The organism is Acinetobacter sp. NigerLNRRAM0016 (assembly GCF_054112845.1).
In genome coordinates, this window is record NZ_JBSYVT010000003.1 from 57,672 (window position 1) to 221,508 (window position 163,837).

Consider the following 163,837-nt stretch of genomic DNA (forward strand, 5'->3'; position numbering starts at 1 on the left):
TTTGTTTGGTTGGCAGCGACGCAAGATCGTCAAGAAGGCATTAATGCATTTTTAGAGAAAAGAAAACCAGAATTTAGAGGTGTGTAATGGAATACCAAACCGTAATTGTTGAAGATAAAAATGCAGTGGGCTATTTAACCTTTAACCGTCCACAACAGCTCAACAGCTTTAATGAAACCATGCACAAAGAGGTATCAAGCGTACTCAAAGCATGGTCTAAAGACAGCGCGATTCGTGCAGTGGTGATCTCTGCTGAAGGTCGTGGTTTCTGTGCAGGTCAGGACTTAAATGATCGCGTGGTGGACCCGAATGCTGATTCACCAGATTTAGGCTTGTCGATTGAAAAATATTACAACCCGCTGATCAAACTGATTACTGAAATGCCAAAACCTGTCATTTGTGCCGTAAATGGTGTAGCTGCTGGTGCAGGTGCCAATATTGCTTTGGCATGTGACTTGGTGGTGGCTGCAAAATCGGCATCCTTTATCCAAGCATTCTGCCGTTTAGGTTTGGTGCCAGATTCAGGTGGCACATGGTTCCTGCCACGTTTGGTCGGTCGTGCTCAGGCCATGGGTTTAGCGATGTTAGGCGATAAAATTCCTGCTGAACAAGCGGTGCAATTGGGCATGATTTGGCAAGTGGTTGAAGATGATGCCTTGAAAGCTGAATCACAAAAACTGGCTGAACATTTGGCGAAGCAACCGACTTATGGCCTATCCCTAATTAAGAAAGCCATTCATGCCGCTGCACATAATAATCTGGATGATCAGTTGATTCTAGAACGTGATTTACAGCGTTTGGCAGGTCGTTCAAGCGATTACCGTGAAGGCGTACAAGCCTTTATGCAAAAGCGTACCCCAGAATATAAAGGTTGCTAAAACATGGAAAAGATCAATTTACAGCAGGCGCCCGTCGCTGTAATTGGTGCAGGTACCATGGGAATTGGTATCGCCCAATTGGCTGCGATGCATGGACATCCAACCTTTGTGTATGATGTCGATGCCAGCAAAACTGAAGCTGCCTTACAGCAACTTGCGGCACAACTCACAAAGCGTGTGCAAGCAGGAAAAATGACGCAGGAACTATATGACAGTACCTTTGCCAATTTAAGTGTTGAGCATGAGTTAGCGCAGTTAGCACCTGCACAACTGATTATTGAAGCGATTGTTGAAAAGAAAGAAGTGAAGCAAAGCTTGTTTCAACAGTTGGCTGCCGTGTGTTCTGAAGATGCGATTTTTGCATCGAATACCTCTTCAATTTCAATTACAGCCATTGCTGCTGCGATTCCACATCCAGAGCGGGTGGTCGGGTTACATTTCTTTAACCCAGCACCGGTAATGAAACTGGTGGAAATTATCCGTGGTTTAAAAAGTTCAGTCGCAATTGCAGATGCTTTGCTTGAACTGATGAAGTCATGGAAAAAAGTGCCTGTCTTGGCAAAATCCACCCCTGGTTTTATCGTGAATCGTGTGGCCCGCCCATACTATGCGGAAGCTTTCCGTGCACTACAGGAAAATGTTACACGTCCTGAAGAACTCGATTTTATTCTGCGTGAATGTGGTCGCTTTGCCATGGGACCGTGTGAATTGACTGATTTGATCGGTCAGGATGTGAATTTCTCGGTCACGCAAAGTGTCTATCAAGAATTTTTTTATGAGCCGCGTTATCGTCCATCGTTGATTCAAAAAGAATTGGTGGATGCTGGCTGTTTCGGTCGTAAAACTAAACAAGGTTTTTACGATTATGCGCAAGCAACGCCAACACCACAGTATGAATTACCAGTACGTTATGTCAAATCTGTTGAGAAATTGGCGGTCACCGTGAAAGGTGATTGGAAACATTCTTCTGGTTTAATTCAGCGTTTGGCACATGCCTCGCATCTTGAAGTGAAGTTTGTAGAAGGTGCACAGGATGAAATCTTGATTGGCGATGTATCGCTTCGTCTTTCATCGGGTGAGTCGGTCGATCTGGATTATGTTAATCAGAAAGTGGTATTGATGGACTGGCATGCGGACTGGGTACAAGCCAAAGCGATTCCAGTCGTGGCTTCAGCAGCATGTTCGGAAGCAGATCAGTTGGTTGTGGATAATTTGTTCATTGGCATGCACGTGATACCGTTGTGGACTCAGGATCATGCAGGACTTTATGTGTTACGAACCATTTCAATGTTGGTGAATGAAGCTTGTGAAGCGGTGCTACATGGCATTGCGTCGGAGCAAGATATTGATTCTGCAATGAAATATGGTGTGAACTATCCGCAAGGTCCGTTCCAGTGGGCGGAAAAAATAGGATACAACACTATTTCACAAATTCTTAAAAATCTGTATCGTGTTTATGGTGAAGAACGCTACAGACCAAGTATATATTTAGCGAAGAAAGCTGCACGAGGACAGGTGCAAAACAGCCCGCAATCACAACAATTTCTTATTGCCGGCTAAAGGAAGAAGACAAATGGAACAGGTTTATATTTTAGATGGCATTCGCACCCCAATTGGTCGCTATGCTGGTGGTTTAAGTGGTATTCGTGCCGATGACTTGGCGGCATTACCGATTCAGTATTTGAAAAATCAACATCCACATTTGCCTTGGAATGAATTGGATGAAGTGATTTTAGGTTGTGCCAACCAAGCAGGTGAAGACAACCGTAACGTGGCACGTATGGCATCGTTATTGGCAGGTTTACCTGATTCAGTCCCTGCCATTACCGTGAACCGTTTATGTGCTTCAGGTTTGGATGCCGTCGGACTTGCAGCACGTGCGATTAAATCGGGCGAAGTGCAGTTTGTATTGGCGGGCGGCGTCGAGTCAATGAGCCGTGCACCATTTGTACAATCGAAAGCAACCACAGCTTTTAGCCGTACACCTGAAATATTTGATACCACCATTGGCTGGCGCTTCATCAATCCAAAATTCAAAGCCAATTTTGGTGTGGATAGCATGCCTGAAACGGCTGAACACGTAGCTGAGAAATATCAAATTAGCCGTGATGACCAAGATTTGTTTGCATACCGCAGTCAGCAAAAAACAGCAGTCGCACAGCAAAATGGCGTACTTGCAGAAGAAATTTTGCCAGTGACCATTCAAGACCGTAAGAAAAACAGCATTACGATTGATACCGATGAACATCCGCGTGCAGACACCACCGTTGATGCCTTGGCAGCTTTGAAAGCGCCTTTCCGTAAAGAAGGTGGTTCTGTGACTGCGGGCAATGCTTCTGGTGTCAACGATGGCGCGGCATGTATGTTATTGGGTAGCCCAGAGTTTGCAAGCAAGCATGGTTTAAAACCGCTGGCAAAAGTGGTGGCAATTGCGCAAGCGGGTGTTGAAGCCAAATACATGGGTATTGGTCCTGTGCCAGCGGTACAAAAAGTATTGAAGCAAACAGGCTTAACGCTTGATCAAATGGATGTGATTGAACTGAATGAAGCCTTTGCTGCGCAGTCGCTTGCGGTGATGCGTGAACTCGGTTTGCAAGATGATGATCACCGTGTCAACCCAAATGGTGGTGCCATTGCACTGGGTCATCCATTGGGCATGAGTGGTACACGTTTGGTGATTACCGCCATGAAAGAATTGAAGCGTCGCAATGGAAAATACGCGCTCTGCACCATGTGTGTTGGTGTAGGACAAGGTGTCGCACTGATTATAGAAAATGTGGACTAAGGAAATAGTCTAGAACGGAATAACCCGCAGTCAGGATGACTGCACTAGGAGTACAGAATATGAATAACAATGCAATGGAAAAGATTGAAACGGTTTCAGTGGACGAGTTACGTAGTGTGCAATTGGAGCGCATGAAAAAGACACTGCAACACGCCTATCAAAATAGCCCAGTGTATAAGCAAAAATTTGATGAAGCAGGTGTGCATCCTGATGATTTCAAATCTTTAGAAGACTTGGCAAAGTTTCCGTTTACCACCAAAAAAGATTTACGTGATAACTATCCGTTTGGCATGTTTGCTGTGCCACAGGAACAAATTATCCGTATTCATGCTTCATCAGGTACCACAGGTCAGCCGACCGTGGTCGGTTATACCCAAAACGATATTAATGTTTGGTCAGATGTGGTGGCACGTTCACTACGTGCCGCGGGCTTGTCGAACAAAGATACCATTCAAGTATCTTATGGCTACGGTCTGTTTACAGGCGGTTTAGGTGCACATTATGGCGTAGAACGTTTAGGCGCAACCGTGATTCCTATGTCAGGTGGTCAAACTGAGCGTCAAGCACAACTGATTCATGACTTTAAGCCGACGGCATTAATGGTGACACCATCGTATTGCTTAAACATTATTGAAGCGCTAGAAAAGAAATTCGGTACCGCAAAAGACTGTTCAATCAAAATGGGGATCTTTGGTGCAGAGCCATGGACCAACGAAATGCGTCGTGAGATTGAAGATCGCCTAGGCATTGATGCTTTGGACATCTATGGCTTATCTGAAGTGATGGGTCCAGGCGTTGCGATGGAGTGTCTTGAAAGCAAAGACGGTCCAACCATTTGGGAAGATCATTTCTATCCAGAAATCATTAATCCTGAAACAGGTGAAGTCTTGCCAGATGGTGAGTTGGGTGAGTTGGTATTCACCACGATTACCAAAGAAGGCATGCCTGTGATTCGTTATCGTACCCGTGACTTGACTCGTTTATTGCCAGGTACTGCGCGTACTATGCGCCGTATGGATAAAATTGTCGGTCGTAGCGATGACATGATGATTATTCGTGGTGTAAATGTGTTCCCATCGCAAATTGAAGAACAGATTTTGCATATTCCACAATTGGTGCCGAACTACCAAATTCAAATTTGCAAACAAGGACACTTGGATACTTTGCATATTCGTGCTGAAATGCGCAAAGATGTGAGTGAAACGTTAACTCCGCAAATTGCAGCCTTATTGAAAACCCAGATCAAAACCATGGTCGGTATTTCAGTGATGGTTGAAATTTTACCAGAAGGCAGCCTGCCACGTTCTGAGGGGAAAGCACAACGCGTCTTTGATATTCGAAAATCGGCATAAGTTTTAGTTGAATGATAGATCACATGATTTATCATTCTGATCTGACAAGGTAATAGTTGAACGCAATGAATCTCAAATTAAAACAAGTTATTGATGATTTCATTAACAACGAAGCACTGAGTGGCACCTCGCTGATTATGACCATCTTTGGTGACTGTATTTATCACCGTGGTGGCATTATCAGTCTTGCCAGTTTAATTCAGTTAATGGATGTGTTTGGTTTTAACGAGCGTTCGGTTCGTACAGCCGTATTCCGCCTTGTCCAGAATGGTTGGCTGATTTCCGAGAAAATCGGACGGACCAGTTACTACCGTGTCACGGAAAGCAGTCGCCAACGTTTTATTATGGCAGACCAGAAAATTTACAGTTTCACGCAACAAGAGTGGGACCAAAAATGGGATCTGGTGTTGCTCAGTTCGGTGGAACTGGAAAATAAAGTCACCTTGAAAAAAGAGCTGGAGTGGCTCGGTTTTGCCAATATTGCCACCAATGTCATGGCGTATCCGGGCTGTGACCATCTCAAACTGCAAAACCTGTTATTGGGTTTAAAGATGACTGACCAAGTGGTGATCTTTAAAGCCGAAGCTTTGCAAATCTGGCAAGAATCTTACCCAACGGTCAAACGCATGGTCGAAGTGAACTGGCCTGTGCAAGAGCTGCATCAGCGTTATGAAAAATTCATCACTGATTTCAGAGAATTCTTCAATCTGGTGGACAGCGATGAAGAACTCAATCCGATGCAAGCGTTTCAGATTCGTATTTTATTGATTCATCAATATCGTCGAATTTTACTCAAAGATCCGAATTTACCTTTTGAATTATTGCCATCTAACTGGCTGTCGCTGAATTCACGCAATTTGAGCAGTAATCTCTATCAAACCGTGGTGTTAGCAGGCGATGAATTCTTTATGGACATTGCGCGTACTTCAGAGGGTTCAATGCCCCCTGCACATCCGCAATTCTATAAGCGTTTTGGTGGCTTAAAGCAGGAAGAGCCGAGCTACTAAGCAGATAAAATAGACTCACAGTTTAAGGAATAAACTATGCCGTGTTATGCCATTGATGGTGTCATTCCCGTGGTCAGTCCCAAAGCTTTTGTGCATCCGACTGCGGTGCTAATTGGCGATGTCATTGTTGAAGATGGGGCGTATATTGGTCCGTTCGCAGCTTTACGTGCAGACTTTGGCGGTATTCATATTCATCAAAATGCCAACGTGCAAGATTCCTGCATCATTCATGGTTTTCCGAATAATGTCACCGTGGTGGAAGAGTTTGGGCATATTGGACATGGTGCAATTTTGCATGGTTGCCGTATTGGTAAAAATGCCTTGATTGGCATGAACAGTGTGATTTTGGATGAGGCTGTGATTGGTGAAAATACCATTGTCGGTGCCAATAGTACCGTTAAAGCCAAAGCCGAAATTCCAGCCAATTCGATGGTGGTCGGGAGTCCTGCTCGCGTGATTCGTACACTCACTGAAAAAGAAATTGCATGGAAATTCAAAGGCACACAGCAATATATGGATTTAACCGCACGTAGTCTGAGCACAATGCAAGAAGTTGAACCTTTAACCGAAAATACGGCTGAGCGTTTAACCCATACCCATTTTAATTCTGATCATGTGATCAAGAGTCACGCCAGTTAAAAATATAGTGCATCAGAAGAGTAAGACCGTTCTGATGTGCTGACCCTCTACCAAGCAAAGATCATGCTGTTCATTTCCATAAATCCTATCCTCTAGCTGACTTTCACTTATAAAAATTAACGCAAAATTTACGCAGACCTCCGTTTTGCATATAGAGAATTTACGCACCTGATTTCCATACTAATGCTGACCTATTTTCGATGGCATTTGTTATGTGGGAATTTATTTCCGTATTTATTCTGGCGCTGCTTTTGGCTTATCCGCTTGGATGCTATTTGGCCAATATCATGCAAGCCAAACCCATGAAAAGCGATGTGCTATTCAACTGGATTGAACGTCCTATTTATGCTGCCTTGCATATTCGTGCGCAAGGCATGACGTGCCGACAGTATTTAACAGCGTTTGTCTGTACCAATATTCTGCTGTTAATCACGAGTATTGCTGTGCTGATGACCCAAGCATGGCTGCCATTTAATCCCGATCATATTCCAAATATGCAGTGGGATCTGGCGTTGCATACCGCTATTTCATTTTTGACCAATACCAACCAGCAACATTATTCGGGACAAGCTCAATTGTCGTATTTATCGCAAATGACTGTGATTGTTGGTCTGCAATATTTATCGCCGCTGTTGGGGCTAGCCATGCTGGTGGCGATGTTAAGAGCGTTGTTTTTACAACCCAAGACTCAGACAGTACAAGGCAAAACTACATGGGACAAGATTAACTTGGGGAATTTTTGGATGGACATCATCCGTCCCTTGTTGCGCTTTTTTATCCCTTTGGCGATGCTATTTTCTTTGTTGTTCACCTTTCAAGGTGTGCCTTCTACACTGTCATCAGGTCCAACGGTACAGGTACTCGATCAACAAGCTGAAGTTCAAACCCAGCATATTCCCTTAGGCCCAGTTGCGCCAATGGTGGCGATTAAACAGCTGGGCAGTAATGGCGGGGGCTGGTACGGACCGAACAGCAGTGTACCGCTAGAGAATCCAACACCATTTTCCAATGTCTTAGAAATGCTGGCCATTTTACTGATTCCATTGTCAGTCATATTTATGCTGGGGCGTTTTATTCAGCGTCCAGCATTAATGTGGATGATCTTTGGCAGCATGTTATTGATGTCATTGAGCTCAACCGCGCTCAGCTTTTGGACCGAACAATCTTCCTTAGCTGCCAATACAGCTTTGATGGAAGGTAAAGAAATGCGCTTTGGGGCAGAAGCCTCGGCATTGTGGGCAAGTTTGACCACGCAAGTGAATAATGGTTCGGTCAATATGATGCATGATTCTGCTTCCCCACTGACAGGGTTGGTTGCACTGTGCAATATGCTGATTAACGCCATTTGGGGTGGCATTGGCTGTGGGCTATTACAGTTCTTTATCTATCTGTTTTTAGCTGTGTTTATCGCGGGATTAATGACAGGGCGTACCCCAGAGCTGTTTGGTCGAAAAATTGAAGTGACTGAAATTAAGCTTTTGGCTTTGGTCATTCTGTTGCAGCCTGTGGTGATTTTAGGTTTAACCGCCATTGCGATTGCATTTCCTGCACTGACAGGAAACTCCAACCCTGCATTTCATGGCATTAGTCAGGTGTTTTACGAGTATGTCTCCGCCTATGCCAATAATGGCTCAGGTTTTGAAGGGCTGGGCGATAACACGGTGTGGTGGAATTTAAGTGCCAGTGTCGCTTTGTTGGCAGGGCGCTATAGCGTACTGATTATTCCAGTCCTGATTGCAGTGAGCTTGGCAACTAAACCTCAAGCACTCGCAGGTAAAGGTTCACTTCAAGTCGAGTCGGTGACTTTTGCACTGACCATGGTCGGTATTGTGCTGATTCTGACAATTTTGCAATTTATGCCTGTATTGGTTTTAGGACCCATTACGGACTATTTGATGATTCAAAATTAAGGTGGAGCAACTACAATGCAACATTCCAATGCGACACAACTTGATATTTTAAATAAAGAAATTGTTCAGCAAACTTTTTATAAATTGCTCCCACAGTATGCATTTAAAAATCCTGTCATGGCATGCGTATGGTTAGGAACACTGTTCAGTTTTATTGCAACGGTGTTGGGAACCACCAGTTTGGTTTTTGGCTTGCTCATCAGCCTGATTCTGTTCATGACGGTACTGTTTGCCAACTATGCCGAAGCCGTGGCAGAAGCCAAAGGACGTGGACAGGCCGCATCCTTACGTCAGGCACGTGAAAACTTGATGGCGAACCGCGTGGCAAATCCAAATGCTGAAGCTGAAGTGGTCTCTGCCAATCTGTTAAAAAAAGATGATTTGGTTGTGGTTCATGCAGGTGAAATTATTCCTGCGGATGGCGAAATTATTCAGGGTTTTGCCACCATTAACGAATCTGCGGTTACAGGTGAGTCTGCACCCGTATTACGTGAAGCGCATACGGATCGTTCAGGGGTCATAGGCGGAACCAAAGTCTTGTCAGATCGCATTATTCTGCGCGTTAGTAGTGAAGCAGGACATAGCTTTTTAGACCGCATGATTGCCTTGGTTGAAGGCGCAAACCGTCAAAAAACACCGAATGAAATTGCCCTCAGTATTTTACTGAATATTATGACCATCACCTTTGTGGTGGTGGTGGCGACCTTGCCATTTATTGGCGCGATGGTAGGCATTAAAATCAGTCTGGTGTTGCTGGTGGCACTGTTGGTGTGTCTGATTCCAACGACCATTGGCGGCTTGTTACCTGCAATTGGGATTGCAGGCATGAACCGAGCCTTAAAAGCCAACGTCTTGGCAAAATCGGGGAAGGCGGTCGAAGTTGCAGGTGATATTGACGTGCTATTGCTGGATAAAACAGGCACCATCACCTATGGTGATCGCCAAGCCACAGCTTTTCATACGGTACTGGGTGTTTCCATGCCACAGTTACGCCAAGCTGCGTTGCTATCTTCTTTGGCAGACCCGACACCTGAGGGCAAGTCAATTGTGAATTTGACTCAGCAACAAGGGGAATCTGCTTCGTCCGATCTTCAAATGGAATTCATTCCTTTTAGTGCCCAGACCCGTATTTCAGGGGTAGATTTGGCAGATCAGCGTCAAATTCGTAAGGGTTCTTATGATGCGATTTTACAGCTTCCACATCAAAACTCATCGGTACAGGCCGAGTTAAAACAGATTGTGGAAAACATTGCCCGTCAAGGTAAGACGCCTTTGGTGGTCATGGATCAGCAGCTACTTTTAGGGGTAATTGAACTATCCGATGTGATCAAGCAGGGGATTAAAGAACGTTTTGCCTTGTTACGCGAAATGGGCATTAAAACCATTATGGTCACAGGGGATAATCCGCTAACCGCTGCTGCGATTGCTGCCGAAGCAGGGGTAGATGATTACATTGCAGAAGCCAAACCCGAAGATAAACTGGATTGTATTCGCAAGGAACAGGCTGCGGGTAAATTGGTGGCGATGGTTGGGGATGGTACCAATGATGCACCTGCATTGGCACAGGCAGATATTGGTTTGGCCATGAACTCGGGCACGCAAGCGGCAAAAGAGGCGGGCAATATGGTGGACTTGGACTCTGATCCGACCAAGCTGCTGGATGTGGTTGAAATTGGTAAACAACAATTGATTACCCGTGGCGCACTGACCACCTTTTCATTGGCCAATGATGTCTCGAAATACTTTGTGATTTTACCTGCATTGTTTGCCGTGGTGATTCCACAATTAGAGGTACTGAACGTGCTCCGTCTGGGCAGTCCGCAAAGTGCCATTATCTCTGCGTTAATTTTTAATGCCTTGATTATTCCAATGCTGATTCCACTGGCATTAAAAGGGGTGCAATTCAAACCTGCTAGCGCCTTGCAACTACTACGCCGTAATATGCTGGTGTATGGCGTGGGTGGTGTGATCTTTCCTTTTGTGGTCATCAAGTTGATTGATCTTGTTGTGTCATTGTGGATTTAGGAGCTGAACATGAATACCTTACTCGAACTTCCCTTATCTCATCAGCCACAGTCTGTATTGCGTCCGACTATCGGTTTAATCTTAGTGGGATTTTTGATCGCAGGGATTGGCTATTGCAGTGTCAGTGTTTCTTTGGCGCAGTGGCTGTTCCCCGTACAGGCGAATGGGAGCATGCTTGAGCAAAATGGTAAAATGATAGGCTCACGACTGGTTGGGCAGCAATTTGTTAGTCCGCAGTATTTCCATACGCGCCCGAGTGCGGTGAATTATAATGTCGAGGCGATGGCGGGCAGTAATCTGGCGGTTTCCAATCCAGCTTTAAAACAATCGATTCATGATAGAACCATGTTGTTTGCACAACAGAATCAGGTTTCTATACAAGATGTCCCTTTAGAGATGAGAACCGCTTCTGGTAGCGGTATTGACCCTGATATTTCACCTAAAAGTGCCTTGTTACAGGTCAACCGTATTGCCCAGCAGCGTCAGTTAGCTGTACAAGAAGTTCAGGCTTTGGTTCAACAGCATATACAAACACCACAGTTCGGAGTGTATGGGCAAGCCCGAGTTAATGTTCTGGAGCTGAATTTGGCTTTAGATCAGTTATCTTCTAAAACAATAACAGAGTAGCGCGTACCTTATGCAGATCGACCGTAACAGCAAAGCAGATGCATGGTTGGCTCACAGTCAGCGTGAGCAATCGGGGCGTTTAACCATTTTTCTGGGGGCAGCACCAGGTGTAGGAAAAACTTATGCCATGCTGAGCCGTGCCCATGAGTTGATGCAACAGGGGCATCAGGTGGTGGTAGGCGTGGTGGAAACTCACGGTCGGTCTGAAACAGAGCGTTTAATTCATGGATTAAATGTTATTCCGAAAAAGCAGGTGAGCTATCAAGATTGTAGCTTAGAAGAAATGGATCTGGATTACCTCTTGCAGCTCAAGCCTGACATTGTGCTGGTGGATGAACTGGCGCACCGTAACATTCCCAACAGTCGACACGAATTTCGCTGGCAAGATGTGAATGAGTTGCTCGATGCAGGCATTAATGTCTACAGCACCTTGAATATCCAACATTTGGAAAGTTTGAATGATGTGGTCTATCAAATTACAGGCAATCGGGTACGTGAAACAGTGCCCGATGCGTTACTAAAGCGCCTGAAAGATATTCGTTTGGTCGACTTACCTGTGCCTGAATTGCTGGAACGCATGCATCAGGGCAAAATTTATCTGCCTGATGTTGCACCGCAAGCCTTACAAAGATTTTTTAAACCCGCACACCTAACGGCTTTACGTGATTTAGCCATACAAACCGTGGCGGGGCAGGTCGAATTAGACTACCGTGAAAAGTTTATTGCACAAGGGCAAATTGTTCCGATACAAAATCATGTGCTGTTAGCGATTGATGGTTCGGAGTACTCGGAAGATTTGGTGCGCCGTGCCCATCGCATTGCCGAGCGTCGCAATGCCAGTTGGAGTGTGATTTCCATTCAAAAAAGCCAAGCGGAATCATTACAGACACTGGCGGTGACCAAAGCCTTTCATTTGGCGCGCAAACTGGGTGCAGAAACCCATTTGTTATATAGCAATCATATTGCGACTGCCATTTTACAAGCGGCTTATGATCATGGGGCATCAAATATTTTATTGGGAAAAAGTCCACAAAAGTCGCTGTGGCAACGTCTATTTTCAGACCATATTGCCGATCAACTGTTAGAACAACAGCACCCTTTTGAAATTACCTTTGTACAGCCGTTAAAGGAAAAAAATGTCGCAACAACCCGACAAACTTCGGCGGCGACATCATCTTTATTTGGACAAACAGAGTCGGATAATGTCAAAGAAATCCGCGAAAGTGTGTTGATTGTGCTGGCGGGTTTTGTGGCTGCCATGATCAGTGATCATTTTATTGGCTATACCGATTTGGCGCTGATTTTTATTGTGACTGTGTTGTTGGTGGCAATGCGTACGCGCATGCTGATTACCAGTATTAGTGTGTTTTGCTGTTTTCTTTTATATAACTACTTCTTTATTGAGCCGCGTTATACCTTTAGCATCAGTGCCGAGCGCGGGGTCATTACCATTATGACCTTTATGATTACTGCACTGCTGGTCGGGCGTTTAGCCAACCGTTTAAGGGTGCAGGTGTTAAATTTACGTGCTGCAAATTCACTATCACTCCAGTTGCAAGAATTGGAGCGTAAGCTGTCGAGTTGTGTCGATATTCCTCAAGTACTGAATATTGCCAAACAGCATCTGGAACATGTCTTGAATGCGCAAATATGGCTGAAAATAGGCACAGTAGAAACGGAACGACTGTCCAGCCTGAATGAAAAAGACCTAATCGCAGCAGAATGGACTTTAAAAAATGGCAAATCTTGCGGGCGTTTTACCCAGACCTTAAGTCAATCGGAATGGTGGCTGAATCCCTGTCTGGTGGGAGATGAGCGCGGAGTCATCGCCATTCGTTTTTATCAGAACATCGCCATGATCAGCTATGAACAACAACGTTTGGTTGAACTCATGATTGAGGACATTGCGCAAACCGCCGCACGGATTCAGCTTTCACAACAACTGGAAAACTCGCGTGTAGTCGCCGAAACCGAGAAATTACGCTCGGCTTTGTTGTCTTCAGTTTCACACGATTTACGTTCGCCCTTGGCTGCAATGATTGGTTCGGCAGACAGCTTAAAATATTATGGCGAGCAGATGTCAGAACAAGATCGGCTGAGTCTACTCGACACCATACACATAGAAGGTGAGCGCCTAGACCGTTATATCCAGAACTTGTTAGACATGACCCGTTTGGGACATCAGGGTTTAACACTGGCAAGAGCTTGGATTTCAGTTGAAGAATTGATTGGTTCGGCGACTCAGCGTTTAAAACGCTATCAACCGCATATCCATATCGAAATGGACTTACCATCCGATTTACCTGACTTATATGTGCATCCTGCATTAATTGAACAAGCGCTTTTTAATGTACTGGAAAATGCCGCCAAATTTTCTCCTGAAGAAGTACCTATCTCAGTTGCCATTCAACAATTTGACGATGTACTACAAATTGATATTGCCGATCAGGGCGTGGGGATTCCTGAAGTGGAGCGTGAGCAGATTTTTGATATGTTCTATACCATGCAACGTGGCGATCGTGGCAAAACAGGCACAGGCTTGGGCTTAACTATTGTGAAAGCCATTATTGGCGCACATATGGGCAGCATTGAAGCCTTGGCGGGCAGCTATGGTCAAGGCACCTTAATTCGCATACGATTACCCATTCAACAGGAGCAACCCTAAGATTTATGCCACACTCCAGTCCACTTCAAGGTTCAATTTTAATTATTGATGATGAACCACAGATTCGAAAGTTTCTCGACATTGCATTTCGAGCGCAGGGCTATCAAGTGCTGATTGCCGAGAATGGCATGCAGGGGCTGGAAATTTTGGCTTCACGTGGAGCTGATGTGGTGATTTTAGATTTGGGTTTACCCGACTTAGACGGACAAGAGGTACTGAAAGAACTGAGACAATGGTCAGAGACCCCCGTGATTGTGCTGTCTGCTCGTCCTGATGAACAACAGAAAATTATGCTGTTAGATGCAGGTGCAAATGACTACGTCACTAAGCCATTCAGTATTCAGGAGCTTTCTGCCCGTATTCGGGTCATGTTCCGCAACAAACCACAACAAGCTGCACAGAATGTGGTATTTGATGATGGTCAGTTATGGGTCGATGTGGCTGGACATAGTGTCAAAATGGAAAATCAAGACATTCTACTCACCAAAAAAGAATTTCAATTGTTGGCTTTATTAATACGCCACCAAGGCAAAATCGTGCCACAAAAGCAAATTATGACGGAGCTTTGGGGCAGTACTCACGAAGAAGACACGCATTATTTACGCATTTTGGTCAAAAAGCTAAGAACGAAAATTGGCGATTCAGCATTGACCCCAAAGTATATTCACACCATCGCAGGCTTAGGGCTGCGATTTGAAGCTTAATGTAAAAGGCTTATTCGTGTATTGAATCACTTTGGTTCACCCCCCCTTTATTTTTGAAACAAACGTGCACATTTCTAATGCCCGATAAAGAAAACTAAGCAGTTTCCATATCAATTAAAAATGGAAAGTTTGGCAATCGAGCTAGAGGCGAAGAAACGTTAGGAAATTAAGCTTCACCAACTGAACCTGCACTAGAACTGCAATTTAGTCGGAATCTTTTGCAGAAATTACATTATTTACTGTCAAATCTTGCAATACCTAAGCTTAGAGGTGGATGAAAATGACATTGAGCATTTTGAAATGCTGCGCTAAGTTCACCAACAAGGCTTGAGTAAAGTTTTAAATTCTTTGCTCTATGTAGTGCATGGATATGCTTCTCGTTTTGAAGTATTTGCTCGTGAGCAATACTAAAAAACTGATCACGATAGCCCCTAAGCCCTATGATCACGTTTATGGAAAAACGATAACTTCACGGAATGATGCCGTGAGGTGGTTCAACAATAATGGAAAAAATGAAGGATTCACTGATGACAAGTTTACAAGCCATGCAAAGTCTAAAAGAGGTTGTGTCTGCAACCGAATGGGAAGCACGTTGCCAACTAGCAGGTCTATATCGCCTAATTGCGCATTTCCGCATGACAGATTTAATTGATACCCATATCAGCTTGCGTGTACCGGGCGAAGAAGGGCATTTTCTGATTAATCAGTATGGTATTCCGTTTGAAAAAATGACGGCTTCGCATTTGGTGAAAATTGATTATGAAGGCAAAATTGTTGCGGAGTATGATCAAGATAAAATGGTCAATACTGCGGGCTTCGTGATTCACTCAGCCATTCATGATGCACGTAAAGATGTGCACTGCGTGATTCATACTCATACCGCAGATGGTATTGCCGTTTCTGCACAAAAACACGGTTTATTGCCACTGTCACAACATGCTTTGAAGTTTTATAACAAAGTCAGCTACCACGAATACGAAGGCGTGGCATTGTTGACTGAAGAACGTGAGCGTCTAGTCAAAAACTTGGGACAAAACCGCGTCATGATTTTACGTAATCATGGTTTGTTATCGACAGGTGATAGCATTCAACGTGCGTTCCACGAAATTTATTTCCTAGAGCGTGCTTGCCAAGCGCAAATTAAAGCCATGGCAGGTGGCGCAGAGCTACATCTTCCTTCGGAAGCTGTACGTCAACACACCACACAGCAATTTGAAGGTGAAATCATTGAGATGGTGATGCTGAAAGCATGGAATGCAGCACTGTCTTTAATAGAGCATCAACGCGAAGAATATTGCTCTTAAGCGTTTCAAATTATTTTCCTGAGCGTTTTGTTAGCGCTAAACATTGCCCAAGGCTTATTCATTCAATGACATTGTCGGAATGAATAGGCCTTTTTTATTCGTATTCACTCAATATACGTGACTGACCAGAGTGTTGAATTTTAAAAATAGATCTTTCAAGCAGATAAAGCCAGCCCGCGAATATTACCCATTTCAAAATGAAGAGGATTTAACAACCCAAGCATCACAACTTAGCGCATAATTTTATATAAAGTGCTGTTTTTGCTGTTTTTGCTGTTTTTGCTGTTTTTACGAGTGATTATTTTTTTAATTTTTGTTTGAAAATCAAGCGAAAAACCTAGTGAAAGTGAGATTAAAAAGTGATCAAAATAATATAAAATTTATAACACAAAGGCGATAACATGAAAAAAACAGCACTTCTTTCCCTTATGATGCTTGGAGCAGTAAGCACAATGTCCAATGCAGCAATTCCCGATAAATTAGCAGAAGATGCTTATCTGTACGGCTATTCAATAGATGAAGCCTATAAATTTTTCTATGAAACGGCAGTAGAAACCAAAACCCCCTTAAACCGTTTCCAAAACATTCGCCATATCGCAGACGATACCTATACTGCACACCCCACCATCAATAATGATACCCTACATTTAATGGGCTGGTTAGACGTGGGCGCTGAACCTGTGATTGTGAGCATTCCAGATTTTGACAAAGGTCGTTACTGGATTCTGCACACCATGGATATGGGGCATTACACCACAGCGATGATTGGTGCACGTACACGTGGCACCAAAGGTGGTCGTTTCATGTTTGCGCTTAAAAACTGGAAAGGCACAGTTCCAGACAGTGTAGATGAAGTGATTTATGTCGATTCTGATTTGCAGAAAATGATGGGTCGTATTATGGCGACGGGCAAAGAAGATGAGAAAAAAGCCCTCAACTATATGGACCAATGGAACATCCGAACCTTATCTGAATATTTAGGTGTCGCGGGACCAGAGCAAAAAGTTAGAACTTATCCAGACCCTGCAAAAACCTCTTGGTTAGAGCGCGTAAACTTCATGTTGTGTGAAGGCACCATGGCAGAAGCTGATAAGAAATGGGTCAGCCAATGCAAGGCTATGGGGATTGCACCATGTAATTATAAGTTGACTCAAGAGCAACTCGCTGCTGCAAAAGTGGGTGAAAAGCTCGGTATGCAACATATTATTGACCTCGCTCCGAAAATGACCAATGCAGGTAAATTACTGGGTACACGTGCGCAACTGGGTGATGCACAACGTGATCTATTTGCAGAAGGTACATATTTAGGTCAATGGGGCTTACCACCAGATGAAACCGTTTACTTAAAAACTGAAGTGGGTTCAGACGGTAAAAAAATTAACGGTTCCAATGGGAAGAAATACAAAATTCATTTCAAAGCACCTAATGTAAGCCAGTTCTGGTCATTTACCGTTTATGGTTCGGATGACCGACTCATGGCACACAATGAAATGAACCGTCATAGCCGTGGTGACCGTACCCTTAAACCAGGTGCAGACGGTATGTACACCATTGAACTCAGTTCAGATGAAAAAGCCAATGCCAACAATCCTAACTACTTGCCAATTCCAAACAAAGACTGCTACATCATTTTACGTATGTACGGTCCAGATAAAGCAATTCAAGACGGCAAATATCCAATGCCAGTCGTGCAAGTGGTGAAATAAGCCCAAGTGATTTCACTTAAAAATCTTTCTAAATAGTCCTCGCATGAGGGCTATTTTTTTATGTAGTGATTTAAGAATTGGTTACAGGAATATATTTTAGAAAAATACACTGTTCCAGTATGATGGCATTTCCAACAATAAAATATTGAATATCAATTGGAACTTTATAATGAAAGGTACATTAGCAGATTTTAACATCCAGATTAATGAAGGTGTAATTCAAGGGGACGATGGAAAGCGCTATAGCTTCTTTGGTTCAGAGTGGAAAGACCAAACCTCACCCGCACGTGGGCAATATGTCGATTTTTCAGTCAATGATTTAAATCAGGCCGTTAGTATTTATGTGATGGCATTTGCTCGCCAACCCGCTTTTTCAGCAGTAAATAATGCACATTCCGAACAGTTACAAGCCGAAGGAAATTTTGGCTTCTTCGACTGGTCAATGAAATGTTTAAAAAATTACGTCAATTTTTCAGGGCGAGCGCGCCGTAAAGAATATTGGTATTTCTATTTGTTCCAAATTTTAATTGGACTCATTTTGGGAATAAGTTTGGCAATTATAGGCGTGAGTGACGCTGGAATAGATGCGATTTCGGGCTTACTTTCACTGTTCTTTTTATTGCCATCACTTGCTGTTGGTGCGCGTCGTTTGCATGATGTGAACCGTTCAGGTTGGTGGATGCTGTTGGCACTGACCATTATTGGTCTTATTCCATTGTTGATTTGGTCTGTAATGGAAACCAAGCCTGAGTCGAACCAGTGGGGAGAGCCAGCGAAGTAATTTAATTAGAAAATTTATGATAATGCGACTTTAAAATTCTAAGAAGTTCCTTCTCCCTATGGGATGAGGAACATTGTTCCGCAAGAGGATGAGGGGAATTTTTAGTCATTAATTCTTACATGTGATTTAACTAACTTTTGAAGGATCAAAAGTAACAAAAATCCTTTGTTCGTTAAAAGGCACGTCCATGTGCCCTTAACGAACGGGCGACATCCATGTCGCAGGTCGTGTATCTTGCTAAGAGTTATGACTGTTAATAATAATTTTTAATATTTGAGATAAGGTTTAAAGATATTTTTTAAAATTATAGAGTATAAATATTAATAATTTGAATTTTAATATTAGGATAAAAATGTTTGAAAAACTTTTAAAAATTGTTGAGAAAGAAATTATGGAGGGTAATGAAGAGACTGATTTAGATAAGTTGCTTGATAAGATTGCATTAGATTTAATTGGAAATTTTGCACTTAACGATAAGGAAAATTTCAAAAACATAATGTCTAGTAATACTGATTTTATAAAAAGAAATAGAGAGAAATGGTCTCTAGGTTTCATTAAAATTCATGCTTTAAGAGAAATTTGCCTAGAAGCAGGGATGAATTTCCAAAAACAATTTTTACAAATCCCAAAATACAACAATGATGAATTAATTGGTGTATTTATGCGACAGCATGCTCATGCATGTCGTATAAGTGGTGAAATCATTTATTTACTAGAAGGTGGATATCCTGATGCAGCATTAGCACGTTGGCGTACGTTGTATGAGATGGTTATTACATGCTTAATTATTAAAATGCATGGTCGAGAAGCTGCTATTGATTTTATCAAATATGGATTAGTGAAAAGAGTTGAAGGTATTGAAGAACATCATAGAGCAGCAGAAGCAATGGGACATGAAACATTTACAAATGAGGAATTAAGTTTCTACTTTGAAATGAGAAAAGACCTAATTGGTGATGATAAAAGTTGGCATTGGGCTCGAAAATATACAGGTGTTGCAAAGATAGAAAAGCTTCGTGAGTATGTGGGCTTAGATAAATGGTCACATAATTATAAATTAGCGAGTCGTAATATTCATGCTGACTATTATGAAATGGCTTCCCTATATGCAATGCAGGAAGCAAAAGAAGATATGTTACTCGTAGGCCAATCTAATTCAGGCTTTACTGAGCCCGCACATTTTACAGCTATTAGTTTAGCTCAAATTACTTCAATCTTTTTAACTGCTTATATAGACGATGATGAAAGTAAGCTGGATTATACCGATTCACTTTTATTTATGAAAGTTATTGATAATTATGTAAAAGAAGTTGGTGAAGCTTTTTTACAAGTGCAGAAACAATAAAAAAAGCCCCTACAAAAGTAGAGGCTTTATATTTAAGAATTAAATCTTAAGACACTTTATCACCAGCTTTAGCACCAGATTCAGGTGAAATCACCCAAACACCTTCGCCATTACCCGCTGCAAGTACCATGCCGTTTGAAATACCAAAACGCATCTTACGTGGTGCAAGGTTCGCCACCACCACCACCAATTTGCCTTTTAAATCTTCTGGTTGGTAGAACTCACGAATGCCACTAAACACGTTACGCGGTTCAGCTTCGCCAACATTTAAAGTCAATTGAAGAAGTTTATCCGAACCTTCAACCGTTGCCGCTTCTAAAACTTCAGCAACACGTAGGTCAACTTTCATAAAGTCTTCAATGCCAATAATTTCCGCCTCACCGACTTTAGGCTCAGGCTTTTTCTCAGCTTTCTTTTCTTTTTTCTTTTCAGCTTTAACTGGTTCAGCAGCAGGCGCAGCTAATGAGTCTTTAGATGCATCCACCATTGCAGCCACTGCTTTCGGGTCTACACGTTGCATTAATGGTTGGAACAATGCAATTTCATGATTCACTAATGCAGTTTTTGCTGAAGCAAAGTCAAAGCGATCTAACTTCAAGAAGTCTTGTACTTGAGCCGCCAAAGTCGGAAGGACTGGCGCTAAATACACCGCCAATTGACGAAACAGGTTAATCCCCACAGAACATACATTATGTACTTGCTGTTCTTCACCTTCAATTTTCGCTAAAGCCCAAGGCTTTTTCTCATCAATGTACTGGTTGGCTTTATCGGCAAGCGCCATGATTTCACGAATCGCAGTCGAGAACTCGCGTGCTTCATAGGCTTTGGCAATTGAATCGCCTGCATCAATAAAGCTTTGTACCAATTCAGGCTCTGCACACGTTGCAGATAACTTGTTATCAAACTTGGTGTTAATGAATTTTGCACAACGGCTGGCAATGTTCACTACTTTACCGACCAAGTCCGAATTCACTTTTTGTACAAAGTCATCCAAGTTCAAGTCTGAATCTTCGACTTTGTCTGAAAGTTTAGACGCGAAGTAGTAACGTAAATATTCAGGGTTTAAGTGCTGTAAATAAGTTTCAGCTTTAATGAAGGTGCCGCGAGATTTCGACATCTTCTGACCATTTACAGTCAAGAAACCATTCACGAATAAACCAGATGGGGTACGGTAGTTTGCACCTTCAAGCATTGCAGGCCAGAACAACGCGTGGAAGTAAACAATGTCCTTACCAATGAAGTGATAGACTTCATTTTTAGAATCTTTTTTCCAGAAATCATCGAAGCTGAGTTCAGGACGTTTGGTTTTAATGTAGTTTTCAAAACTCGACATATAACCAATCGGGGCATCAACCCAAACGTAGAAATATTTGTTTGGTGCATCTGGAATTTCAAAACCGAAATAAGGCGCATCACGGGAAATATCCCAATCTGCCAAACCTGCTTCAAACCATTCATCTAACTTGTTGGCAATTGAAACTGGCAAACGACCTTCATCACGCGTCCATTTCTGTAAATATTCACCGAAGTTTGGCAATTTAAAGAAGTAATGATCTGAAGATTTCTCGACTGGTGTCGCACCGCTTAAAGTCGATTTTGGATTTAACAGTTCAGTGGCATTGTAAGTCGTACCGCACACTTCACATGAGTCGCCATACTGATCTTCTGCCTTACATTTCGGGCAAGTGCCTTTAATGAAACGGTCAGACAAGAACATGCCTTTTTCAGGATCAAACAACTGAGAAACTGGGCGAACTGCAATGTTGCCGGCTTCACGGTTTTTCACATAAATTTCAGAAGCACGGGCACGGTTGGTGTCGCTATGGGTTGAATCATAGTGGTCAAAGTGCACACCAAAACCGTCAAAATCACGAATGTGTTCTTTTTGCACATTGGCAATTTGTTGTTCTGGGCTAATGCCATTGGCTTCAGCACGCAACATGATTGCCGTACCGTGAGCATCATCCGCACAGACATAAGTCACATCATGTCCCATTGCACGCATGGCGCGAACCCAGATATCTGCTTGGATATAACCGAGTAGGTGACCCATATGGATCGGACCATTGGCGTATGGAAGGGCGTTAGTGACTAAAATATTGCGCACGGATATAACTCTCTCATTCGTAGTTAATGCAAGGGCATTGATTTTACCTTAGTTGCTGCAAAGTTGCATAAGGGATTGCGTGAATTCTTTGCAAATCCATCAGACTTTAGCGCAAGGGCAGATAAAAATAATAGCCAACAAGAAAACCTCAGGCTTTTTTATCTCTACGTCTAAAGCTTAAAAATAGAGAACCGCGGGTGAGGTATTGGGGTGCAGATGCTCCAGATGACAGGGTAGTGAGGATGCAGTAAGCCTGATGACTTACAGAGATAAAGCCAAGGATTGAAGATCAATTCACCTGCGCAACATTCTGTAGCGTCTTTGTTTCAATATGCTGTTTTGTATTTTATTCAATTCAGATCACGGTATAACTATAGGGAGATGCCATAACAGAAAAAGGTGTAAAAATGACCGTTGAAAATAAAATTGATGAATTAAAAGATAAGGCTGCGGAACTTGGCGATGACCTCAAACAAGCCGCACAAGATGCACAAGCCGAAGGTGAAAAGGCAATTGAGGATTTAAAAAGTGCTGCTGCCGAAGTGAAACAAGATGCAGAACAAAAACTGGATGATGTGAAGCAGAAACTGGACGAGCAGCAGGCTGTGGAAGAAGATGCAGGGTTTGATAGCACTATTGAAGATGCCAAAGCCAAATGGGCTGAAGTACAGCATCAGGCACAGGAAACCTATGAACATTTAAAAGCTGAAGCCAGCCATCTATTGGATGAAGCCAAGGTGAAATCGGCAGAGCTTAAACAGGAAGCTTCGGTTAAATTTGACGAATTGAAAGTTCAAGCGACTGAAAAGTTTGATGAATTTAAAAAAGCGGCAACCGATACCCTGAACAAATTCAAGAAAGATGATCACGATCAATCTTAATTTTTATTGTGGTCATCATTGCTCACTCGGCATGGATGTTGAGTGAGTTCAGGGATCAAGACTGATCCATTCAATCTGACGAATCAGGTTATCCACGATCGTCAAAAAATACTGCTTCCCCTCTATTTCATAGACATAACGCATGGCTCGGTATTGTTTCTGATTTTCGGTAAAGGTATAGAGACTCATCGAGCTGGGTGATTGCCCCATGCGCGTCACCAGCTCATGAAAGCTGTCCCCAACTTGAATGGTGCTGCCTGAAGCCGTTTTGACACTTGAAGCTTGAAAAGTTTCAGCTTTCAGCACAGGGGAAAATGTTAGACCCAGAAAAAGCAGAAGTGGTAATTTCATAGGCGATGCCCCGTGTGATTCAGCAGCACTTTATAATTTTTAAAAGTGGTGATTGATGCTGTGATCTATCCAATCTAGGCGGAAATTGGGTGGCTATCATCAGGAGATTTGTTATTTCAGACCAATCTCAGCGCATGGGTTGATGAAATCAAAAAGCGGCTTGTGTATCTAAAAGAGATTTTTGCTTAAAATCTGACAAAATTACTTGGTTTTTAGGGCTTGATTTAAAAAGCAACGTAGTACAACGCTTAACCTGATTGAAAATAACCGTTAAACTATGCCATTCAGCTGTATATCCAGACTTGGAGTAAATGTATGTCGTGGCTTTCTTCACTTAAATCTGTTTTTTCGCCTGCGCAGGAGGTGAAAGAAGAAGAAATCCAGCAGGTTTTGCAGCAGTACATTTTGCCGAATTCAAATCACGCCTTAAAAGACCGTATCTCGCAAATTAATGTGCAAGGTCGGGTCTTACAAATCACCATTAATACCTATCCTGAAGAAGCCGATCATTTGCAGCAAATTCATGATGATTTGACAGATGCCCTCGAAAAATGTGGCATTCAGGAACTCAATATGCATGTGATTCAGCAAAAGACTGGACACAAGGCAGGTGGCTGTGGACATGACCATGCCCAAGGTGAGAGCTGTTCTACACCTGCCAAAAATGAAAAAAGCAATTTACCCCCTGTAATGGATGCTGCTGCCCCAGCTCAGACTGAAACAGAAACCGATCCGAATAATCCACCAATTGCCAAGGCTGCGCCGCAACAACGCGATGTGCCTAAACACCCACGTATTCAAAATGTGATTTTGGTGTCTTCGGGTAAAGGTGGTGTCGGTAAATCGACCACGACGGTTAATCTGGCGTTGGCATTACAGCAATTGGGATTAAAAGTGGGTGTACTAGATGCCGACATTTATGGTCCAAGTATTCCAACCATGTTGGGCAATGCAGGTAAAACCCCAATGATCGAGGCGGAAAACTTTGTCCCACTCGATGCTTATGGTCTTGCGGTACTTTCGATTGGGCATTTGACGGGTGATCACAATACCCCAGTGGCATGGCGTGGTCCTAAAGCCACGGGTGCACTGATGCAATTGTTCAATCAAACCTTATGGCCAGATTTGGATGTGCTGGTGATTGATATGCCACCAGGTACAGGGGATATTCAATTAACCCTTGCGCAGCGTATTCCTGTGACGGGTGCGGTGATTGTTACCACACCACAAAACGTGGCACTCATGGATGCAACCAAAGGAATTGAGCTGTTTAACCGTGTGCAGATTCCAGTGATGGGCGTCATTGAAAACATGTCGACCCATATCTGTTCAAATTGCGGATTCGAAGAACAAATTTTTGGTACAGGTGGTGGTGATAAATTGTCTGAGCAATATCACATTCCGCTTTTAGGACGTTTACCTTTAGATGCAAAAATTCGTGAAAATGCAGATGCAGGTCAGCCTTCGGTCATTGCAGGAGATGCTGCTGCGGAAAGCTATTTAGCCATTGCAGAAAAAATTGCAGAGAAGCTAACAAAAGCAGATAGAGACAAGAATCGTATTTTTTAATGCGATTTAGCTTTTGAAGTAAAATAAAAAACGCTCGAAATCGAGCGTTTTTTTATGTGTGCAGAAGTGGTTGAAGGTCATTAACAACTAAGAAAGCCGCTGTTGTGGCGTGCCTTTTTTGCGCGCCTGCATGACATTCATGACCACTGCAACAATCACCATCGCAGTGCCAATAATATCGGTCATGGTTTCAGGCACAATCATGAGTAAAGCGCCTGCACCCATAAACAGCCGCCAGAACCAATTCAGTTCAGTTTTAAAATAACCTTCCACCGCAGCCCCTAAAGCCAAAATCCCGATAATGGAAGTCAGCGAAATACTGATAACGGTACTCCATGCGGGTAAGGCAAATTCGCGGGCATTCACTGCGACACTCGTGGTATCAATCATTAACATGGCTGGGTTATAGACAAATAAGAATGGCACGATAAATCCTGCCAGTGACAGTTTGAGGGCTTGAAAGCCCGTCCGCATGGGATCACCACCTGCAATACCTGCACCTGCAAATGCAGCTAAAGCCACGGGAGGGGTAATATTGGCAAACAAACCAAAGTAGAACACAAACATATGTGCCACTAAGGTAGGAATATCAAAATTGGCTAAAGCAGGTGCCGCCATAGTCGCAGTAATGATATAGGCAGGAATGGAAGGTAAACCCATGCCCAAAATCATCGAAGCAATCATGGTGAAAAATAAAGTCAGGAATAGGCTACCTGCACCAATGCTCATAATGGAGGAGGTCATGACCGTACCAAAACTGGTTAAGCTCACCACACCAATAATAATGCCCACTAGCGCACAGGCTGCCATGACAGCGAGGGATTGTTTGGCACCATCAACCAGCGCATCCAATATATCCTGAAAGCTCATGCGCGTTGTTTTTCGGCATGCTGCAACAATGATGGTTAGGAAAATGGTATAGACCGCTGCATAACTGACGGGGATGGACTGAAATAAAAAAATGACCAAGGCAATAATGGGAATCAGCAGATGTCCACGTTCTTTTAAGACATCTTTGACTCTAGGCAAATCTGCTTTCGGTACACCGCGTAGATGATCTTTACCCGCCCGAAAATGCACTTGAGCCATAACGCCCAAGTAATACAACAGCGCTGGTAAAGCACCAGCTAAAGCAATCGTGCCATAGCTGACACCCGTTGTTTCAGCCATGATAAACGCGCTGGCCCCCATCACTGGCGGTAAAATTTGCCCACCTACAGATGCACTGGCTTCAACCGCACCCGCAAAGTTTTTGTGATATCCAATTTTTTTCATGAGGGGAATGGTGAATGAACCTGTTCCCACCACATTGGCAACAGCGGTGCCATTTATGCTGCCCATAAAACCACTGGAAATGACCGCGACTTTGGCAGGACCGCCTTGTTTGTGCCCAGCCAGTGCCATGGCCAAATCATTAAACAGTTTCCCCATCCCCGATTTTGCCAAAAATGCCCCAAACAAAATAAACAAGAAGATAAAGGTGACAGAGGCACCAATCGCGGAAGAATATAAGCCTTCGGTTTTTAGATACATTTGCCCAAAAATATCACTGATGCTGTAAGGACGAGTGAGCAAACGGTCTGGCATCCAGTCCAGATGACTCACAAATGGGTAAGCCAAGAAAATCAGCCCTAAAATCGGCAGCATCCAGCCCATCACGCGTCGTGTCGCTTCAATCACCAAAATGACCGTCATAATGGCAAAGACAATATCTAGCTGATTGGGAATTCCCCCGCGTGTAGTCATAATCTCTTGATATTCTTTCCATAAATACACAAAGGAGGCTAAGGACGCGAGCATTAAAATCCAATCCATCCATGCTACATGCTGACGGCTGCCTTGCTGCCGAGCAGGATAGAGCAGAAAAATTAAAGCCAAACCAATCGCGACATGGGCAGAGCGTTGAATCAGTTCGGGCAGGGGATTGAAGGTAATAAAAATATGAAATAAGGAATAGCAAATCGCGAGTGCAGCAATAAACCAGCGGATTGATTTATTTATCGGGGTTCGGGTGACGGACTCGCGGTCAAATTGCTCTAGAAGTGCTTGTTGTTTTTCTGGGTCTAATTGTTCAAGTGTTATTTTTTCTTCGGCATCTTTCATTGACATACTCCTAAGGTCCAAACTTTCCAGATTGGGATACGTTGAACAGTAATTTTTACCAAACTATAGTCTGGTAGCTGTTCCGACACCGTCCATTGGTGTCGATCAAAGATCATTTGACCCTGCATATTACGTGAAACCATCCAGTTAATTTCTTTCAAGAATGTATTCACTTGCAAGCGAACATGCCCATTTTCTTGGGATAATACTGGGGCTGTTGAGGGTGTACCTGCACCAAAGGACACCAGTTCGGTATCCGTCAGCATAAAACCCTGTGACGCACGTTGGTAATGTTCAGACCAAGGTGTTTTTTCTACGGAATGTCGCCATTTCAGCTGGAAAGAATCGGTTGGAATGACACATTCTCGAGCGGAAGCGGGCAGGGAAACAACGGTTGTATTGACTGGAAAAATGTACGTTAGCCCTAATCCCGCAAGAGTCACAAGTGCCAAAATCATGACACTTGTGATGGCTCGATTATTTTTTCGCAGCTGCAACTTCATCGTAGTATTTTTTTGCCCCAGGATGTAATGGTGCGACTAGACCTTGTTGCGCCGTTTCTAAACTAATTTCAGTGGCAGCCTGATGTGAATTGGCTAAAGTCGGTAAGCTGTCAAAGAAAGTTTTAGTCAGTTTATAGACATCATCTTCCGATAAATCAGAACGGACCACCAAGGCATTCATAATGGCTGCGGTTGGAATGTCTTCGGCATTGCCATACGTACCTTTCGGAATCACTTTAGATAAGAAATAGCTTTGATTTTTGGCAATTTCTTTTACTTTGTTCGGATCAATGCTGACCAGTTGCAAATCAAAGCCCTGCTGTAATTCCATTAGGGAAGAATTCGGAATACCACTGGTTAAGAAGGCCGCATCAATTTTTCCGCCTTTTAAGGCATCTGCGGCTTCGGCATAGCCCAAATAATCCACTTTCACGTCGTTATAGGTAATGCCAAAACCATTGAGTAAGGTGCGGGCATTCACTTCCACTCCTGAGTTTTGTGCACCAACGGCAATACGTTTACCTTTCAGGTCTTCAAGTTTTTGAATGCCAGATTTCTTCGAGGCAACAATTTGTACATAGTTTGGATACAGTGCGGCAATCTGTTGTACATTCGAGATTTTTTCTTTGAAGCTGCCTGTGCCCTGAATGGCTTCGGTCAAACTGTCACTCATGACAAATGCCATTTCGACTTTATTTTGTTTTAACAGATTTAGGTTCTCAACCGAAGCGCCTGTGGTTTGGGTTTTGGAATTTACGCCGTAGGTTTTATGATAAATTTCTGCCAAGCTGGTACCAATGACATTATAAGGACCAGATGCACCGCCAGTGGCAATACTGACAAATTTGGTTTGTAGGGCATCAGTTGCTGCTTGTTGTGATGCAGCTTGATCATTACTTTGCGGTTTACCGTTGTCGTTGGAACAAGCACCCAAGGCTGCTACAGCCACAGTTAATCCTGCAACTTTCATCCATTTTTTCATGTGACACTCCGTGCACTATTATTGTAAGACTTCTAGTTATTTCTAAGCGGTAAGTGTATTTACACCCTATATACATACTGTATGCACAGAGGATAAGCAAATGTTTTTGTATGAATTGTATACAATTTTTGGAGGGTTAAAATTGCAGCAGAACGCAACAAGGCTTGAATCAGTATCCAATGAAATGAATCACAAGAGAATAAAAGAGGGATTAGTTAGGCGAACCTAACTTATTCAACGGTTTTATGTAGGTATTTTACTTCACGTTTGTGCCATTTACGCAGAACAGTCCAGCGCCAAATAATCCGCGTACTGATATAGAGCAGCAGCGCAGCCAGCAATGCTTCAAGCACCAGTCCAGTCACTAAAATTTTGGCCAGATGCAGGTCTATATGTCCATGTCCAAAATTTTTAATCCAATTCAAAATTTGATGCAATACACCTAAAATCATATCTTTATCAATCATATTGACTTGGAAGATTTTACTGCCTAGCCAAAAACCCAGATATAAAATAGGTACAACGGTAAGCGGATTAGACAACCATGCCAGCGTCAGACTGAGCGGTAAATTGACTTCAATCAGTAAAACGGTCAGAACAATAAAGACACTGTGAAAAGGCACAGGCAAAATGCCCCAGAACGTTCCAATAAAGACCGCATGAGAAATAGATTTTCGATTGACGTACCAAAGCACGGGATTTAAGGTGCGTTGACCAAAAATCCGCATAAATTTGAGTTGCTTGACTTTTTCGGGAGAGGGAAGCCAAGATTGGAAAAATTTCTTTGCCATGCGAAATCAGCTTTTCAGGACAGGGTATTGTGCATGATTTGGGGGTGAAACGATAGTTCAATTCCCTTAACAGCTGTAAGGAAATATGCAGAAGTTTCACGCCTAAAACTGAAAATAAACTTAAAAAAATCGTTTATTCATGCATCTACCTTATATTTAATGAGATTTAAAACACAAATTTCAAGTTAAAAGTGAAATATATTCTTACAGAATGACTTTAAGGTTTTGTATTGCATTTTTACTGTAATAATTTGATTTATAAATGTTTAGTGTATCAATGCGAGTCAGATAGCGGTTTTCCTTTACAATTATTTTTTTGCTATATTGAATCAATTGAACTAGGCTGCATTCACTCAAATGTGAGGTGAGCGTATGGTTTCATTGTTCTTTATAGGATTGGTGGTTTCGCTATTATTAACCCCAGGTCCAACCAATACGCTGCTTGCATCATCTGGCATTCAAGTTGGCATTCGCAAATCTTTTCGTCTTATTCCTGCCGAAGCCTTTGGCTATCTCATCTCGATTACCGTTTGGGGTGTCATTATTGGCACGGTTTCTCGGCATTACCCCTTAATTCCAACCTTGCTCAAACTGTTTAGTGCTGCTTATATTCTATTTCTGGCAATTAAGCTCTGGAAAACTGCGGATGTTGACGAGAGCTTTACCCAGCCGAGCATCCGTGCGCGTGAACTGTTCCTTGCAACATTGTTAAATCCTAAAGCTTTGCTTTTTGCATCGGCAATTTTCCCAGCCATTGTTTGGGTTAGAGCAGATGCCTATGTGGCCCATATGCTGGTTTTTCTCATCCTACTTGTTCCGATTGCCTTTTTCTGGACTTTCATCGGCTCTATTTTGGCAACCAATCGAGTACGCTGGTTGACCAAGTCCAATCTGCAAAAAACCGCCTCGATTGTTTTGGTGAGTTTTTCTATTCCGCTTAGTTATTCTGCACTTTTGAGTCTGTAATCACATCGCCGCGTTTGTCCTAGCCACATCTGCAAAGATGATGTGTTCAGGGGCGTTCGTATTTCCATTAAGGCTGAATTAAGTTAAAGTACAGCGCAAGAATTGATTCAAGTTTTGGAAATAGAAGAATGGCTATTAAGTCTGATCGTTGGATTCGCGAAATGAGCGAAAAACACGGCATGATTGAACCGTATGCTGAAAATCAGGTGCGTTTTGATGAGAATGGCGAAAAGCTCATTTCTTATGGCGTATCGAGTTATGGTTATGACGTTCGCTGTGCACGTGAATTTAAAGTGTTCACCAATGTTCACTCTGCAATTGTCGATCCAAAACATTTCGATGAAAAAAGCTTTATTGATATCGAGTCGGATGTTTGTATTATTCCGCCAAACTCTTTTGCTTTAGCACGTACAGTCGAATATTTCCGTATTCCGCGTAATGTCCTCACAGTATGTTTAGGTAAATCGACCTATGCACGCTGCGGTATTATTGTGAACGTGACGCCATTGGAACCTGAGTGGGAAGGTCACGTGACACTTGAGTTTTCCAATACCACAAATTTGCCTGCTCGTATTTATGCGGGTGAAGGCGTCGCACAAATGCTGTTCTTTGAAAGTGATGAAGTGTGTGAAACTTCTTATAAAGACCGTGGCGGTAAGTACCAAGGTCAAACAGGTGTAACTTTACCGAAGGCTTAATTTTTCCTTCGATTTTGAAGCAGCCCAAAAACCTATTTGTTCAGACAAATAGGTTTTTTTATTTCCTGAAATAAGCTTTCAGCACGATATTTATCAATGCTTCATTCATCGGAAAATGCAGACATTTTCCGAGTTTTTTTTTGCAATCGTGTAATTATTCAGCATAATGAGGATTAAAAATGTCTTGGTGAAATGTTTCCCTCAGGGTCACATTTGACAGTAAAACAAAGCATAACCAAGTCTAGGATGAACAAAATAATGATGCGGAGCATCAAATAACAAGGAAGGTCGCGATGACGGATCGGCATACGACAATTTTGCGTAAAACAATGCTCACCAGCATACTGAGTCTTTGTTGTACATATAGTTTTGCTTTAGAAGCACTCTCAGATCAAGCTTTAAGTAATTCGACAGGTGAAGGGATTGCCATCCTGCCTGAAAATTTCAAAATGGTATTTCAAACCGCGGAAGATGGTCTGACGGCTGCACAGAATCAAAGTCGTTTAGCGAACCGAAATTATGATACGGGCTTTATCCGTTTTATACCTGTGGGCCCACTTTCAGAGACCGCCAAAACAGCAGGTGCGAAAAAGGCAGATGTATTTTTGTATGGTTTAGCCTTATCTGCATCAGACAGTAATCTTAATTCCCGCTTTAGTAACTTGGGCTTTAATTGGGGGCAGGAAACCAATCCTTGGGTTTTTAGTGTGAAATCTATCAGCACGACTGCCAATCGTGTGGTATATGATTTTGCTGGGGTTGCACAAGACTTTAGCTATTTATCCTTGGAAGCGCCTTATGTATTAGATGGTGCAGCCAACACGGCAACTGACAATAATATTAAACTAGGTCTATGGGGCGATTTTTTTGCGCGTAATCCTTTGGTTGCTGCACCTGTGGATGCTAAAAATGGCGCTCCAGCCAATTTAAATGGTTTAGATCAGCGTCTACGCTTACAACTGGTGGCAAACGGACTTTCGCTAAACGGATCCAATCTGAAGCTGTTTCAAACTCTGGGAGGAGCTGCTAGTTCTTCATTACCGACTTCTTATAATAATACTCTGGGTTTAGCTGCACTGATTCGCTTGAATACCAATGATAATCCATCAACGGCTACCACGGAAGATAAATCCAAAGCTTTACGTATCAGTACGGCAGAATCCTTAACCACTGATATCAGCAATGATTTAACGACCCCTGCCATTTCTAAAACCGCTGCTCCTAACTTTAATGCCAATGATGGGGTGTATTTATATAGTCCGAATATCAATCTGGTATTGGGCAGTGTTTATCAACCCCTTATTGTGGATACTGCGGTGGATGGTCAGAATTTTGTGATTGAGCTGACCCGCATCCCGAATAAAGCCAATGTCTATCAACAGATTTACACGGATTACACCGCCTTAGCTAGTGGTACAACTTCGGCTTATAAAGGTTCGACCTGTAACGTTCAATACTGTGGCGATGTAATTAGCATGGGGCAAACTTATCAGGGCAATACCGCAACCCACAGCAGTATTTCCATCGGTACAGTTGGCTTTACCAATAACAATAAATTTTTAAAAGCCGATACCAGCAACAATGCGGTTGGGGTGAGTTTTGTAACACCTACAGGGACCAAAACCAATTTAGGTTCTGCTGCTATTGATGGGGTTTTGATTCAACATTTAAAAATTACGACTACTGGGCTGTAAGGGGAAATTGATGAAGCCGTTTTTTCTAGCCGTCCTGTGCTTGAGTTCTTCATTCAGTTGGGCGGGTTTGGCCGAGTTGGATAGCACACAATTGTCGGATGTACGCGGACAAGGTGGTGCTGACTTGAGTTGGTCATTTTCACTCAACCACAAATTACCGACCAATGTCAGCGAAGTGCCTTATGAGTATTCTTGTAACGGGGCGAGCAATGAATTTTGCCGATTAGCCTTTAATGTCAGTAATCGAAAAGATGCCAGTGGCAATTTATATTGGCTGGTCTTTAAGAAAATACAAGGGACGGTCACAATTGATAAATTTCAACTCGATGGTACGACAGTGACCACCAGTGCAGGCTATAAAACTGCAATGAAACTGACTTTTTTAGATGGTTATCCAATTCAGATTCGGAATTTTGGTTTTGAAGCACTTGCGATTGAAAAGGATTCGGGCAGCAGCGATGCACAAAAAGGATATTTAAAGCAAACCACATATAGTTTGATGCATGAGTCGGTATTTGACCGTGGATTAGAAACAGGATTCACAGGTTTAAATATGCACGGCAATTTAGCCATGTCTGGAACCATGAAGTTTTTTAGCTGTAATTCTTCTTCGACCTCACGTTGTTAATTCAATCACACAAGGAATGGTGAATGAGTACAAATAAAATTATAAAACTCAGTGTATTGGCTTCAAGTATTGTATGGGCACAGCAGGCATTGGCTTTAGAAGCCCTTTCAGATCAAAGTTTGCGAAAAGTGTCTGGACAGGATGGCATTAGCCTGACCTATGAAACAGACCGAGTGACGATTGATCAACTAAATTGGAAAGACAATACTAATTTTGCCAATGGGACTTCTGGAAATTTAAACCTGTCTTTAAATAATATTGAGGTCAATAAAATTGACAACAATAAGATTGGAGGGAGCATTAAGCTGGATGTAGGTACCAATGCCAACCAGACGGGCATCCGTCTAGAAGCAGTGATTAATCCAGCCAATATTCATATAGGAAAAGTTGCGGTATGTGGTGATGCTTCACGTGGAGCGGATTGTTCCAGCCAGAATACATTGGGGGCTTTGACACTCCAAAATCGTGCACCGATGAATTTTGTTTTGGAAACCAAAAGTGGGCTATTCAACTCTAAAGATAAAGCCTATTTGGAATTTGGTCTGCAAAATGCCAATATTTTCCATACGCTCAAAAATGGCAGTGAATATAACCAATTTATTTTAAAAGACTTTAACTTTAATTTTAAAGGAACGGGTTATTTGTATTTAGATGCCGATAAAGGCATGGTACTTTCCACTAGCTCTCCTAATGCTACGGACAATAGTATCAATGAAGTGGTACTAGAGCGAGTCCAAGATTTGGATAATCCAGGTAAAACCCGACCTGGTTTTAATATTGATCTTAGATATAAAACCAATGTCGGCAGTGATGCCAAATCCTATACCGCCAATGACAATACGGATCAGCTCAACTCCATTATTCGTTTGGGTGCTTCTGGGCGTTTACGTGATGCAGAAATTTCAGTGAATGCAGATCGAACCAATTTAGGTGGAGCGGAAGATTCATCTATTTCCAGTAATCAAATGACTGGTTCTACAGGGCTGCATCTCAATGTAAAAACCAGTTTTACCCGTGATGAAAAAAATGCATTGGGAGTTGTGACAGCTGAAGGAACCAAATTCGAGCTTGGGCATACGGGTAAAAATTCTTATGCGATAGAATTTGGTAATTTAACTCCGTTGCAAATTCGGACTCAAAATGGCTCCAGTTTAGTCGACAACAATAGTTTGGCTTATATTAATTTTGGCGACATTTATATCAATGCCGTGCAAACCAAATCATTGGAATTTGAAATTGGGCAGAACATTGCTAAATTATTGGGTAAGCAAGCTGGCCTTGATCGTTATAACTTAAGTAATAATGCGCAGAATGCCGTGGCCATTGCGGTACGTGGTATGGATTTCCAAGCCATTGCTCGAAATGCAAAATTTATTGCCAACAATAGTAATGATGCAAGCCATCAAATTACGGCCCAAAGTGCGACATGGGGTTTGGGGATTCCCATATATAACTTGAATGCAAATCTAGGTATTTATGGCACCACCTATGGCGCAAATAATGCGGAAGCAATCGGTTTTGGCTTAACCATGTCGACACAAGGTCGAGATGCCGCAGGTTCCAAAACAACCTCCATTATCCTGATTGATGGCGCACCGAATAGTTTTAATACCGCTGAAGAAGTGAATTATTATACGGGGTTACGAAATATCGATTTCTTCATGGATACTCAAGGTGTATTGGCCATGGAGCAGGCAGGAATCAAACTGGACTTGCCGCGGTTAGTCATTGCGATGGGCGCAGAAATAGCCTTGGGGCAGCTACCGGGTAGCCGTTATGAAGCCGCAGGTTGTGCGACGGCTGCAACATCTAATCTTAGCTGTTTTGTACCTGCAAATAGTTTTACCAATAGCAATGATGTCTTGTTCGGGCTCGCGCTGCGTTTGGACTCTTCTGCACAATTGATGATCTTACCTGGTACAGCCGCGGATAATCATTTAGCCATTCAAGGCAATATTAAGCTGAATGCGTCAGATGCAACCACCAATAAAAACTACCTGCACCTTACCAATGTCCAAGACAATGCAACCATTGGATTTGACCGTATTCAAGGTGAACTTGATTTGAATGCCAAAATTTTGGTCGAGAAAGATCAGGTCAAGTTCAACAATAGCATCCGCTTGAATCCATCTAATCAGGCAGCAGGGGTGTTAAAAGCGGATGTTAATCTTTATCCAACGGCAGATCGGGCGCAGAATCTAGGCACAATGGTATTTACAGGGGGCAATATCCGCAGCAGTTTTGGCATTACTCCAAGATAAAAAGAATGAAGGGAATTTAAGTGGTCATGAAGACAAAGTTATTATTAAGCATTTTACTGGCTACCGCTGTTACTCCTGTCATGGCAAAGAGTTTGCAAAGCCTTTCTGATCAGGAACTTTCTGCCGTTTCAGGGCAGGCACTGTTAACGCTTCAATATTTGCAGGGAACCTCTCAAATCGATTCTACGGGTACAACCTATAATCAATCCAATATTGGATTTTATAAGCTGGGTTTGGAAGCCGTAATGGAGTTGAATGCCAATATTAATAAATTAGCATTAGGTTGCGGGGGCGTAAATAACAGCGTTCGCGCCAGTAGTTGTGATATTGATATTGATAATATTTCATTAAGTGGTTTACCCGCAAACGCTAACTATACTTCAGATGAGCGAGCAGCCACCTCAGCAAAAATTACCAACCCATTTTTGCAATTTGCCATTAAAAACCCAAATTCAGCAGCCACACGTGAAGTGGTAGGCTTTCGGGTCAGCGCAGAAAAAATTTCAGGACTGATGACTTTAGGCACCGAGAATTCTGCCACTCCGAATGGGATTAATACCTTTAGTGGTTATATGAAAACCAAAACAGCTTCTGGAACGGCAGTCACTACTCAACGAACAATGACTTATGCTGATACTGGTTTGGAAATTAAAGGAAAGGTTAAGGGTACAATTCTGGGAATTCCAACAACTCTAGATTATACCTCTGATAACTATTCATTAACCCTTTCATCAACATCAGCACCATTTACCATTAATTCAACAGTGGTTTCGGGAACACGTTTAAAAGATGTGGTATTAAAAGGCAGTGGAACCGTTGGACAAATTGACTTTTCAGGGCCTCTTACAGCGGATGTATTAGGGGGATTATTGCCATTACAAAAAAATGTAACTGGTAATATTACAGGTTTAAAAACAGATATTACCGTGAATCAGAATTTGGGTTTAATTCATGCTTTGTATCTGAATAACCCAGCATCCTTATCCTTACAATCCCAAAAAATATTATGGCCTGGCGCTGCCGTTGCCGCAAATCAGGGGTGGTGGTTAGCCATGGAAGATGAAGTCGAGCTTGGAAGTTTAAGCCCAACCACACAAGTGGCAATTACCAATGCCGTGTTAAAGCAAACCATTGCTGGAATTAATAAAGACTTAACTGATAATCCTCGTGATTGTGGTCGAATCCTCGGAAGCTGTGTATTTAGTGGAGATTTGGCTGTAGGAAATATTCCTATGAATACTACGACTTTAGATTTTCCACTGACGAACTTAACCTTACAGGGGCAGAATTTCCGCTCTAACTGCTTTGGTGGGATGAAGTTCTGTTAATTTCAAAGCTATAAAAAATCCCGCATTAAGCGGGATTTTTTATTCTAAGTATAGAAATTATTTCGCAATTTTTGCTAATAATTCATCTTTAGAAATATTCACAGATTTAGCATCGGTACGACCCTTGTACTCAAAAGTACCTGCGTCTAAGCCTTTTTCACCAATCACAATACGGTGTGGAATACCTGTTAATTCCAGATCCGAGAATTTAACACCAGGACGTTCATTACGATCATCCAGTAACACGTCATAACCCGCAGCGGTTAATTCCGCATATAACGCTTCAGCAGCTTCAACAGTGCGTGGAGATTTGTGTGCATTCATTGGCACAATGGCAACTTCAAATGGTGCAATTGCTGATGGCCAAATAATGCCTTTCTCATCGAAATTCTGTTCGATTGCAGAAGCAACAACGCGTGTTACCCCAATACCATAGCAACCCATGGTCACGGTAAATGGCTTACCATCTTCACCGAGAACTTTACAGCCTAAAGCTTCTGAGTATTTTTGACCGAGTTGGAAAATGTGACCTACTTCGATGCCGCGTTTAATTTGCAGGGTACCTTTACCGTCTGGAGAAGGATCACCTTCAACCACATTGCGTAAGTCATAAACTTCAGTGAATTGCGCATCACGTTCCCAGTTCACACCAGTCGCATGTTTATCCGCTTCGTTTGCACCCGCAACAAAGTCAGACAATACCGATGCTGCACGGTCAACAATCACTGTAACGCCTTTTTCAACAAGACCTTGTGGACCGCAGAAACCTGCAGTTAAGCCAAGTGCTGTAAGTTGCTCGTCAGTTGCAAATGTTAATGGTGATGCAATCAGTGGATGCTTTTCAGCTTTGATTTCATTGAGTTCATGGTCACCACGCAAGAATAACGCGATAACAGGAGTTTGACCATTTTCATCGGCTATACCTTGAACCAGCAATGCTTTGACAGAATGTGCAGGATCAGATTTTAGGAATGCAGAGACATCTGCAATGGTTTTCTGATTTGGCGTATCGACCAAAGTGAGCGCTTGAGTTGGAGCAGTACGTTCACCGACCAATACGGCTTCAGCCATTTCAATATTGGCTGCGTAATCAGATTCAGTCGAGAAGGCGATATCATCTTCACCACTTGAAGCCAAAACGTGGAATTCGTGTGAACCTGAACCACCAATCGAACCTGTATCGGCTTGTACTGGACGAAAATCTAAACCTAAACGCGTGAAAATATTGCAATAGGTTTGGTACATCAGATCATAGGTTTCTTGTAGAGACGCTTGATCCGCATGGAAAGAATAGGCATCTTTCATAATGAATTCGCGTGAACGCATTACACCAAAACGTGGGCGGATTTCATCACGGAATTTGGTTTGAATTTGATAGAAATTAATTGGAAGTTGCTTATAACTTTTTAGTTCATTACGTGCCAAATCGGTAATCACTTCTTCATGGGTTGGACCCAAAACGAATGGATTATCATGACGATCTTTAAAACGTAATAATTCAGGACCGTATTGTACATAACGACCAGACTCTTCCCATAGACTTGCAGGTTGAGCCACAGGCATGAATACTTCTAAAGAGCCTGAACGGTTCATTTCTTCACGTACAATCGCTTCGACTTTATTTAGCACACGTACGCCCATCGGCAGCCAAGTGTATAAACCTGAAGCCAATTTACGAATCATACCCGCACGGAGCATAAGTTGATGTGAAATGACTTCAGCATCGTTTGGGGTTTCTCTTAACGTTGCAAATAAAAAGCGACTCGCGCGCATGAAAACTGTCCTAATATTAATCGTGAAGGATAATCCAATCTAGAATGAATCGGTCATGCATTGCTGACCGATTCATTGAACTGCCATGGATTATGCCATGATTTTCTGTTTGAGACGAAGTAGAAAATTTTTAAAGTCATCTAAGTAAGTAAAGATCACAGGCACCACCACCAAGGTCAGCAGGGTAGAGGTAATCACTCCACCAATCACCGCATGTGCCATCGGGGCACTTTGTTCTCCGCCTTCACCCAATCCAAGCGCAAGCGGAATCATGCCCATCACCATGGCACTGGTGGTCATCAGAATCGGGCGTAAACGGGTTTTGCCTGCCTGAATAATGGCATCGTAACGGCTGCTTCCAGCTTCCATGGCTTTTTTAATAAAGTCGATCAGCAGGATGGCATTTTTGGTGACCAAACCCATCAGCATAATGATGCCGATGATCGAGAATAAGTTCATGGTCGAGTCAAATAAGAACAATGCCAGAAATACCCCAATTAAAGAGAGCGGCAGGGAGGCCATAATCGCGGCAGGATGGATAAAGCTATTAAACTGTGAACCCAAGACAATATAAATAAAGACAATCGACAGGGTAATCGCAGTGAGCGCATAGCCTGCGGATTCTGCCATATCGGCATTCGCGCCTTGTGTATCAAAGCTATAACCCGCAGGCAGTTTGAAGTTCTCCTGAATTTTCTGAATATCGGCACCAATGTCACCCGCAGGGCGTCCCGCAGTGTTGGCCTCGACTAACACTTCTCGCGCCAAATCACGTCGATTGATCTGAGAAGCCCCGAAGGTTTGTTCTAAGCTGGCAATGCTGCTGAGTGGCACCAAAATATTTTGTCCAGACCAATCCTGTTTAGTTGAATTAATGTATAAATTGCCGAGATCGCTCGGGAGGGTGCGCTGGCTTTCCGCGAGACGGACATTGACATCATAGCTTTCACCCTTTGCATCTTGCCAAGACGTGACATCATCTCCCGCAATTAAGGGGCGTACTACATTGGCAATTTGACTGACGGATAAGCCGAGGTCATTGGCTAGCACGCGATTAATATGCACCGCCAAAGTGGCTTTAGGCTCTTTCAGGGAACTTTCCAAATCGACTACACCTTGGACCTGAGCCACTTCTGCCATAAATTGATCGGAGATTTTTTGCAGTTGCGCTAAGTCAGTACCTTTAATCGAGATCATGATGGGCTTTTGACCACCAGAAACATTTTCATCGGCAGAGGCAACCGAAGTCACACGAATTCCGGCTATGCTTTGCAAGCGGTCACGGAATTCATTATTCAGTTGTACCAGCGTTTGACTGCGTTGCTGGCGCGGCGTGACTGTAACGCGCAGACTGACATGATTTTTTCCGCGATCTGTTGCACCATTAATCACGCCATAGGTGCCTAAAACTTCAGGATGCTGTCTTAAGATTTGTTCTACTTGTAGTAATTTGGCTTGTGAATATTCCAGTGAAGCATTCACAGGCGTCTCAAATTTAATCCGAATTTGGGCTTTATCTGGTGTCGGTACAAATTCGGTCCCAATCATTTTAGATAGGGCTAAAGCACCAAACAGCGAGGCAATCGCGATCGCAAGTGTAATCAAGCGAAAACGTAGTGCCAGTTTTAATAAATATTCGTAAAGTTGCGTTAAGCGGTCAATTTGTCTTGCAATTGCATCAAAAAAGCGTTGTAACAGGTTTGGTTTTGGGTCTTGTTGATGTCGGTCTGTCCAATGTGCTGAGAGCATCGGATCTAGGGTAAAACTGACAAACATGGAAATCAGCACAGCGGTACTGACGGTGACACCAAACTGATAAAAGAAACGCCCGATAATGCCCCCCATAAAGGCGACAGGTAGAAAAACTGCAACAATTGTCAGAGTCGTGGCTAAAACGGCTAATCCAATTTCTTTGGTACCGTCCAGAGCGGCAGTGACATGGTCTTTGCCCATATCGGCATGGCGGACAATATTTTCCCGGACCACAATCGCATCATCAATTAACAAGCCAATACTTAATGAGAGCGCCAGTAAAGTCATCATATTGATGCTAAAGCCGAAAGCCCAAATCATGGCTAAAGTGCCCAGCAAAGAGATAGGCAGAGTCATGCCTGTAATGATGGTGGAGCGGAACGAACCCAAAAACAGCAAGACAATCAATACGGCCAGTACTGCGCCTTCAAGAATGGTTCGAGTGACATCGCGAATACTGCCGCGAATGCTTTGAGAACTGTCGACTACGACCTTGGCACTGACGCCTTGTGGTAGTTGCTTTTCAATCTTGGCGAGGGCTTTGTAAGTACCATCCACCACTTGAATAATGTTGGAGTCCGAGTTACGTAACACATCGACAGAAACAGCAGGGTTGCCGTTTAAAAAAGCACTGGACTCAAGCTCTGCCTGACTGTCTTCAACAGTCGCGACTTGTTTGAGAAAAATCGGTGTCCCATTTTTTGTGGCAACAATCAGGTCTCCAAATCCATAGGGATGAATGATTTTGGATTTAATTTCAACCACAAGCTCTGAATTGGCTTGTTTAAGTGTGCCTCCAGGGACTTCAATATTTTCACTTTTCAGGGTGTTGATGACTTGGTCGATCCCGATGCCGTAGCTCTGTAACTTATAAGGATCAATCATAATTCGAATTTGGCGCTGACTATCGCCTAATAAATTGACTGCACCCACACCAGAAACCGTTTGTAACTCTGGCACAATGCGCTGATCGATATAAGTACTGAGTTCTCTTAGAGACTGGGTCTTCGACTCAAACACAATCGACATGATGGCACTGGCAGTCGGGTCATAACGTTCTACGACAGGGTCCTGAATTTCATCGCGAAATTCTGCCGTGACTGGGGCGATTTTGTCGCGAATATCTTGTGCCGCGACAGCAGAGGGGACATCTAAATTAAATTCCACAATAATCGTGGACAGTCCTTCGCTGGACTGCGAAATGACCTGCTTAAGCCCAGAAATGGTATTGATCTGATCTTCCATTTTCTTGGTAATTTCAGATTCAATGGTTTCAGGTGAAGCACCAGGGTAGGTGGTGTGAATAACGACAAAGGGGAAATCGACATCAGGAAATTCTTCCACGCTCATGCGTTGCCATGACGCTAAGCCAAGCACCATCAAAGACAACATCATCATGATGGTAAACACGGGATATTTTACACTGATTCGGGTTAACCACATTTTCAGGTCCTGAACTTATTTATTTTTTTGAATGGTCACAGTCTTGTGGATATCGCTATCGCTAAATTTGACGCGGCTAATCTGATCACCTGTCCTAAGACCTTCGACTACTGCAAGGTTCTCACTATAACGTTGTTCCAGAACATTGATGGGTATCCGTTCAATTTTTTGTTGACGGATGACCCAGACATAGGGGTTTTGCCCGAGGTCTAGAATGCTATCTAAGGGAATGAGTTGTCCTGAGACCGTGGCAGATGCCAGAATATTTCCTTCGACAAAGGCACCTATGCTGAGAGGATTTAATGCAGAATTCGGGCTAGCATAGAACTCAATTTGGCGACTATTTAAATCCGCTAGAGGGGATATTCGGCTCAGTGTTGCTTGTAGTTGCTCCGAATTGCCTTGCAGATGAAATTCAATTTTCTGTCCTACACGTAAGGCATTACGTTGATCACTGGGTAGGCGTGCCTGAAGTTCTAATCGAGTTGGATCGACAATTTCCAAAAGGGTTTGTCCAGCCGCAACGGTTTGACCTGGTTCTACTTGGCGTTTGGTGATGATCCCTGTAATTGGACTGCGTAAAGTACCATCTTGTTCGGCTTTAAGCGCAATATCAACCGCGGCTTGCTGTGCTTTGACATTTTCTAATTGTGCCTGATAGTCGACTTGGCTTTGTTCAAACTCTACTTTGGAAATGAAGCCTTGATTTAAAAGTCGCTGTTTGCGCTGCATCATGTTTTGAGCTAGTGTTGCCTGCGCTTTGGTTGCTGCTAAATTGGCTTTGGCTTGGGCTAAACGCGCTTCATTATCTTGATTGTTGAGCTGGACCAAGATTTGTCCTTGTTGCACTTTATCACCGACATCGGCTCGCACAGCAGTCGCTGTTGCAGTGACTTGGGATTGCAAACTGCTTTGATTCACAGCACGAATGCTGCCTGTGAAAGAGGTTTTCTCGACGGACTCACCGTAATTCACTGGTACTAAATCCTGCTGTATTAGCTCGATATTACTCTGGCTTGGCATAGCGGCAGTTTCAGATGGCTTTTGACAGGCTGTAAGTAAAAGGCTGGTCGCGATGCAGAGGCTCAGGGTTTTAAAATAAAATAATTGAGGGACAAGCTGCATCTAAACATCCTTTACTGAATTTTGCGTATTAGTTTTCCATCGCTTTTAAGCGCGCCACAATATTCGCGTACTCAGCCTGCGTATCACGATAGTTGTTTTGTAATGATTGAATCTGTTGCTTTTTATTGCTGATGTTTGTGGCATTGTTGGCCAGATTGCTTTTGAGAATAGCGGGTACAGGATCACCTTTTCGGAGGTACTCCATTTCTTGGCGTTTGAATAAAATACGATCACTTTGCAGTTGTTTAAGTTGATCTTGCTGAAAACTGATTTGTTTCTTGAGATAAGCTAGTGCATCATCTCGCTTTTTTATAGCAACTTGACTGCTGGTATATGCGCGTTTTAATCGTAAATCCGCTTCGCGCTGTTTGGCTTGTGCTGCCCGTTGTGGTGCTTTTTTCTCTTCTATAGCTGCATTATAAGCAAGGTTGCGTTTAATCACTTGCATATTGCGATCAAGTGCTTCATAACCATAGCGAATATGGTTCGGGGTCACATTGGTACTGATATTGGCGACACCTTTACTGTCGTAGTAGCGATACCAGACTGCTTTCACTTCCTCTGCGAAGGTAAATGCCGATTGTATGAATAAGAGGCTAAGCAGTAATAACCTTAAAGTTATTTCCTTTTTTGCAATGAAAGCAAGTCTGCAACTAAACTGACTTTTCATTGAGTCCCCCGCAAAGTTAAAGTTGACTAAATTACTTATTTTTAAGTAATAATAGAGTTATATTAGAACTAATCTGTACAATAAAAAACATCTATTCATTAAAAAAAAAATTGTGAGGAATTAAAGTGTGAAATTATTAGCTAAATTAGATAAAAGTGTCGATTAAGTTCAAAACTGTTCATTGAAAATACAAGTAAATATATGTTAAAAATGTTGGCAACTTGTAATAAAACTTCATATACCAAATGAATGTACATTCTAAAAATGGGACGGGTCATTAAATGGACGATAAATTTCAAAATCTAAAAGTCATGGTAATTGATGATTCAAAAACCATTCGTCGTACAGCAGAAACATTATTACAGCGTGAAGGTTGTGAAGTGGTCACCGCAGTAGATGGTTTTGAGGCATTGTCAAAAATTGCTGAAGCAAATCCGGATATTGTCTTTGTTGATATCATGATGCCGCGTTTAGATGGCTATCAAACTTGTGCACTCATCAAGAATTCACAAAATTATCAAAACATTCCAGTCATTATGCTATCGAGTAAAGATGGCTTATTTGATCAGGCTAAAGGTCGTGTTGTCGGTTCAGATGAATATTTAACAAAACCATTCAGTAAAGATGAACTATTAAACGCAATTCGTAATCACGTAACAGCATAAGTTTTGCATTGGGGAAGAGCATGGCTCGTATTTTGGTTGTAGATGATTCGCCTACAGAAACATTTCGTTTCAGAGAGATTTTAGGCAAGCACGGTTTTGAAGTGATTGAAGCTTCAAATGGTGCTGATGGGGTAACAATGGCGCAAGCTGAACTCCCTGATCTTGTGTTGATGGATGTGGTTATGCCAGGCGTAAATGGTTTTCAGGCGACGCGTCAAATTGCGCGTGGAGATACCACAAAACATATTCCAGTGGTTATTGTGAGTACCAAAGATCAGGCAACTGACCGTGTTTGGGGAAAACGTCAGGGTGCATGTGATTATTTGACTAAGCCTATTGATGAACAACAATTAATCGACACCATCAAGCAGCACCTCAACGCAGGATAAACTATGGCAGCGAACGGATTTATCGAATTACTTCGCTTGGCGAAACGTGGTAATAAAAACTACGTTTCAACCGAGAATGAAGTAAACCGATGGTCAGGGATTGCATTTGAAATGATGGGGCAATATTTCGTTGCCCCTTTAGGTGAGGTTTCGGAAGTTATTTATCCGCCAAAATATACGCCAGTGCCAAATACTCAATCATGGGTCATGGGATTGGCGAATATTCGTGGACGACTGCTTTCAGTTGCAGATTTAGCTCATTATATTTCTGGACATCGAAGCCAATATTCACCGACTCAAAAAGTCTTATGTATCAGTCATCATGATCATTATGTCGGTTTAGTCGTCGATCAGGTTTTGGGCATTCAACACTTTAATAAGAAAAGTTTCTTCTCTAAACACAATGATTTAGATAGTAATTTACAAGAATATTGCCAAGGGTATTTCCATCAGCATAACCAACAGTGGCATGTCTTCTTATTTAGTCGTTTATTGCAAAATCCAAAATACATGAACGCATCTATAAAACTTATAAATTAAATAGTCACACTCATTAAGAATGAAGGCGAAACTAGGGGAGAAGCTGCATGGGCTTTAAACTAAAAAAGAAAAATGCAGGTGAAAGTACCAACCGTGCGGGTGGTAATGCTTTAGTAGCAAAAATTCAATCACAGACGGAACAGTTTTCACGTGTATTCGGTGACAGTGAAAAGTCCAGACCATTAATTTTGGGTGCAGCGTTTTGTATCATCTTGGCCCTATTCCTTCTGTTATATCTTTTCTATAGCGTACCGCGTAATAACGAATTTACACGTAGCTTGGGTGATTTGCGTCTTTTGTCGCAAACGATTTCGCGTCAAGCAACTGAAGCAACCGCTTCAGGTACACCAGAATCGATCAAGAAATTAACAGACTCTCAAAAAGCTTTTGCTGAAAACTTAGAAACAGTTAACGATATTCATGCCAGTACACAAGCATTGCGTGAAGTTGATGAGCAATGGAAAAAAGTATCTGAAAATATTGATTTAATTGCGTCACAACAAAAAATCATTAACCAGTTATACGACACCAACATTGCCATCAGTGAAAGTATTCCAGGCATTCAGGCTGAATATAACTTGATGGTTGACCAAATGGCGCGTCAAAACATGCCAAGTAGTCAGGTTGTAATTGCAAAAAACCAGGTATTCATCGCAGAACGTATTTTACGTTCGATTAACTCGGTGTTAACAGGTACAACGAATTCAAGTGCTTCAGCAGATGACTTTAGTGCCGATACTGAAACATTCGGTTCGTATTTGAATGCACAAATTAATGGTAGTGCTGAGCTGGGTGTTCAACAGATTTCTGAGCCTGCATTACGTGAATCTTTAGATGGGATTAAAGCTGAGTATGATGAAGTATTAAAATCTGCTGCAGCAACAGTCTTAAAGAACTCTTCTCAAATTGTTAAAGTTCGCCAAGCATCATCTTCAATTTTTGAGCAGTCTGATGCCTTGTTAACTAACTTAAACAAGTTATCTGGTGGTACAGGTTGGGCAATTGCAATTCCAGCATTGGGCTTAATTCTGGCACTGATTGGTTTCTTATTCTGCGTATTTAAATTACTTGTACTTCGTGGTGAAGCCGATAAAGTACGTGTATCACGTCTACAAGAAGAATATGACCGTAACCAGAACGCGATTTTACGTTTACTAGATGAAATCGCCGACTTAGCGGACGGTGACTTACGTTCATATGCAACGGTATCAGAAGACTTTACTGGTGCAATTGCCGACTCGATTAACTTCGCGATTGACCAGTTACGTGAGTTGGTATCGCGTATTACGGAAACGTCTGCAGAAGTTGCACACTATACGCAAAACACGCAGATCATTACCAACCAGTTAGCGGAAGCTTCTGAGCATCAGGCGCAAGAAATTGCTGGCGCATCTGCTGCGATTAACGAAATGGCAATGTCCATTGACCAAGTATCTGCAAACGCATCTGAATCTGCTACGGTAGCAGAACGTTCGGTACATATTGCATCGAATGGTGCAGACGTTGTAAACCGTTCAATCGAAGGTATGGATATCATTCGTGAACAGATTCAAGAAACGTCTAAGCGTATTAAGCGCTTGGGTGAATCTTCACAGGAAATTGGTAACATCGTTGCCTTGATTAACGATATTGCCGACCAAACGAACATCTTGGCATTAAACGCTGCAATTCAAGCATCGATGGCAGGTGAGGCTGGTCGTGGTTTCGCGGTTGTAGCCGACGAAGTCCAGCGTCTAGCAGAACGTTCAGCATCGGCAACCAAGCAGATTGAAACACTGGTTAAAACGATTCAGACGGATACCAACGAAGCGGTTATTTCGATGGAGCAAACCACTTCTGAGGTTGTACGTGGTGCGAACTTGTCTAAAGATGCGGGTGTTGCACTAGATGAGATTCAAAGCGTATCGGGCAACTTGGCGAAACTGATTGCGAGCATTTCTGATGCAGCAAAACTTCAGTCAGCATCTGCGGGTCATATTGCAACTACGATGAACGTTGTACAAGAGATTACCTCTCAAACCACGACAGCAACGTTCGACACAGCACGTTCGGTTTCTGAGCTTGCCAACATGGCGGAATCTTTACGTGAATCTGTAACGGACTTCAAACTACCTGAATAAGTTAGCTATTTAAGGGAATTCCGAGCACTTCAAGTTCGGAATTCCCATCTAGTTTTAAGCATCGACCCGAGGGACTTTGAGCATGAAGTTCAGCGTGATGATTACACTCAGGTTTGAGCGCCTTTTATGGTGGCAAAGAACGTAAGAAGCCAAAGCTATGAAAGAAATATTAAAAAATTTAGTCGATACGACAACGCTTCCAGAAGATAGTTATCTTGAACAAGATGCTGAAATTCTCGAGATCTTTGTAGAAGAAATTGAAGAAATTTTTGAAGAGCTAGACAGCGTTTTTGCGCAATGGTTAGCGAATCCCTCAGATCAAGACACCTTAACGATCATTCGTCGCCACTTTCATACATTGAAAGGTTCGGGTCGTATGGTGGGAGCAAAATCTGCAGGTGAGCTGGCGTGGTCTGTGGAAGATACATTAAATCGTGTCATTTTTGGTTCAGTGGTGCTAGATAGCAAGATCCAAAAATTTGCCGAAACGGTTTACCGTATTTTCCAGTACAAGCTGTATCCTCAGTTTAAATCGGTTCAAGCAATTGAAATTGACTTAAGACCATTGGTGCTTCTAGGGCAGCAATTGCAGCAAGGGCTTACCCTTGAGCCTGCATTGGAAGAGTTATTGTTATTGGCGGATCAACTGCATTCTCCAGAACAAATGACGGGACTTGAATTTACTTCAGCTGAAACGGAACAGGTGCTAGAAGAAGCATTAGTAGCAGTAGAGGCACAAGAAGAATCTATTCAAGAAAGCACTGATCTTCAAGAAGTTACGACTTCAATCTTTATTGAAGAGGCAGAAGAGCATCTAGCGACCATTGATCACTTCTTAAAACAAGAAGCGGATGAAGTGCCAGATTATAATGGGCTGATTCGTGCATTGCATACCTTGCGCGGTAGCTCATCGATGGCACATATCCAGCAAATTTTTGATGCCAGTTCTAAAGTTGAAAATTTATTCAAGACGCTATTACAAGAAGATATTGTTTCGAGTTCAAACGAAACGGCATTGTTAATTCAATATGCTGAATTTGTACGCGATTTCTTACATATCCTCCGTCAAGGAAAACTTGAAGACCTGAGCCAAATTGATCGAACCTTTAATCAGGCATGGGAAGATTATGGCTTTAATCAAGAAGACTTTGATGCTACAGCCAATCCACAAGGTTTAGTCTCTCAGCTCATTGAATTAGATATTGATCTGTTATTGGATGCGGAACTTGAATTTGAAAAACGTGCGAAAACTGAATTCCCTGCGTATATTGAGCAGCTAAGTCAAAAGGCTCAGTTACTGGCTGAGCATACCGATAATCGTGCTTCGCAGGGTATTCATGCGTTTGTACAGACTTTAGATGAATGCTATCAAGCATTACTTGCCAAAGCAGCGTTATTAACTATTGATTATGCCTATGAGTTATTTGCTCAGGCACATCAGGAATTTATTTACCTGTTCGATACTTTAGCAGCAGGACAGCGTATTAGCCTGTCTGAGCAAGCACAGCATGTTCTTCAAAATTTAACTGCATTTGTGCAGCAGGATTTGGAGATTTTTGATGAGGCTGAGCTTAGTACGTTAGAAGATGCTGTTTCAACTACGCTTGAAACACCAACGCCTGTTGAAGAAAGCACAAAAGGGACTACAGTCGACTTTGCGGTACTGTCTAAACGTCTTCATAGCGATGCTCAACTGGTCGATGCAGAAGATGCGAACCGTCAATTTGATGATGATCTGCTGGATATTTTCCTTGAAGAAGCAGATGAATTGCTCATGGGGATTGACCAAGATGTCCAGACTTGGAGTCATGATCAGTCGAATACGGCAGCACTGAATAATTTGATGCGTTATTTGCATACCTTAAAGGGTGGTGCAAATATGATTCAAGCCACTCATATTGGTTTAATCTCGCATGAGCTAGAAACCATTTATGAGCGAATTATCAATCAGCAAATCCAAGCTTCACCTGCTTTGATTCAAATTATTCGCTTGGTTCAGGACAATATTGCGGATCGTATTCAAATCATTCGCGAACAACATGTCGATTATCCGGCACCAGAAGCCATTGATATTCTGAATAATATTGAAGCCTTGGTAGCGGGTGTTGCAGTATCGACAGTTACTGAAACTGTGGTTGAGCATAAGCAACCAGCAGTGGAACATGTCGCAGCCTATGCGACCACCTCTGTAGATGCACCGGTGTCACCACCTGTACAGCCTGTAATGACTCCTGTAGTAGAAGAAGAGGACGAGGAAATTGTTGCTTGGGTTGCGCCGAAAGATGTGGTGCAGTCTTTAGCTTCAGAAGAAGATGACAGTGTACGCTCAATTGTTGAGGAAACTTTCCTTGAAGAAGCAGCTGAAATCTTCGATACGATGGAGTCGTTACTGCAACAGTGGATTGAACAACGTAGTGACCGTAGTTTATTACTTCAATTACAACGTGCAGCGCACAGCCTGAAAGGTGGTGCACGTATGGCTGAAATTGAAGCTGTAGGTGCAATTTCCTATCGTTTAGAAAGTGCTTTTGAACAGTTTGCAGTGCATCATTTCAATTCGAATGTCTATGATCCATTGTTAAAAACCACTATTGCATGGTTAAGACATGCGATTTTTGAACATGATTACAGTAATTTTGATAGCTTGAAGGCAAGTCTGGAAGCGATTGAGTATGCGGATGTCACAGTTCAATTACCAACACGTAATACCCCAGCTCAAGCGCAAATTACAGCTCCAAGCTTCGAATTTATTCAGGGTGATGGTACTGAGCCACCAGCCATGATGGGCGAGTGGGAGAGCTCTGGTCAATCGGATCAATCCAATGAAATGATTCGAATTTCAGCTGATCTGATTGAAAAAATGATTGATCTATCAGGTGAGAATTCGATTAACCGTTCACGTATTGAAATGGACCTTGGTCAATTAGGCAATACCTTGAATGAAATGGAGTTGGCGATTAAACGTCTAGCCGACCAGTTACGTCGAATGGAAGGTGAGTTAGAGTCTCAAATTATTGCCAAACACGGCAGTGACGTCGGACGCTATGCTGACTTTGACCCGCTTGAAATGGACCAATATTCATCGCTAAATCAATTGTCTAAGTCATTGGCGGAATCTGCATCGGATTTGGTCGACTTCAAGACGACGTTGGCTGAAAAAATCCGTGATACTGAAGGTTTGTTACTGCAACAATCGCGTATTCAGGCAGAGATTCAAGAAGGCTTAATGCGAACCCGTTTGGTTCCATTCTCGCGTTTATTGCCACGATTACAACGTATTGTGCGTCAAACAGCTTCTACCCTAAATCGCCCTGCAGAATTGCTTGTCAACAATACTGAAGGCGAGTTAGACCGTACCATTCTCGAGCGTTTGGTGACACCGCTGGAACATATGTTACGTAATGCGGTCGATCATGGTATTGAAGATCCTGAACAACGTCAGTTAGCCCATAAACCTGAAGTTGGGAAAATTGAACTCAATATCAGCCGTCAAGGTACGGATGTGGTGGTTGAATTCCATGATGATGGTAAAGGGATTGATGTTGCCAAAATCAAAGAGAAAGCCATTTCTTTAGGTTTGATGAAAGCCGATCAGCAGCTTGAAAAGCAGGAAATTCTACAGTTTATTTTCCATCCTGGATTCAGTACAGCCCAGCAAGTGACGCAAATTTCAGGTCGTGGCGTAGGTCTTGACGTGGTGCAGAGTGCCATTAAAGCGCTTGGTGGTCATGTCACGGTAGATTCGACTTTTGGCAAAGGCACCAGCTTTAGCATTCGCGTACCAACAACGGTAGCTGTAAGCGATGCCTTGATGGTAAAATCTGGCGATCAGCAGTTTGCGGTTCCGTTGGCGCAGATTGAACGTATTGTTCGAATTGCACCGGCTGCCTTGGAAAGTTACTTCAACAGTAAAGACGACTACTTCAAGATTGATAATGAAAGTTACAAACTCCGCTATCTATCAGAGTTTGTCTCTAATCAGCCTTTACCTCGCTTGGGCAGCATTGCGCATTCATTGCCAGTATTATTAATTAAAGGCAATAGTGGTCAAACCATTGCCTTATTGGTCGATCAGTTGATTGGTTCGCGTGCGCAAATTGTGGTGAAACCAATTGGTCAGCAATTCTCTGCCATTGGTGCTATTGCGGGTGCGACGATTCTGGGTGATGGTCAAGTGTGTCTGATTCTGGATGGACAGAATATTGCGCGTCAGATCCAAACTACACAACGTGTGAAGCATGCCAATGATCAGCGTGATACCTACCGTTATAATGATACACGTCGTTTAATTATGATCGTGGATGACTCGGTGACGGTACGTAAGGTAACTTCGCGTCTGTTGGAGCGTCAGGGTTATGATTTCGTGACTGCAAAAGATGGTGTCGATGCCATGGAACAGTTGGAAAATGTGAAACCAGACTTAATGCTGCTGGATATTGAAATGCCGCGTATGGATGGTTTTGAAGTAACTAACTTGATTCGTCACCATGAAGTGCATAAGCAGTTGCCAATTATCATGATTACCTCACGTACAGGTGAAAAACATCGTGAACGTGCATTCAGTTTGGGTGTAACTCACTATATGGGTAAACCATTCCAAGAGGCTGACTTGTTGAATAACATTGAAAGTCTATTGACAGTGAAACAGGGGTAAGGTGATGAGCGAAAATAGCGCGAGTAAATCGGTCTTAGATCAAATTAGTCAGCAAGAGTTACATCATCTCATTACTGTTTCTACAGGGTTTATCGATGCCTATATCATTCAATGCTATGGCAAAGTGGCAATGTTGTTACCACAGAATATTGTACTCTCTGCCTTAGATAGTCCAACGCATGTTGCTTCAGTGGAATGGCATGATGTTAAACTACCTGTTTATGCGGTGAATGATCCTGCTAAGAACTCTGGGGTTGCACTTGTAATTGAAGGGGATGAAATTGATCAGCGTTTTGCCCTGATGTGTAACGAGATGCCAAAATCGGTACGTGTACGTATTTCCGAGGTTGTTGATGAGGAAATGACAGTCACTGATCCAATGGTGTTCCAGTACGTACGCATGGGTGAGCAAACCTTTCAAGTTCCAAATGTCGCGCAGATTCAAACCAGTTTAGGCATTGGTTCATAATGCTTTAAAGAATAAAAAACCCATGTTCAACATGGGTTTTTTTATTGCTTATCTGGTAATGATCTTAAGCCAATAAGCCTTCAAGAATTTGCTCATAAATTTCGGCTAAAGGTTCTAAATCGTCTACATTCACATGCTCATCAATTTGGTGGATGCTGGCATTCAATACACCAAGTTCAAGTACTTGTGCACCTGTAGGGGCAATAAAACGACCATCTGAAGTACCACCACTGGTTGATAATTCAGTTTCACGACCCGTTACATTACGAATTGCATTTTTTGCTGAATTTACCAATTCACCTACAGGGGTCAAGAAGGGTAAGCCTGAGTGTGTCCAGTGAATTTCATAGGTCAAACCATGACGATCTAAAATTTCTAAAACACGTGCTTTCAACTCTTCAGCAGTCACTTCTGTTGAATAGCGGAAGTTAAAGGTTACAGTCATCGTGCCTGGTACAACATTAGTTGCACCTGTACCTGCCTGAATATTAGAGACTTGGAAAGACGTGGCAGGGAAGTATTCATTGCCTTGATCCCAAACCGTATCACATAGCTCAGCAACCGCTTTAGACGCCATATGAATCGGATTAATCGCAAGGTGTGGATAGGCAACGTGACCTTGTTTGCCTTTCACGGTTAAAACGGCATTTAAAGAACCACGACGACCATTTTTAACGATGTCGCCTAAATGATTAGTACTAGAAGGCTCACCCACTAAACACCATGTCATTTTTTCCTGACGTGCTTCTAGGGTTTCAATGACTTTCACTGTCCCGTTGATAGCAGGACCTTCTTCATCAGAGGTAATTAGAAACGCAATTGAACCTTTGTGGTTTGGATGTTTGCGAACAAAACGTTCGGAAGCAACCACCATCGCCGCAAGTGCAGTTTTCATATCTGCACTTCCACGCCCATACAACTTACCATCACGAATTTCGGGTACAAAAGGCTCTGAGTGCCATGCATTTAAATTGCCTGTAGGTACAACATCGGTATGCCCAGCAAAACAAAATACAGGAGATTCCGTCCCTTTACGCGCCCAAAGATTATCAACATCATCAAAACGCATTGATTCAATGTTAAAACCAATTTTTTCTAAGCGTTCGGCCATAATATTTTGGCAATTATGATCAACAGGCGTCACGGAAGGTTGACGCAGCAACTGTAAGCTAAGTTCGAGAGTTTCGGAGTGATTCATAGGAGGGGAAAGCAAATGAAAAATATGCGGCTATGATAGGCGAATCGAGTCAATAAAGGGAGTTTTGACATAAAAAAACCTTATCGTTTTGATAAGGTCTTGGATTGGCTTTACATGATTACAATTTATCCGCAGTTTTTTCCGCACTGTCCGTCACGACATCTCCAACTTTAGAGACGTCTTTACCCACACCTGCTACCGTATTACAACCTGCGAGAAAAAATGAAAGTAATAAGGAAATAGCGATCATTTTTTTCATGATTTACTCCAAAGCTCATTATCATTTATTGCATTAGATTAAAAAATAACCATGCTTGAAAGTAGTATCATTTCATTATAAAAAGGTTAAGGAATGTATAGCTGTATACATTCCGATTAGATTAAGCCCGATATTGCAGTAGCAGTCGATGACGATACATATAAAAATTTTGCTCATCAGCTTGCTGTTGATAGCAATATAAGCCATCTGTCCAAAGTTGCGGAGCATGACTACTTGGAGAGTCGTTTGGACACAGCCATTCGTGGCGTTGGAGTCGATGTGGCGTATAAGCCACAGGAATAAACTCATAACCCCATAAGCCGATTCTGCGCTGTAAATTAACCCAATCTGGGACTTGCTGAATAGTTGTATTCAGCGGCACATAAAGCTGACCTTTGAGCATGACAAAGCGTTGTTGAATAGGGTAGTCAAGTGCTTGATCAAACTGAAATTGCTTTTGAGTAAAGTGATTGAGCTTTCGTTTTAAGGTATCGGTACGGTTGAGTCCATACCAGTGCGAAAAGGAAAAATCGCATTCGGCTAAATAATATTTAAGAGCCACTTCCCAATGTTCAATCTGCTGGGTTTCAGTATTTTTCAGTAAAAAATCCAGTTCTCCGAGGGTTTTGGCTCCAGCAATTTGCTGAATACTGTGTCCAAGTAATTCATAAGGATGATAGTCAGAATCACGTAGCCAAAACCAGACAAACATTTCAAAGCGCAAACCTAAGCGTGTGCTTTTTAACTGGTTTAGAAAGTCTTCCAATTCATGTGGATGTTGATCTAAATATAATAATCTAGATTGATATAAGTGAAAGTATTGTTGCCAGACCGTTTCGGCATGCAATTGAAAAGGCTGATGAATCTGAAACTGATCGGGATAGGCTTTCAGAATATTGGGACTGGCAATGCTGAATGCCAGTTGTCGCACTAAGGGATTTTTAAAGTTCAACCATGGCTCAAAAAGATGGTCTTGTTGTAATGTCAAAAACATAGTGGAAACCAAAATGGCAGAACAATGTACAGAATTTAAAAAGGATAAAGTGTAAAAACATTTTATACTAGCGCAATTCTAGATTAGGGCTTGAAGATGAAGATATTGTTTTGGCGAAGTTTGGTGGTGCTCTTTGTCATCCTCGGCTTTATTGGAGCAATACTCCCAGGTATGCCAACAACAGTATTTTTAATTTTAGCTGCTTGGGCCGCTTCCAAGGGTTGGCCGCAGGTAGATGATTGGCTCATGAATCATCCTAAACATGGAGCAACACTGCGAGCATGGCGCGAAAATGGCACAGTCCCGCGTAAAGCCAAATGGATTGCTTCGATGATGATGCTGATCAGTGGTGTGATCATGTTATTTACTACGGCACCTTTTGCGGTCAAAGTATTTACGGATTTAACGATGCTGATTGTAGCGATTTGGTTATGGCTACGCCCTGAACCAGCAGTAAATTAAGTACGATCAGTTATGCTTATCCAGAGTCGCTCTTATACATAGGTTTCTCGAATGCAATATTCATTACAACAAGCAGATATTCTGATTGATTTGGCAGAACAAACCTTATTACTGCCTAAGCACAATAAATTTTATGTGATTTCTTCTGGAAAAAATGGCATTGGCGAGCAGGAGAATAGCGGTAAAACGCCTCGTGGCTGGCATGAAGTGGCGTTAAAGTTTGGTGAAAGTGCTCCCTTGAATGCAGTTTTTATCGCGCGTAAAGAAACAGGGGAAGTTTATGATCAAGAACTCGCGACTGAATTTCCTGAACGGGATTGGATTTTGTCACGCATTTTATGGTTGTCAGGTTTAGAGCCTAAATTTAATCAGGGCGAGGGTTGTGATACCTTCAATCGTTATATTTATATTCACGGTACACCTGATAGCGAACCTATGGGTATACCAATGTCACATGGCTGTATCCGAATGCGTAATCAAGATGTGGTCGAGTTGTTTGAGCTGATTCCAGAAAATGCCTTGGTCTATATTTCGGAACAGCGTTTGAATTTGAGTTAATCCTCTTGGGATTTTTTTTGCAAATAATTATCTGCGTAGAGAGATGAATTAAGTCAGATTGGAAGCAGGATAATGCTTGTTTCAGATTTTCATGTTGAAAACAAAAGAAAAGGGTAGAGTGAATTTTACACATATTTTCTAAATAACTTGCAGAATTTGCTTGTTTTTATAGCAAAACACTTATTTTTTAATCACTCAAACATAAAATCATGAAAACTGTGAGAAAAGCGTTTGACACTCGGTAAAGATTCTCTATAATGCACCTCACAAACGATGAAGACGTTAAGGGCGCTTAGCTCAGTTGGTAGAGCGTCTGCCTTACAAGCAGAATGTCGGCGGTTCGATCCCGTCAGCGCCCACCAAGCCTTTACGTTAAAGATCTTACGTGCAGCGGTAGTTCAGTTGGTTAGAATACCGGCCTGTCACGCCGGGGGTCGCGGGTTCGAGCCCCGTCCGCTGCGCCACTTAAGATGTTTAATATTGTTTGTACCACATTAGTGACTTTGTGTAAGTGCAGCGGTAGTTCAGTTGGTTAGAATACCGGCCTGTCACGCCGGGGGTCGCGGGTTCGAGCCCCGTCCGCTGCGCCATTTATACAAAATTATTTAATGAGGGCGCTTAGCTCAGTTGGTAGAGCGTCTGCCTTACAAGCAGAATGTCGGCGGTTCGATCCCGTCAGCGCCCACCATATTCTTTGCGATGCAGCGGTAGTTCAGTTGGTTAGAATACCGGCCTGTCACGCCGGGGGTCGCGGGTTCGAGCCCCGTCCGCTGCGCCATTTCAAAGAAATTATGCAACCTGACAAGTTGTGAAAGATAATACTTCGGGTTTATCTTGCATCCTAAAAATAGTGATGCTATTTTTAATGCCTTAGGGCGCTTAGCTCAGTTGGTAGAGCGTCTGCCTTACAAGCAGAATGTCGGCGGTTCGATCCCGTCAGCGCCCACCATAATTTTGACAGATTATGGATTATGGTTTTAAAGATTTCGTGTTGCAGCGGTAGTTCAGTTGGTTAGAATACCGGCCTGTCACGCCGGGGGTCGCGGGTTCGAGCCCCGTCCGCTGCGCCATTTTAATGTCTTATTTCCCTGAGTAAGATGTTTAATCCAGATAAAGAGCACTTTATCTCGGTTTTATAAAAATAGGTCTCTATTTTTATTCTTCAGGGCGCTTAGCTCAGTTGGTAGAGCGTCTGCCTTACAAGCAGAATGTCGGCGGTTCGATCCCGTCAGCGCCCACCATATATCTCTTATATATTGTCTCTACTGCGTCTTTTATATAGAATTTATTTCATAATAATTTCAATATAAAAATTTGTATGAGAAATCCTTATCAGCGTAAAGCTGCGCCTAAAACATCAAGTTTAAATGACAACGTGAAAGAACTTTATAAGCAGTTCATTGAAAATATGGTTGCACAAGGTTCAATTGTGGCTTTGTACCAAGAAGGCTGGGCAATTTGTACCACGCCAACTGGGCAACGTGGATTTCCAATTTGGCAAAATAAAAGCCTCGCCAAATTGATGATTAAAGATACTTGGGCAAATTATCAAGTTCAGGAAATTCCCATTAAGAATCTGGTCGAACAGCTTATTCCGTATTTACGTCAGCAAAAAACCACCATTTCAATGGATCTCACTCCTGATGGGCATAATTTGATGGTTTTGCCAGAAAAGTTTTTGTTAGATTTAAAAAATTATTTGTATCAACTGTATTTGCAAAAACCTGAGTTATTCCAGAGTATGAAGTTGCCTTTACCCCGTCAAATCCGTTTAAATTAATCCTTAAAATTCATTCAATAACCATCCACTAAGATAGGCGAAATATTCTCGTAGCCAAGAATTGTAGCGGTTCAGCAATGGTGTAGGGGCGGCAACAGCAATAATATGGCTATAGCCTTGTTTTTTGGCGATTGCAGCCGCTCTTAAAGTATGAAAATCACTGGTAACTACTGCAATCGGTTCATTGAGCTGAATATTCAGCTGATGCAAAATGGTTTGGCTATTTTTGAGATTTAAATCGGTGCTGGTGCTTTTATCTTCTAGCCAAATACGATTTGAGGCAATTGCATAGTTGTGCTGTACATACTTCGACATAATTTCTGCTTCGGTATATTGTTCTCTAAAATCCAGCCCACCCGTCATAATCATGGGAGTTTGGGGTTGTTGTTTCGCTAGTTCAGCTGCACGATCCAGACGTTGTGCTAAAGTTGCTGAGGGCTGTCCATTTTCAATACCACTGCCCAACACAATTATGGCTTTAACGGGTGCAATTTGAGCATGACTTTGAGTTGCTAGATGCAAATATATAAAGAAGCACAGTACAGTTATGCTCCAGAGTAGAAAACCTGCCCAGCTCAAACGCCAGAGCAGGGTTCGTAAAGGTGTTTTTTGAACAATGACCTGAATCTTCTGATAAAAAAGTGCAAAGCTGAGCAATCCGAATCCGATCAATACAGGAAGCAACGTACCTAAATGAATTTTATTAAGGCTGACTAAATAGATACCGTCAAGGAAAAGAATACTGCCGATAAAAGCTGAAATAAGCCGTTTAAATGGGATCAGTTGCATTGTTATTGATTAGAATCTGAAATGTTCAGATGGAATTGTAGCTTAATTCAGATGGGGAGATACTGATCTTTGCTCAGCATAAAAAAACCGAGCCCATGAGCGCTCGGTTTTTTGAATTTAGTTGACTAGGGTTTAGTACACATCTCGGCGATAACGACCTTCTTGACGAAGTTGTTCCACTGTATTTTCACCAAGAATATCATTCAGCGCTTGGTCGACATCACTTGCCATGCCTTGAATGCTACCGCAGACATAAATGACTGCGCCACGATTCATCCATGACACCAGTTCAGCCGACTGATTGCGAAGTACATGGTGTACATAAATTTTTTCGGCTTGATCACGAGAGAAGGCTAAATCTAGACGCTCCAGCATCCCTGTGGTTTGCCATGCTTCGATGGTGGTTTGATAGAAATAGTCATGTTCACGTTGGCGTTCACCAAAGATCAGCCAGTTCTGGGTGTAATCGGCACGTACACGCGCATGTAAAAGGCTCATCAGTCCTGCAATCCCTGTACCATTACCAATACAAATGATCGGGCGGTCGTCATCAATCAGGTGGAATGATTCATTGTTGCGGATACGCAGGGCAATTTCTTGTCCAAGTGCTGCATGAGCCGTTAACCAGCCTGAGCCTAAACCCAATTCGCCTGTTTGATTACTTTGCTGACGCACCACCAAGCGGAGTTTTTGTTGTGCAGGAATACTGGCAATTGAATACTCACGTGAAGGTAAGGTGTGTAATTGCTCCAGTAAATGCTCCATATTGGCAAATGGTTCAATTTCAGTATTGAGCTGTTTGTTCCATAAAGCTTGTTCAATAGGCATTCCTAGAGATTCAACGGCTGTATTCGCAGCAATCTGATGTTGAGCTATGAAAGCTTGAATACGTGCAGTGCTGTTACCCGGTTGAATTTCTGCAATGTCACCAGCTTGCCAATGGGCTACATGCTTGGCTTGCAGTTCAATATTAAATGCAGGTGCACCTAGACTCGCTGGATTGAGTAATTCACGCTTGATGAGCGTCCAACTGTCAAAAGTTTTGTCAATATGCATGGCTTGTAAATCAAGCTTGCTGACCTTGGCAAGCGCGGTATTCCAACGCTGTACATCTGCAGGGTTGGCATTATCCACTTCAATGGTTTCAAATAATGCCTGTGCTTGATTCTGCTTTAACCATGCAGCAATGGCATGTCCAAAACTGCAATAACTGTCAGGATATTCTTTTGAGCCTAGGGCCAAAACTGCGAAGTGGAGGTGGCTTAAATCTAGTGTGCTATTTAGCATTTTCTTGGCAAAACCAGAAGCCAAATCAGGTGCATCACCCGTACCATAAGTACTGGCAACAAACAGAACCTGCGGTGCAGTTTTGAGATCATCCAATGTCAGTTGTTGTACGGTTTTCACCGTTACAGGTTGGCGGGCTTCCTGTAGGCTGGTTGCAGTACGCCAAGCCAGTTGCTCTGCTACACCTGTTTGTGAGGCGTAAACAATTAGCCATGGTTTGGCATTTGGGTCGACACTCACCGTGCTATTGCCTAAACGCGCTGCTTGGGTCAGTTTCTTTTGCTTACGACGTTTCAGATACAGCATCCAGCCTGTAACAAAGAACAATGGCATTGCCAGTGCAGCAAGCATGGCAAAGAATTGATAAATCGGTCCAAAGAAGCTACCACGGTGTACAGGCAGCATGCTGCTCATGATTTTTTCATTGAGCTTTTTATCTTCATACAACTCAACATCTTGAACTTTTGCAGCTTGATAATCATAAACCGCTTTGTTGCGTGCACGTTCATGTTGGGGAATTGGATCAACAAAACTGAGTTCAACTTTTCCATCGGCTTTTTTCGGCAGATTCAAAGTCAGGGTTGAATAATCATGTCCGAGTTTGGCTTGAACCCCCGTCCAGGTTTGGGTGAGTACAGTTTGCATTTGCTCAGGGCTCAAGCTCGCAGCATCTGCTTTAGAACCACGACCTTCACCTTCAGTACGTCCTCGACGTTCAGAATCACCTTTTGTAGCATCCCATGCTTGACGAGCCTCTGGATTACGCGCATTCGCTTCAGATTGACCACGTCCTTCAGTAGTTCGTCCTTCTTCATGAGGTCGACCTTGTGGACCATGTTCACCACGTTGTTCACCTGATGCTCCACGTGGACCTTGACCTTCTGGCTTGCCGCCTTGCATTTCAGGTTTTGGTTGTTCAACCCCCAACACCTTGAACATGCCACTCCGCCACCAATCATAAGACCAGTAGAGTCCTGTGCATGCCAATAGTAAATAAAAGATCACCACCCAAGTACCGACTACGGCATGTAAATCCCAAAGGAAGTTACGACCTTTCAGTTGTGGTTTAACCATAAACCATTGCTTGAGTGAGTGCTTTTTTGGCCAGCGTAGATACAAACCACTCAAGACAAAGAAAATCAGCATGAGCGTACAAGCGCCAGTAATCTGTTTTCCTACAGGACCTACAGTCAAGTTGCGGTGCAGTTGTTGTACAAATTGAAAGAAGCCTTGTCCTTTAATTTCTGGCAACACTTCAGCCGAGTAGGGGTTGACCATCATGTTATAGCCACGTCGAGCACCTTCTTTCACAATATTCACGGTACTTGAAACGGTTGGATCTTTGGCAATGGTAATACTGTTAATCTGAATATTCGGATCGACCTGCTGAAAATGCGTGTAGAGCTCGGCAGGGCTGAGCTTGTCTCGATTTTCCGCATGGACAACATAACTGTCCGTGTTGATCCATTTTAGAATTTGTTGTTCGTAAGAGTAAATCGCGCCAGTCACGCCCATAATGGACAGTATTAATCCAGCGGTAATCCCCATAAACCAGTGAATTTGGAAAAATGTTTTTTTCAACATGATGGTCAAGTGTTGGATGTGTGAATAAATTGGCGAAATTATAACTGAAGATTTAGCAGATAATGTGGATTTTGCAGATAATATTTATTCTCATTATCGTTTTTAATTAGTTTCGTAAAAAAAGCCTTCATATTTCAGAAGGCTTTAGAGGAAAGGGAAGATGCTTAGATCTTCTTCGCTTCACCGACAGATTCATTTAAGTGCTTACGAATGGTCTCGAAAGAGAAATTACGTGAGTCCATACGTTTAGGTAAAATATATGCACCTTGTTGACCTTTTACTTTAAAGTTCAACAACATAAATTCTGGTGTGTTATACCATTCATAAATGTCTTTCCAACCAATTGCACCCACACCTTCTTGCATGCCCATTTGCTGGCGCATTACGATGCCGTGCGGTTGTACCCCAAGTTTCACGCCTTTAATTTCCTGAACTGGAAACTCGTTCATTTTGCGTTTCACATACCATTCTAAACCGTAAGTACGAATTGCAAGGTATAAAGCCACCCCTACAATTGCCACCCAGCAGAAAATAGTCGAGTAGTTTTTTAATAAGATGATGCCCAAAATCGCAAGAGCTACGATGGCACCCATAATCATCCATGCTTTGGTGCTAATTTTATTGGTACTACGCCAAATCACCATCTGAGCATGACGTTGCTCAGCTTCAGAGATTTCGTAGTTCACAGGTTGTAGCGTATAAGCGTATAAATTTTTTGCGGTCATAGTGAAAAGAGCACATTTAAAACTGGAGAAAGTTTAGCATTAAATACACGGGGTTGATACGTTATAAATGCATTGTATTGCGGCTAAGACGCTGCTTTTTTAATAGCAAAATCATCACATAGCCTCAAGTGATTTATCCTAAAGTGTAAGGATAGACCGTTTAAAGTGATGCAAATTCAGTCGCCTGATCATCACGTTCATTGCTCAAACTTTGTTTGAGATGACTGAATTGTTGCAAGATACTGAACATTAAAGACAATTGCTGCAAAATAATTAACGACAATTGATCTTCTTTTTTGTCTTGGGTGAGACGTTGCCGAATGGTTTGCAACATGTTCTGCGCAGTCAAATCTGGCATTTCATCTTTCAATAGGGCACCACGAATATCATCCAGTGCCTGATCCAGTAGATTCAGGATTTCAGGATCACGAATTTGTGCACGATGTGCTCCAAGCGCCGCGATATAGCTCAAGAAGGTATGATTCAGACACAGAAATTCAAATGCCTGACTTTTTTGGCTTGGGTCAAAATCGGGTTCTGTGGCCAAAGTTGAAATCAATGATGCCACATCCGCATCGGTATTGTGTGCTGCGCGACGCACCACCCGATAATTCAAACCATTGTTGCGTCCCTCTTTGTACTGCTGAATGACTTCATTTAAATAGGTACATTGAGCTTGTAAGCTGCGCTGAATGATGTGTGGCAGGCGACGGAATTTCCAGTCAGGGAAAATGAAACTCACCCCGAGCCAAGCAATGGCACAACCAATCAGGGTATCAATCATGCGGGGCAGGGCCGCAGAAAAACCTAAACCATCCAAATTAAAGTTAATCAGTGCCAAGATGGTAATAAAGGCAGTTGCTTGCGCATACTGTTTACTGCGTAATTCAAAGAACAACACACCGCTGAGAATCAGCAAGAGCAATTGACCTTCCACCGAAGGAATGAAGTACAACACCGCTTCACCAATAATAATCCCGACCAAGGTGCCAACGATTCGCAAGCGCAGTCGGCGCTTGGTGGCGTTAAAGTTGGGTTGGCAGACAAACAGGACGGTTAAGATAATCCAGTAGCCATATTGAATCTGCGTCACTTGTACAAAAATATAGCTGACCAGCAACACAATCGAAAGTCGGATGGCATGACGGAATAGAACAGACTCAGGGGTAAGATGCTGTTTGATGCGAATGACAATATCATCCCAACCTTTTAAGTCATCATCTTTGAGCTGATTTTCAATATATTTGCTCTTATCGAACACGATATTTTGTTCAGTTTCCAAGTTGCGTAGTTGTGCATCAATTGACTTCAGGTTTTGGTACAGTGCAAACAAGGCATTCACCCAAATCGGGTCATAATGATTGTCATCCCGTAATTTCTCTAAAGACACTTTCAGATTTTGAAAAGCATGCTTAAAGCGTTTGTTATGTTTATAGTTCTTGCGCAGCAAGATACTTTCACTTAAATCCTTACAAGCTTTGCCCTGAATGGAGAGAATACGTTGGAAGCGAAACAGAATATCGCTATGTTCAAACACTTTGGTCAGAATCTGATAATCAATATGTGCAGAATCGGCACGTTCATGAATGTCCTGCGCAACAAAATAGTATTGCAAGCTGCGACGTGTATCGCGCTGACCACGGTCACCTTTCAGGCGAGTTAGCAACGCAGTTTTCATTTCATTGAAAATGCCCACCAATTTGCCGTTTTCCAATGACAAATCAATCATGCTTTGTTGATAGCTTTGCGGTGTCATGTCCACATCAAACAGATTGGATTTAGCAAATAGGAAATTTCCCAGTGAGGAATAACACTCGGACAATTTGTCCTGCACTTGGCGCACAGGGAACAACAAGAAACTGATGGTCGAAATCACTCCATACCAAGCTGCGCCTGCAACCAGCAGCGAGGGTTGCATATACCATTCTTCAAACAGATGCACACCCAGCATGGAATAGACGGAAATGACCAAACAACCATAGGAAATGGTGGCGTAGCGACGACCCAAAGAACCCAATAAAATAAAACCGATACAGGAGATAATTAGCCCAATGGCGAACAGAAACGGGTGCGGGAACAGGAAGTAAATGGAGGTTGCAGTAACAAAAAAACCAATATAGGTATAAACCAGATTTAAAAGCCGTACCGAGAAGCGATCATCAATATCACTCAAACCCGCAGCAACGACCCCTAAAGTTAGTGGGATAGTTGCCAGTTGGTGACCTAAAAAGTAGGGAACAAAGGCTGTACCAGAGAACGCAATAATCATGCGCACGTTATACATAAAAGTGGTGTTATAAGTGGTTTGCTTCAGACGAGTAAGCCAAGTGTTCAAGTGTTTTCCTTCAATAGACGTAGGTCAAATCTTTATGCAAAAAAAGAGATTTGAGTCAGGATTAATTTCACTTTTTTGATCAAGAAATAATACTATGGAGAGTGTAAGCTTGTCTTGTTTCTTCGCAGTTAAAAATTAAATATGAATACTCCCCAATCTCCCGCAACAAAGACCTATTCGACCTCTTGGATTATGTTATTGGCGTTATTAACCGCCTTAGGTCCACTTTCCATTGATATGTATTTGCCTGCTTTGCCGCAAATGGCACATGATTTTGGGGTGAGTACCCAAATGGTGGCAAATACTTTGCCTGCATATTTTTTAGGGTTGGCGATTGGGCAATTGATTTATGGACCTGTGAGTGACCGAATTGGTCGTAAGAAACCGTTGTATTTTGGATTAACTTTATATGTTGTGGCCAGTTTATTGTGCGTGCTTGCTACCAATGAATGGGCATTGGTCGCAGCACGTGTATTACAGGCACTGGGTGGATGTGTTGGGGTGGTCATTGCGCGAGCGGCCATTCGTGATCGTTTGGATATGAATGCTTCAGCACAGGCGTTTGCCAGCATGATGATTGTGATGGGGGTAGCACCCATTTTGGCACCAACCTTGGGTGCATTGGTGCTGAGTTATTTTAATTGGCATGCCATCTTTGTATTTTTGATGCTAATTGGTGTTGCATGCTGGTTGTGTATTCATTTTTTCTTTCAAGAAACCTTACAGCCTGAACGTCGCTTACGTTTAAGTCTGCCTCAGGTTTTTCAGTTGTACGCTGCTATTTTTCAAGACCGTAGTTTCCGTATCCCAATGCTGGCAGGTTGTTTCTCGGGTGGGGTATTGTTCTGTTATATCAGCTCATCTGCATCGGTGCTGATGAATGGCTATGGTTTAAACCAGCAACATTTTGCTATCGCTTTTGGTTCCAATGCTTTTGGCATCATGCTGTTATCCACTGTGAATAAAAAATTGGGTAAACATCTTTCCGTCTTTAGTCGTTTGAAAATTGGTGGATTTATTCAGCTTTCAGGTGCTTCGGTGTTGGTGCTTGCAGGCATGTTGCAACATGCACCGATTGAACTGGTCTATGTGGGGATGTTCTTGGCAGTTTCTGGGATTGGTTTTACAGGTCCGAATGCCATGGCATTGGCCATGTCTGAGCAGGGTGCGCGTGCTGGAACAGCCAGTGCCGTGATGGGCAGTATGCAATTTGCCTGTGGCTTGCTGGGTGGAGTGATTCTGAATTTCTTGGTCTGGAGCGACTTAATGAATATGGCCACCCTGATGCTGTGTTTCGTTGCCATTGCTATGCTGGCAATTTTTAGTTTGTCGCCACAAAAAGTCATGGCGCAATCTTAGAGCTGGATTGAAGCAGGACAGTCATCACATAAGTTATTTGTAATGACTGTTCCTTGAATGGATCGCTAATTTATTTACGTAGGAACTGCTTAAAGTTACGCAGAATGCGGAAGCTCACATACAGCGCGATGAGGGCAAAGATTGCAATGCCGAACACCACATATTTTAATTGTTGAATGTCTTGTTGGAAGAAGGCTTGGATTTGCGCATCGCTATATGCGAAACGGCTGACTTTCTGCGTTTGGCTGTCATGAAGTTGAATATGTTGAATGTAATGCTGCTGCCCAATTTGCTTCAAACCTAGTACATCTATTTGACGTCGATGGCTTTGATTCTCTGCATCAGTACACAAGTCTTGAGCATAATGTTCGCAGCTCATTTTGGCTATAAAACCTTGGTTGGCGACCAGAATAAAAACAGACTCGTCAGGCTTTTGGTTATTGGTGACCAAGACGAGCGGTTTTGCAGCAGTCGATTTCAGTTCAAACTGCTGTGCTTGAGACAAAGCTTGCGTAGCATTTTTAATTTCTAAAGTTTTGACGATACAGGTCCAGACCAGAGCCAAAGTAATTAAAAAAATACTGGCGGCGAAACACAGGCGAAAAACGGTTTTAATGGTCTGGTGCATAGATGAGCCAATATCCTAAAAGTGTATAGCGCAAAAAGGGGAGTCATTTTAGTATGAATTCAATCTAAATGCTTTGCTTCATCCTGCACAAGTTTTATGTTAAAAAATTTAACGAAACTAGGAGGCTCGCTTTAAAAGGCGGTACACTGAAAAATGTAAACAATAGTGTTTAAGCCAATATTTAGCTTGTAAATCATTGAGTTCATTCGCTCGGTTTCATCCCTTGGTTAGCTTCGGAACTCGCATGGGTAATTTTTTATTTCTTCAAATTTTCACAGTTATTTTTGCATTATCAATTGCGACGACGATTTTTAACAAGCGAATTTTAGGTTTCCCGCAGGCGATTGGCGTTCCGATTGTTTCGGCAATTTTTGTCTTTATTTTGCAGTGGGGCGCAAGCCTACTGAATGGTAATCAGTTTATTACCATCAATATTCATAATATTGAAAATGCCGTGCGTCATATCGATTTTTATGACTTTCTGATTAACGGTGTGATCTGTTTTATTCTGACCTCATCTGCTTTGAAGTTTAAAGTTTCCGATTTAAAAAGTTATTGGAAGCCGATCAGTATTTTAGCAAGTATTGCACTGGTCATCTGTGCTGTGCTCTTTGGCGTTATACTTTATGGTTATCAATTTTTAGTCGGTCAACATGTCGACTTATTGGTGTTGCTGCTTTTGGGCGCAGCCTTGGGAGCGACAGACCCGATTGGCATTAAAGGGGTTTTAAGTTCAGTACGTGCACCGCATCATTTAATGGTCAAATTGGAAGGCGAATCCTTATTTAATGATGCCATGTGTATTGCCTTGTTCATGACCTTACTGAATGTGTTGCAAGGTGAGCATTTTAGTCTAATCGGTACGCTGCAAACCCTGCTGTATGAGATTGTGGTGGCAATTATTATTGGCTGGGGCTTCGGTCTTGCCATTCTCAGATTGCTCCGCGGTAAACATGAAATGGAATCGCTGATTTTAACAACGGCTTTACTGGCTTGTGGCTCATACCTGATTGCATTGTTTGCACATGCTTCTGCACCGATTGCCTGTGTGATTGGCGGTTTAATTGTCGGTAATAAATGGAAAGAAATTCTGCAAGAGCGTGAAATCCGTGAAGTGAATCATTTCTGGCATACCGTTGAAGGGATCATCAATTCATTCTTGTTCACTTTAATTGGATTGGAACTGTTTATTTTAGATTTAAGTGTCAGTCTGATTTTGGGCGGTATCATTGCCTTCATTATTTTGCATGCTTCACGATTTGCCGCCAATTTTCTTGCATTTGCCTTTTTCCCAAGTTTTCGGAATAAAAGTTATAACGGTAGTTTAGCGATTCTGTCTTGGGGGGGAGTCCGTGGCGGGATCTCGCTGGCTTTGATTTTGGCAGTGGCCAACATTCCACAACTGAGTGAATATAGCAGTATCCTGATAGGCTATACCTTTATCAGTGTACTTTTATCTGGTTTGGTCTGTGGACTTGGACTTCCGGCAGTAATGAATGCCTTCTACTACAATCCGAATGAAGAAACAGAGGGCTTTAAAGGCTGGTATCAGCGTTTATGCCATAAAATGAATCGTAAGGGATTTCAATATATTGTCGGGGAAGATGCAACGGGCAATGAAACCATTACCATTTATAACCCTGATGCCTTTGTCGATGTAAAAGCCGATGATGGCGTTGCCGCCGTGCACAATCCTGAAAAAGTCCAAGAAGTAAAACGTTTGGAAAGCCCAGGAAACTTCTAATACTTTAACGGTAAAAGGAATATCTATTAGGTGTCTGTGATGCAAACATCTTCAAAAGAATTGGCGCAGTTAATTTTGCAGGTGGTGGCTTTAATTCCTTATGGAAAAGTCGCGACCTATGGGCAAGTTGCCAAGATGGCGGGTTTGCCTAAACATGCCCGTTTAGTCGGGCGGGTGTTGCAGCAAGTTGAAGATGCACAGTTGCCTTGGCATCGGGTAATTAATTCGCAAGGTAAAATTAGCCTAAGCAAATTGGATGCGCATGGTGATAATCTACAAGTTGTAAAATTACAGGCGGAAAATATTGCAGTGATTGCAGGGAAGGTGAGCTTAAAGCAGTATCAGTGGAATGGTGAGATTGAGTAGATTAGTGAGGTCTTACACCCAGTGCTGAGTATGAGTGTAAGACCAAGTCGATGAATTCAATTATTGGCGAACCACCAATACAGGGACACCTGTATCGCCAAGAATGTTTTGTGCAACGCTACCTAAGAATAATTTTTTCAGTCCAGTACGACCATGTGAACCAATTACAATTAAATCGGCATTGGTTTCTTTCGCTGCATTAATGATTTCTTGATGAATCACTTGACCTTCAAGTAGACGTGCTTCTACTTGCAGACCTTCAGCGCTAAATTTTGCTTTTGCTTCCTCAAGGGTTGCTTGAATAGAAGTACGTGCACGTTCAATTAAATCATTGGTTTGTGCAGCAGTAATATATTCGGCTGCAATGTAAGGGTCTAAAGCAAGCACTTGTACAACAGTAATTTTGCTGCCAAATGCTTTAGCAAGCTCTGCTGCTTGTTTTACTGCTGCAAAAGAGGTTTCTGAACCGTCCACTGGAACCAAAATATTTTGATAAGCCATCTGTGTTACTCCTTGTTTTCATTACAATCATTCTAGAAGCTGTTTTATTTGAGAGTTGCGACTCAAAATTATTGTTTATGCTTTTATACTAACCCTAATTTTGACTTTATAAAACCTAGTATTTTCATAAGGATAAGGCTTTATAAACCGTCGATTCCATAACCTAACTTAGCATGTTTTTTGCCTAAAAAGTATGCGTTGTTGTACTAAAGTCGGGTAAAAATTGTGAGAAAAATGAAACAGCTAAGATAAGGCATCTTTTTATTTCAAATAGACGTAAATGAGTGAAACTTGGTCACATTTATAAGGCGTAGTATGATGTTGCTAACTTATTAATAACAAACAATACATGACTGATCAGACCCAATTAAACTGGAATAGAACGAATTTAGATAACATTCAAACTGCTTGGGAAGGTGATCTTTGGGATCGGGAACGTTTAGGCAATCAGTTAACGAACTATGTTGATCGTCTTAACTGTGGTGCTGTGCTTGCTTTGGATGCACGTTGGGGAGAGGGGAAAACTTGGTTTGTTCGGCATTGGCAAAAGCATCTGGAAGATGAAAATCATGATGTAATTTATTTGGATGCTTTTGCAAATGATTATTTGGATGATCCTTTCTTAACAATTGCCTCGGAGATAAGTCAAGCATTTAAGGATTCAGATGAAATTAGCTCGGAAGATGTAAAAGAATTTAATTCAACAACGGCATCAGTATTAATTTCATTAGCCTCAATTTTGCCATTAATCGTAGCAAAAGCTGGATTACATTGGATTGGTCTTGGTGGTGCAGGAGAAGCGATTCAGGAGGTTTATAAAGAAGGTAAAGATTTTTATGATTCTGCCAGTGAAGAAATTACAGCTAAAGTAAAAGAGCAAATTGAAAAGAAGATTGAAAATCACCAAGTTGAAAAAGAAACAGTCCGTGATTTTAAAGATGAACTTGCAAAACTTGCTGAAAAACTAGAAAAGCCTTTGGTTTTCATTATTGATGAATTGGATCGCTGTCGTCCTGATTTTGCGATTCGTTTGATTGAAAGGATTAAGCATTTCTTTGATATTTCTAAAATTGTCTTTGTTCTAGTTATAGATAAAACTCAGTTTTCAAAAGTAATTTGTCATAACTATGGATATGATGAAAAATTAGGTGAGGAATATTTGGATAAATTTGTTGATTTTATGATTCCATTACCAAGAATATCAGTTCCATTATTCAATAATAAATTTGATCATGTTGAAATTTTAAAAGAATTATTATTTAAAGTAGGAGAGGAATCGGATGATATTTGTTTAGTATTTTATTTAGCACAATTTAATAATTATTTTTCTGCTAGACAGCTTCAAAAGGTAATCAATCAGTATGCTCTACTCAGAAAACCATTAATTGAAACGAATATATTTCTTGTATTGGCATTGCTTTTGGATCCCACAAAATTGACAGAAAAAATTATTAAAACTCTTAATGTATTGGAGGGAATTAGTAAACAACAGGACATGTCTAGTTACGTAACGGATTTAAAAAGATTAGATTTGGAGCAATTACAATCATTGGTAAAAGATCAATTAAAACTAGATGCTAAAGTCTATTTTGATTTAATGAGAAAAATAAAAGAAATTGAGATGAAGAACTTGCATCATCAAAAGCATGATCAAGAATTTGTGAGATTATATTCTGAGTTTTCACTTCAAAAAATTATTAAAAATCAAAATGAAATCTCTAATCAATTTGAATTATATTTAAAAGCTCACTTATGGGATAAAAATGATGAGACATAGTTACAATGATTTTTCAAAATATCTTACTAAGTCGTTTACATCATCCGTCTGCATTTGCTCACGCATCTTTAAAAACTGCTTTTCATCTAAATCATAAAGTTTAAGGATAAGCAGCTTTTGAATGTCTTCTTCGGGGAAGCGGTATTTAATCACTTTGGCAGGCACACCGCCAACAATTGCATAAGGTGGTACATCTTTGGTGACGACTGCACCCGTCGCAACCACAGCACCTTCACCCAGTGTGACGCCTTGCATAATCATGGCGCGGCTGCCAATCCAGCAACCATCACCAATAATTGTATCTCCAGCAGGGACAAAGCTACGGGTATCAAATGGAAAAGCTGAAATCCAGTCGGTACGATGCAGTTGATTTCCACCCATCATAATCACGCATTCAGCGCCAAAACACACAAAGTTGCCAATATGCAGTTGGTCAATCGGTTTTTCAGGCGTAGATGGTTTGTCATGTAAATAACGCACGACACAACGTTCAAAGCCCTGATCCCAATACGCTGAATAATATGAATAATTCCCTTTAATGTGAATGTTCGGATTCTTCACGGTTTTCGATATGAATTCGAATTCGCACCAGTGTTTGACAGGGGAGTTAATCAAAGGTTCAGACATGGTCGGCATCAAAAGGTATGGATGTGTGGATTATAGCGGATTGTGTGGAGTTTCCCTATGATGCATAGCGGATCACACAGCATTGGTTTAATTTACGAATAAGCGATGAGCTAGCGAAACAGATTCCAGAATAATCTGAACCAGTGTTGAATCGAATTAGGAAAAAGAAAACCCGCTATAGAAGTAAGTGCTGTTGTGGTCAAAATAATCATCACAGAGCTACTATGACTATTGATATAAAGTGACCATGAAATTGCTACGAGAATTCCCAAAAAGATTCCACCAATCGCATAGTAGAAGGCTTGAATTATTCTGTTGTCCATTCTTTGTATTGTCATTTTGGAGATACTTTGATTTTAAATGCTTGAGTATAAAAAACCCCTCTTTTGAGGGGTTTAAATCTTTAATTCAAAAATTAAAGATATTCAACGCTCACAATTTCGTATTCAACTTCACCTTGTGGAGTTTGAATTTTTGCTTCGTCGCCTTCGTTCTTGCCTAAAAGACCACGTGCAATTGGAGAGTTGACAGAGATTTTATTGATTTTGAAATCTGCTTCGTCATCGCCCACAATCATGTAGGTCTTTTGTTCTTCGGTATCTAAGTTTTCAATAGTCACCGTTACACCAAAAACAACACGACCGTTTTGCTCTAGCTCTTTTACATCAATGACTTGAGCTGCACCCAATTTACCTTCGATATCTTGAATACGGCCTTCACAGAAACCTTGTTGCTCACGTGCAGCATGGTATTCCGCGTTTTCTTTTAAATCCCCGTGTTCACGTGCTTCAGCAATAGCCGCCGTAATACGTGGACGTTCAATACTTTTTAATTGATGTAATTCTTTCTCTAAGGCTTCTTTGCCTTGGGGAGTCATAGGATAACGTTGCATTGTTGTCCCTCAAGTGTGTGAGTGTAAAAAATACAGGTTTATAAATGAAAAAAGCCCGCCACCGATAAGGTGGCGGGACTTATCGGAAACGAATTAAACTACGGTTTGTAAATCTTGCAAACGGTATACATCCATTGGTAATTGGATTCCAAATGCTTGGCAAACTGCTTCAGCACCGTTAATGGTGGTTGTGTAATACACTTTACCTTGTAACGCAGCACGACGGATCATGGCTGAGTCATACTGAGCACGTTTGCCCTCAGTGGTATTGACAATAAGGTGTATTTCACCATTTTTCAAGCGGTCTACAATGTGTGGACGGCCTTCGGTTACTTTATTTACACGTTCGCATGCTAAACCTGCTTGGCTAAGCACGTCATGTGTACCGCCAGTTGCAACAAGTTTGAAACCGTAAGAAACAAGTTTCTTCGCAATATCAACAATGTATTTTTTGTCAGATTCACGTACAGACAAGAATGCGTGTTTAACTTCGCCTTCTGTCGGTAAACCTGGTAAGCGTTCATTTGAACCAAGCACTGCTTTGTAGAATGCTTCACCAAATGTTTTACCTACACCCATTACTTCACCTGTAGATTTCATCTCAGGGCCAAGCATTGGGTCTACACCAGGGAATTTCGCGAACGGGAATACCGCTTCTTTTACCGCAAAGTGCGTCGGAATAATCTCTTTGGTGAAACCTTGAGATTCTAAAGACTGGCCCGCCATACAACGTGCAGCAACTTTCGCTAAAGATTCGCCAATACATTTCGATACGAATGGAACCGTACGAGATGCACGTGGGTTCACTTCGAGTACGTAGATGTCATCGCCTTTTACAGCAAATTGAACGTTCATCAAACCGACAACGCCAAGCTCTTTTGCCATCGCCACAGTTTGACGACGCATTTCGTCTTGAACTTCTTGTGAAAGCGAGTACGGAGGAATCGAACATGCTGAGTCACCTGAGTGAATACCCGCTTGTTCAATGTGTTGCATAATCCCGCCAATCACCACATCTTTACCGTCAGATACGCAGTCAACGTCAACTTCGGTTGCATCATCGAGGAAGCGGTCAAGAAGAACAGGTGCTTCGTTAGATGCTTGAACCGCTTCACGAAGGTAACGTTTAAGTTCTTCTTCGTTGTAGACGATTTCCATTGCACGACCACCCAATACATAAGATGGACGCACAACCAGTGGATAACCCACTTTAGCCGCTTCAGAAATACCTTCTTCAGCAGATTTTACGATGCTGTTGTTTGGTTGACGTAATTGCAGACGTTGAATCATTTGTTGGAAACGTTCACGGTCTTCTGCACGGTCAATCGCATCTGGAGATGTACCGATAATTGGAGCACCCGCTTCTTCTAAAGCGCGCGCCAATTTCAACGGAGTTTGACCGCCGTACTGAACGATAATGCCTTTTGGCTTTTCAGTACGTACAATTTCTAATACGTCTTCAAGCGTGATCGGTTCGAAGTACAAACGATCTGAAGTGTCGTAATCTGTTGAAACTGTTTCAGGGTTACAGTTCACCATAATGGTTTCGTAACCGTCATCACGCATCGCTAGGGCAGCGTGTACGCAGCAGTAGTCAAACTCGATCCCTTGACCAATACGGTTTGGACCACCGCCGATGACCATGATCTTGTCTTTCGCTGAAGGGTTAGATTCACACTCTTCATCGTAAGTTGAGTACATATAAGCTGTGTCAGATTCAAACTCAGCCGCACATGTATCGACACGTTTGTAAACAGGGGTTACGCCCAAGTTCCAGCGGTGCTTACGGAATTGCTTTTGTGAAATACCCATCAAGTTCGCAATGCGAAGGTCAGATAAACCTTTACGTTTGAACCCACGGATGTTGTCAGCCGTTAAATCACCAAAACCTAAAGTTTTGATTTGATTTTCAGTTTTGATGATGTCTTCGATTTGAATCAAGAACCATTTGTCGATTTTGGTCGCTTCAAATACTTCATCTAAAGTGAAGCCGTGACGGAACGCATCCGCTACGTACCAAATACGCTCTGGACCTGGAACTTTAAGCTCAACCAAAATCTTTTCGCGCGCGCCTTCAGCACCGATTTCGATTTTCTCATCGAAACCACAAACGCCCACTTCTAAACCACGAAGTGCTTTGTTTACAGATTCTTGGAAGTTACGACCAATCGCCATGACTTCACCTACAGATTTCATCTGTGTAGTCAGAACTGGTTCAGCTTGTGGGAATTTTTCAAAGTTGAAACGTGGAATCTTGGTGACAACGTAGTCAATTGAAGGTTCGAATGATGCAGGAGTTGTACCGCCAGTGATGTCATTTTTCAATTCATCAAGGGTATAACCTACAGCAAGTTTCGCTGCAATTTTCGCAATTGGGAAACCAGTTGCTTTAGATGCCAACGCAGATGAACGAGATACACGCGGGTTCATCTCGATGATGACCATACGACCAGTATTTGGGCAAATACCAAACTGTACGTTTGAACCACCCGTTTCTACACCAATCTCACGTAGTACTGCTAAAGAAGCGTTACGCATCAATTGGTATTCTTTGTCCGTTAAGGTTTGTGCCGGCGCTACAGTGATTGAGTCACCAGTGTGCACGCCCATTGGGTCAAAGTTTTCAATCGAACATACGATAATACAGTTGTCGTTTTTGTCACGAACAACTTCCATTTCGTACTCTTTCCAACCAATTAAAGATTCATCAATCAATAATTGCTTGGTTGGAGAAAGATCGAAACCGCGTTCACAGATTTCAATGAATTCTTCTTTGTTGTATGCGATACCGCCACCAGAACCACCCATGGTGAATGATGGACGAATAATCACAGGGAAGCCGAAGCGTGCTTGAATTTCTAAAGCTTGTTCCATTGATTCAGCAATGTCTGCTTTTGGACATTCAAGACCAATTTTACGCATCGCGATATCGAAAAGTTTACGGTCTTCCGCTTTTTCGATTGCTTCTTTGGTCGCACCGATTAATTCAACATTGAATTTTTCTAAAATGCCATGCTCATCAAGTGCAAGGGCACAGTTCAATGCAGTTTGGCCACCCATCGTTGGAAGAACTGCGTCTGGCCGTTCTTTCTCAATGATTTGTGCAACAGTTTGCCAAGTAATCGGCTCAATATAGGTTGCATCTGCCATTGATGGGTCAGTCATAATGGTCGCTGGGTTAGAGTTCACCAAAATAACACGGTAACCTTCTTCGCGAAGGGCTTTACATGCTTGCGCACCTGAGTAGTCAAACTCACACGCCTGACCAATCACAATCGGACCAGCACCAATAATTAAGATGCTTTTAATATCCGTACGTTTAGGCATTATTTCGCTCCTTAATTACTTCTTAGATGCTTCGATAAGTTCGATGAAATGATCGAACAATGGGGCACAGTCATGTGGACCAGGGCTTGCTTCAGGGTGACCTTGGAAGCTGAACGCTGGCTTGTCTAAACGATGGATCCCTTGCAAGGTTTGATCGAATAAAGACTTGTGCGTAGCTTTTAGGTTTGCAGGTAAAGTTTCTGCATCAACTGCGAAGCCATGGTTCTGAGAAGTAATCATCACAGTACCATCCTCAATGTTTTGTACTGGATGGTTTGCACCGTGGTGACCATGTGGCATTTTCACAGTTTTGGCACCAGAAGCCAAAGCAAGAATTTGGTGACCCAAGCAAATACCAAATACAGGTACGTTGCGTGCATCTTCTACAATTGTTTTTACAGCTTCAATGGCATAGTCACATGCTGCAGGGTCACCAGGACCGTTCGATAAGAACACGCCATCTGGATTTAAAGCGAGTACTTTCTCTGCAGGAGTTTGCGCAGGAACAACGGTGAGTTTGCAACCGCGGTCTGCGAGCATACGTAAGATGTTGGTTTTGACACCGTAGTCGTATGCTACAACGTGGAATTTATGTTCAGGTTGAGTAAAGCCTTTACCAAGAACCCAAGAACCTTCAGTCCATTCAAAGCCTTCAGGATCACAGCATTCTTTCGCAAGGTCTAAACCATTCAAGCCACCGAATGCACGAGCTTTTGCTAAAGCTTCTTCTTCAGTAATATTTTCGCCAGCTAGAATACAACCGTTCTGCGCACCTTTGGCACGCAAAATACGTGTTAATTTACGTGTATCGATATCGGCAATTGCAACGACATTGTGCTCTACAAGGTATTCACCTAGAGATTGTTCTGCACGGAAGTTGCTATGCAATAAAGGTAAGTCACGGATAATTAAACCGTTTGCCCACACTTTATGAATACGGCCAGACTCTGCATCTTCAGAGTTGCAACCTGTATTACCGATATGCGGATAAGTTAATGTCACAAGTTGTTGTGCATAACTTGGATCGGTCAGAATTTCTTGATAGCCAGTCATGGCTGTGTTAAAAACGACTTCACCAGTCGTACTTCCCGTTGCGCCGATAGACGTACCTTTAAAGATTGTACCGTCGGCGAGGGCTAAAATGGCGGGGATGCTCAAACCAAAGCTCCTGAACTAAAACCACAAAAATAGGGCTGTAAAAAAGCGAGTAGACGAAAAAAAAGGAAGGCTATTAAAAAAACCTACCCTCCCTCGTGTCTGCTCGCTTGTAACTTAACAGCGCATTATACGCATCAGCTATGAAGAAGTCCACGTAAAAACCAAAGAATAAAAAGATAAAAGACTTGCATTTTTTAGATCGTTGTTTTGTTGCACAAAAAATGGAAAATGTAAGCAATTAAGAATTGTCTGACAAATCAAGCCCTAAATTTGAACACATCCAGTTAAGCTGTAAATCTTCCTTACTATAAGAACAGGTTGTGCATCATGACAGTAGAAAAAAAACCGACAGAAGTGACCGATTCCCTGAAAGAGGTCGTCACTGAAAGTTCCGCAAAATTGGAAAAAGTGGCAAAGCAAGCGAAGCAGCAGGTGACAGAAGCCGTGACAGAGGCTGAAGAAAAAGTCACTGAAGAGGCGAAGCAATTAAATGCTACCGTGCAAGATCAAATTCGCCAGCTCAAAGAAGATGTAGTGCAGCGTATCGAGAGTTTGAAATCACAATTGAACTTGTCACAGAAAGATCTCACTGATCTGAAAGACTTTGTAAAAACGGAAGTGAATGCGGTAATTGAAGATTTGACCAAATTTGGTAAAGAGCTGAAAGATGATGTCAGCCAGATCTCGGTTAAGCATAAAGACCAATTAACTGAAACCTTTAAACGTTCTAAAGAACATACTTTAGAAGCGTGGAATAAAGTTTCGAGTAAAGATGCTTCGGAAAGCCAACCTTGAGCGCATCATGAATTTATAAAGAAAAATTTCACCTCTCCTTGTAAAAGGAGAGGAGTTGGAGTGCTTTAGAACTGATGTAGCCAATCGCGTTTATTGTGAAAATCCGCTGTTGGACTACTGTGTTGCATGGCGTAGAACTGCTCACCTTGAGAGGTCTTCAGTACAGCGGTCAAGCCAATGAATAGATCAGACCATTTGAGCTTATGCTGCAACATAAATTCGGTTAAATCTACACTCACATTCAGTCCATAGTGCGTGCGCTTGAGTTGGTTCAACTCAATATCATACGCAGCATGCGGTGGCATATCTTCAGGATAGCGATACTCTTCAAATTGGTAGGCTTGCCATGCTTGAGAAGGCGCTAAATTGATTTCACGATAAAAATCTTCGTGCTTCACACCAATAAAAATCTCAAAACAGGTGTTTTCCCAAAGAAAATCCTGACGTGGATGTGCTGCAACTAAAGCAGGCCAGTCAATCCACTGGTTCGGGTCACGAATCCAAAAGCCGACATTCAGCGTAAACGGGCTGACTTGTTCAATCGCGCCCACCACAGAAATGGCTTGGAAGCGTCGGTCAAATGCGCTGAGCTCGTAACTTGCCATAAATCAAAATTACTTAGATAAATGAGCGTGGCGAACAAGGTTCGAAAGTTTTGGATTTTGCTGTTTCGCTTTTTTGTAAAGCAGGGCAATTTTACCAATCGTTTGTACTACTTCAGCGCCAGTCACTTCTGCAATTTCAGCAATCACTGCGACACGTGCTTCACGATCTTCACCTGCAATCTTAACTTTGATGAGTTCGTGATCATTTAATGCACGGTTGGTTTCCTCAACGACATTCTCAGTCAAACCTTGACCACCAATCATCACAACAGGATTAAGTGCATGACCAATTTGACGTAAACGCTTGCGTTCCTGAATAGATAAAGCCGCCATGAAAGATAACCTAATTTTAAAAACGACCTAGTATAGCAAAAATGAGTTAAAGCGGTTGAAATAATCGATCTTGTTGATTGAAAAAAACAGGCGCTTTAAGTCGATTTAGATACAGATGTATACTGCAAGCACTTGGTTTTTCACGTACAATAAAAAATTAGAAGTTTTTATATACATAGAGAGTTATGGCCACACGCATTACCAACCAAAAATTATCCAAAAGTAGTCGTGCGTGGATGAGAGAACATCTTGATGATCCTTTTGTGAAAAAAGCACAGAAGGAAGGTTATCGAGCGCGTGCTGCTTATAAGTTACTTGAAATCCAAGAAAAATATAAAATTATTAAGCCTGGTATGACCGTGGTGGATTTGGGTGCTGCTCCAGGAAGTTGGTCCCAAATTGCAGGAAAACTGGTCGGTGACAAAGGTTTGGTTATCGCATCAGATATTTTAGAAATGGATGCTTTACCCGATGTGACTTTTTTACAAGGTGATTTCCGTGAGGAAGAAGTCTTCGAAAAATTGTTAAATATTTTAAATGGGCGTGTTGTTGACGTTGTAATTTCAGATATGGCCCCCAATACATCAGGTAATAGAGCTGTAGATCAACCTCGTCAAATCTACCTGTGTGAACTAGCACTGGACTTTGCCAATAAAGTTTTAGGACCAAATGGGCAGTTTGTAGTGAAAGTTTTCCAAGGCTCAGGCTTTGATGAATTCCGTAAACAAGTGGTCGATAGTTTTGACGTGTTGAAGACGGCTAAGCCAGCTGCATCACGTGCTCGTTCGAAAGAAGTTTTTTTAATCGGCCAAGGGCGCAAGAAGGCTTTAAAGTAAAGTTTACTTGCCAACTCGTTAAAAATTGTGCATTTTGTACTTTTTTACATTATTGAACAGCTGGGTTTACAGCTTACATTATTAAGGTCACCCATCCTTGGGCATGATCAAATTAGATTGATATGGGAATAAAGCTTTGAGCGATCTCTTCAAGAATGCCGTGTTGTGGCTCATTATACTGGGTGTGCTGATTTTGATCTTCAGCAACATCAGTGACCGTGATAAGCCAACTGCAATGAACTATTCAGAGTTCGTTACAGCGGTGAATGCTGGTCAAATTAAGCAAGTCACAATTGATGGTGAAAGAATTAGTGGCACTAAATCAAATGGATCTGAGTTCGAAAGCATTCGTCCAGCGGTGCAAGATCCTGAATTGATGCCTAGCCTGATTAAAAACAATGTTGTCGTTGAAGGTACTGCACCACAACGCCAAGGTTTGTTGATGCAACTTCTGATTGCAAGCTTCCCTGTACTCTTAATCATTTTGTTATTCATGTTCTTTATGCGCAACATGGGTGGCGGAGCAGGTGGTAAAAACGGTCCAATGAGTTTTGGTAAGTCAAAAGCAAAAATGCTGTCTGAAGACCAAATTAAAGTTACATTTACTGATGTAGCGGGCTGTGATGAAGCGAAGCAAGAAGTAGTTGAAATTGTAGACTTCTTGAAAGATCCTGCGAAGTTTAAACGTCTTGGTGCAACCATTCCGAAAGGCGTGTTAATGGTGGGTCCACCCGGTACAGGTAAAACTTTACTTGCGAAAGCGATTGCAGGTGAAGCGAAAGTGCCATTCTTTAGTATTTCTGGTTCTGACTTCGTTGAGATGTTTGTCGGTGTCGGTGCATCACGTGTACGTGATATGTTCGAACAAGCCAAACGTCATGCGCCATGTATCATTTTCATCGATGAGATTGATGCTGTTGGTCGTCACCGTGGTTCAGGTACAGGTGGTGGTCACGATGAGCGTGAACAAACTTTGAACCAGATGCTGGTAGAAATGGATGGCTTTGAAGGTAATGAAGGGATTATCGTCATTGCTGCAACCAACCGTGCTGATGTATTGGATAAAGCCTTATTACGTCCTGGTCGCTTTGACCGTCAAGTGATGGTGGGTCTTCCTGACATTAAAGGTCGTGAGCAAATTCTGAATGTTCACTTGAAGAAATTACCTTCAGTGACAGGCGTGGACCTTAAAGTTTTGGCTCGTGGTACACCAGGCTTCTCTGGTGCGCAATTGGCGAACTTGGTCAATGAAGCTGCATTGTTTGCTGCTCGTCGTAATAAAAATACGGTGGATATGCATGACTTTGAGGATGCGAAAGACAAAATTTACATGGGTCCAGAGCGTAAATCGATGGTGCTTCGTGAAGAAGAGCGTCGTGCAACGGCTTACCATGAAGCGGGTCATGCGATTGTGGCTGAAATTTTGCCGGGAACAGATCCTGTGCATAAAGTGACAATTATGCCGCGTGGTTGGGCATTGGGTGTGACTTGGCAGTTGCCTGAGCAAGATCAGATTAGCCATTACAAAGACAAGATGTTGAATGAACTTTCGATCTTGTTTGGTGGTCGTATCGCGGAAGAAATCTTCATTAACCAGCAATCTACAGGTGCTTCGAACGACTTCGAACGTGCAACCAAAATGGCACGTGCGATGGTGACCAAATACGGTATGTCGGACAAACTTGGTGTGATGGTTTACGAAGATGAAAACCAAAATGGTTTCTTTGGTAATGTCGGTAGCCGTACTATTTCTGAAGCAACGCAACAAAAAGTCGATGAAGAAGTACGTCGCATCCTTGATGAGCAATACCGTGTGGCACGTGATGTCTTGGAAAATAACAAAGATATCGCTCATGCGATGGTGAAAGCTTTGATGGAATGGGAAACGATTGATCGTGATCAAATCCGTGACATTATGGAAGGACGTGAACCACAACCACCTAAGGTGTATGTGGCTGAGAATCCTGTGATTGATGTGACGCCAACCAGCGGTCCATCTACACCACCACCATTACCAGCAAGCTAAGCTGCAAAGGTAATGTAAAAGAGAGTCTCTAAATGAGGCTCTTTTTTTATGCTGTTGCCTTAAGAATAAAAGTCGAATTGAAAAGTTTTCAGCCTTAAATAAGATTGAATTGCTACACTAGCAGCTATTGTTTCAGGAGTGTATTTATGCAACTTAAGCCTTTACCGAATCGCGTTCTCAGCTGTGGTCGTTTGAGTTTAGATTTATCCCAACTACATGTGATGGGGATTCTAAACGTGACACCTGATTCTTTTAGTGATGGTGGCTTGCATAACTCCCAAGATGCTGCAGTTGCGCGTGCATTACAAATGGTGGCAGAAGGGGCGACGGTAATTGATGTGGGGGGCGAGTCCACACGACCAGGCGCATCAGTGGTTGAGGTTGAAGAGGAAATTCGCAGAGTCATTCCCGTGGTGCAGGCACTTGCAGAGCATGATGTTATTATTTCAATTGATACCTCGCAACCTGAAGTGATTCGTGCGGCTGTCGCTGCGGGGGCGCATATTTGGAATGATGTGCGTGCACTGACGCGTCCACATGCACTTGAAACTGCAGCGGAGTTAAATATTCCAATTATTATTATGCATATGCGTGGTGAGCCGACCACCATGAATAATTTGAATCAGTACCAAGATGTGACTGAGGATGTGATTGCAGAGTTACAGCAGCGTGTTGATGATGCTTTGGCGGCTGGGGTAAAACCTGAACATATCATGATTGACCCTGGTTTTGGTTTTGCCAAGAATGCTCAGCAGAACTTGCGACTGTTAAAAGAGTTCTGGAAGCTAAATCGTATGGGTTATCCAATCTTATCCGCATTGTCACGTAAGCGCTTTATAGGTGAGGCACTGGGCGGTGCTGATGCAGTAGAGCGTGCAGTGGGTTCTGTTACAGCACATTTGCTGAGTATTCAGCAGGGTGCAAGCATGGTGCGTGCGCATGATGTGAAAGCCATGTCTGATGCGATTAAAGTGTGGAAAGCCATGCAATCTGCTTAAACGGCTGCTGAACTTAAATATATTGCTGGATATAGAACAATAAATGATTTGTGATGCATAGCTCTTGCATATTTTGTGTAAGGAGAGTGCTTTGTAATACGGGGCTATGTTTGCAGAATGATGGAATTGAAATTTAAATAAAATAACGTTGGATAAATCATGAAGTTAAGACCTAAATTTTTAGTACTTGCTGTAACAGGTATATTGTTGGTTGCTTGTGGTCAGGTTCCGCCACAACAAATGTCGATGAGCAGAACAGCAGCTGCTGGTTTGGCGATGCCTGCACCGATGGCTATGATAAGCATGCCTGAAAATATGCCATTGCCTATCGAAAATACCGAGAATTATCAGAAAATAGAAACCAATCCTGTGTATGTGGTTGCGCAGCAGCCTATCTCTACCTTTAGTATTGATGTGGATACAGGAAGCTACACTAATGTTCGGCGCTATTTGACACAGGCAGCGCAATTGCCTCCTGTGGATGCTGTACGCATAGAAGAAATGGTGAATTATTTTAACTATCACTATCCAAATCCTGTGGGGCAGCATCCATTTTCGGTGAATACTGAAGTGGTTAATTCTCCTTGGCAGCAAAATGCCAAAATTATCAAGATTGGCATTAAGGCTAAAGATTTGCAGATGCAGCAACTTCCACCTGCCAATCTGGTATTTTTGGTGGATGTCTCTGGCAGTATGAGTGCTGAAAATAAGCTACCTTTGGTGAAGAAAACCCTGAGCATATTAACGGAGCAATTACGCCCACAAGACAAGGTGAGTATTGTGACCTATGCCAGCGGTGAAGATCTGGCTTTGGCGCCAACTGCTGGCGCTGACAAGGATAAAATTTTAAAAGTCATTCATCGCTTAAAAGCAGGCGGGGCAACCTCAGGTGAGCGTGCTATTCAATTGGCTTATGATCAAGCACAAAAATCTTATATTCAGGGTGGCATCAACCGTATTCTGATCGCAACCGATGGTGACTTTAATGTCGGAATTACAGATTTTGACACCTTAAAGGGCATGATTGCGGAAAAACGTAAATCAGGCATTTCCTTTTCCACGTTTGGTTTTGGTTCTGGAAACTACGATGAGCAGTTAATGGAGCAGTTGGCAGATGCGGGAGATGGGAGCTATAGTTATATCGACAATGAGCGTGAAGCCAAGAAGGTGTTACAACGCCAACTCAGTTCCACACTGGCCACAGTTGCGCAGGATGTCAAAATCCAAGTCGAGTTTAACCCCGCAACAGTCAAAGAATATCGTCTGGTCGGTTATGAAAATCGCCTATTAAAAAATGAAGATTTTAATAATGATCGTGTAGATGCGGGGGATATTGGGGCGGGGCATACGGTCACGGCCTTATATGAAATTATTCCTGTGGGGCAAAAAGGCTGGTTGAATGAGTCGCGCTATCAAGCACCTGTAAATTCAAGTAAAGCCAACACGCAGGAATATGCTTATGTGAATGTGCGCTATAAACAACCGCAACAGAGTCAAAGTATTTTGTTAAGCCAGCCAGTGCCTGTACGTAGCCAAGACTTGGCGCAGTCATCGGCTGATACGCGCTTTGCGATCGCTGTTGCAGCTTATGCACAGCAATTACGGGGTGGGCAGTATAATGCTCAGATGCAATGGGATGATATTTTCAAGTTGGCGCAAAGTGCAGCACAGCCAGATGAGTTTGGCTTACGTACCGAGTTTCTGGATTTGGTGAAAACAGCAAAAAGCTTGAGTGCTGAGCTTGTTAAACCTTAATTCTAAATTTCTGTATTTTTTCATGATATTCAAGGGTGGAATTTAATCTGCCCTTTTTTATTTGGTAAAAGCCAGTCTTTATGCTATATAGGCTCGCGTTTATTAGTAGTTTGAGTGGCTGTATGTTTGCAGATTTACTTCTCCCGATGTTTGATGATGAATATTACCCAGATGTATTGGTGGCTGAAGTGCAGCAATGCATTGTGCAATTTGCTAAGAAAGTGGCAAAGGTTAAGGACAGTACATCTGAAATTTATCGATTTGCAAATGATGCTGTTTCAGCAATTAATGAAATGAAGCCACAGTTTGAAGATTTGGATTCATCGCTCGATGATACCGCGGCCGATTATATTGCTGAAGCCATGATGATGGTAGTGCAAGAACATGGTCATTTCGATGTAGAAATGGAAGAGTTGATTGCGAATCGAGAGTGGTGAGTCACTCTCTGTTTTTTATGTTGGTGAGATGAATTGGATTAATGCAAGATTGAGGTTTACAGTTCATCTAAAAGGTCATTTAAGTGACAGCTTTGATTTAAGTGCTCATCTTCAATTGCATTGACCGTCATCACATATTTATCTTTGATTTTTTCAGTATTGGCACTGAGATTCAGCCAAAACTTTGGATAAGTTTTTATGAGTGTGCGTATGTGCTGTTCATCACGTATATGGTTAAAACTTAACTTAAACTCTGCATCTACAGACTTACATACTTGTAGGTAAAGCTGCTGGTCTTTTTCGAGAATCGTCCCAGCAAACCGATCATAAAATTTTTCAGTATTTGTCTCTACGGCCTTGGTTTCTGCGTGAGCAAGGTTTGAAAGACTCAGGATTAAAGTCATCAAGCTTAGGATTTTTTTCATTTTGTTGTGGTTTCGTCATTTTGATTTATAAATTATAGGCATAAAAAAACCAGCTTTCGCTGGATTTTTATTACACCATTTTAAGAAGTATTAAAATGGTGCCCGGGGCCGGACTCGAACCGGCACGCTTTGAGGGCGGGGGATTTTAAATCCCCTGTGTCTACCTATTTCACCACCCGGGCATGAGCGCAATAATAGAGTACCAATTTATTCTTTGCAAGTTGATTTCTTCGTATTTGCTTTATTTTCAGACAATTCATGAGTTTGTGATCAAAAAATCACAATTTTAACGACAACAGGGACTTGCCTTGTCATCATATGTTCATGTAATTGAGATCATCATTAAATATTCTTTGCCTATTTTTTAAGTCACGTTTCTAGTGGATTAAAAAAATGACAAATACTTTAACGCGCCGTGAACTCATTCAAAAAACTTTAGCTGGTTTTGGTGCGGTTTCTTTACCTCTTTCACTCACCGCATGTGGTGATGACTCGGATGATGCTTCGGGTTCGAGTGTTAGTGTGCAATTTGCACATGGTGTTGCCAGTGGTGACCCGTTACAAGACCGCGTGATTATTTGGACGCGTGCAACGCCTAGTGATCTGGAAGCACGCTTAGAAATTGTTTGGGAAGTGGCAAGCGATCAGCAATTTACTCAAATGGTTGCGACAGGTAAAGTCCAAACCAGTCCAGCACAAGACTACACGGTAAAAGTGGATGTCATAGGGCTATTGCCACAGCAGCGTTATTTTTATCGTTTCCGTTTTGGGCAAAGCATTTCACCGATTGGGCAAATGAAGACCTTAGCTATTCAGGCTTCTCAGGTGAAATTTGCAGTTTGTTCCTGTTCCAATTATCCCGCAGGTTATTTCTATGTTTACCGTGAAATGGCGAAACAGGATGTCGACGTGGTGCTGCATCTGGGGGATTATATTTATGAATATGGCAAAGACGGCTACGCAACAGAAGATGCGGAGAAACTCGGGCGTTTGCTTGCAGATGATAATAATCAGGAAATTATTGGTTTAGATGATTATCGCAAACGTTATGCTTTGTACCGTCAAGATTTGGATTTGCAGGCATTGCATCAGCGACACCCCTTTATTGTAATTTGGGATGATCATGAGCTAGCCAATGATACTTGGCACGATGGGGCGGAGAATCATACTGAGGCAACTGCACAAGCGCAAAATGAAGGGAAATTCTCTGAGCGTAAACTGGCAGCGTTACAAGCCTACTTTGAGTGGATGCCAATTCGTCCAGTATCAGAGGACGATCATTTACATATTTATCGTCAGTTTGATTTTGGTTCACTGGTGCAGTTAACCATGCTGGATACACGTATTATTGCGCGGGATCAGCAATTGGACTATGCCAATTACATGAACACACAAGGTTTGAATACGGTGCAGTTCCAGCAAGACTTGCTGGCGCAGGATCGGACTTTACTTGGCTATGAGCAGCGGGACTGGTTACTGCAAAAACTCATGAGCAGTGGTGCCACGTGGAACGTATTGGGACAGCAGGTGCTGATGTCAAAAATGTTCATTCCTGCTGAGCTTTTGTTGTCTCTGGCTGAAATCAGCAGTGGTACGGTTACGGCTGAAACATTGGTGAAAATGAATACGCAAATTACAGAGCTGGTTCAAATCAAATTACGTTTACAGGCGGGTGATCCAACTCTGACTGACTTAGAAAAGGCACGGGTCAATACAGTTGCACCTTATAATTTGGATGCATGGGATGGTTATTTTTATGAGCGAGAAGTGCTGTATGCAACCCTAAAGAGCTTGAATAAGAAAGTCGTCGTCTTGGCAGGGGATACACATAATGCTTGGTATTCGGAGTTGCTGAGCAAGGATCAAGATATGCTGGGCGTGGAGTTGGCAACCAGTTCGGTGTCTTCACCTGGTTTGGAAAAATATTTAAATATTCCTTTGGCACAATTGCAGCAATTTGAATATGCCTTTCAGACTTTAATTAATGATCTGGCATACTGTAATTTGAATCAGCGGGGGTATTTGTTGGTCGATTTTACTGAACAGAATATGCAGTCGAATTGGATTTTTATCGACAGTATTAAAGAGCAAAGCTACATGGTTGATGAATCGCGAGGCTATCAACTTATTTTCAATTCGCAATTGCAGTTGTTGGGAGATTTACAGCAATCGGCTTAACTAATCATCAAAAACATAAAAAAACTGGGTCAAAGCCCAGTTTTTTATTACATTAAACTATCGAGATAATTTTCTAAATCCTGATGCTTGTGGGTTAAGCATAATTGTTGTTCCATCTGCATGGACTTTAAATGCAGGTTTTTAAAATGCTGTAATTGCTTGAGTTTCTGTTGATATGTTGCCGTATTTTTTTTGCTAAATTGCAGTATTATTTTGAGTCGAATAATTTGTTTATAACTCCAGAAATTAAAGCGGCGTAATTCCTGTAAATAATATAGTCCAACATGTGTAGCGCTATTGCGGAATAGATTTTCTTTATAAAACTTTACAAAGCCAAAACCCATGGCAAAGAAAAACAGCACAATTTGTAAAAATGTACTTTCGATAAAGGCAATATTGACCGCTTGTAAAATAATAAGGGCTGCAATTTTAATTGGTGCATGCTGCTGTTGTTCATAATAAGAACGAGAACTGTGCTTCATTTGTTTGAGGACAAGCGGAACATAAAGCATGTAAAGCAGCATAAAGCACAGCGCAGAAATGCCTTGTGCTTGAAATGTAGTAAAGCGTAGGAAATGCGATTCGATATAGTGACCAAGGCTTAAAGACAGTGAAACGAAAATCATAATGGCTAAGATCCAAGGAATAAACTCCTTGATTTCATCCATTAAACCTTTAGTTTTCAGCATGCCATAAAATACAAAATTACGTCTAAATGCATAGGGATACTGAATCTGTAATTGTTTTAAAAAGAGCGCAGCCTGCTTGTCACTGACCATAAAAATAAGTACTTGAAAGTTGCCGTATTATAAATCAGAAAAGCATATTTGGGTCAAATGATATTAAAACCAACTAAATTAGTAGAAAAATTTTACTATTTAGTGAAATCGTGACACCACCTGACCAGTTGATAGCATATTTTACAAAAACTGTGATCGGTTGGAGGGTTTTATGAAAATTATCGCTGGACCATTACATTTTTTGCATATTAAAAAAGCAAAGAGTCGAATGATTCGAGGGTTCATTCGTAAAGAATTAAAGACTGAAAAATTCAGTCATTTTTATTTTTCATTGATTCATATGGAGCAATATAAAGAGCGGTTAAAACTGAATATAAAGTTGTAAGTGGTAAAAATTTCTGTTTGCTGTATTTTCTTTTGTCATTAAATGCGGTATTCATAAATAAAACGATGCTTGGATTTTAAGCCGAGCAAATACTAAATGAATTAAATATGACTTGATAATAATTTTGTGGGTAAGGGTGTTTTTTTATGGAGCGTCAAGCTTCTTCTCATGAGCGATTAGCGGAACGCTTGGCCAGTATTGTAATTAAATTGAATAATGGTCAAAAGTTAAATGCCAAATTGTTAGCTCAAGAGTTTTCCGTCAGTCCGCGAACGATCGTGCGAGATTTCGATCGCTTAAGTATTCATTTGCCGTTGGTTCATGATCAGAAATCGAAACAGTATTATTTAAAGCAGCATGATTCAGGTCGCATTCGAGCGCAGGATGTACAGAGTTTTGCTGAGCTATCGGGGATTGGGAGTTTGTTTCCCAGCCTTGAATTGCCATTCCTACGAGAGTTATTCGGCAATCAGGCGCAGAAAACCTATATGGCAAAAGGCTATAGCTTTGAAGATGCGACACAGTTTCTCGGGCTATTCCAGTATTTTTCCAAAGCGATTCAGGAACAACGTGAAGTTGAGTTTTTATATCGCAATGAATATCGACGGGTACAACCTTATCGCCTTATTCATCATTTTGGCAGTTGGTATCTGGCAGCTGTCGATGATGATCAATTAAAAGCGTATCGCTTAGGTCGCATTCAATTGATGAATCCTCTACAAGAGTTATCGTTATTCGAGCAAAGTGCAGCAATTCAAGAGCAGCTTGAACAGGAGCAGAGTATTTGGTTTGGGAAAGAAAAGCAGGAAGTGCATTTGCTGGTTGATGCTGAAGTGGCTTCTTTTTTCAAATTCAAAAAGCAATTTCCTCAACAGACCATTCTGAAAGAAATGGAAAATGGCAATTTACACTTGTCAATTTCTATTACTCATCCGAAGCAATTACTGCCTTTTGTACGTTACTGGATTCCCTATGTACAAATTCTGGAGCCGAGTAGCTTAAAAGAGGATTTCTTTCGAGAGTTAAAAGCTTATATGCAGCAAGCATTAACGGTATAAACAACGCAGTACTATTTGAAATTTAACTTTGCTGGCTTGATTTACGGATTAGGCAGGAGGAGTTTTTAGACATAAAAAAACCAGCTTTCGCTGGATTTTTATTACACCATTTTAAGAAGTATTAAAATGGTGCCCGGGGCCGGACTCGAACCGGCACGCTTTGAGGGCGGGGGATTTTAAATCCCCTGTGTCTACCTATTTCACCACCCGGGCGTTTTAACAAGATTGGAGGCGGAGGTCGGAATCGAACCGGCGTACACGGAGTTGCAGTCCGCTGCATGACCACTCTGCCACCCCGCCATGTCTTGTTGATGCACATATTAGCAACCTTTAAAAAAATTACAATACTTTAAATCGTGCATATGCACATAAAATCAGCATGTAGAATAAATTTGCCTAAATAATCATGTATTATTTGCAAAATTGATTCATATCTACCTTGGAGATGTGCTGTGGCATTAGTTTTAGATGGTCGTGCGTTGGCTAAACAAATTGAAACTGACTTGTTAACACGTGTTGAAGCGTTAAAAGCAAAATCAGGTCGTACCCCAATTTTGGCAACGATTCTGGTCGGTGACGATGGCGCATCAGCGACTTACGTGCGTATGAAGGGTAATGCCTGCCGTCGTGTAGGTATGGATTCATTAAAAGTTGAGCTTCCGAAAGAGACCACAACCGAGCAATTATTGGCTGAAATTGAAAAATTGAATGCGAATCCAGATGTGCACGGTATTTTGTTGCAGCATCCAGTGCCTGCGCAAATTGATGAGCGTGCGTGTTTCGATGCCATTGCTTTAGAAAAAGATGTGGATGGTGTGACTTGCCTTGGTTTTGGTCGTATGGCAATGGGTGAGGCGGCATATGGTTCTGCAACTCCAGCAGGCATCATGACAATCCTTAAAGCAAACAACATTGAAATTGCAGGCAAACATGCTGTGGTTGTAGGTCGTTCTGCAATTTTGGGTAAACCAATGGCGGCGATGTTATTGGAAGCAAATGCTACCGTAACGATTTGCCATTCTCGTACGCAAAACCTTGCTGAGTTTGTTAAACAAGCCGATATTATTGTGGGTGCCGTGGGTAAAGCCGAATTGATTCAAAAAGACTGGATCAAGCAAGGTGCAGTTGTAGTTGATGCTGGCTTCCATCCACGTGATGGCGGTGGTGTAGGTGATATCCAGTTGGTGGGTATTGAAGAGATTGCATCTGCTTATACGCCTGTTCCAGGTGGTGTAGGTCCAATGACCATTACGACTTTGATTCGTCAAACAGTGGAAGCGGCTGAGAAAGCATTAGGCTAATGCTTTAAATGTGCTTTTAAAAAGCTGTATAGCATATAAAACTATACAGCTTTTTTTATGGGAGAAATTTCATCTAGGCGAATTTTAGCTTAGTTAAAATCCTCTGTTCATACCACCTTGAGTGATGGTGCAGTTTTGCTATGCGGATTATTACTTTTCAGTCACTTGAAGCTGGATTATGATCGCCTGATCTGTTGATTCAAGTGACAGCGGTGATCTGTATTTAAATGGCAGTTTCAATACGACTCGCTGTTGCTGAACGATGCATATTTTGCATAGTGTTAAAGGTGTATAAATTTAATGAGTTGTACTTTTCAAATGGCGAAAGCACCACAACATTTATTGGATGCACTGCATGAGGTGATTCCTCAGGCGGAGTTATTGGCACAACAGTTGCCAGAAACCCCCATTTCTTTGTGGTTGATTCCTCCTGTTTTTCCGACAGATCGGCTAGATGATGAGGTGATTCGTCGTATTTGGAATGAAACGCCGTACTGGATCTTTTGCTGGGCTTCGGGGCTGGCAATGGCACAGTGGCTATTGGCCGAGCCGCATCATGTAAAAGATAAAGTCGTGCTGGACTTTGGTGCAGGTTCTGGTGTAGTTGCGATTGCTGCCAAAATGGCGGGTGCGAAACGTGTCATTTGCTGCGATATCGACAAAGTGAGTTTGGCATCGTGCAAGGAGAATGCGATTTTAAATCAGGTCGAATTGGAATATTTGGATGATTTGTATCAATCGGAACAGGTCGATGTGTTGTTGGCAGCAGATGTCTTATATGACCAATGTAACCGCTTTTTTCTAGATGAATTCTTAAACTTTGCCCCCGAAGTTTGGGTGGCAGATAGTCGCGTGAAAAACTTTAGTCATCCCCAATATATGAAAATTGAGGAACGTAGCGCGACAACTTGGCCTGATTTAGATGAAGCGAAAGAGTTTCGTAATGTCAGTTTTTATAAGACGCTATAATGCATAGCGTCTTATAACATGATGTTTTATGAGCAGCTATAACGCACAATACGCAAAGTACTTGGGCGGGCCTCTAAAGCCTGACGTGTCGCATAATCTTCACCATTATGCAGGTCTGGCGTATTGCTTAGACCAATAGAAGTACGTGAGTTACCAATTTGGCGAGCATAACTGTCAGTAGTGATGGCGGCTGGGTTCGCGACTTCATTCACACTTAAGATTTGCAGTTTAAAGGTTTTATTGGTGCCTAAAACTTTTTGGCAGGCACGTTGCAGTTTCTTCGCATCCAAGTCCTGATTTTGACGACCAGCAAGGGTATAGGCGAGGGTTGCTGAGTCCGCAGTTTGGCTTTCTACACGGTAACCGACTTGACCATTATACTGTTGGGGGGTGCTTTGGCAGGCTGCAAGTCCCAAAGCGATAAAACCAAGCCCTAAAAATTGAAACGTTTTTTTCATCGTGAAAGTTCCGTGTTTTATTCTTGCGCACAGTATGCCATAAGCCTGTGAAAATAACGATGTAGTTCAAAGCAAAACGACCCGCCTGTAACAAAATAAAGGCGGGCCGTCCGTGCTTATTTTTAGTGTTTAATGGTCAGTGATCAGACTATGTTTTTTGGTGTCTTTCATAAAGACATAGGTGATCAGTGAGAGACCAATCATGAACGTAATATAGTAGAAGAAGTAACTTTCATGCCCTGCATTTTTAAAGCTTAAGGCCACTAATTCTGCTGTACCGCCAAAAATAGTGTTGGCAATCGCATAAGGTAGCGCAACACCTAAGGCGCGAATATGTGGTGGAAATAATTCTGCTTTTACGACAGCGTTAATGGCAGTGTATCCTGTGACAATAATCATGCCACTCATACACAGCAAGAATGCGGTGGTGGCATCTGTGGTGGTACCCAACCGATTGAAAATCGGTACGGTAAACAATACCCCGCAAATACCGAAGGCAATCATAATTGGCTTGCGTCCGATTTTATCGGATAAGGCACCTACCGCGGGTTGAATCAACATAAAAATAAAGATGGCTGCCGTGGTAATTTCAGTGGCGGTACTTTTGTCAAACCCAGAGGTATTCACCAAGTATTTTTGTAGATAAGTGGTGAAGGTATTAAAGGCAAGTGTTCCGCCAGCCGTCAGCATAATCACGGTAAAAGCTGCTTTGGGATGTTTGGTGAATAATTCAATCGCACCAGATTTTGGTCCACCTTGTTTGGCCTGTTCCTGTGCTTGTTTGGAAGATTGGGTTTCAACCAAGCCACGACGAATCCAGAACACCACAATCGCCAGCATGGCGCCAATTAGGAAGGGAATACGCCATCCCCAAGCATGCAGGGCTTCTTCTGAAAGCGTGTGTTGCAAAATAATCAGTACGCACAGCGCAATCAGCTGTCCAGAAATTAAGGTCACATACTGAAAGCTAGAGAAAAATCCACGATGGTTTTTACCTGCCATTTCGGTCAGATAGGTTGCACTGGAACCATATTCTCCACCGACACTGAGACCTTGTAAGAGTCGTGCAAACAAGAGAATTGCGGGAGCTAACATACCAGCAGTGTCATAAGATGGGGCGCAGGCAATCATTAATGAGCCGATACACATCAAGGATACAGAGAGTGTTAAGCCTGCTTTACGCCCCTTACGATCGGCATAGATGCCCATAATCCAAGCACCAATAGGGCGCATGAGGAAGCCCAGAGCAAATACGGCTGCTGCTTGTAATAGCTTGACGGTTTCATTGCCTTCAGGGAAGAAAACAGGGGCAAAATACAAGGTGAAGGCTGCATAAACATACCAGTCGTACCATTCGACCAGATTGCCAGCTGAACCACCTAAAATGGATTTAAAACGCGTTTTTCGATCAAATGGCGTCTGAGCACTTTGTGGGGATGAGTTTGACACAGGAAATTCCAAAGCTGCGGCAAAACACATTCTTTTAAATTCTTCGGATGGGAGAGAAAAACTTAAAAATATGTATTTTGAAAAAGGGGAGATATGTTACTTTTCACATATCTTTTATACGCCGATGCGAGTGAGTCTGCATTCGACATTAGTCTTAGGTTGAGTGATGAATCGTATAAATACTGGGCAGATGGTGAATATCAACGGTGGCTGAGCAAGAGAAAGCTTTTGAGACAAATTAATTCAAATTAACCATCTTGGTTGGACAATTCATCTCAGGGGATTGAGGTTTTCTGTTAGGATTGAGGAAAGAATAAATAACAAATAAATGTTGCTTAAAGCACGCAGAATAGGAGGAACCTGAATATGGATCAACATCGTACATATGACCTAGTGGTGATTGGTGGAGGGATCAATGGTGTTGGTATTGCTGCCGATGCTGCGGGGCGAGGTCTATCTGTTTTGTTGTGTGAAAAAGACGATTTAGCCAGTCACACTTCTTCTGCTAGCAGTAAATTAATTCATGGTGGTTTACGTTATCTAGAGCATAAAGAGTTTCGCTTGGTTCGAGAGGCTTTGGCGGAGCGAGAAGTGCTGATGGCAAAGGCACCACATCTAATTCGTGCCATGCGTTTTATTATGCCGCACCGTCCACATTTACGTCCCGCATGGCTGATTCGGACGGGTTTGTTTTTCTATGATCATTTGGGTAAGCGGGAAAAGTTAGCAGGCTCGAATTTGGTGGATTTCGATCCGGAAACCAGTCTGTTCAAGCCAGAAATAGTGAAAGGATTTGAGTATTCAGATTGTGCTGTAGATGATGCACGTCTTGTGATTGCGAATGCCATGCAAGCGCGTGAGCATGGCGCAAGTATTCAAACACGTACACGTTGTCTTGCTGCGCAGGTCGAACAAAATGCGTGGACGGTACAGCTACAAAATGCACAGAGTAACTTTACGGTGCATGCCAAAGTATTGGTGAATGCAGCAGGACCTTGGGTGACTGAATTTATCCAGCAAGACTTGCAGATGAAAGCCGCTTATATGATTCGATTGATTCAAGGCAGTCATATTATTGTGCCGAAGATTTATGCTGGAGATAAGGCCTTTATTCTACAAAATGATGATCAACGTATTGTTTTCGCGATTCCGTATTTGGATGAATACACCTTAATTGGCACCACAGACCAGCGTTATTTGGGGAATCCAGATCAGGTAGAAATTACTGAAGGCGAAATTGATTACTTATTGAAGGTTATGAATAGTCATTTCCAGCAGCAACTGACCCGTGAGGATATTATTGCAACCTATTCAGGCGTACGTCCCTTGTGTGATGATGAATCGGATAATCCATCTGCCATGACTCGCGATTACACCTTGGTGCTTTCTCAAGAGCAACCTGCGCCGCTGCTTTCAGTCTATGGTGGAAAACTCACGACTTATCGTAAATTGGCGGAATCTGCCATGCACCAACTCAAGCCATTCTTTCACAAGTTGAAACCTGATTGGACGGCAAAAGCATTATTGCCTGGTGGGGAAAACTTTTTCGATGAGACACGTTTGCTTGATGAGTTACAGCAGCGTATCCCAGAGGTCCCGCCATTACTTGCGAAGCGCTGGATCCATGGTTATGGTACGCGTGTCTGGAAAATGTTGAATGGCTGTGAAAGTATTGCGGCATTAGGGCAACACTTTGGACATGGGTTGTATCAACAAGAAGTGGATTATCTGGTGGCTCAGGAATGGGCGGTAAGTAGTGAAGATATTTTAAAACGTCGTAGCAAACTTTATTTGAAATTTAGCCAAGATCAGATTGCTCAATTGGATGAATATCTGGTTAAGCTGCATAAGCGTCGTGCACAAGAAAAGGCAGCGTAGTGGGGATTAAAAAAGACGAGAATAAAAAAAGGCCGCATATGCGACCTTTTTTATTTTAGCTGAATTAAGCAGATTGCTTAACTGCTGCTTTAACCGCAGCTAAAAGTTCGTTTTGACGCGCTTTTAGTGCTGCTGGTAGGCGATCACCTAATTGATTGAACAATTCTGTGTGGCTCTCAATTTCTTTGATCCATTGATCTTTATCTTGAGAAGTTACAAGCTCAAACTGTTCTTTGGTGAAGTCTGAACCCGTCCAGTTTAACTGTTCGTAAGTTGGTACTAAGCCAATTGGTGTTTCAACAGCGCTTGCACGACCTTCACAACGGTCGATGATCCACTCAAGAACACGCATGTTTTGACCGAAACCAGGCCATACAAAGTTACCTTCAGCATCACGACGGAACCAGTTCACGTTGTAGATACCAGGAAGTTTGTTGCCAGCAGCTTTCGCTTTCGCTTCAACTTCTTCACCAAGTTCTAACCAGTGAGAGAAGTAATCTGCCATGTTGTAACCCGCGAACGGAAGCATAGCAAACGGATCTCGACGAACAATACCTTGTTGACCAACAGCAGCAGCAGTAGTTTCAGAACCCATGGTTGCAGCTTTGTACACGCCATCAACCCAGTCAAATGCTTCTGAGATTAATGGAACTGTGTCTGCACGACGACCACCGAAGATGAAGGCAGAAATTGGCACACCTGCTGGATTTTCCCAGTCAGCGTCAATAGAAGGGCATTGGCCTGCAGCAACAGTAAAGCGCGCATTTGGATGAGCTGCTTTTTCAGTACCTGTGTGCGGTTGACCTTTCCAGTTGGTCAGGTTGGCAGGTGCTTCTTTAGAAAGACCTTCCCACCATACTTCGCCATTGTCAGTTACAGCAACGTTGGTATAGATCACGTCTTTGTGAAGTGTAGCCATACAGTTCGGGTTAGTCTTGGTATTTGTACCAGGTGCAACACCGAAGAAACCAGCTTCTGGGTTAATTGCATATAAGCGACCATCTTCACCTGGTTTGATCCAAGCAATATCGTCACCTACAGTTTCAATTTTCCAGCCTTCGTAGCCTGCTGGTGGAATCAACATAGCAAAGTTGGTTTTACCACACGCAGATGGGAATGCCGCTGCGATGTAGTGTTTTTCACCTTGTGGATTAGTCACGCCAAGGATCAGCATATGTTCAGCTAACCAGCCTTGTTCGCGACCCATTGCAGATGCAATACGGAGAGCTAAGCATTTTTTACCCAATAATGCGTTGCCGCCGTAGCCAGAACCGTAAGACCAAATCTCACGAGTTTCTGGGTAATGTACGATGTATTTTTCAGGGTTGCATGGCCATGCAACGTCTTTTTCACCTTCAGCAAGCGGAGCGCCTACTGTGTGTACGCAAGGAATGTACTCGCCATCAGTGCCAAGAACGTCATAAACGGCTTTACCCATACGTGCCATTTTAGACATGCTTACAGCAACGTAAGGAGAGTCTGTTAATTCGATACCAATGTGTGCAATGTGGCTGCCCAAAGGACCCATAGAGAAAGGAACAACGTACATTGTACGACCTTGCATAGCACCGTCAAATAAACCATTTAGACGAGCGCGCATTTCTGCAGGAGCTTCCCAGTTGTTTGTCGCACCAGCATCTTCTTCTTTTTCAGAACAGATATAAGTACGACCTTCAACACGAGCAACGTCAGAAGGGTCAGAATTTGCAAGATAAGAACCAGGGTGTTTTTCTTGGTTTAAAGCTTGCATAGTGCCGTTAGCGATCATCAAGTCGATAAGACGTTGATATTCTTCTTCGCTGCCGTCACACCATTCAATCTTTGCTGGTTTGGTTAATTTCGCAATTTCTTCAACCCATGCAATAAGCTTAGGGTGACGAACGAATTCTGGTGCGTTCACTTGGGTCATGGTGAGGCCTATCTTAAAAGTGTACAAATTTTGTACAAAGTACAATCTAAGTAATCAGGTTACCTAGATGAAAGTAAAAAAAAGTGGCAGTATTAAAGCACAAAACGATGAAAAAAATAAGACACCCCTATCTACTTGTAGCTATTGATAATTTGTATTGGACTTTAGTTTTTATTATATAAATCAATTATTTAAATTTGTTGAGTTGAATTGATTTTTATATTTATTTTGTTTATGAGGATTATTTATTTTAATTATTTTGTTTATTTACAATAACTTATGAGTATTTTTTTTATGAGAATTATTATTGATTAAATAAATGGTGGTAATTTGAATTTTGCATAAGGGCATTGTTAATTGATGATAAATTGGACAAAATTAGAGCAAATACTTCATAGAAGTGAATCGCTTGCATGACTTTAAAACCTCTCTCCATTATTTACAATGCACGCTCTGGTTTTCATGCCAGCAATAAAGAAGAAGTCTACGAACAATTGCTGACATATTTCACTGAACACGGTTTTGAAATTCAGGCTTTCGAGCTGGGTGAACAAAAAGATTTTTCTGCTTTGATGCAATCAATTATTCAACGTCATCAATCTGCAGATGCTGAAGGAGTAATAGTTGCCGCTGGGGGAGATGGCACCTTAAACGCGGTTGCAAAAGCGTTAATAGGCAGTAATATTCCTTTAGGGATTCTTCCTTTAGGCACATTCAATTATGTTGCTCGGGTGTTAAATATTCCGCTTGAGATTATGCAAGCCGCAGCAGTGATTGCCACGGGGAAACAACGTCCGATTCATGTTGCAAAAATTAATGATCAAATTTACTTAAACAATGCAAGCTTAGGTTTATATCCTTTATTTATTCAACGTCGTGAACAGTACAATGCCAAGTTCGGGCGTTTTCCTTTGCATGCTTATACTTCGGGTTTAGCAGTGCTGATCCGAGACCGTAAAGAGTTAAAACTTGAAGTTGAGGTTGATGGAAAAACCTATCCTGTGAAAACACCGCTCATCTTTTTTGGCAATAACCAGTTGCAGTTAGAAGAAATGAAATTGCGGATAGCCAAATGCGCAGAGCAGGGGCAAGTTGCAGGCGTGGTGGTTGCAAAAAGTGATAAGCAGACGCTATTTCGTATGCTTTTACAGTTGATCCGTGGTCAGCTAGAAAAAGCGCCGAATGTTTATAGTTTTTCCGCAGATAAGGTGAAAGTTTATTCTAGACGTGACAAACTTACCGTCGCAATAGATGGTGAAATTGTGGAGATGCGTCCGCCTTTGCATATTTCAGTAGAAAAAAATGCAGTCAATATGATGGTGCCTTATGCTGCTGCATCTGTCTGATCTGCATTTTGGCACAGAGCGCCCTGCGTGTCTGACAGCCATTCAGGAATTTTGCCGTGAACAACAACCCGAGTTGGTGGTGGTCAGTGGTGATTTAACCCAGCGCGCACGTTATCGTGAGTTTTTTCACTGTAAACAATTTTTGGACAGTTTGAATTGCCCGTATATAGTAGTGCCAGGCAATCACGACATTCCGCTGTACCATGTCTGGGATCGAATCTTTAATCCCTTTACCCGTTACCAACTGTTTTTCGGCAATATGGAAATGACCCTAGAAACTGAACATTTTTATGTGATTGGGGTAAACAGTATCCGTCGCCGTTATCATACGCGGGGCCATATTTCCTTGGAGCAAATCCAGCAGATCGATCAGATTTTAAAACAGGCACCTGCAGATAAAATCAAAATCATTGCAGCACATCAGCCGTTTTATACCCCACCAGATGATCCACATGGTATTAAAGATTGTCCTTTACTGGGGCGGATGGCACTGGAAGTCTGGAGTCAGAGTGGGTTAAAGGCATTACTACATGGACATCTACATCAATCGGCAGTGTTCGATTTAAACTCTATATATCATTTGGGTGCTGGGCATCCAGTCTTGGATATACATGCAGGAACGGCAACCTCGTATCGTTTGCACCATGCGTTGAGCAATAGTTTTAATGTGATTGATAAGCAGGCTGATGTCCGACATTATCAATTTAATTTGCAGCAAGCGCGATTTGAGTTGCTCTAATTTGATGAATTAAACAACGAATCTTTCGCAATGGATAAAAAAAATACAAAAAAGATGCTTTTTTTTAAATGCAGCCCTTGAAGCGCTCTTTTCCATCCCCACAAAAGTGTCATCTAAATTCATTTTGATGATGACCAAAGGAATAAATAAGTCGTCATCAGTCATCTTAATAGACTTAGTCTGATGGAGTTATTTATGAGCAACATTCGTCCATTACATGATCGCGTAGTTATTCGTCGTGTTGAAGAAGAAACGAAAACCGCTGGCGGTATCTTATTGCCAGGTTCTGCAGCTGAAAAGCCAGCACAAGGTGAAATTATTGCTGTAGGTAATGGTCAAATCACGGACAACGGTGTTCGCGCTTTAGACGTAAAAGTTGGCGATAAAGTATTGTTCGGTACTTATGCAGGTACAACTGTAAAAGTACAAGGTGAAGAACTTCTTATCATGAAAGAGTCTGACATTTTAGCTGTTTTAGAAGGCTAATTCGTCCTTACTCGTTCAATATCAGATTAGTAAAGATTAAAATATTTCGGAGTCTATAAATGTCAGCTAAAGACGTAAAATTTGGTGATTCAGCTCGCTCAAAAATGATTGCAGGCGTTAACGTACTTGCAGATGCTGTAAAAGTAACTTTAGGTCCTAAAGGCCGTAACGTTGTGATCGACCGTTCTTTCGGTGCGCCGCACATCACTAAAGATGGTGTATCTGTTGCGAAAGAAATCACCTTAAAAGACAAGTTTGAAAACATGGGTGCTCAACTTGTACGTGAAGTGTCTAGCAAAACCAATGACATCGCGGGTGACGGTACAACGACTGCAACTGTACTTGCTCAAGCCATTTTAAATGAAGGTATCAAATCAGTAACTGCGGGTATGAACCCAATGGACTTGAAACGTGGTATCGACATCGCAGTACGTGCAGTTGTTGCAGACATTAAAGCAACGGCTAAACCTGCATCTGATACTAAAGCGATTGAGCAAGTGGGTTCAATCTCTGCAAACTCTGATGAAACAGTAGGTAAACTCATTGCTCAAGCAATGGAACGCGTTGGTAAAGAAGGCGTAATCACTGTTGAAGAAGGTTCAGGCTTTGAAGACGCGCTTGACGTTGTAGAAGGTATGCAGTTTGACCGCGGTTATATCTCTCCATACTTCGCGAACAAACAAGACACCTTAACAGCTGAATTAGAAAACCCATTCATCTTGTTGGTTGACAAAAAAATCAGCAACATCCGTGAGTTGATCACTGTTTTAGAAGCCGTTGCTAAAACTGGCAAACCACTTTTAATCATCGCTGAAGATGTTGAAGGTGAAGCGTTAGCGACGCTTGTAGTGAACAACATGCGCGGCATTATTAAAGTATGTGCGGTTAAAGCACCTGGCTTTGGTGACCGTCGTAAAGCAATGCTTCAAGACATCGCAATCTTGACTGGCGCGACTGTAATTTCTGAAGAAGTAGGCATGTCTTTAGAACAAGCTTCTCTTCAAGATTTAGGTACTGCGCACAAAATTACTGTGTCTAAAGAAAACACTGTAATTGTGGATGGTGCTGGTGATGCAGCTCAAATCTCTGAGCGTGTGACTCAAATCCGTGCGCAAATTGAAGAATCTACCTCTGAATACGACAAAGAAAAACTTCAAGAACGCGTTGCTAAATTAGCAGGCGGTGTTGCAGTGATTAAAATCGGTGCTGCGACTGAAGTTGAAATGAAAGAGAAGAAAGACCGTGTTGACGATGCGCTTCATGCAACTCGTGCTGCGGTTGAAGAAGGTGTTGTTGCGGGTGGTGGTGTTGCGTTAGTACGTGCAGCGAAATCACTTGACGGTGTGACGGGTGCGAATGACGACCAAAATGTAGGTATCAACATTTTACGTCGTGCAATCGAAGCGCCTCTTCGTCAAATCGTTGCGAATGCGGGTGATGAGCCTTCAGTTGTGATTAATGCTGTGAAGAATGGTGAAGGTAACTTCGGTTATAACGCTGCAACTTCTCAGTACGGCGACATGCTTGAAATGGGTATTCTTGACCCAGCTAAAGTAACGCGTTCTGCACTTGAGCACGCTGCTTCTGTTGCTGGTTTAATGTTGACAACTGAATGTATGATCACTGAAATTCCAGAAGACAAACCTGCGATGCCTGATATGGGCGGCATGGGTGGTATGGGCGGCATGATGTAATCATCAGCTTAGCTTTACCAATCTAAAAAATCCCCACTTTTTGTGGGGATTTTTTATTTTTGTCGGTATAATTGAGTCAGAAAAATATTCATCAAGAAAAAATTATAAAAAACAAATCATTAAGGTGATTAATCAATCATTTTTGCTTCTGGGGAGAGGGAAATGGAGCAAGAACATGAAATGGTCGAAATGATTTATGAAGCGACCATGCATCCTGAATTGTGGCAGCAAGTACTGACGCGGCTGGTGCACTATACGGGCAGTCAAAGTGCTATTTTTACCGCCATTGATCAGCTTAATCTCAAATTCAATTTCACCTTTACCCATAACATTTCTGAAGCCGCTTTAGCCGCCTATCACGACGAAAAAATTCAAATGATCGATATGCAACTGCATGCCCCGATTTTGAAGCAGCAAGGGCTAGGGGAACCTGTGGTCTTAGACTGGACCGCTTATGCAGCCAGACAAGACAGTGATGAATATACCTTTTATGAAAAATGTGTAGCCCCTTCAGGGATTGGTTCAGCACAAGGGATTCTTTTAGAAACGGGGCAATATCGCTGGGCGGTCTTGGGGATTCATCGGGCAGACAATGTCCAGATGTATGCAAAACCAGAAACGGAACTATTAAAAAGATTAGCCAAACATTTTCGACGTGCCTTACAAATTCACCGTCAGTTCAGTTTGGTACAACAGAAAAATCTGGATTTATATAAGCTATTTGATGCATTAAAAACGGGGGTTATTTTATTGGATGCCAATGCCAGTTTGGTTTATTCGAATGCCAAGGCACAAGCTATTTTAGAAACTCACCAAGAACTCAGTCTCGACCATTTTAACCGACTTAAAGCAACCAGTGCAGATCAAGCCAAATTAGAACAATATATAGCCAGTGCACTTTTTCAAGATGTCTCAAAAGAGACGCATGCGGATGCACAGGCTGGCGGGGTACTGCCGATTCGACTCAGTAAAAAGTCACAACCGTTAATGCTCAGTGTGGTGCCCTTTTCCAGTGTTTGGCAAAAGATGCTGAATGAGCAGGTGATGGAACAGAAAGTTGCAGTGTTTTTGACCGAACCAGATAAGCAGTATCAACTGGCACATGAATTTTTAAAACAGCACTATCAGTTGTCACAACGTGAAATCAAAATCTGTGAACTGTTTGTGAATGGATACAACCTCGAGGCAATTGCCATAGAGTGTTCACTGACACTCAGTTCTGTGCGCACCTATATCAAATATATTTTTGCCAAAACCCATTGCTCAACCCAAGTTGAGTTATTTCGTCTATTGGCAGGCTTAACCCTAGATTTTGAACATATCCCTTAATTACAGCTTAAGCTAATAAAATCAGTCCCCAGGTTATGGCAATTATGCTTAGGGCGACGAATTGCGCTGCACTGCCCATGTCTTTGGCATTTTTAGAAAGCGGATGCCGTTCTAAAGAAACTCGATCGACGATCGCTTCCAAGGCAGAGTTAAAAAGTTCGACAATGATTGCCAATAAACAGACAGCGATCAGAACGGCTTGTTCACTGCGACTGACATTAAGAAAAAAAGTAATCGGAATTAGTACCAGATTAATATAAATAATTTGTCGAAAAGCCGCTTCATGCTGGAAAGCGGCTTTAAAGCCCGCCATTGAATAGCTGGTCGCATTTAAAATACGTTTTAGACCAGTTTTACCTTTGAGGGGAGAATATTCGCTCATGATGGATTAAGTCGTTTCAGATAAGTGAAGAATAGCGCTAAAACATTAAAATCGGCTTAAAAATACCGAGTTCTAAGTTACAAAGTTTAACATGGATTTTTGCTCAGCAAATGCGCCAAAAGTGGCAATTTATTTGAGCCAACAAGAATGCTTTTTCATCGACTTTGAATCATTCAAAATCCTGAGAAAGTGGCTTTAGCAGAAATATGCATCTGCAAAATTCAGTATTTCAGCTTATCACTTGATGAGATGGATAGTAATTGAAGCCGAACCTCATCTTCACAATTTCTCCATAATTGATCAATACATCCGTAACTATGTTAATAATGATTGTGTTTTAAAGTTGAGTCATTGAATATCAACACAAATTTGCTAGTTTTTTCGATTCTTCCTTTTTACTTCTTCTAGATAAGTGGCGCAGACCTATGTTGTCTAAGTTTTTTATACAACGTCCCATTTTCGCAGGTGTTCTTGCAATTATTGTCATGGCTTTGGGGCTTTTTTCCGTTCTGAATCTGCCTGTTGAACGTTATCCCGACATTGCACCACCGCGAATTACCGTGAGCGCCACTTATACAGGCGCGGCTGCAGAAGCCGTTGAAGAAAGTGTCACGCAAGTTCTTGAACAGCAAATTAAAGGTATTGATCATCTCCTGTACTTTAGTTCTAGTAGTGATTCTTCTGGACGCAGTCGAATTAGCATCAGTTTTGATAATGGGACAGACCCAGATACTGCTCAGGTTCAGGTACAAAATGCGATTAATGGTGTGGTCAGCCGTTTACCAGAAGATGTGCAACGTCAAGGCGTGAACGTGTATAAGTCATTGGGGGATACCCATATGGTGATTGGCTTATATGATGCCTCAGGCCGTAGCGATAATATTGAATTGTCCGACTACATGATGACGCATTTGGAACAGGACATTGCCCGTATTGAAGGAGTCGGTGAAGTCGATGTCTTTGGTTCACAATATGCCATGCGTATCTGGCTCAATCCAGCCAAGCTGAAGCAATATAGTTTAATGCCGTCTGATATTCGTGCAGCGATAGAAGCACAGAATACCCAAGTGGCTGCGGGGGGCATTGGGGATTTACCAACAGTCGAGCATCAATATCTAAATGCCAAAGTGACCTCAGGCTCACGTCTGAAAACCGTACCTGAATTTGAACAGATTATTGTCAAGTCGAATCGAGATGGGAGTTTTGTTTTTTTAAAGGATGTGGCGCGCATTGAACTGGGTGCGGAAAACTATCAATCCTTTAATACCATTAATGGCTATCCTTCCGCAGGCATGGGGATCTCTCTATCTTCAGGTGCCAATGCTCTGGCGACCTCTGCCTTGATTAAAGCTGAAGTGGAGCATTTATCCAGTAAATTACCAGCGGGTTATAAAATTGTCTATCCACGGGACAATACGCCGTTTGTGCAAGAATCTATTAAGGAAGTGGTGAAGACCCTATTTGAAGCGGTGCTTTTAGTAATTATCGTGATGTTCCTGTTTTTACAGAATTGGCGAGCCACTTTAATTCCGACCATTACCGTACCTGTGGTGATTTTGGGAACCATGGCAGTGCTGTATGTCCTCGGGATGAGCATCAATACGCTGACCTTGTTTGCTTTGGTTTTGGCGATTGGGTTATTGGTGGATGATGCAATTGTGGTGGTCGAAAATGTTGAGCGTCTGATGCATGAGCAACAACTCTCTGCCAAAGATGCTGCGGTCGAATCGATGCAGGAGATTAGTGGAGCACTCGTTGGCATTACTTTGGTACTGACTGCAGTCTTTATTCCTATGGCATTTTTTGGTGGCTCTACAGGGGTGATTTATCGGCAGTTCTCCATCACGCTGGTTGCTGCAATGGCCTTGTCGCTCATGGTGGCTTTGGTGTTAACGCCAGCGCTGTGTGCTTTGATCTTACAGCCAAGCCACAAACAGAAAAAATGGGCGCTGTGGTTTAATCAAAAATTGGAGCAGTTAAAAGCTCATTATCTTAAATTGACGCAATTGACCATGAAGCATAAGCGAATCAGCTTGGTGGTCTTTACTGCGCTAATTGCCGTGTTCGCCTTGTTCTACCGTGCCTTGCCGACCAGCTTTATTCCGAGTGAAGATCAGGGCATGTTGAGCGTGCAGTTTGAGCTGATCAATGGCGCGCCGATGTCTAAAAGTCGCGAAGTGGGGGAAGAAATTCGTCAATATTTCCTGACTCAAGAAAAAGACAATGTCAATTTGGTGATGGTGCGTTATGGACGTAATTATTCAGGCACTGGGCAGAATTTAGGTCAGGGTTTTATTGCATTGAAGCATTGGGATGAACGGAGTGGTCAATCCAACTCCGCCCAAGCCATACGAGAACGCGCGATGCAGCATTTCCGTCAGAACCGCAATGCCAAGATTATGGTCAACATGCCTGCATCGGTAAGTGGGCTGGGGCAAACCGATGGTTTGGAGTTCTGGATCCGCGATATTAATGGCAATGGCCGCCAGTTTTTAGATGCCGAATTTAAAAAGCTACAAACTGCAGCAGAGCAGTATAAGAGTTTTAAGAACCTAGATAACAAGGCCAATCCTGATAAGGCAGAGTTACAAGTCAAGATTGATCAAAAACAAGCCATGGCTTTAGGTCTGTCACAATCGGCAATTAACAGTACCTTATCCGCAGCATGGGGCGGGGCTTATGTGAATGATTTTATTGACCGTGGACGGGTGAAACGGGTGATGATGCAGGGCGATGCCGAATTCCGTGCCAAACCTGAAGATTTACAGCAATGGTATGTCCGTAATGATGCCAATCAGATGGTGTCTTTCGCGAGTTTTGCCAATGTGAATTGGGGTGGTGGACCTGAGGTGGTGAAACGTTTTATGGGCTATACTGCACTGGAAATGGAAGCCGATACTGCCAAGCATGTCAGTTCAGGTGTCGCGATGGGAGACATTCAGAAGTTAGTCGAACAGCAACCTGATATAGATTTGGCATGGAGCGGACTGTCGTTTCAGGAGCAGAAATCCAGTCATCAAGCCTTGTGGTTATATCTGGTTTCGATTGGATTTATTTTCTTATGTCTAGCGGCTTTATATGAAAGCTGGACGATTCCTACAGCGGTGATGAGTGCCATTCCTTTGGGGATTGGGGGCAATATCCTGTTTAGTGCATGGACAGGTTTTCCGAATGATATTTACTTCCAGATCGCCTTGCTGACCACTATTGGTTTGTCCTGTAAAAATGCCATTTTGATTGTGGAATTTGCCTCAATGGCGCAAACACGCGGTTTAACGGTGATACAGGCCGCGATGGAAGGTGCAAGTTTGCGCTTGCGTCCAATTTTAATGACTTCTTTGGCTTTTGGTGCGGGCGTGATTCCCTTAGTCTTTGCCTTCGGTGCGGGAGCGGCAAGTCGTCAGGAAATTGGGGTGAGTGTTCTGGGTGGTGTAATTTTTGGTACGGTTCTGGTGCTGATATTTATTCCCTTTATGTATGTCCTGATTCGTTCACTTTTTGCAGGAAAGTCATCTGAGGCTAAATCTCAATAAGTGATGGAGTTTTAGTGCTCTGAGCTAAATTGATGGCTTAGCTTGGATGATTGACCGCATGAAGATGCTTATCTTGAAAATGGTTTCAGGATAAGTCTCGATCTGAAATGAGATGTGTGAGATTTCATTTGAAGGTACTTGAGTCAATGAGTCGGATGCTCTGAGATTGAAATGTCTATAGTTTTGAATAACCCTTTGTTACTTATTCAACAATCAAAATGCTTTAAGCTGTAGTGAAATCAACAGCCTATCGACAGACATATGCCTGAGCAGCCTTTATCGACAAGAAAAACACCACAAGAAGTGATTCGTTTAGAGCGTGATTTAGCGAAATATGCCAATCTGATGGATTCACTGATACGTATTCCATTTACCAAGCAAGGGGTAGGCGCCGATGCGGCTTTAGGGACCATTCCAGTGGCTGGGGATATCGCAGGCTTTGCCTTAACCTGTTATGCGGTGTATAAAGCCAAGCAAATTGGGGTGCCGCAGCAGAAATTAAATGTGGTGTATAAACTCGCAGCTATGGATCTGGTGGTGGGCTTTATTCCGATTGCAGGCACCGTATTTGATATTTTTATACGTCCCAGCCGTAAAGCGCTGGATATTGTGCATGAGCATATTCGAGAGGAGTATCAGATCCGTGATACGAAACATGTTGAACATCCTTATTTGCATGAAAAGTTGGAACAGAAGCAGCAGTCTTCAGCATTTTGGCGACAGCCTGTGATTGCTTGGCTATGGCTGCATATTCCCGATTTGATTGGTCTACTGGTGATTGTTTTGCTGTTCGTGGCCTCTTGGTATGGCTTTACCGCAGTATGGTCGTGGTTTCAAAATGGGTGATTAAACCAATAAAAAAGCCTCCATGTCGGAGGCTTTTTTGAATCTTTAAACTTATGCGCAGTCTAATTGATGTAAGGCTGCTACACGTTGTTCAATCGATGGGTGAGTTTGGAATAAGGCTGCTAAGCTAAAGCCTTGTTCTTTACCTTCCGCAATTGAGAATGCTTTCATTTCTTTCGGCATTTGGTCTGGAAGCTCTGATTCTGCTTGTAAACGGAGTAGCGCAGAGATCATGGCTTGTTTACCCGCTAAACGTGCACCTGCTTCATCGGCACGGTATTCACGATGACGTGAGAACCACATCACGATGGCAGACGCTAAAATACCAAATACGATATCCAGTACAATGGTAATCCCGAAGTAAGCCAAGCCAGGAGCTTCGCCATCTTCACGACCGAAAACGTTACGGTCAATAAAATCACCAACTACACGCGCAAAGAACATCACGAAGGCGTTCACGACACCTTGAATCAAGGCCAGTGTCACCATATCACCATTGGCAACGTGACCAATTTCGTGAGCCAGTACTGCACGTAATTCATCTTTGTTCATACGCTCAAGTAGACCTGTCGAAACAGCAACGAGCGCATCATTTTTATTCCAACCCGTTGCAAATGCGTTGGATTGGTAAGATGGGAAAATCCCCACTTCTGGCATTTTAATACCAGCTCGTTGAGACAATTCCGCAACTGTTTGTAGCAACCAAACTTCTGCTTGGCTACGTGGAGCATTAGGGTCAATAAGTTCAGTGCCAGTTGTTTTTTTCGCCATCCATTTCGACATGAACAGAGACACTAAAGAGCCAACCATACCAAACACGAAACAGACGACTAAAAGGTTGCCTAGATTCAAGCCACCCGCGCCATGGTAACTACCGACACCGAAGAGTGACAAAATAATGCCAGCTACAACCAGTACCGCGAGGTTGGTTAGCAAGAACAAACCAATCCGCATCATTGAGAAAATCCTCTTAATATAGAAATATAATCTGATTTATAACTTATAAATCATCAGGATCAATATGCGGTGAATAGTGCAAAAATTCAAGAAAAAAACGTAATTAGACGCAAAAAATAACGAATTTCACTTCAATAAATTCGTGCAGATGCCGACGCATGTTCTGTGGAGTAACTCCCAGATCTTGGGGCATCGGTATAACTGCCATCTGCCGCCATAATAATTTGACGCTGGGTGCTACTTCTTGAAGGTGTGCTCGGAAGAGATTCCGCTTGAGCTGGTGGGGTGTAGTTGACAGATTGTGCAAGGACTTGTCCTGAACTGCTGCCGCTGCTGATCAGACCACCTGAATACAGGTTGCTATAACGACTGCTGACACGACGTACATAGTCTTGGGTTTCTTTAAAGGGAGGAATACCGCCGTATTTATCGACATTGCCTTCGCCAGCATTATATGCAGCGAGCGCCAGTGACGTATTGCCATTAAAGCGTTTGAGTAGCCAGCTTAAATATTTGGCACCGCCCATGATGTTTTGCTGCGGATCATAAGCATTTGCGACATTAAAGCGACGTGCAGTTGCAGGCATCAGCTGCATTAAGCCTTGCGCACCGACGGGTGAACGTGCATTGACGTTAAAGCCAGATTCAGTATGCATCACGGCTTTAATGAGACCTTCTGAAACCCCATGCGTTTGGGCAGCTTGGCGAATCATAGCATCAAATGCATTGCGATTACGACTATAACTAGGCAAAACCGAAGATTCTGAACTGCCCCAGTTACTATAACTATGAATATTACTGTCAGGATAATATGTGGCTTTGACTTTAGTTAAAGATTTATCTGAACTTTTACGATTAGTAAGCAGCGTGCCACCGTTACTATCTTTATAGATATAAATTTGCCCAGCGTAAGTCATAGTACTTCCTAGACTAATAGATGCTGTGCTTAATAAATATAATGCTAATGTTCTTACTTTATTGTTCATTTTAATAATTAATAAAATATTGCCCAAATAAGTCTTAACAAGTTTAGCAAAAAAATACGGCTTAAAAAGCCTTGCCGAATTTTATTTTTCACGACTTTGTAAAAATCAAGTTTAATTGTGGACTTAATAATCAAAAAAAAATTTAATTTTTTTTTAATCAGGATTGCTTGACTATGATAAGTCACTGATATTTATTAATAATAAAATCGATCAAAAAATGATCAATTTAAATAGAAGCCTTAAACTATGGGAAGAATCACCTGTCAAGTGTTTTGAAATCCACAAAGTTATCCACAGCTTTTGTGGACAACTGTGGAAAAGTCCAAAAGATAAGCATTTGGGCTAAAAAATGAACTGCAACGTTCAAATTTACCTCATCTGCAAGACGGGAAAATGACAAGTCGGATTGTTCATGAGAATTTACATTCTTTAGATGCGATTGCTTGGCGAATCGGATAAAATTGCGCGGTATTTTTATTTATGGGTTAATCGTGTCTATGTACTCGCCAGTTGAGTCCGAACAAGGGTTTAATTTCAAGCCAGAACTCCCAACCAGCTCTGCCTATTATCGTTTGCTAAAAAAGCTGCGCCGCCAAGTCGGTCATGCCATTCGTGATTTTAAAATGATCGAAGAGGGCGATAAGGTTATGGTCTGTATTTCTGGTGGTAAAGACAGTTATACCTTGCTGGATATCCTATTGCAGTTTAAACGTATTGCACCGATTAACTTTGACGTGGTTGCAGTAAACCTAGACCAAAAGCAACCGGGTTTCCCTGAAGAAGTGTTGCCACGTTATTTAGAAGAAAATAACATTCCTTATTATATTTTGGAAAAAGACACCTATAGCATCACGAAAAAGTTAACCCCAGAAGGGAAAACTTACTGTGCGGTGTGTTCACGTTTACGTCGTGGTTCATTGTATGGCTTCGCGCAAGAGATTGGGGCGACCAAAGTGGCACTTGGACATCACCGTGATGATATTTTGGCGACCTTCTTCCTGAACTTGTTCCATGGCGGCAGCTTGAAAGCGATGCCACCAAAATTGTTATCGACAGATAAAAAGAACATCTTGATTCGTCCACTGGCGTATGTGGAAGAAAAAGACATTATTAAATATGCAGAAATGCGTCAGTTCCCAATCATTCCATGTAATTTGTGCGGTTCGCAGGAAAACCTGCAACGCGCGATGTTGAATGACATGTTACGTGCGTGGGACAAAGAGCATCCGAAGCGCTTACACAGCATTTTTGGTGCTTTGCAGAATGTTTCTCCATCGCAGTTGGCAGACCGTGAACTATTTGATTTTGAAGTGCTCGATTCACAGCGTGAATTTGACTTTAAAGAAAGTTGTTCTACAGAAGAAGAACCAGGCATCAATAAGCGCATTAATATGGTGAACTTAGGTTTTGCCGCAGAATAAAGTCAGCAGACACCACTGTATGTAGCAGTGGTGTCTGCTTTTGTTATTCATTGATTTTCAACATGTATAAAAAGAATAAAAACTGAACGGTCCGTACAAAAAACTTTAGCCCAATATTTGATTTACGTGCTATAACAGGCTTCAAGCAAAACAGCTTCGCTATGATGTTGTCTGGATAGGCGACAGAAAATGAACAAATAAATTTGAGGAAACATCATGCCTGCCTTTTTAACTGATGATTGGTTTTCAACTGTAGAAACTTTGACTGCGCAAGCAGGGGACTTGAATTTGCCACCAGCATTGGCAAATTTAGCCATCAACTTGGTGGTGACAGATACCAGTGGTAATACCGAATTGGCTTTAGATGGCGGCAGAATCTTAAAAGGTTTGTCTTCAAATGCCAAAACCACTTTAAACATGGATGCAGAAACTTTACGTAAAGTTTTCCTAGAGTTTGATATGTCTGCTGCTATGCAAGCCTTCATGACGGGTAAAATTAAAGTGCAAGGTGATATGTCTCAGTTAATGGCGTTGCAAACAGCGAAGCCGAGCCAAGAGCAAAAAGAGTTATTCAAGAAAGTGCTTGAGCATACAGCTTAAGTTTTCTTCATAAAAAAAGCTTACCCGAGGGTAAGCTTTTTTTTGCGCTCAATGCATGACTATTTATATGTTCACCAATTGAGGCGTATTTTTGATGTATTCCAAATAGGCACGGATACGCGTGACATATTGCACCGCTTGTCGATAGCGTCCGTTCTGGGCTTTATGACCATCTAAATAGCTATAAAGATTGACCCAGTTGTTTGGATCCTTGCCTTGCGCACTAATGCGCTTTTGAATCTGATCGACTGCACCTGGACCCATATTATAGGCAACCAAGGCATACCAGTTACGATCTGGATAAGGCACTTCGTCAAATCTGCTTAGCATCTGGTCGTAGTACTTTGCACCACCCTGAATACTTTGTGCAGGATCGGTACGGTTACTGACGCCCATGGCTTTGGCGGTACTGTTGGTCAGCATCATAATGCCGCGCACACCCGTCGGTGAAATTGAATCGGGTTTTAAGTACGATTCTTGATAACCGATAGCAGCTAAGAAATGCCAATCGAGATCATATTTCTCGGCGGTACGTTGGAAGCTGGCTTTATAAATCGGCATGCGTTTAGTCAAATCACGTTCAATAGAATCCCATGATTCGGCCTGTACCACATTACGGTTATAAAACGAAGCCAATTGGCTGATTGAACCTGACTGTTTGCCTTGGCAAACATAACCACTCGCTGTCTGTGTCAGGGGATCATCCGCATGTTTAAATACCCAGTTCAGTTGTGTATTTAAACCATTCTTCTGCAGGCTATATAAGTCACCACAGGTGGCTGAAAACGAAGTCAGCTTTTTGCTTTCGATGTTCTGAACGCTCGATGTAGTAATGGCAAAGTTTACTTTACCTTGATCGACCAGCTTTAATGCCGTGGCATTGTCAGGTACGGTCGTAAACACCAGCTCTACATTCATACTGTCAGCATAGTTACGGGCAAGGTCATAACCAAAGCCATGTAAATACTGTCCATCTTTAAAAACAGTCGATGGATTTTCTACACCAACCACTGTGAGTTTGTTGTTATTCACAACAGCGTCATATTGGTAAGCCTTGCTCGCATTAATGGTATGAAACGGAATTAAGGCGGCGGTGAGTGCTAGGGCTTTTAAAGGGAGTGAGAAAGTTAATGAGTTAAGGCAAAGCCTCGACCCAGAAGATGAACTACTGTGCATGTTGTCTCCGCTACAAGTAATTTATGCCCTAAAAAGCCAAAGCAAACGAGGCCTTAAACTTTTATAAAGTTTGATAAATTCAATAAGGGGTGGGCAGTCATGACGTCATTCAAAATGACATGGGATAAAAGGAAATTATGTAGAAAAAAACTACATAGGTTAAAAAGTACACGAAACTAAAGATGAGGGCATAATAAAGTCGGAAATTGGGATTGTCAAATTTAGTACAAAAAATAGTGAAAAAATGTAACATAAATACCTAATTTTATTAATAAATTATTTTTATACCCTTTTGTTGTGGTGAAATTGAGCATAAAATAGCTTAAAAATGTATCTGTTTCGTACCCTGAAAAGACAATTTGCGACATGAAATCCAACTTAATTACCCGCGCTGGACACGATAAATTGGTGGCTGAACTTCAGCATTTGTGGCGTGAAGAACGCCCCGAAATTACCAAAAAAGTGAACTGGGCTGCCAGCCTTGGCGATCGCAGTGAAAACGCAGATTACCAGTACAACAAGCAATTGTTACGTAAAATTGATCGTCGCGTGCGTTACCTTGGCAAGCGCTTGGAAGAATTACGCATTATTGATTTTTCTCCTGAGCAAGAGGGCAAAGTTTATTTCGGTGCATGGGTCGAAATTGAGAATGAGCAGGGTGAACAAAAGCAACTGCGTATCGTCGGGGTAGATGAAATTTATGATCATCATCCGCAACATATTTCCATAGATTCCCCGATGGCGCGTGCGTTATTGTCCAAGCAAGTGGATGATGAAGTGGAAGTGATGACACCATCTGGAAAAAAGACGTGGTATATCAATACAATCCGTTATGAAAAGCCAGAATCGGCATCCTAAAGGTGTTTTTGATTTTATTTTGTGCAGTTGATGATAAATTTATGCAAAAGTATTTGCCAAGTTAGAAAAATATTTATATGATAGCCGCCATTGGAAGCGTGGCAGAGCGGTTTAATGCACCGGTCTTGAAAACCGACGAGGGTGTGAGTCCTCCGTGAGTTCGAATCTCACCGCTTCCGCCAAATTCAAAAAACCCTTGCACTGCGAGGGTTTTTTTATGTCAAAATTTTTTGATGGCTGAATTAACCACTAGAAAAACATTGCATATTCAGCAGAAACCATACCTCGCGATCAAGTCATTCTTCTCTATTGATTCATCTGAATTTTTTTCTGTTATTTGATACGTCGAGTGTGTAAATACGCCAAGATCATGAGTTAGGTTGATCTACTAAATGCATCTATTTGTCCTGATTTTGGGGCGCTAAGGTCTTTGATTTTGACTGGGGCATAAGCCGTCTAATGTCAAATTTGCAGCATCATCTTGTTGTGTATTTTTGAGTATTTGAATCAATAGAAAATGCAACGTATAGCTATTTCCTATTGCGATTGAACTGTATGGAGGAGATTACAGGCACTTACTGATGCTGCATTTTGGATATAAACAGATAAATATTTTAACCATCTGATTTTAAAAATAATAAATTTGTGATACGTAATTTTTAATTATATATAAAAAGTGAATTGTTTTTTTCAATAGCACTCAGAAATCATCCTTTAGGATGATTTTTATCCGATTCTATAGCGTTAAATTTTGAGCACACTAAGTTGTGTATCCAATTACATGAATTTTGTATACAAGTTCTAATATTTCGTTTCAAAACACAATCTATATGAATTTAAGTGTATGATTTTTATGTATAAATACCACTGGGTGACGAATAAAGGATTTTTCGTAATTAACGAGCTTCGGAGATCGTAGTAGTGCCACATATTAAAGCTTTGAATTTGATGTGCTATTTATCAATGCTCATTTCTACGCCAATTTTAGCAGATGACCATTTTAAATTTTCAGCAAATCTTGTCGATTTGGCGATGTATAGTGATGAAAGTAGTGTAGATGATCAATTTACCAATTCAGGTGCTTTGATCTTAGGTGCGGATTATAAAATATTTGGCACGGACTACGATTTGGGGACTTTAAAAGCGCAATATACCTTCAATGGACTGAACAATGATGCCCAGTTAAATACCACGACCAATTGGTTTGGCGGAGTAGGCAGCTATGTTGGGGGTGCCATCGCAATGAATGATATTGCACCTTCACAATTAAGCTTACTGACTTGGGACAAGAAATGGGGTAATGATCAAGTCTTTACTTCTGTGGGGCGAACCAACTTAAGACGCTATTTTCTATTTAACAATTGTCAGAACTTGGCGATTTGTACTGATCCAATTAAAGGCAGTATGGGTTCATTGCCAGCCAACTACGGATATTGGGGAGCTTACTTTAAATATAACTTCAACGAACATCTGTATTTCCATAGTGGAATTTTTGAAGTCAATACGGATGATTATGTGCACGAAAAGAAAGGTTTAGATTTCTCTTTTCATCATGATCTTGGTTATACCCAAGTTTATAGTTTGGGTTATAAAAATGATCACAGCAAAGTTGAAGCGCTGTATTTTAGCAATGACTCTGAATATGCCAATGCATTAACCAAGCAGAAATATAGTGATACCGATGGGGTCAACATCAGATTTAGTTATGATTTCAAAGATTCATATTTGTCGAATCTGTATGGGGCGTATTCTCAAATTCTTGAAAAAAATCAGCCTTATGATCATTACTGGGAATTGGGAGCGATGCATAAGATCAATGCCCGAGGCGACCATATAGGCTTAAAGTTCGGTCAATCAGAACTGAATGATGATTTTTACGCCTTTACCCAAAAATTGAATGGTAATCAGTATAAAACCACGACATTTGTCTCCTTCGATGCTGCAATTAAATATAAGAAAGTGACATTTAGTCCATTTGTTAAATATATCTGGAATCCAGATAACTACTATCGCTCAAATCAAGGTGGATTTGATCATAACGTCATTATGGGACTGTTAACCCAAGTGAAACTTTATTAAACGGAGTTAAAGCATGAAATTATCTAAAATCGCGTTATGTTTCGGAGCGCTGATGATGAGCGGGACGACATTTGCAGCGTATAGCTGTGAAGAGTTAAAGATTGTAGATTGCCCGAATCAGGTCGATCAACAGCTCCCTGATCCACATGATATGTTAACGTGGAATCAAGAACAGCGTCTGATTGGATTTCGAAATACTTATCGCAGTTATGATGGCAGTGTTTTTTATGCCAATAAGAACAATGTTTTGAAGTTACCTAAGTACAAAAAGACCATTAACAACCAAAACATCAGTTTTAGCTTGGACAATAAAACCTATCACTTGAATGACTATTTACAGAGTCAGGATGTCGCAGGTTTGATGATTTTAAAAAATGGTCAGATTGCCTATGAATATTATAAAAATGACAATGATGCCACGACGTTGTGGACGTCTAGATCGGTTGCAAAATCGATTGTGGCAACGCTGATCGGGGTGGCAGTTAAACAGGGGAAAATTAAATCCTTAGATGATCCGATTATTCAGTATTTACCTGATCTTAAAAACACAGCATGGGAAAAAGTCAGCCTAAGACAGTTAATGCAACACACCTCTGGGGTTGCATGGAGTGAAGACTATAAAAACCCAGAATCAGACTTTTCCCACATGACCTATTGTGAGGTGAAAGACGATCCTGATGCGTGTGTATAAGAGCTGGTCAAAAATTTAAAAGCGAAGTATGCGCCTGGAACGGTGTGGTCTTATTCTACAGGCGGGGCATATCTGGTAGGTAAAGTACTTGAGGCGGCGACCCATGAGAATATTGCTTCTTATTTAGAAAAGAATGTTTGGCAAAAAGCTGGCATGGAAAAAAATGGGATTTGGCAATCCTATCAACGTGGTGTTACCGATATGGGCGGGCATGGTTTTAATGCCACACTGCGCGATTATGCACGTTTGGGCTTGTTCATTATGAATGAAGGTCAGCTTTCGAATGGCATAAAATTATTGCCAAATGGATGGACCAAAGCGGCAACCGACTGGACCAAAGCTCAGAGTTCGGTCTCGGAAGCTTACCCACATGGCATCTATGGCTTTCAATGGTGGAATTCACATGCCAAACATGGCTCACCTTTAACGACTAAAAATGCAGAACATACCTATTGGGGCTTTGGTATTTATGGTCAAATTATGGCGATTAATCCGAAAGATCAGATTGTCATGATTCAATGGAGCACTTGGCCAAGTGCAATGCCTTCTGAAAAAATCATGGATGAAAAAAGTTTATTCCTGAATGCAGTAACCAATTATCTAGAGAAATAAGTCAGCCTCAATTTTTGGGCAGCAGAACTTTATCTTTTATATGGGGTTCTGATTAAATTCAATATTGAAAAAAATCACTCTTCGGGGTGATTTTTTATGCAAATTATTTTCAACTTAAATGAGGGGCAGGTGATTACATCAGCCAAAGTTGATTGAAAATCGTGGCTAAGGCGGCTCAATTATTCAGCAATTTTTATAATGATACTAAATAAAAAAAAAATAAAAAAAAGTGTGTTGTTTTTGCTTAAAGTTGCGTTAAAATCATTCTAAAGGATGAGTTTATGAATAATAATCAGCGATAAACTCCATGGAAAAGAACATCAATACGGATATGAGTTAGATGAATAGCAACATGTTGTTTAATGGTGAAACAGTTGTTGGTCAAGGTGCAGCATTTGCGGTACTCAACCCTGCTACAGAACAAACCATCGTTGAAATTAACAGTGCAACTGTCGAGCAAGTCGACCAAGCAGTGCAAGCAGCGCGTGCGGCGTTTAAAACTTGGCAGCATGTTTCAGATCAAAGCATTAATGAAAGCTTCCTTAAAATTGCCCAAGACATTCGTGCTGAAAGCGCTGAAATTGCCAAACTGATTACCACAGAACAGGGTAAACCTCTGGCTTTGGCACAGTTTGAAGTCGAAGCAGGTGCGAATTGGATTGAATACATTACCAGCCTAGAAGTGCCAGTCGAAACCATTCCAGATCCGAGTGGTAAAACCATCAAGGTGTATAACCGTCCGCTAGGTGTGGTGGCATCTATCACGCCGTGGAACTGGCCATTTATGATTGCTATTTGGCATTTCTTCCCTGCGTTAAAAACCAAAAATACCGTGGTGAACAAACCTTCTGAATTTACGCCACTCAGCACCATTAAATTGGTTGAAATTATTAACCGTCATTTACCAAAAGGCGTATGTAATATTGTCTTGGGTAAAGGTGATGTGGGTCAGGCGCTCAGTGAACATACGGATGTAGATAAAGTCACGTTTACAGGTTCTACTCGTACAGGTCAAAGCATTTTAAAACATTCAGTCGATACCTTAAAAAGCGTGGTACTTGAGTTGGGTGGCAATGATGTCGGGATTGTCTTAGATGATGTGGATGTGGATGTTGCAGCAGAGAAAATCTTCGGTTCTGCATTCCTGAATATGGGACAAACCTGCGCCGCATTGAAGCGTCTGTATGTGCATGAAAATGTATATGATGCGTTGACGCAAAAACTCGCTCAAATTGCCAATGCGCAAGTGGTTGGCAATGGTTTGGATGCTACAACGACTTTTGGTCCAATCCAAAACCGTCCACAATACAATAAAGTGAGAGCGTTGATTGATGATGCCGTGGCGCAAGGTGGTCAAATTATCACTGAAGCGAAGTCAGTCAGTGATCAGGGTTACTTTATTCCACCGACTTTGGTAACCAATGTGAAAGAAGGTATGCCACTGGTAGATGAAGAGCAGTTTGGTCCTGTATTACCAATCATCAAGTTCAGTGATGTGGACAGTGTGATTGAACGCGCGAACAACAGTGAGTTTGGTTTGGGTGGTTCAGTTTGGAGCAAAGATTTAGATCGTGCACAAGAAATAGCCAGCAAACTGGAAACAGGCACAGTTTGGATTAACAGCCATTCGGATGTATCTCCAGCAGCGGAGTTTGGCGGCTGGAAAATGTCTGGTCTTGGATATTCATTTGGTTTAAGCGGATTGTTATTGTTTACGCATAAACAAGCCATTCATATTTCTCAATAATGTAGTAAATAGATCCATCTGTCTTGCTGAGGTATTCAGTTATGGCTTGAATATAAAACATATTGAAGCCATAACCGATGATTTAAAATTGATGTTTTAAATTCACCCTCAGTCAGGCTGTAAATTGGCAGGATGCTAATTATATTGACCTATCGACTTTATTAAATTTTCAAAAGGATGATGAAAATTTATGTCCAATCGTAATTTTATTCAGCAATTTAGTCAGAACTTTATTGCTCAGATTCAGCATGTTTCGCCTATTGATGGGTTTTTGACCTATAAAATCGATAATATTCAACATGCCTATGATTTTGAACAAGATGGTATCGCCAAAAGTGCAATCGATGAATATTTAAATGGAAAAATTGAATATGATCCTGTGAGCTTTCGGAATTTTTATCATGGGGATCAGAACATTGCACTTTTGGGGCAACATCAACCCAATAAAATATTTTTAAACTTTATGAGTCGTTGGCAAGTTGAAGATACGGCTGAATTTTTCTTCAGAAAACGTGATGGGCAACCGATTTTCGGATTGAGTGTTTTTCGCGAGCAGGGTAAAGCAAAATTCCATCAACAAGAAAAGAAAGTGTTTGAAGCATTTCATCAACTTTCCATTGAACATTTTCATCATCATGTCGATGTGATTAATAAAGATAAAATTATTGATCAATACCATTTAACCAAAAAGGAAATGATTATTCTGGAAGAATTATTTACCAATTTGGAAGCCAGTCAAATTTCTAAAAAATTAAATTGTAGTCTTTCGACCGTAAAAACCCACGTACAGCATATTTATCAAAAAGTGAATGTCAGTAGCCGTCAAGAATTGGTGTGCAAATTTTTAAGATAATTTTGGCTGTAATCAAACTGAATTAAATCGAATATCGATAACTTTATAATAATATTTAAAACCGCTTTGAATGAAGACCTCCTTTTTTCTTGTCTTAATGTTTTCATCTACATCTACATCTACATCTACATCTACATCTACATCTACATCTACATCTACATCTACATCTACATCTACATCTACAGTTTTCCGATAGTTCAGCATTAGTGACTACAGGATTGGCATATTCATTGCTTGTTTTATGTTGCCTGGTCAGACCAGTCAGACAATGCGTTGATATGGAGCAACAATGGATTTACAGCAATTTAACCAGTTGAGTCGTGCACAGGCCCAAGCGCTCTTGCAGCCTTGCGTACATATTCCAAATTGGATTGAAGCATTAATTCAACAGCGCCCATTTTCCACTACAGATCAACTGTTGCACTATGCAGGTGAACAGGCGAAGAGATGGAGTTGGACAGAAATTGCAGAAGCCTTGGCGCAACATCCACGCATTGGAGAACGCAAAGCAGCGGCGGAACTGTCAGCCAAAGAGCAGAACTTTTCCACCCACGAGCAATCCCAGTTAGGTGCAGATGCGGTATTACAACAAGCACTGTATCAGGGCAATCTGGATTATGAGCACAAATTTGGACATATCTTTCTGATTCGTGCTGCAGGGCGTACAGGGCAAGAAATGCTGTCGGAATTGCAACGTCGCCTCGGCAATACCACGCAACAAGAACAGCAAGAAGTACAGCAGCAATTGACTGAAATTGCGGTACTCCGTTTAAAACAGGAAATTCAATAATGGTTGGAATCAGTACTCATATTTTAAATGCGTCGATCGGGCAGCCTGCCGTCGGTGTCGTGGTCAAATTAAAGCGTCAGTTTGACGAGTCATTTGTACTGCTAGATACACAACGCACCGATCAGGACGGTCGAATCAAAGCCTTTGATATCGTTAATTTGGAGCAGGGCAACTATCAATTGGTTTTTGAAATTGCTGAGTATTTCGAGCAACAGCAAGTTGCCAGTTTTTATCCACGTGTCTGTCTTGATTTTAAGGTCGCGGATGAAACTCAGCACTATCATGTGCCCTTATTAATTAGCCCATTCTCTTATTCAACTTATCGCGGTAGTTAAAGGTCAGAGCTGCCTTCACAAGATTCAGGAATTTGAGGAACAACAGATGCAGCACCAGAACACTCACTCCGAAACACCGAATATTGCCCCAGAACATCAACATCTGGGTCTCAATAAAAATGTCATGTTTGGCTTACAACATGTTTTGACCATGTATGGCGGCATTATTGCACCACCGCTGATTATTGGCGCTGCGGCAGGCTTAGCGCCAGCAGAAATTGGGCTATTGATTGCAGCAGCCTTGTTTGTAGGCGGTTTGGCAACCGTGTTGCAAACCATTGGTTTTAAATACTTTGGGGCGAAATTACCGATTGTACAAGGGGTGTCGTTTGCGGGAGTGTCGACCATTCTGGCCATTTTAAGTACGGGCGGGGGCTTGCCAACGGTGTATGGCGCGGTGATTGCGGCTTCTTTAATTGGTTTGGCCATCGCACCATTCTTCTCCAGAATTATTCGCTTTTTCCCACCTGTGGTGACGGGATGCGTGATTACCATGATTGGGATTTCACTAACACCTGTGGCGATTCGCTGGATAATGGGGGGTAATCCTAAGGCTGAAAACTGGGGCGATCCAGCCAATGTCGGATTAGCCGCACTGACTTTAGCCATTGTATTGATTTTCAGTATGTTGCGCAGTGTCATTTTGCGTCGCTTGGCTATTTTGGTGGCGATTGTACTGGGTACGCTCTTCGCTTGGGGCATGGGCTTTACCGATTTTAGTAAAGTGGCAGCGGGTCCTGTATTTGCAGTACCGAATCTGTTCCATTTCGGTCTACCTGTATTTGAAGTCACCGCCATTCTTTCCATGCTGATTGTGACACTGGTGATTATGACCGAAACCACAGCGGACATTATTGCACTTGGGGAAATTGTGGGAACGCCAGTAGATGCAAAACGCATTGGCGATGGTATTCGTGCAGATATGCTGTCTAGTGCCATTTCACCTTTATTCGGTTCATTTTCTCAAAGTGCTTTTGCTCAGAATGTTGGCTTGGTGGCGATTACTGGGGTGAAAAGCCGTTTTGTGGTTGCAACAGCGGGTGGCATTCTGATTGTATTAGGCTTATTGCCAATCGTGGGGCGTTTAGTTGCCTCGATTCCAATGCCTGTATTGGGCGGTGCAGGGATTGTTCTGTTTGGTACGGTTGCGGCAAGCGGGATTCGGACACTGGCAAAAGTAGATTATAGCGAAAATACCAACCTGATTATTGTGGCGACTTCATTGGCGATTGGCATGATTCCAATTGTAAATCAGGAGTTTTATGCACAGTTCCCAACTTGGGTGAAAACCTTATTACATTCAGGCATTAGCTCAACCTGTATCAGTGCCATTTTACTGAACTTGCTGTTCAATCATTTACCACGGACTCGACCACAATTGGGTTTAGATCCAGTTGCATCTGAAACGAAGCATACGCCTTCATAATTCGGCTGCGGTTCACTTAATTCTTCAATTTTTAGTCAAAACTTAATTTCAAAGGTGCTTATTCAATTTTGAATAGGTCTAGGGGAGCTTTTGCTTTTAAAAAGTCCAATAGTCCACTTAAAAAATATACAAGTAATTGTTTATTAAGAATAAGTACCTTTTAATATTTATCTTGGGGTTGTTATGCAAACGTTTAAATTAAAATCAGCACTGTGCATGCTCGCGATGACATCGGCAATGCAAAGTTGGGCAGCAGACACCAGTCTGAATGGGATGTTCAATATGGGGCAAGATTGTCAAATCGAAGCTAATTCGGTGGCAAGCTTCGGTGCTGCACTGGGGTGTGGTGCAGTGCATGGGGCGGTAAAAACCCTGTACTATTCGACCAATAATGCTTACTTTGTCGAAGGTTTAAATCAAGACACGGTTTCGATGGGGGGGCTATATTCGCTATGAAACAGCTCCTTTTTATGGGGTACAAGCCGCGATAGGTTATGACCTGCAACGCCGCTTGGATGAGAAAAATAAGCATCCAGAAGTTTCGGAACTGAAAGAAGACCGTGATGGATTGGCAGAAGCCTATATCTTATGGAAAAATGACATGGCACGCGTGACCATTGGTAATCAGCGTTTAGATTTACCTTTTATGGGAGACTATGCAGACTGGCGCGTGCTGATGTATCTCTATCAAGCGGCTGATGTGAAAATTGGCAAAAATGACGATTTTCTACGTTTCACCCAAGTGAATAAATATAAAAGCTATGCCAATGATGAATTTACTGAAGGTTCACGTCAGAATGCCAATGCAGATACCGATGGGGTTTGGTCTGTGGGTTTAGGTAAAGCCTTTAATTTTGATCATGAGAAAAAACTAAAAACACAATTCTGGTATCAAAGTTATGATGATTATACCCGCCTGATTTATACCCAAGCTGATTTTGCAATGCCGCAGGTAAAAACCGCACCAGTCATTTCAGCGCAATATATCAATGGGCAAGAACAAGGCAAAGCTTTGGCAGGAGATGTGAACAGTAATATTTTTGGTGTTCAAGCAGCGCTGAAAGTCGTGCCGAAAGCCACCTTAAAACTGGCATATGACTATATTCAACCTGATCATGATAGCTATTTAAATGGTGCTTTATTAACCCCTTATGCTACGCAAACCTCGTCTGGGCAAATTTTTGCGCAACCGCTGTTTACCAGTACGCAGGATTTAGGGGCGGGGAATGCACTGATGATTTCACTGGATGGCATGTTGACCGATCAACTGATTGGCGGAGTACGTTACTCATTCATGGATTTGAAAGAGGCTGAAAATGTGGAAAGCCGCAATCAATCAGAATATATGCTGTTTGGGATTTACAATTTTAAAGGGGCATTGAAAGGTCTTAGTGTGAGTAATTTTGCAGGGGTTCAGACTTCGCCTCGCTACAACAAAGATTTTTTACAAAACCGTTTTGCCATTTCTTATAAATTTTAAGATCTGAACAGCAACAGCATTCTTACTCAAGTAGGAATGCTGTTTTTTTTGCAGAAATATACACATAAAAAAAGCCCCGAATTTCGGGGCTTTTTTATAGCAAGCTTTAGTCTAAAGGGTTACCGATAATATTACTGATAATGCCTTGCATGATATGGGTACCTTGTTCTTGATACAGCGACTGATACCATTCTTCAGTCAATTGACGATCTTTCATGTGGGTCACATCACAACGCTTACGGGCACGGAGTACCATTTCACGGGTACGTTCATTGCGTTTGTTTTGATAGCGGGTTAAAGCATCGTCCAAACCAAACGTATTGATTTGTAAGGCACGCGCCAAATAAATGGCATCTTCCATGGCTTGGCAGCCGCCTTGTCCAATATCAGGAGTGGTGCTGTGCGCTGCATCGCCAAGTAACACCACACGTCCTTTGTAGAAAGTCATAAACGGTTCGATGTCGTGAATTTCGACCCGATTGGTCTTTTGCTCATCAATGCTGTCAATCAATTGCTGTACGGGTGCACACCAACCAGCAAAGTATTGCTTTAAAGCTGCTTTGTATTGATTACGTTGATTCGGCAATCCGACATCCAAAGGCACATCAAAGAAGAAATAGAAACGGTTGTCGGCAACAGGCATTAGCGAGACCCGTTTACCTTCGCCAATATACGTGGTCCACTGTTGCGCTGGCGCCAGTCCTTCATTCATTTCGACCAGACCATTCCAATTGACATAGCCTGCATAACGACGTTCAACTGTAAGTCCAAGAACGTGTTGGCGGGTGAGGGAATGGGTACCATCTGCACCAATCAGCAAGTCCGCTTCGACCGATGATCCATCTTGAAAATGAATGCAGACCTGCTCAGCTTGCTCTTCAATGCGAATCATTTTCTTACCCAGTTGAATATCCTGCATGCCAAAATGCTGCATCAATAGGTTTTGCAAATCAGCACGCGACACAGGATAGGCTTTTTGACCGACTTCTTTATACAGCGGCGTCAGGCTAAATTGGGTCATGGTTTGTTGATTTAAGCCATCCACATACGCCAAGGATTCCATTTCACCACCCAGTGCTTGAATCTCATGTGTCAGCCCAAGGTAGTTCAGACACTTTACCCCATTCGACCACAATGAAATTGCAGCACCGACAGGCAAAATTTCAGTGGCTTGCTCGTAAATGGAGACTTGATGCCCGAATTTTTTTAAGGCGATACCTGCGGTCAAACCGCCCATACCTGCACCGACAATTGCAATTTTCATGGATGAGAACCTTATCGATTTTGTTAAAACAATTAAAATGTATAAGGTGGTTTAAGCGAGAACTGTGCCAATTTTGAATAACTGGTTTTACTGGTATGACCAGTGTTTATGCATCATAAAATTGCAGAAAAATACAGGGTGATCTTTGTTGATTCAAAATATGGAAGAAAGTGGTGCAAGACAAGAAATTAGGATTCTTTACTGTGGTTTTAAAGTGATGCGTGCACCTAAAAATGCAAGGGAAGATATACCTCACTGATCAGCTTCAAGAGAAGAACCAAATTCTAATCTGCGCCGAAAGCCTTATGATGCTGAGAAGAGGTCAGCAGGACTTGGCTCGATTGTGAGGTTGGAACAGGGGAGATAAAAATAAACGACGGTTAAGCTTAGACCATCGTTTAAATTGCAGCTTGCAGAAAGCAGGCTTAATTGAAGGCTTGATGTCTAGAGAAATACACCCCAGCACGTTGTGCAGCACCAATGATATGGGCTTGCATGGCTTTTTCAGCCGCTAAAGCATCTTGCTGGCAGAGGGCTTTTAAGATGGCTTCATGTTCTTGCACGGTTTTAAAGGCTAAATTAGGCTGTAAAAAAGGCAAGATTTGACTCTTCTTGGTCCATTCAGTATGCATTTTAAGTGTTTGAATAATAGATTGATTATGGCTTAACTCAATAATGTGTTGATGAAAGGCATAGTCAAATTCTGAAGCCGCTTGCCAGTCTTGTTGCTGTATCGCATGGCTAAGTTGCTCATGGTAGTGCTGTAACAGAACTTTGTCTTCAGGGCTTAAATATTCACATGCCAATAGCGCCGAAAAACTTTCTAAAACATACCGTAATTGATAGAAATCTTTTAAAGAGACAGGATGCTCGCCATCCCATTGTTCCGAGGCTTGGCTGTGTTGTGAAATCACATACACCCCTTTACCCGCTTTAATTTCCAGTAAACCTAAAGCCGCCAGTCGGGTCACGGCTTCACGTAAAGAGGCGCGACTAATCCCCAGTTGCAGGGCCAATTCACGTTGTGAAGGCAAGACTGAACCGACACCATAAACACCTTGCTGAATGCGTTGATGAATGACTTCAACAGCTTGCTCAGTCACCTGAGATGATTTTCCATTGAGCATGGCTTGAGGCTTCATAATAAGCGCCGCATCCTATTTAAAAACGAACAACTTGATTCTACACAAAAAAACGAAAAGGATTCGTTTTTTGCAGCAAAATAAGCGAGAATTTCACAACAGGTCAGACCAGTTGGACTGGTTTTTGCATAATTCAAATCAAAGATAATTTTAGGAATGTTCAATGACGGTGCATATTGCCAAAGCGGTTGCTTTACCAGACGCGTTAAACGGTCTCACCAACTTAGCGGATGCGCGTATTGGTGCCAGCATTGTGTCTTGTTCGGATGAGTTTTTTGCCAAAGCGGAGCGTATGCTTCAAGCCGAACCCGCACAATTTATTGAAGGTAAATATGATGACAACGGTAAATGGATGGATGGCTGGGAAACCCGACGCAAGCGTGAAGCGGGTTATGACTGGTGCATTGTCCGTTTAGGTGTGGCAGGCATTGTGTCGGGTTTTGATGTGGATACCTCTTTCTTTACAGGAAATTATCCAGCATCGGCTTCGATTGAAGGCTGCTATGCAGCAGATGATCAGCTTGAACACGCCGAATGGTTACCATTACTGAGCAATTCTGTACTGTCCCCCGATCAGCATCATGTTTTTCAGTGTGACCCGCAAAAGGTGACCCACATTCGCATCAATATTTTCCCAGATGGCGGTATCGCTCGCTTACGTGTCTATGGTCAGGTGGTGCTGGAAAAGATCAATCCAGACCAAGTGCTGGATTTAATTGGACTGAAAAATGGTGGACGCATTGTGGCATTTAGTGATGCACATTTTGGTCATCCAAGTAATCTGATTAAACCCGATGCGGGGTTAAATATGGGTGATGGCTGGGAAACCAAACGCCGCCGTGCGCCTGGCTTTGACTGGTGCATTATTGCCTTGGGGCAGGCAGGGCATGTCGATCAGATTGAAGTTGATACGGCATTTTTTAAAGGCAATTTCCCTGCATTTTGTTCGATTCAGGCGGCTTATGTAGAAAATGCCACGGATGCTCAGCTTATTCCACAAAGTATGTTTTGGTCGTTCTTGCTTGAGCAGCAACCTTTAACGATGGATCACCAGCATGCGTATAGCACTGAAATTTCATCGCATGAAAAGGTCAACTATATTCGCGTCAATATGATTCCAGATGGTGGCATTAGTCGTATCCGTCTTTGGGGAAAAATGTCAGCACAATAATCTGCCCAGCAGTTTCAGCATCTTGAATGAGATGCTGACTCAGAAAAATGAGAAGAGAAGAATGAAATATGCATGAACCAGCCATTATGATTCAACCTTTAACCCGAGAAAGTTTCGCACCTTTTGGTGATGTGATTGAAACGGAGGGTAGGGATTATTTTCCAATCAATCAAGGATTGACTCAGCGTTTTCATGCACTGTCTTTGACCCAAATGGGGGGCGAAAATGGGGCAGTAGGACTGAGTATTTTTCATAATCTGTTGGCCACGCCTGTGCCGTTTAAAATTGAGATGCTGGAGCGACATCCGCTGGGTTCACAATCTTTTGTACCTTTGGCAGGGCAAAAATTTCTGATTGTGGTTGCACTTCCTTTGGATCAAGCATATCCCAATGAGCAAGGCATCTCTGCCTTTCTCAGCAATGGTCAACAAGGCATTACTTACCATCAAGGGGTGTGGCATCATCCTTTAATTACACTTGAAGCAGACAGTGATTTCTTGGTGATTGATCGGATTGGTGAAGGTCACAATTGTGATATTCATATCTTGTCACAGCCCGTTTGGGTGGTCGAGTCGTGTACACAGTCAGAGATGGTAAGTCCCTGACTGTATAAACGCTATTGAAAGCAAAGCTATAGTTTAAAATATTGGAAGGTAGCTCATTATGATTTAGAATTCTCAACCGTATGAATATTCGCGTATCTTTACTATTATCCAATTAAGATTTTCTATAAAATATAAATATTGATTTTCTATGTCAATAAAACGCTATGTAGCAAGAGAATTGCTTGAACAGCATACAAAGCAAAAAAAGCAAGCAAAATTAGAGCAAAGACCTTTAGCACTTGAGCAACGCGCAAAGCACAAGAAACAGAATAAAATCCTACTAGTATTTTTGTTGATTCTATTTGTTCCACCTTTACTTTTATTTCCTGCATTTCCAAAAAATCTATGGCAGTATGAAATTTATCGCTACATCACTGAAAGCATGTTTATCATTATTGGAACTAAAGGCCCTTTGCCATTTTTTACTATTCTTTCCAGTATTTATGTCACTCTCGTAATGCTAGTGTTAAGTGTTTATCTATGCTTTGTATTTATTAAAAATGTCGGAATAAAAAAGCAATTTCAAGAAGTAATTTATAGTAAATTCTTTCATGCCGAGTTTGAGGCATCGAAGAAATACCCTTGGCTTGAGAAGTCATTCATCAAGAAAACAATTGTTTCGGGTATGTTTTTCTTTTGCTTTGTAATGAGTCTGATCCATTTTCTTATAGATGATATCTCCTTTCAGGATGGAAGTAGCAGAGGAGCACTCATTCAGTTGGGCTATAACTATCGGATTGGTGTGCTTGTATGGGAAAGTGTGTTTAGTATCTGTACTGTCTTCCCATTTTTCTATTTCGGTTTTTTATTCATTTATCTTTTTAACTATTTTTTTCGCGGATTAGGCTCTGGAAAAATTATTATTCCCCAAAAAGTGGTAAATAAAGGAACCAAGAAGAGCTCACGGAAAAGATCATAAACAAAAATAAATCGAATATGGTTTAATAATAGACAGAGACAATTTGCCTCTGTCTGAAATGAGTCAAGGATTAATATTTCCCTTCAAAGTTGGCGCTAATACGCTGTTTTAAATATTCTTTTGCCGTAATCGCAGGATATTTATTGGCAGGGCTTTCAATCAGCACATCTTCATTGGCTTGGCAGAAAAATGCCAAACTATAACGTGCACCTTGATATTCATGGGCTTCAGGGTTTTTCACTCGATGGAAGTTGGATGGCAATTGGTCATCACTCCAGCGCATCAGCATATCGCCAATATTGCAGGTAATCACATCATCACGGGGTTCAATACTGGTCCATTGCTGCTGTTCCATATCTTTACCCGGACAGACTTGCAACCCCCCTTGACCCTTGCGCTGGAACAATAAGGTTAAGCAGTCGAAGTCAGTGTGTGCACCTGCACGCCACAAGCCAAGTTGATCTTTCAGTGCAGGATCAACCGCATAGTAATGCAGCATGCGCAGGGTACTTTGATAGCTTTCTTGCTTAGGGTCATGTGCATGCGTAAAGAAATCATCGGCAAAACCAAGTTTATAGGCAAAGCAGGACAAAATTTTCATCCCCACTTCCCAGCAAGTCTGTTCAAACTGCAACATGGTTTGTTTGAAGTTCGGTAACTCTCGCTCAGAAGGATACAAGCCTGTCATGCGCGGGCGAGTGATTTGATAAGACTCCTTTTGGTCAGGCGTATGTGTCGAGGGTCGGACTTGAGCCTTACTTTCCCAGCCTGCATTACGGTTGAGTGGATATTGGGCTTTGACGGGTTCAGGTAGTTGAAAGAATTGCTGTGTCATTTCGAAGGCGCTATTGATTTGCTCTTGCGGAATCCCGTGATGCGAAACTTGAAAAAAACCAATATCGGTCGCGGCTTGCCAAAGCTGGTCAGCGATTTCGTATTTGCGCTGTTCAAAATCTGATAAATCAATCACGCAGACTTCGCGTTCAAAGGTTTCTTGACCGAAGGCGCCCATTCGCGCTTCTTTTTTTAATTCATCTAGGCTGTAATCATCTTCAGCAATCGGGCTCAGGGTGGCATGGTTCATATCTCTACCTCAAATTTTGGATATACATGACCCAATCCTGTTGTAGACAAGAGAAAGGGTCATTTTGGTCAAAAAAAGCCACACATTCTTTGATGAAGAACATGGACATATTTCTGAGCAATGACCCACAAAGATGACTGAAAGAAAAATCTTTGCTGAACGCTTCTACTCTGCTTCAAGATAAGCATTTTCTATACCAAGACATCGAACGGATAAAAAATTAGTAAATATCGCGTGTGAAATCAGCAATTTTTAACTTGTAATGAAGCAGGGTGGAATGGGACTAAATGAGTGAATCATTTTTGCACATTGGATTGCTGCAAATTGGTGCATCAGTGGACTAATCTTACCGAGTAAGTTTAGGTTGGGAGTAGATGCTGTTTCATCTATGATGTGAAAAAGGATAAAGATTGAGTCTTTTTAATCTAAGATATTGAAAAAAATTAAAATTATAAATTGGCACAGAGCTTGCTAAATCTAGCTTGAGTATAAGCGGTTAGTGTGTAGCTTACACATGGGACATTGCTCTACAGCGTTGGCTGTTCCTCTTTTAGGGGACAAGGCGAAGCATGGCTTGGCTTTGAGAGAAAATGTATCTGAACATTTTACCCCTAAAAAAGAATAGCAAAGTGAGTTCATGCATAGATTAGGGGTATTACTTATGAAAATTCATCACCGTGTAGGCAAAGGTCGTTTAGCTCTCCTTGCTGGTGCTTTACTTTGGAGTTCCTTCTCACAGGCTGCCGATAAACTGGTGTTACAAACCACTTGGTATGCTCAAGCTGAGCAGGGCGGTTACTATCAAGCCTTGGCACAAGGCATTTATAAAAAATACGGATTAGATGTCGAAATTAAAATTGGCGGTCCACAAGTCAATAATATGACCCTGCTGCTCTCGAAACGTGCCGATATAATTATTAACTATGATTTACAAGTGCTGAAAGGCATGGAAAGCAATTTTCCAATTAAAGCCATTGCTGCACCGTTTCAGTTTGATCCACAGGGGATGCTCACCCACGCCGATGTAAAATCTTTGTCAGGCTTAAAAGGCAAAACGATTTTGGTCTCGACCAGTGGTCAAGCAAGCTGGTGGCCGTGGTTAAAAAGCAAATATAACTTAGATGCTGCGCAAGCTCGCCCGTATACCTTCAATATGCAACCGTTCCTTGCGGGTAAAAATGTCGCGCAACAAGCCTACGCCACTTCAGAAGTTTTCCAAGCCAGAAAAGCAGAACCTTCAAGTAAGTTCTTCTTATTTGCCGATGCAGGCTATCCCGCGTATGGCGGCATTCTTGTGACTCGTAATGATGTGATTCAGTCTAAACCTGAGGTGGTTCAGCGTTTTGTCAAAGCTTCGATGGAAGGCTGGAAAAATTACTTAGCCGATCCAAGACTCGGCAATGCCATCATTAAAAAAGAAAATCCAAATATGCAAGATGATCTGTTGGCATTTGCTGTGGGGCAAATGAAGCAACTGCATCTGATTGATGGTGGTGATGCCAAAACCAAAGGCATTGGGGTCATGACCGATGCACGTTGGAAAGCGACCCGAGATTTTATGGTCGGTGCAGGTTTATTAGATGCCAAGGTCAACTGGAAGAGTGCTTATACCACCCAGTTTGTGAATCCTGCCAAAAAATAACACCCATAACAGGTTAATAAAATAAGGCAGTTTGCCTGAAGGGGAAACCTTATGAATTTTGCATTATCCATTGAAGAGATGCTGCAAGAATCAAGCAGCTTTATCCCCCCGATGCTGATGGCTAGAGGCGTGGAAAAGATCTATCCCAATGGAACCAATGCCTTACAGCGTCTGGATTTAGATATTGCCCGCGGGGAAATTGTTTCTCTGCTCGGACCTTCAGGTTGTGGCAAAAGTACCTTACTGAAAATGTTTGCCGATCTGGAACAACCTACTGCTGGACAAGTGCGTTGGAATGGAAAAAATGACATTCAGTCACAGTGCAAAATGGCGATGGTGTTTCAAGAAGCGACCCTGATGCCATGGGCGAATATTGAAGACAATGTGCGCTTGCCGTTGGATTTACAAGGCGCATCTAAATCTATCAGTACGCCAAAAGTGCATGAGGCATTAAAAGCCGTAGGATTAGAAAAATTTACCCAAGCCTATCCGCGAGAACTTTCAGGTGGAATGCAAATGCGGGCATCTTTAGCTTGAGCTTTGGTCACAGAACCCGATTTGTTACTCATGGATGAACCCTTTGGGGCTTTAGATGAATTTACCCGTCATAAACTCGACAGTGATATCCGCCAGTTATGGTCGGAACGTGATTTAACCGTGGTCTTTGTCACCCACAGTATTTATGAAGCGGTGTATTTATCCTCTCGTGTCATTGTCATGGGCGCCCGTCCAGGGCGGGTGGTGGCGGATATTGAAATTGATGGTCCTTACGAACGGGATGAAAGCTTCCGGACTTCAGCCACATTTATTCAACAATGTTCATATCTCTCACAGGTATTGGCTCAAGCGAGTGGAGGGCATGATCATGATTAAACCGTTAATCAAGAACCCAGCGATTCAACGCATTGCAGCCCCCCTGATTTTAGGTTTGTTATTGCTGTTGACGTGGCAAATCAGTTTTCAGCAACTCGAGGTGCCTGTATATATTGTGCCCAAGCCAAGCGATATCGCGTTGACTTTGCTGAATCAGTCAGGGCTGCTATTCGGAAGCTTGTGGGTCACCTTAAAAATCACCTTATTGGCATTTCTCAGTGCGGTGATTATTGGCACACTGGTCGCTTTTTTGTTTGTACAAAGTCGTGTGATTGAAGCCTGCTTTATGCCTTATGCGATTTTATACCAAGTCACGCCGATTGTTGCGATTGCGCCGTTGGTGATTATCTGGATTCAAAACACCACGCTGGCTTTGGTGGTCTGTGCAATGTTGGTAGCGATTTTCCCGATTTTGACCAATACCACTTTAGGCCTGCGTAGTGTCAATAAGGGCTTGTTAAATTTATTCCAAATTAATAAAGCCAGCCGCTGGCAGATTTTGATGCGCTTGCGTGTGCCAAATGCGCTGCCGTATTTCTTTGGGGGGCTACGGATTTCCTGTGGTTTGGCACTGATTGGTGCGGTGGTCTCTGAGTTTGTGGCAGGTACAGGCGGAACCAGTGCTGGACTGGCTTATCAGATTTTACAAGCAGGTTTTCAACTGGACTTACCTTTAATGTTTGCAGCGTTGTTACTGATTACCTGCACAGGTTTGGCGTTATTTGTGCTGATGTCTTGGATCAGTACTTTGTTTTTAAGTAAGTGGCATGAAAGTGAGCAAGTCTAATGAATACTCAATATCTAATTAAAAATGCTTATGCCATTTTGACGGGTTTATCTGGCGATGCAGCACGTTCTAGTGCAACTGATATTCGTATTCGGGATGGAAAAATCAGTGCCTTAGGAAAGCTCAGCCCAGAACCAGAAGATATCATTGTGGATGCCAAAGATTGTGTGCTTTACCCAGCATGGGTGAATACGCATCATCATCTGTTTCAGTCCTTACTGAAAGGGGAGCCGCAGGGTTTAAACCAAAGCTTAACCTCTTGGCTGGCCAGTACACCGTATCGATTTCGTGGTGCGTTTGATGAGGCAACCTTTCGTATCGCTGTACGTATTGGGTTGATTGAATTATTGCGCTCGGGCTGTGCCACAGTGGCTGACCATCATTATTTATATTGGCCGAATATGCCGTTTGATGGTGCTGCAATCTTATTTGAAGAAGCTGAAACACTCGGGATGCGCTTTGTGCTGTGTCGTGGTGGGGCAACCCAAACCCGTGGTTTGGAAAGTGAGTTACCTCAAGCCTTGCGTGCAGAAAAGTTTGAAGACTACATGTTAGATGTAGAGCGTTTGGTGCAGCAATATCATCAGCCTGAAGGAAATGCCATGCGAAAAATTGTCATGGCGCCAACCTCCAGTTTACATTCGACCACTGCGCAACAATTTAGAGAAAGTGCCAAATTTGCGCGTCAACTCGGGATTGGGCTGCATAGCCATTTGTGTGAAACCGTCGATTATTTGGATGCAGCCAAACATAAATTTGCCATGACACCTGTGCAGTTCTGCGCGGAACATGATTGGGTAGGTTCGGATGTCTGGTTCGCGCATCTGGTGAAATTGCTGCCTGAAGAAATCAAGATTTTAGGTCAAACCCATACAGGGATTGCGCATTGCCCACAAAGTAATGCGCGCTTAGGCAGTGGTATTGCCGACTTGGTGGCTTTAGAGCATGCGGGTATGACCATTTCAATTGGGGTGGATGGCGCAGCCTCGAATGAAGCAGCGGATATGCTGTCCGAAACGCATGCGGCATGGCTCATGCAACGTGCGCGTAAAGGCATGTTGGCAGTTCCTCAATATGAGGGTGGATTATTTGAAGGTGGAGCAGATGCAGCCACGATTGAAGATATTGTACGTTGGGGCACTGCGGGTGGTGCCAAAGTTTTGGGTCTAGATCAGGTTGGAACTATTGAAGTCGGTCAGCAAGCAGATTTTGTACTCTATCAGTTAGATGATCCACGTTATTTTGGTCTACATGATATTGCTATTGGTCCGATCGCAAGTGGTGGTCGGGCACATATTAAAGCCATGTTCATCGCTGGAAAAATAGTGGTACAGGAGGACCAAATTCCAGATGTAGATATGAAGGAATTGGCTTGGCAAGCGAGGCAGGCGGTACAGTTACTCCAACAGCGGACTTTACAAGTGGCTTAGAAATGTACGGGAAATTATTGTGAATAGGCTAATTATGTTCTGGATGTCACTATGATCAATTTATAGATTTTACAGTTTTCTAATGAAGTCATTACTATTTAAACCGTAAAACTTCAAATCAAATCTCCAACCAATGAGGCGTTAGCTCCTCATTTTAGTTCTAGATGCTGCCGAATAATTTGGGCCAAGGTTTTAATTGCATTTTCAATTTGCAGAAGATCAAAATCACCAAGTCCTAGAATTAGCCCAGCGCGTTGAGCTGCATGCGAAAAGGTGGGGGATACGGCTTTAATAGAAACTCCTGCTTCAACTGCGGTTTGTGCAATTTTTAGATCATCCGCAGGAGCCGCCAACCAGAGCACCATGTGCATGCCTTGATCCCCAGCCTCAATGAAAGCATGTGTTTTTGGAATATAGCGATCAATCAGTTGGATAATCTGTTGGCGATTTTCTGCATACACATTGCGTATGCGACGAATATGTCGTTCTAAATAACCTTCTTGTATAAATGCCGCCAGCACATGCTGATCCGCAGAGGGAGGGTGACGGTCAATCAATGCTCGAAGTCCGCAAAATGGGGCCACCAAGACTTTTGGTAAAACTGCATAGCCCAGCCTTAATGAAGGAAAAAGCACCTTACTAAAGGTTCCAAGGTAAATGACCTGATCCGGTGCCATCGCTTGTAGTGCGGGAAAAGGCTGACCCGTGTAACGGAGTTCACTGTCATAATCATCTTCAACAATCCATGCACGTTGCTGTTTCGCCCATGCAACCAGTTCGGTGCGTCGAGCTAAACTCATTGGCATACCCAATGGATATTGATGCGAAGGGGTGACGAAGGCAGCTCGCGCTTGATGTGCGAGATCAATTCCTTTTTGGACTAGAATTCCTTCTTGATCGACAGGAACACGGTAAATTTGAAGCTGATGTAATGAATTTTCCAGAATAGCCGTCGTACCGCGATAAGCTGGGTCTTCAACCCAAACTGAGTCTTGGTGGGTAAATAAAATCTGGCTACAAAGATACAGCGCTTGTTGAATACCACTGGTAATCACAATTTGCTCGGGTTCGCACTGAACGGAGCGGGAGCGACGAACATAGTCGGCAATTGCAGAACGGAGTGCATAGACACCTTGAGGGTCATCATAGCCCGAGGGCGCCGCTACCCCGCGTGCGCGAAAGCGATTGCCAAATTTTCGCCAAGCATCACTGGGTTGCGTACGTCCTGTGGGAACAGAAATGGCAAATGGTCGGTGTGCTAAGGGTTTAAATTCCTTGAAAATCTCAACATAGGTTCGTGCTGCATCGGTCAGCGACTCGGTATCAATCGATTGAGGTGATACAGATTGAGGACTTTGGCTTTTGAGCGCATGCGAAACAAACGTTCCTTGACGTGCACGTGCTTCTAAAACACCTTCAGCAATCAGTTGATCATAGGCCTCAATAATCGTACCACGGGCGATAGCTAGGGTTTGAGCCAGTTCGCGTGAAGAAGGCAATGGATCACCCGCCTGTAAATCTCCTTGTTGTACGGCTTCTCTCAAAATTTGAATCAGTTGAGCGCCAATCTGTCCCGTAGCTTTATTCAGTCTAACAATTGAGGGAAGGTCGATGACTTTTGCGATTCTGGCCATAATTCTGGTCTACTTAAAATAAAATAAACTGGTTCTTTTAATAATCCAGTGAATAGGAGAAATTTACAACAATAAAGTCATCTTCATTTTTGAGTCACCATTAAAAGAGTGTAAGCCATGTATATCCCCGCAGATTTTGACATCCCGCAAATTGACGTCATGCATCAACTCATCAAACAGCATGCTTTGGGTATTCTGTTTACGCATGGCAGCAGTGGTTTGGATGCGAATCATCTTCCTTTTGAACTCAGCACCGATCAGTCAGAACTAGGGGTATTGCATGCACATGTGGCTAGAAACAATCCTGTCTGGCAAGACATTCAAGATGGGGATGAGGTACTGGTGGTATTTCGGGCGGGAGATGCCTATATCTCACCACAGTGGTATCCGAGTAAACAGGAGCATCATCAACAAGTTCCAACGTGGAACTACAGTGCAGTACATGCTTATGGCACCGTGAAAATCCGCGATGATGAACGCTATGTTCGAGGTGTAGTGGCACGCTTAACGCATACACATGAAGCCACACAAGCAGAACCTTGGAAAATGTCAGATGCACCAAAAGACTATTTGGCACCGATGCTAAAAGCCATTGTGGGGATTGAAATACAAATCACCCGATTACAAGGCAAAGCCAAACTTGGGCAAAACAAGGAATATCGAGATGTTTTAGGTGTTGCCCATGCTTTAACAGCAACGGGGCAACATGCGATTGGTGATGCCATGCATCAGGTTGCTGCATCAAAAATAAAACAGTCATGTGAATAAAGAACAAATTGAGGAATCCACGATGCAATGGATAGAGCCAGTGACATTGCTTGGGCAGCATGTCATTTTAAAACCACTCGATGAATCGCATCATTTTGAGTTAAGTGAAGCCGTACAAGATGGCGAGTTATGGAAACTTTGGTTCACCTTCATTCCAACCCCAGAAAACATGTTGGCTGAAATTCAAAGGCGTTTAGCGCTGCAACAGCAAGGTCAAATGTTGCCTTTCACCGTCTTTGAGCGCCAAAGTGGCAAAGTATTAGGTATGACCAGTTTTATGCATATTGAGGCTGCACACCGTCGTTTGGAAATCGGCTCGACGTGGTATCGCCAATCAGCACAGCGTAGTGCAGTCAATACCGAAGCCAAGCAACTCTTGCTGAACCATGCTTTTGAGGTTTTGAACTGTATCGCGGTTGAGTTTAGGACATCGTCCTTTAATTTTAAAAGCCGTGCTGCGATTGAACGCTTAGGTGCCAAACTGGATGGGATATTAAGAAGCCATCAGATTGTGAAAGACGATAATTTACGAGATACCTATGTGTATAGTATTTTGCGAAGTGAGTGGTCTGCGGTCAGACAGAACTTAGTGTTCAAATTGCACGGATAAAATGAGGCGAGGGAATTGGAAAGATTTTTTTGCAGTGTTATTGATCTGACTCTTCCAATTCCAAGGCAATATCCAGCTAAAAGCATGGCGTTTTAAAATACTGGGAATATAGAGATTAAGAGCGCAGAATCGAGAAATTTAAGCGATTGTTATAATTATCATTTAAAAATGAAGTACTCCGATGATGCCGCTGCATGTGTCGTTACCCTGAACCCGATGAGTTCAAGGTGGACGCGACGTATACTTGCTGGGTTTCCCACTCGAAGGTGGGCATACACTCTAAATATACAGAACGCAATCCATAAGTTTAAGTATCGGCAGGGGAATAGACCCGCTGGCGAGCATCTCAGAGTTAAGCCTAGTATAACGGATAATGAAATACTGGCAAATCATAGTAGGCAAAGAACTGTAAAGTTTGGTGCTGTTTGTCGAGAGATTATGCAAATAAACGTGAAACTAGGTAAGTGTATGCACTTCTTCAAGAATGGTGCTTAACAAACGTTCGCAATGTGCATATTCCTGTAAAGACTTATTCATGGCGAGTACTTCTTGCATCAACTCTAATGCCACCATAATAATCAGCTTGCTCGGTTCTACGCGGGGTGCTTGACGACGGAACTCATCATATTTGTCATTCAACAATTGTGCAGCACGTTCTAAGTCACCCTTTTTATCTTCAGTGGTGGCTAAACGAAAGCTATGTCCCAATACACGTAGTTCAACAGGAATTTGTTCACTCATGATTGCATTTCCTCATTTACTTCGGTGGGATGAGCCAATTGTTGAATTTCTTGGGCATGCTGATCTTGCTCAGTGCCTAAAATAGATAGACGCTGAATAATGGTTTCAACTTTGGTACGCGCCAACTCATTTTTTTGTAACAAGCGTTCACGCTCTTGCTGCAAACCTTGAATTTCTTGCTGCGCATGACGTTGTTCATTCTGCATTTTTTCTTTAATGGCACGTAACTCATTACGCTCACTCAGAATATCCTGAAAACGATTCTTTAAATCGGTACAGCTTTTTTCTAAACGGCTATAACGATCCGCCAAAGCGGTTGCATCCGTATTCAGTTGCTTGAATTGAGACTGTAACTCGGTCAATTGTTCAGTCAGGGTTTCAATTTCTTCTTGTTTTTTGATAATAATGCCGTTTTTATGCACAACTTGGGCATGATGCTGCTCAGCGGCAGTTGCGCTGGCTTCGGTCAGGGCATTATTTTCGGTTTCATAATGCGCGAGTCGGGTTTTTAAAACGCCAATATGCGCCTGTAGACGCTGTAATTCTTCTAACATAACGTAGTCGCACAGTGTTGCAAACAAAGGTAATATATAAGAAGTATAGAGATTGGATAAACGAATGCAAGACGATATTTCAGGTTGGTCGGAATGGCACCAACATTTTTCTCAAATTGAAGAGATTTCAAGCCCAAGTGAGTTACATGGGTTACTGACAGGTATCGTTTGTGTGACTCAATCACCAACGCGTGAAGAGTGGCAACAAATTTTGGCGACCTTAAATGTGCCAGAATTGAACGATTTAGCCTTAAGCATGCTCACAGATGAAGCTGAAGACGTGTCGCATGCACTGTCTGAAGATGAATTGGACTATTTACCGTTACTTCCAGATGATGAGCATGTGCTGGCAGATCGTGTACAAGCCTTGGCAGACTGGTGTGCAGGCGTGGTCTTGGGCTTCGGTCTGGCATCTGGCCATATTCGTCAAGATGAAATGGAGCTGATCGAGCATTTGCAAGATGTGGCTGCAGTTGAGTTTGAAGACTCTGACAATGACGAAGAAGGCGAAGACAGTTATCAAGAGCTGTATGAGTTTGTCCGTCTGATTCCAGTGAGCTTGGCTTTAGGACGTAAGAAAGTGGCGGTAGATGAAAGTTCATTGCTACAAAACTTCCATGCCAAAATGCAACAGCAGAAATCTGGTGCCGAAAACAATGTTGTAGAAATGTTTACACCACATCGACCAAGTTAATTTTGGTCGATTTTTTGCTTTAAGATCACCAGCACAGCAACCCTATTCTTTATTAAACAAGACTGAAGAACATTCAATGAAAAAACTGACTCAAGTTGATTTTAAGGAACGTCGTGACCGCCTCGCAGAGGAAATGGGACCACATAGCATCGCGATTATTGCGACCAGCCCAGTGGCAATTCGTAACCGAGATGCAGACTACAAATTTCGAGCGGACAGCAGTTTTTTTTATTTGACAGGTTTTGCAGAACCAGAAGCGGTTGCTGTGATTGAAACGTATGAATCTTTAGACGAAGGCTATACCTATAGCTTGTTCTGTCGTGAACGTAACCGTGAGATGGAAATCTGGAACGGATACCGTGCAGGCATTGATGGCGCAATTGATGATTATGAGGCCGATGAAGCCTATGCTATTGATCTGCTTGATGAAGAAATCATTGAAAAATTAGTCAATAAACAAAAATTATTTTATCGCATTGGACACAGTTCCGAGTTTGATGTTCGTGTCAGCAAATGGATTCAGCAGGCAGATGCACAGCAACGCCGTGGCAATGAATCACCCGCACAAGTGATTCAACTGGATCGCATTCTAGATGAAATTCGTTTATTTAAAACGGAACAAGAAATTGAATTGATGCAAATTGCATCGAATATTAGTGCAAAAGCACATACCCGTGCCATGCAAACGGTGCATGTGGGCATGATGGAATACGCGCTCGAAGCCGAACTAAATTATGTATTTGGGCAACAAGGTTGTGTGCCTGCCTATAACAGTATTGTCGGTGGTGGTGCCAATGCCTGTATTTTGCACTATGTTGAAAATAATCAAGAATTAAAAGATGGTGATTTGGTTCTCATAGATGCGGCTTGTGAATACGAGCTTTATGCATCGGACATTACCCGTACTTTTCCTGTAAATGGCAAGTTTAGCTCTGAACAAAAAGCCTTATACGAAATTGTATTAAACGCACAGCTTGCTGCGATTGATGCGGTTCAAATTGGCAATTCTTACAAAGAACCACACAATGTCGCGGTGCGTATTTTGGTGGAAGGTTTATTGTCTCTCGGCATTATGCAGGGCGATCTCGAGCAAATTATTGAAACCGAAGCTTACCGTCAGTTTTATATGCATGGTACAGGTCACTGGTTAGGCATGGATGTGCATGATGTCGGTGCTTACAAGCACGCAGGGGAATGGCGTCCATATGAAGCGGGTATGGTAGTGACCATTGAACCAGGTCTTTATATTGCTCCTGATGATGAAACGGTGGATGCGAAATGGCGTGGTATCGGTATTCGTATTGAAGATGATGTGGTTGCAACGACCAATGGTCCATTGGTTTTAACCAAAGATGTAGTCAAATCTGTTGAAGATATTGAAGCATTGATGGCTCAGTAATCATAATTTTGAAAAAGCTGATCTTCTGATCGGCTTTTGAATATTTGGATTTTGTAGTAGAGATTTTATGTTAAATAGATATTAAAACAATTTGGAGAATCACAGAATAATGCTTACCTTTCTAGAAATTCAATCTAAGGTTGATCAAATTTGTGAAAAAATTGGGCTGGAAAAAAAAGTTTGGCCCGCAGTTCAGAATGATGGAACTCCATATGTATTAATCCATGAAGAGAAATATTGGTATATTTCTGCAGAAAGAGGAGAAGTATATTTTGAAAGAAAAACCAATGATTTTGATGAGTTGTGTTATTGGATAATGGATGATTGTATATCTAGTTATTCGTTTGATTTTGAATTAAAAAATAGAACTAGAGGACAAGATTTCCGTCGTATCGTTTTTGCAAAACAAATTGAACTTTTTGGTTTAATAAGTGATGAATGGAAAGTAAAAAAAGAAAAGAATATAAAAAAAATATTAGAAAGATCCCCTTTTGAAGATAATTAATATATTGATTTATAAAATTTTATTTAGTTATTAGTACCTGTATTTCGTATAACGTGCATTATGTTATTTTAGGAAATTTAAAGAGAGAGGATCATGCAAGTAAGAAAACTTCTAAGACAAGATTATGAGAATTGGTTAAATCTTTGGAAGGGATATCAGGACTTCTATAAAGTGAGTTTAACATCAGAGCTTTCTAAATTAACTTTTAATCGTCTAATTGATGAAAGTGAAGGAATGGGGTGTTTTGTGCTTGAAGTAGATAAGAAACTAATTGGCCTAGTGCACTATATTTTTCATCGTAGCACCTGGACAGAGGGTAATTATTGCTATCTTCAAGACCTTTTTGTACAAACAGATAATCGTGCTAAAGGCTGTGGTAAAAGTTTGATAGACGCGGTATATGCTGAAGCTCATAAGAAAAATTGTTCTCGAGTCTATTGGTTAACTCAAGAAACAAACTATCAAGCAAGAATTTTATATGATCAAGTAGCGATAAATACTGGCTTTATTCAATATCGAAAAAATCTAGTTTAAAAAATAAAACAATGCGGCCTTAAACGTCCGCATTTCGCATAATCCGTATTATGTTTATTTTAGAAATATTTAAAAATGAAAAAATTAGAAATTATCTTTTTTGTAATTTTAATTTTAGCTTTTTTGTGGGGTATACAATGGATGTTTCATGGCTTTCCAACAGGAAATTAAAGAGTAAAAATGAATGGATTTAAAAACTTTTGAATTATTAGCTCGATATAACGTTTGGTCTACCCGCAAATTAAATCAAGTTTTAAAGAGTGTTTCTAATGCTGATTTCAATGCCGAATGTGGACTTTATTTCAAAAGTATCTCTGGAACTTTAAATCATTTGCTTGTTGGTGAACACTACCTGTGGTTTCCTCGTTTTTTAGGAAAAACTTCACCTGTACTTAAGTTAAACACTATCATAGAAAATGATAAAGATAAGCTGATTTATCAGCTAGAGGACAAAGCTCATAATTGGATAGATTTTTTAAGAGATGTTGATGTTGAAAAATTCAATTATGATTTAAAGTACAAAACATCTTCAGGTAAAGACATGAGTTTGCCTTATCCCGCCACTCTATTGCATGTTTTTAATCATGGGACTCACCATAGAGGACAAATCACAACAGCTTTAACTTCAATGGGATATCTTTGCCCTGAGATGGACTTGGTCTGCATGCTAATTGAAGAAAATTGCTCCATTTAACATAATGCACGTTATAGAAATGCTCTTTTTTATTTCATTTAATTCATAAGTTTATATCAAGCTGGTCTAGTGTTCAGCGCACTAGATTTTCTTTTTCGTGATTTTTCATGTTCCAAGAATAATGATTCAACATTGCTTCACGTTTTCTATAAGTTAGCTTAAACAAAAACTTGAGTAAGTTTAACAATAGCCAAGGGGACATACTTTTTCAAAATCATGACTGCTGCACACTTTACCTTGATAGTACGTAAAACCGTCCATTTCATTATAAAAATGAAACGCTTTCATGTAATATAAAATCCATTAAAACTTATAGGTATTTTGAGGCTTAATACCTCGAATACACCATAAAAAGGATACAAGCATGCAGCAAGAAGTCATCATTGTCGGTGGTGGAATGGTCGGACTGAGTCTGGCTTTAATGTTGGCGAAAGCGAATATTGCAGTCAAACTGCTCGAAGCCATCAAATACCCAAATTATGATGACATCAATCTTGCGCCTTACCATTCCAGTTTCGACGCACGAAACAGTGCCTTATCTCGCCGTAGCGTACAAATTTACCAAGAACTCGGTTTATGGGATGCCTTACAACAACATGCCACGCCTATTTTACAAGTGCATATTACCGAACAGGGCAGCTTTGGTAAGGCACGTTTATTGGCAGAACAAGAAAAAGTCGAAAGTTTTGGTCAAGTGATTGAAAATGCGTGGTTAGGACGTGTTTTACTCACGCAAGTTCGCCAGCAACCGTTAATTGAACTGATTGATGGCGTGCAAGTCACTTCACTTACACAAGATGCCGAGCATGCATATATTACAGCTTCACGTGGCGAAGAGCAGCTTCAGTTACAAGCCAAATTGGTAATTGCAGCCGATGGTCGAGATTCCTTCTGTCGTCAAGCTTTGGGTGTGGGTGTTTCTGAGCATGACTATGACCAAGTGGCAATTGTCACTACAGTACAAACCTCAAAACCGCATCAGCATGTCGGCTTTGAACGTTTTAGTCCACTTGGACCCTTGGCGTTACTGCCTTTACCAGGGGAATACCGTCGTTCAGTGGTTTGGCCTGTGAAAAAAGGCACTGAACAGGAATGGTTAGGTGAGGAAAATGACCAGCATTTCTTGGATGCCTTACAGCAAACTTATGGTGACCGTGCGGGTAAATTCCAGAAAACAGGCAAGCGTTTTAGCTATCCATTGTCACAAGTATTAGCAGAAAAGCAGGCAGTAGGGCGTGTGGTGCTCATGGGTAATGCCGCACATACCATTCACCCCGTAGCGGGACAAGGGTTTAACTTGTGTATGCGTGATGCTTATGTGTTGCTACGTTATTTAGAAGCACAACAAGCTGCAGGTGCTGACATTGGCGAACCAAACATGTTGCTTGAATATGAGCAAGCCCGTTTAAAAGACCAACAACGCGTGATTAAGTTCTGCGACAGCGTGGTACGTGGTTTTAGCAATCAAAACCCGATGCTGAAATTATTACGCAATACTGGACTCATCGCCTTCGATTTAATTCCAGGGATTAAACCACTTGTCGCCACTTACGCAATGGGATTAAAAGCATGAGCCAAGTTCTCGATGTTGTGATTGTCGGTGGTGGATTGGTCGGTGGATTAAGTGCCTTATTACTGGCTCAAGGCGGTGTACAAGCTACCGTTTTAGATGCTGCACCAATTCTCGATGAAAGCAAGGTGTTGGCAGTTGCCAATCCTCGTGTGCTGGCTTTGAGCCAAGCCACCATCCATTTACTAAAAACCGTTCAAGTTTGGGATTTGCTGGCACGTCAAATGCCTTATAGCGGCATGCAAGTCTGGAATAAAAATGGCTATGGCGACATCAATTTCGGGCATGCCAGTGAAAAGGCACCTTCCATTGAGCAAGCGTTAGGTTCAATGGTGGAACCAAGTATTCTCAATTTGGCGATTCAGCAACGTATGTTGAGCCAAGTGAAAGATTATCGAACCCAAGTGAAAGTGACACGTGTGGAGCGTGGCGTGGGTGTTTGGCATATTCACTTGGCAGATGGCACGCAGTTACAAACTAAACTGGTGATTGGTGCGGATGGCGCAAATTCTTTTGTTCGCGAACAGGCATTTATTGATCTGGATGTGTTGGATTATCACCAAGCAGGTGTGACCTGTGCCATTCGTACCGCACAGCCGCATCAACATGTAGCACGTCAAATCTTCTTGGAAACGGGTCCCTTGGCATTTTTACCCATGGCGAGCCTCAACCCAGAGCAAGATGGTTACTGGCAGTCGATTGTCTGGACCTTACCCGATGATTATGCTGAAGAATATACTGCATTGGATGATCACGCCTTTTTACAACTGTTGACACGTGAAAGTCAGCATATGCTGGGAGAAGTCCTTGAAGCTACACCACGTGCCATGTTCCCTTTGAAAGCACGTACAGCGCAGCAATACATGACTTCAGGTCTGGCGCTCATTGGTGATGCAGCACATGTGATCCATCCTCTGGCGGGGCAAGGGGTGAATATTGGCTGTCTGGACGCTGCGGTACTTTGCGATGCCTTATTGCATGATTTATCGCGTGGGGTCTGGGCACATGACCAAACCTTGCAACGTTATGAACATAGTCGTAAAGGGCAGAACGATGCCATGATGCACAGCATGTCGGCAATTGGCTGGTTAGAGACCACAACTTTGTTCCCTGTGATTTGGGCACGTAATGTTGGTTTAAAACAGGTGGAGCAGCAAGCAGTATTGAAAGATGCCTTTATGCTGCAAGCCAATGGTTTACAAGCACTCAAAAATACCCGTTATGCAAATTAGATTTAAATAGATAGTTTTTAGGCATTTAGTTAAAGCTGATTACGAATTTGATTAAAAAAGATACGATTTTTTTGCATTAAGTACTAGGCGAAATCGATTTAGATTGTTAAATTTCTTCGTAATTCGAAACCGATTCGAAACGATGTAGATAGAAGTCATTGCGGGGAGAGAAAGATGACGGATATGAATGATTATGACGACGTAGAAGACTCAGCGGTGGATGAGGACGAAGCGAAGGCTGCCGAAAAAGGCGCATCTGATGAAGCAGCAGAAGGTGCTTCTGATGGTGATGTTGCTGAGGCAGAAACATTAACCGTGACGGCTAAGCAAAAGCAACGTCAGGCTTTGGAAGATGAAGTGGCAGCATTTTTGGCACGTGGTGGACGAATCACCGAAGTGCCACCAGATGAAACTGCACACGACTAATTTCGGCATAAAAAACCACTCCTGCGAGTGGTTTTTTATGCGCTCTGCTTTCAAGCGGCTGAACTTAGTCAGCCGTAAGTTCTAACGCACGTTGATACGCGATTTTTTTCTTAATACCGGTTAAGTCCGCAGCCAATTGCGAAGCTGCTTTGACAGATAAATCTTGTAGCAGGCGTTTCAGAAGTTGATCCAGCTTCTCTTGTTCCATGTCTTTTTCTTGGGTTGCACCGCCCACCACCAAGACAATTTCACCTTTTTGCTGATTATGGTCAGATTCAATGAACTGAACCAACTCACCCAATGTCATTTTACGAATGGTTTCAAAGGTTTTGGTGATTTCTCGGGCAAATCCAACAGGACGATCAGCACCAAAGACTTCTGCCATGTTTTTGACACAGTCTAAAATTCGATGTGGTGCTTCATAAAAAATCAAAGTTTGGGTTTCATCTTTAAGCTTTTCAAGTTGAGCAAGACGTTGAGTCGCCTTAGAAGATAAGAAACCTTCAAAGCTAAAACGGTCACTTGGTAAACCGACACTACTTAAAGCTGCAATCGCGGCACAGGCACCAGGGACTGGAATTACACGAATGCCATGCTCTTGTGCAGCACGAACCAGTTTAAAACCAGGGTCGCTAATTAAGGGGGTGCCCGCATCACTAATCAATGCCATATTTTCGCCTTTTAACAGGCGTTGCACCAAAATATCTATTTTGTTACTTTCATTGTGGTCATGGCAGGCCGTCAGCGGGGTCGAAATATTAAAATGTTTCAGTAATTGCGCCGAGGTGCGGGTATCTTCAGCCGCAATGACGCTGACAGATTTTAAGGTATCAATTGCACGAAAAGTCATGTCATCTAAGTGCCCGATCGGGGTGGCTACAACAAATAACTGAGCACTCATGTGAAGTCTCCATGCCAAAAAAATGAATAAATAAAAGAATGATGCGCTAAAAGTTGTGCGGGAAAAGGAATTCCCTAACGCGTAAGAATATGCCTATTCTACCTGAATCCACGCGCTAGACGCGAATTAGATTCGATGGTCGTGGACTATTCAGCCTGTAGCATTATGTTCTGCGATGCAGATTGAAGCATGAGCAAAGCTCAAACAGGATGAAAATACAGATTTTTCATAAATGTCATCACCGCTTTACATTTGTGAACTGATCCTGATTTCCACTAGAATGATTATAGATCAACATAAAAATCAGTTTCTTAAGATGAAAATTAAAACAGATGTTTGTAATAAAAATGGATCAGAAAAATTGAGTGGCAAAACAACAGCGCAAGCCCTTGGTGATTGGGCGGAAAAAGAAGCACTCATGCTTTTACAGCAGCAGGGTTTTCATTTGGTGCAGCAAAACTATCATAGCCGTTATGGTGAGCTGGATTTGGTGGTGCAACAAGGCGAGGAATTGCTCTTGGTAGAGGTGAAGGCACGTGCTTTGACCCGCTTTGGACATGCCAATGAAGTGGTATCCGCATCGAAACAGCGTAAATTAATTAAAACCGCGCTGTGTTTTTTACATGAATATCCTGAATATGAGCAGTTCTATTGTCGATTTGATGTGATTTGTTTTGATTTTTATCAACAATTTTCAAAAACAGTACAGTATGACTTTTCCAGTTTCACTTATGATCTGCAATGGATAGAAAATGCTTTTACTTTTGATTCAGAGTTCATTAATCTTTGAAGGAACAGGAAGCATCAATGCTATAGAAAAATGAATGAAATAAGTGAGGAGTCTTGCTGAGTGTTGAATCGTATTGCAATGACAGTGCTTTGTGTCGCAGGTCTTAGTTTAACGGGCTGTGCGAGTTTTATTTCAGGTGGTACAGGGACTGCACCAGTTGGAACAGAAAGTGGGGTACGCTCACTTGGACAGGTCTTTATTGATTCCTCAATTGAACGTACAGCGAATATTAATTTATATAAATTAGATTCTCGTTTTAAACAGTCACGCGTCAATATCGAAAGCTTTTATGGCAACGTATTATTGACTGGGCAAGTGCCAGATCAGCATTTAAAACAACTGGCTGAAGACAATGTCCGCGCGATGAGTGATGTAAAAAATGTGCATAATTTTATCACTGTAGGTGATAAAATTGGTTATAACACCATTATGCAAGATGCGACTGCGACGGCAAATACACGTGGTTTAATTATGAAAGCCCCAGTGGTTGCAGACAGCAAAGTCCGTGTACATACTGAAGATGGTGTGTTGTACGTGATGGGGCGTTTGAATAATGCTGAAATCAATGATTTGAACAACGTGTTACAGCAAGTGGGTAACGTCACTAAAATCGTGACATTGGTTGATAATGTCGATCAAGGACAGAAATCAATAAATTCTAGTTTGGTAAGCCCTGTAGCCAGTAATGCGCAGCCCGAAGTTCAAACGCCTGTAGCTATTGACCCAGATCAGGTAGAACCGACGAATGTTCAATAAATCCGAATATTGGATTAGACAATTAAATGACACCGTGGGGACTGCGAAAGATTTTATTCGAGACTTTCGCATCTACGATGTCGGCAGCTATGCATTGAATCAACTCACACCGCGCGAGGGATATACACTGCATGAAAACATTGCTTATGGCTTAAAAGCACGTCATCGTCTCGATTTATTCAAAGCCCATAAACCGCAGTTGAACCAACCCCTTATTGTATTTGTGCATGGGGGCGCTTGGACGCACGGAGATAAAAGTTCTTACCGCTTTGTGGGGGAAGCTTTTGCTCGTGAAGGTTATGATGTTGCTGTGATTAACTATCATCTTGCACCACAGTATATTTTCCCTAGCTATGTGGATGATTTGACCCTCGCACTCAATTTCTTGAGTATGCATCAGCATAAGCTGGCAATTCGTACCGATAATGTGGTGTTGATGGGGCATTCGGCTGGGGCATTTAATGTCATGTCAGCCGTTTATCATCCACAGCAGTATGAACTACAGTGCCGCGCACAAATCCGCGCCATCATTGGCGTTGCGGGTCCTTATCATTTTGATTATAAAGGTGACCCACTCTGTGCAGAGGCATTTGATCAAAGTGTGCCTTTCCAGCAGGTCATGCCGTACTACTTTGTCGCATCTAACAGCATCAAGCATTATTTGGTGATGGCAGAGAATGACCAAATTGTAGGGCACAACAATACGGAAGACTTTGATCGCGTGCTCAAAGAAAAAGGCAATCACAGTAAAATGATTGTCATTCCTCGCACAGGACACATTACTGTGATGGGATCAGTCTCGAGTTTGTTCAGCCGTTATTTCGAAACCAAAGAACAAATTTTGGTGGCAATTGAGGAAGCGCTAAAGCCATAGATGCGTGTCATCTGCAACAGGCTGTCCTTGAGTCACATGCATGATCATGGCGTGTGCAATACTCCCTTTGAATGGAATCTGAGGGAGTTGGTCAAATTTGAAAAATTGCGCATCGCTGATTTCTTCTTCTTGTAATGCAATATCACCCGCGGCATATTCAGCACGAAAGGCAATCATTAAATTACTTGGGAAGGGCCATGGCTGGCTCGCCAAATATTGAATATTCTTGAGCTTTAAACCGACTTCTTCTTCAGTCTCACGACGGACCGCATCTTCCAGGGTTTCACCCACTTCGACAAAGCCCGCAATCAGACCATACATATTGTTGGTATTTTTTGCGTTCTTGGCCAAAAGGATTTCATCTTCACCGCGGGTAATCACGGTAATGACGCAGGGTTGCACGCGTGGATATTGATGATAATGGCAAGCGGGGCAGATCATGGCATATTCAGTGGCATGTACTTGCGTTTCATGCCCGCAATGACTACAGAATTTGTGATTGCGGCGCCACTCGAGGAGTTGTAGCGCACGACTGGCTTGTTCAAACTGCTTGGTGGTCCATTGGGTTAGTAGCTGGCGAATAGGCACCAACTGTAAGCCGTCTGGAATGCTTTCATGGGCGAGAAGATCACGGGCAATGACAGTATTGCCCGTGTGTAAATGCAGATCACTTGCTAAACGCTCAACTTTAGGCAGTTGGAGCTGATCATCGACCAGAAGTTGTTGTTGATGAAAAATATAAGCAAGTGATAGTTCTGACATTAGGCGGCTACTTCGGCGTTTAGTTTTTGACTGCTGTTTAATGCTACATCAAACATTGAGTGTAATACAGGCTGTTTGTTCTTCAGGTTGTCAATCATCATTTCAGCACCCGCTAAAGTGTCCAAAATGTAATTCACTTCCTGTTGAGAAATACTGCCCGAAACCTCAAGCTTTTGTTGTACAAAATTTGCAGCATTTTTTAAGGCTTGTTGACCTTCTGCAGAATTGAGGAACAACAGCGCACCACTGATTTCATGTAACTGAGCAGGGAGATTGCCTAAAGCACCCAAGAATTGATCTTGGAGATATTGCACCAAACTGGTTGCAGAACTGTCCACCAAGGTTTTGGTTTCGTTCAGCAAGGCTTCATGTGCTTCATCAAGACGATCCAGTGAAACATTCATGTTGTTCACGCGAAGCTGTAAACGGTTCGAGGTATGATGACGTTCAAGAATGCCAATTGAATTCATGGCAGATAAGATGCCTTTCATCAATTGTTGAGCAAAGTTTTCATCTTTTAATACATCGGTCTGATTCAATGTTTCAGCCTGACGAGATAAGTCTTGATAGGCTTCATTCAGATTTAAGACTTTGAAAATATTCGCTAATTCTTTAATTTTAGCCTGTAACTCTTGTGTCTTTTCTACCGACATGGTTTGGTAGTTGTATTCAATTTCATTACGAATTTGTGCCATTTCAGTGGTTACAAGTCCGCTAATGGTGTGAATGGTATTAAAGTCAGGACCATATAGATGGCGACTAAATACATGCAGTTGCGTGTCGGTGAGTGCATCATCACCAATATTGAGTTGGTCACGGATGCTTTGTGCTGACTCATCTTCTTGGCTAATACACAAGCTCAGAATATTCGACAGGTCTTTTAAGTCGGCATTGAAGCTTTCAGGCGCAAGAAAAAATGCGGCCATATTACGTTCGATGTCAATCAGGCTGCGTAAGCGGGCATCGGTAAACAGTAAATTATCAATTTGGTTGAAAGCAACGTGTACCAGCCCCCAGTATTGTTGGCTTGGTAACTGATTTGCTAAACCAGCCAGATAAGCACCGACAATTCGAATTGCCTGTAAATCGAGTTCAGTTTCTTGCTGCTTCAGTAGTTTATGTAATGCAAGTTTATATAAACGATGTACATATTCAGACTTTTCAAGGGTCGGAATGGTTGGTAACTGGAAGTTTGGCTGAACAGTGTTTAACAGTGATTCAAGCTGATGACCTTCATGCGTGAGTGGTTTACCTAAGGCAAGTTCCAGACGGTTGAGGGTATCGAGCAGGAACTGAGGAATTTTAACTTCTCGTAAGCAGATAAACTCAATATAGCGTTTCAGCATGGTGGTGCCTTCACTGAGTGCGACCACATCCTGTGTATTGATGTTTTCTGGATTTGCCATGATTTTGCGCATCAGTTCAGCAGAATACTGGGCAATTTGCCCTAAGTTTGGCATGTCGATTAACACTAGAACTTGCGCACATTGTTCAAATTGATTCAGTGCATCATCAATACCAAATGGTAGGGTATGATCTTCTGCCAAGGTACTGACCGCAGCTTCAACTAACTTGATCGAGTTATCAACCTCATTTTTTATTATCAGTAAGGCCGTTGGATCAAAATGAATAGAGGTTTGGTAAGACATTTATCTGCACCTTTCCTAATGTATTATCTGTTTATGTTTGGCTGAGTTAGAGCGTTATTTCTTGTGTTTAACTATAACTGATGTCCCTAAGGTTTAAATACAAAAAATAACAGAATCTCTAGAAATTATTTTGAAAAAAAGCAAGGTTTGCCCTGTTTTTCCTCAATTTGTTTGACCCAAGTCTCATGTGCAGCCAATTCTTCATCTGAAGGTAAAATTACAGCGAGACCTGTTTCATCAATTTGACGTCTGCCACTCGAACCTTGTTGCTCTTCACTTTGCGACAGGGCATCCATATCGAAGGAAACCTGTCCGCCCGTCATGGCTAAATACACATCTGCCAGAATTTCAGCATCGAGCAATGCGCCATGGAAGGTACGGTCGCGTTGTGCAATTTCATAACGTCGTACCAACGCATCCAAGGAGTTTTTCTGTCCCGGGTGCTTACTTTTCGCCATGGCTAAAGTATCGGTAACTTCACAAACCTCAGAGAGTGGACCATGACCTGTACGTTTAAACTCCATGTCCAAGAAGTTCATATCGAAGGTCGCGTTATGCGCAATAATTTCTGCGCCTTTTAGGTAGTCAAACAGCACATCGGCAATTTCTGCATACTTCGGTTTGTCTGTTAAAAACTCATCAGTAATACCGTGGACATTGACCGAATCACCCACTTCTTTTTCAGGGTTGATATAAATATGAATCGAGCTGCCTGTGAGTTTGCGATTGATCATTTCAATCGCGCCCACTTCGATAATGCGGTCACTGTCTTGGAAATAGAAACCCGTGGTTTCCGTATCCAGAATGAGTTGTCGTGGACCAAAAGCTTCTACGGTTGCGGGTGTAATCACAATCTGCGGATGAGAACTGGTCGTTGTTGCTGTTGTAGAAGTCTGAGCCGCTGGAGGAGCTTCCACGTGAATGATGGTCTCCGTAATTTCTTCAATGATTTCAGGTTCAGCCAATTCGGTTTCTTCAGCTGCGAAATCTAGTCCGAAAGGGTCGTCAAACAGCCAGTCAGATTCCGCTTTTTTTTTATCTTCTGTAGGGGTGGCTGTGGCTGCTGTTAAGGTTTTTGCGGCTTGGTCTGCACCTAAATTGGCCAGTTGATCTGCCATTTCATTGCCAGGATGACCTGCATGACCTTTAATCCAGTTCCATTCAATTTCGCGACCTTGACAGACGCTATCCAACTTTTGCCATAAGTCTGGATTTTTGACGTCTTTCCAGTTTTTCTTTTTCCATCCATGAATCCATTCGGTAATGCCTTGTTTGACATAGTTGGAGTCGGTCCAAATAATCAGTTTGGCTGTTTTCGGGCAGGCCAGCACACCTTCAATCGCGGCAGTCAGCTCCATACGGTTGTTGGTGGTTTGCGTTTCACCCCCGAAGATTTTACGTTCTTCGTGCTCTGTAACGATATAGGCTCCCCAACCTCCGAGTGCGCCATCTTTACCATTTCCACGGCAAGCGCCATCGACATAGAGCGTAATTGTTTCAGACATACAGGATCATCCAGCCAGCAAAGAAAATTAACAGAAGCGAATTCAATCTTATATTGTATAACGCATTTGTGCTTGGGAAGTGTATTACATGGTTAAATTTTAATTTCTTGTAACATTTATCCTAGAATCTCGCTAAATTATTGCCTTGAGTCTCTGCTGTGCTTCACTACAATGGCAGTGCTAAAAAATAAATTTTATACGAGTTGTTTGGATTTTTTTATGTATAAACCAACCACGTTCTTGTGGCAGCCCTCGGTTCCAACATTATTTAAGATTACTGTATTGGGTTCTGCACTCGCTGCATTAGGATTAACCACAGGTTGTGCATCGAGCCAAAGTGCGACCAAGGCTGCATCATCAAAACAGGTTGGCTCCAATTATTTAGATGCAAATAGCTTAGATTCTTTAGAAGATCTTTTGTCTGCGACGGATATGCGTGCCGTGGAAGGGGATCGTTTACTCATTTTAAAACATGGTGATGTGTGGAAACGCATGACCGTGGGTTTCAAAATGGATACCAATCATTGGGATCCGCGAATTGAAGCACAGCGAAATTGGTTTGTTTCTCGTCAGCCTTATATTGATCGTTTGAGTGCGCGTGCATCACGTTATCTTTACCATACTGTGAAAGAAGCAGAGCGCCGTGGTTTACCCACTGAATTGGCACTGTTGCCAATTATTGAAAGTTCTTATGACCCAGCGGCAACCAGTAGTGCGGCAGCGGCAGGTTTATGGCAGTTTATTCCAAGTACTGGGCGTATTTACGGGCTAAAACAGACGGGCATGTATGATGGTCGTCGTGACGTGGTCGAGTCGACGCGTGCCGCCTATGAGTTCTTAGGCAGTCTCTATAACCAGTTTGGTTCTTGGGAATTGGCTTTAGCAGCTTATAATGCGGGTCCGGGTCGTATTCAACAAGCGATTAACCGTAACCGCGAGGCAGGCTTGCCAACCGATTACTGGTCATTACGCTTACCTCAAGAAACCATGAACTATGTACCGCGTTTCTTGGCAGTTGCACAAATTATTAAAAATCCGAATGCCTATGGTGTGAGCTTACCGCCAATTGCCAACCGACCTCACTTTAGAGAAATCACGGTGGGTCCTGCAAATCTGAATGATGTGGCTGCAATTACAGGTTTAAGCCGTGCAGAACTGTATGCACTGAACCCTGGACATCGTGGTGACCGCATTGACAGTGGTAGCCCGATGCGCATTTTGATTCCTGCGGATATTAGCCCTACGGTAGATGCAAAACTGTCTAAACTGCAATCGAGTTCAGGTGGTTTATGGGCAAGTACTGCTCCTATCTCGAATAGTTCGACTACGACAACAATCACTCCAAGTAAATCGGCACCGCCAGTATTGGTCGCAAGCAACACCACTAAAACGACGGATACCACCACCAAAACCACGGTTTCGACCAATACAGGGCGACCATTATCGACTACGCCACGTGGTGCGGATGCTTTAGCTGCTTTTGCTTCGAGTACGGTAGTACCGAGTGCGCCGCGTATCCCTGTTGCTGTCACGCCAGCCAAGAATGTACAGCCAGTCAGTGTTGAACCACCGATTTCAGCAGCTGAGCGCGAACAAATTAGGGCAGCGGTTCAAGCCGAGGATGCCACCAAAACAGTGGAACAGGTGTTACAACCTGTAGCGACCAAAGCAGAACAGGAACAAGTGGTTGCAGAACTGAAGGAAATTGCGCCACAAGGTACTGAAATTGTCGATCCTTATGATGGCAAGATTAAGCTGACCGCAATTCAGACCAGTCAATCGGTTGCTGAACAACAAGGCAAAGAGTTAACCAAAGGCTTCTCTTATCCAAAGTCGGTGACAGACAATACCAAACTTGATTCTGATGAAGCACAGCTAAATAAAGACAAGAACTATGTCAAAACAGCTTCGGAAATTGTGGTTGTGCCACCAAAAGGCAAGCGTACAACCTATACCGTTCAATCGGGTGATACTTTAGCAACCATTGCGCTGAAAAATGGGGTGAACTGGCGCGATATCGCGAAATGGAATCAGATTGATCCGAATGCGACCTTGTTTGTAGGGACCAGTATTTATTTATACGATGCCAAACCGGTTCAGGAGCGTACCTCTACGACCAATAGCAAGCCTGAGAGCTATGTGGTGCGAGCCAATGATAACTTGACCAGTGTGGCGAGCCAGTTTGGTCTTTCGGTCAAACAGTTGGCAGACTATAACGATTTAACTGTGACCAGTGGTTTGTTTGTGGGTCAGAAATTATCGTTAAAAGACAATAGTGCTAATAGCGCAAAAAATACGACTGAAAAAGCGACAAGCAAGAGCAGCATTAAAACCAAGTCTTATGTGGTAAAACGTGGCGAGTATTTGAAGCTGATTGCTGACCGTTACGCATTGTCGAATCAGGAGCTGGCAGATTTAACCCCTGGTTTGAATGCGGGCAGTAACTTGTTGGTTGGACAGAAAATTAATGTTCCGTTGAATAGCGTGAATGATGAGGCTTCATCTTCAGAAAAAGCGGCAGTGAAAATTGATGCCGTGAAATCTGCACCGAGCATAAAAACTGAAACGTATAAAGTTCAGCGTGGGGATACCCTGTATAGCATTGCAGCACAGTCTAAAATGTCACTCAGTGATTTGGCCGAGCTTAACCAAATTTCGAGTAATAGTGGCGTGTATGTGGGGCAAAGCATTAAGGTGCTTGCGGGTTCGACAGTGCCTGAAACCTATGTGGTGCAATCGGGTGACAGCTTGTCTGCCATTGCCAGCAAATACAATTTAAGCCAAGACAATCTGGCGAACTTAAATGGGATTGGGCGTAATGCCAATGTCCGTGTCGGTCAGCGCCTCAAGCTGACTGGTGAAGTAGCTGAGGTTGAGAAAGAAAGTACGACAACTACTGCTGAAAAAGATATTCATGTGGTGAAATCGGGTGAGACTTTGGGCAGCATTGCCAAGAAATATCACTTGCAGTTAAGCTATTTGGCGGCACTCAATGATCTTTCGACCAATGCTTCTTTACGTGTCGGGCAGCGTTTAAAAGTTGATGGTGATTTACCGACGAAAACCATCACCAAAGCGGACAGCAGCCCGAAAAAGAGCAGTGTGAGTAGCAAAGATACTGAGAAATATACGGTGAAATCGGGTGAGTCACTGAATTTGATTGCCAGTCGTGTGGGCATTTCAGTGTCTGAGTTGGCAAGCTTGAATGATTTAAGTCCGCGTACAGGTTTACAAGTCGGTCAAAGCATCTTGATTCCGAAAACAGTGAAAGACTATAAAGTTAGATCAGGGGATAATCTGATTCGTTTGGCTACGCGTTACGGGGTTGAAGCCAGTGCTTTGGCTGAAATGAATGATATGAAGCCAACAGCACAATTGAAAATTGGCGATGTGATTAAAGTTCCGAATCTTTAATTCACGTCGCTGATAGGTTTGCCGTGCAAATGACGAGCAAAACAATTGCCATTTGCTTGCTCTATGCGAGCAGCATGATGGCTATGCAGCAGGCGTGGTCGACTGTACAGACCACGCCTTATATTGCTGTGCATAGTCCTCCGAAATATGCAGGTTTAAAGGCGATGCCTTATGCCAATCCGCAGGCGCCTAAAGGTGGCTATCTGAGTACTGCGGCAATCGGTACTTTTGATAATCTCAACACGATGAATGGCAAAGGCAGTGCCACCGAGGGTGTGAATTATTTATTTGATACCTTAATGGATAATTCGCTGGATGAAACAGGGGTGATGTATCCTTTGTTGGCCAATCAAGTCACCTTTGATCCAGCTAATCCTCAATTCATTATTTTTCATTTGAACCCGCAAGCGCGTTTCAGTAATGGCAGGCCTGTCACGGCTGAAGATGTCAAATTCAGTTTCGATGCTTATCAAACCAAAGCCAATTTAGGCTTGCAGATGTATTTGTCCAATTTGGCTAAAACTGAAGTACTATCCAAATCTCAGGTGAAGTTTAGTTTTAAAACCAGTAAAAGTAAGGAAATGCCGCTGATTGTGGCGAGTCTGCCGATCTATTCCAAGCAAGATTGGAAAAATAAAGATTTCACCCGAATTACCCTGCAACCGATTTTAGGCTCGGGTCCATATTTAATTGAACGCATTGATGCGGGGCGGAGCATTACTTATAAACGTAATCCAAATTATTGGGCGAAAGACTTAATGGTCAATCGCGGGCGTTACAATTTTGATCGCATGCAATATTTGTACTATCGGAATAACGACATTGCCTTTGAAGGTTTCAAGTCGGGGCAATATACCTTGCACGAAGAAAAGAAAACCAAAACATGGGTCACAGGCTATCAATTTCCTGCGGTAAAAGTGGGAATGGTCAAGCAATATAGCCAGCGGCTGGCAAGACCTGTGGTCAATCAAAGTCTGGTATTGAATACCCGTAAAGTGCCATTGAATGACATTTATTTACGGCAGGCGCTGAGTTATGCCTACGATTTTGAATGGCTAAATAAAGCCTTATTTTATGGGCAGTATCAACGTCTACAAAGCCATTTTCAAGGCAGTGAGTTGGCGGCAACAGGACAACCGAGTGCTGCGGAATTGAAACTGTTGCAGCCTTATTTATCCAAGCTCCATCCATTGCAACGGCAAGGCGTGCTGTCTAACTGGAAATATCCTGTGTCCGATGCAGGTGGTTTTAATCGTCCGAATTTACTGCATGCCCGTAATATCTTGCTAAAAGCAGGTTATCAGTATCGGCAGGGGCAGTTGTATAGTAAAAACGGGCGTGCAGTTCAGTTTGAAGTTTTGCTCTATCAAGAAGGTGCACCACGTACCGTCATGCCGTGGATGCGTAATCTGAAAAAACTCGGAATCAATGTCAAATTACGTCAGGTGGATGTATCGCAATATATGGAACGTATGCGTCGCTACGAGTTTGATGTGACCACGTTGGAAATGCCGCAGTCGCTGACCCCAGGCAGTGAGCAAGCGCAAATGTGGAGTAGTGGTGCCGCACGTGAGTTTGGGAACTATAATTATGCGGGCATTCAAAATGACGCCATTGATCATGCGGTACAACAGGTCATACAAGCACCGAATCGAGAACAATTGATTGTGCGAACCCGAGTTTTGGATCGTTTGTTGCGCGCAGGTTATTATCAAATCCTGACTTATGGTAAAAATGACAATTGGTATGCCTATTGGAACATGTATCATCAGCCGAAAGTGAAACCGAAATTGTCCTTGGGTTTGGATTATTGGTGGAGTGATCGAGTACAAGCTAAAAAAGTCAGCCACTACCTCGGTAAATAAAGCGAGAGGGCTGTTAGGTTATTTTAAGTGATACCTTAGTCAGACGTTTAAATCATGAAAAAATAAGGATACGCAATTGGGTACGTATATTCTAAAAAGGCTATTCCTGATTATTCCGACCTTATTTTTAATATTATGCATTAACTTTGCTGTGATTCAGATTGCCCCGGGTGGACCTGTTGAGCGTGCCATTCAACAAGCCGAGTCTTTTCAACGCTTGCAAGCGGTTAAAGCGGGTATTGCACCTGAAAGTAGCAATTATCAAGGTGCCAAGGGGCTTAGTGAGGATATGCTTCGGCAAATTGAAGCGCAGTATGGTTTTGATCAACCAGCGTATATCCGCTTTGCTGTGATGTTGAAAAACTATCTGAGTTTTGATTTCGGCATCAGTTTTTTCAAAGATAAGCCCGTGACCCAATTAATTTGGGAAAAAATGCCCGTTTCAATTTCGCTGGGGCTCTGGAGTAGCTTGCTGATTTATTTAATTGCCATTCCATTGGGGATTCGAAAAGCCAAACAACATGGCATGCTGTTTGATAAAACCACCTCTCTAATCTTGGCGATGGGTTATGCTGTGCCTGCCTTTGTTTTTGCCATTTTACTGATCGTGTTTTTTGCGGGTGGTAGTTATTTTCAGTGGTTTCCACTACAAGGGCTGGTTTCGGACAATTTCCAGCAACTCAGTCTGTTGGCTAAAATCCGTGACTATTTTTGGCACTTAAGCCTGCCAATCTTGGCGATGGTGTTGGGGGGCTTTGCCAGTCTGGCGTATTTAACCAAATACTCGTTTTTGGAAGAGCTGAATAAGCCCTATGTTTGGGCTGCACGTGCCAAAGGATTGAGCGAGTCTCAAGTCCAGTATGGGCATGTGTTTCGTAATGCCATTTTGGTGATTATGGCGGGTTTACCCGAGGCCTTACTTGGGATTTTCTTTGTCGGTAATTTATTTATTGAGATTGTTTTCAATCTAGATGGCTTGGGCTTATTGGGTTTTGAGGCGATTATTCAGCGCGATTATCCCGTCATCTTCGGCACATTATTTATCTTTACCTTATTGGGTTTAATCCTGCGTTTAATCTGTGATGTGCTATATCAATGGATTGATCCACGGATTGATTTTGAATCACGAGGTACGCACTAATGTCCCCGATGATTCAAGCACGGCTACAGCGCTTTCGACAAAACCGTTTGGGATATTGCTGCTTCATTTTATTTAGCCTGATTTTTGTGTTGTCTTTGGGTGCCAACCTGATTGCCAATGAAAAGCCGTTGTTGGTGAAATATCAACAAGCTTTGTATTTTCCTGTTTTTAAGGCTTATCCCGAAACTACCTTTGGCGGGGTATTTGAATCTGAAGCGGACTATAAAGATCCCGTGGTACAGCAATTGATTGACGATCATGGCTGGGCCATTTGGCCTGTGATTCGTTATGCAGCTCAAACACCTAATTTGGATTTGGCTGTGCCTGTTCCCTCTGCACCGAGTGCGCAAAATTGGCTAGGCACGGATGATCAGGGGCGTGATGTGTTCGCTCGAATTTTATATGCCTTACGTGTTTCTCTGTTATTTGGGTTTGCCTTGACCTTATTGTCGGCCGTCATCGGGATTTTTGTTGGGGCGATACAGGGCTATTATGGCGGTTGGATCGACTTGATCGGACAGCGAATACTGGAAGTCTGGGGTGGCTTACCTATGCTGTTTATGGTGATGATTCTGGTCAGTATCTTTACCCCAAGCGTGTACTGGTTATTTTTAATCATGCTGTTTTTCGGCTGGACCACCTTAGTCAATCTAGTTCGAGCAGAATTTTTACGTGCGCGTAATCTAGATTATGTTCGAGCCGCGCGTGCTTTGGGCGTGTCCGATTTGCGAATTATGGTGCGACATATCTTACCCAATGCCATCAGTTCCAGTTTGTCGCAATTACCATTTATGTTAACGGCCAATATTACCGCTTTGGCTGCGTTGGACTTTCTCGGACTGGGGTTGCCTGCAGATACCGCATCGCTGGGCGAAATTTTGCTACAAGGCAAAAATAACTTAGATGCGCCATGGTTGGCTTTGGCTGGTTTCTTTACTTTGGCCATTGTGTTGTCGCTGTTAATTTATATTGGGGAGGCGGCACGCGATGCATTCGATCCAAGACAGTAATCAATCGACCACTGTTGTTCTTGAGGTCAAGCAGCTGCAGATCCGACATGAGCAGGCTATTTTGCTCGAGAATTTATCCTTTCAGTTACATCAGGGGCAGACACTGGCTTTGGTGGGGGAAAGTGGTTCGGGGAAAACCATTACTTGTCTGGCATTGTTGGGTTTATTGCCCCAAAGTTTGAACCGATCTGGCTCTGCAATCTATGCCGGTATTAATTTATTGACCTGTCCAGCTCAGCAACTGCAAAGGATTCGTGGACAAAAAATTGCCCTGATTTTCCAAGACCCGATGACTGCACTGAATCCTTTACATCAGGTGGAAAAAATTGTCGGAGAGGTCTTAATTTTACAAGGCTTATCCAAACAGCAGGTACGTCAAAAAGTACTGCAGTTATTGCAGGATGTGGGCATCATTTCTGCCGAACACATGTTAAAGCGCTATCCGCATCAACTTTCAGGTGGGCAGCGACAACGAGTGATGATTGCCGCGGCTTTAGCGCTAGATCCTGAGATTTTGATTGCGGATGAACCGACCACCGCTTTGGATGTCACCCTGCAAATACAAATTCTGGATGTGTTAAAGACCTTACAGCAGCAACGCAAGATGTCACTGATTTTGATTAGTCATGATTTGAATCTGGTTCGCCAGTATGCAAATGAAGTGATTGTGATGAATCAGGGGCACGTCGAACAGCAAGGCACGACTGAGCAGGTCTTTCAATATCCGGCAACGCCCTATACCTGTGAATTGATGAATCATGATTTTGGTCAAGCATTAGCGCCCGTTCTGACCATGCCAGTACTGCAACTAGAACAGTTGTTGGTGCAGTATCCCATCAAGCAAGGCTGGTTGAATCGTGTCACTGGACAGCACACCGCTGTTGCAATTGACCATCTAGAATTACAACAAGGCGAGTGTTTGGGCATAGTGGGGGAAAGTGGTTCGGGTAAAAGTTCAATGGCTTTGGCGATTGCACGCTTAATTCAGAGTCATGGGAAAATCTGGTTTCAACAGCAGAATTTAAATGCCTTGAATCAAAAACAATTACGTCCATTGCGCGCCAACTTTCAGATGGTTTTTCAGGACCCATTTAGCAGTTTGAACCCACGTTTAACTGTGGAGCAGATTATTGCGGAAGGGTTAACGGTTAGGCAGCAACAAGAACGTGAGGTTGCTACCCAAGTGAGTCAGGCTTTGGCTGATGTTGAATTGGATGATAGCTTTAAATTGCGTTATCCGCATGAGCTGTCGGGTGGGCAGCGGCAACGGGTCGCTTTGGCGCGTGCCTTGGTGTTAAAGCCACATTTGATGATTCTAGATGAACCGACCTCATCTTTAGACCGCAGCACTCAGCGAGCAATCGTGCAGCTATTACGCCGTTTACAGCAGCAGTATCAATTGAGCTATGTATTGATTAGCCATGATTTGCATGTAGTACGTGCCATAGCGCAAAAAGTCTTGGTGCTGCGTGATGCTCAAGTGGTCGAGATGCAGACGACTGAAGCATTATTTACCTATCCACAAAGTCCCTATACGCAGCAACTGATTCAAGCAAGCCAGTACAGTTAAATTGATAAAGTTGACAAAACAAATTGTCAAAAATGACTTGACCTCTTAGGGAAACACTTTAGAGTAAAACCTCTAAATAAAAGAATGAGGAATACCCATGAGCCATATGGCTGAGCCTTTACAGATTCGAAATACCACATTTAAAAACCGTATTATCAAAGGGGCAATGAGTGAGGCACTCGCCAACCCTGCAGGGCAGCCGAATCATTTACATTTGGGCTTATATGAGGCTTGGGCAAAAGGGGGCTTGGGGTGTGCCATTACAGGCAATGTCATGGTTGATATCCGTGCCAAGAATGAACCAGGTGTGGTGGTGGTTGAATCTGAACGTGATCTTGAGCAACTGCGCCAATGGGCGAATTTGGGTCAACACTATGGCATGGTGCAGTTGGTGCAATTGTCGCATCCCGGTCGACAATGCCCGAAAGGCTTGAATAAAGAAACGGTTGCACCCTCAGCAGTCCCATTTAGCCCAATGTTGGCAACGACGTTTGGTACGCCGCGAGCATTAACAGAAGACGAAATCTTGGAAATTATTCAACGTTTCGCGCGTTCGGCACAGGTCTGTGAAAAAGTTGGATTTGAAGGGGTGCAATTGCACGGCGCACATGGTTATCTGATTAGCCAGTTTCTATCGCCTTTGACCAACAAGCGTCAAGACCAGTGGGGTGGCAGTATTGAAAATCGCATGCGCTTCCTGATGCAGATCTATCAAGCAGTACGTGCAGCAACTTCAGATAATTTTATTATTTCGGTCAAACTGAATTCGGCCGATTTTCAGCGTGGTGGTATTAGCGAAGAAGATGTGATTGCCGTATTCAAAGCGATGGATGCTGCAGGCATTGACTTGATTGAGATTTCTGGCGGTACCTATGAAGCACCTGCAATGGCTGGTGCTAAGGAAGACAAACGTAAAGCCAGCACTATTGCGCGAGAGGCCTATTTCCTCGATTTTGCCGAAAAGATTCGAAAACAAGTCGGTTGTCATCTGATGGTGACGGGTGGCTTCCGCACCGCTCAAGGCATGAATGCTGCACTGGAAAGTGGGGCGTGTGACTTTATTGGCATTGCACGTCCATTTGCTGTCGAAACGGATTTAGCCGATCGTTTGCTGGTTGGGCAAGATGTTCGTTATGCCGTGGATAAAATTAAAACAGGTATTCCAATGGTCGATAAAATGGCGATTATGGAAATTATTTGGTATGCCGCGCAATTTAAGTCGATTGCCCAAGGTAAGCGCCCAAATCCAAAACTATCCCCACTGAAAGTATTCTTCCATTATGTGAAGGGCAATTTAAAAGCCGTGATTCAAGGGCAAATTAACTCGCGCAAGAGCGCATAGGATTCGTTTGCTACGGACCAGTACTGTTTGTAAGTTGAGGCAGACCAGTCACCTTTTCATAAAGCGCGTTGAAAGGCTGGTCTGTCTTGAATCCGAAGTAAATAGCGATTGCTTGCAGGGTAATCTGCATAGCGTGCATCTAGATGGGTGCACGCTTGTAGTGGAAACCACAGCAAGATATCGGCAATGGTGAATTGAGAACCTGCAATCCATGTGTTTGCGGTGAGATGTTGGTGAATGACCTGTATTTGTTGTCGCAACAAGGGGTTTAAATAGCCTTGGTTAAAGGCATATTGAATGCCACGCAGAATAAAACGCACAGGCCAAGGTGTACGCAGGCTCAGCTGAGCAAAGATTTGCTTGAGCGCCAAATTTGGCATAAATGAGGCTTCTGCAAAGTTTTTCCAATAGTAGTCGTCTGCTAATGCTGCTTGGTCTAAATCCATCGCACCTAAACGCTGAGAATGATGACTCAGCCATTCCGCAATTGCACTGGTTTCGGCTAAATGCAGGGTTTGCTGATTCTCTGTAATAGTTAC

At 42.4% G+C, this 163,837-nt stretch carries 136 protein-coding genes, 12 tRNA genes, 1 other RNA gene and 3 pseudogenes (1 of these 152 running past the window's edge); 102 read left to right on the top strand and 50 right to left on the bottom strand.

Annotation, left to right across the window (positions count from 1 at the left end; all coding sequences use genetic code 11):
* The 16 genes from ACWQ4X_RS03290 to ACWQ4X_RS03365 all read left to right on the top strand — a co-directional run.
* Nucleotides 1–87, top strand: partial view of an enoyl-CoA hydratase-related protein gene (locus tag ACWQ4X_RS03290; protein ID WP_044738255.1) — the 3' end only. It extends 684 nt beyond the left edge of the window; only the last 87 of its 771 coding nucleotides appear in the window; the start codon falls outside the window, past its left edge; its stop codon occupies nt 85–87.
* A complete protein-coding gene (gene paaG / locus ACWQ4X_RS03295) occupies nt 87–878 on the top strand; it encodes a 2-(1,2-epoxy-1,2-dihydrophenyl)acetyl-CoA isomerase PaaG (RefSeq protein WP_457902710.1) in 792 nt (263 codons plus the stop codon). Before ACWQ4X_RS03290 ends, paaG begins: the two co-directional genes overlap by 1 nt.
* Before the next feature lie 3 nt (nt 879–881).
* Nucleotides 882–2,438: a 3-hydroxyacyl-CoA dehydrogenase gene (locus tag ACWQ4X_RS03300; RefSeq protein ID WP_457902711.1), complete on the top strand. Its 1,557-nt coding sequence runs from the start codon at nt 882–884 to the stop codon at nt 2,436–2,438.
* A 13-nt stretch (nt 2,439–2,451) separates the two neighbouring features.
* Nucleotides 2,452–3,663 carry a 3-oxoadipyl-CoA thiolase gene (gene pcaF / locus ACWQ4X_RS03305; RefSeq protein ID WP_457902712.1) on the top strand — a complete coding sequence of 404 codons (1,212 nt, stop codon included), beginning with the start codon at nt 2,452–2,454 and terminating at the stop codon, nt 3,661–3,663.
* 59 nt (nt 3,664–3,722) lie between these two features.
* Nucleotides 3,723–5,015 carry a phenylacetate--CoA ligase PaaK gene (paaK, locus tag ACWQ4X_RS03310; RefSeq protein WP_457902713.1) on the top strand — a complete coding sequence of 431 codons (1,293 nt, stop codon included), beginning with the start codon at nt 3,723–3,725 and terminating at the stop codon, nt 5,013–5,015.
* Nucleotides 5,016–5,080: 65 nt separating this feature from the next.
* On the top strand, nt 5,081–6,022 hold the full coding sequence (gene paaX / locus ACWQ4X_RS03315) for a phenylacetic acid degradation operon negative regulatory protein PaaX (RefSeq protein WP_457902714.1): 942 nt from the start codon (nt 5,081–5,083) through the stop codon (nt 6,020–6,022).
* A gap of 36 nt (nt 6,023–6,058) precedes the next feature.
* Nucleotides 6,059–6,661, top strand: a complete 603-nt coding sequence (locus tag ACWQ4X_RS03320; protein ID WP_457902715.1) for a gamma carbonic anhydrase family protein — start codon at nt 6,059–6,061, stop codon at nt 6,659–6,661.
* Nucleotides 6,662–6,873: 212 nt separating this feature from the next.
* Nucleotides 6,874–8,571, top strand: coding sequence for a potassium-transporting ATPase subunit KdpA (gene kdpA / locus ACWQ4X_RS03325; protein WP_457902716.1), 1,698 nt, complete (start codon nt 6,874–6,876; stop codon nt 8,569–8,571).
* Between the two features lie 15 nt (nt 8,572–8,586).
* Nucleotides 8,587–10,596 (top strand): potassium-transporting ATPase subunit KdpB, encoded by a 2,010-nt coding sequence (kdpB, locus tag ACWQ4X_RS03330; protein WP_457902717.1) that lies wholly within the window; start codon nt 8,587–8,589, stop codon nt 10,594–10,596.
* 9 nt (nt 10,597–10,605) lie between these two features.
* Nucleotides 10,606–11,223: a potassium-transporting ATPase subunit KdpC gene (gene kdpC / locus ACWQ4X_RS03335; RefSeq protein ID WP_457902718.1), complete on the top strand. Its 618-nt coding sequence runs from the start codon at nt 10,606–10,608 to the stop codon at nt 11,221–11,223.
* 10 nt (nt 11,224–11,233) lie between these two features.
* On the top strand, nt 11,234–13,888 hold the full coding sequence (locus ACWQ4X_RS03340) for an ATP-binding protein (protein ID WP_457902719.1): 2,655 nt from the start codon (nt 11,234–11,236) through the stop codon (nt 13,886–13,888).
* 5 nt (nt 13,889–13,893) lie between these two features.
* Complete coding sequence (locus ACWQ4X_RS03345) at nt 13,894–14,592, top strand: response regulator transcription factor (RefSeq protein ID WP_457902720.1); 699 nt, start codon at nt 13,894–13,896, stop codon at nt 14,590–14,592.
* A 527-nt stretch (nt 14,593–15,119) separates the two neighbouring features.
* The gene (locus tag ACWQ4X_RS03350; RefSeq protein ID WP_457902721.1) at nt 15,120–15,896 is read left to right on the top strand and encodes a class II aldolase/adducin family protein; all 777 of its coding nucleotides are present in this window, start codon (nt 15,120–15,122) and stop codon (nt 15,894–15,896) included.
* A 401-nt stretch (nt 15,897–16,297) separates the two neighbouring features.
* Nucleotides 16,298–17,602 carry a DUF1254 domain-containing protein gene (locus ACWQ4X_RS03355; protein ID WP_457902722.1) on the top strand — a complete coding sequence of 435 codons (1,305 nt, stop codon included), beginning with the start codon at nt 16,298–16,300 and terminating at the stop codon, nt 17,600–17,602.
* 169 nt (nt 17,603–17,771) lie between these two features.
* On the top strand, nt 17,772–18,383 hold the full coding sequence (locus ACWQ4X_RS03360; RefSeq protein ID WP_457902723.1) for a DUF805 domain-containing protein: 612 nt from the start codon (nt 17,772–17,774) through the stop codon (nt 18,381–18,383).
* A gap of 352 nt (nt 18,384–18,735) precedes the next feature.
* Nucleotides 18,736–19,728, top strand: coding sequence for a DUF5677 domain-containing protein (locus ACWQ4X_RS03365; protein WP_457902724.1), 993 nt, complete (start codon nt 18,736–18,738; stop codon nt 19,726–19,728).
* A gap of 46 nt (nt 19,729–19,774) precedes the next feature.
* On the opposite strand, the gene metG is transcribed toward ACWQ4X_RS03365, so the two are convergent.
* On the bottom strand, nt 19,775–21,835 hold the full coding sequence (gene metG / locus ACWQ4X_RS03370; protein WP_457902725.1) for a methionine--tRNA ligase: 2,061 nt from the start codon (nt 21,833–21,835) through the stop codon (nt 19,775–19,777).
* A gap of 407 nt (nt 21,836–22,242) precedes the next feature.
* Here metG and ACWQ4X_RS03375 point away from each other — a divergent pair, with 407 nt between their 5' ends.
* Complete coding sequence (locus tag ACWQ4X_RS03375) at nt 22,243–22,716, top strand: hypothetical protein (protein WP_457902726.1); 474 nt, start codon at nt 22,243–22,245, stop codon at nt 22,714–22,716.
* A gap of 48 nt (nt 22,717–22,764) precedes the next feature.
* Here the strand turns inward: ACWQ4X_RS03375 and ACWQ4X_RS03380 are convergent, their stop codons facing one another.
* Nucleotides 22,765–23,067, bottom strand: a complete 303-nt coding sequence (locus ACWQ4X_RS03380) for a hypothetical protein (protein ID WP_142767979.1) — start codon at nt 23,065–23,067, stop codon at nt 22,765–22,767.
* A 315-nt stretch (nt 23,068–23,382) separates the two neighbouring features.
* Between ACWQ4X_RS03380 and apbC the strand changes: the two genes are divergently transcribed.
* Nucleotides 23,383–24,636 carry an iron-sulfur cluster carrier protein ApbC gene (apbC, locus tag ACWQ4X_RS03385; protein WP_457902727.1) on the top strand — a complete coding sequence of 418 codons (1,254 nt, stop codon included), beginning with the start codon at nt 23,383–23,385 and terminating at the stop codon, nt 24,634–24,636.
* An 87-nt stretch (nt 24,637–24,723) separates the two neighbouring features.
* Here apbC and ACWQ4X_RS03390 read toward each other — a convergent pair whose 3' ends face one another.
* From ACWQ4X_RS03390 to ACWQ4X_RS03405, 4 genes are all read right to left on the bottom strand, one after another.
* The gene (locus tag ACWQ4X_RS03390; protein WP_100242715.1) at nt 24,724–26,739 is read right to left on the bottom strand and encodes a TRAP transporter permease; all 2,016 of its coding nucleotides are present in this window, start codon (nt 26,737–26,739) and stop codon (nt 24,724–24,726) included.
* Nucleotides 26,736–27,197, bottom strand: a complete 462-nt coding sequence (locus ACWQ4X_RS03395) for a DUF1850 domain-containing protein (protein WP_457902728.1) — start codon at nt 27,195–27,197, stop codon at nt 26,736–26,738. The genes ACWQ4X_RS03390 and ACWQ4X_RS03395 overlap by 4 nt, the downstream gene beginning before the upstream one ends.
* Nucleotides 27,198–27,216: 19 nt before the next feature.
* On the bottom strand, nt 27,217–28,224 hold the full coding sequence (locus ACWQ4X_RS03400; RefSeq protein ID WP_142767982.1) for a TAXI family TRAP transporter solute-binding subunit: 1,008 nt from the start codon (nt 28,222–28,224) through the stop codon (nt 27,217–27,219).
* Between the two features lie 230 nt (nt 28,225–28,454).
* Nucleotides 28,455–29,015 carry a DUF2062 domain-containing protein gene (locus ACWQ4X_RS03405; RefSeq protein WP_457902729.1) on the bottom strand — a complete coding sequence of 187 codons (561 nt, stop codon included), beginning with the start codon at nt 29,013–29,015 and terminating at the stop codon, nt 28,455–28,457.
* A 372-nt stretch (nt 29,016–29,387) separates the two neighbouring features.
* Between ACWQ4X_RS03405 and ACWQ4X_RS03410 the strand changes: the two genes are divergently transcribed.
* The 6 genes from ACWQ4X_RS03410 (at nt 29,388) to ACWQ4X_RS03435 (ending at nt 36,590) form a co-directional block, all read left to right on the top strand.
* Nucleotides 29,388–29,981, top strand: a complete 594-nt coding sequence (locus ACWQ4X_RS03410) for a LysE family translocator (RefSeq protein WP_457902730.1) — start codon at nt 29,388–29,390, stop codon at nt 29,979–29,981.
* A gap of 128 nt (nt 29,982–30,109) precedes the next feature.
* On the top strand, nt 30,110–30,679 hold the full coding sequence (gene dcd, locus ACWQ4X_RS03415; RefSeq protein ID WP_004814752.1) for a dCTP deaminase: 570 nt from the start codon (nt 30,110–30,112) through the stop codon (nt 30,677–30,679).
* Nucleotides 30,680–30,972: 293 nt separating this feature from the next.
* Complete coding sequence (locus ACWQ4X_RS03420) at nt 30,973–32,373, top strand: hypothetical protein (protein WP_457902731.1); 1,401 nt, start codon at nt 30,973–30,975, stop codon at nt 32,371–32,373.
* A 10-nt stretch (nt 32,374–32,383) separates the two neighbouring features.
* Nucleotides 32,384–33,001 carry a hypothetical protein gene (locus ACWQ4X_RS03425; RefSeq protein ID WP_457902732.1) on the top strand — a complete coding sequence of 206 codons (618 nt, stop codon included), beginning with the start codon at nt 32,384–32,386 and terminating at the stop codon, nt 32,999–33,001.
* A 23-nt stretch (nt 33,002–33,024) separates the two neighbouring features.
* Nucleotides 33,025–35,262: a DUF6160 family protein gene (locus tag ACWQ4X_RS03430; RefSeq protein ID WP_457902733.1), complete on the top strand. Its 2,238-nt coding sequence runs from the start codon at nt 33,025–33,027 to the stop codon at nt 35,260–35,262.
* Between the two features lie 26 nt (nt 35,263–35,288).
* On the top strand, nt 35,289–36,590 hold the full coding sequence (locus tag ACWQ4X_RS03435; protein WP_457902734.1) for a hypothetical protein: 1,302 nt from the start codon (nt 35,289–35,291) through the stop codon (nt 36,588–36,590).
* 57 nt (nt 36,591–36,647) lie between these two features.
* Here the strand turns inward: ACWQ4X_RS03435 and ACWQ4X_RS03440 are convergent, their stop codons facing one another.
* From ACWQ4X_RS03440 to ACWQ4X_RS03455, 4 genes are all read right to left on the bottom strand, one after another.
* Nucleotides 36,648–38,363 carry a proline--tRNA ligase gene (locus ACWQ4X_RS03440; protein WP_457902735.1) on the bottom strand — a complete coding sequence of 572 codons (1,716 nt, stop codon included), beginning with the start codon at nt 38,361–38,363 and terminating at the stop codon, nt 36,648–36,650.
* A 90-nt stretch (nt 38,364–38,453) separates the two neighbouring features.
* Nucleotides 38,454–41,558, bottom strand: a complete 3,105-nt coding sequence (locus tag ACWQ4X_RS03445) for an efflux RND transporter permease subunit (protein WP_457902736.1) — start codon at nt 41,556–41,558, stop codon at nt 38,454–38,456.
* 15 nt (nt 41,559–41,573) lie between these two features.
* A complete protein-coding gene (locus ACWQ4X_RS03450; RefSeq protein WP_457902737.1) occupies nt 41,574–42,683 on the bottom strand; it encodes an efflux RND transporter periplasmic adaptor subunit in 1,110 nt (369 codons plus the stop codon).
* A 28-nt stretch (nt 42,684–42,711) separates the two neighbouring features.
* Nucleotides 42,712–43,353 carry a hypothetical protein gene (locus ACWQ4X_RS03455; RefSeq protein WP_457902738.1) on the bottom strand — a complete coding sequence of 214 codons (642 nt, stop codon included), beginning with the start codon at nt 43,351–43,353 and terminating at the stop codon, nt 42,712–42,714.
* 281 nt (nt 43,354–43,634) lie between these two features.
* On the opposite strand from ACWQ4X_RS03455, the gene pilG reads away from it, so the two are divergent.
* The 6 genes from pilG to ACWQ4X_RS03485 all read left to right on the top strand — a co-directional run bounded on the left by pilG (nt 43,635) and on the right by ACWQ4X_RS03485 (nt 52,190).
* Entirely contained in the window at nt 43,635–44,018 is a 384-nt protein-coding gene (pilG, locus tag ACWQ4X_RS03460) for a twitching motility response regulator PilG (protein ID WP_004723803.1), read from the top strand.
* A 20-nt stretch (nt 44,019–44,038) separates the two neighbouring features.
* Nucleotides 44,039–44,407: a response regulator gene (locus ACWQ4X_RS03465; RefSeq protein WP_100242727.1), complete on the top strand. Its 369-nt coding sequence runs from the start codon at nt 44,039–44,041 to the stop codon at nt 44,405–44,407.
* A gap of 3 nt (nt 44,408–44,410) precedes the next feature.
* Nucleotides 44,411–44,947 (top strand): chemotaxis protein CheW, encoded by a 537-nt coding sequence (locus ACWQ4X_RS03470; protein ID WP_100242728.1) that lies wholly within the window; start codon nt 44,411–44,413, stop codon nt 44,945–44,947.
* A gap of 47 nt (nt 44,948–44,994) precedes the next feature.
* Nucleotides 44,995–47,067 carry a methyl-accepting chemotaxis protein gene (locus tag ACWQ4X_RS03475; RefSeq protein ID WP_100242729.1) on the top strand — a complete coding sequence of 691 codons (2,073 nt, stop codon included), beginning with the start codon at nt 44,995–44,997 and terminating at the stop codon, nt 47,065–47,067.
* A 157-nt stretch (nt 47,068–47,224) separates the two neighbouring features.
* Complete coding sequence (locus ACWQ4X_RS03480; protein ID WP_457902739.1) at nt 47,225–51,721, top strand: Hpt domain-containing protein; 4,497 nt, start codon at nt 47,225–47,227, stop codon at nt 51,719–51,721.
* A 4-nt stretch (nt 51,722–51,725) separates the two neighbouring features.
* Nucleotides 51,726–52,190 (top strand): hypothetical protein, encoded by a 465-nt coding sequence (locus tag ACWQ4X_RS03485; protein WP_457902740.1) that lies wholly within the window; start codon nt 51,726–51,728, stop codon nt 52,188–52,190.
* Nucleotides 52,191–52,254: 64 nt separating this feature from the next.
* Here the strand turns inward: ACWQ4X_RS03485 and dapE are convergent, their stop codons facing one another.
* The 3 genes from dapE to ACWQ4X_RS03500 form a co-directional block, all read right to left on the bottom strand.
* Nucleotides 52,255–53,388, bottom strand: coding sequence for a succinyl-diaminopimelate desuccinylase (gene dapE / locus ACWQ4X_RS03490; protein ID WP_457902741.1), 1,134 nt, complete (start codon nt 53,386–53,388; stop codon nt 52,255–52,257).
* A gap of 118 nt (nt 53,389–53,506) precedes the next feature.
* On the bottom strand, nt 53,507–53,647 hold the full coding sequence (locus ACWQ4X_RS03495) for an entericidin A/B family lipoprotein (protein ID WP_100242733.1): 141 nt from the start codon (nt 53,645–53,647) through the stop codon (nt 53,507–53,509).
* A 121-nt stretch (nt 53,648–53,768) separates the two neighbouring features.
* The gene (locus ACWQ4X_RS03500) at nt 53,769–54,641 is read right to left on the bottom strand and encodes a DUF1853 family protein (RefSeq protein ID WP_457902742.1); all 873 of its coding nucleotides are present in this window, start codon (nt 54,639–54,641) and stop codon (nt 53,769–53,771) included.
* A gap of 96 nt (nt 54,642–54,737) precedes the next feature.
* Here ACWQ4X_RS03500 and ACWQ4X_RS03505 point away from each other — a divergent pair, with 96 nt between their 5' ends.
* From ACWQ4X_RS03505 to ACWQ4X_RS03555, 11 genes are all read left to right on the top strand, one after another.
* Nucleotides 54,738–55,103: a YbaN family protein gene (locus ACWQ4X_RS03505; protein ID WP_457902743.1), complete on the top strand. Its 366-nt coding sequence runs from the start codon at nt 54,738–54,740 to the stop codon at nt 55,101–55,103.
* Between the two features lie 51 nt (nt 55,104–55,154).
* Nucleotides 55,155–55,661, top strand: a complete 507-nt coding sequence (elsL, locus tag ACWQ4X_RS03510; RefSeq protein WP_100242736.1) for a cell wall-recycling L,D-carboxypeptidase ElsL — start codon at nt 55,155–55,157, stop codon at nt 55,659–55,661.
* A 286-nt stretch (nt 55,662–55,947) separates the two neighbouring features.
* Nucleotides 55,948–56,023, top strand: a tRNA-Val gene (locus tag ACWQ4X_RS03515).
* A gap of 25 nt (nt 56,024–56,048) precedes the next feature.
* Nucleotides 56,049–56,125: transfer RNA gene (locus tag ACWQ4X_RS03520), tRNA-Asp, on the top strand.
* A 49-nt stretch (nt 56,126–56,174) separates the two neighbouring features.
* Nucleotides 56,175–56,251 (top strand) — tRNA-Asp (locus tag ACWQ4X_RS03525).
* Between the two features lie 22 nt (nt 56,252–56,273).
* Nucleotides 56,274–56,349 (top strand) — tRNA-Val (locus ACWQ4X_RS03530).
* 13 nt (nt 56,350–56,362) lie between these two features.
* Nucleotides 56,363–56,439: transfer RNA gene (locus ACWQ4X_RS03535), tRNA-Asp, on the top strand.
* Between the two features lie 95 nt (nt 56,440–56,534).
* Nucleotides 56,535–56,610 (top strand) — tRNA-Val (locus ACWQ4X_RS03540).
* Nucleotides 56,611–56,654: 44 nt separating this feature from the next.
* A tRNA-Asp gene (locus ACWQ4X_RS03545) sits at nt 56,655–56,731 on the top strand.
* A 95-nt stretch (nt 56,732–56,826) separates the two neighbouring features.
* Nucleotides 56,827–56,902 (top strand) — tRNA-Val (locus ACWQ4X_RS03550).
* Between the two features lie 77 nt (nt 56,903–56,979).
* A complete protein-coding gene (locus tag ACWQ4X_RS03555) occupies nt 56,980–57,441 on the top strand; it encodes a DUF2750 domain-containing protein (protein WP_457902744.1) in 462 nt (153 codons plus the stop codon).
* Between the two features lie 3 nt (nt 57,442–57,444).
* On the opposite strand, the gene ACWQ4X_RS03560 is transcribed toward ACWQ4X_RS03555, so the two are convergent.
* The 4 genes from ACWQ4X_RS03560 to yccS form a co-directional block, all read right to left on the bottom strand.
* Nucleotides 57,445–58,230, bottom strand: a complete 786-nt coding sequence (locus tag ACWQ4X_RS03560) for a YdcF family protein (protein ID WP_457902745.1) — start codon at nt 58,228–58,230, stop codon at nt 57,445–57,447.
* 132 nt (nt 58,231–58,362) lie between these two features.
* Nucleotides 58,363–61,101, bottom strand: coding sequence for a PepSY domain-containing protein (locus tag ACWQ4X_RS03565; protein WP_457902746.1), 2,739 nt, complete (start codon nt 61,099–61,101; stop codon nt 58,363–58,365).
* A 164-nt stretch (nt 61,102–61,265) separates the two neighbouring features.
* Entirely contained in the window at nt 61,266–61,826 is a 561-nt protein-coding gene (locus ACWQ4X_RS03570; protein ID WP_100243291.1) for a YcxB family protein, read from the bottom strand.
* A gap of 160 nt (nt 61,827–61,986) precedes the next feature.
* On the bottom strand, nt 61,987–64,161 hold the full coding sequence (gene yccS, locus ACWQ4X_RS03575; protein WP_457902747.1) for a YccS family putative transporter: 2,175 nt from the start codon (nt 64,159–64,161) through the stop codon (nt 61,987–61,989).
* Nucleotides 64,162–64,302: 141 nt separating this feature from the next.
* Here yccS and ACWQ4X_RS03580 point away from each other — a divergent pair, with 141 nt between their 5' ends.
* On the top strand, nt 64,303–65,520 hold the full coding sequence (locus ACWQ4X_RS03580) for a multidrug effflux MFS transporter (RefSeq protein ID WP_457902748.1): 1,218 nt from the start codon (nt 64,303–64,305) through the stop codon (nt 65,518–65,520).
* A gap of 70 nt (nt 65,521–65,590) precedes the next feature.
* Here the strand turns inward: ACWQ4X_RS03580 and ACWQ4X_RS03585 are convergent, their stop codons facing one another.
* A complete protein-coding gene (locus tag ACWQ4X_RS03585; protein ID WP_457902749.1) occupies nt 65,591–66,148 on the bottom strand; it encodes a hypothetical protein in 558 nt (185 codons plus the stop codon).
* Between the two features lie 244 nt (nt 66,149–66,392).
* Between ACWQ4X_RS03585 and ACWQ4X_RS03590 the strand changes: the two genes are divergently transcribed.
* The gene (locus ACWQ4X_RS03590) at nt 66,393–67,892 is read left to right on the top strand and encodes a cation:proton antiporter (protein ID WP_457902750.1); all 1,500 of its coding nucleotides are present in this window, start codon (nt 66,393–66,395) and stop codon (nt 67,890–67,892) included.
* A gap of 39 nt (nt 67,893–67,931) precedes the next feature.
* Nucleotides 67,932–68,258, top strand: a complete 327-nt coding sequence (locus tag ACWQ4X_RS03595) for an MGMT family protein (RefSeq protein WP_457902751.1) — start codon at nt 67,932–67,934, stop codon at nt 68,256–68,258.
* Between the two features lie 60 nt (nt 68,259–68,318).
* Here the strand turns inward: ACWQ4X_RS03595 and ACWQ4X_RS03600 are convergent, their stop codons facing one another.
* On the bottom strand, nt 68,319–68,759 hold the full coding sequence (locus ACWQ4X_RS03600; RefSeq protein ID WP_100243297.1) for a universal stress protein: 441 nt from the start codon (nt 68,757–68,759) through the stop codon (nt 68,319–68,321).
* A 349-nt stretch (nt 68,760–69,108) separates the two neighbouring features.
* Here ACWQ4X_RS03600 and ACWQ4X_RS03605 point away from each other — a divergent pair, with 349 nt between their 5' ends.
* The gene (locus ACWQ4X_RS03605) at nt 69,109–70,536 is read left to right on the top strand and encodes a KAP family P-loop NTPase fold protein (protein WP_457902752.1); all 1,428 of its coding nucleotides are present in this window, start codon (nt 69,109–69,111) and stop codon (nt 70,534–70,536) included.
* On the opposite strand, the gene ACWQ4X_RS03610 is transcribed toward ACWQ4X_RS03605, so the two are convergent.
* From ACWQ4X_RS03610 to carA, 4 genes are all read right to left on the bottom strand, one after another.
* Nucleotides 70,537–71,163, bottom strand: a complete 627-nt coding sequence (locus ACWQ4X_RS03610; RefSeq protein ID WP_457902753.1) for a CatB-related O-acetyltransferase — start codon at nt 71,161–71,163, stop codon at nt 70,537–70,539. It lies immediately after the preceding gene.
* Between the two features lie 415 nt (nt 71,164–71,578).
* Nucleotides 71,579–72,055: a transcription elongation factor GreA gene (gene greA, locus ACWQ4X_RS03615; RefSeq protein ID WP_100243300.1), complete on the bottom strand. Its 477-nt coding sequence runs from the start codon at nt 72,053–72,055 to the stop codon at nt 71,579–71,581.
* Nucleotides 72,056–72,148: 93 nt separating this feature from the next.
* The gene (carB, locus tag ACWQ4X_RS03620; RefSeq protein ID WP_457902754.1) at nt 72,149–75,382 is read right to left on the bottom strand and encodes a carbamoyl-phosphate synthase large subunit; all 3,234 of its coding nucleotides are present in this window, start codon (nt 75,380–75,382) and stop codon (nt 72,149–72,151) included.
* Between the two features lie 15 nt (nt 75,383–75,397).
* Nucleotides 75,398–76,540, bottom strand: a complete 1,143-nt coding sequence (gene carA, locus ACWQ4X_RS03625) for a glutamine-hydrolyzing carbamoyl-phosphate synthase small subunit (RefSeq protein WP_457902755.1) — start codon at nt 76,538–76,540, stop codon at nt 75,398–75,400.
* A gap of 327 nt (nt 76,541–76,867) precedes the next feature.
* On the opposite strand from carA, the gene ACWQ4X_RS03630 reads away from it, so the two are divergent.
* A complete protein-coding gene (locus tag ACWQ4X_RS03630; protein WP_100243303.1) occupies nt 76,868–77,335 on the top strand; it encodes a hypothetical protein in 468 nt (155 codons plus the stop codon).
* Between the two features lie 65 nt (nt 77,336–77,400).
* Here the strand turns inward: ACWQ4X_RS03630 and ACWQ4X_RS03635 are convergent, their stop codons facing one another.
* Together ACWQ4X_RS03635 and yhbY are read right to left on the bottom strand one after the other, a co-directional pair.
* Complete coding sequence (locus ACWQ4X_RS03635; RefSeq protein WP_457902756.1) at nt 77,401–77,940, bottom strand: DOMON-like domain-containing protein; 540 nt, start codon at nt 77,938–77,940, stop codon at nt 77,401–77,403.
* 9 nt (nt 77,941–77,949) lie between these two features.
* Entirely contained in the window at nt 77,950–78,273 is a 324-nt protein-coding gene (gene yhbY, locus ACWQ4X_RS03640; RefSeq protein WP_100243305.1) for a ribosome assembly RNA-binding protein YhbY, read from the bottom strand.
* A gap of 185 nt (nt 78,274–78,458) precedes the next feature.
* On the opposite strand from yhbY, the gene rlmE reads away from it, so the two are divergent.
* The 5 genes from rlmE (at nt 78,459) to ACWQ4X_RS03665 (ending at nt 84,325) form a co-directional block, all read left to right on the top strand.
* Nucleotides 78,459–79,109: a 23S rRNA (uridine(2552)-2'-O)-methyltransferase RlmE gene (rlmE, locus tag ACWQ4X_RS03645; RefSeq protein WP_044737920.1), complete on the top strand. Its 651-nt coding sequence runs from the start codon at nt 78,459–78,461 to the stop codon at nt 79,107–79,109.
* Nucleotides 79,110–79,245: 136 nt separating this feature from the next.
* Nucleotides 79,246–81,135 carry an ATP-dependent zinc metalloprotease FtsH gene (gene ftsH, locus ACWQ4X_RS03650; RefSeq protein ID WP_100243306.1) on the top strand — a complete coding sequence of 630 codons (1,890 nt, stop codon included), beginning with the start codon at nt 79,246–79,248 and terminating at the stop codon, nt 81,133–81,135.
* 146 nt (nt 81,136–81,281) lie between these two features.
* On the top strand, nt 81,282–82,133 hold the full coding sequence (folP, locus tag ACWQ4X_RS03655) for a dihydropteroate synthase (RefSeq protein ID WP_457902757.1): 852 nt from the start codon (nt 81,282–81,284) through the stop codon (nt 82,131–82,133).
* A gap of 159 nt (nt 82,134–82,292) precedes the next feature.
* Nucleotides 82,293–83,888 carry a vWA domain-containing protein gene (locus ACWQ4X_RS03660; RefSeq protein ID WP_457902758.1) on the top strand — a complete coding sequence of 532 codons (1,596 nt, stop codon included), beginning with the start codon at nt 82,293–82,295 and terminating at the stop codon, nt 83,886–83,888.
* Nucleotides 83,889–84,010: 122 nt separating this feature from the next.
* Nucleotides 84,011–84,325 carry a DUF5713 family protein gene (locus tag ACWQ4X_RS03665; protein ID WP_142768008.1) on the top strand — a complete coding sequence of 105 codons (315 nt, stop codon included), beginning with the start codon at nt 84,011–84,013 and terminating at the stop codon, nt 84,323–84,325.
* A 56-nt stretch (nt 84,326–84,381) separates the two neighbouring features.
* On the opposite strand, the gene ACWQ4X_RS03670 is transcribed toward ACWQ4X_RS03665, so the two are convergent.
* Both ACWQ4X_RS03670 and ACWQ4X_RS03675 read right to left on the bottom strand, forming a co-directional pair.
* Nucleotides 84,382–84,750: a hypothetical protein gene (locus tag ACWQ4X_RS03670; protein WP_457902759.1), complete on the bottom strand. Its 369-nt coding sequence runs from the start codon at nt 84,748–84,750 to the stop codon at nt 84,382–84,384.
* A 96-nt stretch (nt 84,751–84,846) separates the two neighbouring features.
* Nucleotides 84,847–84,932: transfer RNA gene (locus ACWQ4X_RS03675), tRNA-Leu, on the bottom strand.
* 211 nt (nt 84,933–85,143) lie between these two features.
* Between ACWQ4X_RS03675 and ACWQ4X_RS03680 the strand changes: the two genes are divergently transcribed.
* Nucleotides 85,144–86,928, top strand: coding sequence for an alkaline phosphatase D family protein (locus ACWQ4X_RS03680; protein WP_457902760.1), 1,785 nt, complete (start codon nt 85,144–85,146; stop codon nt 86,926–86,928).
* A 47-nt stretch (nt 86,929–86,975) separates the two neighbouring features.
* Here ACWQ4X_RS03680 and ACWQ4X_RS03685 read toward each other — a convergent pair whose 3' ends face one another.
* Nucleotides 86,976–87,707: a hypothetical protein gene (locus ACWQ4X_RS03685; protein WP_457902761.1), complete on the bottom strand. Its 732-nt coding sequence runs from the start codon at nt 87,705–87,707 to the stop codon at nt 86,976–86,978.
* Nucleotides 87,708–87,879: 172 nt separating this feature from the next.
* Between ACWQ4X_RS03685 and ACWQ4X_RS03690 the strand changes: the two genes are divergently transcribed.
* Both ACWQ4X_RS03690 and ACWQ4X_RS03695 read left to right on the top strand, forming a co-directional pair.
* Nucleotides 87,880–88,053 carry a hypothetical protein gene (locus ACWQ4X_RS03690; RefSeq protein WP_158293850.1) on the top strand — a complete coding sequence of 58 codons (174 nt, stop codon included), beginning with the start codon at nt 87,880–87,882 and terminating at the stop codon, nt 88,051–88,053.
* 146 nt (nt 88,054–88,199) lie between these two features.
* Complete coding sequence (locus tag ACWQ4X_RS03695; protein WP_457902762.1) at nt 88,200–89,111, top strand: helix-turn-helix transcriptional regulator; 912 nt, start codon at nt 88,200–88,202, stop codon at nt 89,109–89,111.
* 127 nt (nt 89,112–89,238) lie between these two features.
* On the opposite strand, the gene ACWQ4X_RS03700 is transcribed toward ACWQ4X_RS03695, so the two are convergent.
* Nucleotides 89,239–89,324 (bottom strand) — tRNA-Leu (locus tag ACWQ4X_RS03700).
* Between the two features lie 13 nt (nt 89,325–89,337).
* Nucleotides 89,338–89,411: transfer RNA gene (locus ACWQ4X_RS03705), tRNA-Cys, on the bottom strand.
* A gap of 152 nt (nt 89,412–89,563) precedes the next feature.
* On the opposite strand from ACWQ4X_RS03705, the gene folD reads away from it, so the two are divergent.
* Together folD and ACWQ4X_RS03715 are read left to right on the top strand one after the other, a co-directional pair.
* On the top strand, nt 89,564–90,412 hold the full coding sequence (gene folD, locus ACWQ4X_RS03710) for a bifunctional methylenetetrahydrofolate dehydrogenase/methenyltetrahydrofolate cyclohydrolase FolD (RefSeq protein ID WP_457902763.1): 849 nt from the start codon (nt 89,564–89,566) through the stop codon (nt 90,410–90,412).
* A gap of 300 nt (nt 90,413–90,712) precedes the next feature.
* On the top strand, nt 90,713–91,381 hold the full coding sequence (locus ACWQ4X_RS03715; protein WP_457902764.1) for a class I SAM-dependent methyltransferase: 669 nt from the start codon (nt 90,713–90,715) through the stop codon (nt 91,379–91,381).
* Nucleotides 91,382–91,407: 26 nt separating this feature from the next.
* Here the strand turns inward: ACWQ4X_RS03715 and ACWQ4X_RS03720 are convergent, their stop codons facing one another.
* Together ACWQ4X_RS03720 and ACWQ4X_RS03725 are read right to left on the bottom strand one after the other, a co-directional pair.
* Nucleotides 91,408–91,839 (bottom strand): hypothetical protein, encoded by a 432-nt coding sequence (locus ACWQ4X_RS03720; RefSeq protein ID WP_457902765.1) that lies wholly within the window; start codon nt 91,837–91,839, stop codon nt 91,408–91,410.
* A 129-nt stretch (nt 91,840–91,968) separates the two neighbouring features.
* Nucleotides 91,969–93,288, bottom strand: a complete 1,320-nt coding sequence (locus tag ACWQ4X_RS03725; RefSeq protein WP_457902766.1) for an MFS transporter — start codon at nt 93,286–93,288, stop codon at nt 91,969–91,971.
* 366 nt (nt 93,289–93,654) lie between these two features.
* Here ACWQ4X_RS03725 and glpD point away from each other — a divergent pair, with 366 nt between their 5' ends.
* Nucleotides 93,655–95,166 (top strand): glycerol-3-phosphate dehydrogenase, encoded by a 1,512-nt coding sequence (gene glpD / locus ACWQ4X_RS03730; RefSeq protein WP_457902767.1) that lies wholly within the window; start codon nt 93,655–93,657, stop codon nt 95,164–95,166.
* Nucleotides 95,167–95,230: 64 nt separating this feature from the next.
* On the opposite strand, the gene ACWQ4X_RS03735 is transcribed toward glpD, so the two are convergent.
* The gene (locus tag ACWQ4X_RS03735) at nt 95,231–97,075 is read right to left on the bottom strand and encodes a phosphoenolpyruvate carboxykinase (GTP) (protein ID WP_100243219.1); all 1,845 of its coding nucleotides are present in this window, start codon (nt 97,073–97,075) and stop codon (nt 95,231–95,233) included.
* Nucleotides 97,076–97,488: 413 nt separating this feature from the next.
* On the opposite strand from ACWQ4X_RS03735, the gene ACWQ4X_RS03740 reads away from it, so the two are divergent.
* The 5 genes from ACWQ4X_RS03740 (at nt 97,489) to ACWQ4X_RS03760 (ending at nt 102,669) form a co-directional block, all read left to right on the top strand.
* Nucleotides 97,489–98,421, top strand: a complete 933-nt coding sequence (locus tag ACWQ4X_RS03740) for a diacylglycerol/lipid kinase family protein (protein ID WP_457902768.1) — start codon at nt 97,489–97,491, stop codon at nt 98,419–98,421.
* A complete protein-coding gene (locus ACWQ4X_RS03745; RefSeq protein ID WP_457902769.1) occupies nt 98,402–99,160 on the top strand; it encodes a metallophosphoesterase family protein in 759 nt (252 codons plus the stop codon). The genes ACWQ4X_RS03740 and ACWQ4X_RS03745 overlap by 20 nt, the downstream gene beginning before the upstream one ends.
* A gap of 195 nt (nt 99,161–99,355) precedes the next feature.
* A complete protein-coding gene (locus ACWQ4X_RS03750) occupies nt 99,356–99,646 on the top strand; it encodes a co-chaperone GroES (protein WP_016167026.1) in 291 nt (96 codons plus the stop codon).
* A 59-nt stretch (nt 99,647–99,705) separates the two neighbouring features.
* A complete protein-coding gene (groL, locus tag ACWQ4X_RS03755) occupies nt 99,706–101,340 on the top strand; it encodes a chaperonin GroEL (protein ID WP_457902770.1) in 1,635 nt (544 codons plus the stop codon).
* A 162-nt stretch (nt 101,341–101,502) separates the two neighbouring features.
* Nucleotides 101,503–102,669, top strand: a complete 1,167-nt coding sequence (locus ACWQ4X_RS03760) for a LuxR C-terminal-related transcriptional regulator (RefSeq protein WP_457902771.1) — start codon at nt 101,503–101,505, stop codon at nt 102,667–102,669.
* A gap of 7 nt (nt 102,670–102,676) precedes the next feature.
* Here ACWQ4X_RS03760 and ACWQ4X_RS03765 read toward each other — a convergent pair whose 3' ends face one another.
* A complete protein-coding gene (locus tag ACWQ4X_RS03765) occupies nt 102,677–103,051 on the bottom strand; it encodes a diacylglycerol kinase (protein WP_100243214.1) in 375 nt (124 codons plus the stop codon).
* 425 nt (nt 103,052–103,476) lie between these two features.
* Between ACWQ4X_RS03765 and ACWQ4X_RS03770 the strand changes: the two genes are divergently transcribed.
* On the top strand, nt 103,477–106,584 hold the full coding sequence (locus ACWQ4X_RS03770) for a multidrug efflux RND transporter permease subunit (protein WP_457902772.1): 3,108 nt from the start codon (nt 103,477–103,479) through the stop codon (nt 106,582–106,584).
* A gap of 261 nt (nt 106,585–106,845) precedes the next feature.
* On the top strand, nt 106,846–107,430 hold the full coding sequence (locus tag ACWQ4X_RS03775; RefSeq protein ID WP_457902773.1) for a DUF4112 domain-containing protein: 585 nt from the start codon (nt 106,846–106,848) through the stop codon (nt 107,428–107,430).
* Between the two features lie 51 nt (nt 107,431–107,481).
* Here the strand turns inward: ACWQ4X_RS03775 and htpX are convergent, their stop codons facing one another.
* Entirely contained in the window at nt 107,482–108,387 is a 906-nt protein-coding gene (gene htpX / locus ACWQ4X_RS03780; protein WP_100243211.1) for a protease HtpX, read from the bottom strand.
* A gap of 131 nt (nt 108,388–108,518) precedes the next feature.
* The gene (locus ACWQ4X_RS03785; protein ID WP_457902774.1) at nt 108,519–109,373 is read right to left on the bottom strand and encodes a lytic transglycosylase domain-containing protein; all 855 of its coding nucleotides are present in this window, start codon (nt 109,371–109,373) and stop codon (nt 108,519–108,521) included.
* A gap of 497 nt (nt 109,374–109,870) precedes the next feature.
* Between ACWQ4X_RS03785 and ttcA the strand changes: the two genes are divergently transcribed.
* Complete coding sequence (gene ttcA / locus ACWQ4X_RS03790; RefSeq protein WP_100243209.1) at nt 109,871–110,794, top strand: tRNA 2-thiocytidine(32) synthetase TtcA; 924 nt, start codon at nt 109,871–109,873, stop codon at nt 110,792–110,794.
* Nucleotides 110,795–111,010: 216 nt separating this feature from the next.
* Nucleotides 111,011–111,394: an SCP2 sterol-binding domain-containing protein gene (locus ACWQ4X_RS03795; protein ID WP_457902775.1), complete on the top strand. Its 384-nt coding sequence runs from the start codon at nt 111,011–111,013 to the stop codon at nt 111,392–111,394.
* Between the two features lie 63 nt (nt 111,395–111,457).
* Here the strand turns inward: ACWQ4X_RS03795 and ACWQ4X_RS03800 are convergent, their stop codons facing one another.
* Nucleotides 111,458–112,570, bottom strand: a complete 1,113-nt coding sequence (locus ACWQ4X_RS03800; RefSeq protein ID WP_161933558.1) for a transglycosylase SLT domain-containing protein — start codon at nt 112,568–112,570, stop codon at nt 111,458–111,460.
* Between the two features lie 366 nt (nt 112,571–112,936).
* Here ACWQ4X_RS03800 and greB point away from each other — a divergent pair, with 366 nt between their 5' ends.
* The 6 genes and pseudogenes from greB to ACWQ4X_RS03830 all read left to right on the top strand — a co-directional run bounded on the left by greB (nt 112,937) and on the right by ACWQ4X_RS03830 (nt 119,410).
* Nucleotides 112,937–113,428 (top strand): transcription elongation factor GreB, encoded by a 492-nt coding sequence (gene greB / locus ACWQ4X_RS03805; RefSeq protein WP_161933557.1) that lies wholly within the window; start codon nt 112,937–112,939, stop codon nt 113,426–113,428.
* A 92-nt stretch (nt 113,429–113,520) separates the two neighbouring features.
* Nucleotides 113,521–113,610, top strand: a tRNA-Ser gene (locus tag ACWQ4X_RS03810).
* Nucleotides 113,611–114,391: 781 nt separating this feature from the next.
* Entirely contained in the window at nt 114,392–115,507 is a 1,116-nt protein-coding gene (locus ACWQ4X_RS03815; protein WP_457902776.1) for a carbohydrate porin, read from the top strand.
* A 13-nt stretch (nt 115,508–115,520) separates the two neighbouring features.
* A pseudogene (locus ACWQ4X_RS03820) lies at nt 115,521–116,810 on the top strand (serine hydrolase domain-containing protein).
* A 340-nt stretch (nt 116,811–117,150) separates the two neighbouring features.
* Entirely contained in the window at nt 117,151–118,557 is a 1,407-nt protein-coding gene (locus ACWQ4X_RS03825) for an aldehyde dehydrogenase family protein (protein WP_457902777.1), read from the top strand.
* A 190-nt stretch (nt 118,558–118,747) separates the two neighbouring features.
* On the top strand, nt 118,748–119,410 hold the full coding sequence (locus ACWQ4X_RS03830; RefSeq protein ID WP_457902778.1) for a helix-turn-helix transcriptional regulator: 663 nt from the start codon (nt 118,748–118,750) through the stop codon (nt 119,408–119,410).
* A gap of 12 nt (nt 119,411–119,422) precedes the next feature.
* Here the strand turns inward: ACWQ4X_RS03830 and ACWQ4X_RS03835 are convergent, their stop codons facing one another.
* The gene (locus tag ACWQ4X_RS03835; protein WP_457902779.1) at nt 119,423–119,614 is read right to left on the bottom strand and encodes a hypothetical protein; all 192 of its coding nucleotides are present in this window, start codon (nt 119,612–119,614) and stop codon (nt 119,423–119,425) included.
* 85 nt (nt 119,615–119,699) lie between these two features.
* Between ACWQ4X_RS03835 and uraD the strand changes: the two genes are divergently transcribed.
* The 4 genes and pseudogenes from uraD to ACWQ4X_RS03855 all read left to right on the top strand — a co-directional run bounded on the left by uraD (nt 119,700) and on the right by ACWQ4X_RS03855 (nt 123,441).
* On the top strand, nt 119,700–120,200 hold the full coding sequence (gene uraD / locus ACWQ4X_RS03840; protein WP_457902780.1) for a 2-oxo-4-hydroxy-4-carboxy-5-ureidoimidazoline decarboxylase: 501 nt from the start codon (nt 119,700–119,702) through the stop codon (nt 120,198–120,200).
* Complete coding sequence (gene uraH / locus ACWQ4X_RS03845; protein WP_457902781.1) at nt 120,200–120,535, top strand: hydroxyisourate hydrolase; 336 nt, start codon at nt 120,200–120,202, stop codon at nt 120,533–120,535. The genes uraD and uraH overlap by 1 nt, the downstream gene beginning before the upstream one ends.
* Nucleotides 120,536–120,581: 46 nt before the next feature.
* Nucleotides 120,582–121,961, top strand: coding sequence for a nucleobase:cation symporter-2 family protein (locus ACWQ4X_RS03850; protein ID WP_457902782.1), 1,380 nt, complete (start codon nt 120,582–120,584; stop codon nt 121,959–121,961).
* Nucleotides 121,962–122,144: 183 nt separating this feature from the next.
* A pseudogene (locus ACWQ4X_RS03855) lies at nt 122,145–123,441 on the top strand (hypothetical protein).
* Nucleotides 123,442–123,547: 106 nt separating this feature from the next.
* Here ACWQ4X_RS03855 and hpxO read toward each other — a convergent pair.
* Both hpxO and ACWQ4X_RS03865 read right to left on the bottom strand, forming a co-directional pair.
* Nucleotides 123,548–124,705, bottom strand: coding sequence for an FAD-dependent urate hydroxylase HpxO (gene hpxO / locus ACWQ4X_RS03860; protein WP_457902783.1), 1,158 nt, complete (start codon nt 124,703–124,705; stop codon nt 123,548–123,550).
* Between the two features lie 425 nt (nt 124,706–125,130).
* Nucleotides 125,131–125,847 carry a FadR/GntR family transcriptional regulator gene (locus ACWQ4X_RS03865; protein WP_457902784.1) on the bottom strand — a complete coding sequence of 239 codons (717 nt, stop codon included), beginning with the start codon at nt 125,845–125,847 and terminating at the stop codon, nt 125,131–125,133.
* 163 nt (nt 125,848–126,010) lie between these two features.
* Between ACWQ4X_RS03865 and alc the strand changes: the two genes are divergently transcribed.
* The 3 genes from alc (at nt 126,011) to ACWQ4X_RS03880 (ending at nt 128,542) form a co-directional block, all read left to right on the top strand.
* Nucleotides 126,011–127,018 (top strand): allantoicase, encoded by a 1,008-nt coding sequence (gene alc / locus ACWQ4X_RS03870; protein ID WP_457902785.1) that lies wholly within the window; start codon nt 126,011–126,013, stop codon nt 127,016–127,018.
* A 68-nt stretch (nt 127,019–127,086) separates the two neighbouring features.
* Nucleotides 127,087–127,623: an ureidoglycolate lyase gene (locus ACWQ4X_RS03875; protein ID WP_457902786.1), complete on the top strand. Its 537-nt coding sequence runs from the start codon at nt 127,087–127,089 to the stop codon at nt 127,621–127,623.
* A gap of 148 nt (nt 127,624–127,771) precedes the next feature.
* Nucleotides 127,772–128,542, top strand: a complete 771-nt coding sequence (locus tag ACWQ4X_RS03880; protein WP_457902787.1) for a hypothetical protein — start codon at nt 127,772–127,774, stop codon at nt 128,540–128,542.
* Nucleotides 128,543–128,612: 70 nt separating this feature from the next.
* Here ACWQ4X_RS03880 and ACWQ4X_RS03885 read toward each other — a convergent pair whose 3' ends face one another.
* Nucleotides 128,613–129,626 (bottom strand): isopenicillin N synthase family dioxygenase, encoded by a 1,014-nt coding sequence (locus ACWQ4X_RS03885; protein ID WP_457902788.1) that lies wholly within the window; start codon nt 129,624–129,626, stop codon nt 128,613–128,615.
* 661 nt (nt 129,627–130,287) lie between these two features.
* Between ACWQ4X_RS03885 and ACWQ4X_RS03890 the strand changes: the two genes are divergently transcribed.
* From ACWQ4X_RS03890 to ACWQ4X_RS03905, 4 genes and pseudogenes are all read left to right on the top strand, one after another.
* Entirely contained in the window at nt 130,288–131,268 is a 981-nt protein-coding gene (locus tag ACWQ4X_RS03890; RefSeq protein ID WP_457902789.1) for an ABC transporter substrate-binding protein, read from the top strand.
* Between the two features lie 51 nt (nt 131,269–131,319).
* Nucleotides 131,320–132,141, top strand: a pseudogene (locus ACWQ4X_RS03895) (ABC transporter ATP-binding protein).
* Entirely contained in the window at nt 132,134–132,928 is a 795-nt protein-coding gene (locus tag ACWQ4X_RS03900) for an ABC transporter permease (protein WP_457902790.1), read from the top strand. The pseudogene ACWQ4X_RS03895 and the gene ACWQ4X_RS03900 overlap by 8 nt, the downstream one beginning before the upstream one ends.
* On the top strand, nt 132,928–134,358 hold the full coding sequence (locus tag ACWQ4X_RS03905; RefSeq protein ID WP_457902791.1) for an amidohydrolase family protein: 1,431 nt from the start codon (nt 132,928–132,930) through the stop codon (nt 134,356–134,358). The genes ACWQ4X_RS03900 and ACWQ4X_RS03905 overlap by 1 nt, the downstream gene beginning before the upstream one ends.
* 149 nt (nt 134,359–134,507) lie before the next feature.
* On the opposite strand, the gene pdxR is transcribed toward ACWQ4X_RS03905, so the two are convergent.
* Nucleotides 134,508–135,992, bottom strand: a complete 1,485-nt coding sequence (gene pdxR, locus ACWQ4X_RS03910) for a MocR-like pyridoxine biosynthesis transcription factor PdxR (protein WP_457902792.1) — start codon at nt 135,990–135,992, stop codon at nt 134,508–134,510.
* A 117-nt stretch (nt 135,993–136,109) separates the two neighbouring features.
* On the opposite strand from pdxR, the gene ACWQ4X_RS03915 reads away from it, so the two are divergent.
* Together ACWQ4X_RS03915 and ACWQ4X_RS03920 are read left to right on the top strand one after the other, a co-directional pair.
* A complete protein-coding gene (locus ACWQ4X_RS03915) occupies nt 136,110–136,760 on the top strand; it encodes an FMN-binding negative transcriptional regulator (RefSeq protein WP_457902793.1) in 651 nt (216 codons plus the stop codon).
* A 22-nt stretch (nt 136,761–136,782) separates the two neighbouring features.
* Nucleotides 136,783–137,370, top strand: coding sequence for a GNAT family N-acetyltransferase (locus ACWQ4X_RS03920; RefSeq protein ID WP_457902794.1), 588 nt, complete (start codon nt 136,783–136,785; stop codon nt 137,368–137,370).
* 171 nt (nt 137,371–137,541) lie between these two features.
* Here the strand turns inward: ACWQ4X_RS03920 and ssrS are convergent.
* The 3 genes from ssrS to ACWQ4X_RS03935 form a co-directional block, all read right to left on the bottom strand.
* A non-coding RNA gene (ssrS, locus tag ACWQ4X_RS03925) (6S RNA) lies at nt 137,542–137,726 on the bottom strand.
* 100 nt (nt 137,727–137,826) lie between these two features.
* Nucleotides 137,827–138,111, bottom strand: coding sequence for a cell division protein ZapA (locus ACWQ4X_RS03930; RefSeq protein WP_100243108.1), 285 nt, complete (start codon nt 138,109–138,111; stop codon nt 137,827–137,829).
* Complete coding sequence (locus ACWQ4X_RS03935; RefSeq protein ID WP_100243107.1) at nt 138,108–138,665, bottom strand: hypothetical protein; 558 nt, start codon at nt 138,663–138,665, stop codon at nt 138,108–138,110. Before ACWQ4X_RS03935 ends, ACWQ4X_RS03930 begins: the two co-directional genes overlap by 4 nt.
* Nucleotides 138,666–138,729: 64 nt before the next feature.
* Here ACWQ4X_RS03935 and ACWQ4X_RS03940 point away from each other — a divergent pair, with 64 nt between their 5' ends.
* From ACWQ4X_RS03940 to ACWQ4X_RS03975, 8 genes are all read left to right on the top strand, one after another.
* The gene (locus ACWQ4X_RS03940) at nt 138,730–139,359 is read left to right on the top strand and encodes a UPF0149 family protein (RefSeq protein ID WP_457902795.1); all 630 of its coding nucleotides are present in this window, start codon (nt 138,730–138,732) and stop codon (nt 139,357–139,359) included.
* Between the two features lie 76 nt (nt 139,360–139,435).
* A complete protein-coding gene (gene pepP, locus ACWQ4X_RS03945) occupies nt 139,436–140,758 on the top strand; it encodes a Xaa-Pro aminopeptidase (protein WP_457902796.1) in 1,323 nt (440 codons plus the stop codon).
* A gap of 109 nt (nt 140,759–140,867) precedes the next feature.
* Nucleotides 140,868–141,263 carry an Imm63 family immunity protein gene (locus tag ACWQ4X_RS03950; RefSeq protein WP_457902797.1) on the top strand — a complete coding sequence of 132 codons (396 nt, stop codon included), beginning with the start codon at nt 140,868–140,870 and terminating at the stop codon, nt 141,261–141,263.
* A gap of 93 nt (nt 141,264–141,356) precedes the next feature.
* Nucleotides 141,357–141,797 carry an N-acetyltransferase family protein gene (locus ACWQ4X_RS03955; protein ID WP_457902798.1) on the top strand — a complete coding sequence of 147 codons (441 nt, stop codon included), beginning with the start codon at nt 141,357–141,359 and terminating at the stop codon, nt 141,795–141,797.
* Between the two features lie 184 nt (nt 141,798–141,981).
* On the top strand, nt 141,982–142,491 hold the full coding sequence (locus ACWQ4X_RS03960) for a DinB family protein (RefSeq protein WP_457902799.1): 510 nt from the start codon (nt 141,982–141,984) through the stop codon (nt 142,489–142,491).
* 364 nt (nt 142,492–142,855) lie between these two features.
* Nucleotides 142,856–144,064, top strand: a complete 1,209-nt coding sequence (ubiH, locus tag ACWQ4X_RS03965) for a 2-octaprenyl-6-methoxyphenyl hydroxylase (RefSeq protein ID WP_457902800.1) — start codon at nt 142,856–142,858, stop codon at nt 144,062–144,064.
* Nucleotides 144,061–145,293, top strand: a complete 1,233-nt coding sequence (locus tag ACWQ4X_RS03970; RefSeq protein WP_457902801.1) for an FAD-dependent monooxygenase — start codon at nt 144,061–144,063, stop codon at nt 145,291–145,293. Before ubiH ends, ACWQ4X_RS03970 begins: the two co-directional genes overlap by 4 nt.
* Nucleotides 145,294–145,467: 174 nt before the next feature.
* A complete protein-coding gene (locus ACWQ4X_RS03975) occupies nt 145,468–145,719 on the top strand; it encodes a hypothetical protein (protein WP_142768078.1) in 252 nt (83 codons plus the stop codon).
* 64 nt (nt 145,720–145,783) lie between these two features.
* On the opposite strand, the gene rsmI is transcribed toward ACWQ4X_RS03975, so the two are convergent.
* Nucleotides 145,784–146,620 (bottom strand): 16S rRNA (cytidine(1402)-2'-O)-methyltransferase, encoded by an 837-nt coding sequence (gene rsmI / locus ACWQ4X_RS03980; RefSeq protein WP_142768079.1) that lies wholly within the window; start codon nt 146,618–146,620, stop codon nt 145,784–145,786.
* 361 nt (nt 146,621–146,981) lie between these two features.
* On the opposite strand from rsmI, the gene ACWQ4X_RS03985 reads away from it, so the two are divergent.
* From ACWQ4X_RS03985 to ACWQ4X_RS03995, 3 genes are read left to right on the top strand one after another with little or no spacing between them, the layout of a single operon-like run.
* On the top strand, nt 146,982–147,410 hold the full coding sequence (locus ACWQ4X_RS03985; protein WP_457902802.1) for a YraN family protein: 429 nt from the start codon (nt 146,982–146,984) through the stop codon (nt 147,408–147,410).
* A 60-nt stretch (nt 147,411–147,470) separates the two neighbouring features.
* Complete coding sequence (locus ACWQ4X_RS03990) at nt 147,471–148,166, top strand: BON domain-containing protein (protein WP_100243098.1); 696 nt, start codon at nt 147,471–147,473, stop codon at nt 148,164–148,166.
* On the top strand, nt 148,156–149,040 hold the full coding sequence (locus tag ACWQ4X_RS03995; protein ID WP_457902803.1) for an alpha/beta hydrolase: 885 nt from the start codon (nt 148,156–148,158) through the stop codon (nt 149,038–149,040). Before ACWQ4X_RS03990 ends, ACWQ4X_RS03995 begins: the two co-directional genes overlap by 11 nt.
* Here ACWQ4X_RS03995 and nudC read toward each other — a convergent pair.
* The 3 genes from nudC to dnaQ all read right to left on the bottom strand — a co-directional run bounded on the left by nudC (nt 149,029) and on the right by dnaQ (nt 152,956).
* Nucleotides 149,029–149,802, bottom strand: a complete 774-nt coding sequence (gene nudC / locus ACWQ4X_RS04000; RefSeq protein WP_100243096.1) for an NAD(+) diphosphatase — start codon at nt 149,800–149,802, stop codon at nt 149,029–149,031. The genes ACWQ4X_RS03995 and nudC overlap by 12 nt on opposite strands.
* The gene (locus ACWQ4X_RS04005; protein WP_457902804.1) at nt 149,802–151,451 is read right to left on the bottom strand and encodes a chemotaxis protein; all 1,650 of its coding nucleotides are present in this window, start codon (nt 151,449–151,451) and stop codon (nt 149,802–149,804) included. Before ACWQ4X_RS04005 ends, nudC begins: the two co-directional genes overlap by 1 nt.
* Nucleotides 151,452–151,576: 125 nt before the next feature.
* Nucleotides 151,577–152,956, bottom strand: a complete 1,380-nt coding sequence (gene dnaQ, locus ACWQ4X_RS04010) for a DNA polymerase III subunit epsilon (protein WP_100243094.1) — start codon at nt 152,954–152,956, stop codon at nt 151,577–151,579.
* 219 nt (nt 152,957–153,175) lie between these two features.
* Between dnaQ and ACWQ4X_RS04015 the strand changes: the two genes are divergently transcribed.
* From ACWQ4X_RS04015 to ACWQ4X_RS04040, 6 genes are all read left to right on the top strand, one after another.
* A complete protein-coding gene (locus tag ACWQ4X_RS04015) occupies nt 153,176–156,370 on the top strand; it encodes a LysM peptidoglycan-binding domain-containing protein (protein ID WP_457902805.1) in 3,195 nt (1,064 codons plus the stop codon).
* Nucleotides 156,371–156,444: 74 nt separating this feature from the next.
* The gene (locus ACWQ4X_RS04020) at nt 156,445–158,235 is read left to right on the top strand and encodes an extracellular solute-binding protein (RefSeq protein ID WP_457902815.1); all 1,791 of its coding nucleotides are present in this window, start codon (nt 156,445–156,447) and stop codon (nt 158,233–158,235) included.
* 76 nt (nt 158,236–158,311) lie between these two features.
* On the top strand, nt 158,312–159,376 hold the full coding sequence (locus ACWQ4X_RS04025; RefSeq protein WP_457902806.1) for a microcin C ABC transporter permease YejB: 1,065 nt from the start codon (nt 158,312–158,314) through the stop codon (nt 159,374–159,376).
* Nucleotides 159,376–160,386: an ABC transporter permease gene (locus ACWQ4X_RS04030; protein ID WP_457902807.1), complete on the top strand. Its 1,011-nt coding sequence runs from the start codon at nt 159,376–159,378 to the stop codon at nt 160,384–160,386. The genes ACWQ4X_RS04025 and ACWQ4X_RS04030 overlap by 1 nt, the downstream gene beginning before the upstream one ends.
* On the top strand, nt 160,364–161,956 hold the full coding sequence (locus ACWQ4X_RS04035; protein ID WP_457902808.1) for a dipeptide ABC transporter ATP-binding protein: 1,593 nt from the start codon (nt 160,364–160,366) through the stop codon (nt 161,954–161,956). The genes ACWQ4X_RS04030 and ACWQ4X_RS04035 overlap by 23 nt, the downstream gene beginning before the upstream one ends.
* Nucleotides 161,957–162,053: 97 nt before the next feature.
* Nucleotides 162,054–163,298, top strand: a complete 1,245-nt coding sequence (locus ACWQ4X_RS04040; protein WP_457902809.1) for an NADH:flavin oxidoreductase/NADH oxidase family protein — start codon at nt 162,054–162,056, stop codon at nt 163,296–163,298.
* A gap of 56 nt (nt 163,299–163,354) precedes the next feature.
* Here ACWQ4X_RS04040 and ACWQ4X_RS04045 read toward each other — a convergent pair.
* A partial coding sequence (locus ACWQ4X_RS04045; RefSeq protein ID WP_457902810.1) for a glutathione binding-like protein occupies nt 163,355–163,837 on the bottom strand: 483 nt, incomplete at its 5' end.

Coding starts and splice junctions, on each gene's coding strand:
- paaG (WP_457902710.1), top strand. CDS start 87: ATGGAATACCAAACCGTAATTGTTGAAGATAAAAATGCAGTGGGCTAT.
- ACWQ4X_RS03300 (WP_457902711.1), top strand. CDS start 882: ATGGAAAAGATCAATTTACAGCAGGCGCCCGTCGCTGTAATTGGTGCA.
- pcaF (WP_457902712.1), top strand. CDS start 2,452: ATGGAACAGGTTTATATTTTAGATGGCATTCGCACCCCAATTGGTCGC.
- paaK (WP_457902713.1), top strand. CDS start 3,723: ATGAATAACAATGCAATGGAAAAGATTGAAACGGTTTCAGTGGACGAG.
- paaX (WP_457902714.1), top strand. CDS start 5,081: ATGAATCTCAAATTAAAACAAGTTATTGATGATTTCATTAACAACGAA.
- ACWQ4X_RS03320 (WP_457902715.1), top strand. CDS start 6,059: ATGCCGTGTTATGCCATTGATGGTGTCATTCCCGTGGTCAGTCCCAAA.
- kdpA (WP_457902716.1), top strand. CDS start 6,874: ATGTGGGAATTTATTTCCGTATTTATTCTGGCGCTGCTTTTGGCTTAT.
- kdpB (WP_457902717.1), top strand. CDS start 8,587: ATGCAACATTCCAATGCGACACAACTTGATATTTTAAATAAAGAAATT.
- kdpC (WP_457902718.1), top strand. CDS start 10,606: ATGAATACCTTACTCGAACTTCCCTTATCTCATCAGCCACAGTCTGTA.
- ACWQ4X_RS03340 (WP_457902719.1), top strand. CDS start 11,234: ATGCAGATCGACCGTAACAGCAAAGCAGATGCATGGTTGGCTCACAGT.
- ACWQ4X_RS03345 (WP_457902720.1), top strand. CDS start 13,894: ATGCCACACTCCAGTCCACTTCAAGGTTCAATTTTAATTATTGATGAT.
- ACWQ4X_RS03350 (WP_457902721.1), top strand. CDS start 15,120: ATGACAAGTTTACAAGCCATGCAAAGTCTAAAAGAGGTTGTGTCTGCA.
- ACWQ4X_RS03355 (WP_457902722.1), top strand. CDS start 16,298: ATGAAAAAAACAGCACTTCTTTCCCTTATGATGCTTGGAGCAGTAAGC.
- ACWQ4X_RS03360 (WP_457902723.1), top strand. CDS start 17,772: ATGAAAGGTACATTAGCAGATTTTAACATCCAGATTAATGAAGGTGTA.
- ACWQ4X_RS03365 (WP_457902724.1), top strand. CDS start 18,736: ATGTTTGAAAAACTTTTAAAAATTGTTGAGAAAGAAATTATGGAGGGT.
- ACWQ4X_RS03375 (WP_457902726.1), top strand. CDS start 22,243: ATGACCGTTGAAAATAAAATTGATGAATTAAAAGATAAGGCTGCGGAA.
- ACWQ4X_RS03380 (WP_142767979.1), bottom strand. CDS start 23,067: ATGAAATTACCACTTCTGCTTTTTCTGGGTCTAACATTTTCCCCTGTG.
- apbC (WP_457902727.1), top strand. CDS start 23,383: ATGTCGTGGCTTTCTTCACTTAAATCTGTTTTTTCGCCTGCGCAGGAG.
- ACWQ4X_RS03390 (WP_100242715.1), bottom strand. CDS start 26,739: ATGAAAGATGCCGAAGAAAAAATAACACTTGAACAATTAGACCCAGAA.
- ACWQ4X_RS03395 (WP_457902728.1), bottom strand. CDS start 27,197: ATGATTTTGGCACTTGTGACTCTTGCGGGATTAGGGCTAACGTACATT.
- ACWQ4X_RS03400 (WP_142767982.1), bottom strand. CDS start 28,224: ATGAAAAAATGGATGAAAGTTGCAGGATTAACTGTGGCTGTAGCAGCC.
- ACWQ4X_RS03405 (WP_457902729.1), bottom strand. CDS start 29,015: ATGGCAAAGAAATTTTTCCAATCTTGGCTTCCCTCTCCCGAAAAAGTC.
- ACWQ4X_RS03410 (WP_457902730.1), top strand. CDS start 29,388: ATGGTTTCATTGTTCTTTATAGGATTGGTGGTTTCGCTATTATTAACC.
- dcd (WP_004814752.1), top strand. CDS start 30,110: ATGGCTATTAAGTCTGATCGTTGGATTCGCGAAATGAGCGAAAAACAC.
- ACWQ4X_RS03420 (WP_457902731.1), top strand. CDS start 30,973: ATGACGGATCGGCATACGACAATTTTGCGTAAAACAATGCTCACCAGC.
- ACWQ4X_RS03425 (WP_457902732.1), top strand. CDS start 32,384: ATGAAGCCGTTTTTTCTAGCCGTCCTGTGCTTGAGTTCTTCATTCAGT.
- ACWQ4X_RS03430 (WP_457902733.1), top strand. CDS start 33,025: ATGAGTACAAATAAAATTATAAAACTCAGTGTATTGGCTTCAAGTATT.
- ACWQ4X_RS03435 (WP_457902734.1), top strand. CDS start 35,289: ATGAAGACAAAGTTATTATTAAGCATTTTACTGGCTACCGCTGTTACT.
- ACWQ4X_RS03440 (WP_457902735.1), bottom strand. CDS start 38,363: ATGCGCGCGAGTCGCTTTTTATTTGCAACGTTAAGAGAAACCCCAAAC.
- ACWQ4X_RS03445 (WP_457902736.1), bottom strand. CDS start 41,558: ATGTGGTTAACCCGAATCAGTGTAAAATATCCCGTGTTTACCATCATG.
- ACWQ4X_RS03450 (WP_457902737.1), bottom strand. CDS start 42,683: ATGCAGCTTGTCCCTCAATTATTTTATTTTAAAACCCTGAGCCTCTGC.
- ACWQ4X_RS03455 (WP_457902738.1), bottom strand. CDS start 43,353: ATGAAAAGTCAGTTTAGTTGCAGACTTGCTTTCATTGCAAAAAAGGAA.
- pilG (WP_004723803.1), top strand. CDS start 43,635: ATGGACGATAAATTTCAAAATCTAAAAGTCATGGTAATTGATGATTCA.
- ACWQ4X_RS03465 (WP_100242727.1), top strand. CDS start 44,039: ATGGCTCGTATTTTGGTTGTAGATGATTCGCCTACAGAAACATTTCGT.
- ACWQ4X_RS03470 (WP_100242728.1), top strand. CDS start 44,411: ATGGCAGCGAACGGATTTATCGAATTACTTCGCTTGGCGAAACGTGGT.
- ACWQ4X_RS03475 (WP_100242729.1), top strand. CDS start 44,995: ATGGGCTTTAAACTAAAAAAGAAAAATGCAGGTGAAAGTACCAACCGT.
- ACWQ4X_RS03480 (WP_457902739.1), top strand. CDS start 47,225: ATGAAAGAAATATTAAAAAATTTAGTCGATACGACAACGCTTCCAGAA.
- ACWQ4X_RS03485 (WP_457902740.1), top strand. CDS start 51,726: ATGAGCGAAAATAGCGCGAGTAAATCGGTCTTAGATCAAATTAGTCAG.
- dapE (WP_457902741.1), bottom strand. CDS start 53,388: ATGAATCACTCCGAAACTCTCGAACTTAGCTTACAGTTGCTGCGTCAA.
- ACWQ4X_RS03495 (WP_100242733.1), bottom strand. CDS start 53,647: ATGAAAAAAATGATCGCTATTTCCTTATTACTTTCATTTTTTCTCGCA.
- ACWQ4X_RS03500 (WP_457902742.1), bottom strand. CDS start 54,641: ATGTTTTTGACATTACAACAAGACCATCTTTTTGAGCCATGGTTGAAC.
- ACWQ4X_RS03505 (WP_457902743.1), top strand. CDS start 54,738: ATGAAGATATTGTTTTGGCGAAGTTTGGTGGTGCTCTTTGTCATCCTC.
- elsL (WP_100242736.1), top strand. CDS start 55,155: ATGCAATATTCATTACAACAAGCAGATATTCTGATTGATTTGGCAGAA.
- ACWQ4X_RS03555 (WP_457902744.1), top strand. CDS start 56,980: ATGAGAAATCCTTATCAGCGTAAAGCTGCGCCTAAAACATCAAGTTTA.
- ACWQ4X_RS03560 (WP_457902745.1), bottom strand. CDS start 58,230: ATGCAACTGATCCCATTTAAACGGCTTATTTCAGCTTTTATCGGCAGT.
- ACWQ4X_RS03565 (WP_457902746.1), bottom strand. CDS start 61,101: ATGTTGAAAAAAACATTTTTCCAAATTCACTGGTTTATGGGGATTACC.
- ACWQ4X_RS03570 (WP_100243291.1), bottom strand. CDS start 61,826: ATGACCGCAAAAAATTTATACGCTTATACGCTACAACCTGTGAACTAC.
- ACWQ4X_RS03580 (WP_457902748.1), top strand. CDS start 64,303: ATGAATACTCCCCAATCTCCCGCAACAAAGACCTATTCGACCTCTTGG.
- ACWQ4X_RS03585 (WP_457902749.1), bottom strand. CDS start 66,148: ATGCACCAGACCATTAAAACCGTTTTTCGCCTGTGTTTCGCCGCCAGT.
- ACWQ4X_RS03590 (WP_457902750.1), top strand. CDS start 66,393: ATGGGTAATTTTTTATTTCTTCAAATTTTCACAGTTATTTTTGCATTA.
- ACWQ4X_RS03595 (WP_457902751.1), top strand. CDS start 67,932: ATGCAAACATCTTCAAAAGAATTGGCGCAGTTAATTTTGCAGGTGGTG.
- ACWQ4X_RS03600 (WP_100243297.1), bottom strand. CDS start 68,759: ATGGCTTATCAAAATATTTTGGTTCCAGTGGACGGTTCAGAAACCTCT.
- ACWQ4X_RS03605 (WP_457902752.1), top strand. CDS start 69,109: ATGACTGATCAGACCCAATTAAACTGGAATAGAACGAATTTAGATAAC.
- ACWQ4X_RS03610 (WP_457902753.1), bottom strand. CDS start 71,163: ATGTCTGAACCTTTGATTAACTCCCCTGTCAAACACTGGTGCGAATTC.
- greA (WP_100243300.1), bottom strand. CDS start 72,055: ATGCAACGTTATCCTATGACTCCCCAAGGCAAAGAAGCCTTAGAGAAA.
- carB (WP_457902754.1), bottom strand. CDS start 75,382: ATGCCTAAACGTACGGATATTAAAAGCATCTTAATTATTGGTGCTGGT.
- ACWQ4X_RS03630 (WP_100243303.1), top strand. CDS start 76,868: ATGACAGTAGAAAAAAAACCGACAGAAGTGACCGATTCCCTGAAAGAG.
- ACWQ4X_RS03635 (WP_457902756.1), bottom strand. CDS start 77,940: ATGGCAAGTTACGAGCTCAGCGCATTTGACCGACGCTTCCAAGCCATT.
- yhbY (WP_100243305.1), bottom strand. CDS start 78,273: ATGGCGGCTTTATCTATTCAGGAACGCAAGCGTTTACGTCAAATTGGT.
- rlmE (WP_044737920.1), top strand. CDS start 78,459: ATGGCCACACGCATTACCAACCAAAAATTATCCAAAAGTAGTCGTGCG.
- folP (WP_457902757.1), top strand. CDS start 81,282: ATGCAACTTAAGCCTTTACCGAATCGCGTTCTCAGCTGTGGTCGTTTG.
- ACWQ4X_RS03660 (WP_457902758.1), top strand. CDS start 82,293: ATGAAGTTAAGACCTAAATTTTTAGTACTTGCTGTAACAGGTATATTG.
- ACWQ4X_RS03665 (WP_142768008.1), top strand. CDS start 84,011: ATGTTTGCAGATTTACTTCTCCCGATGTTTGATGATGAATATTACCCA.
- ACWQ4X_RS03670 (WP_457902759.1), bottom strand. CDS start 84,750: ATGAAAAAAATCCTAAGCTTGATGACTTTAATCCTGAGTCTTTCAAAC.
- ACWQ4X_RS03680 (WP_457902760.1), top strand. CDS start 85,144: ATGACAAATACTTTAACGCGCCGTGAACTCATTCAAAAAACTTTAGCT.
- ACWQ4X_RS03685 (WP_457902761.1), bottom strand. CDS start 87,707: ATGGTCAGTGACAAGCAGGCTGCGCTCTTTTTAAAACAATTACAGATT.
- ACWQ4X_RS03690 (WP_158293850.1), top strand. CDS start 87,880: ATGAAAATTATCGCTGGACCATTACATTTTTTGCATATTAAAAAAGCA.
- ACWQ4X_RS03695 (WP_457902762.1), top strand. CDS start 88,200: ATGGAGCGTCAAGCTTCTTCTCATGAGCGATTAGCGGAACGCTTGGCC.
- ACWQ4X_RS03715 (WP_457902764.1), top strand. CDS start 90,713: ATGAGTTGTACTTTTCAAATGGCGAAAGCACCACAACATTTATTGGAT.
- ACWQ4X_RS03720 (WP_457902765.1), bottom strand. CDS start 91,839: ATGAAAAAAACGTTTCAATTTTTAGGGCTTGGTTTTATCGCTTTGGGA.
- glpD (WP_457902767.1), top strand. CDS start 93,655: ATGGATCAACATCGTACATATGACCTAGTGGTGATTGGTGGAGGGATC.
- ACWQ4X_RS03735 (WP_100243219.1), bottom strand. CDS start 97,075: ATGACCCAAGTGAACGCACCAGAATTCGTTCGTCACCCTAAGCTTATT.
- ACWQ4X_RS03740 (WP_457902768.1), top strand. CDS start 97,489: ATGACTTTAAAACCTCTCTCCATTATTTACAATGCACGCTCTGGTTTT.
- ACWQ4X_RS03745 (WP_457902769.1), top strand. CDS start 98,402: ATGCTGCTGCATCTGTCTGATCTGCATTTTGGCACAGAGCGCCCTGCG.
- ACWQ4X_RS03750 (WP_016167026.1), top strand. CDS start 99,356: ATGAGCAACATTCGTCCATTACATGATCGCGTAGTTATTCGTCGTGTT.
- groL (WP_457902770.1), top strand. CDS start 99,706: ATGTCAGCTAAAGACGTAAAATTTGGTGATTCAGCTCGCTCAAAAATG.
- ACWQ4X_RS03760 (WP_457902771.1), top strand. CDS start 101,503: ATGGAGCAAGAACATGAAATGGTCGAAATGATTTATGAAGCGACCATG.
- ACWQ4X_RS03765 (WP_100243214.1), bottom strand. CDS start 103,051: ATGAGCGAATATTCTCCCCTCAAAGGTAAAACTGGTCTAAAACGTATT.
- ACWQ4X_RS03770 (WP_457902772.1), top strand. CDS start 103,477: ATGTTGTCTAAGTTTTTTATACAACGTCCCATTTTCGCAGGTGTTCTT.
- ACWQ4X_RS03775 (WP_457902773.1), top strand. CDS start 106,846: ATGCCTGAGCAGCCTTTATCGACAAGAAAAACACCACAAGAAGTGATT.
- htpX (WP_100243211.1), bottom strand. CDS start 108,387: ATGATGCGGATTGGTTTGTTCTTGCTAACCAACCTCGCGGTACTGGTT.
- ACWQ4X_RS03785 (WP_457902774.1), bottom strand. CDS start 109,373: ATGAACAATAAAGTAAGAACATTAGCATTATATTTATTAAGCACAGCA.
- ttcA (WP_100243209.1), top strand. CDS start 109,871: ATGTACTCGCCAGTTGAGTCCGAACAAGGGTTTAATTTCAAGCCAGAA.
- ACWQ4X_RS03795 (WP_457902775.1), top strand. CDS start 111,011: ATGCCTGCCTTTTTAACTGATGATTGGTTTTCAACTGTAGAAACTTTG.
- ACWQ4X_RS03800 (WP_161933558.1), bottom strand. CDS start 112,570: ATGCACAGTAGTTCATCTTCTGGGTCGAGGCTTTGCCTTAACTCATTA.
- greB (WP_161933557.1), top strand. CDS start 112,937: ATGAAATCCAACTTAATTACCCGCGCTGGACACGATAAATTGGTGGCT.
- ACWQ4X_RS03815 (WP_457902776.1), top strand. CDS start 114,392: ATGCTCATTTCTACGCCAATTTTAGCAGATGACCATTTTAAATTTTCA.
- ACWQ4X_RS03825 (WP_457902777.1), top strand. CDS start 117,151: ATGAATAGCAACATGTTGTTTAATGGTGAAACAGTTGTTGGTCAAGGT.
- ACWQ4X_RS03830 (WP_457902778.1), top strand. CDS start 118,748: ATGTCCAATCGTAATTTTATTCAGCAATTTAGTCAGAACTTTATTGCT.
- ACWQ4X_RS03835 (WP_457902779.1), bottom strand. CDS start 119,614: ATGCTGAACTATCGGAAAACTGTAGATGTAGATGTAGATGTAGATGTA.
- uraD (WP_457902780.1), top strand. CDS start 119,700: ATGGATTTACAGCAATTTAACCAGTTGAGTCGTGCACAGGCCCAAGCG.
- uraH (WP_457902781.1), top strand. CDS start 120,200: ATGGTTGGAATCAGTACTCATATTTTAAATGCGTCGATCGGGCAGCCT.
- ACWQ4X_RS03850 (WP_457902782.1), top strand. CDS start 120,582: ATGCAGCACCAGAACACTCACTCCGAAACACCGAATATTGCCCCAGAA.
- hpxO (WP_457902783.1), bottom strand. CDS start 124,705: ATGAAAATTGCAATTGTCGGTGCAGGTATGGGCGGTTTGACCGCAGGT.
- ACWQ4X_RS03865 (WP_457902784.1), bottom strand. CDS start 125,847: ATGAAGCCTCAAGCCATGCTCAATGGAAAATCATCTCAGGTGACTGAG.
- alc (WP_457902785.1), top strand. CDS start 126,011: ATGACGGTGCATATTGCCAAAGCGGTTGCTTTACCAGACGCGTTAAAC.
- ACWQ4X_RS03875 (WP_457902786.1), top strand. CDS start 127,087: ATGCATGAACCAGCCATTATGATTCAACCTTTAACCCGAGAAAGTTTC.
- ACWQ4X_RS03880 (WP_457902787.1), top strand. CDS start 127,772: ATGTCAATAAAACGCTATGTAGCAAGAGAATTGCTTGAACAGCATACA.
- ACWQ4X_RS03885 (WP_457902788.1), bottom strand. CDS start 129,626: ATGAACCATGCCACCCTGAGCCCGATTGCTGAAGATGATTACAGCCTA.
- ACWQ4X_RS03890 (WP_457902789.1), top strand. CDS start 130,288: ATGAAAATTCATCACCGTGTAGGCAAAGGTCGTTTAGCTCTCCTTGCT.
- ACWQ4X_RS03900 (WP_457902790.1), top strand. CDS start 132,134: ATGATTAAACCGTTAATCAAGAACCCAGCGATTCAACGCATTGCAGCC.
- ACWQ4X_RS03905 (WP_457902791.1), top strand. CDS start 132,928: ATGAATACTCAATATCTAATTAAAAATGCTTATGCCATTTTGACGGGT.
- pdxR (WP_457902792.1), bottom strand. CDS start 135,992: ATGGCCAGAATCGCAAAAGTCATCGACCTTCCCTCAATTGTTAGACTG.
- ACWQ4X_RS03915 (WP_457902793.1), top strand. CDS start 136,110: ATGTATATCCCCGCAGATTTTGACATCCCGCAAATTGACGTCATGCAT.
- ACWQ4X_RS03920 (WP_457902794.1), top strand. CDS start 136,783: ATGCAATGGATAGAGCCAGTGACATTGCTTGGGCAGCATGTCATTTTA.
- ACWQ4X_RS03930 (WP_100243108.1), bottom strand. CDS start 138,111: ATGAGTGAACAAATTCCTGTTGAACTACGTGTATTGGGACATAGCTTT.
- ACWQ4X_RS03935 (WP_100243107.1), bottom strand. CDS start 138,665: ATGTTAGAAGAATTACAGCGTCTACAGGCGCATATTGGCGTTTTAAAA.
- ACWQ4X_RS03940 (WP_457902795.1), top strand. CDS start 138,730: ATGCAAGACGATATTTCAGGTTGGTCGGAATGGCACCAACATTTTTCT.
- pepP (WP_457902796.1), top strand. CDS start 139,436: ATGAAAAAACTGACTCAAGTTGATTTTAAGGAACGTCGTGACCGCCTC.
- ACWQ4X_RS03950 (WP_457902797.1), top strand. CDS start 140,868: ATGCTTACCTTTCTAGAAATTCAATCTAAGGTTGATCAAATTTGTGAA.
- ACWQ4X_RS03955 (WP_457902798.1), top strand. CDS start 141,357: ATGCAAGTAAGAAAACTTCTAAGACAAGATTATGAGAATTGGTTAAAT.
- ACWQ4X_RS03960 (WP_457902799.1), top strand. CDS start 141,982: ATGGATTTAAAAACTTTTGAATTATTAGCTCGATATAACGTTTGGTCT.
- ubiH (WP_457902800.1), top strand. CDS start 142,856: ATGCAGCAAGAAGTCATCATTGTCGGTGGTGGAATGGTCGGACTGAGT.
- ACWQ4X_RS03970 (WP_457902801.1), top strand. CDS start 144,061: ATGAGCCAAGTTCTCGATGTTGTGATTGTCGGTGGTGGATTGGTCGGT.
- ACWQ4X_RS03975 (WP_142768078.1), top strand. CDS start 145,468: ATGACGGATATGAATGATTATGACGACGTAGAAGACTCAGCGGTGGAT.
- rsmI (WP_142768079.1), bottom strand. CDS start 146,620: ATGAGTGCTCAGTTATTTGTTGTAGCCACCCCGATCGGGCACTTAGAT.
- ACWQ4X_RS03995 (WP_457902803.1), top strand. CDS start 148,156: ATGTTCAATAAATCCGAATATTGGATTAGACAATTAAATGACACCGTG.
- nudC (WP_100243096.1), bottom strand. CDS start 149,802: ATGTCAGAACTATCACTTGCTTATATTTTTCATCAACAACAACTTCTG.
- ACWQ4X_RS04005 (WP_457902804.1), bottom strand. CDS start 151,451: ATGTCTTACCAAACCTCTATTCATTTTGATCCAACGGCCTTACTGATA.
- dnaQ (WP_100243094.1), bottom strand. CDS start 152,956: ATGTCTGAAACAATTACGCTCTATGTCGATGGCGCTTGCCGTGGAAAT.
- ACWQ4X_RS04015 (WP_457902805.1), top strand. CDS start 153,176: ATGTATAAACCAACCACGTTCTTGTGGCAGCCCTCGGTTCCAACATTA.
- ACWQ4X_RS04020 (WP_457902815.1), top strand. CDS start 156,445: ATGATGGCTATGCAGCAGGCGTGGTCGACTGTACAGACCACGCCTTAT.
- ACWQ4X_RS04030 (WP_457902807.1), top strand. CDS start 159,376: ATGTCCCCGATGATTCAAGCACGGCTACAGCGCTTTCGACAAAACCGT.
- ACWQ4X_RS04035 (WP_457902808.1), top strand. CDS start 160,364: ATGCATTCGATCCAAGACAGTAATCAATCGACCACTGTTGTTCTTGAG.
- ACWQ4X_RS04040 (WP_457902809.1), top strand. CDS start 162,054: ATGAGCCATATGGCTGAGCCTTTACAGATTCGAAATACCACATTTAAA.